Here is a 230686-nt window from a genome sequence, read left to right as displayed (position 1 = left end):
GCACCAAACGGAAGAGAAGCAACCACGAGCGCACGAATGATATCTGTCACTATCATCAAGCGTTTGCGATCAATTCGATCCGCCCAGGCCCCGATAATCAGACCGAAGAGAAGATACGGGAGAGTAGTGGCAGTGAGTGTCAAGGCGAGGAAAAGAGAAGAACCAGTGAGCTTGAAAATCAGCAAAGGTAAAGCGAAGCTGGTAAACGAACTTCCCAAGGTCGAGATCGTTTGTCCCGTCCAGAATTTCCAGAAGTCACCGTTGTTAGTGCGTGATTCGACGACAGAAGAACGAGCAGGCATGAAATTCCCCTAATTTCAGATATAACAAAAGCGTGTTGTTTCCTCTTTAGAATAAACTGCTCTCTGCATAGCTTACAAGGCGGATTCTATGCTCAAAGCATAGGCAAACTTGCGAGTTGCCTCCGCTCCTTTGTCTCTCTTGACATCAACTCCACAAAGATGGGCCATGATCACACCATCGTCTCACTTCAGCTTGTGGTGTGGCGTAAACGTAAGATGAAAGCTGGAATAGACATCTGTTGAGTGTGTGCTGAGGAGTTGAAAATGCGAAAATATCTAAATCTCATTGCAGCTATAACCGCTGGAGCAGTTTTCGCGGGCAAATATTGGAGGAGACATGGTAAAAATCAACGTATCCATGTAAGTGAGACGGAGGATGCTTATCGCCAGGCACGTCTGCGCATTCTCATACTGGGAAGTGGTTTTGGTGGACTCTCGACCGCTCTTCGGCTTGATAGGGAACTTAGACAACAAGATATGTGTAGTGTTCTGGTCGTGGATCGTGACAATGATATGCTTTTTACGCCGCTTCTGTGGTTAGTGGCCAATGGTCGCATCAGTCCTAACAATGTGGTTGTCCCCATTCGAGATTTTCAGCGGGGCAGACGATTTCATGTTCTGCATGCAGAAATTGAGCGCATCGATCTTCAACACAAAGAGGTGCACACCTCCGCTGGTATTCGCCCTTATGATCGGCTTGTGATTGCTCTGGGCAGTTCTACCTCTGTGCCTGATTTGCCCGGCTTACGCGCCCATGCAATTCCATTCTACACCCCCTCAGATGCCTTACTATTGCGCAATCGCCTGGTGGATGCGGTAGAGGCTGCTCATCGCACCATTGACCCCTTTGAGCGTCAGTCCTGGCTCACCTTTGTCGTTGGAGGTGCGGGAGATACCGGGGTAGAGCTGGCGGCGATTATTCATGACTACCTGCATGCTGGATTGTTTAGAGAATATCCCTGGCTTATTGATGCCTCAGTACGTATTGTTGTCGTTGGGCGTTCAGAACGTGTTCTTCCCACCAGTAAGCCCCAGACCTCCAACCTTGTTCACTTTGTACTTGAACAGGAAGGCATCACTGTACTGACCGGACGTTCGATTACGGCGGCAAGCGAAAAGGCGGTAGAGACAACTCACGAGACCATTCCTGCGCGCACCCTCTTCTGGGCGGCAGGCATCACTGCTCCAGAGGTGGTACGTCAACTGGCCGTGCCGCAAGCGAGGAATGGCGCGATTAAGGTCGATAATTTCCTACGTATTCCTGGCTATCCAGAGGTCTATGTGATCGGCGATTCCTCATGGCCCTATGACTCAACCACGGGCGCTCCAATTCCAGCCACGGCTCAGGCAGCCTCTCACCAGGGAGATTATGTAGGTAAGGCTATCACCCTGGAAGAATCCGGGAAGCCTGTGCCTGCCTTCCGCTATACCACGCTTGGGCACCTGGCTTTGCTCGGTCACTACAAAGGCGTTGCTGAACTTGGTCCCTGGACTGTTGATGGCGTCGTGGCGTTTCTCTTGTGGCACCTCGCGTATCTGGTGCGTAATCCATCATGGGTGAAGCGCATACGTCTCGTGATAGACTGGGCGCTTTCTGCCATCCTTGGTCGTGATATCGGTCAATTGCGGACCGAGGCCGAGGTCTATGAACGCACAAAAGTCGCTACCCGCGAAGCTCGGGTTGGCAAGAGTCCACTTGATAGAGGGGGATGAAAGCCGTGCTGCTATGAGATATTGTCACATGAATATGCCGAGTTATCGCTTGGCTTCATCTACGTATGAGCTATGTTACTACTGTAGTACGAAGGAAGCGGTACATGTAGCAGCCATTGCCATGGGTATCGCGGTGGCGTGCGTTGCGAGCATAGCCACAACTCTCCCAGAAAGCCTGGGCCAGAGTATTCTGTACCAGTACTCCCAACCCAATCTCTGTCACCTCCGGGGAGGAAAACAGGTAGTCTTTCAGCAAGGTAGCGGCCTCGCGTCCATATCCGCGTCCCTGAAATTCACGCCGAATAATCAGTAACGCAATCCAACCTACATTCGCTGAAGGATGAAAAGCTGTCTCAGCGACGCCGATAAGCCTTCCCTCTCGATCAGCAGGGATAAGCGTGAGATTATTTCCTAGAAGATTCATACTTAAGACTTGCTCCCTTCCTCCGGTATGCGCCAATAGACGCCTTTCTCACGCGCCAGGAGCCGAGCGCCTACTAACTCACGGCGCCAGAAGGCCCAGTCTGGGTGATGACGCTTAATGATCTCATTGACTTCAGCTTCCTGGTAGCGCACCCCGTACTCAAACTGGCTGGCGAACCACTTCAGAACGACGGCCCGCTTCTTCGTGTTCGTAGGAACAGTCTTCAAGCGCGCTCCATCAAACAGGTCTCGAATGACTCTCTTCTCCCACTCATTGCCCTCGATATCATCAACCAGGGAGGCCATTCTCTCCTGGGTAAGAAGCAGTTTATTAACCGCACTTAATGTGGAGATGTTGAGGTGGTAGAAATGTGTATTTCCCTCGGCCTGCATCTCGACAAGTTCCAATGCCTTCAGTTTCGTCAGGTGGTGTGAAACGGTTGGGGGCTTTAAATTCAGGAGCGTTGCCAGCTCGTCCACACTGTATTCCTGATTGGCGAGCAGCCCTAACATTTTGAGCCGATTCTCGTCTGCCAGCCCTTTGAAGAAATCGAGCATTCTCTTGAGTTCTTCCTGTCCCATCCTTCTCTCTCTTGCTGTTTTGATATATATCGAATTAGCTAAGTAGAAGTATACTGAGATGCGAAAACTATATCAAGAGAAGTGAAGACGAAAGAAAACGTCTATTTAGTGGAGACTGGCCTCGCCGTGCCAGAGGTGTTGGAACTCAGGACAGGTTGCGAGCAGGTCGATGTACGTTCCCTGTGCGATGAGTGTTCCATCTTTGAGCACGAGAATAGTATCCGCGTGCTGGAGGAGGATGTGGCGTTGAGAGACAGCCAGGCAGGTGACATCACGCCGCTCAGCGAGACGCTGCCAGAGTGCCTGCTCCGTCTCGACATCGAGCGCGCTGGAGAGATCATCAAAGAGCAGGAGTTCTGCCTTGTGGGCAAACATGCGTGCCGCTGCGACGCGTTGGACCTGGCCCCCGGAGAGACGTACCCCTCTGGGGCCGATGACTGTTTCGATTCCCTCATGCATGGACAGCAGATCGGGGGTGAGCACGGCATGATAGATAGCTCGTTCCACCTCCTCTTCGCTATAAGGCGGTACAAGGAGCAGGTTGTCACGAATGCTTCCGCTGAACAGGTGTGGTTGCTGGGGAGTATAGGCGCTGTGGGGTGGCACAAGGAAGGCGGCCGGATCCTCAATAAGCGTTCCATTCCAGCGAACGATCCCCTCTTGCCTGGGCAGAAGGCCAAGGAGGACGCGTAAGAGCGTTGTTTTCCCCGAACCTATACCTCCAGTGATGACCGTGAGGGTACCGCGTCGCAGGCGAAAGTTCACATCCATAATCCCACGTTGTGTGTGGGGATACTGATAGGATAAGCCTTCAACATCCAACTGACGAAGGGGTTGCTCTGCTATCCTGGCGACAGGCTTGACCTCGGGGAGCGCTCCATGCAGGTACGTTTGCACAGGCGCGATCAGGGACGAGAGCGGCGCGCCCTGAAGAAAGGCGCCCAGACGCTCGAAGGAAACGCCAAGCTGGCGATGGCGCGCGATAAGCATCCCAAAGGTTGAGAAGCAGGCCATCAGAAGCTGGGCGTACACGACAAACAGGAGAAAGGTGCCGACACTGAGTGTGCCACTGGCGATGACCTGAGCCGAAACGAGGATGATCAGGCCAGTCACCAGGTTGAGCATATTGCTCATAAAGGATTGCATGATCTCCCATAAGACGCACTCGCGGAGTGCGACGTGACGCCGCTGTGCATTGAGGCGACGAAAGTGCGCGATGATTGCAGCCTCCGCTGTGGCGATCTTAATGGCCTGGACTGACTGAAAGATGTTGCCAATGCAGGTGGTTACCTCACTGGTGGCGGCCCGGCTGGCATGACGGTAGCGCTGGATATGCGTCATCAGAACGCTATTGAGCAGAATGATGCCAATAATAGGAAGCAACGAGACAAGCGTTATCAGAACATTGATGCGTAGCATGATCACGAGCGCGCCACAGATGAAGATGATACGCCCAAAGAAGACCGCCGACCAGATCATAAAGACGCCGATCTCTCGTGTATCGTCGCGCAAACGACTCACGGCATCACCGCTGGAAAGGCTGAGCGCCTGGGCCGCGGGAAGCGCGAAGAGATGTAACAGGATGTTCTTTGTCAGCAGGGCAATCACCTCCTGCTCCATAAGCGGTTCAAGAAAGAAGATCAGCGGGCGCAATGCTGGCGAGACAAGTGAGACAAGCAGCCACAACAGGAGCGCGCTCTCCCAGCGAAGCGGTGCTGTGCCGGCCACGTTATCCAAAAAGCTTCGCAGTAATTCGCCCGCCAGCAAAGGCATCGTGAACGTGATTAACCAGCAGGCGCTAAGCGAAAGATAGACCCAGGGGCGGAAGCGAAAGAGTGACCAGGTAAGATGCGATGTTTTCATCAAGCGAAAACCTCCTCCATGCCAGTTTGAAGCAGATGCGTAAAGTAGGAGTCAGGACATTGTTGCAGGTGCTGACGCGCACCTTGCTCGCGGATATGACCGTTTTCCAGAATCACCAGGTAGTCGGCCCGGCGTAGCGTCGCCAGGCGATGCGCGATAAGAATTACCGTCCGGCCAACCAGGACTCTATCCAGGGCCTCTTCCAGTCGACGCTCGCTCGCGAGGTCCAGGCATGAAGATGCCTCGTCGAGAATGACAAGCGGCGGGTCGCGCAGGAAGACACGTGCCAGGACCAGCAGTTGTGCCTCCCCGGCGGAGAGGCCCGTGTTACCCTGAAGCAAGGTATCCAGGTCAGCAGGGAGGCCCTGATACCATGCGCTGAGACCCGTCTCACGCAGGGCATAGAGCAGGCGCTCATCAGGAATATGGGGATCAAAGAAGGTTAGATTATCGCGCAAGGAGGCATGGAAGAGTTGGATATCCTGTGTGACCAGGGCGATAGAGCCACGTAGCGCGTGCAGGCGGAGTGAGCGCAGGTCGAGCGGGAGCGTATCGGCCCCACTGAGGTGGATGTTCCCGCTCTGAGGATCATAGAGACGCAACAGGAGACGGGCGATGCTGGTCTTCCCACTGCCAGTGCGTCCAAGCAGACCAAGCACGTTCCCACCTGGAAGCGAAAAAGCGATATCTTGCAGGACCGGTTCGCCTATCTCATACGCAAAGGACACATCGGAGAAGGCGATAGAGAGAGGACCTGTGGGGAACTGCTCTACATTGCCATCATGTACCTGTGGGGTGACGGTAAAGAGCGCATTGACGCGAGTGATGCTGGCGCTAGCATCCTGGAGGTCGCGTAATTGATCGAGGAGTTCAAGCAAAGGCGTCTGCAAGAGTTGGGTATAGTAGAAGAGCATGACCAGCGTGCCTGTGCTCGACCATCTCAGGCCAAAGAGGTATGCACCCAGCCCCAGAGCCAGAAACGTGCCGCCAACCAGGGCGAACGAAGTCGCGCCAACCTTGAGGCCGTCGAAGAGCCCCAGGATCTGTAGAGTGCGTACCAGCCACGCATCCGTTCGTAAAATCCTTGTAAGATCGATGTGGTCGCACCTGAAGAACTAATATTATCAAGGCAGGACAAGCGTTCCTCAAGGTATCCATAGAGTTGAGTTTGCTGCTCTTTATGCGCCAGGCTGTACGTCATGGCGAGGTTGCGCGTACGCTTCAAAATGAAGAGCACGAGCAGCGTATAGAGTGTGAGGCCCAGGCCCAGCCGCCAATCCACAAAGAAGAGCACAAGCAGGATGCCAAGGAGCAGCAGCAGGTTCCCAAGGACGCGTATGACGAACTGCGAGAAGAAATTTGCCAGGCTGGTCACGTCACCATCGAGGCGCGAGATCATCTCGCCGGGACTATGCGCGTTATGAAACGGCATATCCAACCGCAGGCAATGCTCGGCCAGGTCCTCACGCAGGCTATTTGTAGCCTGCCAGGCCACGCTCTCACTCAGATAGGTTGCCAGCCCCGAAAGCCCCTGTGAGACCAACCCGACGAGTAGGAAGAGCAGACCGAGCAGGCTCAGGATGGAGAGAGGCGCTTTGTGTACCGCCCCATCGAGAAAGAGTTGCAGGACACGCGGGTTCAGGAGTTGCAGGCCAATCGTGAGGAAGAGCAAGAACGAGAGTAGGAGTACACATGTGCGCTGGTGAGCGAGATAGGTACGCAATAGACGAGAGTAGGCATGAAGTGGTATATGCATGCGCATTTCCTTTGACCAGAAAGAGTAGGTAGAAACAGAAGACGTGTAAAGCATACCCTAGCAGAAACGGAAAAACATCAGCACAATGGACGATGCGCATTTCTTGACACATGCAATATGATGGTATGGAAGCTAGATCCCCACAGCACCGCCTTGACTCGCTTACTTCGGGCGAGAAGGGCCAGGTACCCTCTTTTATCATTCACCTAGATGCACCAACCACAGTGCTTCGGGAGGGCAACCGGGAAGTGTTTGCCTCTATGTTATTTCTGAAGCTCCAACGGTTTCCTGAGTACGAAAGGGAAATGCCATGCGTATTGCCATTATTTCCGATATCCACGGGAACTGTCTTGCGTTTGATGCTGTCCTGGAGGATATTAGTCGGCGTTCTATTGATCAGATTGTTTGCCTGGGAGATGCTATCCAGGGAGGATCTCAGCCAGCCGAGACGCTCCAACGTTTGCGCGAGTTGGCTTGTCCGATGGTTATGGGCAACGCAGATGCCTGGCTGCTCACAGGTGAAGAAACCAGCCCGCATGAACAGGTTTCTTCTCAACAGATGGCTGTCAGGGAGTGGTCCCTGGCGCAATTATCAGAGGATGACCGGGTATTTATCGGCCAGTTCGCCCCCACCGTGGAGATCGCGCTGGAGGCTGATAAAAAGCTGCTCTGTTTCCATGGCTCTCCTCGTTCGTTTGATGATCTTATTTTGCCGAATACCTCTGAAGAGGTCTTGCAAACACTCCTGGGAGGTTTTGAGGTGGCCCTTTTCAGCGGAGGACACACCCATACCCAGCAATTGAGGCGACTGGGAGATGCCTGGTATGTCAATCCTGGTAGCGTCGGCCTGGCGTATAACTGGACGCTTCCGGCTGACACCTTTCATGCCGATCCCTGGGCTGATTATGCTATTGTCACCTCTGAAGGCGGGCGGAACAATATAGAATTTCTTCATGTTCCATTTGACGTCAGGAGCCTTATCGAGCTTATCAAGGCCAGCGGCAGACCTTATCCCGAAACATCTCTGACATTGTACCAGGCGAAAGCATAGCAGATCGAAGGATGCTATTTCCCTACGCACGGAAAGTGTGGAAGATCCAGAATAGCCGCATCTTCCAACTACCGTCAAACTCGAATGGGGATGTTTTACATCGGGTTGCCTTGCATAAAAGCGCCTGGGAAGACGAAGGAGCGCGTACGATGGAGCGGCCAAAAAGGGGTGGAACTCAGGAAATGGCCGTATCCATCGACCGCCTTTCTTTGCCTCCTATTTCAAGGGTAGAAATGGCTTCTTAGGTGGGGTGAGAGTGAATGCATTGATTACCAGCATTCGCAGGCTAGCATGACTTTCAATCAAAAGGGTCAGCTCCCATCATTGGAGCTGTGTCTGAGATGGCTCTGGCTTGGGTAGGAACACCGCACACAAGGCATGCTCTGCTTGCTATTTCCAGTGGCACAAGCTCTGGCGAGAGATCGCATGCTCTCGGCTCATCAACCCGTGATGGTCTGGGGATGCCAACAAGCGTGTGACCCACTCGAGCCTTTGTTGAGGTGCGCTACCATATCACCCCTGGATGTAGCCCTTGCGTTCGACAGGCTCCCCAGGCGGCCCAACCTCTTCCTTTTCTCGCCGCTTTCTCCCAGCTTCATACAGGAATATGGGCAGCTTCTTTAGGCCTGAAGAGTAAAGCTTTCTACCCAAATGTATTATTTATACTATAGCCATGCTTTTATAAAGCTACCTTCCGCCCTGAAAAAAAATACTCCTCAAGCTGATTGCTAAAACATCTACCAGTATTTTACAATGTGCATGTGCTTAATGGACATAATAGAGAATAATAATTTTAGTATGTTATTATTGGATTATTATATTCCAGCAAGCAAACTGCGTATATATGTAGATAATGTTCATAGCCAATATATATTATCTGCATACTGCCATGTGAATGTGCATTACCGCTTATACTTCTGCTGAAGTATTCAAGAGCAAAGAAAAAGCTTTGTGTGTTGTAGCCCAAGCTCCATCAAGGCGTTAAAAGCGTTATCAAGTATCAACACGTTTACGTGTTGAGGTAGCGGAGCTTTTCCAAACATTTTATAAAGCTGCTTACCCCCCTCCTACAACCTTTTCCAACATCATTGACCGCAGCCCCTCCTGACATTACAAGAGCAAAACTAGCTATACGATGAGAGGATGTACTTTGTCATGTCTGAGTTTTGTGAAGCCCCTCAGAGTAGTACAGCCTGGTACTTAGTCCATTGTAAATCACGAAAGGAGCATTATGCTGCCTACATTATCAATACATGCCTGGGGCTAGATTTTTTCGTACCTACATGTGAAATACGATCCCGTGGAGTTGTACGCAATGTCCCCTTCTTTCCCAGCTATTTCTTTGTCATGATGGATTTGCAAAAGACGCCAGTGAGCAAGATTAACTCTAGTCCAGGGGTTTTACGTTTAGTTGAATTTGGTGGAGAGCCACAGGCCGTGCCAGAGTCTATTATCTCTGGGATTAGAGAACGCTTACAGCATATCGATATGGCCGATTTGCAGAAATTCCATCCGGGCGATGTTGTCAGAATGAAAAAGAACGAATCCTGGCGCGATCTGGAAATGATCTTCCTGGGTTCTTCTTCGCCAAATCATCGTGTCTATGTGTTGCTTGAGCTTTTAGGAAGATTGAATAAGGTAGAAGTCAATATCGAGGCATTAGAAAAATGTCACGAAGTACAAAAGCGGCAGCATATTCGTTTTACGCGCGGTAAAGGTAGAAAGATTAAGAACGCTGTTTCGTGATGAAGAGTTGGGATATATGTTGGGTGTGCTCGTTTCAACATCTACCAAGGTGTTTTATTGATTGTTGTTCACTGACAAATCACAATTGTGATTTGTCAGTGACTTGTGAAACAGGAGATTACTTTATGTCTTTAACAAATCCAGCAATCTCACAGAAACCGGCCCATTCGGATTATCCACTGCAAGGCGTTGATTATGTTGAGCTATATGTAGGAAACGCACGGCAAGCAGCCCATTATTACAGCACCGCCTTTGGATTTACTCCTATTGCGTATGCAGGTCTAGAGACAGGGGTACGAGATCGCGCATCCTATGTTCTACAACAGGGCGAGAGCTTTCTTGTGGTGACTGAGCCGCTTACTCCCGATGGTCCTATCGCGGAGTACATTAAAACGCATGGCGACGGGGTAAAAGATATTGCTTTTCGTGTAAGTAACGTTGAGCGTATTTACGAGCATGTCGTACAGCAGGGGGACAGGCGATCCAACCTCCTATGGTGATAGAGGATGATGCGGGCAAGGTTACCAAAGCGACTATCTCGGTCTATGGTGATGTTGTACACTCATTTATACAACGCGATGAGGAATGCGAGACATTCTTACCTACCTATCAGAAGCTAAACGACACATTGGACACGGGTACTGGCATCGATTCGTTTGACCACTTCGCGATCAGCTTGCCAGCGGGAGAGGTAGAGCGCTGGTTTGATTTCTACACTCGTGTATTAGGCTTCTCTCAGTTGCACGAGGAGGATATCGCGACCGAGTATAGCGCCATGAACTCGATAGCGGTACAGGATAGCTCTGAAAAGATCAAGTTCGTCTTGATCGAGCCAAAGGCTGGGCGCAAGAAATCACAAATAGAGGAGTTCCTCAAGTACCATCATGGACCAGGGGTTCAGCATGTTGCCGTGCATACAGAGGATATTATCGGCACCATTCGCTTGTTAGAAGCTAATGGCGTCAACTTTGTAAGCGCGCCCGAAAGTTATTATGACATGCTACCAGACCGTATTGGCACCATCGACGAGAGTCCAGAAGCATTAAAATCGGTGAATGTGCTTGTGGATAAGGATGAGTGGGGATATCTTCTCCAGATCTTTTCGCTCCCGATCCAAAGCCGTCCCACGCTCTTTATAGAAGTCATTCAACGTAAGAATGCCCGTGGATTTGGAAGCGGGAATATCCAGGCTTTATTTAAAGCGCTCGAACAAGAGCAAGCCAAGCGTGGAAATTTATAAGGAGCATAGGCATGCAAGGCCCAACTACAACAGAAAAGATCGCTCTCGCTGATTGGGCACAATCTATACAACAATCCACTATTCAACAGTTGCTCGCAGTCGCAACACATCCAGGCCACATCTCTTTCGCGTTAGGTTTACCTGCCGCTGAGTTATTTCCGATAGAAGGGTATACTCAGGCGACGTTACAGCTTTTGCAAGCCAGGCCAAACGCTTTGCAATATGGCATGCCAGAGGGTGGCTTAAAGCGTCATATTGTGAAGCTGATGGAGCTAAGAAACGTTTCCTGTCGCGAAGAACAGGTGTTTCTGACGGCGGGTGCCCAACAGGGGATAAGCCTGATTGCTCGCCTCCTCCTCAACGCTAAAGGGACCGTTCTGATGGAGGAGACAATCTATAGTGGAATCGTACAGGCCATTGAACCCTTGCAGCCAAGGATTTTGACCGTACCCAGTGACCCTCGCACAGGGATGGATGTGGATGCAGTTGTGTCTTTTGTTGAAGGAGGAGAGCGCCCCGCATTCATCTATGCCATCAGTGATGGTCATAATCCTCTCGGTGTGAGCTTAAGCCTGGAGAAGCGCCAGCGCCTGGTCGCTTTAGCCAGGCGCTTCCAGATCCCTATCGTGGAAGATGACCCTTACGGGCTGCTCTGGTACAACGATGAACAGGTACAACCATCCATGAAAGCGCTCGATGCTGATTGGGTTTTCTATCTGGGATCATTCTCGAAGATTCTCGCCCCCGCCTTGCGCGTGGGGTGGCTGGTTGTTCCAGAGCAGCTAGGTTTTATGTTGTCAGCCCTGAAAGAGGGAAGCGATATTAATACTGCCTCCTTTGCACAACGGTCAATTGCATCATATATGGATACTGGCCTGCTGCCCGATCACCTGATTGCATTGCGAAAAGAGTATAGCCTGCGTCGCGATACGATGGTAAGAGCTATACAAAAGCACTTTCCTGAGAGTGCCAGGTTTCACCCAGTGAATAATGGTATGTTTCTCTGGGTAGAACTGCCAGCAAAGATCGATACGGAACGTCTTCTCAATACTGCTATAGAAGAGGAGTGTGTTGCTTTCGTACCCGGAAGCGCATTTTCGATGGGAAGCAATTCATATGCTTCCCATTGTATGCGTTTGAATTTCTCCAATTGTAATGCGCAACGCATTGAAGAGGGAATTGCCAGGTTAGGGCGAGTTATCGCGAGATTTCTGGCTGATTGATTTCTCTAGGAAGGGACAAGGAAGTGCTTTCCGTGCGCTTCCTTGTGATATTCTTGATGTGCGTTTTGAGAGTAGCTTCGCTAATGTGCAAATCCTGTGCTATCGTCCGCCTATCCGTGCCTTCGCGTAAGAGGCTTACTATCTCGCGTTCTCTAGGTGTGAGTAATTCCTCTTTTACCGCGAAGCGAAGATCACCCGAAAACAAATCGAGAATGGGTACCGTCATCTTCGGCTCGATGAGAAATGATCCTTCAGCCAGTCCGAGCGTGGCGCGTAGCAGTTCAGCTGGAGCATTCTCCGAGAGGAAACCCCTGGCACCGTGCTTATACGCCTTCAGAAAAAGCTCGATATCCACTTCGGGAGCGAGAAGAACAAATTTGCCTCGTGGAAGATCTTTTATATTCGACATCATTGATGTATTGATGATTATCAGGTTGATAGGCTTTGAAGATAAGCACGCTTTTAATGTTTCCTGTGTTGCGGCTTCGTAGATCTGTGAAATGCGCTCGTCTTCCGCGAAGATGGTACGTAGACCCGTTCTAAGGATGTCTCTAGGCTCGGCTATGAGTATATGCACAAGATATCCTTTCCTGTGAAAACCAGACTTGTTTGTCCCTAAACTGTCATCGCATCAGGGCAAAAATAAGTATTTTTGCAAAAGGATTTAAAGACAAGAGTGCCTATATTATTATAATGTTCCCGTAGAACATTATCGTTTATCATTGTACTTCACGTAACTATAAAAATCAATACAAAAAAGGTATTTTTAGAGCAATTTGGGGGTAAAGGGGGACAACCCAAATCACCTTTGTGAGAAGCGGAATAGCGAGAAATGGAGGAGTAGGAGAAAAGAGGTCATAGATAGGCGAGTACTTCATTAGTACCAGTGGGAAGCACAGGAGTGCCAATAGGAGGCACAGGCTTAACCTTCTTGCATTACACCATCGTGGTAATGCTGTGTGTACTTCGATCAGCATTCTTGCTGGCTTGCTACCGGATTTCTGGGGAAGTTTGGGTAAAGATTATTGGATTTGAGTATTTATGTTTTTAAGCATCTAGGAGGCGAAGCATGACGCTGAGCGTATTAGTTGCTGAGGCACAAGATGTGCTGCGCGCCGGGTTACGGGCCATATTTACTGGTGACTGCCGGGTTACAAGAGTAGACGAGGTTACAACTGAAAAGGAGGCAAAACAGCATTTATTAGCGAATCAATTCGATTTGGTTGTCATGAACCAGTCGCTATTAACCGATCCCTCTTGCTTAGCGAAGAACGTTGTGCTACTTGCGGCGGAGCCTGATATTGCAGTCCTGAAAGAAGCGTATAAGTGTGGTGCTCTTGGGTATCTTTCGGTGAATGTTTCTTCTGAATTGCTAAAGACGATGCTACACCCTGCCGGACATGCATTTTTAATCGAGCCAACGCTTATTCCCTGGGTTATGGAGTATATACTGCATCAGTCGGTGACTATGGTACGACATGATTTGCTCACGCCGCGAGAAAGAGAGATTGTTGGTTTGTTAAGGGAGGGAGTAGATCGCCCTAGCATCGCCAAACAGTTGAGTATCGCGGAGACAACGCTTAAAACACACATTAAGAATATCTCTAAAAAAGGGAATGGCGCTAAAACACTCTAGCGGTGTGCAAAGAGGTTGAAACATCGATAGGGTAGTTGGAGGTACTCCTTTTGTGTTCCTCCATCTACCTGTTACCTCACCCTTTTTGGGGGGAAATATACTTATATCGAGTATTGAAATTCTCTGAAGACTAAAGATATACTTTTTATGTGTAATGATCTATCAAGTATCTTTATGTTTCTCCATTATCACGTAAACGTCTTGCTTTCTACAAAGTAAGAATGATATCACAATATCTGCTGTTTGTAGCCCTGGCTCCAGCTAGATAGTAATCGCTCTCTTTACTCTCAATCAATCCATGATTGGGATAGCGGAGCTTTTATCTTTCCCCACTCACAAGGCTCAACAGCCTTATCTCACCCTTTGGTAATTTACATCCATATTCGAGAGAGCGCATCTTCCCATTAGAATGCATCGTATGCAACCGCAAAGGAGGCATATGTTTTTGTTGTGTTTTAGTTTTGGGACGACGAAAAGGAGATCTCATGGAGAAGAAAGCTAGTCTAAAAGCAAGCATTCGCAAAAGCATTCAAGAGAAGCGAGAGGAAATTAACCTGGCAGATTTCTCGCTCACGAAGGCAGATTACCTGGCCCCTGGTAGCGAGTTCCCGCTGGTCGTTCAGCCATCTATGCCGGGTGTGAACCTTGCTGGTTGGACCAAAAGCAATCGAGAGTACATCAATACTGAACTGGCTAAGCATGGCGCTATTCTCTTTCGCAATTTTACCGTGGACTCTGCCGCGAAGTTTGAGGAGTTTGCGCGCTCGGTGAGCGCGGATGGCGACCTTTTTGATGAGTATGGTGATTTGCCACGCGATAATCCTGGCGCAAAGGTGTATCACTCTACGCCATATCCCGCCGATAAGCCAATCCTTTTCCATAACGAGAGTTCTCATACCCATCGCTGGCCGATGAAGATCATGTTTTACTGCGTGAAGTCCGCTGAGGGCAAGGGCGCGACCCCCATTATCGATTGCCGCAAGACCTATCGTACCCTCGATCCCACGATTGTTCGCCGCATGAGCCAGAAGAAGCTGCTGTATGTGCGCAACTTTATCGATGGCCTGGATGTTAGCTGGCAGCAGTTCTTCCAGACATCGAAGAAAGAGCAGGTCGAGGAGTATTGCCGTCGGGCGGGTATTGAATTGGAGTGGAAGGGCGAGAAGCATCTTACCACCCGGCAGTTGTGTCCGGCAGTGGTGAAGCACCCCAAAACCGGAGAAATGCTCTTTTTTAACCAGATTCAACTACATCACATCTCTTGCCTAGATCACGATGTACGCACCTCAATGCTATCCATGTTCCGTCAGGAGGATCTACCACGCAATGTATATTATGGTGATGGTTCTCCCATCGAAGATTCTATTGTGGCGGAAATAAGCAAACTATATGATCAGCAGGCAGTACGCTTCACGTGGCAATCTGGCGATGTTATCGTGCTGGATAATATGATGATCGCGCATGCTCGTGATCCCTTTGAAGGGACGCGGAAGATATTAGTTGCGATGGCCGAGCTTGTCTATCAAAAGGATATTGTCGCCCTGATGAACGAAGTCTGACTGCCACGTGGCACATCCCATTACTGGTAGAGGCAGTTGCTACACGTAATAAGGTTGACCGTGCAAGTATGGGTGAGTATCGAGCAGGATTACTCATCCATCACGTGGCGCGCCCCGGACACGATGCATCGGCGCGGCGCTGTAGGACGTGGGGACAAGCAATTTTCACGGCGTGGCAATGGAAGGAATGGAGTAGTCATGAGCAGTAGTAGTACTGTATCGCCCTGGTTGCCTTATTGGCAACGTAAAGCGCGCCCTCGCGTTCGCCTGTTTTGTTTTCCCTATGCTGGAGGGGGGGCCTCTATTTTTCGTTTATGGTCAGAACGGCTACCCGCTGAAATAGAGGTTTGCCCGGTGCAACTTCCCGGCCGTGAGAATCGTCTTCGGGAGAAGCCTTTTGAGGGTATCCTTCCACTCGTTGAGACGCTGGGATCTGCGTTGAACCCATACTTTGATATGCCTTTCGCGTTCTTCGGGCATAGCATGGGGGCGCTGATCAGCTTTGAACTGGCGCGTTATCTGAGTACTTCTGGCATAGAGGCGGCACTGATCCATCTGTTCATGTCGGGTCACCGGGCACCCCAGTTGCCCGATCCTGATCCTCCAACATATCACCTGCCTGAGCAGGAATTTGTGCAGGAGCTTAAACGCTTACAGGGGACTCCTGAAGAAGTAATGCAGGATCCAGAGCTATTGCAGATACTTATGCCTCTCTTGCGCGCTGATTTCGCGATATGCGAGAAATATATCTATACGTATTCCAGGCCTCTTGGTTGCCCAATTACGGCATTTGGTGGCTTGCGTGACGAAGAGGTGTCGCGTAGTGAGCTTGCCGCCTGGCAAACCCAAACGAGCGGCATGTTTAAGCAGCGTTTCTTCCCCGGTGACCATTTCTTCTTACATAAAGAGCAGGGGTCACTGCTACGAGCTATTGCGCTAGATTTGTTTGATTCCTTGCGTTAAAAGGATTGGAGGATGGCTTTGTTTGACTTTGATATTGGTATTATTGGTGGCGGTCCCGCGGGAGCGGCTACGGCGGCCTATCTTGCCAGAGGCGGCTTATCCTGTGTGATCTTTGAACGGGAGCACTTTCCCAGGCCACATGTGGGCGAGTCGCTGGTTCCGTCTTCCACCCGCGTCTTTAAAGAGTTGAACTTTCTTGAACAAATGGATAACGCGGGCTTTCAACGCAAGTATGGAGCGGCCTGGACGGCTGCTCATAATGGGCCTATCTATGAGCATAAATGGGAAGGTTTAGGGGCGGACTGCTTCGCAGGCGTAAGCTTCGAGGAGCGTAAGCAGGAAGGTGTTGATAGAAACTATACTTTTCACGTAGATCGGGCAAAGTTTGACCAGCTTCTTCTGCAACACGCGCAACGTCAAGGGGCGACTGTGTATGAAGGGGTGCGTGTGCAGCGTGTTGATTTCTCGACGCCGGATGAGCCACGCATCTGCTATACGACGACTGACAATAAAGATGCTGCTGCACGGGTTCGGCTGGTCGTTGATGCCAGCGGTCGGCGGACGCTGCTGGGAAATCAACTGAAGCTGCGTGTGCAGGATAACATCTTCGATCAGTATGCCCTGCACACCTGGTTTGAAAACTATGATCGCACAACCCTGGTGCCTGATCCATCGCAGGCGGAATATATTTACGTCCACTTCTTACCGATTACGAACTCCTGGATCTGGCAGATCCCCATTACGGACACAGTGACCAGTATTGGCGTTGTCACGCAGAAGAAGCATTTCGCCAAGTCACGTCAGGAGCGCGAGACGTTCTTCTGGGAATGCATCGAGAGCAGGCCAGAACTGGCGAAGCAGTTGCGAGCCGCGCAACAGATGCGCCCTCTTACGGAAGAGGGGAACTACAGCTACGCGATGTCGCAGATTTGTGGCGATAACTATGTGCTGGTTGGAGATGCGGCCCGCTTTGTTGATCCTATCTTCTCTACCGGCGTGAGTATCGCGCTTAATAGCGCTCGCTTTGCGTCCGCTGATATTCTGCGAGCAGCAGAGACGGGGAAATTCCGCAAAGAGAGCTTCGCGACCTTTGAGAGTACCATGCGTCGAGGCACGAAAAACTGGTACGACTTCATCTCGGTCTATTATCGTCTCAACGTGCTCTTTACCGCATTTGTACAGGATCAACGCTACCGGTTGGACGTTTTGAAGCTCTTGCAGGGAGACGTGTATGACGAGGAGACGCCCGAAGTGCTGGGGAAGATGCGGGATATTGTGAGTCAAGTGGAGCAGAATGAGAAGCATATCTGGCATCGCTACCTCGGCGAACTCACTGCCAATGCCTTTCAACCTGCCTTTTAGCCCCCTTTTCTCTGTCTGTTTCCTTTGAAGAAGAGTCGGTTGGATACACGACGCCGCCCCTCATAGGAAAGGAGATCTCATGTATACGGGACAAATTCTGCTTCAGCTTATAGTGATTCTGCTGGCGGTTCAGTTGTTTGGCTACCTGAGTAAATGGGTTGGTGTGCAATGGGTCATTGGGGAAATCCTGGCGGGGCTTGTTCTGGGGCCTTCTTTGCTGGGGGGGATCTTTCCGGGGGTCGAGGCTCTGCTCTTTCCAACGGCTACATTGCCCATGTTGCAAACGCTGGGTGATATCGGGCTGATCCTCTATATGTTTTCGTTAGGGACCAGGCTGGATGTGCAGTTGATGCTGCGGCATAGTAAGCAGGCAGCCATCGTCTCGGCCTGCGGTATTCTGCTGCCATTCGCTTCTGGTTCCATTCTCGCGTACTTCCTCTATCCCTATTTCGCCGGGCCGCGAGCAGCCTTTGTCCCTTTTGTGTTGCTTATGGGAACGGCGATGTCGATTACGGCCTTTCCTGTCCTGGCGCGCTTGCTCGCCGAGAAGCGCATGCTAGGTACCAAAGTGGGGATGCTGGCATTAACCTGCGCGTCTGTTGACGATGTTGTTGCCTGGTGTTTGCTGGCCTTTGTTGTGGCGACGATTCATGCGCATGATTTTACATCGATCTTTCTCATCGTCGGCCTGACCGTGGCGTTTATAGGCGTGATGTTGCTGGTCGTGCGGCCACTGCTCAAGTATGCCGTACAGCGTGTGTCGTCTCCTCATCTGCTGCTCGCCATCAACATGGGCGTGCTGCTGCTCGCTTCATTCTCAACCAATGCGATTGGGATTCATCCCATCTTTGGCGCTTTTCTTACCGGGGTCATTGTGCCGAGGAAAGTCAGATTTGTCGGGCAAGTGCGCAGCCTCGATCAGGTGAACAATTTGCTTTTCCTGCCCCTGTTCTTTGTGTTTAGCGGGTTGCGCACACAGATAGGCTTGATTCAAGGGCCGGCGTTGCTTGGCATTTGCGCGCTTATTCTCGGCGTTGCCTGCCTGGGAAAGATTCTGGGGGGAGCTTTACCGGTTGCCTTTTCGGGCGAATCCTGGCACACGGCCATTAGCCTGGGCGTGTTAATGAACACCAGGGGGCTGGTTGAATTGATTGTTTTAAATATTGGGTACGAACTGGGCATTCTCTCGCCCACTCTCTTTGCAATGCTTGTCATTATGGCGCTCGTAACGACAATGATGGCATCTCCGTTGTTGCCGTTGCTTGGCTATCGTACCTCTCTTATGCCAACGGAAACAATAAGTGAACAACTGGATGGGGCGATGGCGCTCGGTGTTAGCGGTGAAGGTGCGGATGAATAGCATCGTCGGTGTGTACAGGAGTCAATGGTATGGATTTTGCATGGACACAGGAACAGCAGGAGCTATCCCACTCTCTGCGGACAATAGCTCAAGCTATTTCTCATGATGACCAGCGACAAGCTCAGGGTGATTTCTGGACGCGCGCGCAATGGCGTCGATGCGCGGAGGCTGGCCTGCTGGGATTGTGTGTCTCCCAGGCGTATGGTGGTGGGGGATACGACGCGTTGACGACGGCGCTGGCGCTAGAAGCTTTTGGGTTTGGCTGTGAGGATACGGGTCTTGTCTTCTCCGCTGCGGCCCACTTGCTGGCCTGTACCATGCCCATTGTGGAGGCTGGTTCCGACTCACTGAAGGAGTCCTTCCTTCCTGGATTATGCGCGGGGCGTTTTGTTGGCGGGAACGCGATTACGGAAGATGATGCCGGCTCCGATGTGTTCGCGTTACACACGCGGGCGGTCCGCGAGGGAGATGAGTATGTCCTGGATGGCTGCAAGAGTTATGTGAGCAATGGTCCCGTGGCGGATGTCTTTGTGGTGTATGCCAGGACCAATCCTGCGCACGGCTATCTCGGCATCTCCGCGTTTGTAGTGGAGCGTACAACGCCGGGCCTGATTCTGGGAGAGCCATTTACGAAAATGGGCCTGACCAGTACGCCCGCGTGCCGCGTCTCTTTTGAGGGTTGCCGCGTACCCGCGTCTCATCGCCTGGGAAAAGAAGGACAGGGGGCCAGCCTCTTTAAGCGATCAATGCTTTGGGAGCGTGCCTGTCTGTTCGCTTTGTATCTAGGCGTTATGGAGCGGCAATTAGAGCGCACAATTCACTATGCACGCGAGCGCCGCCAATTTGGCAAGCCTATCGGTAGGAATCAGGCGGTAGCCCATCGCGTGGCGGATATGAAGCTACGGCTGGAAATGTCCAGGTTGTTGCTCTACCGTAGCTGCTGGCTCTTTGGGCGTGGAGAGCCAGCGACCTTAGAGATCGCGCTCTCCAAGTTAGCGGTGAGTTCGGCGGCGGTCCAGGGTGGGTTGGACGCCCTTCACATCCATGGAGCGCGGGGGATTGACTGTGACTATGGCATTGAGCGGATGTTGCGGGATGCTATTCCCGGTACGCTATTTTCGGGAACCGCTGAAATGCAGCGTGATATTATCGCCAATGAGTTGGGATTATGATCTTACGTGACCTTGTGCTTCGCAGCGTGGAACTGACACCTGATGCAGTGGCTGTCCAGGCTCCCGATACCAGCCTTACCTATGGCGCCCTCGATCACCTGGCGAACCGTCTGGCTCACAAACTCCGGGAGCTAGGCGTGGGGCGTGGTGATCGCGTCGGGATCTGGCTGGAGAAGTCAGCTATTTCTGTGGCGGTCATGCAGGCCGCATTACGCTTGAATGCGATATATGTGCCTTTAGACCCGCTGAGTCCCGCCGCTCGTATACGTTCTATCGCCAGCGACTGCGCTATGCGCGTCCTGGTGACGACGCATAAGCGGTCGGAGCATATCCTGAGTGAGGGTGCATTGGCTGTGATCTGCCTCTGGCTGGACGGAGAGGATGGTGAGTGGGCCAGTATCCGCCAGTTACCCACTGCTTCGCTCGATGTGCCAGAGCAAGCAGATGATGTAATTAACTATATATTGTATACTTCAGGATCTACAGGACAACCAAAGGGCGTATGCATTAGTAGTCGCAATGCGCTCGCTTTTATCACCTGGGCCGCGACGACGTTGGGGGTTACACCCGTGGATCGCCTCGCCAATCACGCGCCATTCCATTTTGATCTCTCTGTGTTAGATCTCTATGTGGCCTTTCACGCGGGCGCGACGGTCTGTTTAATTCCTGATGGAATCGCGTATTTGCCACAAAGGCTGGTGCGGTTTCTGGTGCAGGAGGGGCTAACCATCTGGTATTCGGTGCCGTCGGCCTTGACCTTAATGGTGGGGGCGGGTGGGCTGTTAGACCTGCCAGACCTGCCGCTACGGGCGATCCTTTTCGCGGGTGAGCCATTCCCGATCAAGCATTTGCGCACACTCTACCAGCGCTGGCCTCGTCCGCGCTATCTGAATCTCTATGGTCCGACGGAGACGAATGTCTGTACCTATTATGAGGTGTCCACTCGCGATGGCGCGCAGGAAACGCCCATCCCTATCGGACTGGCCTGTTCTGGCGATACGGTCTGGGTTCGCAAGGATGATGGGGGCGGGCCTTGCCCGGTGAAGAGGGTGAGTTAATTGTTGAGGGGCCAACGGTGATGGTCGGGTATTGGGGGCAACCCGCGCTCCAGGAAGCGCGCTATGCAACCGGTGATATAGTATGCCTCCAGGAGGATGGGAATTACAGTTATCTCGGTCGTCGTGATCATATGGTCAAGATTCGGGGACATCGTATTGAGCTGGGAGCGATTGAGGTGGCCCTTGAGGCGCATCCAGCTATACAAGAAGTTGTGGTACTTGTGCAGGGGCAAGATGTTGCCGCTCGTCTGGTTGCTTTTCTGGTTGTGGGCGAGCAGGGGGGCCTATCATTGTTGGAAGTTAAACGCCACTGTGCCGAGCGCTTGCCTCGCTACATGATCGTTGATGACATCTCGCTGATGGAGGCCTTGCCACGGACCCGCAATGGGAAAGTGGATAGGCTTTCCCTGGCGCAACAACTCGCAAGTTCTACATCACAGGGGGAGAAACGTTGATGTCTCGCATAGAAATAGTTGAACGTTTAAAACAGTATTTTATAACTGAAGTATTGGATGGGAAGGATATCGGGCTGGACGAGTCCACGCCTTTATTGGAGTGGGGCGTGATCAACTCGTTAGAGATTGTACGCCTGCTTGGTTTCATTCAGCAGCAGTTCGGGGTTGAGGTGCCGGCTGATGATATTACGGCTGAGTATTTCAGCTCGTTACTCTCTATTACCGACCTGATCCTTATGCATGAGAAAGCCGCCCGACCATAATACGCCTTCAACCGGTCGGGGAGCGCGCTCTATTACAGGTAGTGGCTGCCGTTACCTGTAATGGTGTTGACCATATAAGCATGGCGTGTCGGTCGGGAGCGAGACGGGAGCAAGACGCCAGTAAGTTAAGGAAGATGCATAATGCAACAAGATCGCTTGCAGCCCATCGCCATAGTTGGTATTGGCTGTCGTTTTCCTCAGGCTAAGAATCTGCGTGAGTTCTGGAAGTTACTGCAACAGGGGCGAAGTGCCATTCGTGAAGTCCCTCATGATCGTTGGGATAGCGCGTCGTTATATGATGCGGACCCGACTGTTGCGGGGAGGACAACAAGCCGTTGGGGCGGGTTTCTTGAGCAGGTAGATCAGTTTGATTGGCGCGCATTTCGCATATCTCCACGCGAAGTGAAGATGATGGACCCTCAGCAGCGTTTATTGCTTGAGGTGGCCTGGGAGGCGTTTGAAGATGCTGGTCTTTCCATGTCGCAAATAGCGGGAAGCCGAACAAGCGTCTCTATCGGTATTGGGTGGAGTGATTACCTCCGCCTACAGAGCCGCAACTGGTCCCAGATTGATGGCTATACTGCGACTGGCAATGAGAGTGGGTTCGCGTCCAGTCGCCTTTCCTACATGTTTGACCTGAAGGGGCCGAGTGTATCACTGGATGCTGGCTGCACTTCCTCGCTCGCCGCCATTCAAATGGCGTGTCAGAGCCTCTGGTTGGGAGAGGCGACCATGGCCCTGGCTGGTGGCGTGAGTTTGATGCTCTCTCCTGATGGCATGATCATCGTCTCAAAGGCGGGCTTGCTCTCCCCTGATGGGCAATGTCGGGCGCTGAACGCAGAGGCGAACGGAACGGTACGGGGCGAGGGCGCGGGCATCGTTGTGCTCAAGCCTCTCTCACTGGTAAAGCCTGCTGATCGCGTGTACGCACTCATCGAAGGAATCGCTATTAATCATAATGGGCATAATCAATGGATTATCGCGTCGGATCAGCGCGCGCAGGAACGTTTGCTACGGGACGCGTATGAGGGGGCTGGTATACGCCCTCGGACGTTGACTACGCGGAGTTGCACGGTTCAGGCTTTGTCCAGGGAGACCTGATTGAGTTGAACGCGCTGGGCGCTGTTGTCGGGGCCAGCGAGGAGCGTACTCATCCCTGTATGGTTGGTTCGGTCAAGACCAATATTGGTAATTTAGAGGCGGCTTCTGGCATTGCCAGCGTCATTAAAGTCGCGCTCGCGCTTTATCATGAGCAGATTCCCCCCACGCTCAATATTGAAACCCCTGGTCCCGCGCTTACCGCGCAACAGGGGCTTCTAGAGGCCCCACGAGCCGCGTGTCCCTGGCCTGAGAGAAGCGGTGGGAAGCGTGTCGCGAGCGTGACAACGCTCTCTTTGACAGGGGCTAATGCTCACCTGATTCTCACAGCCCCGGAGAAGGAGCCTCGCCAGGTGGAGACAGAGCAGGCGTGCATCCTGCCCCTCTCGGCTCGCAGTAAAGAAGCCCTGGTAGAGCAGGCCAGGGCGATGCGCGATTTCTTGTGTTCCCCTGAGGAAGGGATGCGGCATAGCTGGTACGATATTTGCTATACAGCTGGCGCTCGCCGCTCGCATCACCCATATCGCCTGGCGGTCAACGGTAAAACCGCTTTGGAGGCCGTCGCTGCCCTGGATGCGTTGCTCGTGGATAGCTCATCCGGTTCTGAAGGAGGGGCAAGTCGCGCTAAACGCCATAAGCTGGTTTTCCTGTGCGAATACCAGGGGCCGCCGCGCAAGATGATGGAGAGCGAGCGGCTGTGGCAAGGGGCCGCGTTCCGCAGAACCCTTGAGGAGTGCCACCGCATCTTCCTGTCATTGACCGGAAGTCCTCTGCTGGAACTAGCGACGACAGATCGTTTTCGTTTTAGTGCTACGGTCCCCGATGCGCTTGTGTTCTTCTCGTTCCAGGTCGCGTTAGCGGTGTTATGGTCTTCATTTGGCGTCTCGCCCGATGCCGTCATTGGCGAAGGACAGGGAGAGGTTGCCGCTGCATGTATTGCGGGTGCGCTCTCTTTAGATGTGGCAATGGCGTTTCTGCTTCACTACGCCGAACAGCAAGAACACGCCCAGCATGGCGGGGCGCAGCCAACGGCGAGCCACAGCCTGGAGAAGGCGACCATTCCGCTCTACTCCACGACGCTGGGACAGTACCAGGCGTCCGCGTCAATTGTGCTGCGTCCGGGCATTCCCGACCTCTCGGCCTCTGTCATTGATCAGATGCTCAAGGAGGGCTATGATACGTTTGTGGAGCTTGGCCTTCCCTCGACCGCGCTTGGGGCCGTTCTTGCGCGTTTACTGCACCATAATCTGGAATGCTACACGCTGCCGTCGTTGGGCTGGCAGGAGAGTGATAGCCCCGCCCTGCTGAAAACGCTGGGAACGCTCTATGCCGCTGGCTTCACGGTAGACTGGCAGGCGCTCTATGCGCGTGAAGGGCAGTGTGTGAGTTTGCCATCGTATAGCTGGCAGCGTGAGCGGGTGTGGCCTGAGTGGCTTGATATCGAAACGATCAGTACTCCGCCTGAAACCACTTGTGTGCGTTACACGGGGGAGCTTGGGAGCGTACAGGCATCTCAACACGATGCCTCTGTCGAAGAACGGTTGCTGCGCATCTGGCAACAGATACTGGGTGTGCGGGAGATCGAGCCTGAACAGAGCTTTTTTGAGCTTGGCGGCCATTCGCTGTTCGCCGCTCAACTCCTGACCAGTATTCGCCACAATTTCGATGTCGCTTTGACGCTCAGCGAGTTCGTTACCCATGCCACGCCGCTCGCCTGCGCCCAGCTTATCAAGCAAAAGCAGGCCGATGCGACCGTGATACAGCAGGAAGCGGAACTGCCACCTGTACAGCATGATCGCAAGCGGCGCCACCTGCCATTTCCCATCACGGATGTGCAGCAGGCCTACTGGATCGGGCGTAGCGACACCTTTGAGCTAGGCAACGTCGGCAATCATGGCTATATTGAAGTGGAGGCCCTGGACCTTGATATGCAGCGCCTCAACAGCGCGATCCAGAAGTTGATTGCGCGCCATGAGATGCTGCGCACGATTATCCTGCCGGATGGTCAACAGCAGATTCTAGAGCATGTTCCCGCGTATCATGTTGAGTTCGAGGACCTGCGCGACCGTTTCTCCCAGGAGCGAGAGGCCCGCCTGGCGGAGATCCGGCAACAGATGGATCATCAACTCTTCAATGTTGAGTCCTGGCCTACCTTCGCGTTGCGCGTCTCGCGTCTTGATGAGCATCTCTACCGCTTGCATGTAAGTGTCGAAGTGCTATTCGCTGATGCCTGGAGCATGAATATCCTCATCCAGGAGTTTGCCTACTGCTATAGCTATCCTGATGAGGTGCTTCCTCCACTGGAGCTTTCTTTTAGAGATTACGCCCTGGCCTCAAGCGCGCTGGAAAGCACTGAGCGCTATCGACGAGATGAGCAGTACTGGTTAGAGCGCCTGCCTCATTTGCCGGCGGCCCCAGATTTGCCGATCAGTAGGAATCCAGCCCTGCTGACGCAGGCGCGAACCGTGCATCGGGAGGGGCATCTGTCCCGCGAGTCCTGGCAACAATTGAAAGTCCTTGCCATGAGGGCCGGGATAACCCCCTCGTGCGTCTTGCTGGCGGCCTTCGCTGAAATCCTTACCGCCTGGAGTAAGTCGCCGCGTTTTAGCATTAATCTGACCTTGTTTAACCGCCTGCCGCTGCATCCAGAGGTCAACGAGATTGTGGGTGATTTTACCTCGCTTACCCTCTTAGAGGTGGATACCATGGGAGGCGCGAACTTTGAGCAGCGGGCAAAGCGGTTGCAGGCGCAGTTATGGGCGGATTTAGATCATAGCCTCTATAGCGGTCTTCAGGTCTTGCGGCATATGGCGCGCGCGCAAGGAGAAGTCGGCAAGGCGTTGATGCCCGTGGTGTTTACTAGCTTGCTCGTGCAGGATACCGCGATTAAGCATCCCACCCCCTGGCATGAGACGGTCTATTGTGTCAGCCAAACACCCCAGGTCTGGCTAGATCACCAGGTATTGGAGTCCCATGGCGAATTGATCTTCCACTGGCAATCAGTCGATGAGATCTTCCCCGCTGGCTTGATGGCGGAAATGTTCGCCGCTTACTGTCATTTGCTCCAGCGATTGGCCGAGGACGAGGCGTACTGGCAGGCGGCAACGAGAGCGATTGTCCCCCAGGAATACCTATGCGCGCGCCAGAGAGCGAACGAGACAGCCGCGCCCGTCTCCGATGAATTGCTCCATTCGTTCTTCGTACGGCAGGTTGAGCAGCGGCCCGATCACATCGCGGTAATCGCGCCTCAGCGCAGTTTAACGTATAAAGAGATCTATAGCAGCATGTTACAACTGGCGCACCAGCTGCGGCAGTGGCATGTGCGACCGAATCAGCTTGTGGGCGTCGTGATGGAGAAAGGCTGGGAGCAGGTTGTTGCCACACTCGGCATTTTGCAATCTGGCGCGGCGTACTTGCCCATTGACGCTCATTTGCCGCCTGAGCGCCTGCTCTACTTACTCGCACATGGGCAGGTTGAGTGTGTCATTACCCAATCCTGGATTGACGACCGTGTGGCCTGGCCGGACCATATGAAACGCCTCTGCGCAGACACCCTCGACGTAAGCCGCGTCGACCTGGAGCCACTGTCATCGGTGCAGCGAGCAGAGGACCTGGCCTATGTAATCTATACCTCCGGCTCTACAGGTCTGCCCAAGGGGGTCATGATCGACCATAGAGGCGCGGTCAATACCATTCTGGATATCAATCAGCGCTTTCAGGTGAGCAGCCAAGATCGTGTCCTGGCGCTGTCCGCCTTAAACTTTGACTTATCGGTCTATGACATTTTCGGTGTCCTGGCTGCCGGCGGCACCATTGTCTTACCCGCGGCGGGCGACATTCGTGACCCTGAGTCGTGGTTGGAAATCGTGACGAGGGAGCGTGTCACGATATGGAATTCCGTGCCAGCCTTGCTGCAAATGTGCGTTGAGTACGCGGAGGGAGCGCCGGGCGGGCGTCTGCGGAACTCGTGCTTACGGCTCGCCATGTTGAGCGGCGATTGGATCCCCTTGACGCTCCCTGAGCGCCTGCACTCATTGAAGCCAGAGGTTGAGCTTATCAGCCTGGGGGGCGCGACCGAGGCATCCATCTGGTCGATCCTCTTCCCGATTGCGGCAGTGGACCCTGCGTGGAAGAGCATCCCCTATGGGAAGCCGATGCTGAATCAGCGCTTTGCGGTCCTAAACGACGCGTTGGAGCCATGTCCCACGTGGGTTCCTGGTCAACTGTATATCAGTGGGATCGGGCTTGCCAGGGGGTACTGGCGTGACGAGCAGAAGACGCGAGACAGCTTCTTCATCCATCCCCATACGGGCGAGCGGCTGTATCGTACAGGAGATCTGGGGTGTTACCTGCCAGATGGGAACATTGAGTTCTTAGGGCGCGAAGATTTCCAGGTCAAGGTGCTTGGGCATCGTATAGAACTTGGCGAGATAGAAGAAACCTTACTCAAGCATCCGGCGGTCCAATCGGTCGTCGCCGCCGCGATGAATGATCCGGTGAGCAAAGATAAGCGGCTGGTGGCATATGTGGTGCCACGTCAGGCTGCCTCTCCCGCCATTCCAGAGCGGAAGGAATACAGCCTCGAACAACTGACGGGTAGACGTGCCTATATGGGTGAGGCAAACGGACATAGTAATGGTTTGCAACATCTTGGCGCGCAATTCGGGCAGGGTAGCATCCGCCAGGACACGACGGGTACCATTATCGAGCTACCATCGCTAGAGCGCGATGCGCGGACCATAGATAGATACCGGCAACGCCTGAGCTACCGTCAGTTCCTCTCCGAAACCATCCCGTTTGAGCAATTCAGTCAATTCCTCGGCATCCTGGGACAAATCGAGCTTGAGCAGTTGCCGAAGTATCCCTATCCCTCCGCGAGCAGCATCTATCCTGTGCAAACCTATCTCTATATCAAGGCCGACCGGGTTGAGGGTCTGCCAGAAGGCATTTACTATTATAATCCACAAATGCATCAATTGATGATTATTGCGGAAGATGTGCGTTTACCTGAACATATTCATGGTGCTGAGAACCGGCCCATTTTCGCGCAATCCGCGTTCACGCTCTTTCTCATAGGCGATTTGCGGGCGGTGCGCGCACGCTATGGTGAGGTGGCGCGTGACTTCTGTTTGTTGGAGGCGGGCTATATTGGACAACTCTTGATGAGCATGGCGGCCCAATACGCAGTGGGCCTCTGCCCCATTGGTGGATTAGACTTCGCGACTATCCAGGATCACTTTGCCCTGGAGGGAGAGCAGATCCTCCTGCATAGCCTGCTTGGTGGGGGCGTCGATCCTACCGCCTCCACGGGCTGGTCATTCCTGGAAGGTGGGACAGGCAAAAGTGAGAAAACGGGGGAAGCGAACGCGGCCCTGGCGCGAGCGGGTGAGGCGGGTCTTTCGGTTGGTGAATTGCGTGAGTATCTGCGCAATAAGCTGCCTGAGTACATGGTGCCTTCGGCTATCCTCCTCCTCGGCGCCCTGCCGTTGACCGCAAACGGCAAAGTAGACCGTCAGCATCTACCCCAGCCTGAGATGTCCGGCGCGGCAGTTGAAAAGGCGTTTACTGCGCCAAACTCGGACTTAGAGCGTACCATCGCGGCCGTCTGGCAAGAGCTATTGCCTGGTCGGAAGGTAGGCATTCACGATAACTTCTTTGATCTGGGAGGCAACTCGCTCTTAATGGTGCGAGCCTACACCAGGTTACGTAAATTACTGCAAAAGAATGTTTCTATGGTGACGATGTTCTTCCAATATCCCACAATTGCCATGCTATCGGAGTTCCTCGCGCAAGAGGGGCAGATAAGCGCGCCCGCTCCGGAGACCAGTGCGGTCCAGCAGCAACGCATAGAGCGGCGGAGAGGATCGCATCAGCAGGAAAGGCTTACCAGGCTCAAGCATCGCATCAAAGAAAGGGATGAAGATGATGCATAATCAACACATTTCCGATTCGGATATCGCTATTATTGGTCTTCATTGTCGTGTACCTGGGGCTAATACTGCCGACGAGTTCTGGCGCAATCTCCGCGAGGGCGTGGAGAGTATCTCCTACTGCTCTGACGAACAACTGCGTAGCACGCTGGCAAAGTCGCTGGGATACGTACCAGAAGAGGTGGTGGCGCGTTGGACGAAAGACGCGAAATATGTCAGAGCCGCCGCCGCGCTTGAAGATATAGACCTGTTTGACGCGGCCTTCTTTGGCTATAGCGCGACGGAGGCGGAGATCTTAGATCCGCAACAACGTCTCTTTCTTGAATGCTCCTGGGCCGCTTTAGAGGACGCGGGCTATACGCCAGAATCCTCTACCGGACTGGTTGGCGTGTATGGCGGATCAGAGGTGAATGCGTACCATGGGAACGCGGGCGGCTACACTATCATGCCAGCGGAGCGCGATCTGCTCTCGGTGCTGGGAGCGGAAAGCGGCTACCTGACCACGCGTGTCTCGTATAAGCTGAACCTCAAGGGACCGAGCTTTAATGTGCAGAGCGCCTGCTCTACGTCGTTAGTGGCTATTCACGCCGCCTGCCAGGGGCTAAAGAACGGCGAATGCGACATGGCATTGGCGGGCGGCGTGACCGCCTACACGACGCAGCAGGTGGGATATCTCTATCAGGAGGGCAGTATGTTCTCTCCCGATGGACATTGCCGCCCATTTGATGCCCAGGCTCGCGGCACCGTTTTCGCGATGGGAGGAATGGGCGTTATCGTCCTCAAGCGCCTGAGTGAAGCGCTTGAAGATAGGGATCATATCTACGCGATCATCAAAGGCTCGGCCATTAACAATGATGGATCGATCAAAACGGGCTATACCGCGCCCAGCGTCGATGGGCAGGTCAGAGTGATTATGGAAGCGCTGGCGGCTGCGGATGTATCGGCTGACACGATCAGCTATATTGAAGCGCACGGTACCGCGACCCAGATTGGCGATCCGATTGAGATTGCCGCGCTGACCCAGGCCTTTCAACGAGGTACGCAACGGAAACAGTTTTGCGCCGTTGGCTCCGTGAAATCAAACATTGGTCATCTTGGGGCGGCGGCTGGCGTCGCGAGCATCATCAAGACCACCCAGGCGTTAAGGCACAGGCAAATCCCGCCCAGTCTGCATTACAAGGAGTCCAATCCACAGATCAACTTCCCAGAGAGTCCCTTCTATGTGAACACCGTTCTCTCCGACTGGCAGACGACGGACGATATACCGCGTAGGGCAGGAGTAAGTTCTTTCGGTATTGGTGGAACAAACGCGCATATAGTTATGCAAGAGGCCCCTGAAGTTGAGGAGGCACCAGATGCCTCGCGCCCCTGGCAAGTGCTGCTCCTCTCGGCACGCACCGAAGAGGCGCTAGAGCGCATGAAGACAAACCTGAAGGAGTATCTCCAGACGCGGCCCGCTGCCTCCCTGGCTGATCTCGCCTTTACCCTGCAAACTGGGCGCAAGCGTTTCGCGCATCGCTACGCCCTCGTCTGTGATAGCGCAAGCGAAGCCGTGAGGCTATTAGAGGAGGGTCAGGGATATAGCGCCGAGGAGGAGGAGCAGAAGGCGGAAGTCGCCTTTCTGTTCTCTGGCCAGGGCGCGCAATACAGCAAGATGGCGCTCGAACTCTACCAGTGCGAGCCGGTCTTCCGCACCCAGGTGGATCAGTGCGCGCAACTGCTCAAGCCGCATCTGGGCTTTGATCTGCGCGCGCTCCTCTATCCCGCTTCCTCGCAGCAAGAAGTGGAAGCGAGCCAGCGCCTCAACCAGACCTATGTGACGCAGCCGGCTCTGTTTGTGATCGAATACGCCATGGCTCAGCTATGGATGAAGTGGGGCTTGAAGCCGGGCGCGATGATTGGTCATAGTATCGGCGAGTATGTCGCCGCGTGCCTGGCGGGCGTGTTTACGCTGGAAGAAGCGTTGGCCCTGGTGGCACTGCGTGGTCGCCTGATGCAGGAGCTTCCCGCGGGCGCAATGACATCCGTGCCGCTGCCAGAGCGTGAGGTGCGGGCGCTGCTCGGCCCACAACTCTCCATCGCGGCCTGTAATAGCCTGAGCGACTGTGTGGTCTCCGGTCCCTTCGACGCCGTTGAGCAGCTAGAGCGGAAGTTGCAGGAGCGCGATATCTTGTGCCGGCGCTTGCACACCTCGCACGCCTTCCATTCGCAGATGATGGATCCAATGTTGGAGCGTTTCACGGCGGAGGTGCGCAAGATACACCTGCGAGCACCGAAGATCCCGTATATCTCCAACGTGACCGGCACCTGGATTACCAATCAAGAGGCGACGAGGCCCGAATACTGGGCGCAGCACTTGCGGCAGACCGTCCGCTTCGCCGATGGATTGCAGACCTTGCTGCAATCCTCTGCCAGAGTGTTGTTAGAGCTTGGTCCAGGCCGTAGCCTGGTGAGCTTTGTGAAACGCCATCCTGCGAAGAGGAGCGAGCATACGGCCTTGCCTTCGCTGCGCCATCCCCAGGATAGCGAGTCTGATCTCTCCTTCCTGCTGCATACCTGCGGGCGCTTGTGGAGCGCTGGCGTCAAATTAAACTGGACACGATTTCATAATGGGGAGCAACGACAGCGGCTCTCTCTCCCCACCTACCCCTTTGAGCGCAAACGCTACTGGAAATATCCTCAGCGGCAATACCTGCAATCCGGGGTGCAGGGCTGGCCCACGAAAGAGCAGGATGTTACGCGCTGGTTCTCGGTCCCTTCCTGGAAGCGTTCGCTTTTGTCACCCACGCTCGTGCCTCAGCAAGCGGGCGAGGATCACCCCTGGGTGATCTTCACTGATGAGTACGGAACGGGCGCGCAGCTTGCGAGGTGTCTTGAGGAGGATGGCGAAACCGTCATCACGGTGAAAGCGGGCGATGCGTTCTCCCAACTCGCTAACCGGCTCTACACCGTTCAACCGGGGCGATTGGGTGACTATGAGGCCCTGTTTACCGCGCTGGACACGCTTCATCTCCAACCGGCCAGAATCGTGCATCTCTGGTCTATCATACCGGAAGCCGTCACTGGAACGGATTGGGAGCAATGCGATAGCGCTCAGGAGCGCGGCTTTTATAGCCTGCTCTTCATCGCGCAGGCCCTGGGGAAGCACAACATCACGCATCCCGTCCAGATTTCCGTCATCACCAATCACTTGCAAGAGGTCATGGGCGGAGAAGTGTACTCGCCGGTACGGGCAACCGTGTTTGGGCCGGGGAAGGTCATCTCCCACGAGTATTCACAAATGACTTGCCACTCTATTGACGTGGATTGTGTTGGGGAGGCGTTGCGCAGCGAGTGGCTTGCCGCGCAACTGGCGACGGAACTGCGGCTTGAGAAGCCAGAGGTAGCCGTGGCCTATCGTAATCGGCATCGCTGGGTGCAGACAACCGAGCCAGTGGCCCTGGAACCAGCGCCGGAAGAATCCATAATGCCGCTGCGTCAGCGAGGGGTATACCTTATCACGGGTGGCTTAGGCGGCGTGGGGCTGGTGCTGGCCGAGCATCTTGCGCGAACGGTGCAGGCGAGGCTGGTATTGCTTGGGCGTGGCGAACTCCCTCGCCGCGAGGACTGGGAGGCATGGCTGGCGACTCACAGCACTGATGAGCGGAGCGCTCAACGCATTCGCTCTATCCAGGCTTTAGAGGAAGCCGGAGCGGAGGTCCTGCCTGTCTCCGCCGATGTCACAGATGAGGTCGCCATGCGCCAGGTGCTCGCCCAGGCCGAACGGCGCTTCGGGCAGCTTCATGGCGTTATTCACGCCGCCGGTGTCGTTGATGTGGGCATTATACAACTCAAAGCTCCTGAAGCAGCCGCGCGCGTGCTCGCGCCAAAGGTGCGCGGCACCCTCGTTCTGGATCGCGTTGTACAGGATATACCGCTGGACTTCATTGTGCTCTGCTCTTCCCTCTACTCGGTGATTGGCGGCACGGGTCAGGTCGACTATTGCGCGGCGAATGCCTTCTTAGATTGCTATGCCTTCTACAATACGGCGCGGCGAAATGTGGCGACGCTCTCGATTAACTGGGATGCCTGGCAGGAAGTCGGGATGGCTGTGGATACGGGCAACGGTAATGGATCTACCGGCAGCGACCAGGCGGAAGCGAGCGGCACCACGCGGCGCGGGTTCCTGCCAAAGGATGGGATTCTGTCGCGTGAGGGGGTCGAGGCCTTTCAGCGAATTCTCCAGCGGGCGGCCTTCCCGCAGGTGATGGTCTCAACGCGTAATTTGCAGGAAGTACAGCAGCGAATGCAACACCCCTCAGTCGCGCACATCGAAGAGGATGAGGTAGGGACCGCGAGCGCCGTCCATAGCCGACCGAACATCAAGACCTCCTACGTCGAGCCGCGCAACTCGTTAGAGCAGCATATCGCCGATATCTGGCAGAGAGTCATCGGCATCGATAAGGTTGGCACGAGCGATAACTTCTTTGACCTGGGTGGCGACTCGGTCATGATTATGCAGGTGCTGAAACGCTTATATGACATCTGCCAGGTCGAGCTTTCTGTGCACGTCTTCTTTGAGTACCCAACGGTTGAGAGCCTGGCGAATACCATCACGCAGCGACAGATGGAGGCGCTTGATGGGGCCCAGGTGGAAACGCTACTCCAGAGCGTGGATCAATTATCTGAAGAGGAAGTAGCGCTGCTCCTCGGACAACAGGCGGCGGAGTAAGGAGCATAACAACAGTGAACGATCCAGCGAAGCAACTTGCACAGCTTTCGCCTGCGAAGCGAGCGTTATTGCAAAAGCTTTTGCAGCAGCAGATCGCGCAAAAAACGGGAGAACAGACTACCACTCTCCGTCGTCGCACGCAGCAGCAAGACCTGCCCCTCTCATCGAATCAGCAGCGGCTATGGTTTCTCGACCAGTTTGAGGAAGGCAGCGCCGCGTACAATATAGCCGCCGCGAACAAGGTGAGCGGCCTGCTCGTCATGCCCGCATTAGCGCGGAGCCTGCGCGCCATTATGCAGCGCCACGAGATATTGCGCACCGCCTTTCGTCTTCAGAATGAGCAGCCGGTCCAGCGAATCCAGGTAGCGGTAGCGTTCCACATGCCTGTCGTGGATCTGTCCGCGCTCACGTCTGAATGGCAACAGAGCGAGATCGCGCGTCTGGCTCAGCACGAGGCGCAATGCCCATTTGACCTGATGCACGCGCCACTGTTTCGCGTGACCGTGCTGCGTCTCCGCCCGACCGAGCACGTACTGTTTACAACCTTTCATCACAGCGTCTTTGATGGCTGGTCGACAGGTATTTTTATTCGCGAGCTAAGCACACTGTATACGGCGTATGTCCAGGGGCAGACAGCCTCGCTTCCGGAATTGCCGCTCCAATATGCTGATTACGCGCTCTGGCAACAAGAGTGGCTACAGGGAGCGGAACAGGAACACGTCTACGCGTATTGGGCCAAGCAATTAGAGGGGGAAACCGCGCTTCAACTGCCGACGGATCACCTGCGCCCGGCTGTGCCCACGTATCGCGGCGCGCAAAAGACGTTTGGAATTTCGAGCGCCCTCACCAGTGGAATACGAGCGCTAAGTCATGATGAGGGCGTGACGCTCTTTATGGCACTGCTCGCGCTCTTCCAGGTCTTGCTGTCGCGCTACACCGGACAGACCGATATCGCGGTTGGCACGACCATTGCCAACCGCACGCGCTCGGAGTTTGAAGAGGTGATCGGCTTCTTCGCCAATACCCTAGTTTTGCGCGCCGACCTTGGTGCGAACCCTACCTTTCGCCAGGTGTTGGGGCGGATACGCAGCGTTGCCATGGATGCTTTCGCGCACGAAGCTCTGCCCTTTGAGGTCCTGGTGGCTCGTCTGCGTCCAGAACGTCATTTGAGTCGTTCGCCGCTCGTGCAGGTGATGTTCAACCTGTTTAACGCGCCGACCAGCAAGCCCCGGCTGGCCGATATCACGCTAACCCCTGTGCCTTTCGCCAGTCGAACGGCCAAGTTTGATTTGACCCTGGACATTACTGAGGTTGGTCAGGAGTTGCGGGCTAGCCTGGAATACAGCCTGGACCTGTTTGAGAGCAGCACAATTGAGTGGATGGCATCGGCGTTTATCAGCTTGTTAGAGCAGGCCATCGCGCATCCAGAGAAAGCAATCAGTGAACTGGAGCTGTTGCGTGAGCAGCAGCGCCACATCCTCATTCACCATTGGAACGCGACCCAAAACGTCATCGCCCCGGCGCGCGACAGCCTGCCTCAACTCTTTGAGGCCCAGGTTGAACGCACGCCTGACGCCGTGGCCGTCGTATTTGAAGATCACGTCCTGACCTATAGTGTGCTCAACCGTCTGGCGAATCAACTGGCCCATCGCTTGCTAATGTTAGGCGTGCAGCCAGGCACGAAGATTGGTTTCTGCCTGGAGCGCTCGCTGGAACTTGTCTTTGGTGTGCTGGGCATTTTGAAGGCCGGAGGAACCTATGTGCCACTTGATCCAGCTTACCCGGCGGAACGACTGATATTTATGCTGGAAGGCGCGCATATCGCGTATCTGCTCACCCAGCGGCATCTATATCACAGCGAGTGGCGGCATATACCACATGCCATCGCGCTCGATAGTGAACGCGTCGCGCTCTCTCGCGAGCCGAGCACCAATCCTCCACTCAGGGGCGGCCTGGAGCAAGCAGTATATGTTATATTTACCTCTGGTTCTACCGGACAACCAAAGGGAGCGGCAGTCTATCAGCGGGGCTTTGCGAATCTCTTGAACTGGTATACCTCAGAATTTCACATGACCGGACAGGATCGCGTGCTGTTAGTAACCTCGCTGAGCTTTGACCTGACCCAGAAAAACATTTTTGCCCCCTTGCTTACTGGTGGCGCTTTGCACTTATTAGCAACCCGCTATCACGATGTCCTGTTGCTGCGGCAAAGCATCCAGGAGCGAGCCATTACCCTGCTGAATTGTACACCCTCGATGTTCTATCCTTTTATCGATGGTGGCGAATTTGCAGGGCTAACCACCTTACGGCATGTTTTTCTCGGAGGGGAGCCGATTGCGGTTGCCAGGTTGCAGGCGTGGCTCGCGCATGAAAGCTGTCACGCGCAGGTTGTGAATACCTATGGACCAACGGAGTGCTCTGATGTCGTCGCGTACTATCGCATCAGTCAGCTGGAGCGTTTTCAAGATACCCCTGTGCCTATCGGGCGGCCCATCGCGCATACGCAGCTATTTGTGTTGGACGAGCGCCGGCAACTGGTTCCGCTCTCGGTGCCGGGCGAACTGTATATCGCGGGTGAGTGCCTTGGGGCGGGATACATCAATGACACGAGCTTAACGGCAGAGCGTTTTCTACCCCATCCTTTCGCGGACGGCCCTGGTGGCAGGCTGTATAAGACTGGCGATCTGGCGCGCTATCGGGCTGATGGTTGCATCGAGTATATCGGGCGTACAGACTATCAAGTGAAGATCCGTGGATTTCGCATTGAGTTGAGCGAGATTGAAGCGGTGCTCACGCAACATCCCGATGTCAGCGAATGCGTGGTGCTGACGTGGGAGCGCAGGCCAGACGATAAACGCCTGGTGGCTTACATCGTCGGCGGTCGAAATGGCGTGCTACGCAAAAATGAGCTACGTCAATATGTGCGCTCGCGCCTGCCGGAGTATATGGTGCCCACATCGTTTGTGATCCTGGAAACCTTGCCCCTGACGCCTGGAGGAAAGGTCAATCGCAGAGCGCTACCAGTCCCCCAGGAAGATGAACAGGTGCAAGCGTCGCAGAGCCTGCCCCGAACCCCCATAGAAGAGGTGATCGCAGGGATTTTCCGCGAAGTCTTAAACCGGGAACAGGTGAGCACCCAACAAAACTTCTTTGACTTGGGCGGGCATTCTTTGCTGGCGACGCGTGTAATCGCTCGTGTGCGGGCACAGGTACGCGTAGATATGCCGCTTCGCGTGCTGTTTGAAGCGCCAACGGTTGCCGAGTTCGCGCAGAGCGTCGAACAACGCCTGCGCAAACAACAGCATAGCGCCGCTGTGCCCACGATTGTCGCGGTACGGCGCGACCAGCAGCTTCCCCTCTCGTTCGCGCAACAGCGCATGTGGTTTCTGTCCCAATTGAGCGCGAATGCCAGCGTGTATGCCCTCCCAGTGAACGTGACTTTGCGGGGAGAGCTACGGATGGAGCTTCTAGAGCGGTGTATCCAGCGAATTGTCCAACGCCACGAATGTTTGCGCACGACCTTCCCGCTCGAACATCCTGTACAAATCATCCATGCGAGAATGGATGTGGGCCTGACCATGATCGATGTGTCAAGGTTGGAGGAGGCGGAAAGGCTCCGGAGAACGCAGAGTATGATTATGGCCTCCATGGCCCAGCCATTTGACGTGCAGCATGGCCCACTGCTCAGGGTCGGTGTAACGCGCCTCGCGCAGGATGAGCACATCTTCTCGGTCGTGTTTCATCATATTGTCTTTGATGGCTGGTCGGTTGGCGTCTTCTTGCAAGAACTCGTTTCCCTGTATAACGCCTTCATCCAGGAGAAGCCAGACCCCTTCCCATCCCTTCCTATCCAGTATGTCGACTTTGCCGTCTGGCAACGCAATGAATTGCAGGGTTCGATCCTGGCTGACCTTATAGCGTACTGGACGCAACAATTAAGAGGAGCAAGTGCCATTCTATTGCCCGCTGTACGATCAGAGTCGGAACCAGCGAGCAATCGAGGCGCGGCCTACCTCTTCTCGATCCCCTCACAGGTGACCGAAGCATTGAAAGTGTTTAGCCGTCGCCAGCAAGTCACCCTCTTTATGACGCTTTTAACCGCGTTTCAGGTATTTCTCTATCGTGTCACGGGGCAACAGGATGTTGTCATCGGCACGGATATCGCCAACCGCATGCATGAAGAAACAGAAAAGCTGATCGGCTTCTTTGTCAATTTGCTAGTCTTGCGTATGCAGTTTGATGCGGGCGAGCTATTCCAGGACGCGTTACAGCGAGCCAGCGGCATGGTATTGGAGGCATACGCCCACCAGGATTTGCCGTTTGAGAAGATCATTGAAGTGCTGCAATTAGAACGAAAAGGCCACCAGACCCCGCTCGTGAATGTGTTGTTTGTCTGGCAGAACACGCCTGAACCGTCGCTAGAATTTCACGGAATCGAAGCAAAACCGCTAGAGAATGAGGTCCAGGCCGCGAAATTTGACCTGGCCGTGTTTATGGCTGAGCGTGAGGAGGAGTTGGTGGGATTCGTGAACTACCGTACAGATCTCTTCAACGCCAGCAAGATAGAGCACCTGATGAACCAGTTTTTGCTGATTGTGCAACAGATTATCACAGTGCCTGATAGCCCACTTGGGATGCTTGACATCGAGACCCAGGCGGAGAAGGAGCAGCGTGCGCAAGCGGAGGCTCAACAACAGGAAAGCCAACGCCGCAAACTAAAAGGGGCGAGACGTAGCGTTATTACGTTTCCAACCACGAACATTTCCGAGAGCATTTGACATCTCCGATTATAGTGGAGTGCCGATGTATTGAGGTGTGGGCCGGTCCTGCCGTGTGGTGCGACCCTTTACCAGTAGCGCTTGTAATGATTGTAACTGATCGCAAATGACCGTAATTAATCGCAAATATTCCTGTAACTCCCTGGAGGGTTCCCTTCACAGAGTGTGCTCGTTGACCATGACGTACCATTACCCAAATGAGCAACGCAATGGAGAAGGGATCCCAGGGAGTTGCATTATATTATTCTCTTTCCCGTAAGGCACTGCATCGACATTTTTTCGTAATGGATAAAGGAGGCGTAAAGCCATGACAGAGGGTTTGAAGGATGAGTATGACATTGTAATTTGCGGCGCAGGACTCGCAGGGTTGACATTAGCGCGGCAAATCACGAGGGAGATTCCAGAGGCTTCGTTACTATTAATCGAGGGAACAGGCGATAAGAGTCGTACCGGAGCGATTCAAGTTGGTGAATCAACTATCGAAATTTCCGCAAACTACTTGACGAATGTTTTAGGACTTAGCGAGTACTTTGAAGCGACCCATTATCACAAATGGGGGCTACGTTTCTTCTTTGGGAGCGGCACCACTCCCATTGAGGAGCGACCAGAATTAGGGACGTCTCATGCCTCGCCAAAGAATTCGTTTCAGTTAGATCGAGCGATGCTAGAGACCGACTTGAAGCGTTTCAACGCAGACCTGGGCGTGCAGATGTTAGCGGAGAGCAAAGTCGAAGAGATACATCTCGCGCAGAAGGATGGATTACATGAAATTGTCGTCGTCGAAAAGCCAACGAAGCAGCGTCATGTGTTCAAGTGCCGCTGGGTTATCGATGCTATGGGGCGCAGGCGCTATTTGCAGAAGAAGCTCGGTGTAGCCGAGCCTGCAAACCCTCATCATAGCTCCTCGTGGTTCCGTCTCCCTGGGCGCATCGATATCTGCGACCTTGTGCCACGAACAAGGACCGACTGGCATAAGAGTGTCCCCGATAATAACCGTTACTATTCGACCAATCACCTGATGGATAACGGTCGTTGGGTGTGGTTAATTCCCCTGGCATCGAGAACGACCAGTGTTGGTATCGTCACCCATGAAGAGCATTATCCCTTTGAGGAATATAATACCTATGAGAAAGCCATGCAGTGGCTTCAAAAGTATGAACCTCTACTGTGGAATTACATTCATACGCTCCAGCCCATAGATTTTCAGTGCTTGCGTCACTATAGCTATAGCTCGAAACAAGTGTACTCGACTGATCGCTGGGCCTGTACCGGAGACGCGGGCGTGTTCTCAGACCCTTTCCTCTCACCAGGAATTGACCAGGCGGGTTTTGGGAATACGATCATTACCAACATGATTAAGCTGGATCGCGCAGGCGCGTTAACTGAACAATTAGTGGAACACTTCAACGAGTCCTTTTTAAGTTTCCACAATGTAACTTCATGGATTACCCAGCCTGCCTACAACTTCTTCGGCAATGGTGTCGTCATGGGCGTCAAGCTCATGTGGGACTTTGCGCGTGGCTTTTCGTTGAATGCGTCCAATCGCTTTAATCAGACCTACCTGGATTTGGAGAGGAGTCAGGCATTACAGCCGATGCTATCGCGTCTATTCAATTTGACCGTGCGTATGGAGAAGCTGTTTAAAGCCTGGGCTGACCATTCAAGTAAACGCTACACATATACCTTTGTCGATTATTTTGCTATTCCTGGTATCCTGGACCTCTATATGCAGAACTTTCAAACGGGGAAGTCGCTAGAAGAACTGGTCGCGGATCACCAGGTGACACTGGCATACATGGAGGAATTGGTACAGATTATCTTCTTGATCGCCCTCGCTGACACCATGCCAGAGACGCTCAAGGATATGCCCTCGCCCCTCTGGCTGAATGCCTGGGGAGTAGGGCTGGATCCCAAACGCTGGCAGCGCGACAAACTGTTTGCCCCTGCCTCCAGTCCGCGCCATCTACATATAGTGGATATCGCTCAGCGTTTCGGCGTTACCGACATCGAGGAGCTCCTGACCTCTTCCAGGGTAGCGATATCGTGACCGAAACACTCAAAGGAAAATACCTTCCAGGTGTACGGGAGGTAGAGGAAAAGATGCCCCTTTAGTTGGTAAAAATACCACAGAAGAGGATTGCGCAGGCTTTCGCTTTGACGGTACAATCTCTGATGAGTGTACGGCAAAACGAAAGCCTGCTGTTTTGTGTGCTGTTATTGCTCATCCTCGCCGTTCTAAGGGATGCAAAAGAGTTCGATGTGATCTGTAGCGTATGCTCCGGCGAGAACAAAGCCAAATAGGCCGTACTCCAACGCCATCGTAGAGAGTTGGAGTAACGGAGTTTGCCATTTACGACCGTATTATCCTCTCTTCACATCTTTCCTGCTCTTCCTCATTATCCACTTTTGCGTTCATTACTATAAATCCCCAGGATCCCTTGCCGCCGCGTGGGTTGTTGGGGGCAGGGGTGTGTATCGAGGGGCCGACTTCATGGGTGAAACAGCCCACGGTCTCCAATTTGACCAGACATGTTGATCAGGCATAGTCCATCCGGCTTCTGCTGTAGATGATGCAGGGAGTCTGATGTTTTACTGGCGTTTCCGCACGCCCATCAGGTAAAAAGGGGGTAGAACAACAGATGCAAGCAGTGGAATTAAAGGGTTCTCGTCTCTCCTCACAGCAGCTTCGTCTGTGGTCACTACAGAAGGAAAGTACTGTTTCCCGCGCGTTTTGTACTGTCCGTGTAGATGGGCGTTTCGATAGAAATATATTATTTGATGAATTGCAACGCGTTATTATGCGACACGAGATTTTGCATACACTTTTCTATCAACTTCCTACCATGGACGTTCCAATTCAGGTTGTCGCGAGTCCATCCACCTGGTCTTATCATGTGCTCAGTCTCGAAGATGTTGAAGCTAGCGCACAGTGGAACGAGATTGATAGACTTGTGGCTAGCTGGCGCGAGGAGCCTTTGGACCTGAAAGAGGGGCCTCTGCTCCATGTCAGGTTGGTGGCCCTCTCCGCGAGTACGCATGTACTGTATGTCTGCCTGCCGACGCTTTGCGCTGATGCATCGACACTGCGCATCTTTATTGGTGAGGTATGTGGCTCGCTGCGCTTTGATGAAGCCGATGCCGACGAACCATTGCAGTACGCGGACGTGTCAGCCTGGCAGGATGAGATGCTGCTTGAAGAGGAGGCTGCCGGGCTTCGCGCGTACTGGCAGGCCATCGACGTTCGCGCCGTAGCCACAATCCCCGTGCCGCTGACGCCACAGCGTGATGGGCACACCTGGCAACTTAGCCCACAATTCACCCCCGCTAGTGAACAGGTGGCGCTCACGGATGAGCAGATAGCCTCGCTACGTGCTTGCGCCGAGCAATATGGCGTCTCATTGGAAAGTATGCTGCTCGCTTGCTGGAATACATTGCTATGGCGTGTCCAGGACGATGCCTCTTTCCTCATCGGTGTGGCCTGTGATGGGCGTATTTATGATGATTTGCACTTATCACCTGGATTATATACCCGTACAGTGCCCTTCCCGTCGCAGATTGAGAACGATCTTCCTTTTGATCACCTGTTGCGTATGGTCGAGAAAGCCCTGCAAGAGGCCGTAAAACAGCAGGCCTATTTTACCTGGGAGGATGTGGAAGGCGCGAATAAGGAGGAAGTCTTCTTCCCGCTTAGCTTTGAGTATGCGTCCTGGCCCGCGTCCCGTATGCAGAACGACGGCCTCGTCTCATTGCATCAACTGCATTGTTGGACTGAACCTTTTGTGTTGAAACTGCATATAATCGATTGTGGACAACGCCTACAGCTAGAATTACAGTATGACGCGCAACAGATACAGGATGCGACTGCCGGGCAACTGGCGAGCATGTTGCGCGAGGTGATCATGCAGGTGAGCAGTCAGCCCTCCCGCTCGCTGGCTCAGGTGTCGCTCCTGACTCCTGAACAGCAGCGAGCGCAGATCGAGCAGTGGCGTGGTCAGCGGCAGGCCCTCCCCGCCCTGAGCGTGCATCAGCTTTTCGAGCGCCACGCCGCCGCGCAGCCAACCAAGCCCGCTCTCCGCACCGCGACCCACCTGCTGAGCTATGAGGAGCTGAACCGGCAGGCGAACCAGTGGGCGTGCTACCTGCGCGAGCAGGGCGTGGGCCCAGCGTCCTGGTGGGCGTGTGCCTGGAACGCGGCGCGGAGATGATCGTGGCCGTGCTGGCGATTCTCAAAGCGGGGGGGCGTATGTGCCCCTGGATGCGCGCAGTCCCCAGGCTCGCCTGGCTTCTCAGCTTGAGGCGTGCGGCGCGCCTGTGCTCCTGACCCAGGAGGCCATCTGTGACCAGCTTCCTCAGCTTCCCACCACCTCGGTGCTGGTCCTGGAACGGGTGCAGCCCGCCTTGCAGGACTATGGACACGAGAACCTGCAGAGCGTCACCCGGCCAGAGGACCTGGCCTATGTGCTCTACACCTCTGGCTCGACGGGGCAGCCCAAGGGGGTGTGCCTTACCCAACGCAATCTGCTGAACTATGTGCTGGCCATGGGCGACTGGTTGGGAGGACAGGTGGGATGGAGCTATGCCACCGTCTCGACGCTGGCCGCTGATCTAGGCAATACGGCGATTTACGGTGCGCTGTGCTGGGGTGGCTGCCTGCACGTGCTGGGGTACGAAACGATCACCTCCGCGGAGGAGATGGCCCGTTGGTGTGCCCAGACGCCCATTGATGTGCTCAAGATCGTGCCCTCCCATCTCTCAGCCCTCTTGAGAGCCAGCGACGAGCCAGCTTCCGTGCTGCCGCGTGAGGCCCTGATCCTGGGAGGAGAAGCGGTTAGCGCCTCGCTATTGGAGCGACTGCGCGCGAGTGGCGCGGGTTGCCGGATCTACAACCATTATGGGCCGACCGAGAGCACCATCGGGGTACTGGTCGAGCCGCTGGGGCGAGGGCAGGCGTGGGACGAAGCGATGAGGCGTACCGCCAGCGTGCCGCTGGGACGACCCCTGAGCAATGTCGAGTTTCTGGTGCTGGACCGCCACCAGCAGGTGGTGGGTCCGGGCATGCAGGGAGAGTTGTACCTGGCGGGTGCGGGCCTGGCGCGGGGCTATCTGGGGCGAGGAGAGCAGACGGCAGAGCGCTTTGTGCCTCATCCCTTCAGCCAGGAGCCAGGGGAACGGCTCTACCGGACGGGGGACGTGGTGCGGGTGGGAGAGGGAGGCGCGATCCACTTTGTGGGCAGAGGCGATGGGCAGGTGAAGGTGAGGGGGTACCGGGTGGAACTGGGCGAGATCGAGGCGGTGCTGCGCGCGCATCCAGGGGTATGGGAAGCCGTCGTCCAGGTGTGGCGGGAGGATGGGAAAGAGGAGGAGGTAGTGGGGTATGTGGTGAGGAGGAAGCCGCAGATGGTGAGCCGAGCGCAGTTGCGGGAGCAGGTGAGCCAGCACCTGCCGGAGTACATGGTGCCGCAGCGCTGGGTGTACCTGGAGCAGGTGCCATTAACGGACAACGGGAAACTGGATCGCAGGCGGTTGCCGGGACCAGAGGAGGAGGGAGAGGAGCGCGAGGGAGGTGTCGTGGTGCGCCCGCGCAACGCGCTGGAAGAGGTGATCGCGGACTGCTGGCGCGAGGTGCTGGGGGGAGAAGAACTGAGCGTGCATGAGAACTTCTTTCACCTGGGAGGGCATTCGCTGCTGGCGACGCAGGTGATGTCGAGGTTGCGGGCGGTGGTGCAGGTGGAGTTGCCGATAACGAGCCTGTTTGAAGCGCCGACGGTAGCGGGGTTAGCGCGGGAGGTAGAGAAGCGGCTGAGGGGAGAGCAGGGGGGAGAGATGCCAGTATTGGAAGCGAAGAAGCGCCCGGAGCGGCTACCGCTCTCGTTCGCCCAGCGGCGGCTCTGGTTCCTCGACCAGCTAGAGCCCGGCGGCACCGCCTATCTGTTGCCACGCGCACTGGCGCTGCGAGGTCCCCTGAATGGTGGCGCGCTTGATCGAAGTATCCAGGCGCTGATCCAGCGCCATGAAGTACTACGCACCACCTTCCGGGAATACGAGGAACAGCCCATTCAGATTATCCACTCCTCAGACGTATTTCGCATACCCTTTGTGGACTTGAGCGGTCTGAAGAACGAGGAGCAAGAGCGCTGGTTGCAACGTCTCATCGTTCAGGAGGCTCAGCAGCCTCTCGATCTCGTTCAGGGGCCTCTGTTGCGTGTGCACCTGGTGAAGCAAGCACCTGATACACATGTTCTGTTGCTGACCATGCATCATATCATGACGGATGGCTGGTCGAATGCTATTTTTGTGCGCGAGTTGAGCACGTTGTATCGAGCATTTGCCGCTGGTAAACCCACTCCACTGGCTCCACTACCCATTCAATATGCGGACTTCGCGCTCTGGCAGCAACAGTGGCTTCAAGGCGAAGTGTTTGACGCGCAGGTCGATTACTGGATCCAGCAATTGAGGGATGTGCCCCCGCTGGAGCTACCTACCGATCACGCCCGCCCGCCTGTACAGACGTTTCATGGCGCACTTGCATTCGCAATGCTCCCGGCATCATTGCATGAGGAACTGAAAGCGCTCAGCCAGCGCGAGGGCGTGACCCTCTTTATGCTACTGCTGGCGTCCTTTCAGGTGCTGCTGGCGCGCTATAGCAGGCAGACAGATATCGCGGTGGGAACACCAATCGCGAATAGAACGAATCAGCAGCTTGAAGACCTCATTGGTTTCTTTGTCAACACGCTGGTAATGCGCGCTGATCTCTCTGGTAATCCGACTTTTCATGATCTGCTGGGGCGAGTACGCGGGATGGCCCTAAATGCCTATGCGCATCAGAATGTACCATTTGAGAAGATTGTAGAAATGGTGCAACCTGAGCGCGACTTGAGCCGCCCGCCTCTTTTTCAGATCATGTTTATTCTACAGAACGGGCCGACTCCCAGTGGAGAGCTTGGTAATGTTCGCTTCGACCTTCTGCCAGCCGCGATTGAGACGGCGAAATTTGACCTTACGCTAGAAATCCAGTCCGCGGCGGAAGGGCTGCATTGTCGAGTTGAATACAACACCGATCTCTTTGAGCAAGCAACCATACAGCGCTTGTTAGCCCATTGGCAGACACTGTTGACAGGCATCGTGGCCCAACCCACGCAGCCCATTGCAGACTTACCCCTGTTAACCGTGCAGGAGCAGCAACAAGCGCTTTACACATGGAATGAGAAGACGCGGCCATTCGCGCACGAGGTCGCGGTCCACCAGCTTATTGAGCAACAGGTGGCGCGAACGCCTGACGCGGTCGCGCTCTGCTGCGATGATGAAGCGTTGACCTACGAGCGGCTGAATCACTGGGCGAACGCGCTGGCTTCTACGCTTATGGCACGTGGAGTGGGGCCTGATGTCCCTGTCGCCGTGCTTATGGAGCGCTCTATTCCCTTTGTCGTCGCGATGCTTGCCGTTTTTAAGGCGAATGGCGTCTATCTGCCATTAGATCCTCTACAACCTGCCGCACGCTTACGGCAGATCATGCAGCAGTGCCAGGGCGCTGTCGTGTTGACCAGCACGACGTTTCAATCCCTGTTAGACGAGTTGTTTGACGACGCGTACAAACAGATTATGCCCGAAATACTGACTATTGAAAACATTGCGGCATCCTCGCCTGAGCCAATCGCGAATATCATCTCGCGCCACCAGCCCAACCACCTGGCCTACATCATTTATACATCAGGTTCAACGGGGCTACCAAAGGGTGTGATGGTCGAGCACCAGGGCATGCTCAATCACCTTCTGGCGAAGATGGCGGATGTTAGCCTCACGGCAACGGATACTATCGCGCAAAATGGGCCACAAGGATTTGACATCTCGCTGTGGCAGAGTCTGGCGGCGTTGACTCTAGGTGGAAAAGTAGAGGTATTCCGCAATGAGGTCGCGTTTGATGCGGCCCGACTTCTACAACAGATCGAAGAGCGAGCAGTTTCGATTTTACAGGTTGTGCCATCGATGATTCGCGGAATGCTGAGTGAGCGCGACGGGGGAGCGTCAGAGCACTTAACTTTTAGCGCATTGCGCTGGCTTATCCCGACGGGTGACGCGCTCCCCAATGAATTGTGCAACCGCTGGTTCGAGCTATATCCAGCGATTCCTTTGCTCAACACCTATGGCTCCACGGAATGTTCCGACGATCAGTGTCATTTCACCATTACTGGGCCAATGCGCGCGGAACAGGAGCGCCCAATTGTTCCCATCGGCTTCCCCATTCCGAATATGCAGGTCTATGTCCTCGATCAAGCGATGCACGTCGCTCCTGTGGGAGTAATCGGAGAGCTTTACGTGGGCGGTATCGGTGTAGGGCGAGGGTATCTTGCCGATCCGGTACGCACAGCGCAGGCGTTTGTGCCCAATCCATTTGGCTCCCATGCTGGCGAGCGTCTCTATAAGACAGGTGATCTCGTTCGTTATTTGACGGATGGCAATATCGAGTTTCTGGGTAGGCGCGACAACCTGGTGAAACTGCGCGGGTATCGCATCGAGCTTGGCGATATTGAGGCGGTACTCGCGCAAAACGCTAAAGTACATGATAGCGTAGTTATCGTGCGACAGAATAGCAAGGTGTCACAGGATAGCAAAACGCTTATCGCGTATGTGGTCGCAAAAGAGAATGCCGAGCTTTCCCGAAGCGAATTGGAGCAGCATGTACGCGGCAAGCTACCGGAGTATATGCTTCCCTCCTCTATGGTCTTTCTGGATGAGTTGCCGCTCAATGCCAACGGCAAGATTGACCGTCAGGCCCTGCCAGAGCCTGAGATGCGGGACGAGCAGACTGGTCGGGAACATATCGCGGCCAGGACGCCCATTGAAGAGGTGGTCGCCGTGATCTGGTCCGAGGTGCTGGCTGTACGCCCGGTGAGCATTGAGGCGAACTTCTTCTCCCTTGGCGGGCACTCATTGCTGGCGACAAGAGTCGTCGCCCGTTTACGGAGCGCGTTCGCGATTGACCTTCCATTGCGGAGCTTATTCGAAGCACCCACCATCGCTGGCCTGGCGCGGAGAATCGAGTGTGAGTTGCACGGTGGGCAGCGTGTGGAAATCCCCCCATACAGCCAATGTCACGCGAGCAAGAAATACCGCTCTCGTTCGCGCAGCGGCGGCTCTGGTTCTTGCAACAGCTTCAGCCAGAGAGCACAGCGTATATGATGCCCAATGTGCGGCGTTTGCATGGGCCACTTCAGATACAGGCCTTCGAGCAAAGCTGGCGGGCGCTAATACAGCGGCACGAGAGTCTGCGCACGACCTTCCAGGTATGGAAAGATCAACCCATTCAGATTATTCATCCTCCCAGACCGTTCCCCCTTTCGCTCGTTGACCTGTCGATATTGCTGGAAGATGAGCAGGAAGCGCAGATACAGAAGCTGGCCCAGGAGGAGGCGGAGCGGCCATGCGATTTAAGTCAGGGGCCGCTCCTGCGTGTCGCGCTGGTGCGCCTGGAACCGCAGGAACACATATTGTTTATTACCATGCATCATATCATTTCCGACGCTCTGTCAACCCAAGTATTAGTGCAAGAGTTCTCCACCTTTTATAGCTCTCTGACAAGCAACCTTGCGCCCACGCTCTCACCGTTACCCGTTCAATACGCAGATTACGCGCTCTGGCAGCACAAGTGGCTGCGTGATGCCGTGCTAGAGGAACAGCTTACCTATTGGCGGCGGCAACTGGCGAACGTGCCGACGCTGGATCTGCCAGTTGACTATCCCTATCCACCACGGCAGACGTTTAATGGGGCATATCAGGCGATAGCGCTCAGGCCAGCGCTTCGCGAAGAGCTAGTGAGTTTGAGCCAGCGCGAAGGGGTAACGCTCTTTATGACCCTGCTGGCCGCCTTTCAGGTTTTATTGATGCGTTACACAGGCCAAACTGATTTTGGCGTTGGCACGCCGATTGCGAATCGTAGCCGTGTTGAACTGGAAGGCTTGATTGGCTTCTTTGTGAATACCTTAGTAATGCGTGCAGACCTAGCCGACAATCCTCCATTTACGCAACTCGTATCGCGTGTACGTGAAGCCGCGCTGGGAGCATACGCGCACCAGGATATTCCATTTGAGTTCTTAGTAGAGGAATTGCAGCCGCAGCGTGATTTGAGCCATCCGCCCCTCTTCCAGGTCATGTTCGGCGTGCAACAGGCCGTGGATGATACCAGAAAACTTGATAAGCTCACTGTGAGCGACCTGGATATCACGCGCCGAACTGCCAAGTTCGCGCTCTCCCTTATTATTAACGAAACGCCCGACGCGATGTACGCGGGCGTGGAATACAATACGGACCTGTTCGCGGGAGAGACGATGCAGCGCCTGCTCCAGCAGTGGCAGACGCTACTGGAAGCCATCGTCGAAGCTCCACAGACGCGGGTGGGCGCGTTCCCCTTGCTCTCAGCGGAAGAGCGCAAGCAGGTGCTCTGCACCTGGAACGCAACCCAGCAGCCATGGACGCGAGATGCCAGCCTGGGCGTGCTCGTGCAGGAGCAGGCGCTGCGGACCCCTGATGCCCTGGCCCTGGTCAGCGAGGAGGGATCGCTGAGCTACGGCGCGCTTGAACGGCTGGCGCAACGGATGGCACATGCTCTGCGTGCCCACGGCATCGGGGCGCAAACGCCAGTTTTGCTGCACAGCGAGCGCTCGCTGCTGGGAGCGATAGGTCTGCTGGCGATCTGGAACGTGGGTGGCGTGCTCGTCCCTGTCGATATCTCGGTGCCTCAGGAGCGCCTGGCCTGGATGGCTCAGGAGACGCAGGCTCCCCTGCTCCTGTGCAGTCGGGCCTACCAGGAGCCAGCGCAAGCCCTGGGCATCCCTAGTCTCTGCCTCTCCGACGACTGGTGGCAGGGGGCCGCAGGGGAGAACGACGTAGTGGAGGGAGCATCCGACCTACACGAGGGGGCCTACATCCTCTACACCTCTGGCTCGACGGGGCGTCCCAAGGGCGTGCTGGTCTCGCATGCGGCCATCGTCAACCGGCTGCTGTGGGGCGCGCAGGCGCTCGCGCTCGGGGAACGCGATCGGCTGGGGCAGGTGGCCTCCTGGGGCTTCGATATCGCGCTGTGGGAACTGCTGGCCCCCTGGCTGGTGGGAGGAACCACCGTGCTGCTCTCCTCGGCGCAGGTCAAAGATCCGGCGCGCTTGCGTCAGGGGGTCCGTCAGGAAGCGCTCACGGTGCTGCACCTGGTGCCCTCGCTGCTGCACCTCTTCATCGAGCACGCGGAGGGCTGGCAAGGGGGCGATCTGCGAGCGGTGCAGACGGGAGGAGAAGCGGTGCCAGCGGACCTGGTACGAGCGGTCCTGGCGCGAGGTGGGGTGCTGCTGCATCAATACTACGGCCCGACGGAGAGTGCGATCAGCGTGACGTGCTGGGAGGGCAGCGAGCCCAAGGATGGCGAGCGGGTGAGCCTGGGGCGCGGCATTGCCAATACGCGGCTCTACGTGCTGGACGCATGGGGCGAGCCAGTGGGAATAGGTGTCCCCGGAGAGATCTACATCGGCGGGCGAGGGCTGGCCTGGGGATATGTGGGACGAGCGCAGCAGACGGCAGAGCGCTTTGTGCCCGATCCCTTTAGCCAGGAGCCAGGGGCGAGGCTCTATCGCACGGGAGATCTGGGACGCTACCAGGCCAACGGCGAGCTGGTGTTTGTCGGGCGCGCAGATAGCCAGGTGAAGATCCGGGGCTATCGTATCGAGCCGGGAGAGATTGAACAGGTGTTGCGCGAGGAGCCGGGAGTGCGTGAAGCGGTCGTCCTGGCGCGACGAGAGGGAGAGGAGGACGAACTGCGGTTGGTAGCCTATGTGGTGGGCGACGAAGGGGAAGGCGAGAGGCTACAAGAGCAGGGACTACGTGAGGCGTTGGGGCGTAAGGTGCCAGCGTACATGGTGCCTGGGCGCATGTACGTACTGGATGGGCTCCCATTGACGACCAATGGCAAGCTAGACCGAAAGGCGCTGTTAGCGTACAAAGAGCGGAGCGGGGAAGAAGCGGTTGACGAGCAGGAGGAAGAGAGGCGCACGCCCGTGGAGGAACTGCTGTGCGGGATCTGGCAAGAGGTGCTGGGAGGCGAGCGCGTGGGCGTGGAGGACGACTTCTTCGCGAGTGGGGGGCACTCGTTGCTGGCGACGAGGCTGGTAGCGAGGATGCGGGTGCTCTTCGGGATAGAATTGCAGGTCACGGATATCTTTGACGCTCCCACGGTAGCTGAGCAAGCGCAGTTGATCGAGGAGGCGTTGCGTGGAAGTGACGCGCCCCCGATGCCAGCGCTGACGGCGCAACTGCGAGAGGGCGACATTCCCCTCTCCTTCGCCCAGCAGCGCCTCTGGTTCCTTGAGCAACTGGACCCGGAGAATACTGCCTATCTTATTACAGGGGCATACCAGTTAGCTGGCAGCTTAAATAGTACGATTTTCGATGCGAGCGTCAGTACGCTATTACAGCGTCACGAGGCGTTGCGAACCGTAATCCTTTCGCACGATGGTAAACCGCGCCAGCATATTCAGTGGTCCGACGAGAGCTTCCATGTACCAATAATCGATTTGAGTGGACTGGCGGTGAGCGAACGCGAAGTTGTGGCCCGGCAGCTCGCCACAGCGGAGGCCCACCAGCCCTGTAATCTAGAGCGAGGGCCTTTGCTGCGCATTACCCTGCTCAAACTGGCCGAACAACGACATATCCTGTTGCTTACCGCGCACCATATTATCTCTGATGCCTGGTCGATGCAGATTCTCTTGAGGGAAATAAGTGTATTGTATAGATCTGGCGTAACAAAGGAGCAGGAGAATCCGCTGCCCGTGCTCCCCGTACAGTACGCCGACTACGCGCGTTGGCAGCGGGCGTGGCTTCAGGAGGACGTGCTTGAAGGGCAACTGAGTTACTGGCGACAACAGCTAGAGCAAGTCCCCACGCTGGACCTGCCAACCGACCGGGTACGCCCTATGGCGCAAAGCTATCGTGGAGCACGCGAGCGAGTCCAGATGCCGTTAGAGGTCTATGAAGGGCTGAAGGTCTTGAGCCAGCGGGAAGGAGTAACGCTCTTCATGACGCTGCTGGCAGGGTTCCAGGTCGTGTTGCAGCGCTACACGGGACAGAGCGACGTGAGCGTGGGCACACCCATCGCCAATCGTTCACGAGCGGAACTGGAAGGGCTGATTGGCCTCTTCCTCAATACGCTGGTGCTGCGCACGGATCTCTCAGGGAACCCCAGCTTCGTGGAGTTGTTGCGGCGCGTGCGAGAAGTGGCACTGGGAGCCTACGCGCACCAGGACGTGCCCTTCGAGCAACTGGTCGAAGAATTGCAGCCGCAGCGTGACCTGAGCCGCTCCCCGCTCTTCCAGGTTATGTTCGGAGTGGTACAACTGGCTGAAGACGCGGAGCAATTGCCCAACCTGGCGATCCGTAAGTTTGACACAGAGCGAGCCACTACACAGTTTGATCTGACGCTCACCGTCGTTGTGCAGAGACAACATGTGTGGTGCGATGTCGAGTACAGCACGGACCTGTTCGAGGCAGCGACCATCCAGCGCCTGCTCGCGCACTGGCAGATGGTGTTGCAGAGTATCGTCCAGCAGCCCCAGAGCCGTCTGAGCGCCCTGCCGATGCTGCCGGAGGCCGAGGCTGAACTGCTGCTGCGCACCTGGAATCAGACGCGGCGCGATCTGCCCGCCTCCGCCTTCATTCATACCCTTATCCAGCGGCAAGCCCACCTCGTTCCCCAAGCCATCGCTGTGCGTACGCAGCAGGAGGCATGGAGCTATGAACGGCTCAACGCGCAGGCCAATCGGCTGGCCTGGCATCTGCGCGCCCGTGGCGTAGGGTCAGAAGCGCGGGTCGGCCTGCTCGTCCCGCGGAGCGCCTCGCTCCTGGTAGCGATGCTGGGCGTCCTTAAAGCGGGCGGCGCGTACGTGCCCCTGGATCCCAGCTATCCCAGCGAGCGTATCCGCCTGGTCGCGCAGGACGCGGGTCTTAGCTTGATCCTGAGCACATCGGACCTGCAAGCGATCTGGAGCGGTCAGGGAGAGGCGCTCGCCGCGCCCTTGCAGAGCATCTCGGCGCTGCTGGCAGAAGCCGCGCCACCTGAGGCCGAGCAGGACCAGGACGTGTTCGCCTCCCCGGAGCAGGCGGCGTATATGATCTACACCTCTGGCTCGACGGGACGGCCCAAGGGCGTCGTCATCAGCCATGCCAACGTCGTCAACTTCTTCCACGCGATGGACGAGGTGGTGGAGGTATCTTCGGAGAGTGTCTGGCTGGCGGTGACCAGTAGCTCTTTTGACATCTCGGTGCTCGAACTGCTCTGGACGCTGAGCCGGGGGATCGAGGTGCGTTTGGCTTCCTCCTCGACCGACGCCCAGGAGATGGTCGCGCAGGTGGGCACGGGAGAGATCACGCACCTGCAAGGCACGCCCTCGCTGGCACGCCTGCTGCTCGAGCAGCCGCGAGGAGCGCAAGGACTGGCCCAGGTCCAGCATCTTCTGCTGGGAGGCGAGGCCTTGCCGGAGACGCTGGTGGAGCAGGTGCAGGCGGTGAGCGCGGCGCGGATCTACAACATGTATGGGCCGACGGAGACGACAATCTGGTCGAGTTGCGAGGCGCTCAGCCCAGGAGGCGCGATCACGCTGGGGCGTCCCCTCGCCAACACACGCTTGTATGTGCTGGATGCCGCCGGGGGCGTGGTCCCGCTGGGAGGCGTGGGCGAACTCTGCATTGGTGGGCTGGGCGTGGGGCGAGGGTACTGGCAGCGAGGAGCGCAGACGGCGGAGTGCTTTGTGCCCGATGCCTATAGCGGGGAGCCTGGAGCGCGGCTCTATCGCACGGGAGACCTGGCGCGCTACCGCAGCGATGGGCACCTGGAGTATCTGGGGAGGAGAGATCAGCAGGTGAAGCTGCGGGGGCATCGCATCGAGTTGGAGGAGATCAGCCGGGAGAGCGAGCGGTACGCGGGGGTCGGGCAGGCGGTGGCGGTGGTGAGGCAGGTGGCGGGAGCCGAGGCACGCCTGGCGCTCTACGTGGTGGCGCGAGGAGAAGGGGACGTGCGACGGGAGGCGTTACGGGAATGGTTGAGGCAGCGCTTGCCGGAACCGATGGTGCCAGGGCAGATCGAGATCCTGCAAGCCCTGCCGCTCACGCCCAATGGCAAGATCGACCGCAAGCGGCTGCCGGAGCCGCAGTGGGAGGGGGAGCATGGCGAGGTGGAAGAGGCGAGGACGCCGCTGGAAGAGATGCTAGCAGGAATCTGGATGGAGTTGCTGGGCAGGAAGCGTGTGGGGAAGAGGGAGAACTTCTTCGAGCTAGGGGGGCACTCGCTCTTAGCGACGCGGCTGCTGGCGAGAGTGCAAGCAGTGTTAGGCGTAGAAGTGGCGTTGCGAACGGTGTTTGAGGGACCCACCATCGAGCAGGTGGCGTCCACGCTAGAGCGGCTCCAGCGCAGTGGGCAGGGGGCAGGAAGTCTTCCGGCTCTTGAGCCGATGGAGCGCCCAGAGCGGCTACCGCTCTCCTTCGCCCAGCAGCGTCTCTGGTTCCTCCATCAACTGGACGCGGAAAACACGGCGTATCTGCTGCCGAGTGCACGCCGATTGCGCGGTAATATCGATATTCGTGTGCTTGAACAAAGCATACAAGCGCTTGTGGAGCGGCACGAAAGCCTGCGCACGACCTTCCATTTTCACGAGAGTCAACCCGTGCAGGTGATCCATTCCTTCCAGCCCGTTCACTTGCCAGTCATCGATTTAAGCTCATTAGATGAGGCCACACGTGAGCAGGAAGCCAGAACACTGGCTGAACAGGAAGCCCTCTGTCCCTGCGATCTTGGAAAGGGTCCATTGCTGCGCGTTAGTGTGCTACGCCTGCAAAGAGAAGATCACATTCTGCTCGTGACGATGCATCATATCATCTCTGATGCCTGGTCCATGGAGGTCCTGGTTCAAGAGTTGACGGGCTTATATCGGGCCTTGAGAGATAGACAGTCAGTCGCATTGCCTGCATTGGCAATTCAATACGCTGATTATGCACTCTGGCAGCGACAATGGTTGCAGGGAACAGCATTAGAAGAGCAGCTAGCCTACTGGCGTACACAATTAGCGGATGTACCCCATCTTGAGTTCTTGACAGATTACCCTCGCCCTCCACGGATGAGTTTTAATGGGGCCGTGCAGTCCGCGCGTTTGCCGCTGCCATTGCAGGAAGCATTGGTGGCGCTAGGTCAGCGGGAAGGCGTGACGCTCTTTATGCTCTTGCTAGCCTCATGGCAAATCTTATTGATGCGTTATACGGGGCAGACTGATTTCGGGATTGGCACAGCCATCGCTAACCGTACACGCACCGAGCTGGAAAGGCTGATTGGTTTTTTTGTCAATACGCTGGTATTACGTACGGACCTGTCGGATGACCCCACCTTCACTGAGCTTCTGGGGCGCGTCCGCAATGTCACGCTTGGCGCATACGCTCACCGTGATATCCCCTTTGAGCAGCTAGTGGAAGAGTTGCAACCACAAAGGGACTTGAGCCGCTCGCCTCTCTTCCAGGTCGCCTTTACATTCCAGCAAATCGGGGAAATGGTGGAGCAACTGGATGGCGTTGCGGTCAGTGGCTTTGCTGTCGAGCATACAACGACGAAATTCGATCTTACGTTGAATGTGGTAGTAGAGTCGACGAGTTTTGCGCTGGGCGTGGAATACAATACGGACCTGTTCGCAGAGGAGACGATGCAGCGCCTGCTCCACAGTGGCAGACGCTACTGGAAGCCATCGTCGAAGCTCCACAGACGCGGGTGGGCGCGTTCCCCTTGCTCTCAGCGGAAGAGCGCAAGCAGGTGCTCTGCACCTGGAACGCAACCCAGCAGCCATGGACGCGAGATGCCAGCCTGGGCTGCTCGTGCAGGAGCAGGCGCAGCGCACTCCTGATGCCCTGGCCCTGGTCAGCGAGGAGGGATCGCTGAGCTACGGCGCGCTTGAACGGCTGGCGCAACGGATGGCACATGCTCTGCGTGCCCACGGCATCGGGGCGCAAACGCCAGTTTTGCTGCACAGCGAGCGCTCGCTGCTGGGAGCGATAGGTCTGCTGGCGATCTGGAACGTGGGTGGCGTGCTCGTCCCTGTCGATATCTCGGTGCCTCAGGAGCGCCTGGCCTGGATGGCTCAGGAGACGCAGGCTCCCCTGCTCCTGTGCAGTCGGGCCTACCAGGAGCCAGCGCAAGCCCTGGGCATCCCTAGTCTCTGCCTCTCTGACAACTGGTGGCAGGGGGCCGCAGGGGAGAACGACGTAGTGGAGGGAGCATCCGACCTACACGAGGGGGCCTACATCCTCTACACCTCTGGCTCGACGGGGCGTCCCAAGGGCGTGCTGGTCTCGCATGCGGCCATCGTCAACCGGCTGCTGTGGGGCGCGCAGGCGCTCGCGCTCGGGGAACGCGATCGGCTGGGGCAGGTGGCCTCCTGGGGCTTCGATATCGCGCTGTGGGAACTGCTGGCCCCCTGGCTGGTGGGAGGAACCACCGTGCTGCTCTCCTCGGCGCAGGTCAAAGATCCGGCGCGCTTGCGTCAAGGGGTCCGTCAGGAAGCGCTCACGGTGCTGCACCTGGTGCCCTCGCTGCTGCACCTCTTCATCGAGCACGCGGAGGGCTGGCAAGGGGGCGATCTGCGAGCGGTGCAGACGGGAGGAGAAGCGGTGCCAGCGGACCTGGTACGAGCGGTCCTGGCGCGAGGTGGGGTGCTGCTGCATCAATACTACGGCCCGACGGAGAGTGCGATCAGCGTGACGTGCTGGGAGGGCAGCGAGCCCAAGGATGGCGAGCGGGTGAGCCTGGGGCGCGGCATTGCCAATACGCGGCTCTACGTGCTGGACGCATGGGGCGAGCCAGTGGGAATAGGTGTCCCCGGAGAGATCTACATCGGCGGGCGAGGGCTGGCCTGGGGATATGTGGGACGAGCGCAGCAGACGGCAGAGCGCTTTGTGCCCGATCCCTTTAGCCAGGAGCCAGGGGCGAGGCTCTATCGCACGGGAGATCTGGGACGCTACCAGGCCAACGGCGAGCTGGTGTTTGTCGGGCGCGCAGATAGCCAGGTGAAGATCCGGGGCTATCGTATCGAGCCGGGAGAGATTGAACAGGTGTTGCGCGAGGAGCCGGGAGTGCGTGAAGCGGTCGTCCTGGCGCGACGAGAGGGAGAGGAGGACGAACTGCGGTTGGTAGCCTATGTGGTGGGCGACGAAGGGGAAGGCGAGAGGCTACAAGAGCAGGGACTACGTGAGGCGTTGGGGCGTAAGGTGCCAGCGTACATGGTGCCTGGGCGCATGTACGTACTGGATGGGCTCCCATTGACGACCAATGGCAAGCTAGACCGAAAGGCGCTGTTAGCGTACAAAGAGCGGAGCGGGGAAGAAGCGGTTGACGAGCAGGAGGAAGAGAGGCGCACGCCCGTGGAGGAACTGCTGTGCGGGATCTGGCAAGAGGTGCTGGGAGGCGAGCGCGTGGGCGTGGAGGACGACTTCTTCGCGAGTGGGGGGCACTCGTTGCTGGCGACGAGGCTGGTAGCGAGGATGCGGGTGCTCTTCGGGATAGAATTGCAGGTCACGGATACCTTTGACGCTCCCACGGTAGCGAGCAAGCGCAGTTGATCGAGGAGGCGTTGCGTGGAAGTGATGCGCCCCCGATGCCAGCGCTGACGGCGCAAGCGCGAGAGGGCGACATTCCCCTTTCCTTCGCCCAGCAGCGCCTCTGGTTCCTTGAGCAACTGGACCCGGAGAATACTGCCTATCTCATTCCAGGGGTATACCAGTTTAAGGGCATGCTGAATTGCGCCGCGTTTGAGTACAGCCTGCGCGAATTGATATGGAGACACGAGATCCTCCGCACCACATTCCATGTACAGTCTGGTCAGCCTCAACAAGTCATTCATCAGACGCGCTCATTCTGCTTGCCTGTCATTGATTTAAGCGGCCTCTCTGAGCAAAAGCGAGAGCGTGAAGCGCGGAGCTTAGCTGTGCAGGAGGCACGGCAACCATGTAGCCTTGAGCAGGGACCACTCTTGCGCGTGGCCCTTGCGCGCTTAGATACGCGGTGGCATATTGTCCTCTTAACCATGCACCATATCATATCGGATGCGTGGTCGATGCAGGTGCTGGTGCGCGAACTCAACATTGTGTACCAATCGCTGATACGGGGGGCCGCATCGCCATTGGAAACGCTGCCCGTGCAGTACGCCGACTATGCGCTCTGGCAACGTCGCTGGCTGAGTGGGCCGGTTCTCCAGCAGCACCTGGACTACTGGCGAGAGCAGTTGAGGGGAGCCAGGGCGCTGGCCCTTCCCACTGACCATGCCCGTCCAGCCACGAGAAGTACGCAGGGAGCCAGCGTCCACTTTGTGCTGCCCGCCGACCTGAGCCAGCAGATCCGCCAGTTGAGCCAGCAAGAGGGCGTAACGCTCTTCATGACGTTGCTGGCAGCCTTCCAGACGCTGCTGTATCGCTGGAGCGGAGAAGAGGATGTGGTGGTAGGAACCGATATTGCGAACCGCACGCAGGTAGAGAGCGAAAAACTGATTGGCTTCTTCGTGAACCTGCTGGCGTTGCGCGGGAACCTGGGAGGAGCGCCGCAGTTCCGCAACGTCTTGCGACGGGTGCGTGAGTCTGTGCTGAAGGCCTATGCCTATCAGGCCCTGCCCTTTGAAATGCTTGTCGAGCATCTGCGCCTTGAGCGCACCGGGCAGGGAACCCCACTCGTTAATGTCCTTTTCGTATTGCAGAATATCGCTGTAGCAAGGGAGAAATTAGAGGATATACAAGTAGAGCCGTTACGAAACGAGGTTACGTCATCGAAATTTGACCTGGCACTGTTCCTGACGAACAGTACGGAGGGCATTGGTTGTACAGCCGTCTATAGTGCGGACCTGTTTGAAGTGCATACCATTCAAACCTGGATGAGCCGCTTCGAAGTGCTACTCCACCATATCGTCGCACGCCCAGATATCGTTATTGACGCCCTGGAAATCCACTCAGAAGCCGAGAAGGAAGCTATGGCCCAGAAGAAGCAGCGTAATCGCTCATCCGTAATGTCTGGCTTGCGCTCCGTCAAAGGTAAGGAGATTCGTATCCCGTAGAGCGGTGTGTGGATGGTATCGCACCCCCCATCATCCAGCGTGAGGGGCGGCGTGTCGTGGCCGACCTGTGGCGCCGCCATGCCACCTCTCACGCAGTCGCGCTTTAATTTGTCCTGTCAACCTGATGACAGGTAGCAACAGTCACTATAGGTAATGGATGCGTCTACCTATCGGAAGTGCCGTCAGAGAACGTGAGGCCAAAAGTTTGACAAATGGCGCGTAGATATGTTACCTTTAGTAAAATAGCTGGCCAGATCGAATACTGTAAATAAAACTGGTCGCTATACGTCGTAGCGAATGCTCCGTCACCTAACTCAGCAATAGAAGATTATGCTGAGGTGGCGGAGCGTTTTTATTTGCACGATTACAGTGATCGGGAGTGCGAGTTCAACCTTTTTGCACACCGCTGTAAAACGAACAGGCATAATCCTCTTCTGCTTTTATCCTTATTACACCTCTTCTTCATATGCATTCCCAATTCATGTTCATCAGGCCATAACAACGTGTTGTCGTCGCGCTGTGAACCAATCATATCAGTGAGCGAGGAGTGGAACGTAGATGCAAGCAACAAGTTTCAAAGGCTTCAACCTTTCTATCCAACAAGCACGGCTATGGACTCTCCAGGGCGAGAGCCAAGCGTACCTTTCTCTGTGTGCTGCTCGCCTGGAAGGTACGCTAGATATGATGCTCTTCTTGCGTGCGTTCCAAAGCCTGATCGAGCAACACACGATATTACGTACAACCTTCTACTGCTTGCCCGATATGGATATTCCGCTTCAGGTGGTGATTGATGACGCCAGGATCAACTGCCCGGTCCTTGACCTGAGTAACCTCGCGCTAGATGCTCAACAAATCCAGATTGACGCCTGTTTCTCTCATCTACAAACCTGTCCGACCGATCTTACACAACTCTCACTCCTACTGCGAACGGGATTACTGCGCTTATCCACGGACAACCACGTCCTTTTATTCTGCCTGCCTGCTCTCTGCGCGGACGACATGACCTTATCCCAATGTATCGTCGAACTTAGCCGAATGTATGCCGTCCTTTCTGCTGGTGAACCGCTTGACGAGGACCCATTGCAGTACGCTGATGTTTCGGCATGGCAAGATGACCTATTAGCGCGTGAAGACGCTGAGCAGCAGCGCGAGTATTGGCGAGCCCAGGACTTCTCGCGCCTGGTGACCACGCAAGATCTATGCATTTCTTATAGTACTCATGGCGAAACGTCGTCCCTGGCCCAGATCTCGACGGCCTTTTCGCCACAGGCCATATCCATCCCCCTTGAGCCGAGCCTCTACCCGCGCTTGCAGACCCTGGCAAATCAGTATGGCATCTCGCTTGAAGCCTGCCTGCTGGCTTGCTGGCAGATGACACTCTGGCACCTGACCAATGAGGCGCATTTCATGCTGGGAGTCGCCCAGCATGGAAGGGTTGATGAGGAACTGCTGAATATCCTTGGCCTCTATACGCGGTTTGCGCCTGTCGAATCTATGCTGGCGGCCAACTTGCCATTTGAGCAGATCGCGACGCTCTCGCATCGCGCTTTAGAGCAGACGTTTGAAGAGCAACTCTATTTTACCTGGCAAATCGTCGAAGAGCACTTTAAGGGTGGCAATAACGTTCCCCCACTCGCGCTCTTTCCTATTTGCTTCGAATACACGGAATGGGCCGAGCGGGTTGAGGCGGGCGACCTGGCGATTTCCTTATACAAGCGCTATAGCTGCACTGAACCTTTCATTATGAAGCTGTACGCTCTGCGCCAGGCCGCGAGCCTGGGCCTGGAATTGCAGTATGACTTGACCTATCTCTCTCGCGAACAGGCCCGGCGCATCGGGTTGATGTTTCAGACCATCCTGTCAGGGGTGGTGGTCGAACCGCGCCAGGTGCTTGCTCGCCTGTCATTGTTGCCCGCCCCGGCGCAAGAAGCCCTGTTGCAAGCATCACGCGGGCAGGAACTCAACGTTGAGCAAACATCCTTCATCCAGAGCTTTGAAGAGCAAGTGGTCCTCTTCCCAGCGCAGCCCGCCGTTATCAGTGTTGCCCAGCAATTAACCTACGATGAATTGAACCGTCGGGCCAACCAACTCGCGCACACGCTACGGAAGTGGGGAGTGGGACCCAATACTCTGGTGGCTCTGTCCATGACGCGCTCTGTCGAGATGATTACGGCGCTCCTCGCGATCTGGAAAGCGGGAGGGGCGTATGTCCCGCTCGATATTGAAAGCCCGGCGGGACGCCTGATCTATCAATTACAGGATACGCGTGTCTCGCTACTACTAACGCAGGAGACTTTGCAATCTCAGTTGCCTGCGTGGCAGGGCGAAACCCTCTGTCTGGAAGCGTTAGAAGAAGAGATCAGGCGTGCTCCTCAAGGTAATCCAGCGCCAGTGGCGGATGCTGGGGATCTAGCCTACATTATTTATACATCCGGCTCGACTGGTCAGCCCAAGGGCGTCATGGTGACACAGCGTAACGTGGTGAATTATACCCGAGCGCTCAGTCGGGTGATACAGGGGCGGGCCGGGTGGCACTACGCGACGGTGTCAACGCTGGCGGCGGATTTGGGGAATACGGCTATCTTCTGCTCGTTAGCAAGTGGTGGGTGTTTACATATACTCGACTACGAGACGGTAACGTCGAGCGAAGCCTTCGCCCGCTGGATGGTTCAGCATCCCATCGATGTGCTCAAGATTGTCCCTTCGCATCTTTCCGCCCTGCTCGTGGGCGAAAACGCTTCCTCTGTGCTTCCACGCGAAGTGTTGATCCTCGGTGGCGAGGCGTTTCCGACCAGCCTGCTTGAGCGCCTGAAAGCGTTGGGGGCCAGATGTTGTATTGTGAATCATTATGGTCCGACAGAGTCAACTATCGGCGTTTTGACGAATCGACTCGCTGATGACGCTTCATCGCAGCGTCATGCCGCCATTATTCCTTTATTGCAGGATCCTCAGACGGATCGAGGGAGAGATCCGCAAGCCCAACAGTCGCTCAGCGCCTCCAGCCGATATCCGCAGGAAGAGTATAACCGAGGAAAACCGAATACGTCAAGTGTTATTGCATTAGGACGACCCATTGCCAATATCGAAACCTATGTCCTGGGGCCAGGATTGCAACTCGTGCCCCCCGGTGTGGTCGGTGAACTCTATATTGGAGGCGCGGGCCTGGCAACGGGCTATCTGCGCCAGGCCTGGCAAACGGCGGAGCGTTTTATTCCCCATCCCTTTAGCGAGAGGCCGGGAGCGCGCCTGTATCGTACCGGGGACCTTGCTCGCTATACCTCCCAGGGGAGATTGAGTTCGTTGGGAGACGCGATCACCAGGTTAAGGTACGCGGCTATCGTATTGAGCTAGGCGAGATCGAAGAGACGCTGCGCAAGCATCGCAACATCTGGGATTGTGCTGTTGCCCTGCGAGAAGACACTCCCGGCGATAAGCGCATCGTAGGCTACATTGTCGCTCGTAATCAGCCTGTTCCATCGCTCCAGGAGTTGCGCGAGTTCCTGAGCGAAACCATACCCGAATATATGATCCCTTCGCAGTTTGTCCCCCTGGATGCTCTCCCGCTGACGACAAATGGCAAGATTGATCGCCAGCAACTGCCCAAACCTGAAATATACCAGGGAGCGGAACGCGCTCTCGTGGCCGAACCACGTAATCCTCTCGAAGAGATCCTCCTCGAAATCTGGCGCGAGCTATTGGGTATCTCGACCATCAGTATCTATGATAACTTCTTCTCGATTGGCGGGCACTCGCTGCTGGTGACGCAACTCATCGCCCGCGTTCGAGCGGTATTACAGGTAGAGATCTCGTTACGGAGCTTCTTTGAGACGCCCACCCTGGCCGAATTCGCTCAAGGTATCGAACAGGCATTACGCGGACAACACCAGCTTCAGGCTCCTCCACTGCTTCCTACGCCACGGACTCAGACGTTGCCCCTCTCGTTCGCGCAACAACGCCTCTGGTTCCTGTATCAACTGGAGCCGGAGAGCACCGCTTATTTGCTTGCGCGTATTCGTCGCTTCCAGGGCGTGCTCGATGTGCGGGCGTTTGAACGTAGCCTGTGGGCAATGGTGCAGCGACACGAGATACTCCGCACTACCTTCGAGGTGAGCACCGAGCAACCGGAGCAGGTCATTCACGAGGACGCCACCGTCTCCCTCCCAATCATTGATTTACGCGGCTTGACGAGCGAAGTGTGCCAGGAGGTTGCGCGCGGCCTGGCGACGCAAGAGGCGCACATCCCCTGTGATCTTGAACGCGGCCCCTTGATGCGTACAGCCCTCTTGCGCCTGGATGAGCAGGATCACGTCTTGTTCTTGACCATGCATCATATTATCTCGGATGGCTGGTCCAATGACATCTTTGAACGCGAATTGACCGCTTTGTATCGCGCCTTTAGCGCTGGACAAGCTTCTCCGCTTCCGGCCCTGGCAATCCAGTATGCCGACTACGCCTACTGGCAGCGACAGTGGTTAGATGACGAGTCGCTAGGGACACACCTGGCGTATTGGAAGCGACAGCTAGCGGATGTGCCGCCCCTCGATTTGCCGCTCGATAGGCCGCGCCCGCCCGTCCAGACCTTCAATGGCGCGTTCATGACGCGACATCTCTCGAAAGACCTGCTGCACGAGCTAACCGCCCTGAGCCAGCGCGAGAATGTCACCTTCTACATGCTCCTCCTGGCGGCCTTCCAGGTCCTCCTAGCGCGCTATGCCAATCAAATAGACATCAGCGTGGGAACGCCTATCGCCAACCGTACCCATGCGGAAGTAGAGGGCTTGATCGGATTCTTTGTCAATATGCTGGTGATGCGTACAGACCTAGCGGGAGATCCCACCTTCTCAGAAGTGCTGGGCAGGGTACGCGAGGTCGCGCTCGGCGCGTATACACATCAAGATATGCCCTTTGAACGCCTGGTTGAGGAGTTACAGCCAGAGCGCCACCTGAGCCGTCCCCCGCTGTTCCAGGTGATGTTTATGGCGCAGCAACTGGGTGAACGTCTTGAGCTAGCTGACAACCTGGCTGCGCATAACCTGAGTGTGGGACATACGATTACCAAGTTCGATTTAACGCTGAGCGTAACAAGTAGTGTTCATGGCCTCGCCTGTAGTGTAGAGTACAATACAGATCTCTTCAATGCCCAGACGATTGAGCGCTTTCTGCTCCACTGGCAGACATTACTAGAAGGCGTGGTCGCCACTCCCCATGACAAGATCTCCGCGCTTCCGTTTATCTCGGCTCCTGAGCGGCAGCTTGTGCTGCGGGAGTGGAACGCCACACAACGCGCTTATCCATCTGAAAAGTGCGTCCAGCGGCTCTTTGAGGAATGTGTCGACGCTCAACCTGACACTATCGCGCTGGTCTACGAAGAGGAGCAGCTTACCTATCGCGAACTCAATGCGCGGGCGAATCAGCTAGCCCACTATCTGCGTCGCGTCACCGTGGGGCCAGAGATCAAGGTTGGCCTTTGCCTGGAGCGCTCGCTGGACCTGCTTATTAGCACGCTTGCCATTCTCAAAGCCGGGGAGTGTATGTGCCACTTGATCCCACGTTGCCACGAGAGCGGCTGCTGTTGCTGTTAGAGGCGAGCGATATCGAGGTTGTCTTAACCAGGCAATCGCTTCTCTCTTCGCTTCCACCGACGCAGGCGCGCATCCTCTGCCTCGATCAGCCGGAGACGGATGTGCGGAGTATGCCACAAGAGAATCCCGTAACGGCTATCACCTCCCAGAATCTGGCCTATATCATGTACACGTCCGGCTCTACGGGCGTCCCCAAAGGGGTCGCGGTGGCGCATCAGAACATTGTCAGGTTGGTGAAGGAAACGTCCTATATTCAATTCGCCGATGAGATCTTCTTGCAGTTCGCGCCTGTCTCTTTTGATGCCTCAACGCTTGAGATCTGGGGCTCTCTGCTCAATGGCGCTCGACTGGTTATCTTCCCCGCGCATCTGCCATCCTTGTTAGAGCTGAGTACGGTGTTGCAGCGCTATCAGGTCAGCACGCTCTGGCTGACAGCAGGCCTCTTTCATCAGATGGTCGATGAGCAGATAACCGGCCTGCGTTCGGTACGCCAACTCCTTGCCGGAGGTGATGTCCTCTCAGTACCGCATGTACAGCGTGTGCTAGCGGAACTGCCTGAGTGCGCCCTGATTAATGGCTATGGACCCACCGAAGGCACGACCTTTACCTGCTGCCACCCCATTCAATACCAGGATATCGCCAGTGAGAGTATTCCTATTGGTCGACCCATTAGCAATACGCAGGTGTATTTGCTCGATCAATGGCATCAACCCGTTCCCGCCGGAATCGCCGGAGAACTGTATATCGGGGGGGACGGTCTTGCTCGCGGCTACTTGCATCAAGCCGCGCTGACGGCGGAGCGCTTTGTGCCTCATCCCTGGAGCGAGCAACCGGGAGCTAGGTTGTATAAGACAGGAGACCTCGCGCGCTTTAAAGAGGATGGAACGATAGAGTTCCTGGGCCGCAAGGATACGCAGATAAAGATACGCGGTTTCCGCGTGGAACTCGGCGAGATTGAGTCAGTACTGGCTGAGTTCCCGCTGATTCAGCAATGTGCCGTCATGATACGTACAGATCTTCAGGGAGACAAGCGCCTGGTTGCTTATATCGTGTGGAAATCAGGCGCCAGCGCCCTATCGAGGATGTACGTCACTCTCTACAGACCCGTTTACCCAATTATATGGTTCCCTCGTTCTTTGTGACGTTGGATGCTTTTGAACTGAATGCGAATGGCAAAGTTGATCGCCGCGCTCTACCTGTGCCAGAGTTTACCTATGACGATGAAAGTCTGCTGATCCTGCCGCGCACGCCCTTTGAGGAGATGCTGACATCGGTCTGGAGTGAGGTGTTAGGGCGTCAACAGGTAAGCACCCACGACAACTTCTTCTCGTCTGGCGGGCATTCTCTGCTCGCGACGCGGCTGATCGCGCGTCTGCAAACACTGTTGAAGGTGCATGTCCCTCTCCGCTTCCTCTTTGAAACGCCAACGCTGGCCGCGTTCGCGCAGCGAGTCGAGCAGCTACTACAGGGAGAACAGACGCGAGCTTTGCCTCCGCTTTATGCTGGCGAGCGCCCGGACGAAATCCCGCTCTCCTTCGCGCAGCAGCGCCTCTGGCTCCTCTATCAGCTAGAGCCGACAAGCAGCGCCTATATCATTCCTATCGCGCAACGCTTGCAGGGCGCGCTTGACACGCGAGCATTAGAGCAGAGCTTTCAGGCGTTGTTGCGGCGTCATGAAAGCCTGCGGACAACGTTCGCGTGGTGCGGCAAGCAACCGGTACAGGTGATTCAGCCAATGGGACCGCGTCATCTCCCCGTCATCGATATGCGGACCCTCTCTCAGGAGAGAAGAGAGCGCGAGGCAAGACGCCTGGCTGCGCAAGAGGCGCATCTCGTCTTCGATCTTGAACGGGGACCGCTCTTCCGTATGGCGCTGCTCAGCCTGGATGAGCGGGAGCACCTCTTGCTCGTGACGATGCATCATATCATCTCAGATGGTGCCTCCATGCAGGTGCTGGTGCGTGATATCACCGCCCTCTATCGCTCCTTCGTCAATAAGGAGCCGGTGCCGCTAGCCGCTTTGCCCATTCAATACGCTGATTACGCGCTCTGGCAACGGCAGTGGCTGCGGGAAGAGGTTTTGGATGAACAACTGGCTTACTGGCGGTATCAGCTTGCCGATTCTGTGCCATTGGAGTTGCCCACGGACTTCCCTTATCCGGCCAGGCAAACGTTTCGTGGGGCCTCGCAAACAATTCTTGTCCCCGCCGCCTTGAGCGATGACCTGCTGGCGCTGAGTCGGCAGCAGCACGTCACGCTGTTCATGCTACTGCTGGCGGCCTTCGAGGTGCTGCTGTTGCGTTACTCAGGGCAAAAGGATCTCAACGTGGGCACGCCTATCGCCAACCGCACCCGCGCCGAACAAGAAGATCTGATCGGCTTCTTCGTCAATACGCTGGTGCTGCGCGCCGATCTCTCAGGCGACCCCACGTTCGTCCAGCTGGTGGAGCGCGTGCGTGAAGTGGCGCTGGGAGCCTACGCCCATCAGGACGTGCCCTTCGAGCAATTAGTGGAAATCCTGCATCCTGTGCGTGATCTGCGTCGCCCGCCTCTCTTCCAGGTCATGTTCGGCGTCCAGCAAGAGGCGCAGGAGACGCCCACTCTGGAAGGGGTGCGCGTCGGTGGGGTGAGCACTGAGCACACCACGACTAAGTTCGACCTGACCATGAACGTGGTCCAGCGGGTGCAGGGCCTCTATTGCAGCGTGGAGTACAGTACTGACCTCTTTGAGGCACGCACCATGGAGCACCTCCTGGCCTGCTGGCAGCACCTCTTGCAGACCCTGGTGACGTCGCCCCACGCCCGCCTGAGCGAACTCTCCCTGCTCTCGGCATCTCAGCAGGAAGCCCTGCGCCAGCGACTGGACGGACCGGTGCTGGAGCAGGCCGAGCAGGCGGCGATCCCGCTTCACGTGCTCTTTGAGCGAGAGGCGAGCACGCATGGGCAGAGCATCGCGGTGCTCACCCCAACGGGAAGTTGGAGCTATGAGCAGGTGAACCGGCGTGCCAACCACCTGGCGCGTCACCTGCGGCGGCGAGGCGTGGGAGCCGAAGCCCTGGTGGGCGTGTGGGCGAGCCGTTCGGTGGAAACCCTCATCGGGCTGCTCGCCATCCTCAAAGCCGGGGGAGCCTATGTCCCGCTCGATCCCCGCCTGCCCCTGGCGCGTCTGCAGCAGATGCGAGCGGATGCGGGCATGCGCCTGCTCATCAGGAGCGAGCCGGTGCCCGAGGAACTGAGCCGGGAGGTCGAGCTGGTCGCGCGAGCGGAGATTGAGGAACCCTTTGAGGGAGCGCTGGGGGAGAACCTGGATCTGCCGATTAGCGAGGCGCAAGCCGCCTACGTTATCTATACCTCTGGCTCAACGGGACGGCCCAAGGGGGTGGTGGTGACGCAGCGGGGCATAAGCAACCTGGCGCGGGCGCAGGCGCGAGCCTTCCAGATCGAGCGGGGGAGCCGGGTCTTGCAGTTTGCCTCCTGGAGCTTTGATGCCTCGCTGGCCGAACTGGTGGCGACGTGTGTGGCGGGAGGCACGCTGGTACTCCCTCCGGTGGGAGAGGTGCTGGCGGGCAACGGGCTGCTGCACGTGTTGGAGGAGCAGGCCATCGAGGTGGTGACGCTGCCCCCATCGGTATTGCGCGTTCTGCCGGAACAGGCGCTGCCCGCGCTGCGAACGCTGGTGGTCGCGGGAGAGGCGTGTGAGCCGGAGGTGGCGGCGCGCTGGGGGCAGGGGCGCCGGCTCTGTAATGCCTATGGCCCGACGGAAACGACGGTCTGTAGCATGATGGCGTGCCTGCAGGGGGACGAGGTGAGGGCGCAGCGTGGGCGCAGAGGGCTCCCGCTGGGAGAGCCGTTGCCACAAATGCAGGTGTATGTGCTCGACGAAGCGATGCGGCAGGTGCCGCCGGGAGCCAGCGGAGAGCTCTATGTGGCGGGCGTGGGACTGGCGCGGGGCTATCTGGGGCGAGGGGAGCAAACGGCGGAACGCTTCGTGCCGCATCCCTTCAGCCAGGAGCCGGGAGCCAGGCTCTATCGCACGGGCGACCGGGTGCGGCAGCGAGGAGATGGGCAGCTGGAGTACGAGGGGAGGGTGGACGAGCAGATCAAACTGCGGGGATACCGCATCGAAGTGGGGGAGATCGAAGTGGTGTTGGGAGAACATGAGCAGGTGAGGGAGGCGAGGGTGCAGGTGGAGGAGCAGGAAACGCTGGGGGGGCAGGTGATCGGCTATGTGCGGGGAGAGGAAGTAGACGCGCAAGCGGTGCGGCGCTGGATGCAGGAGCGGTTGCCGGAGTACATGGTGCCAGCGGATGTGGTGGTCGTGCAGGAGTGGCCGTTGACGGCGACGGGGAAACTGGATCGGCAAGGGCTGGCGAAGCTGCGAGCTGCTCTGGCGCGGCGTGAGGAGGGGCAGGAGGAGCTTGTGAGCACGGCGATGGAGGAGGTAGTGCGTGAGATCTGGTGTGAGGTGTTGGGGGACGAGGAGATAGGGGGAGACGAGAACTTCTTTGACCTGGGAGGGCACTCGCTGCTGGCGACGCAGATCATCGCGAGGTTGCAGGGAGTGCTCAAGCGGGAGGTGCCCTTGCAGATAATGTTTGAGCGACCGACGATAAGGCAACTGGCGGCGTATGTGGAGGAGATGGAGGATGAAGGGGGAGCAGAGGCGCCGCTAGAGGCGTATGAGCGGGGAGTGGAAGCGCCGCTCTCCTTCGCCCAGCAGCGCCTCTGGTTCCTCGATCAGCTCCAACCCGATAGCACCGCCTATCTCATTCCTGCGGCGCGGCGCCTGCAAGGCCCTCTGAGCACACGAGCTTTAGAGAATAGTGTACAGGAATTGGCGCGGCGGCATGAGAGCTTACGCACAACGTTTGCCACGCATGCCGATGTGCCTGTGCAGGTCATTACCCCTTCCCTGTACATCCAGATGCCTATCATCGATCTGCAAGCGCTACCCCTTGAGACTCGTGCAGAGGAGGCCCGGCGTCTGGCAAGGTTGGAAAAACAGCAGGCGTGCAATCTCGCCCATGGTCCCCTCTTCCGCACCAGGCTGCTACGGCTTGCTGAGCAAGATCATGTACTATTGTTGACCATGCACCATATCATCGCCGATGGCTGGTCTATGCAAGTGCTTGAGCGCGAGATGGCCTTGCTCTATGAAGCCTTTGCGACCGGGAAAGCCATTCCTCTGGCCCTCTCCCCATCCAGTATGCCGACTACGCGCTCTGGCAGCGGCAGTGGTTGCAAGGCGAGACGCTGGAAGCACAGATACGCTATTGGAAGCAGCAATTGCAGGATGTCGCGGTTCTAGACCTGACGACGGATCATCCGCGCAAAACAATGCAAACGACACGTGGCGCTCATGTCGCACGCCTGCTGCCACTCCCCTTGCAAGAAGCGATTGTGCATCTCAGTCAGCAAGAGGGCGCAACCCCTTTCATGGTCTTGCTAGGTGCCTTTCAAGTCTTGCTAAGCCGCTTTTCGGGTCAAACCGATATCAGCGTAGGTACGCCTATTGCCAATCGCACCCGATCAGAGCTAGAGAACCTGATCGGCTTCTTTGTGAACACGCTGGTCATGCGTGCCCAAATCCTGGATACTATGACCTTTACCGAGCTAGTGCAGCATATGCGCGAGACGGCCCTGGGAGCCTACGCGCATCAAGATGTGCCGTTTGAGCAACTGGTGGAGGCGCTGCAACCCGAACGCGATTTGGGACGCTCGCCCCTCTTCCAGGTGATGTTCAATATGCAGCAAGACGCGGCTTCGGATCTGCCGGTAGCGGGTAATCAAGGCTTACAGTTGCAAGGCTTTGAAGGCGAATTGCTCAGCACCAAGTTTGATCTGACCTTAACCACGACCATCACTGCTCAGGGATTACGTTGCGGCGTTGAGTACAATACTGATCTGTTTGATCAGTCTACCATCGAGCACCTGTTAGTGTGTTGGCAAACCTTATTAGAGAGCATTGTTACGATGCCTGGGAAACCCCTGGCCAACCTGTCGATGCTTCCTGAGTCTGAGCGAGACCTGATCTTGCGGGAGTGGTCGCGGCGGCCAGGCGAGCCGGCTCCCGCCCTGGGCCTGCACCAGTTGTTCGAGGCGCAGGTTTTGCGCACCCCTGACGCCATCGCGCTCACGGCGGAGAACCATCACCTGAGCTATGCCCACCTCGACGCTCGCGCCCGGCACCTGGCGGGAGCCTTGCAGGAACAGGGCGTGGGTCCCGAAGAGCGCGTACTTCTGCTCCAACCCCGCTCCGTGCTGATGCTCATCAGCATGCTGGGTGTGCTCAAGGCCGGGGGCACCTATGTCCCCCTGGATGCGCAGATGCCTGCTGAGCGCCTTGCCCACATCGCGGCAGAGTGCCACGCCAGGGGCGTGCTGCTCTCTCGTTCGCAGCCCCCGGCGCACACGCTTCCCACTGGTATGCCCGGCTGGGAGGTCGAAGCGCTGCTGGCGCGGCCTGCCATGCCGGTGCGGGAGCCACTCTCGGCGTTCCCGGCGCAGCGGCTGGCCTACATCATCTACACCTCGGGGTCCACGGGCCGACCCAAGGGGGTCGCGGTGAGCCATGGCAATGTCGTGGCCTCGACCTGGGCGCGTCCCGCCTATTACCACGAAGACGTCGAGCACTTCCTGCTCCTCTCGCCCCTCTTCTTTGATAGCTCGGTCGCGGGCCTCTACTGGACGCTGCTGCAAGGCGGGCGGGTCGTGCTGCCAGAGGGAGAGAGCGGGCGTGATCCGCGGGAGTGTGGCGCGCAGATGGAGCGCGAAGGCATCACCCATCTGCTCTGCATCCCCTCCTGGTACGCCCTACTGCTTGAACAGGGCAGGCCTCAGCAGTGGAGGGGGCTCCGCTCGGTGATCGTGGCGGGAGAACGCTGCGGGGAAGAACTGGTGCGGGCGCACGAGCAGCAGGGACCTCAGGCGCGGCTGCACAACGAATATGGCCCCACGGAGGCCACGGTCTGGTGTAGCGTCTGCACACCGGAGCCGGGGCAGCAATGGGAACAGGGGGTGCCCATCGGGCGAGCCAGTGCCCATGCCCATCTCTACGTGCTCGACGCACGGATGGAGTCGGTGCCGGTGGGCGTGCCGGGCGAACTGTATGTGGGCGGGCCGGCGGTGGTGCGCGGCTACGAGGGACAGCCCCAGCAGACGGCGGAGCGCTTCGTGCCCGATCCCTTCAACGAGCAGGCGGGCCAGCGGCTCTACCGCACCGGGGACCGCGTGTGCTGGACGCGAGCGGGCCAGTTGCGCTTCCTGGGCCGGGTGGACCAGCAGATCAAGCTGCGAGGGTATCGCATCGAAGTGGAGGAGATTGAAGCGGTCCTGCGGGGGCACGAACAGGTGCGCGAGGCCGTGGTCGGTGTCTGGGAAGGGGAAGGGCACTCCCCCCGGCTGGTAGGCTATATCGTGCCGCGCGAGCAGCCAGGAGCCCAGGGGCAGGAGCTACGGGCCTGGCTGGGCGAGCGCCTGCCCGACTATCTCGTCCCTGCGCAGTTCGTGAGCCTGGAACAGGTGCCACGCACGGGGAGCGGCAAGGTGGACCGCAAACGCCTGGCCCAGATGCCACTGGTGGTCGCGGCGGAACGGGTGGGAACGGCCCAGGAGGAATCGCCGGTCTACGCGTTGGTGCAGGGGATCTGGCAGGCATTGCTGGGGCAGCCCGTGGAGCCGAGGGAGAACTTCTTCGCGCTGGGCGGGCATTCACTGCTGGCGACGCAGGTGGTGGCGCGGGTGCGTCAGCAGATGGGGATCGAGCTGGCGCTGCGCGAGCTCTTTGAAGCGCCGACGCTGGCGGAGTTCGTGCTGCGAGTGGAAGCGGGGCTCCGGGGAGGGCGTCAGTCGAGTGCGCCGGCCCTGCTCGCGCAGCGGCGAGGCGCGCGGGTCCCCTTATCGTTCGCGCAGCAACGGCTCTGGTTTCTGGAACAACTCGCTCCCAACGGGGTGGCGTACCTGATCCCCAGCGCGCAACGGGTGCGGGGTCCCTTGCAGGTGGCGGCGTTTGAGCGCAGCGTGCAGGAGGTGGTGTGGCGGCACGAGAGCCTGCGCACGACGTTCCAGTGGGAAGGGAGCGAGCCAGTGCAGGAGGTCGCGGAACGAAGAGCGGTGAGACTGCCGGTGTTCGACCTGAGCGGGCTGGGCGAGGGGGAGCGAGCGCGCGAGGCGCAGCGGTTGGGGCAGGAGGAGAAGCGGCAGCCCTGCGACCTGAGCGGGGGACCCCTCTGGCGGGTGCAGATGGTGCGGCTGGGAGCCGAGGAGCACGTCTTGCTCTTGACGATGCACCACCTGATCTCGGATGGGTGGTCGATGCAGGTGCTAGAGCGGGAGATAGCGCAGGGATATCGAGCGAGAGTGGAGGGCAGAGAGGTCGCGCAGGCTCCTCTGCCGATTCAGTACGCCGACTACGCGCTCTGGCAGCGGAACTGGCTGCAAGGGGAGGTCCTCGAAGAGCAACTGACCTACTGGCGCACACAACTGGCGGGGCTGGCACCGTTACGGTTACCGTCTGACCGCCCGCGCCCTGCCGTATCGAGTCAGCGGGCGGCCACACATCACTTCGCGCTTAGCCCGGATCTCTCCGAAGCGCTTATTAAGACGAGTCAGCAAGAAGGGGTAACGCTCTTCATATTCTTGTTAACCACCTTCCAGATATTGCTGTACCGCCTGACCAACCAGGAAGACATCGCCGTTGGCACGGACGTGGCTAACCGGAACCGCGTTGAACTGGAACCACTCATCGGCTTCTTCATTAACCAGCTAGTTTTGCGCACCAGGGTTTCAGGGCATCTCACGTTTCAACAGCTATTGCAGCAAGTAAAGCAAAAGACACTGGAAGCATACGTCTACCAGGACTTACCCTTTGAGAAGATCGTCGAAGCCTTACAGCCAGAGCGCAGTTCACATATAGCACCCCTCTTCCAGGTAAAACTGCTATTGCAAGATTTGACACAAGAACTGGAAACTTCACGCGAGGAACGGACCCTGGCAGATGTCGCTGTCAGTCCTATCTCGCAGCCCAATGACGCGCTGAAACTTGATCTTATTCTCACCTTTACGCGGACGGCGCGAGAACTCTCTGGCGCATTTTCCTACAACGTCGATTTGTTTTCACCAGCGCATATCGAACGCATAACCAATCGGCTATTGGCCTTACTAGAGAGTATCTGTGCTGGGAATGATACCAAAGTGAGTCAGTTAGAACTGCTTACCCAACAAGAGAAGGAGCGAGGAGCCGTGGAACAGAAAGAGCAAGAGGCTGCGGCCTTTAGTAAATTTAAAAAGGTAAAGCCAAAACCCACGAGTGTACAGCAGGAAGCCTTGATTCGGAAGAGCTATCTCGCGCTCGAACAACGGCTACCCCTGGTCATAGAGCCAGCGAGCGCGACCCTGGACCTGGCCGACTGGACGAAGAATAATCTGCCCACACTGAAACAGGAGTTACTCAAGCATGGGGGCGTTCTGTTCAGAACCTTTCATATAGTTTCGGCGGCAGACTTTGAGCGCTTCGCCTCCATCATCTGTACGGACCTGTTCCATGAAAATGGCGAGCATGTTCAGGCGAAAGAGGTCGGGAAAGGGAATCTCTACACACCGGTCTTCTACGCGCCAGAGAAGAAACTGCTCTGGCACAACGAGAACTCATTTAACGCGATCTGGCCGATGAAGATCATGTTCTACTGCGCGAAACGAGCGGAACAGGGCGGAGACACGCCCATCGTGGATAGCCGAACAGTCTATCAACGTATGGATGCCCGTATTCGCGAACAGTTTGAGCGGAAGCAGATCATGTATGTGCGCAACTATGGCGAGGGGTTGGGCCTGACATGGCAGACCGTCTTCCGCACGAACGACAAGCGCGAGGTCGAAGCGTTCTGTCGCCAATCGGCCATTGAACTGGAATGGAAAGACGGTGATCGCCTGAAGACGCGCCAGCTACGTCCGGCGGTATTAAAGCATCCGGAGACAGGCGAAATGGTGTGGTGGAATCAGGCCACCCACTGGCATACCGCCTGCTTAGATCCAGATGTGCGCGCCTCCCTCTACGCCCTCTTCTCCGAAGACGATTTACCCCGAAGTTGCTACTATGGCGATGGAACGCCTATCGCGGACGAGGATATCAAGGTTATCGGGCAGGTCTACGAAGAGGCTGAGGTGAGCTTCCCCTGGCAAGAAGGCGACATCATGCTCCTTGATAACATGCTCGCGGCCCATGCGCGCAATCCCTATCAGGGACAACGCAAACTGTATGTCTCGATGGGAGACATGGTGAACATGCGCGACTTCCTGAAATAGTCACCGGAAGCAGGCCATTCTTACGAAATACACGAGAGTAACGCTAATTTGGGGTTAAGCAAAATGCAGCAGACAATAGAGGGCTTTCGCCTTTCTCCACAACAAGCTCGCCTGTGGACGCTTCAGCAGAAGAACAGTGCTGCCTATTATACCTACTGTTCGATTCTTATTGATGGTTCTCTGCGGATCGCGGCCCTGCAAGACGCGCTAAGAACCGTCATTGAGCGCCACGAGGTGTACCGCACAAGCTTTCGGCGCCTACCAGGCATGACGATGCCAATGCAGGTCATCAACGAGGAGCCGCTCTATGCCTGGCAGTCTTTCGACCTGAGCAATTGTTCAGCATTGGAACAACAAAGCATGCTTGAGCGGCTCGCCGCCATGGATACCAGCCAGCTTGTCGATGTGGAACATGGCCCCTTCATGTCCTGCTTTTTGCTTACTCTCAGTTCGCGTCGGCATATGCTGTATCTGTATGTAAACGCGCTCCACGCGGATAGCCAGTCAATGCGCTTGCTGGCCCATGACATCGCTACTTGCTATCAATCCAACCAGGACGTGGACGTGGACGATATCGCGCAGTATATCCAGTTCGCCGAGTGGCAGCATTCCCTGCTGGAAGAGCAGGTTGAGGCCGCGGGCGCGCCACAAGAGACTCGGCTCGATCCTCACGACTTCCCGATGCAGGAACTTCCCTTTGAGCGGACGAATGATCAGGACTATTTTGCCACCGATACCCTACGCTTTGCCCTCTCTCCTGAACGCTATGGGCAGATCCGCGCTCTTGTCGCGGCTCAGCAGTGCACTCCAGAGCATTTCTTGCTGGCATGCTGGTACATCTTGCTGAAGCGCTTAACGGGGCAGTCGCGGCTCCTGCTTGGCCTCAGCATTAACGGACGCCTCTATAAAGACCTGGCCGACATCGCAGGCTTGCTGGCCAAAGAGATGCCTTTTACGTGCCAGTTGGATGACCGGTTCACCTTCGAGGAGGCCCTGGCGAGCATTAAACATGAGCATGAGCAGTTAAAAAGGCAGTATACGTATTTTAACCCTGAAACGCTTCCCACATCAGGCGAAGCAGAGGGCATCCTGTACCCTTTCTACTTTGAGTTCAGGGAGCCAGCCCCCACATATACGTCGCCCACTGGCGAGGTCGCGTTGACGCTGGAGCATTGCTATAGCTGCTTGGAGCCGTTTAAGATCAGGCTTCTCGCGTTAGAGGGCGCGCACGAGCTAACGCTGGAGATCCACTATTGCCGGGGGCTTTTTGAATCGTCAGCTATCCACATGCTGAAGGAGCGGCTGCTGACGCTCATTGAAGCTGCCGCTACGCGACACGACCTTGCTCTTGAGCACCTGCAGATCCTCAGTGCTACGGAGCGCCAGCAGCTACTCGTTGACCTCAACCAGACCGCCGCCAGCTTTGAGCGCGAGATGTACCTGCACAGGTTGTTTGAGAAGCAGGTCGCGCAGACGCCCGATGCTATCGCGCTTGAGGATGAGCATGGTCTGCTCACCTATCGGGAACTGGATGCGCGGGCCAATCAACTGGCGCACCATCTGCGGACGCTTGGCGCGGGACCAGAGACATTGATAGGTATCTATGTAGAGCGCTCGCTGGCAATGGTCATAGGGGTGCTCGGCAGCTTAAAAGTGGGGGCTGCTTATATCCCGCTCGATCCCCAATATCCTGAAGAGCGTCTGAAATGGATCGCGGAAGATGCGCGCTTATCCATCCTGTTAACCACGCGCTCCCAGGCCTTCGTGACAGAGCAAGTCGTTCGCCTGGATCAGGATTGGGGCGTGATTGCTCGGCAGCCTGCCGCGTCTCCTCCCGCCTGCCAGCTTACGTCGGACTCGCTGGCCTACATCATCTATACCTCTGGTTCGACGGGGAGGCCAAAGGGTGTGATGATCTCGCACGAGGGGCTGACCCATTATGTGCAATGGTCGAGCCAGCACTATCGGGCAGGGGATGGCTTCGGGTCCGCCGTGCATTCCTCCCTGGCATTTGACCTGACTGTTACCAGTCTCTTTACGTCGTTAGTCGCGGGCCGGCGCATCGTCCTGTTAGCGGAGTCGCAAGGGGTAGAAGCACTAGGGCAAGTATTGCGGGAGAGAGCGGACTTTAGCCTGTTAAAGATCACACCGGCCCACCTTGACCTGCTCAACCAGTATCTCCAACCGGGCGAGCTAGCGACAGCCTCGCGCGCACTGGTAATTGGCGGAGAGGCCTTATATGGCGAGAGCCTTACCCCTTGGCGCGTGCATGCTCCCCGGACGCGCTTGATCAACGAGTATGGGCCAACGGAAACCGTGGTTGGCTGCTGCGTATTCGAGCTTCCTGACGACGGACCAGACAGTGGCAACATACCCATAGGGCGACCCATCCCCAATACACAACTCTATGTGCTGGATAGCCAACTACAACCGGTCCCGTTGGGGATGCCCGGCGAACTGTATATTGGAGGCGTCGGCCTGAGCCGTGGCTATCTAAATCGTCCCGATTTAACGGCGGAGCGCTTTATCGCGAACCCCTTTGCCACGCAGCCCGGCACGCGCCTCTATCGCACGGGTGATCTGGTACGCTATATCTCGGCGGATGGGAATCTCGAATACCTTGGGCGCGTTGATCGACAGGTGAAGCTGCGCGGCTATCGCATCGAGTTGGGCGAGATCGAGGAGGTATTATTACGCCATCCCAACGTCAGGGAAAACGTTGTCTTGCTTCGCGAGGATGAGCCGGGCAATCCGCAGCTTGTCGCCTATATCGTTGCGAAACAGCAGCAAGCACCGCGCCTGACAGACGTACAGGTGTTCTTGCGAGAGCAGATACCAGCCTACATGATCCCCTCCGTCATGGTCACGCTACACGCGCTACCGTTAACCGTGAATGGAAAACCTGATCGCGCAGCCCTGCCCGCACCCTCGCCTGAAGATATCGACGTGACCAGCTATACGCCGCCCAGAAATCCGGTGGAAGAATTGATGGTGAGCATCTGGGAAGAGGTGCTCAAGGTCCCCTCGATTGGCATCCACGACCACTTCTTCCGCCTGGGAGGCCATTCCCTGCTCGCGACCCAGTGCCTGGTCCGCATACGCAACTCCTTTCAGGTTGATTTACCCCTGCAACGCTTCTTCGATGCCCCGACCATTGCCGAGCTAGCCGACTATGTCCAGCAGCTATTGCAGCGCGACCAGGGCGCGGCCTTACCGCCCCTGGTGCCTGTTGATCGTCATGGGAACTTGCCGCTCTCGTTCGCGCAGCAGCGGCTCTGGTTCTTAGATCAATTAGAGCCAGGGAATACCGCGTATCTGTTGCCAGCTGTGCATCGGCTGCGTGGCGTCATCGATAGTCGCGTCCTGGAACAAGCATTGCACGCGCTATCTATGCGGCACGAGATATTGCGTACCACCTTCAGTCTCCGCGACATGCAACCATGCCAGATCGTGCATCCCATAAGCCGGCTTGCTCTTCCCGTCATTGACCTGCAAGGGCTGTCCGTTGAGGAGAGGCTGTCGGTTGCCAGTCGCCTGGCTCAACAGGAGAGCGATCAGCCCTGCGACCTGACGCGGGGGCCTCTCTTGCGCACCTCCCTTGTGCGCCTCGCGGCGCAGGACCAGGTCGTGCTGTTAACCATGCATCACATTATCACTGATGGCTGGTCCAATGACATCTTCTACCGTGAGTTGATGGCGCTCTACCATAGCTCTGTCACCGGTGAGGCCGCGCAATTAGCCCCTTTGCCCGTGCAGTACGCGGACTTCGCCTCCTGGCAGCGGCAATGGTTCCAGCAAGATGTCATTGAGGCACAGCTCGCCTATTGGAAGCGGCAGCTCGCGGACGTGGTGCCGCTGAATTTGCCCACGGACCATCCGCGCCCTTCCATCCAGACCTATCGTGGCGCGCAGCGAGCACTCCTGTTACCGCCCTCACTCGGCCAGCAGCTTTCGGCTTTGAGTCAGCGGGAAGATGTCACGCTGTTCATGCTCTTACTCACGGCCTTTCAGGTGCTGTTGGCACGCTACAGCGGGCAAACCGATATTTGCGTCGGAACGCCGATTGCCAATCGTACACGCGCGGAACTGGAAGGCTTAATCGGTTTCTTTGTGAACACCCTTGTCTTGCGCGCGGATCTCTCTGGCGATCCCACGTTTAGAGAGGCGCTTCACCAGGGACGCGAGGTGGCGCTGGGCGCGTACTCCCACCAGGACGTGCCGTTTGAGCAACTGGTCGATGTGCTCCAACCGGAGCGCGATTTGAGCATTTCGCCTCTCTTCCAGGCCATGTTTGTCATGCAACAAGACATGACCGCCACCCAGCACGCGCCTGGACACGAGGAGCCGCGGGAGGCTGGGGTATCCGGCGCACTGGATGTAGAGCATACCACGACCAAATTTGATCTCTCGCTCTTTGTCTCCGTGCGCGAGACTGGCCTGTATTGCGGGATCGAGTACTGTCGCGACCTGTTCGAGCCGGCAACGATTGGGCGCATGCTGGAGCACTGGCAGATCCTGCTCGAGGGGATCGTGGCTCAGCCTGAACAGCCTATTCTCTCACTTCCGCTGCTGACCGAGGCGGAGAAGCACCAGGTCCTGGTTGAGTGGAACGCGACCGAGGCCGCCTATCCGGAGCAAGCCAGCATTCCCCACCTCTTTGAGGGGCAGGTTCTGCGCACCCCTGATGCCGAAGCGCTGGTCTATGAAGGCAGCTCGCTGACCTATCGCGAGCTGAACCGGCGTGCGAATCTGCTGGCGTGTGAACTGCGCTCGCGTGGTGTCAAAGCCGACACCCTGGTTGGCGTCTGTATGGAGCGCTCCGTCGAGATGGTCGTGGCATTGCTGGGTGTGCTAAAGGCTGGAGGGGCTTATGTCCCGATGGATCCCGCCTATCCCCAGGAGCGCCTGGCCTACATGCTTGAGGATGCCGCTGTGTCTGTTCTGTTGACGCAATCGGCGCTGCGTGAGCAACTGCCGCAACAGAGCGCCCGCGTGTTCACGCTAGACGCCGGCTGGGGCGCGGACGGGAACGGCGAGCTTGATAATCTCACGCCCAACTATCGTCCGGAACATCTCATCTACATGATCTATACCTCCGGCTCGACAGGCCAGCCCAAGGGCGTGATGAATACCCATCGTGGTGTCTGCAACCGCCTGCACTGGATGCAGCAGGAGTACCAGCTGACCGCCGAGGATCGCGTGCTGCAAAAGACGCCTTTCAGCTTCGATGTCTCGGTCTGGGAGTTCTTCTGGCCCCTGATCAGCGGCGCCACGCTCGTCATGGCTCGCCCCGGCGGTCAGTCGGATGCGGCTTACCTGGCGAGGCTCATTGAGGAGCAGCGCATTAGCACGCTGCATTTTGTCCCCTCGATGCTGCACGCCTTCTTGTTGGAGCCAGAGCTGGAGGCGCGCTGTCAAAGCCTCAAGCGTGTTATCTGTAGCGGCGAGGTTTTGACCTATGAGCTACAGGAGCGCTTCTTTGCTCGCCTCAAGGCCCAATTACATAACCTCTACGGGCCAACCGAGGCTGCGATTGACGTCACCTACTGGGCCTGCCAGTCCGGTAGCAAGGAGTCGGTGATTCCGATTGGCCGTCCCATCGCCAATACACAGATCTATATCCTGGACGAGGCGCAACAGCCTGTCCCGGTGGGGGTCTCGGGCGAGCTGTACATTGGCGGCGTCGGGGTAGCGCGTGGGTATCATCAGCGCCCTGAGTTGAATCGTGAGAAGTTTATTCCTGACCCGTCCAACAAGAATGAGGGGGGGCGCCTCTTCCGCTCGGGCGACCTTGCGCGCTACCGCCCGGATGGTGTGATCGAGTTTCTGGGTCGCATCGATCACCAGGTCAAGATCCGGGGCTTCCGTATCGAGCTGGGTGAGATCGAGGCCGCGCTAAGCCAGCATCCAAATGTGAAAGAGGCCATTGTCATCGCACGCGAGGACATGCCTGGAAATAAGCGCCTCGTGGCCTATCTCATCCCCGAGCAGGTGGGTGAGCATATCCCTGCCGTGAGCGATTCGCCCCTGCTCTCGCCCCAGGAGGCGGGCCTCACGCTTGAGGGGTTGCGCACTTTCCTTGGTCAGCACCTGCCCTCTTATATGGTTCCCTCGTCCTTCCTCTTCCTGAGCGCCTTGCCGTTGACACCGAATGGTAAGGTGGACCGCAAGGCTTTGCCCGCGCCCAATAGCGAGCGGCCTGAGCTGGAAGAGCAGTTCGTCGCGCCCCGCAACGCGATGGAGCAGAAGCTGGCAGAGATCTGGACTGAGGTGTTGGGTCAGCCGCGTGTTGGCATTCACGATAACTTCTTTGCCCTCGGTGGCGACTCCATTCTCAGCATCCAGATTATTGCACGGGCCAAGCAGGTCGGCATCCATTTGCAACCCCGGCAGTTGTTCCTACATCAATCTATCGCGCAACTGGCGAATGTTGCCCAATTGCGCGAGATCTATGAGGCGCAGCAGACGCCGGTGACGGGTGACGTTCCGCTCACGCCCATCCAGCACTGGTTCTTCTCCCAACGCCTCCCAGAGCGGCAGCATTATAACCAGGCCAGAGTCTTGGAGATCGACGAGCGCGTCACCCTCGGTCAATTACAGGTTGCCCTCAGCCATCTCCTAACCCAGCATGACGCGTTGCGCCTGCACTTCCAGCCTGAGGGGAGCGCGTACCGGCAATACTACGCGATGCCAGAGGACGAGATCCCATTCGTATATATCGATCTCTCCGCGCTGTCTGCGGCAGCACAACCGCCGGTCATGGAGCAACTGGCCGCGCAGGCCCAGGCAAGTTTAGATCTGGCGCGTGGTCCGTTGCTGCGCTGTGTCTTCGTCGACTGTGGTCACGATGTGAGTGGTTACCTCTTGCTGGTCATTCATCACCTGGCGGTCGATGGCGTCTCCTGGCGCATCTTGCTGGCCGATCTTGAGCAGGCTTTATCCCAGGCGAAGAAGCGCGAAGAGATCCGCCTGCCGGAGAAAACCAGCTCGTTCCAGGACTGGGCGCGCAAACTGCACCAGTATGCGCAATCGCCCACGCTGGCGAACGAGCTACCCTACTGGCTTGATCAGAGGAGGGCGAGCGTTGTCGCGCTCCCCACGGACATGCCGATCAGGGAAAATAAGGTGACGAGCCGCCGCAGCGTTCACGTGGCTTTACAGGCAGCGGAAACGCAGGCGCTTCTCCAGGTCCTCCCCTCGTATCGCTTGCAAATCAACGATATCCTGCTCACGGCCCTGGCCCAGGCGTACGCGGCCTGGACGGGACAGCGCGTAATGCTGCTCGACCTGGAAGGGCATGGGCGAGAGGATCTCTGGGAGGATATCGATCTCTCGCGTACTGTGGGCTGGTTTACGACCATCTTCCCCGTTTTGCTGGACATTGAGCACGCAAGAACGCCTGCTATAGCGCTGAAAACGGTGAAGGAGGAGCTACGCCAGATCCCCCAACGTGGCCTCGGCTATGGAGTATTGCGTTACCTCCATGATAATCCAAGCATACGCGACGCCCTGGCCTCATTGCCCCAGGCGCAGATCAGCTTCAACTACCTGGGGCAGTTTGACTCGCTCTACGCTGAACTGACGCAACTGAAGCGGACCCAGGCTTCTAGCGGCCCGGCACAGGGGCCGCGCAATGAGCGCAGCCACGTGCTTGAAATCAACGCGAGCATTGTCGATGGTCGCTTGCATGCTATCTGGCAATATAGCGAGCAAATTCATCACGTCCAGACCATTCAGACGGTCGCGGATCTGTTTGTCGCCGCCCTGCGCGCCCTGATCGCCCATTGTCACTCGCTTGCTGTTGGCGGCTATACACCCTCGGATTTCCCCCTGGCGGGTCTACGCCAGGAGCAGCTTGATAAACTTGTGCCTGTATTGTTACCGCCAGTGTCAGAGGGTGATGCGCCCGCGTCACCCATTGAGGATATCTACCCATTAAGCCCCATGCAGGCTGGCATGCTCTTCCACAGCGTCTATGCGCCCCAACAGAGCGGGACCTATTGCGGTCAATTTGGCTGGACAATACGGGGCGCTTTCCAGCCAGATGCCTGGCAACGAGCCTGGCAACGAGTCATTGAGCGGCACGCAATTTTGCGAACCGCCTTCCTGTGGCAGGAGGTTGCCGAGCCTTTACAGGTGGCCTATCAGCGGATTGCGCTGCCCTGGCACTACTCCGATTTACGGTCCCTTGCCCCACAGGAGCACGCGGCCCGTATCGATGCCATCTATCGAGAGGACCGCGAGCGCGGCTTTGATCTGCGCTCCGCGCCCTTGCTGCGTCTCATCCTGCTCAGATTGGATGACGACGCTTACCACTTCATATTTAGCCATCACCACTTGCTGCTCGATGGCTGGTCGCAGCCGCTGTTGTGGCGAGAGGTCATGCAACTCTACCAATCTTTCTGCCAGGGGAACGCGGAACCGGCTCTACCCATGCCGCGCCCGTACCGCGATTACATCGCCTGGTTGCGGCAGCAAGATGTACGACAGGCAGAACAGTTCTGGCGCACGTACCTGGCCGATTTCGGCACGCCGACCAGGTTGGCCGTCGATAGCGTCTCCTATGCGGATCGAGGGATGGCGAGCCAGCATATGGCCGTCGAGCGGAGACAACTCTCCCCCGAAACGACGCTGGTCCTGCAACAGTTCGCTCAGCAGCATCAGTTGACCATGAATACCCTGATACAGGGGGCCTGGTCCTGGCTGATCGCCTGCTATAGCGGCGAAAGGGATGTCGTGTTTGGCACGACGGTCGCCGGGCGCCCCGCCGACCTAGCTGATGCCGAGGGGATGATAGGCTTGTTTATTAACACGCTCCCCGTGCGTGCGCGTATCGAACATGAGCAGGGCTTGCTTGCCTGGCTCACCCGGCTACAGACTCAGCAGGCGGAGGCGCGCCAATATGAGTACACGCCACTCTTTGAGATACAACGCTGGAGCGAGGTGCCAGTCGAGCAGGCGCTCTTTGAGAGTCTTGTGCTCTTCCAGAATTATCCAGTGGAGCCTGTGACAACCGCCTCAAGCGGCCAGCGGTCGGCAAACAAAACATCCATACGAGCGGAGCCAGTCATTGAGCGTACAAACTATCCCTTGTGTCTGAGTGCCGCCCTGGCGGGTCACGTCTTGAACCTAGAGCTTACGTATGACTGTGAGCGCTTTACGCTGGTCATCATTGAGCATTTACTTGAGCATTTGCGCCTCATCCTTCAGAAGATGGCGACGCGTGAGGCCACGTCGCTCACCCAGCTACCGGCCATCCTTCCGGCGGAGCGAGACCTGATCCTGCGGGAGTGGTCGCGGCGGCCAGGCGAGCCGGCTCCCGCCCTGGGCCTGCACCAGTTGTTCGAGGCGCAGGTTTTGCGCACCCCTGACGCCATCGCGCTCACGGCGGAGAACCATCACCTGAGCTATGCCCACCTCGACGCTCGCGCCCGGCACCTGGCGGGAGCCTTGCAGGAACAGGGCGTGGGTCCCGAAGAGCGCGTACTTCTGCTCCAACCCCGCTCCGTGCTGATGCTCATCAGCATGCTGGGTGTGCTCAAGGCCGGGGGCACCTATGTCCCCCTGGATGCGCAGATGCCTGCTGAGCGCCTTGCCCACATCGCGGCAGAGTGCCACGCCAGGGGCGTGCTGCTCTCTCGTTCGCAGCCCCCGGCGCACACGCTTCCCACTGGTATGCCCGGCTGGGAGGTCGAAGCGCTGCTGGCGCGGCCTGCCATGCCGGTGCGGGAGCCACTCTCGGCGTTCCCGGCGCAGCGGCTGGCCTACATCATCTACACCTCGGGGTCCACGGGCCGACCCAAGGGGGTCGCGGTGAGCCATGGCAATGTCGTGGCCTCGACCTGGGCGCGTCCCGCCTATTACCACGAAGACGTCGAGCACTTCCTGCTCCTCTCGCCCCTCTTCTTTGATAGCTCGGTCGCGGGCCTCTACTGGACGCTGCTGCAAGGCGGGCGGGTCGTGCTGCCAGAGGGAGAGAGCGGGCGTGATCCGCGGGAGTGTGGCGCGCAGATGGAGCGCGAAGGCATCACCCATCTGCTCTGCATCCCCTCCTGGTACGCCCTACTGCTTGAACAGGGCAGGCCTCAGCAGTGGAGGGGGCTCCGCTCGGTGATCGTGGCGGGAGAACGCTGCGGGGAAGAACTGGTGCGGGCGCACGAGCAGCAGGGACCTCAGGCGCGGCTGCACAACGAATATGGCCCCACGGAGGCCACGGTCTGGTGTAGCGTCTGCACACCGGAGCCGGGGCAGCAATGGGAACAGGGGGTGCCCATCGGGCGAGCCAGTGCCCATGCCCATCTCTACGTGCTCGACGCACGGATGGAGTCGGTGCCGGTGGGCGTGCCGGGCGAACTGTATGTGGGCGGGCCGGCGGTGGTGCGCGGCTACGAGGGACAGCCCCAGCAGACGGCGGAGCGCTTCGTGCCCGATCCCTTCAACGAGCAGGCGGGCCAGCGGCTCTACCGCACCGGGGACCGCGTGTGCTGGACGCGAGCGGGCCAGTTGCGCTTCCTGGGCCGGGTGGACCAGCAGATCAAGCTGCGAGGGTATCGCATCGAAGTGGAGGAGATTGAAGCGGTCCTGCGGGGGCACGAACAGGTGCGCGAGGCCGTGGTCGGTGTCTGGGAAGGGGAAGGGCACTCCCCCCGGCTGGTAGGCTATATCGTGCCGCGCGAGCAGCCAGGAGCCCAGGGGCAGGAGCTACGGGCCTGGCTGGGCGAGCGCCTGCCCGACTATCTCGTCCCTGCGCAGTTCGTGAGCCTGGAACAGGTGCCACGCACGGGGAGCGGCAAGGTGGACCGCAAACGCCTGGCCCAGATGCCACTGGTGGTCGCGGCGGAACGGGTGGGAACGGCCCAGGAGGAATCGCCGGTCTACGCGTTGGTGCAGGGGATCTGGCAGGCATTGCTGGGGCAGCCCGTGGAGCCGAGGGAGAACTTCTTCGCGCTGGGCGGGCATTCACTGCTGGCGACGCAGGTGGTGGCGCGGGTGCGTCAGCAGATGGGGATCGAGCTGGCGCTGCGCGAGCTCTTTGAAGCGCCGACGCTGGCGGAGTTCGTGCTGCGAGTGGAAGCGGGGCTCCGGGGAGGGCGTCAGTCGAGTGCGCCGGCCCTGCTCGCGCAGCGGCGAGGCGCGCGGGTCCCCTTATCGTTCGCGCAGCAACGGCTCTGGTTTCTGGAACAACTCGCTCCCAACGGGGTGGCGTACCTGATCCCCAGCGCGCAACGGGTGCGGGGTCCCTTGCAGGTGGCGGCGTTTGAGCGCAGCGTGCAGGAGGTGGTGTGGCGGCACGAGAGCCTGCGCACGACGTTCCAGTGGGAAGGGAGCGAGCCAGTGCAGGAGGTCGCGGAACGAAGAGCGGTGAGACTGCCGGTGTTCGACCTGAGCGGGCTGGGCGAGGGGGAGCGAGCGCGCGAGGCGCAGCGGTTGGGGCAGGAGGAGAAGCGGCAGCCCTGCGACCTGAGCGGGGGACCCCTCTGGCGGGTGCAGATGGTGCGGCTGGGAGCCGAGGAGCACGTCTTGCTCTTGACGATGCACCACCTGATCTCGGATGGGTGGTCGATGCAGGTGCTAGAGCGGGAGATAGCGCAGGGATATCGAGCGAGAGTGGAGGGCAGAGAGGTCGCGCAGGCTCCTCTGCCGATTCAGTACGCCGACTACGCGCTCTGGCAGCGGAACTGGCTGCAAGGGGAGGTCCTCGAAGAGCAACTGACCTACTGGCGCACACAACTGGCGGACGCGCCATCCCTGGAATTCCCCACCGATTACCCGCGACCGCCAGTGAAAACGACCAATGGTGCGCTAGAGTCCATTCACCTCTCGGATGCCCTACGCGATAGCCTGTTGGCGGTGAGCAAGCAAGAAGGGGTAACGCTCTTTATGCTGCTTTTAGCCGCCTTCCAGGTCTTGTTGATGCGCTATACGGGGCAGAAAGATATCAGCGTCGGCACACCCATCGCCAATCGCACACGAGAAGAAGTGGAACACCTCATTGGCTTCTTTATTAACACCCTGGTCATCCGTAGCGACCTCTCTGGCGATCCCACGTTTAGCGAGCTAGTCGCGCAGGTACGTGAGGCCGCACTAGGAGCCTATACACATCAAGATGTACCATTTGAGCAACTGGTGGAAGTGTTGCGCCCTGAGCGCGATTTGAGTCGTTCCCCCCTCTTCCAGACCATGTTTACCTTGCAAGAGATCCCAGAAGCGCCAGCGGAGAACGCCGCCACAGGGATACACCTGAGCAGGTTCGGAAGCGGGCAGAGCAGCACCAAGTTTGACCTATCCTTCTCTATCACGCGTCATGCTGGTGGGCTGGCATGCACGATGGCCTACAACACTGATCTCTTCGCTCGCTCAACCATGCAACGGCTCCTAAACCATTGGCAGACGCTCTTAGAAGGCATCGTGGCGAGGCCAGGACAGGCGATCTCCGCATTGCCATTGCTGACCGCGCAAGAGCGACAGCGCATACTCTACGACTGGAACGCCACGAAGAGCGCATTCGCTAGCCTGGAACACTGCGTCCATCAACTTTTTGAGCGGCAGGCCGAACGTACTCCCGATGCCCCTGCCGTCGTATTTGAGGACGCGACGCTGACGTATCAGAGCCTGAATCAGCGTGCTAATCAGCTTGCCCACTATCTGCGCGAGCGAGGCATCACGTCGGAGAGCCGCATCGGGCTATGCCTGGAGCGCTCCCTGGATCAGGTGATCGCGGTCCTGGCGATTTTGAAGGCGGGCGGCACCTATGTTCCTGTTGATCCTGTCCAGCCGGTGGAGCGCATCGCCTATATGTTGCAGGATGCCCGCGCCGCACTGACCCTGACCCAGACGAGCCTGGAGGAGAAGCTCGCCGGATCTGAGGCTATCTGCTGCCTTGATCGCGACTATTCAGTGATCGCGCAACAGCGTCACGAGAACATTGCGCGTGCGGTTCAACCTGCCAGCGCTGCCTATGTGCTCTATACGTCAGGCTCGACCGGCATGCCGAAAGGTGTCGTTGTAGAGCATCGCCAGATCGTCAACTACATCGCGGCGATTGAGGAGTGCGCACAGCTAGAACCCGCGACCGCGTATGCGATGGTGCAGCCGCTCGGCGTGGATTCCTGCCTGACCATGCTGCTTCCCTCCCTGGTATCGGGGAGCGTCTTGCATATCATCGCCCGCGAACGCGCTCTCGATGCCCAGGCCCTGGCCCACTATTTCGCCGAGCGCCCTATCGATTATCTGAAGATCGCGCCTTCCCATCTCTCGGCCTTGTTGACCGATGGCCCGCCGGCCCGCTTGCTACCAACGAGAAGGCTCATCATTGGCGGCGAAGCCTCACAACTGGAATGGGTCCATCAGGTGCGCTCCTTGCTGGGCGCGGGCGAGATGTTCAACCACTATGGGCCAACCGAGACGACCGTTGGGAGCCTGACCCATTACATTGATATCCAGGCATCATCCGATAAAACAGGCGTCACGCCAGTTGGTAAGCCGCTGGCGAATACGCAGGTGTACATCCTGGATACGCAACTCCTGCCCGTGCCCATCGGGGTTGTGGGGGAGCTTTATATTGGCGGCTCTGGCGTGACACGCGGCTATCTCAATCAGCCTGCGTTGACTGCCGAACGCTTTGTGCCCGATCCCTTTAGCGCGCAGCCGGGGGCCAGGCTCTACAAGACAGGCGATATGGTACGCTACGCTCCCGATGGCAATGTTGAGTTTATCGGGCGTGGTGATGAGCAGGTCAAGATTCGCGGTTATCGGGTCGAACTGGGTGAGATTGAAACAGCGCTGTTGCAGCATCCAGCTATCCGCGAAGCGGTCGTGCTGGCTATCGAGCACGTTCCTGGTAATAAGCAGGTGGTCGCCTATGCTGTGGCGTATGAAGAGCAGAGGCCAGCCACGCAGGATGTGTTGCGTTTCTTGCGCGACAGGCTCCCAGAATACATGCTTGTCTCGGCTATCCACTGGCTAGAGGCGTTGCCCTTGACCCCGCACGGCAAAGTGAACCGCAAGGCCCTGGCCTCCCTGGAAGTAGAGGCTGAGGCTGAGCCAGCCGTCAGGCCGCTTACACTACAGATCAGCATAGAGGAGATGCTTGGCGAGATATGGAGGCAGGTGCTGGGGCGTGAAGAGATCGGCCCACATGATAACTTCTTTGAGTCAGGCGGGCATTCGTTGCTTGCCACACGCCTCATCTCGCGGGTACGCGCCATCGTGCGGGTCGAGATACCATTGCGAGCGCTCTTTGAGGCCCCCACTATCTCAGGTCTGGCCCGGCGCGTGGAGCAAGAGCTACGAGGCGGAGAGGCGCTTGCCCTGCCACCGCTCGCCCCAGCGGCACGTAATCAGCCGCTCCCCCTCTCCTTTGCTCAGCAACGACTTTGGTTCCTTGATCGCCTGGAGCCTGGAAACATCGCGTACTTAATGCCGGTAGCGCATCGCTTACCCGGTGAGCTAAACGTAAGCGTTCTCGACCACTGTTTGCGTGTGCTTGTGCTGCGCCACGAGAGCCTGCGCACCACGTTCCACGAGAGCCTGCACGCGAGCGCCCTGGTACGTAGTGGGCAACCCATCCAGGTCGTTCACGCGGTTGCTCATGTCTCTCTCCCGGTCATCGATTTACGTGGATTGACGTCGCAGACGCGTGACCAGGAGGTCCAACGCCTGGCGCAGCAGGAGGCGGTCACGCCCTGTTCGTTAGAGCGGGGACCGCTACTACGCACCGCTTTGCTCAGGCTTATGGACCGAGAGCATATCTTGTTGGTCACGATGCACCACATCATTTCGGATGGCTGGTCCATGCAGGTTTTTATACAAGAGTTTACCGCGCTGTATCAGAGCACGCTCGCCAAGGCCCCCTCGCCACTCTCGCCGCTTCCTGTGCAGTATGCCGATTACGCGTTCTGGCAGCGCCAGTGGCTACAGGGTGAGGTGTTGGAGCAGCAACTGGCCTACTGGCGTCATCAACTCAGTGGCGTCACACCGGTCAAGTTGCCAACGGATCACCCCTATCCCGCGAAGCCTACCCATCGCGGGGCCTCGCATATCTTCAGGTTGTCCGGCGAGTTGACACGTGCTTTGACGCAGGTGAGTCGGCAGGAGCATACCACCTTATTCATGACGCTGCTGGCGGCCTTTCAAGTCCTCCTGTATCGCTATAGCGGACAGACGAATATCGTGGTGGGCACCGATAGCGCCAATCGTACCCTCCTGGAAACCGAATCGCTGATTGGGTTCTTTATCAATGTGCTGCCCCTGCGTACCTCCTTGCACGGGCAACCGACGTTCCGCGAGGTACTGCAACGCGTGCGCGAAGTCGTGCTGGGAGCCACCTCCCATCAGGAGACGCCCTTTGATTTGCTGGTCGAAAAGCTTGTTCCAGCGGATCGTCAGCAGCGCTTGCCGCTCGTGCAGGTGCTCTTTGTCATGCAGAATCTGACCCAGCAGGCTTCCCAGGAGAGCAGTGCCGAGACGAAAGCGGAAGAACAGAGTTATCAAGCGCTTGGCGACGTTGCACGAGCGGCCAAATTTGACCTGGCCCTGTTTATGCAGGAGCAGGACGGGCAATTGTATGGCACGCTCAACTATAGCCAGGATCTCTTTGAAGCCAGCACCATAGCCACCATGATGCAGCGCTGGACCGTCCTGCTAGAGCAGATGGTGCGCGAGGGGGATCTCCCGATTGAGCGGCTCACCTTCTTTGCGACCAGCGAACGCCAGAAGCAGCACGAGCAGGTGCGCCAGTTGCGCAAACAACTACGTAGCCATGCCGGTGAACGGTTTGAATTACCGGGCTTAGACGAGGCGTAGCGGGGAAAATGGCACAACAGGGGCGAAGAACGAACAAAGGAGCACATACATGCAAACAACGGGAATCAAAGGGGCGCGGCTCTCGCGGCAGCAAGCGCGTATCTGGTCCTACCAGCAAGCCGCCGAGGGATATCGAACTCAGTGTCACCTGCGCATTCGCGGCGCGCTGAATCAGGAGGCTCTGGCCGGAACGTTAGCGGATCTGGTGGAACAGCACGAGATTCTGCATACTGTGTTTAAGCAACTACCCGCTATGGATGTGCCAGTGCAGGTCATTGATCCACGGGTGCGCGTCTGTTATCGCGCCATGGATATACGGGGAGTCGGGCTAGAGCAGCGGCAGGCGCAATTAGCGCAGGCCTTCGCGCAGCTAGCGGCGGAACCGCTGGACCTGGCGCGCGGACCCTTATTCTCGCTTTACTTGTTTCGCCTGGATGACGAGTGGCACGACATCCTGCTGAGCCTGCCTGCCCTGTGCGCGGATGCCGCGACCTTACCGTTGCTGGTACGTGACTGGCAGCATCGCTACGAGGCTCGTCTCCAGGGATCTGTTGATGGCGCCACGGAGGAGGAGCCACTCCAATACGTTGATATTACAGCCTGGTTGCAAGAGGTGACGCAAGTGGAGGGCGCGAGCGCTCCCCAGGAGTATTGGGCGCAGATTGACGCAACCTCTGTGCAGCAGCAGCCATTGCCACTCCAACAGCAACGAGCCGACACGAGCACCTTTTTCCCCGCTGCATTGCCCATTGTGCTTTCCCCAGCCTTGCAGGAGCACATCATATCGTCCGCCCGCCGCCACCATGTTTCGGTCGAGACGCTGTTGATGACATGTTGGGGTCTGGCCCTGTGGCGTCTGGGCAAGGAGGAAGAGGTGCTGCTGGGAGTACAAGGCGACGGGCGCACCTTCGAGGAATTGGGCGACGCGCTGGGTCCCTATAGCTGCTCTGTCCCACTGCGCATCGTCCCCCAGCCCGACTGGTCATGGGCGCACTTGCTAGAGCGTGTCGATACAAGCTGGCAAGAAGCGCTGAACTGGCAATCTTATTTTGCCTGGCCTGACTCCCTCCCTGTTCAGCAGGCCTTTTTCCCCTTGAGCTTTGCCAGCACGACCTGGACACAGGGAACGAACGGGGTTAGCCAGACGCGCTGGCAAGTCATCCGCCAGCTTAGTTACCAGGAGCCTTTTGCCTTGCAGGTGCAGGCCCTCATGCGCGACGAGCAGGAAGTACAACTGGAACTACACTACAATCAGCAGCAGGTGAGCGCTCAGCAAGCAGCGCGCCTGGCTCAGGTGCTCCACACTCTCTTGCTCGCTGTCGTCAATGACCCCCAGCGCACCTTGCGCTCGCTGGATTTGCTGCCGCCCCGGGAGCAGGAACGGCTCCAACAGTTGGGACGGGGAAGGCGGCAGGCCTGGACCGCAAAGACGATCCAGCACCTCTTTGAGCAGCAGGCCGCCAGCAGGCCGGGTGCGCTGGCTTTGCTGGATGAGCATCATGAGTGGAGCTATGAGCAGGTGAACAGCCAGGCCAATCAACTGGCTCGCCTGTTGCGCCGTTCCGGCGTTGGCGCTAATCGACTGGTGGGATTATGCATGGAACGCGGGGGGCCAGCGCTCATCGCCTTGTTAGCGGTACTCAAGGCGGGCGGTGTCTATGTGCCGCTTGATCCCCAGCTACCACCAGCCCGGCTCCAGGTGCAATTGACCGAACTCCAGTACACACTCGTGCTGACGCAGCAATCCGTCGCTGAGCGCTTACCCGTGTGCTCTTCTCCGCTCGTAACCCTGGAAGAGCTAGAGCGGGATATGTCACAGGAAGCCGAGACAAACCTGCCCTGGGCAGGCCACGAAGAGGACCTGGCCTATATCATGTACACCTCTGGCTCAACGGGCAAGCCGAAGGCGGTCATGATCACGCAGCGTAACCTGCTCAACTATAGCCAGGGTATCTGCCAGCAGTTGGAGAGCGGGCCGGGCAAGCACTACGCAACCGTCTCGACATTGGCCGCCGACCTGGGGAATACCGCGATTTTCGCCGGCTGGGTGAGTGGTGGCTGTGTGCAGGTTCTGAGCTATGAGACCGTGACCTCTGCGCAGGCCATGGCCCACTGGACGGCCAAGCATCCCATTGATGTGCTGAAAATCGTCCCGTCGCACCTTGCCGCGCTCTCTGGCGCAGCGTCAGAACAGGTGCGTGCCATTCTGCCCCGCGAAGCCTTAATTCTGGGAGGAGAAGCCTTCCCCATCACCTTGCTGCAACGTTTGCGCCAGGTTGGAGCGTCTTGCTCTCTCTACAATCACTACGGCCCGACGGAGAGTACGGTCGGCGTCCTGGTGCAGCCATTGGCACGAGATCCGCAGCCGTGGGAACGGGAGACGAAGAACGGCAGGAATGTGGCTCTAGGTCATGCCCTGCCCAACACCGAAGTCTATGTGCTGGATAATTGGCTGCACCTGCTCCCACAAGGGGCGGTCGGCGAACTCTATATCGGAGGGGCCGGCCTCGCGCTGGGGTACGGACAGCAGGCGCGCCAGACCGCCGAGCGCTTCGTTGCGCACCCCTGGAGCGAGCAAGCGTGCGAGCGTCTGTACCGGACGGGCGACCTCGTTCGCTACAATGAGCAGGGCGAGATCGAGTTTGTAGGCCGAGTGGACGGGCAGGTGAAGGTGCGTGGCTATCGCATCGAACTGGGCGAGATCGAAACCACCCTCAAGCAGCACCCCAATGTCTGGAACTGCGCCGTCACTCTGCATGACGGTGGCGCGGGCGATCCACGCCTCGTCGCGTATGTGGTGCCCTTGAAGCAGCCCGCCCCGACAGCGCGGGAGCTTCGCGACTTTCTTGGCGATACTCTCCCCGCGTATATGGTTCCCGCCATGGTGGTTTTCCTGAAAGACCTCCCGCTGACCCCCAACGGGAAGCTAGATCGGCGACAATTACCCGAACCTGAACGTTTACAAGAGCAGGATGATGCCGCGCTGGCTGCGCCCCGCAGCCCATTAGAAGAGATCCTCCTAGAAATCTGGAAAGAGCTGCTGAGCCGCGCCGCAATAGGCATTCACGAGAACTTCTTTCAATTGGGCGGCCACTCCCTGCTTGCCACGCAGATTATCTCGCGCATCCGCGCAGTCGTCCAGGTCGAACTCTCCATCATGAGCCTGTTTGAGGAGCCAACCATCGCCGGTATGGCCCGGCGTGTGGAGGCGTCCCTCCGCGGCGAAGAGGATGCATCAGCGCCGCCTATCGCGCCCGTTCCCCGCACCCAACAGGCCATTCCGCTTTCCTTCGCGCAGCAGCGCCTCTGGTTTCTTGCCCAGCTAGAGCCGGAGAGCACCGCTTACCTCGTGCGTAGCGCGCGCGTGTTGCGGGGAGAACTACAGACGAGAGCGCTTGAGCAGGGCTTTACCGCTTTGATTGCCAGGCACGAGAGTCTGCGCACGACGTTTCGCGCCAATGGTGGCGCGGCGACCCAGATCATCCATCCCGCGAGCGCGCATAGATTGCCAGTTATTGACCTGCGCTCCCTGCCTGCCGAGGAGGGCGCTGCTGAGGCGCAAAAGCTGACCCGCCAGGAGGCGCAACAGCCTTGCCATCTTGAACGCGGCCCTTTATTGCGCACATCTCTGCTCAGGCTAGATGGGCCGCAACACGTCCTGCTGATTACCATGCATCACATCATCTCTGATGGTTGGTCGCATGATATCTTTGTGCGTGAACTGTTGACCCTGTACCATGCCTATGCGGGCGGTCGAAGCGTATCGCTACCGGCTCTGCCCATTCAATACGCTGATTTCGCGCTCTGGCAGCGCCAGTGGCTACAGGGCGAGGTCCTTGACCAGCAGCTTGCCTACTGGAAACGCCAGTTAGCTGGTATTCAACCGTTGGATCTGCCGACCAATCATCCCCGCCCGCTCGTGCAAGCGCATCGCGGAGCCTTTCAATCTCTTCGCATCGCCAGCGAGACGCACGAGAAGCTTCTCGCGTTAGGGCAACGCGAAGGCGTGACGCAGTTCATGCTGTTCCTCGCGGCCTTTCAGGTCTTGCTTGCTCGCTATACGAGGCAGGGCGATATTAGTGTTGGCACTCCCATCGCGAACCGCACCCGCGCCGAGCTAGAGGGGCTGATTGGCTTCTTTGTCAATACGCTGGTCCTACGGACTGACCTTTCCGATAACCCATCCTTTACCGAGCTTCTCAAGCGGGTGCGCGAGATCGCACTTGGGGCCTACACCTACCAGGACGTGCCGTTTGAGCAACTGGTCGATGTGCTCCAACCGGAGCGCGATTTGAGCATTTCGCCTCTCTTCCAGGCCATGTTTGTCATGCAACAAGACATGACCGCCACCCAGCACGCGCCTGGACACGAGGAGCCGCGGGAGGCTGGGGTATCCGGCGCACTGGATGTAGAGCATACCACGACCAAATTTGATCTCTCGCTCTTTGTCTCCGTGCGCGAGACTGGCCTGTATTGCGGGATCGAGTACTGTCGCGACCTGTTCGAGCCGGCAACGATTGGGCGCATGCTGGAGCACTGGCAGATCCTGCTCGAGGGGATCGTGGCTCAGCCTGAACAGCCTATTCTCTCACTTCCGCTGCTGACCGAGGCGGAGAAGCACCAGGTCCTGGTTGAGTGGAACGCGACCGAGGCCGCCTATCCGGAGCAAGCCAGCATTCCCCACCTCTTTGAGGGGCAGGTTCTGCGCACCCCTGATGCCGAAGCGCTGGTCTATGAAGGCAGCTCGCTGACCTATCGCGAGCTGAACCGGCGTGCGAATCTGCTGGCGTGTGAACTGCGCTCGCGTGGTGTCAAAGCCGACACCCTGGTTGGCGTCTGTATGGAGCGCTCCGTCGAGATGGTCGTGGCATTGCTGGGTGTGCTAAAGGCTGGAGGGGCTTATGTCCCGATGGATCCCGCCTATCCCCAGGAGCGCCTGGCCTACATGCTTGAGGATGCCGCTGTGTCTGTTCTGTTGACGCAATCGGCGCTGCGTGAGCAACTGCCGCAACAGAGCGCCCGCGTGTTCACGCTAGACGCCGGCTGGGGCGCGGACGGGAACGGCGAGCTTGATAATCTCACGCCCAACTATCGTCCGGAACATCTCATCTACATGATCTATACCTCCGGCTCGACAGGCCAGCCCAAGGGCGTGATGAATACCCATCGTGGTGTCTGCAACCGCCTGCACTGGATGCAGCAGGAGTACCAGCTGACCGCCGAGGATCGCGTGCTGCAAAAGACGCCTTTCAGCTTCGATGTCTCGGTCTGGGAGTTCTTCTGGCCCCTGATCAGCGGCGCCACGCTCGTCATGGCTCGCCCCGGCGGTCAGTCGGATGCGGCTTACCTGGCGAGGCTCATTGAGGAGCAGCGCATTAGCACGCTGCATTTTGTCCCCTCGATGCTGCACGCCTTCTTGTTGGAGCCAGAGCTGGAGGCGCGCTGTCAAAGCCTCAAGCGTGTTATCTGTAGCGGCGAGGTTTTGACCTATGAGCTACAGGAGCGCTTCTTTGCTCGCCTCAAGACCCAATTACATAACCTCTACGGGCCAACCGAGGCTGCGATTGACGTCACCTACTGGGCCTGCCAGTCCGGTAGCAAGGAGTCGGTGATTCCGATTGGCCGTCCCATCGCCAATACACAGATCTATATCCTGGACGAGGCGCAACAGCCTGTCCCGGTGGGGGTTTCGGGCGAGCTGTACATTGGCGGCGTCGGGGTAGCGCGTGGGTATCATCAGCGCCCTGAGTTGAATCGTGAGAAGTTTATTCCTGACCCGTCCAACAAGGATGAGGGGGCGCGTCTCTTCCGCTCGGGCGACCTTGCGCGCTACCGCCCGGATGGTGTGATCGAGTTTCTGGGTCGCATCGATCACCAGGTCAAGATCCGGGGCTTCCGTATCGAGCTGGGTGAGATCGAGGCCGCGCTCGCCCGTCACGCCGCTATCCATGAATGCGTGGTGATAGCCCGCGAAGATACGCCAGGGGATAAACGGCTGGTTGCCTATATCGTGCCGGCGGCAAACGCCTCCCCTTCTCGCGAAGCGTTGCGCGCGTTCTTGTTGGCCGTGTTGCCTGATTACATGGTGCCAGCCTTCTTTGTCTTGCTGGACACTCTGCCGCTTACCGTGAATGGGAAACTCGACCGCCAGGCGCTCCCCATCCCCGATCATGCGCGCCCTGAGCTAGCTGAGGAGTTTGTTCAGCCCCGCACGCCATCCGAAGAGATCCTGGCCGGTATCTGGTCTTCTGTGCTTGGCATTGGGGAGGTGGGCGTGCACGATAACTTCTTTGTGCTTGGCGGCGATTCCATTCGTAGTATCCAGGTGCTGTCCCAGGCACGCGAGCGAGGACTGCATTTCACCTTGCAGCAACTCTTTCAGCATCAAACGATTTACGCGCTCGCTCAGGTGCTCAAGCAAGAAGAGGCGCGGCTCCTACTGGCGGAGCAGCTACCACCCTTCGCGCTTCTCACGCCTGATGATCGCGCGAACGTTCCCTTAGGCGTGGAAGATGCCTATCCGCTCGCCCGCCTGCAAGCCGGTATGCTCTTTCATAGCCAGTATAGCCCCGGCACCGCGATCTACCACGATATTAACAGCTATCATGTCCAGGCCCGCTTTGACGAGCAGTGCCTGCGCGCCGCGCTCCAGCAACTGGCAGCTTATCATGCCGTGTTGCGTACCTCCTTTGAGTTGGAAGCGTATAGTGAGCCAGTGCAACTGGTGCATGCATCTGTTGAGATTCCACTGCGCGTGGCTGATATGCGCCAGATCGCGCTCACAGAGCAGGAACAGAGCATAGCCCAATGGATTGAGCAGGATAAGGCGGACCCGTTTGATTGGAGGCAGGCCCCCCTCCTGCGCTTCCATGTACACCTGCGGACCGAGGAATCGTTTCAGTTATCGCTGAGTTTCCACCACTCTATCCTCGACGGATGGAGCGTGGCATCGCTCCTTACGGAGCTATTCAGGTCGTACCTCGCGCTGTTGAAGCAGGGGGAGCAGACGCCGTCGCTTCCCCCTCCCAGCGTGCAGTTCCGCGACTTTGTGGCGTTGGAGCGTCGCGCTATTAAGCCTGATGTTACCCAGCGCTACTGGCAAGAGAAACTGGCCGGCAGCACACGCCTGCAATTGCCGCAAGGCAAACCCGGTGAGCGTATCTCCCAGGTGGCAAGCGGCGTGCATGTGGAGGCGGTGCCGATCTCGCTCGAACTCTCCCAGCAATTGAAGCAGCTGGCCCGCGAAGCGGCTGTACCCATTAAAAGCGTCTTGCTGGCTGCGCATCTGCGCGTCTTGCAATTGCTCAGTGGGCAGCGGGACATCCTGACCGGGCTAGTGAGCAATGGGCGACCAGAGATCGCCGATGGTGAGCGCATCCTTGGCCTCTTCCTCAATACCTTACCGCTGCGCCAGCAACTCGCGGGTGGGACATGGTTCGACCTTGTGAAGCAGACCTTTGAGAGCGAGTGTGAACTGTTGCCGCATCGCTGGTATCCGCTGGCCGAGATGCAGCGGGTGCAGGGAGGGCACAGGCTCTTTGAGACGATCTTCAACTTCCTGCACTTCCACGTCTATCAAGACGTCCTGAGTCCAGAGGCCCCCACAGCGCAGGACCTGCGCGTGGTCGGTCGCCAGGGATTTGAGAAAACGAACTTCGTCCTGGCCGCGAACTTCTCTCTAGATCCGCTCTCCTCACATGTGCGTCTGGCGCTGCGTGGTGACGCGACCGTGTTGAATCGCGGGCAAATCGAGGCCGTCGCGCACTATTACGCGAACACGCTCAACGCGATGGCGAATGACCCCCATGGGCGCTATGAGACACCATCCCTGCTGACAGAGCAGGAGACGCGACAGCTTATCACGCTCTGGAACGCGACGAGCGCGGACTACCCACGAGACAAGGGGCTGCACGAGCTCTTCGTTGAGCAAGCCGAGCGTATCCCTGAGCGTATCGCGCTCGTCTCTGGCGAGCAGCACCTGACCTATGCTGCCCTAGAACAGCGCGTGGAGCGCGTGGCGGCCCATATCTCTGCGCTGGATATGAACGCTGATCGCCTGGTGGGTGTGTATATGGAGCGCTCGCTTGAGATGATGATTGCCATTCTGGGTGTGCTCAGGGCTGGCGGGGCCTATATTCCACTTGATCCTACCTATCCACGGGAGCGCTTGGCCTTCATGATCGAAGATAGCCGCCTTGCCGTCGTCCTGGCGCAGCCAGCGTTACAGCATGATCTGCCAATCCCTGTACGCCACGTGGCCTGCATCCAGCAAAACGGTGAGGTTGAGCAGTTCCAGTGGGAAAACGACGCGACCGAGTCGCAGATGTCCACCCTGCAAGGGCAACTGGCGTATGTGATCTACACCTCCGGCTCCACGGGCCGCCCCAAGGGAACGACGATCACCCATTCCTCGGTCGTGAACTTTATCCAGAGCATGTGTCAGCGACCAGGGATTACCGAAGACGATTCCATTCTGGCCGTGACATCTCTCTCCTTTGATATCGCGGTACTGGAATTGCTCTTGCCACTCACCATTGGTGCTCGCGTGCATCTTGTCGGCTGGGATATCGCGGCGGATGGCGCGAAGCTGGCGGCCTACCTTGCTGACATGGCTGTGACCTTGATGCAGGCGACTCCTACAACCTGGCGCTTACTGCTTGGCGCGGGTTGGCGTGGGGAGGAACGGCTCAAGATGCTCTGTGGTGGCGAAGTGCTGCCGCTGGAACTGGCCGCTCAACTAGTCCCGAAAGGTGCCAGCCTGTGGAACATGTATGGCCCCACTGAGACGACGATCTGGTCAACAACGGGGCGAATTGCGCCGGAGCCCGCATCGATCTCTATTGGGCAGCCCATTGCCAATACTCAGGTGTACGTGCTGAATGCGTACTATCAACCGGTGCCTGTCGGGGTCACGGGTGAACTCTACATCGCCGGCAATGGCCTGGCTCGCGGCTATCTGCATCATCCAGGGCTAACGGCGGAACGCTTCCTGCCTGATCCTTTTTGCCCCGATGGCGCACGGATGTATCGCACTGGGGATCTGGCGCGCTGGCTAGCGGACGGCACGCTTGAGTGTTTGGGGCGCGTCGATAGCCAGGTCAAGCTGCGAGGGTTCCGTATTGAATTGAGCGAGATTGAGGAGGTGCTGAACCAGTCTCCCGCTGTGCGAGCGAATGCCGTCATCGTGCGCGACGACGACCAGGGAGGCAAACGCCTGGTCGCGTATGTCGTGCTGGAACCGGGCGCAGCCTCGTCGCGTATCGAACTCAGGCGCTATCTGCAAGGTCGGTTGCCTGAGTATATGTTGCCAACGCATTTTGTGCTGTTGGAGCAATTGCCGCTCACTCCCAATGGCAAGATTGACCGCAAGGCCCTCCCCATGCCGGCGTCCCAGGAGGACGAGGAGAACAGCTGGGCGGAGGCTCGCACCCCCATCGAAGAGGCGTTGGTGGAGATCTGGCGCGCCGTGTTGGAGGTGCCCCGCGTCGGCATTCACGACAACTTCTTCGAACTGGGCGGGCACTCGCTGCTCGCGACGCAGCTTATGGCGCGCGTCCGAACCGTCTTGCAGGTCACCCTGCCCTTGCGAACCCTCTTTGACGCGCCGACGGTTGTGTTGCTGGCACCGCTGGTCGAGCAGGCGATGCGCGGAATAGCACAAGAGCCGTCTATAGCGCCATTGCGGGTAACTACTCGCCCGGTGGTTCTTCCACTCTCCTTCGCACAGCAGCGACTCTGGTTCCTTGATCGACTTGAGCCGCAGAGCACAGCCTACCTGATCTCAAATGCGCGCCTTCTGCGTGGCGAACTCGATCTGGTCGCGCTCGGGCGTAGCATTCAGGCCCTGGTTCAGCGCCACGAGAGTTTGCGGACCATCATTCAGGTCCAGAACGATGAGCCTGCCCAGTTTATCTCTCCTGCGCGTGGGTATCGCCTGCCCATCATTGATCTTCGAGGTCTGCAGGAGGATGCTCGCCAGCGTAGTGCCAGGATGCTTGTCACCCAGGAGGCGCAACAGCCCTGTGACCTCATGCGTGGCCCCCTCTTCCGCTGCTCATTTGTCCGGCTGGCAGATGAGGAAGGGGTGCTGCTTGTGACCATGCATCACATCATCTCTGATGCCTGGTCCATGCAACTCTTCTATAGCGAGTTGCGCCATCTGTACCAGGCGTTGACGAGCGATGATGCGCCCACGCTGCCTGCCTTGCCCGTGCAATACCCCGACTACGCGCTCTGGCAGCGAGGCTGGCTGCAAGGTGAAGTGCTCGCCACGCAGATGGCGTATTGGCAGGCGCAACTGGCGGATGTACCGGCGCTCGATCTGCCAACCGACTATCTGCGGCCTCCCCTTCAGTCATACAGAGGAGCCACGCTATCCCTTGAGGTCGCCAAGACGCTACAGGATGAGCTACACGCCCTCGCTCAGCGCGAAGGGGTAACCATGTTTATGTTACTCCTGGCCGCGTTCCAGGTCCTACTCATGCGCTATACCAACCAGTGCGATATCAGCGTTGGTACGCCAATCACGAACCGCACGCGCGCCGAACTGGAGCATATCATTGGCCTCTTTGTGAATACGCTGGTGTTGCGTACCGACCTTTCGGGCAATCCCTCGTTTGTTGACCTGCTGGCACGGGTACGAGAGGTCGCGCTGGGCGCGTATACCTATCAGGATATACCGTTTGAGCAACTGGTCGAGGCCTTACAGCCCACACGTGACATGAGCCGCTCGCCTCTCTTTCAGGTGATGTTTACAACGCAACAGGTCAGACCCACGACCAGCGGCACCGTCGAGACAGTTGCGGTACAGAGCCTGAAGGTCGAGCAGCAGACGGCCCGCTTTGATCTGACCCTCAGCGTCACAATGAGTCCCCAGGGGCTGTATTGTAGCGTTGAATATAGCACCGATCTCTTCAAAGCGCAGACGATCAGCACGTTACTCCAACATTGGCAGACCCTGCTGGAAGCCATTGTACGTACACCACGCGCTCGCCTGGCGGACCTTTCCATCGTCACCGAGGCCGAATACCAGCTTATTGCTGACAGCCAAAAGAGCCGCTCGCAGACCTGGCCCATTGCACAGTATCCGCACACGCTGTTTGCTCGCCAGGCTGAGCAGACGCCAGACGCGGTGGCGACCCTCTATGGCGATGAGCACATCACGTATGGGTTGCTGGAACAACGCGCCAACAGCCTCGCCCAGGAATTGCGGCGGCGCTATGCTGTCGGCCCTGATGTCGCGGTGGGCATCTGTCTCCCGCGCTCTCTTGATATGATTATCGCGCTCCTGGCCGTGCTGAAGGCGAGTGGCGCTTACGTCCCATTGGACCTCGCCTATCCCCAGGAGCGCCTGCGCATGATCGTAGAGGAGACGCAATGCGCTGTCGTACTGACGCAAACGTCGCTCATCGATGCCCTCGCCATCATGGGGGCGTCGACCCTCTGCCTGGATGCATGGCGAGGAAAGCCGTATGAGCAGCAAGAAGTTATAGTACCAGCACATATCACTCCTGATAATATTGCCTATATTATCTATACCTCCGGCTCCACGGGCAGACCCAAAGGCGTTCTCGTGCCGCATGGGGCTATGCTCAATCACTGCCTCTCTGTCGCGGATGCCTATCACATGAGCGTGCAAGATCGCGTGCTGCAATTCGCCTCTTTGAGCTTTGATGTTGCAGCGGAGGAAATCTGGCCTACGCTCGCCTCTGGCGCAACGCTAGTGCTGTGCGCGCAGGAGACGCTGGCCTCCCTCACTGACCTGTTAGCCTTGAGCGCGAGGCAACAGGTCACCATCTTAAATCTCCCTGCCGCGTACTGGCACACCTGGGTCGCGGAACTCCCTCAGGAGCGCACGGATGTTGAGGCGCTGCGCCTGCTGGTGATTGGTAGCGATAAGGTCTTGACCGAGCGGCTGGCCGAGTGGAAGCGGTGTATGCCTGAGCGCATTCGCTGGTGTAATGCCTATGGGCCAACCGAGACAACCATCACCGCGACCGTCTACGAGCCGGGGGATACGCTCCCCGAAACGGCTATCGTGCCGATTGGCTTTCCGCTTGCCAATGTGGCGACCTACGTGCTAGATCAATTTATGCAGCCCGTGCCCGAATGCGTGTATGGAGAACTTTATATCGGCGGCCCTGGCGTCGCGAGAGGCTACCTGAATAATCCTCAGTTGACCGCCGCGCATTTCTTGCCTGACCCCTTTAGCGGGGTGCCTGGGGCGAGGGTCTATCGCACGGGCGATATTGTTCGGTATAGACCAGGCGGCGCGCTCGAAATCCGAGGCCGGCAGGATGCGCAGGTGAAGGTGCGTGGCTATCGTATCGAATTGGGCGAGATTGAGGCTGCGCTCGCGGAACACCCTGCGATTCAGGCGTGCATTGTGCTGGCCCTGCCCGACAAGACGGGCGAGCACCAGCGCTTGGTGGCTTATTGTATCGGGCAAACACACGACTTGCCCTCGACCGGGGAGCTACGGACCTACCTGCAAAAGAAATTGCCGGCTTACATGCTCCCCGCGACCTTCGTGACGCTTGCGGCCTTCCCCTTACGGCCAAACGGCAAAGTCGATTACGCGGCCCTCGCGCATCAGACAATCGACGAGCCTGCCACGACGGCGGAGCGCACAGGCGAGCGAACCACCGTGGAAGAGTTGCTAGCGGCGATCTGGTGCAACGCCCTGGACAGCGCCCAGGCCCGCTTACAGGATGACTTCTTCCTCGTGGGTGGCAATTCCTTGCTGGCAATGCGCTTGCTTGCCAGGATACGAGCGGAGCTACAGGTCGAGATCCCTGTCCGTACACTATTCGAGCACTCCACCTTTGGAGCGCTGCTTCAGCATATAGAGCATGCGCTCCGCAGCGAATGGCTCAGCGATCAGCCGCCACTTGTTCCCGTCTCTCGGCAGCAGGCATTACCGCTTTCCTTCGCGCAACAGCGCCTCTGGTTCCTGTATAAGCTCGACCCTACCAGCCCGGCGTATCTGATCCCGCATGTGCGTCGCCTGTATGGCCCGCTTGACATGGCCATCTTTGGGCGGAGCATCGCCGAATTGCTACGAAGGCATGAGAGTCTACGCACGACCTTTGAGATGCGCGGCGACGAAGCCGTCCAGGTCATAGGGCTGGCCCCCCGCGCTTACTGTGTGCCCGTGATCGACCTGGAAGAGCTACCCGCCACTCGGCGCGAACAGGAAATACTGCGGTTAAGGGAGGATGAAACACGGGTCCCGTTCCGGCTAGAACGGGGACCACTGTTGCGCGCCTGGCTGCTCAAGTCAGACCACCAGGCGCATACCTTCCTGGCAACCATGCATCATATCAGTTCGGACGGCTGGTCGATGCAGATCTTTGAGCGCGAATTACTGGCCCTCTACGAGGCGTTTACCGCCGGGCTTCCCTCGCCGCTCCCTCCGCTGGCAATCCAATATGCTGATTATGCGCTCTGGCAGCGCCAATGGCTCCAGGGAGCGGTCTTAGAGCGGCACCTGGATTACTGGATACCGCAACTGAGCGGCGCGGCACCCGTCACATTACCGGTTGACCACCCCTATCCAGAGATGCCCTCTCACCAGGGCGTTGCTCATCTCTTCAAGCTTTCTGGCGCACTGACGCAAGCCTTGATACAGCTTAGCCATCAGGAACATGTAACGCTATTCATGACCCTGATAACCGCGTTCCAGGTCCTGCTTTATAGGTATAGCGGACAGCGCGATATCGTTGTGGGGACCGACAGCGCCAATCGCACATTATTGGAAACTGAATCGCTCATCGGCTTCTTCATTAACGTCTTGCCGCTACGCACCTCCCTCCATGGTCAGCCCTCCTTTAGGGAGCTGCTCAAGAGGGTACGCGAGGTGGTCCTGGGGGCCATGACGCATCAGGAAACCCCCTTTGACTTGCTGGTAGAAAAGCTCGTGCCCACGGATCGCCAGCAGCGCCTCCCGTTGGTGCAGGTGCTCTTTGTAATGCAGGACATGGCCCAGGACACGCCGCGAGAGCCTGCGGGGGGGCAATCAGACGAGCAGAGCTACCAGGCATTGGCCGACGTGGCGCGCGCGGCGAAGTTTGATCTGGCCCTGTTTCTCTACGAAATGGATGGACAGTTATATGGCACGCTCAACTATCGGCGGGAGCTGTTCGAGGCTCAGACGATAGCGACGATGATGCAGCGCTGGACCGCGCTCTTAGACCAGGTGACGCATCAGATTGATCTGCCGATTGAGCACCTGACTTTCCTTGCGCCGGGTGAACACCAGCAGCGGCAAGAGCAGGAGCACCACCTGCGCCAGCAAATGCGCTCACAAGCGGATGAATGGTTTGAACTGCCAGGGTTTGATCTGGCTGACGATGCCCAGTAGTGATCCACGAGGAAAAGAGAAGGAGCAAACAGATAGATGCAAACAACGGGAATCAGGGGTGCCCACCTCTCTCAGCAGCAAGCCCGGCTGTGGTCCTACTGGCCTGAAGCCAGGCAACAGCGCGTGCAAGGGTGGCTCGCGATACAGGGTGCGCTGGATCAGAAGCTCTTCCAGGAAGCCCTGGAAGAGCTAATTGAGCAGCACGAAATCTTACGCACAGTGTTTCAACAATTGCCTGCGATGGATGTGCCAGTTCAGGTTATTGGGCGGCAGCAGTTGGTGGCGCTTCCAGTGATTGATATGCGTAGTGTCGATCCCGCGATCCAGCAAGCACACCTGGCTCACGCCTTCTCTCAGCAGTGGGAGGAGCCGCTAGCCCTGGCGCGTGGACCCCTCCTGCACATCTCTCTCTTCCGCCTGGAGGAGGCGCGGCATGAGGTGCTGATAAGCCTGCCCGTACTCTGCGCGGATACCGCCACGTTATCCTTGCTTGTTCAAGGCTGGCAACTCCGATATGAGGCGCGTCTTCAGGGCCTACCCCTGGAAAAAACCGAAGACGTATTGCAGTATGCCTCTACCGCTGCATGGCTGCAAAAGCTAACGCTCTCCGAGAGCGCGCAGGCCCCCCAGGAATATTGGCGGCAGATCGATGTCTCTACCGTTCACCAGCAGGGGCTACCGCTCCATCCAGGTCGGGTATCCACTATGTCGCCCGGTGATGGCACCCTGGTCGCCGCCCCTGAAATGCTCCCTGTGGCCCTCTCGGCAGCATTGCAGGCGCAACTACTGGCGCTGGCGGATCGCCTGGGAGCCTCTATCGAGAGCGTGCTATTGACCTGCTGGTCATTGGTCCTGTGGCGCTTGATGGAGCAGGAAACGGTTCTGTTGGGAGCGCAAGGCGATGGTCGTGTCTATGAGGAATTAGGTGAAGTGCTGGGTCCCTATAGCCGCCTGATTCCCCTGGCGGTAACGCCTCAAAATGGCTGGACATGGACGCAACTCCTCCAGCGGATACAGGCGAGTTGGCAGGAAGCGTTGAACTGGCAACTCTATTTCAACTGGCCGCAGACGGTGGAGGCTGGTCAGGCCTTCTTTCCGCTCAGCTTTGTCTGGGCTGAGCGGAAAGAAGGCCCAGGCTGGCAGCTACAACAGTGCCGTAGCTGCCAGGAACCCTCATTCCTGCAATTACAGGGATTGAGCACAGAGAGTAGTATAAGCATAGAATTACAGTATGACCGGCAGCAGTTCAGCCTTCAGCAAGTCGAGACCCTGGCCAGCGTTGTACGCAGCATCCTCTCTCAGGTTGTCGCGCAGCCTGAGCGCGTCTTGCGCACTATCGCCCTGTTACCGGAAGCCGAGCAAGAACGGCTGCGCGTACATGGTCAGGGAAGGCGGCAGGAGTGGGAAGAAGCGCGGACGATCCAGCACGCGTTCGAACAACACGTCATGAGTCAGCCTCAGGCGCTGGCCCTACTCGATCAACATGGGCAGTGGAGCTATGAACAGGTAAACCAGCGGGCCAATCAACTGGCAAGGGTGTTACGTCGGCGTGGCGTTGGCGCGAACTGCCTGGTCACGCTATGCCTTGAGCGAAGCGCGCAGATGCTCATTGCCGTGCTGGCCGTGCTGAAAGCGGGTGGGGCCTATGTGCCACTGGACCCACAGCTACCCGCCGCCCGCCTGGCCGCTCAATTAGCCGAACTGGATTGTACGGCGGTGCTGACGCAAGATGCGGTGCGCGCATGCCTCCCTGCCAGTCTGGCCCAGGTGCTCGTCTTAGAAGATATACAGGAGGAATGGGGGCAGGAGGCAACCGATAATCTTCTCTGGCAGGGACATAGCGACGACCTGGCCTATATGATGTCTACCTCTGGCTCAACCGGCAAACCCAAGGTCGTCATGATTACGCAGCGCAACCTGCTTAACTATAGCCTGGCTATCCGTCAGTTGCTCAATCTCGCGCCCGGCAAGCAGTACGCCACGGTTTCGACGCTGGCTGCCGACCTTGGCAATACCGCCATATTCGCGGGTTGGGCGAGTGGTGGCTGCGTGCAGGTGCTGAGTTATGAGACGTTCACCTCGGCCCAGGCGATGAGCCAGTGGGTGGCCTGGCACCCCATTGATGTCTTGAAGATTGTCCCCTCACACCTGACCGCGCTCCTGGAGGGTTCGGATGAGCATGTGCGCTCGCTTCTGCCACGCGAGGCACTGATCCTGGGAGGTGAAGCCTTTCCGCACAGCTTATTGCACCGCTTGCGACAACTGGAGCCGTCCTGCGCCATATATAACCACTATGGCCCGACCGAGAGTACGGTTGGCGTGCTGGCGAATGCCCTGACGCGAGATCTGCCGAGTTATCAGCTAGAAACAAATAGCGTCCCCCTGGGTCGGGCGCTGGCGAATTGTGAATGCTATGTGCTGGATCGCTGGCAGCACGTGTTGCCGCAAGGTGTGATCGGCGAACTCTATGTGGGAGGCGCGGGCCTGGCATTGGGGTATAAAGGGCAGGCGGAACAGACCGCTATCCGTTTCGTCCCTCATCCTTATAGCAAGCGGCAGGGGGCACGGCTCTATCGTACCGGCGACCTGGCGTACTACAACGAGCGAGGCGAATTAGTCTTCGTTGGGCGCGGAGATGGACAGGTCAAGGTGCGTGGCTATCGCATCGAACTGGGTGAGATCGAGGCTGTACTCAGGCGGCATGCCAATATACGCAATTGTATCGCGCTTCTCCGAACGGATGACGCAGGCGAGCGGCGTATTGTGCTCTACTATGTCACGCGCCAGCAACCGGCCCCCACCATACGAGAGTTACGCGAACTCCTTCAGGAACATCTACCCGAATATATGTTGCCGTCAGCCTTTATCGCTCTGAAAGTCATCCCGCTGACACCGAATGGCAAGGTCGACATTCAGCAATTGCTCACCGCGACCGCGCAGAACGTCTTGAGCGACGTGAACGATGAAGCCAGAACGATTGTCGTCCCACGTGACTTTGTTGAATTGCAACTCGCGCGCATCTGGGAGGAATTGCTACAGGTCCATCCAGTCAGCATTACCGATAACTTCTTTGAACTAGGTGGTCATTCAATTCTCGCGCTCCGCCTGGCGTCCCATATATTGACGATATTCAATCAGGATGTGCCCTTTTCCGCCTTATTCCTCTATCCGACCCTGGCCGAACTCGCCGTTGTGCTACGCCAGCAAGAACCGCATGCCAGCCAACCCGCGCTTGTGCCCCTTCAACCGAAGGGGACAAAAACGCCCTTCTTCTGTGTTCACCCCTCTGGGGGAACGGTCGCGAGCTATCTGGGCCTGGCGCAACAGCTTGGCATAGATCAACCCTTTTACGGCTTGCAAACCACGGGTTTGAATGAGCAGGGGAGTGACCTATCCACTATTGAAGAGGTGGCGTCACAGTATGTGGAGGCCATACAAGCCATGCAACCCCATGGGCCTTACTTGCTTGGTGGCTGGTCTATGGGTGGCGTCGTGGCCTTTGAAATAGCCCAACAGCTACACCGGCAAGGCCACGAGATCGCCCTTCTCGCCTTGATTGATAGCCGATTAGCTACGGCTGAAATGCGTGAGCGTGCGCAAGGGGCGGAGGTCGATCTCACAGAGGAAGAACTCGCGCAGAGAATGATCTCGTCATTCAAAGTATCCCCGCCAGATGACGCCTCAGAGATGGCGCAATCAGAACTGATAGAGTACCTGTTTGTCCAGGCGAAAGTAACCAACGTCATACCGGTGGATATCAGCCTGGAACAGGTCCGCCGTGTCTTCGCGCTGGTAAAGAAGCATCACCTCATGGCCCGCCTGTATCTGCCGCAAAGCTATGGCCCGCGCATTGATTACTTCATCGCGGAAGCCTCCCTGAAGCCCCTTCAGCCACTAGAGCAGGGGGAGGATGAGGAGGTCGCGGAGGTCAGAGCGCCACTGGACATTATCAGTCCCTGGCGTGAACTCGCGGAGAGCGGTCTGGAAGTCCATGTAATCCCCGGCGACCACCTGACCATGATCGAAGAGCCAAACGTCGAAGCCTTGGCGCGAGCAATCAAACAACGCATTGAGGGCCAGCGCTACTGATGGAGTTTAAGGAAAGAATCCAGGAATGCGAAAGGCTTCCCCATTCGTTATCTCGCTCTATTTCTGGATTCTTTAATTAAAGTACTTAAGTAGCACCGATCTGGTGCACATTTAGTGCACCAGAAACGATAAATAGTATGCCTATGCTAAAAGGAGGGCGTGGTGGCTTCAATATATCAAAGTGGATTGACAAATTTGCCAATGGGAGAGCTACAGAAGCTGGTGCACCAGGTCGGACAGACACCGATGCAAGCGCTTCACCTCTCGGTGGCAGGCAAGACGCATACCGTTCACCTGAAATTAGAAGGATATAATCCAACGGGATCGATGAAAGACCGAACCGGGTACTCCCTGATCCAGCACCTTGAAGATCGTGGACTCCTTTCCGAGGGATCCACGATTATTGAGTCCACATCGGGAAACCTGGGTGTAGCCCTGGCCTTTCAATGTAAAGCCAGAGGCTATCGCTTTATCGCGGTCATTGATCCGAAGACGACAGAGGAGAACATTGCCAAAATGGAGGCATTGGACGCGTCCATTGAGATGGTGTACGAGCCAGATACCAGTGGTGGTTTTCTTCTTTCGCGCCTTGCCAGGGTACAGGAACTATGCAGTCAGCATCAAAACTATACCTGGACCGATCAGTACTCAAGCTCCGCTAATCCTCATATTCACTACTCATGCACAGGACCAGAAGTTTATCAACAGATGGATGAGCAGGTGGACGCTGTTTTTGTGCCCGTCTCGACTGGAGGAACCCTTTCCGGTATTGGTCGCTTCTTCCGCGAGGTCAGCCCCGCGACGCGGATTATCGGCGTTGATGCCCATGGGTCAGTCATTTTTGGCACACCGCCCGCGCCACGGAAACTCACAGGTATCGGTTCATCCCGGCGCTCCCATTTTATCAGCGCGGATTTGTACGACAGTCACATGCTGGTACATGATGAAGAAGCCTTCGCCTTCTGCCGCGAACTCTATCGAGCGACAGATATTCATGTAGGTGGCTCCAGTGGCGCATCCCTTGCCGCGTGCGTTCGGTATCTCGCCTCGCACCCCGAAGATACACGTGTTGCCTGTGTCTGCGCTGATAGTGGGCGAAACTACGCCTCTTCCATCTACAATGATGCCTGGCTACAGCAGCACAACATAACCCTCACAGCCGAACACCTGGGACCACTTGAGTCTATTGCGAAAGCAAACTAGCGCGAACCACGGTGCTGTCGCGTGGCACACCCATTACTAGTAGTGACACTCGCTACCGTTAAAGGGATTGGCCGTACAAGTTGGCCGGCCTCGTCGCGTAAGGGGTGGCGTGTCTGGACCAACTGGTGCTTCTAGCGCCGATTAACATCAGGAGTAAATATGAACAATAGTAATGATAATATTCTCTATCTCTCACAAAAAGAGGTGAAACTAGCATGTAAAGAGGTTGATAGCGTCGCCGTTATACGCGAGGTATTACATCTCCATGGGATAGGGGAAACTATTTTGCCCGATGAAGCCTACCTATCATGGAAAAACAGTCACGGTGAAGCCGTGCGTAGCCTTAATATGCCCGGCTATGTAGGGGGCTCCCTGAACATTGCGGGCACAAAGATCATTAACGGCAATATTAACAATCCGAAACGCGGCCTACCACGGGCGAGCGGCTTGACCATGCTCTACGATGACCTCTCGGTACGTATTGTGTGCTTAATGGAAGGCGCGCAGATCTCAAGTCTGCGAACCGCCAGCGTGACAGCGCTCGCCGTTGATGTATTGAAGGGGCGCAACATCCACACCCTGGCCGTTATTGGCGCGGGAATACTGGCGAAAGCGCATATTGAGCTTCTCGTGCAAAGGATTCCTGAACTGCGCTCAATTCGCATCTATGATCTGGATGTTGAACGCATCCATGCCCTTGAGAGCGAGCTTGCCCCATTCTTGGGAGAGTATGAGGTCGCGATGCGCCTCTCTTCCTCCGCGGAGGAGGCTATTCGCGATGCTCAACTCATCGTGCCCACCACCACCACCACCACTGGCTATATCCAGTATGAGTGGCTACAGCGCGGCTCGATCCTCGTCAATGTTTCCCTTGATGATGCCCTACCCGAAGTCGTCTTGAAAGCTGACCTGGCGGTTGTTGATGATTGGCACCTGGTCAAGAGCGACCCAAGAAGATTGCTGGGCCGCATGTATCGCCAGGGGCAAATCGTTGGCCCCGACGACGTTATTGAGCACCATACCGGGGAAGCGCCACGTCGTATAGATGCGCAGCTTGGCGAGATCGTCGCCGGGAAGAAAAGCGGTCGGCGCTCCCTCGATGATATTGTGTATGTGAACCCCTTCGGCCTCGCGATTGAAGATGTAGCCATGGCCGCGCACGTCTATCAGTCGGCCTTAAAGCTAGATCTAGGGATCTGGTTATCACGATAGCAAACAAGCGAGGAGTCAACTTATGATACAGGCTACCAGCAAAGGTCCATCTTCTGGCGCAGAGAAAAAGGTGGTGCGTAACCAGAAGGCGGATTGGCATACACTCAAGCGTATCGGCGCGGCATTTAAGCCATACAAGGTTTACCTGGGCATTGAGTTCCTCATTATATTGGCCACGACGGTACTGGGTGTGATAAACCCCTTCATTATTCGCGCAATCCTGGATGAAGCCGTCATTAGCCGTAGTACCAGCAATTTGTTTTTCTACGCCACAATTGGCCTCTCTGCGGCCCTTGTCGGAGGCTTAATTGGTGTTGCCCAATCCTATCTTAATAGCCTGATTGGACAGAACATCATGCGCGACTTTCGTGATAAGCTCTATTCCAAGCTGCAAATGATGCCGTTTCGTTTCTTCACCTCAACGCGAACCGGCGAGATACAGTCCCGTCTCTCAAATGACATTAATGGCGCTCAGCAGGCTGTTACAGATACCTTTACCTCGGCCTTAGCGACCATTCTCAACGTGGTGATTACGCTAATCGCCATGCTCTATATCAACGTTCTGCTGACGGTCATATCCATCGCGCTGTTGCCTCTGTTCTTATGGTTGACGCACCGCGCGGGCAGGGTACGCCGCCGGATTAGCTCTTTGACGCAGCAGACGATGGCTACCCTGCATGCGGTCATGCAGGAAACGCTCTCTGTGAGTGGTGTCCTGCTCATTAAAACCCTGGGGCGACAAGGCCTGGTGCGGGACCGCTTTAAACAGGAGAACAGGAAGCTCACCACACTGAGTATTCAGCAGCAGATGACGGGCCGCTGGAACATGTTCTTCTTTAATATATTTTACACCTTCACGCCCGCGATTATCTACATTGTCGCGAGCTGGCAAATCATTAGCGCGAAGGAGGGGAACGCGGCGATTACGATTGGTGGTATCGTTGCGTTTACTGCCCTGCAAACGAGGCTGTTTAGCTCCTTCAGTCAGATATTCCCCTTGCAGCTTAATATTCAAGGGTCGCTGGCGTTGTTTGATCGCATCTTTGAGTATATGGACATGCCCGTGGAGATTGAGGATGCTCCCGACGCTCTTAGCTTGACCGCGCAGCAGGTGCGCGGCGAGGTAGCTTTCAAAGAGGTCACCTTCTCCTACAAACGTGACGGCGTTGCGCCTCTCCCTGATCTGGCCGCGAAGGAGAATACGAGCAACCGGAAAAATGGAGTGAAGTCCGCCGCCACTGAGCAGGGCAACCCACCCGTGGAGCCCGCCACTCCTATTACCCTTCATTCGCTCTCGTTTCACATCCAACCTGGTCAGCTAGCGGCCCTGGTTGGGCCGAGCGGCGCTGGTAAGACCACCATGACGTATCTTATCCCACGGCTCTATGACGTGGATAGCGGTGCTGTGGAGATTGATGGGCACGACGTAAGGAATATCAAGCTAGAGTCGCTCAGTTCGCTCATTGGCGTGGTCACGCAGGAGACGTTTCTCTTTCACTCCTCCATCCGCGAGAACTTATTGTATGCTCGTCCAGAAGCCACCGAAGAGGAGATGATCGCGGCTACCATGGCGGCTGCCATTCACGAGCGCATTATGGAGTTCGATGAGGGGTACGATACTATCGTTGGTGAACGCGGCTATCGGCTCTCAGGAGGAGAGAAGCAGCGTCTCGCCATCGCCCGCGTTATCCTCAAGAATCCACGTATTCTTATATTGGATGAGGCGACGAGTTCGCTCGATACCCATTCCGAGCGGCTGATTCAGGCCGCGCTTGAACCATTGATGAAGGAACGTACTACCATTGCGATTGCGCATCGTCTCTCAACCATCCTCTCGGCTGATGTGATTCTGGTTGTAGATAAGGGCAATATTGTGGAGCAAGGTACTCATCAAGAGCTATTGGAGCGCAATGGCTTGTATGCCAGGCTGTACAATCAGCAGTTCATGCAACAAGTCATTGATGATCCTCTTGCTGTTCATTCGTCTTGATGCGACTGTTGAATTAGCTATTGCTCTAATTGCTCTGCGCGAACCCATGGCGAGAAAGGAAGGTAACGTGTAATGGGCAAAGTTCGCTCGGAAACTATTATGCATTGGGATGGCTCTATGTCTACGCGTGAGCCATCTCCCATGCTGCCTCGTATTCCAGATAACGATGATCTTATCCTGTACGACTATGAGTATAATGCGTCACTGATTCCGCCCGTATCTGCTGCTCACAAGGGGATGTGGCGTTATAGCGCTTTGCTCCCCCTGGATGACCAGGAGGTTCGGTATCCGCTCTTTGTTGGCAATACTCCGCTCATCGCTCCCGATCCGCTGCGCCAACTGACACAATTGCCACGGCTCTGGCTCAAAGATGAAACGAGAACGCCTACCGGCTCAAATAAGGATCGGGCGACCGCGCTGGTGCTCGAATATGCCTTACGGAATAAGATTGGCGTGGTATCCTGTGCTTCGACCGGAAACGTAGCGGTCTCGCTCGCTGTGGGAGCTGCCGCGAGTGGAATAAAGGCCGTCAATTTTGTTCCGGCTCATGTTTCGGAGAGCAAGCTACGTATTATGCAACTTGCGGGGGCGACGGTCTTCAAAGTTGAGGGAGGGTATGAGTGCGCGTTTGCCTTCTCTCGTAAGGCTGCGCGTCTCCTGGGTTGGGGAGATCGCAATACAGGCGTCAATCCGTTGACGCTGGAAGCCAAGAAAACGGTTGCCCTGGAGATCTGGGAGCAGCTTGGTTGGCGGGTTCCCGATGTGCTGGTTGTTCCTGTAGGGGACGGGATAACCATGAGCGCTATGGTAAAGGGATTCCGCGAGTTGAAGGCATGCGGTGTGACTGAGCGTCTTCCTCGGATTATTGGCGTCCAGGCCGAGTACTGTCAGCCCTTAAAGGAAGCATGGGAGCGCGGCGAGGTCGCTCTACAACGGCGGTACCAGTCGTCTGCCAGGACGATTGCAGATGGCATCGCTGTAGACGCGCCTATCGGGGCAGCCCTCGCTTTACATGATATCCAGGAGAGCAAAGGCGCGTTCGTTGCTGTTTCGGATGATGATACCCTGCACGCGATTTCCATCCTTGCCAGGTACGCGGGTGTGCTTGCGGAACCGGCGGCGGCATCTACATTTGCCTGCCTGAAACCCGCCCTTGCCAGCGGGCTTATTACGCCAGATGACGAGGTTGTCCTCTACATTACAGGGAGCGGATTGAAGCAGCCACAATATCTGGCGCCTGAACGACCTTCATCGCACCTTGTCCATGACTTCGCGGAGGTGGAGCGCATTCTTTCCTCCTTCTAAAATTCATCATTACTTTCTGACGATGCCTTCGCGCCAGGCAAAGATCGCGGCCTGTGTTCGGTCAGTGAGGTGGAGTTTGCTCAGGATGCTGTTGACGTGGCTCTTCACGGTTCCCTCGCTGATAACCAGGCGTTCGGCGATTGCCGCGTTATTGAATCCATTGGCAATCAAGTGCAGCACTTCCATCTCGCGCTCACTGAGTTCGCTAAATGGGTTGATCTCTGTCTGACGTTTTCCTTGCAATTCCTGTACTACGCGTGAAGCGATACGTGGATGGAGAATAGCTTCGCCACGAGCGGCTTTATGGATCGCGTTAACAATCTCTTCCCCAGCGGATTCTTTGAGTAGGTATGAAAGCGCGCCAGCGCGGATGGCAGGGAAGATATACTCATCCTGTACATACGAGGTGAGAACCACAACATGTGTTTGGGGGCTGACCAGCTTCACGCGGCGCGTCGTCTCCACACCATCTAATCCTGGCATGGCAAGATCGAGGAGAAGAACGTCTGGTGCCAGGTCTCTGACCAATTGAATAGCCTCCTCGCCCGAACCTGCCTCCCCCACCACCTCAATATCGGGCTGTGTTGCTAAGAAAGCCTGCACCCCCTGGCGAACTACGATATGATCATCCACAATACATACCCGAATTACCTCTTTCATGCTATTTTTCTCTTTCTTATTCTGCTGCTGTTGCTGTTGCTGTCGCTGGTATTGGAACATACGCTTTGATAGACGTTCCGTTAGCTGTACTCTCAAGGGAGAATATACCATGGATGTCTTCAATGCGTTCATACATGCTTCGTAGTCCTATGCTGTGTTTCTGCTGACGAGCAACGGAGAGGTCGAAGCCGTGTCCATCGTCTTTTATGGTAAGGGTGATCGCGTGTGCTTGGCCTAGCAGCTCAAGGTTCACGGTACGTGCTCCGCTATGCCGGGCGATATTGGAAAGAGCCTCCTGCGTGACGCGAAAGAGTGCCTGCTCAATTTCGACCGGGAGAGGATGTTCCTGCTCAATACGCACATAGATAGCGATGGCCGTGCGGCGTGACCAATCATGACTCATCTCCTCAATAGCAAGAGCAAGGTTCTTATTTGCCAGCCCCGCTGGACGTAGCTCTTCAATCAGCGTGGCTAACTCTTGTTGGGCTAGCAGGGCCAGCTTTTCAGCCTCAACGAGGTGACGATAAGGGGTATTCGCGTCTTTCGGAAAGAGTACCCGTACCGCTGATAGCTGCATCTGGACCGCGAACAGGTGCTGCTTGACCGCGTCATGTAAGTCCCGTTTTAAACGTGTGCGCTCCTCCATGATAGCCAGTTTTCGCCGGGTTAGAAGTAGCATCTGAAGTTGTTCCGCCATATTATTGAGGTCTTTGCTTAATTGCCCTACCTCATCGTGAGCGTGATCATGGATGGTCATCTGAAATTCTCCCCGGCTCCACTCTTTTGTTGCCTGAGCGATACGACGCAAGCGACGGGTAAGATTATGCGAGATAAGCATGCCGGCGCTTGTGCCCAGGGCGGTAGATAAGAAGATGAAGTAAAAGCCCGTGGGCTGCCAGTAATTCCATAATGTAGAAATGACCTGTTGTAGTTGTATGGTACGTGTGCTTTGCGTGACGACGGGGCCATTGATCACGACGAGGAGTGTGACTGCTGTTTGCTTGCCGTGGCTCTGTATGGAGACGGCAATAAGAGACTCGCCAGTTGGAAGGCTATGAATGACCTGAGTTGAAGAACGATTGAGGCTGGTTATTTCGCGTATTGTGCGCTGCGTTGTTTCGTAAGATTGCAGCGTGGTGAGCTTCTGCTGCGTTTGTTGCGCGCACTTTTGCGTGCCCAGAGAAAGCAATTGGGAGCTTGCGCAAGATGTTGAAGTGAGAGGCTGTCCAGCTTGATTGAGAATAGCAACGAAAGTAAGCCGAGGATCATCATGGCTTATCTCATCAAAAAGCGGGACGGCAAGCGCGTAGCGGAGGGCTTGCGCATCCGATGTGGTTGATATATTGTCCATATAGGGAGCTATTCGTGTAGCTCCCTGTTTCTCTACTGTTTGCAATGGCGACACGTTGGCTTGCTGAAGATCCCTCAATAATGGAATGAGGGTGATCGCGCACTCAATTGCCAGGGCAGCGATGAGGGTGACCATCAAGTACGACATGGTGAGTCGCCAAAAGAGGCCACCAAAGCGCCAACGTATTGCCTGCATGCGTGTCTAGCTCCTTATGGTGAATATACAGTGTTGTATTATTGTTCCATTATATGTTTGTTACGCGTATGTTGCCAGTGAGAACTGGCGCTATTTGTTATCGACGAACCACGTGCTAATGTCGCCATTTAAGGCTTTCTCGCTTCGCGCCTGCCAGTATTTAAAGTCATTATCCGCCTGTTGCTGTGTCCATTTCGCCATGGTTACCATTTGCTTGCCTGCTGTTTGCATGGCGTCAAGCTGGATTTTGGTGAATTGTTCCTGTGATATTCCCTGGTGGTTTGCGACTCCAAACAGGCCATCAGGATCTGTTTTAATCTTGTCCGCCGTCTGAGATACGCTGAGCCGCAGGGCTTTCGCGACCTGCTCTTTGACCGTTTTGTAGTACTCAGCCGGAAGCGCGGTTGGAGGATTGGGTATGGTATATTGGGCCGATGGCCTGGATGAGTTATCGAATGAACAGGCAGTAAAGGCTATGCTGGTGAGAACCATGACGAGGCTAAGAAGTGGCCAGAAGCCCTTTGACTGTCGTACAGACGTTTTCATGATATTAAATCCTTTCTTCTTCTAGAGGGATAGGTATATGGTTATTCGTAGCGCATCAAGTCAGCAATGCGTAAGCGGGCCGCGTTTTGCGCCGGCGTAATACTAGCGAGTGTCGCGATTCCTAGCAGCGCCAGGAGCATCACTACGAAGGCGAGAGGGTCTATGACGAAATCAATTGGCATCACAAACTGGCTGAAGAGGCGTAGGAAGGCATACGCCAGGGGGAGTCCCAGAATGGCACCAAGCAACCAGGCGATAAGACCTAGCGATTGCCCCTGGACCCAGAAGACCTGTGCCACACGCCAGGAGCTCGCCCCCATTGCGCGTAACATGCCAATTTCACGGCGACGTTCGAGGACTGAGGCCGTTAGTTCATTAGCCAGCCCGATAATAGCGGCGATACCGATAATGATCGCGACGCTATAGAGTAATATGTAGGAGACAAACCAGCTACGCTGGTGACGAAGCACCTCGTCCTGTACCATATAGGTATTGACAATGCCTCCACCACGCTCCACTGAACCACTCATGGTTGCATCGAGGGCAATTTTGCCTATTTGTTGTACGATTGTTTGCGTGGTCGCCGCCGAGTGGTCTTTCGCTTGCAGCAGGACACGTGTCGCGGCATCTTGTACGGCATTCTCAGGTATACCCTGAAACTGATAGAGGGTATTCACGGGGACGACGGCGGCTCCCATTTGACCCAGGCCATTGACATTCTCATCAATAATGCCGATGACGCGCCAGGTTGTGGGCTGGTTGTTGGTATTGTTGACTTCGAGGTTATTGCCTATTTGCAGCCCTGTCTTTTCCGCGAAATGGCTACTAATGAGCACGACATTGGTGTCACCTGGTTGGAACCAGTGCCCACTGACCATGTGGTAATGGTAGATTTTGGTTTGAGGCTCGATACCCCAGAGAGCCAGGCGTCCCCACTGCGTATTTGCCCCACCCTGTCCATACCGCTCAATGACGTTGATCCCCTTGATGGTACTCAGGTCCATCTTAATTTGACTCAACTTCATTTGCGGGCCGAGGTCAACCTCTACATCGGCCCCAAAGTTTGTAAAGACCGAGCTTACTGTAGAATTCACCGAGGCAGTGAGGGTTTGTACGATTAAGAAGCTTGTGCCTGCAATACTAAGCATGAAAATGGTTAAGACAGCTCGCCATTTCTTGCGGAAGAAACTGCGCAGCCCCAGCCATACAGTCTGCGAAACCCAGGTGAGTCGCTGGGCGAAGCGAGTGAGCGCCGTATTTCTTCTTCCCGTACTGATACCATAGGCGGAAAGGGCTTCGCGAATGGTGATGCGCGTGCCATTCCACAATGGGAGGAGAGCCGCGAGTAGGGGGACACCAAAGCCAACGAGCAAGCCGAGAAGAATCAGATTTAGTGGCAGGGTAAATGGTCCCAAGGCCAGCGGAATGGTTGGAGCCAGCGTTGAGGCCACTATATATCCGCCCGCAATACCCAGTATCAGGCCAGGGATAGTCGCAAGCGAGCTACAAATGAGCACAAAGATCAGGTAACTGCGCATGATCTGCCACTGCGTGCCTCCTAGCGTTTTCATGGTGCCAATGATAGCCGTTTGCTCTGTAATCAGGGTCGTGACCGTATTGAAAATGAGGATGGCGCTCATGAGTACCGCCATAAAGACCAGCACTATGAGTAGCACAAAGATACCACTGATTTGTTGCAGGGGGACAATACCTGGACCAGGAAAGGCCGTCACGAAGATCTGTATGTGTTTGTCTTTTAGCACTTTCTGTAGCGCTTTAGCGGTTGCGTCAACCTGGCCGATGTGATTCACTTTATAGTGGATCATGAATTGGCGCGCTGGATGATTCGGTTCGTTGGTGTTGGTAAGCACATCCAATTGACGGACGCCCTCGTCACTCATATAGGCCTGCGCTTTGCCCGAGGTCGCGGGATCGACACCAGCGGTCCGGGCCATACCCACGACGCGTAGTGGTACCTGCCCATGTGTTGTGTCAAGCTTGACCGTATCGCCAATTTTGACATCCGCCAGGGCAATATCGCCGTATTCCATTACGATTTCGCCTGCTTGAGGATAGCGACCGCTGACAATTTCGAATGGAGCGAGCGAGGGAGCCTGTAAATTTGGATAGCTAACGATTTTAATCGTCGTATATCCTGGTGCCTTATTAATGCGCCATAGGGTTGAAACGCGTGTCTCGGTTTGTACCGCTTTTACATTCGGTACATCCTTCAAGGCGGGCACGAGTGTGGAATCTAATTTGTCCACAATCATCGTGATATCGGGCTGTGTATCATGGCTTTCTATGGTGTAGGAAAATGCCGAGAAGAGCGTATCCTGCGTGAAATTGATGCCCGTCAGGCCGAACACGCCAATGAGAATGCCTATGATAACGAGCAGCGTGCGGCCTTTCCTCATTTTCATGTCAGCTATGATCTTCTTCATGCCTGCGCTCATGAATGCACCTCTTCCTGTTTGGCCGTAACGATGGCCTGGGTTCCGTGCGCGCTGACAATACGACCATCGAGCAGATTAATGCGAGCATCGGCGTATGAGGCGAGTTGGGAATCGTGGGTGACATAGATCACAGTCTTTCCCTGCTCGGTGAGTCCGGCCAGGATATTGAAGACGGAGTATGCCGTTTTAGAGTCCAGATTACCGGTTGGCTCATCAGCAATGAGCACGGGCGGATTGTTGGCTAACGCACGGGCGATGGCCACGCGTTGCTGCTGGCCGCCAGAGAGTTCACTGGGTAAGCGATGGGCAAATGAGCCGAGATCCACTATCTCCAGGCAGTCCTGTGCGCGCTTACGCCAGGCATTACGAGGTAGCCCGCCACCTCCACCCAATTCCAGAGCGAGTAGGACATTCTCAAAGGCAGTAAGTGTTGAGATGAGTTGGAAGAATTGGAAGATGATACCCACGTTGCGGCCACGCCAGCGGGCCAGGGCATTTTCACCCTGGGCTTTTAATTCCTGTCCGGCAAAGACCACGCGCCCTTCGGTTGGTTTATCAATACCAGTGAGCATATTCAGCAGGGTAGACTTGCCGCTTCCCGATGGGCCATTAATGGTTAAGAGTTTTTGGGCTGGCACTGCGAACGTAACATCATGAAGAAGGGTCGTCTTTTGTGTGCGATTGGTGATAATGCGCGTAAGGTGTTCAACCTGTATTAACGGTGAAGCAGGTAACTGATAATTGGTAGGGTCATTATCGACAATGGACATGAGCTTGATCCTTTCTAAGGATAATAAAGCCGTGTAAAGGATACGTTTCGCTATCGTGTGTTTTGCTTGATTTATTGTTTTTGTGTTGTCTTCGGAGAGTATAACCGAGGGCGTGATCAAACGGGCCTATCTCAGGTTGGATTATGCCTCTATCTCAGGTTAGATTATTTCGTGATGGCGTCGAGGATGACCGGTGGCTGCGCGTGGCGCGCCCTGTTGCCGGTAGCGACAATCGCTACTGGCAACAGGGATGACCGTACGAGTTGGCTGGCGCGCCCTGATGAAAGGCTAGGTAATCGTGTCGAAGCCGTCCAATGCAGAATAGGGTACGCCAAGCCACCTTCTGGGGATTATTCCCTCATCTCAGATTTACTTCAAGGGAGGAAGAGGAAATACCTCATTAACGTATTGTGCTGTTGTAAATCCTTTGTTTATACTATTATCGTGTTAGCATGAAAGAAGTAGCAAATGTATTGTTTTTAGCCGCTTCTGGAATCCTGTCACCTGCTATGGCACTATTCAACGTTGCTGTGTGCAATGATGGATATGTGTTATGCCCGTTCGTAGCGAAGGCTCCGGGATAACAGTTTAATTGGGACGTTGCCAACATTTCTCCAGGTTGGAATGGCGGAGCTTGCGCCTCATGGTTTCTATCTATATGTACTCCACTTTCTGTCTAAGACACTTTCCTCAAAACTTTCTAGACGAATGCATGCAGCTTTCGTCTGTTTTGCATTGGGTTGTGCGCAAAACAATGCGCCATTACGTTTAGTGATTTGTTATGCAAGGAGGATTTGCTATGCCGAGAGATGAAGAAGAGGATAAAACTATTTATAAAGTAGTTGTGAATCACGAGGAGCAGTATTCTATCTGGCCTGCCGACCGTGACAATCCTCTTGGTTGGAATGATGCCGGTAAATCGGGTCTTAAGGCTGAATGTCTGGAGTTTATCAAAGAAGTCTGGACGGATATGAGGCCTTTAAGCCTGCGTAAACGCATGGCGGAGTTAGAGGCATAGGTAGAAGCGTCAACAGAATACGTCAAGTGTTTTTACATTAGAGAGAGGACAAGCATATGATCAGGAAATATTGTAAAGCATATCACCTGAAGGACCTTCGGCAATATACAGACTGGGCTGAAAAGAAAGAAGAGAACGAGCCGGACCTCACGGATGAGGATGTCGTATACCTATGGGATGATTTTACGGTTGTCCGTAGCCCTGTTATCCCTAATAAGGGGCTTATCTTTGATAATGTAACGCCAGAGTGGCAGGATTTCTGTCACGGAACGCTCAAATTTGAGATCCCTGAGGACCTGCGTTATGCCTATGAGCAGAACTCGGAGGAGCAGGTTGTCGAGGCGAGTGAAGCCACTGTATAGCTCAGGTAAACTTGCTCTACAGTACGTTCAGTATGAAGGAGTGAAACAATGGACGATCTCGTACAACGTCTCGCGCAGGGGGATCATCCTGTCATAGTTGGTGGCCCGAAACCATCCCTGGAAGAATTCAAGAAGCGCGTGGAGGACATGGGTTATGTCTTCATTAAATTTACGGATACGCGTGGCGGTACCGACCTCGGTGTAAGAGTCGATAAAAGCGCTACGGATCTTAGTCGCGCCAACTTCGAGCAGCAGACAGGTGTCGCTCATGTTGAGGGTCACTGACGCTTAACTATGTTAAAGTTCGTTGTGTTGCCGACATCGACCTGAAGACATTAGATGGAACCGGACATCTCGTCGCATTGGAAGAGGTTCACCCCTAAGGTGATACGTAGGAAGGTTGAACCTGTTCCCTGATTAAGTGACATAAACGAGGCAGAAAAAGCAAGCCGACCGAATCCCCAGGCTGTGAGAGGGTGGTCGGCTTCTCTTCTGTCTGGTTGTTGTCCCTGGTTCTTATGATATAGGCGGACAGATCACTCGCGAAGCACGGTGAGTGTGAAAATGATGGTGAAACCTCTTAACGTCTTTGAATATGAGAAACAAGCGAGCGAGCATCTAGAGCAAGCGACCTGGGATTTTTATCAGGGCGGCAGCGATGATGAGGTGACTCTACGCCGTAATCGCCTGGCATTTGAAAGCATTCGTTTACGACCTCGTGTCCTGACTAATGTTTCAACGATTGATATGAGGACAACCGTTCTGGGATGTTCTGTGCAAATGCCGCTTCTGGTCGCCCCCACAGCTTTTCATTGTCTGGCGCATAGTGATGGCGAATGCGCGACGGCGCGGGCGGTTGACTCTGCTGGCTCACTCATGACGGTCGCGACCTTTGCGACACGCAGTCTGGAAACGGTCGCGGAGGTTTGTGATACAAACCGATTGTGGCTTCAGCTTTATGTGTACCGTGACCTGGCTATAACTGAAGAGCTGGTGCGGCGTGCTGAGGCGGCGGGATATCGAGCGATTGTGCTTACCGTAGACGCGCCGCGCCTGGGGAGGCGTGAGCGAGATATACGGAACGCCTTTACCTTGCCAGCCACCATGAGCATTGCCAATTTTGCCGCGCCTGCCTATTCGGGAAATTACATACCCGAACCCACGATTGTCACCTGGCAGACACTAGAATGGTTGCGTACAGTGACGACCCTTCCCATCGTATTGAAGGGGATCTTGACTGGAGAAGACGCGCAATTAGCGGTAGAACATGGCGTTGACGGCATTATTGTATCTAATCATGGTGGTCGTCAGCTCGATGGCACGATAGCGAGTATCGAAGCGCTACCAGAGGTTGTTGAAGCCGTTGATGGGCGCTGCGAAGTCTATTGCGACGGTGGTATTCGCCGAGGAACTGATGTCTTGAAAGCGCTCGCCTTAGGAGCCAGGGCTGTTTTTGTGGGCCGACCGGTACTCTGGGGCCTGACCGTCGATGGGGAAGAGGGAGCGCGGCATGTCCTGCACTTATTGCGGGAGGAACTTGAGCTAGCAATGAGCCTTGCAGGCTGCTCCACGCTTCAAGCTATCCATAGTTCCGTCGTGACTAGCGAATCCTGACAGAGGCCAGGATTTTCTCGCGAGCGGGTTTGTGAGGGAATGACAGCCTCACGGGATGGACTACCGGCAGATGAACCCTGCGCTCCCCATCCTCTACTCCCTCCGACCCGAAGGCATCAGGAGCTGCTTTTCTGATGATGTTATAGGACCCGTTGCAATCGGCGTGAATGAGTTGGCCATTGGATGCCCGATAGAGCCTCCGTGTGATCCGTTTGCCGCTGAAAACAGGCGCATGCTCCTGGCTTTGCTGGTAGATCGGCAAAGGATCGCGATCCAGGAAACTGGCCTTGCTGGTGTAGCTTTCTTCGGTGAGGATCACCTGGATGCCTTTTTGCTCAGCTTTGTAGGTGAGCATCTGGATGAACTGGGCATGAGGCACCTGAACAAAGTTCTGATTTGTCCGTTTCCCCAGGTTGATCTCCTGTTTCCAGCCCACGTTGCGACCAATCACGAGCGTTCCGATCCCCTCAGCCACCAGCACATCAATCACAAAACGCGAGATGGTGTGCAGATCATGCTCAATCCGCCGATTGCGCCAGAGAGTCAAGCGCTCCATGCGCCGCGTGTTTCCAGGACGACCAAGAGCTTGTTGGAGTTCTGCTCGCCGCTTGTTGTAGAACTGATTCGTACTTTTCAGACCGCGCCCGTTAACGACGACCGGGACAAAACCCGGTTTATTTGAAGTTAGTGCGATCAGATTTTCCAGACCAGGATCGATGCCAGCGATGAGCGCGGGATCGACGGCGGAGCGGCTCGGCTCCTGTTCATAAATGACCTCAACGACGACAAAACCGTGTTTGGGAACCACACGGACCTGAGTGATCGCCTTGGGATCTTGTTGGGTTTTGATCTGGATGCCCAGTCCCGAAGGCTGAATGAGGTGTCGTCCAAGGGTCCGTTTGCTGCGGCTTACGGCCTGCATCGTGTAGATGAGTACGTTGCGGCCTGTCGTTTTGTGCTTGTATTTGGGGAATTGGGGGCGTCGGCGAAATTTTGAGGGATCGCGCTTGTAGGCATCGAGCGCTTCAAAGAAGGATTTCCAGTTGCGTTCGAGCAGCAGCAATACCTGTTGGGCCACTTTCGCAGGCAGTGCTTTGTACGCTTCATGCGACTGCATCCGCCGATCCATTTCATTGTAGTTGAGGTGTTTTCCCTCAAAGATGAAGGCCTGACGGATCTCATACAGCGCCGTATTGTAGAGATTTTTGGAAGCAAAACAGGCCGCGTCAAGCGTGGCATAGCGTGGATCACTCCGAAGAATGATGTGCTTTTCAACCAGGTGCACGGTCGGCCTCCAATTCCTGCACAAGACGCTCTGTTTTGCGTTTGGCACGCCGTTGCCCATAGAGCCGGGCGCAGAACGAGTACACGATGCTGGTGAGGTCTGAGAGCAGGTCTTCTGTGCCATTGTCGGCCTGATTGACGACCTCGATCTCACGCCCATAAGTTTGAAGCAGGGTCTCGATGTAACGGAACCCGAAGCGGGTACCCCGGTCCTTGTGTTCAATGACGATACGGCCCACACTTGGATCGGCCAAGAGAGCCAGAAACTTCGGCCGATTGTCATTGACGCCAGAGCCAATTTCCTTGACAACTTTGCCCACTTGATAGCCACGGGCAGCGCAGTAGGCAACCAACCGCTCAGCTTGACTGTCCAGGTTGGTCTTGTTTTCTGCGGAAGACACCCGCGTGTAGACCACGGTTTGAGGCTTCGATGAGGGGACTGACACCCTGGTTGGCTCGTCGATGAGAATCGTGTGAGCCCCTACGCGCCGCCCCTGGATTTTCCCGTCCCGGAACCAACGCCAGGCTGTCTCATAGCGGACCCCTTGTTGTTTCGCGTAATCACTGAGTTTCATGCTCAAATCATACTATGCTACTCAATGATTGTCAAGAATTCGCTATACTTTCAAAGATCGGTTTCAATAGCTCTCTCGTGAGAAACGTGTAGTGCTGGCATTGGTAAGTCGCTGAGAAGAGGATAAGAGAATGCAGCAAAGAGCAGGCAAACTGAAATTGAACTTGTTGTCACTACGGCGACATTACACGAATCCACATGAACACTATAACGCCTTGCGCGCCCAGGATGGTCTCTATTTTGACGAGACGAGTCAGTCCTGGCTTGTGACCAGCCATAAGCTCGCCACCGCTATTTTAGATGATAAGCGCTTCCTCTCCGGCCTCAGTTCGCTCGCAAGTGGAGCCGCGCCCGCCCAAATGGCAGCGGTGAGCAAGCAAATGGTGTTTATGGATGGGGATGCACACCACGACGCGCAAAATGTTATGTTGCGTAGATTGGCGCATCAAGTAAAGCAAATGCCGGATGATATCAGGAGATTTGCCAGGGAAGCCCTTCTCTCGGCGCAAGCGGCCAGAGAAATGGATGCCGTGAGTGAATTTGCCTCGCCCGTCTCGCTCTTTACCATTGCCCATGTTCTGGGGATACCTGTGGATGATCGAGAATTGTTGCGGAAGCTGGAGGTATGGTCTGATACATTTGGAGACGTGACCAGCGGCTATTTTCGCGGCGATATGAATGACATTAAGTACCTGGAAAGCTATTTCCACAAGCTTATCCAGGATAAGCGAAAAAATATTACTAATGACTTGCTAAGCGATTTTATTGCCGCAAAGGATATTTTTCCTGAAGAAGAAGATATAGTAGCGAATTGCATGATGGTCTTTGCCGCCGGGCGTATCACCACGAAGAAGCTATTAGGCAATGGGATTGACTGGCTAATGCAGCATTGGGGTGTATTTCAGGCAGAAGTGCGTAAAGAGCCACGGTTCGTGAAGACGCTGGGTGAAGAGCTGCTGCGTATTACCACGCCAACGCGCTATCTCATACGCGAGGCTGCTGAAGATATTGAGCTAGCGGAGGGTATGTCCGCGAAACAAGTGGTGCGGCGAGGCCAGAAGGTGATGGTCTTCTTGGAAGCCGCCAATTATGATCCCCACGTCTTTGCTCAGCCCATGGAGTTTGACGCACACCGTCGCCCGAATAAACATATCGCGTTTGGGTACGGTCCTCATCAATGCCCAGGAGCGACGTTAGCACGAATCGAGATACAGGTCGCGTTGGAAGAACTGTTCGCCGTCTCCGACCTGAGGGCAAAGCCTGGTAGCAGCCCTGTATGGAACTCGAACCCTAATCTCGGTGGCTATAGCGCGAACCCAGTCACATTCTCCACGCTCTCGTAGGAGCGACGCGCAAAGTAGAGAAAGGATAACGTATTTAGTATGATTGTGATCATGAATGCCTCATGCAGCGATAGTGACATCGAGAACGTCTTTGCCTTTCTACATAAGCATCATCTAGAGGGGCATCTTTCAAGAGGAATCGAACGGACTGTTATTGGAGTTTTAGGCTCCCCTGTTCCAGCAGGTTACGCGGGAATTGCAGGTAGTATTGACTCGACCATAGAAGATACGTTGATAGGCTTAGCTGGCGTTGAGGATGTGTTCCGTGTTTCCAAGCCATATAAACTTGCCAGCCGCGAGTTCCATCCTGAAAATACTGTGATCGAAATTTCCGCCGCCTGTGTAGACTCAGGCACAGTCAAAATCGGCGGGGAAGACGTTGTAATGATGGCTGGACCGTGTACGGTGGAAACCGAGGCCCAATTGATGACGGCAGCGCAAGCTGTGCGCGAGGCCGGGGCTGTTATTTTACGGGGTGGAGCCTTTAAGCCATCCACATCGCCCTACGGTTTTCGCGGCATGGGTGAGGAGGGGCTGAAGTTGTTGACGAAGGCGCGGGACGAGTTTGGTATGGCGATAGTGACGGAGGTGCTTACGCCCGCGGATGTCGCGCTTGTATCTGAATATGCTGATATTTTGCAGATTGGCACGCGGAACATGCAAAACTATATGCTCCTCGATGAAGTTGGTCGTGGTTCTAAGCCAATTATGTTAAAGCGTGGTATGTCCGCCACGTTAGAGGAGTGGTTACTGGCCGCGGAATATATATTAGCGCAAGGGAATCCTCATGTTATGCTGTGTGAGCGTGGAATCCGCACATTTGAGAAAGCCACACGAAACACCATGGATATTAGTGCGATCCCGCTCGTAAAGAAGCTTTCGCATTTACCAATTATCGCGGACCCCAGCCAGGGGACAGGCAGACGCGATATTGTTGGCGCGATGTCTTTAGCCGCGATTGCCAGTGGAGTCGATGGATTATTGATTGAAGTCCATCCTAATCCAGAAGAGGCCTTAAAGGATGGTGCGCAATCGTTGAGGATAGAGCAATTTCAAGACCTCATGCCTCAAGCGGTTATGGTAGCGCAGGCATGTAACCGCCAGTTTATTCGTCCCGCTCGCTACAGCAGCACCGCCGTATAAATTGATATGAGCAAGTAAGACTCTCACAAGTAGATAAAGCGTTTGCTGCGACCGCGCTCTCGCGTGGCCCGCCCCATTGCTGGTAGTGAAGTAGCTACCGGTAATGGGGTTTGACTGAATGAGTTAGTTGTCGTAACCACTCAGGTGATCGGGCCATGGCAATCTTGCATTACCAACCTTGATTGTTAGCGTTTATGAGAAACACCGTAAGATGCTTCCGGCATACAAATTGTTGCACGGACATACTCATGTCCGTGCAAATTGGAGAGGTATAGTTATGACGAGATCATACAAGCTTTTATGTCAATCATGTGATAAAACCTTTGAGGATGACGGATTTATGCTTGATTGTGACGGCGAACATCAGGCCTCTCTTCTAATCGCAGAATATGCCGCGGATACATTTACCGTAGATCGGCAACAGCCTGGCATGTATCGGTACCACTCCTGGCTTCCTATAGTCAAGAATATATCGGGATCGAGTGGGACCGTCACGTATCAAAGTAAGAGCCTGAGCCAGCTAACAGGCTTGCCCTTTCTCTGGATATCCTTTAACGGGTACTGGCCCGAGAAAGGAGTAAAACTAGAAACGACAACCTTTAAGGAATTGGAAGCATATACTGTTTTATCGCGCTTACCAGAAGGATTTGACGACGTACTGGTGGTATCCTCCGCGGGAAACACGGCGTCCGCGTTTGCCTATATATGTTCTCAGCAGAAGCAGCCCTGTTTAATTATATTGCCGGAGAGTGGACTAGCCAGGATGCAGTTTACAGAATCCCTGGACCCATGTGTAAAGATTGTGTGTTTAACTGGCAATGTGGACTATTATGACGCGATTGTACTTGCTAATCGGGTAGCTCAAAGGGAGGGCTTTGTGTTGGAGGGTGGAGTAAAGAACGTGGCTCGTCGGGCGGGTTTAGGTGTAACGATGCTGAATGCTGTTGAAACGATAGGAAGGTTACCAGATTACTATTTCCAGGCCGTGGGAAGTGGGGCTGGTGGAATCGCGGTCCACGAAATGGCGCGCTGCCTTATGAAAGACACACGCTTTGGCAATCGATATCCTCGCTTAATGTTGGGTCAGAACAAGCCCTTCGCGCCTATCTATCATTCCTGGAAGGCGAAGCGGAGCAGTTTAATAGAGCTTAGTAGTGATGAAGGCAAACGCCAGATTCAAAGCATTGTTTCGAAAGTACTTTCGAATCAGAAGCCACCATACGCTGTACGTGGTGGAGTGTTTGATGTGCTGGTAGAAAGCCAGGGCGATATGCTGGCGGCCAGTAATCAAGAAATACAGCAGGCCATGAACACTTTTTATACGGCTGAAGGAATTGATATCGATCCCGCCGCTGGAGTCGCGTTTGCCACGCTTTTGAGTGAACTACGGGCGAGTCATATAGATCGGGATGCCGTTGTCCTTTTAAACGTTACAGGTGGTGGGTGGGAACACAAACGCGCCCATTGCCGACTCATTCCCGCGTCGCCTGCCCTGAGAATCTGTGATAGCGAACTGGCCTCAGGCGACGTGATGGACAGGATAATGGGCCTCTTTTGAGATGTCTGTGTACCTGATATACGGCTCTCCCGCGGAAGTGGTGCTCAGCAAGAGCAGGATATGCAACCTCGTGTAAGACTAGTAGTCAGTCCAGTTTGTTATTGATGGCAGGATAGAGATCATGGAGCGTGTCACGAGCATCATTGCAGGTAAACCGCCAGGAAATGGTACAACGCTGAGCATTGCGCTCTACCTGCACGGCTGCGATGCGCTGACGTAACTCCTGCATAGTTTGCACACGATGCGAGAGACAGACACGAGCAAAAATACCAATCTCAATTTCCGCCATATGAAGCCAACTTGCATGTTTGGGTGTGGAGTGAAACTATGGAAGTATTGCGGCTGATGCCGAAGGTCTCGCAAATCTGCTGGTCCGTCCAGCCATCGGCCGCTTTGAGCAAGGCGTGCGCTCGAGTAAATGTTCTTGCATTGGCTTTGCCTGCATGGATGAACGTTTGCAGTGAAGCGCGATCTGAGTCCGTCAACACGACAGGGATGGGATGTTTCATCGCAAACTCCTGATTTTTCCATCAGTATCTCATCCCTGTCAATTCCAATTTGGACTAACTACTAGGCAATTTGTAACATTTTCCAACTATATCGTCAGAACTACCGTCAAAACCGAAAAACGCGAAGTTTTTACGTCGGTTTACCTCACATAAAAGCGCCTAGGAAGACAAAGGAACATGTACGATGGAGAGGCCAAAAAGGGTTGGGACCCAGGAAATGTCCGACCCGCCTCGGCTTATTTCTTGCTGACTCTATATCTAGCTTTGTAAGCCTATAAAGCGGCTTCAAGAAATTGTTTGCTGGAGTTTGTCTGATGGTTTCTTCTGTTGTTGATCGTTTTTGGTGTCTCAATTGGTGTCAGTTTTGGGTTCTTCAGTAGTGACTCTATTGAGAAGTGGCATGTAATGAGAAGTGGCATGTAAGCCGCATTTTGCGCGCATTTCGCTTCTACAATGCATTTTCACTTATCAGTTTGCGTTATTCCACACGAGAGGAAGGAGATGATCGACAAGCTCCCTTTGGGCATATTGGGCAACCAGAAGGTGCGGCGCGTCTCATTGCCTTTTTAGTGAGTGATGCTGCCGAGTGGATTACTGGACAAATCATCCATTCGCGTGGTGGTTTTTAAGAAAGCCTTGTTCTCGGATAAAGGACGACGGGATGAGTAGATCTCAGAAAGGCTCCTCTTTGGGAATGGGGTGCTCCGGGGTGGAGCTATTCTTCGAAAAGGGGAGATCTGGAGGCCGTCTTTGGGCCCAAAGACGGCTCTGGCGAATAAGCAGTGTGTTCTTTAGGTGTTGGCTTGCCGCTCGAGGAGAAACACCGGGATTTCGCGGGTGATTTTCTTCTGATACTCGCTATAGGGAGCAAACACCGCAACAGCCTTGGCAAAGGCTTCTTCCCGCTGCTTCCCTGTGAGCAATCGCGCAGTCGCTTGAAATGTTTCTTTCCCAACCTCAACAGTGACATCAGGATAAGCGAGCAAATTGTGGTACCATTGAGGATTTTTGGGGGCGCCTCCTGCGGAGGCAACGGCAATGTAATGGTCCCCATCGGCAACAGCCATTAAGGGATAAATACGGGTTTGACCTGATCTGGCGCCCTTGGTGGTCAGCAGGATCAAGGGCGCCCACCCTTGCACCTTGCCCCCATGGGCGCGGAACTCTTCGATCAATTGACGATTATAGGCCATCCACTCATGTTCGTTCATACTTTGATCTTCTCCTCTTGAACGCTTCAGCTGAGGAAAAAGAATCTTCTTCTCTTTCTCCGTTTTCTCTCGACACAATGTAAATCTTGAGATTGTGTTGTTGATTTTTGCATGATTATGCTGGTGATGGGTTATCTAAAAACCGTCCATTGTATGGACCTCGCTTGCGGAGTTTCCTGTATCATATGTTTGCCTTTGCGGGGCGGCGTGTTTTTAGGAGGTACTGTCCATACGGACGAGACCCGCAGGCAGAGTCGCGTAGATCTCTCCGGCCTTGGGATGAGCGTTATCGGCCATCATCGCTAAGACGAGAGGTCTCGTGTCTACCAGGGCCACACCTGCCTGGCTCAGACGGCTAATTGCCGCGACGGAGGGCGAGGGCGAAAAGAGGCCACAGGCATCGAGAACCACATATGTGTCGTAGCCTTCCGCCACGCTGGACAATGCAGGAATTTGGGCGCAGACCTCAAAACCAGTGCCTGCGATGATCACCTTCTTGCGCCCGGTCTTCATGATGGCCTCCTTGACGCGTGGTTCTTTCCAGGCATCGATGAGTGACCGGTCAATGATCGGCTGATTCGCAAAAATTTCACCCAGGAAAGCCACCTGTGGCCCATTAGAACCTGCAGCTAGAACGGTCGTCATGACTGCTGGCACTCCTAACATACGGCTGATGCGGGCTAGAGCAAGCAGGTTGGCTCGCGTCCGCTCCGGCTGGGAAACTCTGCTAAGCAAGCCCTCTTGCTGATCTATAATCAACAGCACCGCATTCTCCGGAGTAATCGGATCGAGAATAGCTCGTTTCGTTTCCGTAGACATCATCTATCTCTTCCTTTCTAATGTGCCTGACGTGAGCATCAGGCGAGGTGGTATCCACAAACTGGTGCAAATCTATTTCTCCCAGAGATCGATTTGCCAATTTAATTGTACGTCCAAGTATTAGAAGAAAAAAAGCAGTAAACGCTACCGCTCTAAATTCGTGGCAACGGTCGCCAGCAGGCGATGCAGGAGAACACGTTCAGCCTCAGTCAAGCCCTCGGTGAGCTGCTGCTCTAAATCGAGCCACATCTGCCAGGCGGGTTCACAGAGCGCGCGCCCTTGCTCAGTGAGATAGACCCGTGAAATGCGCGCATCATCGGGGTCAGCACGACGTTCCACCAGCCTGGCACGCTCCATACGTTGCACGACCTTCGTGATTGTGGAGAGGTCCAGGCAATTGCGGCTGGCCAGTTGTGATTGTGTCATGCCATCTTCTGATCGAAGAGAGAGCAGCAGCATTTCCTGACCAGGGTAGAGACCAACCCGCTTTAGCCATTCACTGCCGAGGCGGTGATGCGCCTTCTCAGCTCGCACCAATTGACCTCCAATCAGGTGCCCCACGAGTGTGAGATCCATCCTTCTTCCCCCTTCATTACTTGGATGTCCATATAATACACCAGGAGAAAGGAGGTGTCAAGGGTTTTCCGCCGACGCCCTTCCAGATCATTGTGCTGAATGTGTCGCAAACTCATTTAATCAATTTCATCAATGAAAACGTATTTATTTCTTCGCCATTGTGTAACCCAAGGCACGTCTTAGGACGTGTCCTTTTGGTGAGCAACTTGTCCCTTTGCCTTCCTTGTGGAAATATTTTCCCCTTCTTTCGCAAAGAAGGTTGTTGCTCTGATTTTATATCGCGCTGCGATGATTTTCTGGGGAGAGGTGCAAGAGGCTTCTCGGTGGAGAAAACGGAGGGGCGGAAAAGGATATCATCGCCAATGCGTCTGAGTGGCATGCGAAGAAAATTGCTGAGGTGAGAGATAAATTTCTCTCATGGGATCAGTGTTCTTTCTTCTGACGGTTACACTAAAGAAGGATGTTCATGGTAGGAACGTCATATCTTATGCAGTTTGCTTCTAAGAGTTAAGGGCGTATGATTCTTCATCTCGTGCTTGCGTCGCTTGGGTTTCCCTGGTGGCTACGTGTCAGCCACTATATCAATCTTCTCTTTCTTGGACTCCTGGTCCGGAGTGGTCTCCAGATTCTTGTATTAGCAAGCTCTGCGGCGCTCTTCCACAGGCGAAGTACCTGCTGATTGATATTTACTTTGTATCAGCGCGGAGCCCAATCCTATCCCCACGCGATGGAACTGGCTCAGCACCCGCAGACCATACTGGCATATGAAATGAATGGTGCTACCTTACCACTTAAGCATGAAGCGCCCCTGCGCTTCCGTGTGGAAACGCTCCTTGGCTACAAAATGGTGAAGTATATCCGCTCGATTGAATTTGTCAAGGAGTACAGCTATATCGGCGAAGGCCAGGGAGGGTTTCGCGAAGATGTCCAATTCTACGGAAGGGGAGCGGAAATATAAGGCGTTTTCCTCAAAGAGGGGAGAACGCTTAAGAGAGAAAGGATGAGTACTTTGTATGGCAGCAACTGTCAGTGATTTTTTATTGGAACGTCTCGCCGCCTGGGGGGTTAAGCGTATTTACGGCTATCCCGGTGATGGCATCAATGGAATCCTGGGTGGCCTGGAACGCCATCAAGAGCTTCTCGAGTTTATCCAGGTGCGTCATGAAGAGATGGCGGCCTTTATGGCAACGGCTCATAGTAAATTTACTGATGAGATCGGTGTGTGCCTGGCAACATCGGGACCTGGAGCTATTCACCTGCTCAATGGTCTCTATGACGCAAAGATGGATCATCGCCCGGTAGTGGCGATTGTCGGACAGGCAGCGCGTAGCGCCATTGGCGGCAACTATCAGCAAGAGGTCGACTTGCTCTCGCTCTTCAAAGATGTTGCTGGCGAATATGTGTATATGGCTTCCAGTCCTGTCCAGATACGCCACCTTGTTGATCGTGCGATGCGCACCGCGATCTCCGAACGCTGTGTCACCTGTATCATTATCCCAAAGGATGTCCAGGAATTGGATGCTGTTGAACAGCCGCCGCACACGCATAATACCATCCACACCGGTCTTGGCTATAGCGCGCCCAGAGTGCTCCCCACTGACGAGGATCTGCGACGCGCGGCTGAGATTCTGAATGCGGGGAAGAAAGTGGCGATGCTGGTTGGGGCTGGTGCCAAGCATGCGACGAATGAGGTCATCCAGATCGCGGACCTGCTGGGCTGTGGTGTGGCAAAAGCGCTGCTTGGGAAACAGGTGGTTCCCGATGATCTCCCCTTTGTGACTGGCTGTATCGGCCTTCTTGGCACGAAACCCAGCTGGGACATGATGATGGACTGCGATACCCTGTTCATGGTGGGGTCGAGCTTCCCCTATGCTGAGTTCTTGCCGAAGGAGGGACAGGCGCGGGGCGTGCAAATCGATATTGACCCCGCATGGTGAGTATTCGCTATCCCATGGAGGTCAATCTGATTGGCGATAGCACCGAGACCTTGCGGGCGCTCATCCCCCTCATCCAACGCAAGGCCGACCGTTCGTGGCGTCAGAAGATTGAAGCGAACTATCACGAGTGGTGGAAGGTGGTGGAGGCGCGCGCGAAAGAGAAGGCCGAGCCGCTCAATCCAGAGTATGTCTTCTGGGAACTGTCTCAGCGCTTGCCCGACGATTGTATTCTGACTGGTGATGCCGGGACCGCCACAAACTGGTATGGGCGTACCATCAAGATGCGCCGGGGCATGATGGGGTCTCTCTCAGGTAGCCTGGCAACGATGGGGGCGGCTGTCCCCTACGCGATTGCCGCCAAATTCGCCTACCCTGGTCGGACGGTGATCGCGCTAACAGGTGATGGAGCCATGCAGATGAATGGCCTCAATGAGATGATTACCGTGGCGAAGTACTGGAAGAAATGGCCCAATCCTCGCCTTATCTTCCTGGTCCTCAACAATCGCGATCTCAATCAGGTGACCTGGGAGATGCGCATTGAAGCGGGGAATCCCAAATTGGAGAGCACGCAGGACCTGCCCGATTTTCCCTATGCTCGCTTTGCCAATTCCCTTGGCTTGAAAGGCGTGCGTGTGGATAATCCCGACGACGTTGGGAAAGCCTGGGATGCGGCCCTGGCTTCTGACCGCCCGGTCATCTTTGAAGCCTATACCTCGGGGAATGTCCCGACTCTGCCACCGCACATCACGCTGGAGCAGGCCCAGCGGTATACAACCGCGCTCCTCAAGGGCGATCCAGAAGAAGAAGGCATCCTGATGGAATCAATCAAAGGGGTTGTTGCGGGTATCGTGCCGCATAAACACTAATAGGAGGCAGCATGGCAAGCACGAAATTTGGTGACAACGGGGTTGCCATTGAAGGGCTTGATGTCTCTGTCTATACGGTGCCTACCGACTCGCCTGAGTCGGATGGCACCTATAGGTGGGACAAGACAACAATCGTCATTGTCGAGGCACATGCTGGCGGGAAACGCGGTCTGGGCTATACCTACGCGGACCTGTCGACAGCCCGTCTGGTCAAAACGATGCTGGGTGAGGCCGTACAGGGTCAGAATGCTATGAATATTCCAGCGTGCTGGCGGGCGATGGTCGCAGCGATTCGTAATCTGGGACGACCTGGCATCGCATCAATGGCCATCTCGGCCGTGGATGCCGCGCTCTGGGACCTGAAGGCGCGTCTGCTGGGCCTTCCCCTGGTCTCATTGCTCGGTGCGGCACGCGCATCCGCACCCGTCTATGGGAGTGGCGGTTTTACCTCGTATTCGCGTGAGCAACTCCAGCGGCAACTCAGTGGCTGGGTTGCCCAAGGGATTCCCCGCATCAAGATGAAGATTGGGACACAGCCTGGGGCTGATCCCAAACGTGTGCGTGAGGCGCGTGAGGCGATAGGCCCAAACACTAAGCTCTTTGTCGATGCCAATGGAGCGTATAGCCGCAAGCAGGCCCTCGCGCTTGCCAAGATCTTTGCGGAGGAGTCGGGTGTGACATGGTTTGAGGAGCCGGTCTCGTCCGATGATCTGGAAGGCTTACGTCTCATTCGCGACCGTGCTCCGGCGGGCATGGAGATCGCGGCGGGGGAATATGGCTATGATCTGTGGTACTTTCATCGCATGTTGGAGGTGGGAGCCGTGGATGTGTTACAGGCCGACGCCACACGCTGCGCGGGCATTACCGGCTTCCTGCGTGCGGGGACACTGGTTGAAGCACGCTCCATGGACCTCTCGTCGCACTGTGGGCCCTCGCTGCATGTCCATGCTTGTTGTGCCGTCCCCAACTTCCGCCATATGGAGTACTTCCACGATCATGTGCGCATCGAGCATCTGTTCTTTGAGGGGGTGCTCACTCCCGTGCAAGGGGCCCTCCATCCCGACCTGACACGTCCAGGGATGGGCCTGGAGTTCAAGCGCGCCGATGTCGTGAAGTATGCCGTGTAGCATGGAAAAAGGAGCTTGCAACCTTGAGACGTATCGCGCTTCCCAATGTGAATAGGATCATGAGCAGGGACTGGCTGAACATCCGCAGCGAACCCATGAAGAGCATGGGCGTTGATGTTGTGGCTCTCGAGCAGAACCTGCGCGCGAAGGTGCGGGGCGAGGTCCGTTTTGATGCCGGCAGCTTGGCGCTCTATACTACCGATGCGTCCAACTACTCGTCAGTGGCGCAATCACGGGCTTGATGATGGCAGCCGTGTTGTGGAGGAAACCATGAAGAATACACATCCCTCGTTTGCGCCATCCAACGATTACCTGCCAATCGAAGATTACGCACTCATTGGTGACCTGCATACTGTCGCGCTTGTGGGGAAGAATGGCTCCTCAAGCCCAAAGGGCATTTGGGCAGGTGGATTACCGATTTCCTGCTTTCCTACTCGTGAAAAATGTTACTTTGCGTACCTGCTCAAGTGAGAGTTGCCAGAAGGTTCCTTGAATCTTTTTCTCTGCTCGTGTTTTGCCACTACCCCAGTTAGAATCACTGGCATAATCCAGATCAAAGATGCGCTCCCAACTTTTTAGCATCTGAGAATGATAGGGTTCCTGTAAGTACTGCCCTAGTTGTTCTATGAAGCCACTCCTTTGGTGTTTTGCATAAAAAGCCTCGTTTTCTCCTTCTGTATGGCAGAGATATCCGTAGTTGAGCGCTATTATCCAATCGTCTATGTCAGAGAGTAGGATCTGATCCTCAGCAATGTCAAATTCAATACGCACGCCTTTTGTGCCTGACTGCAAATGATAGGGGCCACGTAGATCTGGGCGGCGACGTTTCTCTCCATCGTATTGATACCAGGCCCATAAGGGGTATCGTTCTGGCTGTGGACGAGGGCCAATCTTCTTCTCCATTTGTTGAACCAGCCAGTTATAAGCAACTTTTATCTGCCATTCTGTTGGATCATCGAACTGAAGTAATTTAGTATCAGGCCCATAGAGAATACCATCTCGTTGCAGCATTTCCCAGACATGGAGGGATTGTATCGTCCAGACAATCATAAATAGTGTGCACCTCTTGAAGAGCAGAACGTGGCTGCTAGAAGAAGGAGTGATGCCCCATCAGCAGCCGCTGACGAGGAAAAACATAAAAGTTAAGGATCCTCACTGAGGGGGAAAAAGACCGAACCCACACCTGGGGCAGATGCTGTAGGTTCAGCTCAAGGTCACGCTCTGGCCTCCATTGCCGTGCAACGTCCGCTCTTGCTTGCTTTGTGCCTGCAGAGGAACTGAGTAGGTGGGGCGCAACGGAGCAGGAGTGTCCCTTGATTGGCCCCATGCTCGGCTCTTGCTGGCCGAAGCCGCATCTTGCAAGACATGTGCTTCCAGTTCCATCAGGCGCGTGTGTACTTCCTCTTCGATTTCCACAAAGGTGGCGGTGGGATGCGCTTGTCGCCACACTTTGATCCCCGCCAGGATCTCGACACTCTTTGCTTGCCAGGCGTGTTCGTCCATTGGTGCTCCTTCCCTTGCTTTCATCTTGCCGATGTCTTTATTGTAGCATGGAGCTTTTCCTGGACGCTGCCTCGCGCAAAAAAAACTTGCCGCGCCCCTAACTTTTGCTCCAAAAGATTCTCCGACAAGATTTAGCTGTCAACTTCGGCCTTTTCTCTGTTTTCTCCAATGAAGCAGAACGTGAGAATGGGAGGAACATGACCGAGAATGACTATTCTCGGTCGAGCATTCTCCAACAAGTTATGGACATGCCTGACAGTTTACCTCATTTCCCGAAACATTGCTTGAATATACTTAGCAAGTAGGTGACGAACTCACCGACGTTGGCATTGACAACATCTTCCTCCGCTCAGTATACTTCAATCAGTGATTGAATAAATTCTCGACGGAGCTGAAGATGAACACGGTGGCGCCCGTTGACCGCAAAGTGATGCGCGAGGTGAATCAGAATACCTTGCTGAACTTGGTTCGGATGCACGCTCCCATTTCGAGAACGCAACTGGTCACGCTCTCAGGTCTGAGTGTAGGGACAGTCGTGGGCATCACCACCGAGTTGATGGGGCAGCAACTGGTCATCGAGCGAGGAGTGGCAGCCTCCAGTCTGGGGAGAAAGGCGGGGCTCCTTCAAATTGATCCTCACGGTAGGTACGTCCTGGGCGTGGCTTTAATGGAGGCAGACGAAATTGTCGTCGTCCTGCTCAATCTTCTCGGAGAGATCATTTACAGTTGCAGCAAGCACGTCTCGGAGCTTGCCCTCAGTGCTATCATGCAGGCTGTAGAAGAAACTCTCAGCAAGAACGGCATTGAGCGGGAAAAGGTCCTTGGTCTGGGGTGCGGCTTGCCGGGCTTTGTTGATATGCAAACGGGCTATAGTATAAAAAATGGCATTCACAACTGGCATCATCTCGCGATTCATGAACCCCTGGAGCGTGCTCTACATCTTCCAGTCTTTATCGATAATGTTGTCAATTGTCTTGCCCATTACGAACACTTGTATGGAAAGCGCCAATCGTATCAACATCTTCTCGTGGTAACCCTCGGCCGTGGTGTCGGTCTGGCGATGGTTATTCGAGGCCAGGTGTACCGGGGAGCACGAGGCAGTGGGGCAGAGTTTGGGCATACGCTCTGCATTCCCGGGGGCAGACGCTGTGAGTGCGGCAATTATGGCTGTCTTGAAGCCTATCTCTCAGACCACGGGTTGCTCACCTCTTATCACGAATTGCGCCAGCAATACCCGGGTGATCCGAGCTTACCTGCTGGTTTATCATTGACCGAGATTCATGAACGCGCCGTGCAGGGTCATCCAGCGTTACGGCAACTTTTCCGCGAGGCTGGACAATTGCTCGGGCGCGGACTGGCAAATCTCATCAACTTGCTCAATCCCGAGTATATTTTGCTCACTGGGGCGTACGTCGCCCCCGACCATCTGCTTTTCGCCTCGCTCCAGGACACTATCAACGAACACACCTTCTCCGAACTGGCTCAACAGGTGCAAATCGTCATTGAACCGGAAACAGGAGACCGCTGGGCTCAGGGAGCCGGTTCCCTAGTACTCCACCATTTTTTCAAAGCCCCACTTCAGTCTGGTGTATAAAACGCCTGACCATTCAGTCTGCTCTCGAATTCCGTAAACAGCATCTCGTTTGGGCAATGATGCGGTCAAGATGTGTTGGAAAGGAGGAAAATACCCTGATTCTCGCCTGACACCATATGGTACCTGCAATGAAGCACATACTGTCTACAGGTGCACAGGATGTATTCCTGTAGAGCAACCAAAGGAGGGACTCTTTATGCCACGGTACATTGCTGTCATTCGTCGTGTGATTCCCATACTGGTTATACTCGCCTGTTGTGCCCTCTTCTTACCACTCACTTTCTTTTCCCATCCGGCTGTAGCGCATGCTTCTTCCAATGGATTGGGCCAGAAGCCATATATGGGTTGGAGTAGCTGGAGCCTGGAGTCAACGAATTATAGCGGCTACAATACCCCCTGGCTCACTGCCGATCACGTCAAATCCCAGGCCGATGTGTTGCATCAGCAACTCCAATCACATGGTTACCAGTACATAAACATCGACGCGGGCTGGTGGATGGATTTGAACTGGAAGGCTACGTTTGATGGCTATGGGCGGCCTTCCCCTTATCCTGGCCGCTTCCCTGCCGGCATCAGCGATGTAGCAAATTATGTCCACAATTATGGCTTAAAGTTGGGAATCTACTACGTTGCTGGCCTCGACCAGACCGTCTACAACCAGAATTATCCTATCTACGGCACCAGTTGCCACGCCCAGGATATCGCAATCAAGCCGTTACAGATGACGAACGGTTGGCGAGGAAACTATGCCATTGACTATAGCAATAGCTGCGCGCAGGCCTATATCAACTCCATCGCGAATCAGTTCGCCTCCTGGGGGGTGGATTTCCTCAAACTCGATGGGGTAACCCCTGGTTCTGGCATCTATGATCTGAGCACCGATAACCGGCCCGATGTGCAGGCGTGGTCACAGGCCCTGGTGCAGAGTGGACGTCCGATCTGGTTTGAGCTCTCCTGGGCCCTGGATCATCGCTATATCAGCTTCTGGCAGCAGCAGGCTAATGGTTGGCGCATTGACAATGATGTCGAATGCTATTGTGGGACGTTGGTGACGTGGGACAACTCGGTCAAAGCACGCTTCAACGATGTCGTTCCCTGGACGCAGAACGCTGGTCCGGGTGGGTGGAATGACCTTGACTCCCTTGACGTTGGCAGCGCAACACTGGATGGGATTTCCCAGGACGAGCGTCAAAGTTATATGACGCTGTGGGCAATCGAGGCGGCCCCGCTTTTCTCCGGCGATGATCTCACCAAGCTGGACAGCTATGGGCTCTCGTTATTGACGAATGATGAAGTCATTGCGGTTGATCAATCCGGTCATCCTGCCCGCCCGCTCTCACAGCTCAACAACCAGCAAGTATGGTACGCAGACAATGGCGATGGCACCTATACGGTGGCACTCTTCAATCTGGATAGCGGGAACGCCACCGTCACGGTGAACTGGAGTGACCTCGGGATAAGTGGCGCCCCTACGGTGCGTGACCTCTGGAGCCATACAAACCTGGGCGCGATAGCCGATCACTTTAGTGCTTCCTTAAACGGCCATGCTTCACGCCTGTTGAAGGTGACACCGGCAGGCGGAAACGCGGGCAAGATCTACGAAGCCGAAGCGCTTGCAAATACGCTCACTGGCAGCGCCTCTGTCGTCTCCTGCACGGCCTGTTCTGGCGGTCAAAAGATCGGCAACATTGGCAATGGCGCCTCCCTCACCTTCAACAGCATTTCCGTCAGTGCCAGTGGGACCTACCCCGTGACCATTTCGTATGTAGACGGAGATGCCGGGCGTTCAATGCAGCTCAGCGTCAATGGCGGCTCCGCAACCACGCAGAACTTCCATGGGACCAACGATAATAACTGGAATGCCGTACAAACTACCACAATTTTGGTGAACCTGAATACGGGGAACAACACGCTCCAGTTCTCCTCACCCTCCTCAGGCTGGAGTCCTGATCTTGATCGACTCATTGTCGGCAGCCTGATACCCGCTTCATATGAAGCCGAGGCAGCGGGCAATACACTGACCGGAAGCGCCTCCATCGTCTCCTGCTCGGCGTGCTCTGGCGGTCAGAAGGTCGGCAACATTGGCAACGGCGCCTCTCTCACCTTTAACAATGTCCAGGCCAGCACAACCGGCAGGACCACGTTGACGATCGCTTACATCGATGGCGATAGCGGACGTTCGGCGCAAATGAGCATTAATGGAGGTTCCGCCCTCACCATCAATTTCCACGGCACTAACAACAATAACTGGAACACAGTTCAGACACTGACGATGACCATAAGTTTGAATGCGGGAAGCAACACCATCAAGCTCTTCTCGGGTTCCAATTGGGCTCCGGACATCGACCGTGTCACGTTGGGCGGCAACACCATCACCGAGGCCGAGGCAGCGGGCAATACGCTGACTGGGAGCGCCTCCATCGTCTCCTGCCCGGCCTGCTCTGGCGGTCAGAAGGTCGGCAACATTGGTAACGGAGCCTCTCTCACGTTCAATCAAGTGCTGATCAGCAATACAGGGAATTACATTTTAACAATCCAGTATATCGATGGTGATAGCGGGCGTTCAGCCCAATTAAGTGTCAACAGTGGAACTGCAAGTACGCTCACCTTCCATGGCGCCAATGATAATAACTGGAATGCGGTGCAAACAACCAGTGTCGTAGTGAATCTCAATGCAGGCTACAATAGCATTCAATTCTCTAGCGGCTCTGGCTGGGCACCGGATATCGATTGTCTCACCATCAGCTAGCGCTTTTCTCTCTCTTTGGTGAGATAGCCTATGGCTAAAGGCCTGTCTTTTACCCACGTTTTACAAAGCGAGCTCGAGCACAGACTGTTTCCATTGAACTGGAGTTTCTTATAGTTGAAAATTCAAACCAATCGCTGACAATGTTATCATACATACACGCTTATCGACCATTCCCCTATGGAGGGGCGTACTTCAGCAGCCCGTGCAGCCTAAGGCGACGCGAGAATCGTGCCGTTGTCTCCTACAGCTACAAAGCGTGATCCCGACCAGACCACATTGATCAGGGCAGACACGGTACCAATGATTCGGGCTGTCCAGGTCTTCCCATCGGGCGAGGTGATAAGCGTGCCTTTGAACCCCACAGCGACAAACTGCGACCCCGACCAGGTTACGGCATCCAGTTGGCGCGGGGAGATAGAGGGTAAAGCAAGGGAGTGATCAGCCCAGGCGAGTCCATCGGATAAGGTGAGGATCACCCCTTTGCTTGCAGGTATACCGCACGAGCAGACACTTGCACTCTCATTGACGCCGTGTGTCACAGTCGGGTTTGAGACAGAGGATGTTCCAGCCCTCTTGCGTTTTGAGACGCGATTCTCCCTTGGCCTGTGTTCTGGTGCAACAGAAGGTTCAGGATGGGATGGGAGTCGCCGCCTTCTTGTCGGTGGTGCTTTGTGGCGTTCACCATCATCGTGGTGAAAACTTACGCTTTGCTTCTTGCTGAGGTCAACTCTGATGATCGGAGTCATACTTCGTGAGCATCTGCTGCAAGTCTTCGCGTACTTTCGCGCGCCACACTCGTGGCTCGATGAGCTCCGCCTCTGGCCCTAACCAGCGGAGGAGTTCCAGCACAATGGTAGCGTCAGACTCTCCAAAGGTCATCATGATCTGTCCATTTTCAAGCTGCTCAAAACGGGCATGGCGATAATACCAATCCTGTTGTAGCCGCTCGGCTTGCCTTGGGGAAAGCAGGATTTTCACAGGTGCTTGCTGGCTCCATTGCGTGATCGCGTCTTTCAGCCAACTTCTTCCCAACATCTCCCGTATATCAAACTCGTCGAGTGTCGTGCCTCCGTGCTTCAGCGGTCGGATATCGATGATCCGGTCGGAACGCCATGTCCAGGCTCCTGAGCGATTGGACGGCCTTCCAACGAGGTACCAGTGGTTGCGATCCCAGAAGAGGCCATATGGGGTTACCTGTATCTCATATCCCTGCTGCTTACGGCGAGAGGGATACTGGAACGCGACTTGTTTTCCCTCGAGGATGGCTTGAAAGAATATGCTGATGATATCGCTTTCATTCAAACCAGCGTTACCCTCTGGCTCCTTCTTGGTCGTAAAGCCAGTTTCGGGATGAAAGATATCCTCTGGTAACTGCTCAACGCCAATGACGTTTTCTGTCTTTGCCAGCACCGCGCGCAAGCGCTCAGGGAGTGCCGCAAGCAATTTCTTTTCTGCCATGAGCGCTTCAGTGGGGAAAGGAGTGACCCGCAGATTTTTTTGCAATGCCAGACCCAGCAAGACGGCAACGGCCTCGTTTTGAGTAAACATCAGCGGTGGCAGGAAGTACCCCTCTAGCAGTTGAAATCCACCCTCACGCCCTCGCTCGGCGTACAGTGGTACTCCAAGCAGACTCAGGGTTTCCAGGTCGCGGTAAACCGTGCGGGTTGAAATCGTAAAATGTCTTGCCAGTTCCGAAGCCGAGACGATCTGGCCGCTTCGCAAGAATAGCAACATCCCTAAGATGCGGTCGAAACGCTGCATATGTTCCGATGTCCTTTTCGCAAGCAATTATGACAGAGAATCTTCCCATTCTCACCTCTATGCTACAGGTAGAATTGGGATACGTCAACCTTCTTTCGTTGAGAAGAAATATGACAAGCAGATGGCAAATATTGCCTTGTATGATCTTACTAGACCAGCGAACTGGCCTGGTTCTGTCTTGATACAAAGGATGTTTGCTATGTGTGTGCCGCAAAATGACACATCAGCTCAGGAGACGATTCTCTCTGACGTTCAAGCAATCGCGCCCCGCAAAACATTGTGGCAGAATACCGGCTTCATAAAGTTTTGGACGGGCGAGAGCATCTCGCTCTTTGGTTCCCAGATCACGTTACTGGCTCTTCCGCTGGCGGCAGTCCTGGTGCTCAACGCAAATGCGGAACAGCTTGGATGGCTGCGGTTTTTAGAGACTGCTCCGTATCTTCTGTTTCCGCTTCTCTTTGGTGTGTGGGTGGACCGCCACCAGAAGCGTCCATTGATGATCGTTGCGAACGCGACGCGGGGAGTATTGATTGCGTTCGTCCCGCTACTCGCGTTTCTCCACCTCTTAAGCCTTGTGCCGCTGTATCTCATCTCGTTCATTGTCGGGATCTTTACCGTGTTGTATGATCTGTGCTGGCTCTCGTTTGTCCCTGCGCTGGTCTCGAAAGAGCATTTACTGGAGGCGAATAGTCGGGTTACAACCAGCGCCTCGGCGGCGGAGGTTGCGGGCCCTGGCTTGGCAGGGGGACTGGTCCAGCTTTTGACTGCGCCTCTCGCTCTCCTGCTCGACAGCCTGTCCTATATCGTTTCGGTCATTCTGCTTCTCAGTATTCGCCATCAGGAGCCTCTGCCTGAGGAGAAGCAGGAGACATCCCTTCTCATGGATATGAGAGAGGGCTTTCGATTTGTGTGGAGCAATACGTACATTCGTATTCTGGCATTTCAGGCGGGTGTCTGGAACTTTTGCTATGCTATCGTCGATATCGCGTTTTTGCTCTACGCGATCCATCAAATAGGTTTTACCCCTGGTGTCCTTGGGATCATCTACGCGGTAGGAGCGGTTGGCGGCATACTTGGATCCACTATTGCCAACACGCTGGCCAGGCGTTTCCCTCTAGGGCCGATGATATGCGCGACGTTCACATTGGGGAGCGTGCCCTTTCTCCTCCTTCCCGCTCTTACAGGTTCGCAAAAAGTACTTGCTACCATCTTTACCATGGTGTTCTTTCTGGTTCGCACCGCGTTGGGGATATACGCGGTACAGAGTACCAGCTTGCGGCAGGCTGTGACCCCGCCTGCTCTGATGGCTCGTATGAATGCGACACTGCGCCTAATTAGCTATGGTGGGGGAACACTTGGACCACTTGCTGCAGGCTTTCTTGGTACATGGATTGGTGCACGGGCAAGTCTATGGGTGGCGAGCATCGGCTTTCTCCTGGCTCTAGTGCCACTCTTTCTGTCTCCAGTACGCCGAATGCGTGTTTTCCCTCATGAATACGTGGTATGGTAGGAATTCATTCGGCCTGAAGGTACGTCAAGGAATCATTTCCTGTCCTACCACCGGTGCAGGATTGTGAGCGTGCTCTGTTCTGGAGCGGCAAAGAGCATATGTTGCCGCCAGCAGGAGGCGTGTGTGCCGTTATGACGATGTACTATGTGCAAGGAGAAAAGGCGTAATAGAATGAAAGGAACTGCTAGATGAGCGAGGACTTGGTGATCGGTATTGACGCCGGGACGGCTGGCATGCGCGCTGGCCTCTTTAATCTGCGAGGTCAGCCGCGCGGCTTTTGCGATCAGAGCTATCCCACGAGGTATCCACAGCCGGGCTGGGCGGAACAGCAGCCGTCCGACTGGTGGAGGGCGCTGGTTCAGGTGGTGCGTGGCTGCCTGGAAATTAGCCAGGCCAGGCCAGAGCAGGTCATCGGTCTGGCGGTCGATGCTCCATGCAATATTCTCTTCACCGATCAGAACGGCGAACCACTGAGCGCGAGCCTGATCTGGATGGATTTGCGTGCCACAGCCCAGGCTCAGATGCTGAGTATGACCGGCGATCCAGTGCTGCGCTATTGCGGCGGCGATGTGCCTGCCGAGTGGCCGGTTCCCAAGGCTCTCTGGCTCAAACAACAGCAGTTCAAATCCTGGGAGCAGGCTGCTTACCTGGTCGAACAAATGAGTTGGTTGACCCATCGCTTGACCGGCGTCCTGGCGATTCCGCTGAATAGCGCCGCCGCCAAGTGGCACTATCGCACCGCCGCCGACGCGGACTCTCCCACCGGCTGGCCAGAGCGCCTGCTAGTAGAGGTTGGTTTGGAGGATTTGCCTGAAAAAGTTCCCGGTCAACCACTTGCTATGGGCGCGAAGGCCGGCGAGCTGACGCGGCAGGCTGCCGGTGAACTGGGTTTGCCCGCAGGTATTGCTGTGGCTATGAGCGGAATTGATGCGCATGCCGGTATGCTTGGTTTGAATGTGCTAGCGCCGGGTAAGCTGGCGCTGATCACTGGTACTTCAACCTGCCAACTCGCGCAATCTGCTCGGCCAGTCTTCGACCACGGCCTGTGGGGACCATTTCAGGATGCGGTAATGACTGGAGAATGGACGCTGGAGGCGGGCCAGGCAAGCACCGGGGGTACCGTGCGCTGGCTGCTTGACACTCTGGGCGGCGCTCTACCAGTCGGCGAGGAGCGCTATGCTGCCGCCGATGCCGCCGCATCGGCGATCTCGCCCGGCGCGGAAGGGTTGGTTCTGCTGGACTTCTGGCAGGGCAGCCGCACGCCGATTAAAGATCCGCGTGCCAGGGGAACTATCTGGGGCCTGACGCCCGCTCATGGCCCCGGCCATCTTTTGCGCGCAGTCTACGAGGGCACCGCCTACGGCAATCGCCATATTCTCGATAAACTGAACGAATTGGGAGTAGCAACCCGGCAGATTGTGGCCTGCGGCGGAGGCACGCGTAGTTCGCTCTGGTTGCAAGTCCTGGCTGATGTCGCTGGCCTACCGATTACCCTGACTACGGTTCCTGATGCCGTCGCCCTCGGCAGTGCCATCTGCGCGGCGGTTGGCGCGGGCGCGTTCACCGATCTGCGTTCCGCCAGCCAGGCCATGGTTCATCCTGGACAGGTCGTTGAACCCAATCCCGGCGTGCGCGCCATCTATGACGAGGGCTATGCGCGCTACCGCGCAACCTACGCCGCGCTTGCACCTCTATTTCAGCAGGGATGATAGAATAGCGGTATCGCCCAAAATCAAGGGGAGAATTCGACAGTTATCAAAAATGTATGAAAACGAGGAAAATACTGCGCTAAAGCACTGACACTTACACATAAATCATGAAGGACGGAGAAGAGCGGCGAGATGAACGCCCTCCAAGACGTCCATGACCCGCATCCATCCAGAGGATTGTGTCACAAAGAGTACGCTCCCATACATCCTCAATGAACGCAAACACCTGCGCATGATGACCCGCTTGCGCATCTGGAGTCGATCAAGCGAAAGCTTCGCGCGGGAGTGGGATCGAGGCGGGCGTTGCGACTGGTTACCCGAGCTTTCGATACCTGGCTGGGGTCTTGCCGACTTCTCGCTTGAAGGCTTTGTGAAAGGCTACTGCCGATTCATAGCCGAGAAGCTCTGCGATCTTTTCTATCTCGACGTTGTCCTTGAGCAAGCGGGTTGCTCTGCTCATGCGCCAACGAGTGAGATACGTGATAGGGGGCTCACCCACAAGACGGGTAAAGCGAGCGGAGAAGACTGAGCGGGAGAGGGCCACTGCCTCTGCCAGTTCCTCGACCGTCCACCTCTGTTCGGGCGATTGATGAATCAGGCCAAGTGCTGTGTTGATAGACGGATCGCGGAGCGCCGCTACCCATCCGGGCGTCGATGCCGCTTGTTGCTCAACCCAGACCCGGATTATGTGAATAAAGAGCAGTTCGGTTAATCGCCTAAGCATCACCTGCGCGCCCAGTCGAGGCGTGGTCGCTTCACGTGCGATCAACTGCACAATCTCGGTGAAGCCCTGCACCGTGCGGCCCTGTTCTGCGGGAATATGAATCACTTGTGGCAAGCTGTGGAGCAAGGGAAAAGTGCCGGGATGCTCCACATGGAACGCGCCACAGAGGACACTCATCTTTGACTCATCGGACGCACCTACAAAGCCCTGATACTCGCGTTGCTCGTCATAGTTCACATGCAGGACTTGCGTCAGAGGTGAAGTCAGTTCGTCACAGATCGAGTGCGCGTGCCCGAAAGGGAAGAGCAGGACAGCTCCCTCTTCGACTCGCAGAGGCGTAGGGTCCCCTTTGAAAGAGAGATAGCCACTCCCAGAGCCGAGCAAGTGAAAGATCATATCTTGACTGGCCGCAAAGTCATAGCGCCAGGGAGGCGTAAGCTCCCTGCGCGCAGAGATCCACCCTTTCAATTCGAGTACACCCAGTACATCGGTGAGCACATCCATGCCATTCTCCTCTTTTGAGACGATCAGACAATTATTCAAGACAATTTAGCATAGATTGCCTCAGCGTTCAAGGGTATACTCTGCCTATCGAGAAGATCACTTGACCTCGCAATAGTCGCTACCTTTGGGATCTGATCATGAGACCGCGGCTCAGCGTAGAGGAAACAGTGACCTAGTTACTTCTTCAAGAGTAGAGCGAAGCAGGGGAGCATGGTTCACATGAGAGGGCGAATCACAGAGGCACTTCTCTCTTCCTAGACCATGCGAACCCTGCTGGCGAGGAGGATATCATGATTCTTGTTACAGGTGCAAATGGCCTGGCCGGTTCTGCTGTCATTCGTGAGTTCGCACGAGTGCACGCCCCTGTCAGGGCGCTCGTCAGAAGTCGTACGAAGGCACAGGCATTAGAGGCATTCCCCACGGTAGAACTTGTGGAAGGTGACATGCTGCGCCCTGAGACGCTCGCAAACGCGCTCTCTGGGGTAGACCGCGTTTTGCTGATCTCCTCTCCCAACCAGCAGATGGTGGAGACTCAATGTACGTTCATCGATGCCGCCAAAAAGGCGGGCGTTCGCCATATGGTCAAGCTTTCCGGCGTGACGACGTCATTGGATTCGCCCTTTCTCTTTTCGCGGATGCACGCAGAAATCGGGCGCTATCTCGAACGCTCCGAGCTTGCCTGGACCTACTTGCGTCCCAGCCAATTCATGACGGAGTATTTGCGGGAAGTGCCCACCATCGTCACCGAACGTGCGTTTTTCCTTCCTTTCGAGGATGCAAAGCTCACCCCCGTGGATCTGGAGGACATCGCGAAAGCCGCTTTTGCGCTGCTGACCACACCAGGGCATGAGAGCAAGACCTATATGATGTCGGGTCCAGAAGCACTGAGCATGACAGAGATTGCCGAACAGATCTCCCTTGCCATTGGCAAGACTATACGGTATGTCAACGTCTCTCCGGAAGAAAGGAAGCGAGCACAGCTCGCGGCAGGCATTCCCGCCTATGTCGTAGACGCGCTCGATGTGCAGTCAAGATTGCGTCGGGAGGGCAATGGTGAAGAAGTGGTGCATCCTGAGACGCACATCGCGTTGGGCATTCGTCCCACCACCTTCGCCGAGTTTGCGCGTCGCCATGCCACCGATTTTCGCAGGGAATCGGACCGCTTCGAAGGAGCGTAGGGAATGGCTCAAAAAGAGGGCTTTTCGGAATTTGACGTGGTTGAGCCGTGAAGTCGGGGCCATAGACGCTTGATCGAGCATCAGGCTGCTGGAACGACCTTGCTTTCTGGATCGAGGCTCGTTCAGACTGCGTTGCATGGGGTGCTCTGTCAGAGCACCCGGCTCGGTCTGACGCTCGTCTCAAGCGAGAGGAGCGAGGCTCCAGGAGAGAAAGAGATAATAAGCCCATACATGTTTTTTTACGAAAGGATACCAGGAGGTTCAAAAGGAGTTTGCTATGAATGAATCAAGTCAGACACGGCGTTTACGGGACAAGAATGTGGTCGTCATCGGAGGCAGCAGGGGGCTGGGGCGCAGCATTGTGGCTGCGGTGTATGCTGAGGGCGCGCAGGTGCTTGCCGTTGCGCGAAAAGCCGAGCCGCTCAAGCAACTTGCCGCGGCATTTCCGGGTGTACAGGTCCTCGCGCTGGACGCGACGGAGGAGGGTGCTCCTGCAAAGGTGTTTGAGACGCTTGCGCCAGATGTCCTCATCATTTGCGCGGGTGCTATCCCTCATATGGCACCCCTGGTGGAGCAAACATGGGAGCACTTTTCCCGCAACTGGAATAGCGATGTGAAGCTGTCCTTGCTCTTCTCTCAGGCCGCCTTGACCTCACCACTGCCTGCGGGGATGACCGTGATCCTCATTTCCAGCGGCGCGGCCATGGGGGATTCGCCGCTTTCAGGCGGCTATGCAGGAGCCAAGCGCATGCAGATGTTTCTGGCGAAGTATGCTCAGAAGGAAGCCGATCGCTTGCATCCTGGTTTGTGGTTCCTGGCGCTGGTGCCCGCAGGGATGATGCCTACGACCGAGCTGGGAAGAGTGGGGGTCGAAGCCTACGCTTTCTCTCTGGGCATTTCACCGGCCGACTTTATCGAAAACATGAGAGCGGCGCCGACAACAGAGGACGTCGCCCGTGCGGTTGTCGAGTGTGCAAGCGATCCGCAAGAGAGAGCAGGAAAGGCGTTTCTGGTTTCTGGTGCAGGGGTCAAACCGGTATCGTAAGTCCGCTCCAACCACTTCTCGAATCTTGCTCTTGTTTCTGATATCCCTGGAAAAACGCAACTTTGGAGTTGCCCATCGCGGGTTTTTCTGGTACACTCTCTAATAGGCAACCCTCGGGTTGCCTATGTAAAAAAGACTGCGCATTTTGCGTTACCTGAGAGGAGACCCAATGACTCTTTCTGATCGTATCGAACGAACCATGCTTTTGCCCGTCCCGCGTGAGCGTGTCTGGGATGCCGTCACGAAACCAGAACAGCTTGCCCGTTGGTTTGGGGTGGTGAGTGACATGGATTTTCGCGTAGGTGGTGCCATCCAATTTACCTGGGAAAATGAACCATGCCCCTATCCTGGCGTGATCGAGGTCATTGAGCCAGAGCAGCGTTTTGCCTTTCGTTGGCCTTCCTATGCTGTTAGCCATCCCAGGCTCACGTTTGCCACCGCACCCAGTACGTTGGTGGAAATTACCCTGGAAGAACGAACCGAAGGGACCCTCTTGACGCTGGTCGAGTCGGGGTTTGCTTCCCTGCCTCAGCCTGTTCCAGCAAAGGAAGCCTATCGCGACAACTCTGATGGCTGGCAAGAGTGCCTGAACGGGTTGCATGCCTACCTCCAGAGCCAGGAAGTCGTATAGTCCTGGCCCGAAGGTGCTTACTTGTTGAAGGTGATGCGGAAGAGCATCTCGCCCAGAGGAGAGGAGAAACAGGTGATGAGCGATTCACAGACGCAGCGAGTCTTTCTGGCTCTGGCTGATCCCACGCGTCGTCTCTTGCTTCAACAATTATGCGAAGAAGGCTCAGGGACAGCAGCGAGCTTTGCCACCCGTTTGCCCATCACGCGTCAAGCAATCATCAAGCACCTGGTGACCTTAGAGCAGGCTGGTCTCGTGACGGCCTGCGAGACGGGTCGGGAGCGGCGGTATGTGCCACGGCCAGAGGCATTGCAGGCCGTCACGACCTGGATTGGGGCCATTGAAGCCCAATGGGATCAGCGTCTTGCTGCTCTGCGGAGCTATCTGCTTGAGGAACCAGGCACATCCTCCGCGCAGGAGCAAGAAACCAATGCCAGAGCGAATACCCAAAAGGAGATGTCGTAATGGAACATTGCTCAATCAGCTTGTTGCAAGCTTTTCGGGCAGGGAAGAACCCTTATTTTACAATACACCATTATCACAGGATGACAACATAGAACGATCTCAATTGCATTTGGAAGAGAGCAAGGTCAGAGAAGTTTTTTTCTTTCTCTGCCAAGAGAATAGATCTCGTTGTAACTTGCAAGGAGAGAACCATGAGTCATCCCGCATTCAAGAGGAATAGGAAAGAAGGAGTACAAATCATTATGAACATCACAGGCAAAACAATTTTGATAACAGGCACCAATCGCGGCCTTGGGAAGGCACTGGTTGAGGAAGCCTTGAGGAGAGGCGCGAAGCGGGTGTATGCCGGTGCGCGTGTACCAATGGAACATTTAGATAAGTGCGTCACGCCTTTGACCCTGGATATAACGAATGCGGCCCAGATTCAGGAAGCGATCGAGAAGGTCAAATCCCTTGATATCCTCATCAACAATGCCAGTATTGCGCTTTCTGACGACTTGAGCGATCGGACCGCGATCGAACAGCATCTCGCCGTCGTCTTCTTCGGCACATATGACATGACCCAGGCCTTCCTTCCGCTCCTCACTCGTTCTCAGGGAGCCATCGTCAATGTCCTATCCGTGGCAGCCTTGGCCGCCTTGCCGGTCGTTCCGCCTTACTCAATCGCAAAGGCAGCCGCGTTCAACCTGACACAATCACTACGCGCTTTGTTGGCTGGACAGGGCGTAAGCGTTCAAGCCGTCCTACCTGGACCCATAGATACCGAAATGTCCCGATCTCTGGACATACCGAAGGCCTCTCCAGAGTCCGTCGCGCGAGCTATCTTCGACGGAGTGGAGAAGGGAGAGGAAGAAATCTTTCCCGACCCCATGTCTGGGTCCTTGGCAGAAAGCTGGCGTAGCGGTGCGGTCAAGGAGCTTGAGCGCCAGAATGCGACCCTCGTAGCTGTAGAGGAGCACAAGTCATGAGCAAATTGCCAGCCACCCGGCGAGACTACGAGAGCATTCATCGTACAGCCCTGACACTCTGTATCATTGGTGAGACCGATGAGCGGACCAGGGCTCTGATCCCAGGATGGGCGGGTGCCGTGTTCCCTGGAGATGTTGGGGCATATGCCCTCATTGGCACCTTGGAGACCATTCGCCAGCGTCTAGCAGCCTATGAGGCTGCTGGTGTCCAGGAACTCGTGATCTGTCTCCCTGATGCAACGCATCTGCATTCGGTTCGCCACTTCGCTCGAGCTTTCATCATGTAGAGTAGACGTATTGAGATACGGTTGTATGCTCGTTTTGCGATGAGCAGCGTTTTTCGGTATCAGAAATGAAACGTTGATCCGGGGGCATGGTTCAGAACAGGCCCCTGGAGAGCCCGGGGCATTGTTTCTGAACAGAAGACAGACACGAACAAGAGAAGGCAAGGACATGAAAAACAATTCAGACGACATAAAAAATCATCTCATTGTTTCACACGAGGAATGGCTTTCCGCACGAAAAGCTCTGCTTGCCAGAGAAAAGGAGCTCACCCGGTTGCGGGACGAATTGAGCCGGCAGCGGCGTGCCATTCCCTGGGAAAAGGTGGACAAACGGTATGTCTTTGAGGGACCGGACGGCCAGCAGACCCTGGCCGACCTCTTTGAACAAAGGAGCCAGTTGATTGTCTATCACTTTATGTTTGCTCCCGAATGGGATGAAGGGTGCAAGAGCTGCTCGTTCTGGGCCGACTCGTTCAATGGCAGTGTGGGGCACCTCAAGCAGCGGGACGTGAGCTTTGTGGCCATTTCCAGGGCACCTCTGACCAAAATCGAGCCGTTCAAACAGAGAATGGGATGGAGCTTCAAATGGGTTTCCTCATTCCACAACGATTTCAACTACGACTATCAGGCGTCATTTACCTCGGAGGAAGCCAGCAGTGGGACGGCGTTCTACAACTATGTGAAAACGAATCCCGGCTCCCTGGATCGTGAGGGGGCCAGCGTGTTCTACAAAGACGAGAGCGGCGCGATCTTTCACACCTACTCGTGCCACGCGCGGGGAATCGATATGCTGAACGCTGCTTACAACTATCTCGATCTGGTTCCGAAAGGGCGAGATGAGGAGAGCCTGGAATTCACACAGGCCTGGGTTCGATACCACGACAGATACAAGAGCTGAACACACAGACACTGGTTTGGGAGCTGCCGCGCCCTTATGTTCATACACAAATGATTCCTGATTCCATTTTTAAAGTGCATTAAGGTGCGACAGCGTTCCTTGAGGAAGGAGAATATGAGATTACAACGAGAACGTACTGTTATCCTCACGCTGCTGGCCCTGGTTGTTGCATCGTGGGCGATCCTGATCTGGCAGTCCTGGACAACACAGGGGATGGACGGTGGTTTGACCATGGGCATGGAGGCCGCGCCATTCCTGGCGATCTGGGTCGTGATGATGGCAGCCATGATGGTTCCTTCTGCTCTTCCCGTGATCCTGGCCGTTGCACGAGTCCAGCGTGACATGGGAAGCGAGAGAGCCGCCTTTGCGCCCCTGTGGGTCTTCGTTGGCGCGTACTTGCTGGTCTGGACTCTCTTCGGAGGGCTCGCGTATCTCGGCGCTCTCGTCGCATCAGATCTGGCCCAGCAGGTTCCCTGGATCATGATGAACGCAGCCCGCATCGGTGGTGGCATCCTCGTACTGGCTGGAATCTACCAGATGACATCCCTCAAGCGTGACTGCCTGGCGAAATGCCGCGTACCTCAGGATTTCATCCTCGGGAAAGGATACTCCGCCTCTTTTCGGATGGGGTTGAAGTATGGCATCTATTGCCTGGTAAGTTACTGGTTGCTCTTCGTCCTTCTTTTCCCCCTGGGGATCATGAACATCGCAGCCATGATGGGGCTTTCGATCCTGATCTTCGCGGAAAAATGCTTTCCGTTGGGAGCGCGCATCGCCCAATTCACGGCGCTGGCCTTGATTCTCTATGGCATGCTCGTGATCATTTTGCCCGCTATGCTTCTTATGAATGGAGCAGGGATGTAATGTTTGTACGCAATGTCGAGAGGATAATGGCGCGTGACTGGAGCACCTACCTCTCTGCTCCGATTTTCAGATACAAACGTATACTTGCATGCGTTTGTATCTGAAAATCGGAGCAGAAGCCCTTTTTCCACTCCAGGTAAATCCAGCCTCCAAAATCCAAAAAAAGAGGCTTCTATAGCCTCCGTTGAGAACAGGCGGCGTCCCCACCCCCGCTTTTTGAGCAAATGGGATATGCACCATCTCGTTGCGCAACCTATGGGACATAGAGGGTCTCCTTGAGGGATTGGAGTTTGTTCTTCCTTCTCAAAGAGGCACTTTTTTCTAGTTCGCTACAGGCGAGCAGTTCATTGTCCATCGCGCGTAATTTGAGGCAGCGGATCAAAACGGAAGACGGGACAGCGTGGCGCTGCCGCTGCGAAGGTTTCTGGATCACCGGGCAAGCTGAGCAGCTTTTCGAAGTATTTAACACCATGTGGAACCTGGCGGGGAAATTCGCCCAAAATAGGCCCTCGCTCTTCGACAGGTAGTTCGACCACAGCCACCTTCTCTTTCTTCCAGCCACGTCGCAGCGTCCCCCATCCAACTTTGCGGGCATTCTTCACCCACTGCGTCTCAAAGCCAGTGACCACGTAACGCTGGCCATTCACGTGCAACACCGAGACTGGTGTGCTGCGCATTTTCCCGGTCTTGCGGCCCGGTATGGAAAGGATATACCAGGTCCCAAAGCCAATCCCAAGATGGTTGAGGGCAATAATCAAGCGATTCATAACTTTGAGCCATTGAGGTAAGGTAGGTTGAGTGGACATTTGCGCTCCTTTCATGACAGTGTGGATGTTTCGCCAGAGATCTCACCCGCGGTGATGCGCTTCTTCAGTTGTTGTGCCCATGCTCGCTCGAGCTCCCACTGCTCTTCCACTGTCGCCATCAGATCGAGTGCCGTCGTACTTAACCACTTGCTTGACGTATCGCGCTTCATGGAATTTCCTTTCATGTCCTCCGCTTCCTCACGCATATAGTGTGCGGCTGTCTGGCAGTAATAGAGGTAGTGATCTACCAGGAAGAGCTGATCCTTGGGTTGCAGAAACTCCAGGTGCAGCGCTTTCAGACGGAAAATGCGCTGATAGTTCCCAGGATTTGATGTGGTATCCATCATGAGTTGGAAAAAGCGCTCCCTGCCCGCAACAGTAATGGCGAAGACTCGCGCCGATCGCGTGGGCGGGAATGGCACCAGCGCTGGATCTCCCGGCTCAATCATCCCTCGACTTTCTAACTTTGTCAGCAGTCCTGAGAGCGATCCCCGACTGATCTTCTCCCAGGGTCCCATGATACTGTTGGTGATATCTGCAATGAAGTAGGCGTGTAAAGGCCACCTCATTAACAAAGCCAGCACAAGCAATTCATACATGTCATCCTCTTGTTTCTATTAGAACGTTCTATTAGAACTAATAAGATGAGCATATCTCAAAGACGGTTCTCTGTCAAGGGAAAATTGCCGCCCAATACTCAGTCGAGATCTCTACTTCGTGGAAGCTTTCTGTTCTGAATGGACTGCTTCTCTGACTCAGTATCAGGGTCTCGCGCCATAATTTGTTGCCGCGCATCTACAAGTAGACATCTGGCAAAAAGCCCCAGTTTAATAAGCCCTTCTGGGTGGAAAGGGACGGAGAAATCGAAGGTAGTCGACCTAGCACGTGCGGCGTGCGGAAAGCTGCGCCTGTGCCAACCTCCATCTTCAGATGAATATCTAGTTGCTGGGGATTGTCGATAATCCCGTCAGTGTTAACGTAGAAGGCATGGGCCTCTCGGTATTTGTCGGTATTTTGAAATGCACTCGACCCTACTATGAGCTTCCCACTGTGTGTATCACCCAACACAGTGCCATCTTTTGTTGAGACCACGATGTGCAGAACTGACACCTGATTGTGATCCGGGACACTGTTTTCATTCGCGAGGACCGTATGACCATCAGCGGCGATCAGGGTATTGCCGATAATCATACCAACTCGCAATCTGTGGTAAAATCAGAGAGGAAAAATGTCAAACCAGCCCTTGAAGCTCGCTGATGAAATAGACAATGTGGGGGTCACCCTTTCATTGGAAAGGGTGAATGTTTGTGCAGTTGTCTCAATGCGGCAGCTAACTCCTCACATTTCCTCCTATCTTGGTCTGAACCACACTTGCTCACTTCCTCTGTATTTGCTGCGACCAATACCTTTAGAAATTCCTCTGTATTTGCTGCGACCAATACCTTTAGAAATTGACATGTCAAGTGCCGGTATGTATCCCTTCTGTCTTGATCACAGATGTTACCATCTCTCAATTTGTTGAGAAGGAGAAAAGAAGTCATGTGTTATGATGACAGCGCTCGCCCTCCGTTGCCAGCAAGGGCCACTGGAAAGGCGCATGGTGAAGATATCGTCTTGACCGCTGCTGATGGCAATCATTTTGCTGCCTATTTTGCTCGTCCTGAAGCACCGGCAAAAGGTCAGGTGCTCATTTATCCTGATGTTCGTGGTTTGCATCAGTTTTACAAAGAATTGGCTCTGCGTTTCGCCGAGATTGGTCTCCCGGCTCTTGCCCTTGATTATTTTGGACGTACAGCAGGGGTAACCTCACGTCATGAAGGGTTTGAATGGATGCCACACATCCAATACATGCAACTGGAAACCTTCTTCTTGGATGTGAGGGCTGCGCTTGACTATTTACGCGAACAAGGGAACAAGGGAGAAGCGACCTTCCCGGTTGGCTTTTGCATAGGTGGGGCCTTCTCATTCTTGTCTGGTACGCAGCAAGCATTTGAGCTTGCTGGGGTGATTTCCTTCTATGGGGGTCTGCCGAAGGTCTTTCCTGAAGCAGGAGCCATGTTGGATCAGGTCGAGAACATAACGTGTCCCGTACTTGGCCTGTTTGGAAGCGCGGATCAGAACATTCCAGTAGAAACTGTGCGAACGCTCGAAGCGAGGCTCGGCGCAAGGGACCTGGAGAATCACATCATCGTGTATGAGGGTGCTCCTCATGGCTTCTTTGATCAACTTGCCAGCGAGTATGCAGCCATTTCTGCGGATGCCTGGAAGCAGATTCAGAACTTTATCGCAGCCCATCACTAAGGCTTTGATCACGAGAGACGGGATGTTGCTGATGAAGACTGCTCCCATGAGATTGAGAGCAGTCTTCGTCAGAGAGAAGAGCGCCAATGACGTGTTGCGCCACGCACATCTTCTCGTTGCGCATAAGGTGTCCGATAACGTTCCTGAGTATACTGTATCACGTAGAAGTATTGGAGGTGAACATGCCAACGCGCGCAGAAATTCGCGATGCCCTTCGTCGTTCACACGAGCAACTCTTCACTCACTTCCGGGCATTGACACCCGAAGAGTTGGAGTGCCCGTGTACAGAGAATGAGTTCCCTGGTAGCCCGCCCTGGCGGCCTAAAGATCATCTTGCGCATCTCGCGTTTATCGAGCGACAGTTTCAAGGGATGATCCGTCGAACTATCGAGGGGGACCCAGACCCACTTGGCTTTAACACCAGAATAGGCACAACGAAGCGGGACGAAGTGCTTGCCTGGGTTCATCGACAGAACCAGGCTTACGCCAAAGAACACGCTGATGACAGCCTGGAAGAGATCTTCGCCGACCTGTCTGCCACACGCCAGCAAAGCCTGGAACTGCTTGAGCAACTCACCGACGAGCAGCTTGCACAGCCCGTCCCTGGGGCCCCCTGGGCCGATGGAACCATTGGCGGAGTGTTGATTACCAATGCCACTCATGCAACCATACATACCTCCTGGACTGAGGAAGGACTCCACCGGCAGGCAGAACAAGGGACACGTGGGCTGAACAGGAGTTCCATTTCAGAATAGCTTGACCAGTTTGCTTGCCCAGGTTCTTTCCCTTTGAGCATCCAGTCACTAGACCCCATAGCTCCAGACATAACAGGAGTACATGGCTGGCGGAAACAATATCCTACCCCCGTGATCGTCTTCGAGTTTGAGGCGCAGGGTATGCAGGTAGACACGGATATAGTCGACTTCCTTATGATACCCTGCGCCCCAGACGGCATGGAGCAATGACTGATGGGTGAGTACCTTCCTCCCTTCACTCATGAGGGTAAGCAGCAAGGTACACTCGATGTGCGTCAAACGCAGCATTTGTTCTTCCATTGAACTGGATTCCTTTCTAAGGACCATAGAGAGATAAGCAGGCTACGTCTCATATATGCGGGGTAGCTACATCTGTCTCAGATAAGCAGAAGTGTTCCGGGGCATCCCTGGAACACTTCTGCTGTTTTATGCAGTTTATAGTAAATAAGGCGAAAGACGTATGCTATTGATGATCCTTGTGTTGCTTCTGCCTTTCTTTCAATCGTTCATGGTCATGTAAACAACCTTGATAATTCTTGGAAAGACTAGAAGTTGAGGACAACTGTTCCCTGCGTGAGAAAGGTCAGCAGTGTTTTTTCATCGACAACCGTTGCGCCCGCGACGAGAGGCCGTTTGCCAAGATCCATCTGCTGGACGTGGAACGAAGAAATCCAAAGCTGACCGCCAGCGTTTTGAAAATGGCGAAACAGTTCCACCGCCGAGAGCTTGTAAAGCATTTTCATTTCGCGCTCACGTTGTTCAAATTCGCCTGCCCTGGCAAGTTCTGCCCAGCGTCCATCCACGTAGAGGACGGTTCGTTTGTTCAGATCGACTGCCGCTACGGCCATTTTTAAAACCCTGACTAGCGCATTGGTCGTAGTCGCCTCAGTAAGCATCAGACAAATATTCTCTGCCATTTGAAAAAATCTCCTTTGTTTTAGTGTTCTTTACCAGAAGGTTCTTGCCTACCCAGGGGTGTTCCTTCGTCTCATGATTCTTCATTGATGAAAAGGCAACTGTTCCTTTTCATGGCACGATTGTAGCTTATGATCTTTTTCATACACAGTGTATTTTGCACAGTAAACGGGTAAGATAGCTCATATTGGCGCATTTTGTTGGTCTCCTGAAGCGCTCTTATACATCTGTATACTTTGGATGCCTCTTGCAGACTCTATGTGGGGAGCCATGTGTCTACGAGTTCTTCTACATAGGCTTGAAAGGGGCCAAAATGGGAGAAATGGTAACAAGCGCGAAGAGTCAGTTCCTCGAGATCAGATGGTCGCGTCCTCTGCCAGATGGGGCAATCCCTTCGAGTGTGACCATCTCCAAAGATTGTGCCAATCGCTACTTCATCAGCATCCTGGTTGAGGATGAGATTGAGCACTTGCCCTGCATCGAGACCTCGATACTTTCGGGCGGTTTTTGAGAATTACCCTCTCAGACGCCTGATTTTTGAACGTTTGGGCTACGATCAATCCGCACTTTGACCAAAGAAGCTGGGTCTTAACCTCAAGCAGTATTGTCGAGTGGGGAATGAGCACTATTTTAAGGGCATTTTTGGCCGCAAGTGGGGAATACCATTTTTATGCCCAAAAATTTAAGTGAACGGTCAGAATCTAAGATTTGGTCTCATATTTTGGCTTGCATGTTGTGCAGGTTCGCATAGACGCCATTCAGGGCGATGAGTTCTGCATGCGTCCCCTGCTCAGCGATCCCGGTCTCAGATAACACCACGATTCTCTGAGCATTGCGAATGGTTGACAGACGATGGGCGATGACAAGCGTTGTGCGATTGTCGGCTAACTTCTCCAATGAATCCTGCACAGCCTTTTCACTTTCATTGTCTAGCGCACTCGTTGCTTCATCAAAAATGATAACCGGGGGATTTTTGAGGAAGACGCGCGCGATGCTCAGCCGCTGCTTTTGCCCGCCTGAGAGTCTGACGCCACGTTGACCAATGTCTGTGTTATACCCATCTGGTAACGCCATAATAAAATCATGCGCGTGCGCCTGTTTGGCCGCGTGAATGATTTCTTGCTCACTGGCGTCAAGCTTCCCGTAGCGAATATTGTCTGCGACCGTCCCAGCAAACAGATAGACATCTTGCTGGACAATGCCGATATTCCTGCGCAATGAGCGCAAGGTAACATCGCGGATATCATGCCCATCCAGCAGGATCTTTCCCGCGCTGACTTCGTAGAAACGCGGAATTAACGAGCAGAGCGTCGTTTTGCCTACGCCGGAAGACCCGACCAGGGCAACGTATTCCCCGGCTCGTATTCTCAGCGAGAGGTTCTTCACAACATCCTTATAGTCTTCTTTGTACCTAAAGCTGACATCTTGAAACTCCACCTTCCCTCGCACTCGTGTCAGTTCACGCGCATTCGCTGCATCTTGCAGATCCGGTTCTATTTCCAGAATCTCCATAAACCGCTGAAATCCGGTAATGCCATCCTGATAGAGCCTGCTGAAATTGATTAATTTTCGAATGGGGTCGATGAGGATGCCGACACATAAGAGATAGGTCAGCAAATCCGCCAGATTCAAGGAGACGTGAACAATAGCGATGCCGCCCAAAACGATCACAGTGATGGTAATGAGTTGGGCAAACGCACCCAGGCCGCCGAAAAAATACGCCTCACTTCTATAGCCATCTCTGCGGCTGGTGAGAAAACGATGATTGGCGTGGGCAAACTTGTGTTTTTCAAACTCTTCGTTGGTAAACGATTTGACCACTCTGACGCCTGCCAGTGTATCTTCAACTTGCGCATTGATATCGCCAATCCTATCCTTGCTGCTACGTAACGCGTGTTTCAGCTTTTTATTGAAGTATAGCGCGTAGACAGTCATGATCGGCAAAAAGAGAAAAATAACGAGGGTAAGCGCAACGTTGATCTTCACGAGGATAATAAAAGCGCCAGTGACGGTCAAAAGGGTCACGACGATATCCTCAGGGCCATGATGATATAACTCGGCCAGCCAGAAGGTATCGTCGGTAATTCTGGTCATGAGTTGGCCTGTCTTTTGTTCATCATAAAAGCTAAACGAGAGCTTCTGATAATGTTCGAACAATTCGCTACGCATGTCACTTTCCATCCTGGCACCCATCATATGCCCCTGAAAGTCGATGAACATGGTACACAGTGTATGGACAGCAATCAGCGCCAGCATGAACGCGCCCATTAGATAGATGTCATGGAGCTCGTGGGGCGAATTGCCTCCTAAGATGTTTTGCGTGATATATTGCGCGCATAACGGGAGCAGCAGTGTAATCGCTGAGACGACCAATGCACAGGCCATATCCGCGAAAAACAGACCCATGTACGGTTTGTAGTACGACAAAAACTTTTTGCCGCGTGTACGAGCTGGCTTGGTGGCGCCGGATTTGGAACCAGTTCTGGCCAAGGGAAGACGCTTCGTCGAGGGCTGAGCCGACGGTTTTTTCGTCATCGAATCGGTTGAATGCAAAGTGATGCTCCTCAAAATGGTATTCGGTAAGCGCAAAATGGCACAAGTAATCCTGCTCCAACCCAAAACAAACGAGCGGAGTCAGGGGTGAGGATGCGCGACAGAGAACACCAGCATGAGAGGGAAGAGGGTGAAAGGCCAGATCACTGAAACGGAAATATGGCTCAGGGAGATCGAAAAGAGGACATGTTTGCTTATGAGCGAGAACAGTAGAACACGAAAGACTATCTCAGCGTCTACGTTCTCAGAACATCCTCGATGGAACTCCAATCCTTCATGTCAGGCATCGATGTTGCGCGATATGCGCTTGTAAGCATCACTGCACCTCCTTTCTGAACTGGCGGCGCGAAGAAAGACACGCCAAAGACAATAACGTACAGGGCGATGATATCATATGGGAAGTACCCGGTCAACTACGCTCTCACCGTTCAACTTCAATGGTAGGCCGAAATGACGAATCATCGGCGGGCCGAACATAGATCGCAGGAGAGAAACCCAGAAGGGTTAAAATCTGCTGCTGAAGAGAAGAAAGAGGCGTGACGTGCCGCTGGAGCAACCCAGGAGCAGACATGGCTGTCAAGGTGATACTGCTGAATGCCTCCAGCAGCCGTTCGGCAGTGGGCTGAGCGATGCGGCGTTTGGGATTGCCTGCAAATAGACCTGCCAGTTCCTCGTGCTGTTCGGCCAAACGCCGACGGGCCACCCCTTCCAACAAGGTCAGTACCCGCAACGCAAGGGTGAGCAAGCGCACCAGCCCAATGCGGTGATCATCGCGTTGCACATGCAAGGGAGCCAGGCTCAAAGGATGGCCTTTGAGGCGGCTGAAGTTGCGTTCCACCAAATATTCATCGCGATAGACTTCGACGGCCTGTTCCAGACTCAAGTGCTTCGCCTCTTGATTGGTGGCATACACGCGCCAGCTCAGGTGTGAGAGCGCCTCGGTGATCGCCTCCTCGTCGCGGGTAACAATCAGCGTGAAGGTGATCTCGCGGCGTTCCTCTCTCAGGCGTCCTCGATAGGCTCGCACAGGCTGCACATGTTCGTGTTCGCTGATCAAAACGTGTAGCACATGCTTTCGCGTTTGGCTTCTCCTTTTTCCTCGCTCTCACAATCGTACAGGCTCTAAAAGGCTATTTAGGAGCTTTCAACTAAGAGCGTGGCAGAAAATCCAGCACAAGATGGTTGAATTCATCAGGTCGCTCCATGTTTGGAAAGTGAGCAGTGCCAGCGAGAATGATACACGTGGCATCCACAATCTCGGCAGCCAACAGTTCGCCACTTTTGACGACGTTAGGATCATCTAAATCCCCGATGAGAACAAGAGTAGGAACACCGATTTCCTTGAGCCGAGAGATGGCTGGGGGCTCCAGGGGCTGTTCATCCTCTGAATGTTCAAAATTGCGCTCCCAAATCATCATATTCATGGCTCTCACTCGTTCTCGTACGAGACGATTGACTTGATCAGGGGAGCGATAAGGGCCATCAACCCAGAGTCGGAGCTGCCCTTCACAGCCTCGCATGGCATCAGAACGAAGTCTCGCTTCTTCAATCTCATTCCAGAGGGGGAAAAGTTCACCATCATAGGTAAATTCATACCCACCAGGTGTGGCAGTCACCAGGATAAGACCATCAATCATACCCGGGTATTGGAGCACAAAGTCGATCACTGTGACACTTCCTAGCGAGCACCCCACCAAAAAAGCGTGGGATATGCCAAGGAAGGTGAGCAAACCATAGAGGTCTTGTGCGTGAGAAAAAGGTGAAGTTCCTTGAGATGATTTGCCATAGCCACACATGTCGTAGTGAATAACTTGGTAATGTTGCGCGAAAACCTGCACTTGCTCATCCCACATACGCCGATCTGTCATTCCTGAATGAACGAGGACAAGGGGATGTCCAGCTCCAGTCATCTCGTAGAAGATGCGGGTTCCATTGATACAAGCTTCGCCCGTTGTGTGGTGAACATCAGCCAAAGGAGCTTTCTCGCTTTCCATATGAGTGACAATCGAATGCTGCCTGCTTAACATTTTTTTCTTCAGGTTAGCAGATCGAAATGTCTCTGTCTAGATGTGTCTTCGTGGAAGGATCACGCCTGGAATGGCTCAGTAGTGAGGCAGAAGTGCTTGTACCGCGAGCCCGTACCCAGGATGGGCCAGCTACGCTGACGCCCTGTGGCTACCCCTTGATCTTCCAGGGTCGATCAAGCTCCTCCAGCTCATCCGATCCAACGGCAACCCGGACTGGGCTGATCACTGCTTCGCTGATCTGCTCGCCCGACCCACGAAGTGGACAACGAGCTTGACGAAGCGCTGAGTACAATGCTTCAAGCAGGCACGTCGATGTTGCCGTCGACTCCAGTCTCTCCAGGCCATTCCACTGACACTGCTCGCGTAGCGGACCGGGACGGCAACTATGGATGCTGGCTGCATAGACCACGCGCAAGCTACTATCAGCTTCCCTGTGCTGCTCGTGTGCCACCAATGATTGGCTTGCTGGACAACGCAGAGTCCCATCTGGTTGGAGGGCAAAGTCTTGCCCAGAGAAGCGGCCCGCTTTCCAGGGCAGAGCGACTTCTGCCGGTCCGTACCCCTGAACAAGAGCCTGTGTGGGAGCTTCCTTGTGCGCAGATGGGAGAGCAGGAGCAAACTCGGTGGTGCGCACCGGATCAGGATGCAGCTGATGGCCCGACTCCAAGCGGAGATTCCAGAGCCACTGGGAGATGATTTGCCAGCACTCCTGGCCCGGTGCTGTATGGCTGACCCAACGGGCGGGGTCCTGTTCCTGGTCTTCATCGGAGAGCGCCGTTTCAAAGGCACCGCGATGCAGATACAGCGTCACCACATCACTCGCCGCGAACGCGCTCTGAGGGAGCTGGGTCACAAACATTCATAGACGAGGTAATGGCTCCCCTGCCAGTCGAACAGCCCGCCTGACTGCTCTTCTTTTCCTAGAGGGCGAGCCAGCAGATCGTTGAGAAACAGCGTACGCAGAGAATCGACTGTGCTCTGATCCAGCGCGGCGAGAAAACGGCTGAGCGTCGCACGGGCTGGCAAGCGATCGCGTCCAAAAAGGGCCATGAATGGGATTGCCCAGGATTGAAGATGCTCAGCGCAACTCGTGAGCATAGGCAGAAAGTGTGGAAAAGATGACAGAAAGGATCTCTTGAAAGAAGATGAAGGGTGGTGGAAGTAGAGGACAATCATAACATTGTGTAACTCTTGCTAGCTATGTTTTACATGCTAAATTCACGTTCCGCATCAGTATTGGCCCGAAATAGGGAAAAATAATCAACCTAGGCTAAATCAGTGTCATATTGCAGAAGCAATAGTTAAGGATGCGGTAGAGTTACATTCCGTTAATGGCAAACGTTAAACGTTTGGAGGGAGGAAAGTGGTGAATGCTAGATTGTTTTCACAAACTCGCTGCCTTTGAACCTGATGGAGTGCAGGTGTTAAGTGTCTACCTGGATATGAGTCCGCATATGTCGGGGAAACAGCCATGAGGGCGCACATCTACCCCTGTACTCAGGAACATGTTACGTGAGATTGAGAGAACATCGTTGCCTCGTCATCCCGCGCTAGATGGCTTTCGCAAGGATGCGGAAAAAGTTCAACGTTACCTTGAAAACACCACGCCGAGCCCTGGTTACAAGGGGTTGTCATCTTCGCCTGTGACGCGCATGGGCTGGCGGTAAGTAGGATGCAGGAAACGCTTGGCGCGCGAACATGGGCAGGCCGATATCCTGATACTGGCGAACGATATCCCGCTGGACGAGAAGCAACGCAGCGAGCTTGTGCGCCGGGTCGCGAATACGGGTGCCCAGGTTTAGTCCGTAGAAGGCCATCCCGTCCTTCAGGCAATGGGAGGCGTGGGCGCACTGCTACGCCATCGTCCCCACTGGGTCTAGCCTACCCGACACCGGGAGTCTTGCACAGAGCACCAATGCCCCGCTCTCGCTTCAAGTGAGCGGATCAGTTCATTTGAAGCGAGTTGATCCGCTCGCCGTCCACATACGACTGTGTATCATCGAACATCTGCTCTATTGCGATGATGTACACAATACAGAAGATTAATAGCGTTTTCTAGCTAAGGGGGATTGCAATGAAGGTTTTGATGGTCCTTACCTCCCATGATCAGCTCGGCGACACTGGCAAGAAAACCGGTTTCTGGCTGGAAGAGTTTGCCGCACCCTATTATGTCCTGAAAGATGCTGGCGTCACAATAACACTCGCTTCACCAAAAGGCGGGCAGCCACCACTCGATCCGAAAAGCGACCTGCCCGAAAACCAGACGGAAACGACGAAACGCTTCCGCGCCGATTCTGCGGCGGCAACAGAACTTGCCCATACCAGTAAGCTCGCTGATATATCGGCGGACGATTTAGATGCCGTTTTCTATCCCGGCGGTCATGGTCCGATGTGGGATATGCCAGACAACCCGCACTCCATCGCGCTAATTGAGGCCCTAGTGAAAGCCAATAAGCCGGTTTCAGCCGTCTGTCACGCACCTGTCGCATTCATAAATGTACATGATGCTAATGGTCAGCCCCTAGTCAGAGGCAAGCACGTGACAGGATTTACCAATGAGGAAGAAGAAGCTGTGGGCCTGACTACAGTAGTACCATTTCTGCTAGAGGATAAGCTCAAGGAGAGAGGCGGCATCTATAGCAAAGCCAGACCTTTTGCGCCTTATGTGCAGATTGATGGCAAACTGGTAACGGGTCAGAATCCATCATCTTCGGGTCCAGCTGCGGAAGCGTTATTGCAGTTACTTCGCTCTGGTCAATCCGAAGCGACGGCATAAAGCTGGGGCATCTCCTCATCCATCCCATGCGCATTAAGTGAAGAGCCAATTAAATCGTTTCTGTAAATGCGAACTCTAGTGCTCGGCAATTGTACATTTGGACAGTCATAGCCTTCAATGACCGTCCAAATGTACAATTGCCGAGTTCCTGGTCAATCCGTTTAGCTTTTTAGGAAGGGAGTATGCTGGTGCGGGTTCCAACAAACTCTCGTGTAGGAAGTGAGGCATCTGTTCCGTTTTATCCTTCTCCGGTATCTGACACAACGTTCGTGTCCTTTTTTAACTTCGCCAGACATGTTTGATTGCGTCCGAGATGCTTGGCCTCGTACATGGCCTGATCGGCTGCGTTAATCAGGTCATCACGCGAAGCCGCCGTCTGAGGATAGGTCGCAATCCCCAGCGAACAGGCCACACGCAGATTTTTCTCAGAGGCAACCACCTGCTGTGAAACCTGCATCCGAATCATCTCAGCCACCTCGTGCGCCGAACGTAGATCTTGCCCTGGCAAAATCACTATGAATTCCTCGCCGCCCCACCGTCCCAAACAATCTTCCGAGCGCAAGATCGAGGCGACTCGTCTGGCCACCTGGCACAGGACCAGATCTCCCACTGCGTGCCCATACTGGTCGTTGATAGCTTTAAAGTGGTCGATATCCATGAACAGGACGGAGCACGGCGTCTGCTGGGCCTTGGCATGCGCCACTTCCTCATCAAGTCTGGTCACTAACGTCCGATGATTGAGCACGCCGGTCAGGGGATCAGAAGCCGCCAACGTGTCTAACTGCGCATTCTTCTCTCGCAGCTCTCGCTTCAATTTGTTCAATTCGTGTGTTGCTAGCACCTGACGCAGGACCAGCACAATCAGAATACTGGTGCCCCCAAACTCAATGACCTGTAACCTCGCGGGGGTGTACGCATTGGCGGGCTGGATCGCGAGAGACACCAGCAGTAGCGCAAAGATCAGTACCAGGATAGGCACCAGCCAGGTTTTCCACCGGGCAAAGACCTCCGTTTCCTCTAACAACACCGCAGGACCACGTTCCAAAGGCGCATCCTGGCTCAACACGCGCCGCATCCTTTGGGCTGCCGCAGCGATCAGGGTGAGACTTCCAAGCAGGCCAGGGGTTGGTCCGGTCGTGAGGCTCGCCTCTGTCGAATGCAAGAGATAGTGATAGACCACCACCTTACCAACCAGGAAAATGACCATGGCCAGCGTGAGCAGAGCGATGACCTGTCGGATACCCACATGGACCGTTTGGAAGGCGACGAACAGCAAGCAAAAGAGCGACACCAGGTTGGCGGTGACGAAGAGAATCCCCAAGGTCTTTTCCAGGAATGTTAGCCTGGGCTCGAAAAGCATGGGAATCATGATCACATAGCAATAGAGGGTCACGACCGTTGCTAGGATGATCAAGCTATCAAGCAGGATCCGCAGGCGCGAGAGCCGGGAGAGGTTTGGCGAGGGCAGAAGCAGAACCGCCGCAATGAAGAACGGATACACTCCCAATTCGAGCACATGAAAGAGGGTAGGATAGGTCGATGCCCGCTGGGTCCACATGGTCTCGGACACCCAGCCAAGGAGTGCAAGCGCAGCCCACAACGTGGTCATACCCAACAGAACCGGGATGAGATTCCCTCCGGTCCGCGTGCCAGTCCCAGGGGGACCGGACATGCGAAGCTGCCCCCATGAGCCGCGAAAACACATGAGCGCCAGGAACAGCGCGTACAAGACGCTTAAGGCGTCAAGGAGTTGGCCACCAAACGTCAGTCTGAACGGCCTGAGAAAAGAGAAAGCTCCCAAGACAAGGCTTCCCAGGAGGAGCCCCACAAATAGACGCCAGGAGATGTATGGAGTAGGAACAGGTATCTCGATATCATGCATGTCTTTTTCTCACCTAATGCATTAGGCCGTGAGCCTGAAATGACTCAGATCGATCGAGACCATCAGCAGATCGCGAATTGGTTTCAGACCTGGCCCACACACACACGCATGGCGCTTGGCCGGAAAGCGGAGCCCCCCGGCCTCCACAATGGCGTAGATATATTGCGCCGCCGGAAAACCACCTGCCACATCAACGTGGTAGTCGTGCCGACGCAGGAGAAAATCGTCCGATCAAGGCCGCCATGTGCGGCCTTGGCAAGTGCGAGAAGGTCGTGCATGTGTTTCTCCTGGAATCGGATGAAAAATCCTCTCTTCTCAGGATATCAATAGGTTGTTGGATAAGCAACGTGAAGCATTGCGTTATGTACAACGCCCAATGCTGGTACCTTAGATGGGGGCCTAACCATCCAGAGGTGCGTTGCTCAACATTCAGGGCAAATGCTCATGTTTGGTGGCAATATCGGGCCACATTTCGGATCTGCCCATGGGTTGCGCACTGAGGTTGCCGAGGAACTCAACATGATCTTGATGGGGGAAAGAGTGTTCGGATTTGGCTCCCAGCGTGTTGGCCCAGAATCGAGGGTCCTGCCTGAAGGCAGCAAAGCAGTTAGGAGCCACAGTGAGTTATCCCATTGGCAAGCGCGGACCTGGACACTGGAGCGAACAGACGGTATAGTTGGAAATGTCGAGAGAGCTGACTGCCACAGCAGTCGAGCCAGCAGCAGCCGGGGTGGCCGCTTATGGCCAGCTGGGTGGACCTCCGCCTGCTCGCCCGAAAGAAGTCTCAGGAGCACGAGCCAGCCGAGGAAGCCGCGCGGGAGGAGGCGGCCACGCCCAGGCGCAACTCTTTCCAACTCACCAACAAGGGCATGGCCGCGCGTGTCATGCCATGCTCGCCTTTGGCATGCTCGATGAAGAGACCATGCACGAGCCGTTCCCAACGTGCACGCGTCTGAGAGGCCCCAACCTGTTTATCCCGTTTTCCCCGCAACAGATCTGGAAGGCGCTCTTCCGCCGAACTGGTTCTGGGGTGACAGAAGGCATGAGGGAGGATGGGAAGAGCGACCCGTATCCCTCTCCGCTGAGCACGGCGGAAGCCAGGATCACCGATGTGCAGGCCGAGATACCGACAGGCATCCCGGCGTACAAATTCGGTTCGAACGATGGATGGTTGGTGACCCCGGACGAACTGTCTGCAGCCCTGGCTGCCTACGATGCCTGCATCGCCGATGGCGTCGAGCCTCCCGCTTTCACGTGGTGGGGCGACTGGATCAACTACCTGCGTCGTGCGGCCAGCCATGGCGGGTTCCGCGTGTGGTAACGAACTCGTTGAAGGCAAGGTTAATAAACTGAAGTTAATCAAGCGGATGGGCTATGGCCGGGCGGAATTCTCCCTCCTGCGCCAGCGAGTGCTTCATGCTCTGTAAACAAAGATGGAACAAGAGCCAGAACTGCTCTAGAGCGAGCGATGCAGCAATGTGGTAGATATATCATTACTTCTCAGAACGGGCCAAAGCTTCGCCTCCTGAGAAGCAGATCACCGCGTATTCGCTGGAGAAGGAACGCCCAGTAAAGAGATCCACAGTTTGAAAGGAAGCACTCATTTTGTTATTGACCTGGTTTTGTAGAAGAAAGAAGGAGGGGATGCTGCTGGCAGTTCTCCTTTTAAAAAAAGACTGAGGTGCCCAGCAGCAGTACAATGAGCAATGAGGAACTAGATATCCGCTCTGAATGTTTTCCCCAGTTCTGTTCCCAGACCAAAGTAATGGCGGAAATTATAGATGAGGGGGTGCCATGCCTCAGGATTGATATGTCGCTCACCCTCAATGATGCTCTCGTGAGCATGAATGCGAAGCACTTCCGCCTCAACAAGAAACGCGGTCTCTTGCTGCTGGAAAGGACGAATATCGCGAACGCTTGCCTCAAACTGCAGCGGACATTCTGCAACTCTGGGAGGTGCGACGCATTCGGACTGGTGAGGAGTTAAGCCTGCCGCGGCAAATTTTTCCTGCTCATAGCGGAATTGCGCTGCTTTTGCTGCCGGGACCGGATTTTTTCCCGTTAAGGGAGCCAGGCGCTCTACTGTTTGCCATAATTGGTCGGTAGGAAAATTCAGGACACATTCTTTCGTACGTTTCAAATTATCGATGGTCTTCCCTGTGGCCCCCAGACCCAGGACTACCGTATAGCCGAGCGCCCAGGCTGAGGACATCGGCGCGAGATTCACACTCCCATTCTCATTGAGCGTACTGATGAGAACAACAGGCGTCCCAAAGTATAGAATAGATGGTGTAATAGCATGAAAATGATCAGGGCTCAGTGCAAGGTCTTGTTCTAAAGAGATGTACTGATTTGTCATAATATCCTCCAGAGAGAAAAAGCGTTTGAACCGCGATGAGGGAGCATCATCGTTTCCTGTCTTAAAAAAGGGCGCGTTGGTGAGGGCCTTGATCCCTCGCATGTTCGCCAGGGCCACTGCCTTCCTTCGCGCCTTGTTGGCACGTGCCTATTGTAAAACAGGAATATATCGTGTACTATCGAAATATGAATACACAACCCGATATTGCTTCCATTGCTTTTCTCATTGGCGAGCCAACACGTGCCACGATCCTCACTGCACTGCTTGGGGGCGTGGCTCTGCCAGCAAGCGAACTGGGCTCCCGATGTCAACTGACACAGCAAACCGTGAGCGCACATTTGGCGAAGCTGGTTGCCGGAGGGCTTCTTGTGGTCGAACCTCGTGGGCGGCATCGCTACTATCGGCTTGCCAGTGCTGAAGTTGGACAGGCGCTCGAAGCCTTTCAGGTGATTGCTCCTCGTCCCCCAGTCCGTTCTTTGCGACAATCTGAAGAAACCAGAGCGCTCTGCCTTGCACGCACCTGTTATGACCATCTGGCTGGAACACTTGGCGTAAGCATCACACACGCCATGCTCCAACGCGGCTATCTCAGAGAAGCCGACAATAACTATGTGCTCACCACGGAAGGAGAGCAGTGGTTCACTCACCTGGGCATTGATCTGCCTGCGACGAGACAGAAGCGAAGAGCATTTGCAGTCCCTTGTCTGGATTGGAGCGAAAGACGCCATCATCTTGCGGGCGCGCTTGGTGCGAGTCTTGCTTCCCAGTTGCTCAAGCAAGGATGGATCTTACGAGTACCAAGGAGCCGGGCAATCCGTCTCTCTGAGGCCGGGCAAAGAGGTCTATCGCAAGAGCTCGATCTTCAATTTTAGGGCAGAAAGAAGGTGAGTTCTTTGTTTTCCCTGTCTTTGCCAAACGCTCGCGTAAAAAGCCAATGTCTCCACAAAGGAGAGAAGTGACAATGCGTCGTATCCAGGGGGTTGGCAGGAAGTGGTTCTTGTTTTATCAGGACCATACTGCTGTGTTTAGGGGATGCCATAAATATTACTGTCATGGCATCCCCCTTTATGAACACTGGGACTCCTAGAGAAATGAGAAGATCTCGCTACTGATCAAGAGCGCCAACAGTACACACAGCAGGAACAGTTGGGGTGACATTGCCAGAATGGCTCGTGTTTCCTTTGCAAACTCTGGATCAACCCATCGTATTCCTGGAAGCATGCTTGCCCCAAGCATAGAAAGCCAGTAGAGTGCCGCGACGACGACCCCAAGCTGGAAATGAACGTGTTGATCCCCACCAGGATACCACAAGAACCACAACGCGAGCAGTCCCAGCAAGACACCCAGGGTGATCGTTTGCCCGTTATGAAATTTTGGATGTGGTGGCCAATGAGGATTGCGCATATGCTGCTTCGCTGTGGCAGGAATCACCAGATCTGCTAATGCACCTCCCAGTGCCGTTGCGATCGCCACCAGGCTCACCAATGCTTTTGCTATCAACAACCAGCTATCCATAGTGTTTTTCCTTCTTTCCGTCTACACGACGTGTGTTTCTTTAGGGTTTTCCCGTGGCAGAGCTCACTTTCTTTTTATTGGACCCTGACCGTCAAGTTCATGTTAAGGTGGATCGTACAATAGAACCTGAATGTCCCAGCGGTGGGAAAAGGGCCAACCGTGGCTTGTGCGTTTCCGTTGATCTGCATATTATTCACCTCTGGCGCGCTCGGCTCGCTGACTGATTTTGCAGTGTCATTCTCCCACGTTCCATTTGCAATGATGTGGAGCGTAAGCGAATCATCGTTGATCAGCGTCACGCTTTGCCCTTTCTGAATGGTGATCTCCGCCTGGACAAAATTGGCGCTCTCCATGTGCACTTCCGTCCCCGGCGCAGCGTGAGCAGAATCTCCGTCTGTCCCACAAGCCGCCAGGATGGAGACGAGCAAACAGCTCAATGCCAGAAAAGGAAGCAGTCTCTTCATCAGCATGGGATCTAATTTCCTATAGTACAAGCTGCGGCTGTCTGCTTACCTCACTGGCTGTTTGCTTGAGACGCAGGTAACGCATACCGGTGGTACCGAACAACACGAGCGCGCCCAAGCCAACCAGCAGATGGGCGGTTCTGATCAGCCAGTGGAGATCGCCAACAAGCAGCGTCATCTGGATCATCCCAAAGACAGGCACGAGGGGCGCATAAACGAGGCTCACAGTGCCCAGGAGCCTTGTTCCTCTATTGAGAACCGCTATAATCCCAAGCGTCAATAGCGCGAGAACGAAGATCAAACCAAACAACGCGTGAACGATTTGAAGCATGGTCGGACTCATTCCGGTAATCCAGATGAAGAGCCCGAGCACCAGCACTCCCAAGCCTGCTATGCCTCCTACCCAATGCAAGATATGTACCGTTGTTTTCATAGAACTATGCCTTTCTGTCAAAGCCGAGGAAAACTGTTCCCCGCTCTCCCATGTCAGGGCCTTTCACTTTTCTCCTCCCGCTTTCCTCCAAAATTCCTCTAAAATTGGAATGCCCTGCTTTTATGTGACCATGTTTTGTCGTTGGCATTCTCATTTGCTACAATGAGAATGTATAGGAAGAGGAAGAGGGGAGCAAGTACGCAATTTTATGTGACAGAGATGAGCCCATCACATGCTCACCCACTAAAATGGAGTCACTTCTTTATGACACGTGTAAAAAAGACTGCTGCATGCCCGATTGGAGGAGTGGGAGTGGGAGGCAAATGGATGTTCTGGATCTGGTATCATCTGCTCAGCGGAACCAAACGCTTCGGCGAATTACAGCGGCTCATCCCGGGAGCCAGCCGACAGATGCTGACCCAGGAGTTACGGGAATTAGAGCAGGTAGGAGTGCTGCGCCGAAAGGTGTATGTACAGGTCCCTCCAAAGGTGGAGTACTCGCTTACGGAATTGGGATGGCAAGCAGAGCCGGTGGTGCGCCAACTCGAAGCCTGGGGGAGGTGGTACGGCGAGCAGGTTCATCTGGAGTTTGATTGGATGGTCAGCCTGGGAGGCAAATGGACGTTTTGGCTCTGGTATCATTTGCTCAGTGGTCCCAAACGCTTTAGCGAGTTGCAGAAGCTGCTTCCCGAGATCAGCCGGCAGGTACTCACCCTGGAACTGCGGAAATTGGAACAGATGGGAGTGCTCTACCGACAAGCCTCTTCTGGGGAAGAGACAAAGGGAGCATACGCGCTTACAGAATTGGGACGAAACTCAGAGCCGATCCTGCGTCAGTTCTATGCCTGGGGCAGATGGATTTGTGAGCAGCTTGACCTGGACTACGATTGGCCAGTGCTAGATGAACCAGTGGTGCGCGCGAGCTAGCAAGGAAACCACGATTCTGGGCCTCTTCTCAGTCCAGGGTCGCAGTTTCCTTGCGCATTCATCAGGTTATTTTGTCTCTTCAAACGTATAATCGAATGGTATAGAATAGATCTCCTGATGGAGTTCGCTTTCAAGCGTTGCCTGTCCGCATAGACCACTGAGTTGATCGGTGCCTGATCCAGGGACCACCGTCAAGGTCATCTTGAGCTTCCCATGATCAAACGTGCCGATTTGTTGGAAGACAAAGCTGCCCGATCTTCCATCAACACTGCCCGTCACCTTTTCCAGTGCAATTGTGCTGCCTGTAAGATTCTTGTTCTCGGCAATGAGATACTGGATACTGCCTTCGCCTTCAATGATGCCCTCATAGCGATGAAGGATCTCCACGCGGAGGAGGTTCGTGCCTGGAGCCTCTGTTTTGTCATGCCATGTTTTCCGGTGCCAGTCCTTGACTGAACGAGTAGTATTTGCTTGTGTCACAATATCCTCTTTTCAAGATGTATTTGAACTTCATTTCCAAAAGTTCATACAGGAAATGTACAAGAGAAAGAGAACGCACACAAGTACGTAATTTTATGTGACAAAGATGACAGAAAAAGAACCATTTAGAATGGAACACCTCGCGAGGAAATACTAAAAAGAAAGGGAATTGATCTGTATGCAACAACTCTGGGAGCGTCTTGAAGCATGGTTTCAGAAGGAGGCGCCAGATGAACCGCTCTCCCTGCAACCAGGAGCCACAGACCAGGAACTGCAAGAAGCCGAAGTTATGGCACCTCATGCTCTGTGCTTACTGGCGGCAGCCTGTGGAGCAGGTAGCTGACGGCGAAGAACTGTTCGTAGGTATCCCGTTCCGGATCTTCCAGCGCCTGATAGACCTCGCGACCCACGGCTTCGAGCAATTCCTGGATACGTGCTAATCGATCCGCGGGAGCAGTACCAACTCGTGCGCGAACCGCATCTCCGGTATATGTCCTTCAAAGAATGTGCTCGCCCTGATATACTCCTGGCGCAGCGCCTCCAGTGTGCCCTCCACCAGTTCCTGATCTCTGGCTGTTTCTTTTGTCTCTGGCGCGAGGGGTACCACGCGCGCCACGGCGCGGTAATATTTCTCGATCACACCGCCTTTTGGCTGCTGGGAGACAATCTCTATCAGCCCCGCCGCCTGCAGCTCGCGCACATGGAAGTGCAGGCGCGGCGGCGAGACCTGCAGCAGCTCGCCGAGCTGTTTGTTGGTGCAAGGCGCGTTGGTCAACAGGCCGAGCACACGCTGCCGCAGCGGATGGGCGAGGGCGCGAATATGCTCGGGCATCTCCAGGATAAGCTCGTCTCGCATTGGTAGCTCCCTTATGAAGCGGCAATGAGAGAATGAGGCGTTAATCGAGCACTGGCTGCTCACTGCCTGAGATCTTACCATCGTCTTACTCACCTCCAGCCCGCTCTTGTGGTCATTCCACCCGCAAGCTCTAAACGCGCCTCCGGCGTTCCTTCAAAAGAAAGGTGGTCATGCATTTTTTTGCAGTGTGGAGCACTGCAAAAAAATGCATGACCACCTTTATAGTGGGCTAGGCAACGGCGCGCGAGGTAGCGCAGCGTCACACCGACAGCGTCACATGATAATCTTTCAACCACTCGTTGGTCTGGATAACGCGCTCGCACAGGAAGGCCGTAGCTTCGTCTGGCAACCCTGGAACCTTGCCCTCCGCTACCGCGCGGACAACTTGCGTATTCATCAATGACTGAGCCGGAGCGTTAGCATCGTTTACAATCTCCAGCGTCCAATCGCGTACCGCATTCACATAGGTTGGATTTTGCGAGGTAGGATAGGCGCTCTTCTTGCGCTTGCGTGCATCGTCTGGCAAGATACCCGTCAAAGCCTCGCGCAAAATGCCCTTCTCGATGTTACCAGTCGTTTTCATCTCCCAGGGGATGTTCCAGACGTACTCTACCAGGCGATAATCGCAGAAAGGCACACGCACCTCGAAACCGGTCGCCATACTCATCAGATCCTTACGATCCAGGAGCATAGGCAAGAAATAGGTCAAATTGAGGTAGAAGATCTCGCGCATCCTCGCTTCTCGCGCGCCCTCCCCGTCCAGTCGTGGCACCTCGGCAATGGCTGAGCGGTATTGTTGATTCATATACTCAAGCGGATTCACCTTTTGCGCCACGTCAGGAGCAAGCCAGGCCATCAATGATCTGCTGTGCCTAGAGCCTCGCGTGGTAGCCATTTCCGCCATCCAGGGGAACGTCTGCGCATTGAAAGCGGCTTCGCTATGAAACCAGGGATAGCCGCCGAAGACCTCATCAGCCGACTCCCCGGAAAGAGCCACCTTAGCGTCCTGTTTCATCCGCTTGAACAACAGGTAAAGTGAAGCCCACCCCTGACCAACGCCTGGAAGATCATAAGCATGTAATGGAACTAGCATATTCTCTATCAATTCAGGTGTATCCACGGTGACGGTATGATGCATCGTCCCGGCATAGTCAGAAACTCTCTGTACCCACGGCGCATCTAAAGAAGGACGGATGCTGCTGCCCTGGAAATGTTGAGCGCTATCGACATAGTCTATGGAATAGGTGTGCAGTTGTTTGCCTTCCTGTTTAAATTCAGCCGCCGCCAGTGCTGTCAGCCCGCTCGAATCCAGTCCACCGGAGAGCATAGCGACGACGGGAACATCGGCAATCAACTGTCTCTTCACGATATCACGCAGTAACGTTCTGATATGCTCAGCAGTTGTTGGCAGGTCGTCAGTATGCGGCTCACTGTGCAAAGACCAGTAACGGCTGATGCGCATACCGTTATGATTACACACTGCTTTATGTGCGGGCCGCAATTCGTGGATATCACGATATATAGCAGAACCGGGGGTATGTCTGAAGGCAAAGAGCTCGACCAGCCCCCGCACATCAACCTCCGCTTTTATCAACGGATGGGCCAGCAGTGCTTTCAATTCCGAGCCAAACAGAATCGTGTTGCCACGTTGAGCATAATAGAGCGGCTTCACACCCAGATGGTCACGCGCAAGGAGCAATTGCTGCCGCTGCTCATCCCAGAGGCCAAAGGCGAAGATGCCATTGAAATGCTGAACGCAGTCTTCACCCCATTCGGCATAGGCAGCGAGCAGAACCTCCGTGTCGGATTGCGTGCGAAAGCGATAGCCACGCGTTTCTAACTCGCGCTTAAGTTCGCGAAAGTTATAAAGTTCTCCATTATAGGTCAATGCATAGGTGCGCTGCCCCACCTGATAGAGCATTGGCTGCCCACCATTCGCTGGATCGATCACTTCCAGACGGCGATGTGCCAGAGCCGCATGCCTGGAGAGCCATTCTCCTTGTGCATCGGGTCCTCGGTGACACAGCGTATCCGCTATCTGTTTCAACGTTGAAGTCTGGCTGGTAAGGTCGTTCTCCCAGTCAATCCAGCCTACGATACCGCACATGACGTTGTTCCTTTCTGGAGATATTGAAAGTCATTGCCATTCCAAGCGATATGCCATGCAAAACATCTTTACCAGAGTAGTGTTGGGGCCACCCAGGACCTTCCGATTCTCGAAAAGGCGTTTTTCTTGTGACCGCGCTCCATCCTCTCTCAAATCCTTCCGCGCAGATCTCAAGAAAAAGCGCCCAACGGAGCAGATAGCAGGCCGATCTGCTCCGTTGGGTGCTGTGACACTTAATGTACAGGTTGCTGTCCTTCTCCCTCGAACGTGATCGGGAGGCGTTTGAAGCCGAACAGAACCCGTCCCTCGAAGAGCTGGGGCGACTCTTCATAGGCGACCCGCAGATGGGGCAATTGTGTGAGAATTATAGGCAACGCAACCGCCGCCTCCATGCGAGAGAGAGGCGCACCGATACAAAAATGGACGCCGTGTCCAAATGCGACATGCCGATTCGGGGTTCGCGTGGGAATGAAGCGCTCTGGTTCGGGAAATTGCGCGGGATCCCGGTTCGCCGAGGCCAGCCAGGCAAAGACCATCTCATCCTTAGGAATGGTGACACCCGCGATCGTGACTGCCTCTTTCGTTGTTCGTGAGAGACGCCAGACCGGCGATGCGTAGCGCAGAACCTCTTCAATGGCTGACGGCATTAATTCGGGTTGCCTGCGTAGCTGTTCTAGCGCCTTAGGGTGTTCATCAAAACAGCGGATTGCCTGGCCGAGGAGATTGGTCGTGGTGACATGCCCAGCCAGCAGCAAGATGGTGCAAAAGCTGATGGTATCCTCCATGCTCAGGTGCTCCCCATCGATCTCAGCTTTGAGCAAGTCACTCATCATATCCTCGCCTGGTGTACGCTTGCGCTCCTCAAGCATCTGCCAAAAGTAGTCTGACATTTCCTCGAAGGTTTGTGAGAGACGCCGCATTTCTGGATGGTCGCGTTGCTCGTCTTCAGGTCGGGAAAACTCAGCATCATTCAACTGAGCGCTCAATAGCGCGTCGGCCCAACGCTTAAAGAGTGGTCGATCACTGCTTGGTACGCCCAGGAGTTCCGCAATCACAATGGTGGGCAGGGGATAGGCGATCTCTGTGGCGAAATCCATCTTGCCTGGCTCGCGAGCCTCGCCCAGCAGTTGCTGGGTAATTTCGGTGACGCGGCCTCTTAAACGGTCAATCGCTCGGGGAGTAAAGGCGTAGGAGACCAGATTGCGATACTGCCGATGCTCAGGCGGATCCATGGTGAGAAGGCTTCTTCCCATGCGCACCTGGCCATTTTGGGTTCCCTCAGCCCTCCGTGCAAACCTGCCTGGTCTTCTGCGCTCTGAAGAGAAAGTAGAATAATCAGTGGCAACAGTACGTACATCATCATACCGAAATACATGCCAGCATCCACTACTCTCATCCCGCCATACTGGCTGCGTTTGGCGCATCTGCTCAAACCAGTCATACAATCTCTGTACATCGTCCAGGGTCGAAGGTGTTTGAAGCATCGTAGAATCCTTTCCAGTACCTTGCCATCTTCTTATGGCTTTCTTCGCATCGTACCTTCAAAAAAGAGGCGACTTATCTGAGCAACACCTTCCTCGACTGACAATTGTTCCAGACTCCCTAATGGTTCACGCCTACTCAAGGAAAGCATATGCCAGAAGAGCCGTGTCATCAACTCGGTTGAAATGGTCGGGTCGAACAAACCTTCAGTCTTGCCTTCCTCGAACATCACCTGAATTCGCGCTTTTGTTCGCCGCAAGCGCTCATAAAGCATTTCCTTTTTCTCTTGCAAGCCTCTGTAGATCTCTCCATTCGTAGAGGCCAACTGAATCAGTTGCATATGAGAACTACCCCGTTGCTGATAGATAAAGGAAAGAATCGCTTCTAATCTGGCGCGAGTTCCGAGAGGAGAAACTGAAATTCGTTCGACAGCCTGCTCAAAGAGGGTAATACTGCGTTCAAAGAGGGCGCAGGCCAAATCAACTTTGCGCGCAAAGTGCTGATAGAGCGTGCCTTTTGCTATACCAGCGTGGATAGCGATCTCGTCCATAGATGTGTCGTGATAGCCCTTTTTGGCAAACAACTCTTCAGCTACATCCAGAATCAACTCTGCTCGCTGCTGGCGCAACCGTTCTTTGATCTGGTAATAAGGAGCCACGATCTGACCACTCCCTGATGCAAGATACCCGTTCTCTACGCTACAACATACAAGCACAATATTTAAGCATAATGCTAGACTAGCACGTTCAAATTATAGACTCGAAAGTCATATTCCGTCAAGGAGATCCCAAGAAAGTTCCCAAGGCTTTCCCATTTTCAAAAACAGCACACTGACCAGTGAGGATGAGATCAAGTGCCTGCGTCCCCCATCATCTCGGGCTGGCCCAAGTTTGAACCGTATGGTGTGGCTTTGACCACGTATCACGAGCTAAGACTGGCCTTGCCCCAGGTCCGAGACAGGAATGAATTTCTCTCTTGATCAGACGAAAGGAGTTGTTATGACTGATGAGTCCTATCTCCAACAACACACCCTGACGCCTGGACTCCGCTCGTTTCTCCACACGCTGCGTAAACGCGAGACGGTGGAACTGGTTGACTGACAACTGAGATAATAACAGCATGATACAATGATCCTGTTACGACCCCCGATAGGGTACTGTGCTCTGGTCAGAGCAAAACAGGCAAGAAAAGTAACTCTGTTTCCCTAAAAGGAGGTGCGCCCATGAAAAGATGGTTCAGTCTTATGATCCTATCGTGTTGTCTCTCACTGCTCATCGTATGGAGCGGGACAACAATCATACCAGCAGCATACACGTTGTGATGAGAGAATCAGACCATGACAATGCATAACCCTGTCACACCTGACGCCATTTTCCAGATTGCGAGCGGTTTTATGGCGTCGAAACATCTGTTTGCCGCCAGCGAGCTCGGACTTTTTGAGTACCTGGCCGAGGGCCCCATGACGTTAGAGCTTCTGGCGCAAAGGATAGGGATTGCCTGCCCAAGACTACGTATCATCGCTGATGCAATGGTGGCTCTGGGTTTGGTCGAATGCCACAATCAGTGGTATCAGAATAGTCCAGTGGCTACTGCCTTTCTCAGTGGAGATTCCTCTCCTGATCTCCGCCCATTCCTGCGCTTCTGGAACCAGATTAGTTACCCGGCATGGCAGCAGTTTGAAGCACGTCTTCGTACCGGTCAGGGCACATTTGAACCTGCAGACGAAGAGCGGATCAGAATGTTCTCGGAAGGGGTGGAGGCCATCACCAGTGGGGCTGCCCAGGCACTCGCCTGCACCTATGACTTTGGTCGCCATTGCCAGGTACTCGATCTTGGCGGAGGAAACGGATCGTTTCTGCTGGCGCTCTTAGGCCAGTACTCTGCCCTCAAGACCACCCTCTTTGAGCTTCCACGTGTGGCAAGACTGGCACGCAAGCGCTTGGAGACGTCCCCTGTGGTTGAGCAGATTACCATAGTTGAGGGAGATTTCTTTCAAGATCCCCTTCCACCTGATCATGATTGTGTTCTTCTTGCTCACGCTGTGCATATGTTCTCACCAGAACGAAACCTGACCTTGCTCCAGCGCATCCATGCCGCTGTTTCTTCTGGTACGCGCCTGTTGCTGGTCGATTTCTGGACCGATACCACCCATACCCATCCCCTGTTTGCCACGCTCATCGCTGGCGAGTTTCTGGTTGCCACTGGCGAAGGCGATGTGTATAGCGAGGAAGAGGTACGTACATGGCTGCGGCAAAGTGGCTGGCGCTACCTGACGCATCTGCCTCTCTCAGGAGCCTCTAGCCTCATCATTGCCGAAGCATGACAATGAGTGGACCTGAGAAGAGCAACAGGTAAGCAGGAACTTGCCCTCATCATTGAGGGATCAGCCACGACAACTGTATTTGAGGAGTATGTCGAAAGGATATTGGCCCCCGGTTTAGCCGCAGGGCAACTGGTGATCATGGATAATCTGGCAGCGCACAAATCGACAAAGGTACAGGAACTGATCGCGGCCAGAGGGAGCCAAGTGTTGTTTTCGCCTAGTTATTCCCGGAATATATCTGACTCAGGCCTGGAGCACCTGGATGCCTAGAGCACGTAGTTCCTCAATCATATCTGACGGCGTTTGCTCATCGGTGATAATCTTTTGAACGGCGGTCAATGGCGCGACAATACTTGTTGCCACCTTACCAAACTTTGTATGGTCGGCCACCAGGATCACTTCACGGGCACATTGTACGATGACACGGTCGGTTATGGTCTCCAGGGGATTTATATTGGTCAGGCCATCTTGCAGACTAATCGCACGCATAGAGATAATGGCTTTATCAGCACGCAGGTCTTTGAGTGTTTGCTCAACAATATGACCGATCATTGAAAGCTCAGAATGGCGTACGACGCCTCCTGTGATGATCAATGTGATATTTTCATTGCCCGCCAACTGGTAAGCAACGTTCAGAGCGTTGGTGATCACAGTCAGGTTTTTCTTGCTCTCCAGGGCACGTGCGACCTCGAATGTGGTTGTACCAGAACCCAGGAAGATGGTCTCGCCATCGTTGATCAACGAGGCAGCAACGCGCCCAATACGCTGCTTCTCCTCTCGATTTTCAATACCTCGTTGGACCACTGGTGGCTCGGCCGTAGCAACCTCCGCGATACTCACGCCACCATGCTCACGTCGGACACGCCCCATTGACTCTAACTTTTTTAGATCCCGCCGGATGGTCGGCTCACTCACCCCCAGATGCTCGCTTAACTCGGTCACCCGCACATGCTGTCGCTCTTGAACAATATACAAAATTTGTTCAAGTCTCTCTGTTGTTAGTTGCACGTCTTTATTCTCCAATGGACACTTTCTTTGCCCTGGTCTTACTCTTTGAGGATTAGCAAAAATAACCGAAAATGATCATCTTTGATTGAAATTATAGAGAGCCATCCGTATTCCTGTCAAGAATACGTTCTATTCTGAGTTTATCTCGTTCTCAACCTTGACAAAGGAGCATATCAATGTTATATTCGAAAAATAATGATCGGAATATTGATCATATATGACGAATTTTGATCAAAGCATGTTCTTGTAACATAGGAGCAATGAAGCTGACCATCTCTATGGGCGAGAAACTACACGCGCAAAACACCTATTTCCGTCTGCTCCCTAATGTAGGTCAAGGTTAGCCGGTTTTACAAAAATACTCTCTTGATGACGGCGGGACGTACGCTTGGACAGTTGCTCTTCTGTTCACTGGCTGCCTATGCCTTTGCCCGTATTGAGTTTCCTGGGCGTGATATTATCTTCGTCGTGGTGCTTTCGGTATTGATGGTTCCCAGCTATGTCTTCCTGGTCCCTCAATATCTCATCATGAAGGACCTTCACTGGCTAAACTCAATGCAAGCGTTAATTGTACCGGGCCTCTTTAGCTCGTTTGGGACCTTCTTGCTGCGCCAGTTTTTCCTCAGTTTACCTAAGGAGCTTGATGAGGCCGCTTTTCTGGATGGAGCCAATCATTTCCAGATCTACTGGCATGTCGTTCTGCCATTAGCAAGGTCGGCATTGATTGCGCTCGCTATTTTGACTATTCTCTGGTCCTGGAATGATCTGATCTGGCCTCTGGTGGTCAATGATTCCCCCGATAAGATGATCCTGGCCGTAGGCCTGGCATCCTTGCGGGGAGAGCATGGCACCGATTTCCCGGCCTTGATGGCCGGTGCTGTGCTGGCATCCTGGCCAATGCTTGTTATGTTTATTATCTTTCAGAAGCAATTTATTGAAGGTATTGTTATTACTGGCTCCAAGGGCTAGTGGTTTCAATCTGGCTAATTCTGCTTCTGTCTATGCTGGAAAGGATTTATGAGATGTCTCCTGTTACACTGCTGGTTATTGGTGCTGGTAATCGAGGAAAGGTTTATGCCCGCTATGCTCTGATGCATCCCGGCCAGGTGCGAGTTATCGGTGTGGCTGAACCACGAGAGTTTTTTCGTACGCGTATGGCGCAAGAGCATGATATAGCGCCTGAGAATGTCGTTGCGGACTGGCAAGAATTGGCAGCACGACCCAGATTTGCCGACGCGGTGCTGATCACGACTCCTGATGCGCAACATCGAGATCCAGCCGTCGCCTTTGCGAACCAGGGGTATGATATCTTACTGGAAAAGCCCATGGCTCCTGATCTAGAAAGCTGCCAGCAGATTGTGGATGCGGTGTTAGCGAATAAGAGTATTTTTGCCGTCTGCCATGTTCTGCGCTACACAACCTATACCCAGCGCCTCAAGGCTCTGGTCACTTCGGGCTTGATCGGCGATATTGTCAGTATTCAGCATCTGGAGCCGGTGGGATACTGGCACTATGCACACTCGTTTGTTCGCGGCAACTGGCGCAACGAAGCTGAGTCGTCGTTCATGCTGCTAGCCAAATCCTGCCATGATATCGACTGGTTGCGCTATATTGTAGGGAGCCGCTGCGTCCAGGTCGCCTCCTATGGCTCCCTGTTGCTCTTCCGCAAAGAGAATAAGCCCGTGGCGGCAGGCGATGCCATGCGTTGTCTCGATTGCGCCTACGAGCCTGATTGCCCTTATTCCGCGAAGCGCTTCTACAACAAGCGGCTGAGTGAGGGGCAGATCGGTTGGCCGCTTGATGTGATCACAACCGATTTCTCCATGGCAGGTGTTGAAGCTGCCCTACGCGATGGTCCATATGGTCGCTGTGTCTATGAATGTGACAATGATGTAGTCGATCACCAGGTCGTCAACCTGCAGTATGAGAATGGTGCGACCGCGTCGTTTACCATGATTGCCACAAGCGAAACCAGAGATCGCGAGACGATCATCTTTGGCACACAGGGTGAACTGCGTGGCAACGGCAAGCAGTTCGTCCACTATGATTTTCTGACCGAGCAGACCAACACGTATGAGATCGAGCACCTGGCGGGCGAGAGTGGACATGGTGGTGGTGACTATGGAGTGATGAAGAACTTTGTGGAGGCCGTTACCCGGCGTGACCCCAGCCTTATTCTCTCTGGCCCCGAAGAGTCATTGGAGACCCATCTTACCGTCTTCGCAGCCGAGCAGTCACGACGCGAGAACCGTGGTGTACAGCTGGCATTCTAGCCCTGGCTATGTTTAAAGAGGAATGCGTATGCAGCGAGCAGAGCAAACAACAGGAGCGCATATCGAAGAGGATAACCTCGTTGTCGGCGTGGACGTAGGTGGTACGAAAATCGCGGCTGGTGTCGTAAACGCACAGGGCCAGGTTTCTGGCCGCATCAAGCTTCCGACGGATACCAGCAGCGTGGAACATACTCTACAGGCTATTGCGTTGAGTATTAGAAGCGCCATCCAGGCTGCGCATGTGCCCTCACAGCGTATCAAGGCCGTTGGCCTGGGCATTCCAGGCATAGTTGACCCGGCGCAGGGCGTCTGCCAGCTCTCGGTCAACCTTGGCTGGCAGCATGTGGCGGTGAAAGCCTGGCTTGAACGCGAATTGCAGCTCCCCTGCTTCATCGAGAACGATGTAAGTGTCGCGGCCCTGGGAGAAGGCCTCTATGGTGTTGGCAAGGGACAGGAGAATGCCGTCTATCTTAGCCTGGGGACTGGAATCGCCGCCCGAGCGATCATTCATGGACGACTCTACCGGGGTGCGCATGGGATGGCTGGGGAGATAGGGCATACCGTTTTTGCCCCCTCTGGTCCTCTTTGCCGCTGTGGCGCCAGGGGCTGCCTGGAGGCGTTGGCTGCGGGTCCTGCCCTGGCCCGCAACGCCGAGGACAAACTTCAGCGAGGGGAGTCATCCCTGCTAGAAGGAATTATGCAGGAACAGGCAGTAGCAGATCTGCGCGCTGAACATGTCTTTGAAGCCGCGGCCAGGGATGATGCACTGGCTGGGCAGATCTTGCGCGAGGCCGGACAACATCTGGCATATAGCATCTACCTGTTGGCAATGATTTTTGATCCGCAGATGGTCGTTATCGGTGGAGGGCTGGCTGTGGAGGGAAGTCCACTGATTGGGGCGACGCGTACGGGGCTCACACATTGGATGAAGCAGGCTCCTGTTTTCCGTGAAATGCTCAGCCAGGACGCGGTCCGCCTGGCAAGCTTACAGGGAGATGCCGGTATCGTTGGCGCGGCCGCCCTGGCTATTGCTGAAGCTAGAACAAGGAGTTTTCTATAGTGAGTAATACAGAACAATTGATTCCAGGTATCTACGAGACACACACGCTGCATGAAATTTTGACCCAGCCGCTTGCCTGGCAGGCCGCGCTGGATGTGGTGGTGGCGAACCAGGAGGTTATCCAGACCCTCTGGAAAGCAGAGGAGTATTCTGACATTATTGTCACAGGGTGCGGCTCAACACACTATCTCTCGCAGGCTGTTGCGCCCCTGCTCCAGCGCCAGCTGGGCAGACGAGCGCGCCCCATACCAGCCTCTGAGCTACTGCTCTTCCCCGAGACCATCATCGGGCCTGGCAGCCGTCCCCTCCTATTTACGATCTCACGCTCAGGCCAGACTACCGAGACCATTCGCGCTACCGTGCTGTTTAAGCAGCGCTATGGCGGGCCAGTCATTACCATTGGCTGTTATCCGGAGGCGGAACTGGTGGCATTGAGTGACCTGGCACTGGTGATGCCCGAGGGGCAAGAGCAAAGCGTTGTACAAACGCGCTCCTTTAGCGCGATGCTGCTGGCAGCCCAGGCCGCGATTGCCCTGGCTCATGAGCCTCAATTTCAGACGATGCGCAGCTTGCCAGGACTGGGTGAGCGCTTGATTGCGACCCATCACGACCTGGCAAAACAGCTCGGTGGAGATACTCAGTTCGAGCGCTTTTACTTCCTCGGTTCGGGTCTGCAATATGGCCTGGCCTCTGAAATCAATCTTAAGATGAAAGAAATGTCGCTCTCTGTCTCTGAGGCGTTCCACTTCATGGAGTTCCGTCATGGCCCCATGTCGATGGTCAATGAGCATACACTGGTGGTTGGCCTGCTCTCGGATACAGCCAGTGCCCATGAAATAGCTGTCCTGCGCGAGATGCGCGCCCTGGGCGGCAAAACGCTGGTGCTTTCCGAAGACCCCATTCCTACAGAGGCCGCTGACTTCCAGGTCAACTTCCACTCGGGCCTGGCGGAGAATAACCGCGCGGTCCTGTATCTGCCACTACTTCAGCTTCTCAGTTACTACCGGGCGCGTACCAATGGTCAGAACCCTGATCATCCCCATAACCTGACGGCGGTGATTGTGCTTGACGCGGAGAGGTAAGGGATGATTGTGACTGTCGTGCCTAATCCCGCGCTCGATAAGACGATTGTCTTGCCTCATTTCTCGCTGGGCAGAATTCACCGTGCTGGAGAAGTAATCATCCAGGCGGGTGGAAAAGGCTTCAATGTTGCCAGGGCACTACATACGCTGGGGGCTCAGGGACTGGTCATAGGTCCCGTCGGAGGTTATGCCGGGAAGCACCTGCTGGCCCTGGCTCGCGAGGAGGGGCTCCAGGTCGATATGGAGGAAGTCGCCGCTGAACTGCGTACCTGCCTGACTGTGGTTGATCCCGCAGCCGACTACTGCCTGACTGAGATCTATGAGCAGGGAGCACCACTGACCAGGGCTGAATGGGATGCTGTGGTACGTCGAGTTACCAGCGCGCTCACACAAGCAGCCTTCCTGGTGATCAGTGGCAGTTTCCCACCGGGAGTACCAGAGGATGCTCTCCTCATGCTCCTGCGGCAGGCGAGGGCAGCCTCGGTGCCTGTCTTTCTAGACACTCACGGCGCACAGCTCCCCGCCGCGCTGGCGTATCACCCCGCTTTACTCAAAGTCAATCAGTTCGAAGCTGGGGAACTGCTCGGATATCCGCTTGCAGATTCCCTTCAGGCGCTAGAAGGTGCCGCCGAGTTGCAGAGACGAGGTGTGCGGGAGGTGGTAATTTCACTTGGGAAAGCGGGCGTCGTGGGGTGTACAGCCGAGGGCCAGCGCTTTGGCTGGACGGCACCAGCAGTGCCTGCGCTCTCCTCGACTGGGAGCGGTGATTGCCTCCTGGGAGGTATCGCCGCCGGGCTTATGCGCGGTCAGGGATTGATCCAGTCCGCACGCCTGGGTGTTGCGGCGGGGGCCGCAAATACACTGCAAATAGGAGCTGGCCGCCTGTACCTCTCTGATATTGAGCGATTGCTGCCGGTTGTCAAGGCCATATCACTGGGCGGCTAGCAAACACCTCTGCTCGCATGTTGTGTATAGAAAGAAGGTATGCATTGGGAAAGGTACAGATCAGTCGCGGGAAATTTGAGCATATACAAGCCTGCGCCAACGCGGAGGGCATCATCGCAGCCGTCGCTATGGACCAGCGTGGCTCGCTCAAGAAGAGCATGGAAAAATTGGCCGAGGGGAGTGGCACACCAGAGGCGATTACGACCTTCAAACGCAAGGTCTCGCAGGTTCTGACGCGCCATGCAAGCGCAATTCTGCTTGATCCCGAATATGGTTTACCTGCTTTAAAGAAGCGCGCGCCTGGTCGGGGAGCACTTCTCTCTTACGAAGTCACTGGCTACGATCCCCAGACTATGGGACGCTTGCCGCGTCTTCTTCCAAGCTGGAGTGCGCGTCGGCTCGTTGAAGTGGGGACCGACGCGGTCAAAATTCTCCTGTACTATAATCCTATCGATGAAGGGTGGATAAACGAAATCAAGCGGGCCTTTGTTGAGCGCGTAGGTGATGAGTGCAAGGCGCTCGATATTCCCTTCTTCCTCGAGCCACTGGCCTATGATAACGTGCATCCTGAGCAGAGCTTTGAGTTTGCCTGCTTAAAACCCGGCTATGTACGCGCGATCGTTGAAGAGTTTTCGCAGCCGCGTTATGGTGTCGACATGTTGAAGGTGGAGGTCCCTATCAACAGCGCCTATTTAGCTGGCAGTCTGGGTTTCAAGGGGAGCGAGGTCGCTTATGATTGGCAGGCGGCCAAAGAGCATTTCCAGGCTGCCGCCGGGGTCAGCAAACTCCCCTTCCTCTTTTTAAGCGGCGGCGTGGATGATGCCATTTTTCGTGAGCAGTTAGAATTAGCAGCCGAGGCCAATGTCCCCTTCAGTGGCGTCCTCTGCGGTCGTGCTACCTGGAAAGGCGGTGTCCCAGTCTTCGTCAACGACGGCGAAGCGGCTCTGGAAGATTGGTTGCAGGACCAGGGCGTGCAGAATGTGCAGGCCCTCAACTCAGTACTAAGCCATTGCGCCAGGCCATGGCACACCATCTACGGTGGCCTGGAAGCTATCGAGGTAACAAATTAGCGCTCAGTTCCTCAAAGCTAAAAAGATCTCCTCATGAGAGTATGTTTTGTTTCTCTCTCATTAAAGGTCTCTTTTCTTGTTCCGCTGCTAGCTTGCTGTCATCTCGTTGCGCATCCCGTGGGAAACATCGACAGTTTTGGCACATTGAGCACCAGCAGTACTACACCCAGGGCAAGCACGAACACAGCGAAGGATTGCTGTAAGCGAACAACCGGCAGGATGCGCGCCAGCCTGGAACCAGCCAGCAGCCCGGCGAACCCTATGCCACTTCCCTGGGGCGACCACAAGGGGCGCCCCAGGTTTATGCTAGGCCCCTTTGACCACCGGATAGCCAGCCTTTCGCCAGAGGTTGAACCCTCCCACCAGATCCATGACCTGTGGGTAATGATGGGCATCCAGCAGACTCGCGCCAATCGGCGAACGGTTTCCCCCCTGGCATTGAACCACGACGGGCTTATCAGGCGAGACCTCCCGCAGGCGCTGTTGCAGGGTGCCCAGGTGAATGTGCTGGCTCCCCGGGACATGGCCCGCCGCGTACTCATCGCTACTGCGAATATCGAGCCAGGTCACCTGCTTCTGAACGAGCATCTGCCGGGCCTCCTCTACCGTGATTTGCGGCGTCTTGCCCAGCGGATGCCGGGCCTGTTTCCAGGCGGCGAGTACGTCAGGGGTCCAGATATGGACCACACGATCCAGACCGATCAGACGGAGCTGGGTAAGTGCCTCCTGGGCGGCTTCAGCATCAACAATTAGCGAGAATGGCTGGTCGTAGGGAAGCAACCACCCGGCCCAGTTCAGGAAGATTGGCCCAAACGGCACGTGGATGGTTCCCGGGATATGTTCCTCCATGTACTGCCGAGAAGGACGGGCATCGATGACCAGGGTGCCAGATTGCAGATCCGCCACCAGTTGCTCGATACTTACTTCAGTCGGTGGGAGTATCGCCGAGCCCACCAGAGCCGGTCCGACCCTATTGATGCGCTTCATTTCCGCGAAGTAGGTAGGTGGCTCTGGTTGCCCGGCCAGCACCGCCTCGACAAAGCGTTGCTCGTCGGTGACATCGAAGGCCCAGTTGATGCGTTTCTCATATCCCAATGTGGTTTGCGGGACCGCGCCCAGGGCTCGCCCGCACGCACTGCCTGCTCCATGACCTGGCCAGATCTGCAAGTAGTCCGGCAATTCGCGGAAGCGCTGCAACGAGCGGTAGAGCTGGCGCGCCCCCGAATCAGCTGTACCACTGACGCCGGCAGCTTTTTCCAGTAGATCCGGGCGACCAACATCGCCGACAAACAGGAAGTCGCCAGTAAAGATGCCCATCGGTTCATCGGTGGTCGCAGTATCGGTCAGCAAAAACGAGAGATGCTCCGGGGTATGGCCTGGAGTGTGCAGTGCCTCGATCTGGATGTTGCCGACACGGAATGTCACCCCATCACGTAGGAGTATGGCACCTGTTTCCCCAGCGTACCCATATTCCCAATCTGCGGAACCCATATCTGAAAGGTAGAGCTGAGCTCCAGTTGCCTGCGCCAGTTCACGCGCTCCGGAGACAAAATCAGCGTGAATATGCGTCTCAGTGATGGTCGTGATGCGCAAGCCTTTGTCCGTGGCCAGTTCGATATATTGATGAATGTTACGGTTGGGATCGATAAGCAGCGCCTCGCCTGTCGCAGCGCAACCCACCAGGTAACTGGCCTGGGCCAGGATTTCATCGTAGATTAAACGGAGGATCATTGCAGTTCACTCTTTCTCTGTGGTTGGTGTTGAGTCTCTTTTTCCGCAGCTTCCTACGCGGCATCTGCTATATTTTTCAGTGTCTGGCGAACATCACAGACCGCGCCCTGGTTGTAGGGCAATTTACTGAGCAGCAGGGCCATCCCGCAGGTATTGGAAATCGCCGAATAGGTCAGTCCTCCGCCAACCAGGGCCGCGATCCAGACGAGCGGCTTCCAGGCAAAAAGACCTCCCAGTGCTCCTAGGAGAACCAGTGTGCCAGCAACGCCGCGCGCCTGCCGTTCCATACTCCATTTTTGTACTCCCCGCTGACATGGCTTGCCCGCCTTCTCCCAGGCAACAATTCCACCGTCGAGGAGAGAGAGGGAAGACACCGGCACGGTCTGGAGTACTTCTGCCGCCTTGCGCGCACGTGTCCCACTCTGGCAAATCAGGAGCAAAGGAGCATTGCTTGCGAGTTCTACGATCTCTTTTTTATAAGCAGGGAGCTGTTCCAGGGGAATGTTATGACTTCTTGAAATATGTTTGCTTCGAATTCGGTGGGTGTGTGTACGTCAATAACGATGGCATCTTGTGTCACAGTGATCATTTCATAAGCTTCTTCGGCAGGAACGATGGTTGTATTGGTGTTTTCCGAGTTCATCTCTTTTCTCTTTCCGAATGGTTGCTGTTACTCATCAGGGAGTGTTGTTTTCCTCACATACTTGGATGCAGCAAATTGCAGAAGGTTACATGGCTCCAGTGATCATTGGCAGTCCAATACTCAGCTTGACTTTGTACAATTTGGGGAAAGAATGAGGCATGAAAACCTCTTGAGATAAGATAGAAGCTGACCAAAGCATCATCTTGTCAGGAGAATGTTCATGGCTCTTCCCGATCCCATTATAGAAGTTTTAGCCGTCTTTCGGCCACTGTTTACGGCTCCCACTTGGAGGAAACTGATGACGTTGCTCACCGGGACCTTGCTGGCTCATGGACGCCGAAAGTCACGGCGGCTCTGCGTGCCAGCGGCAACGACATGGCTGCCAACTGGAGCACCTTCCACCACGTGCTCAATCGAGCACGTTGGTCTCCTCTGGCGGTGAGCCGTCAACTTCTCCTCCTTATCGTCGAAACCTTTGTGCCAGCCGGAGCCGACGTGGATCTGGTCCTTGATGAAACGCTCGAACGACGCTGGGGCAGCAAGATCAGGAAACGAGGCCATTACCGCGATAGCGCGCTTTCCAGTCGAGAACGCTCGGTGAGTAGCCCTGGCTTGCGCTGGATCGTGTAGAGTAGACGGCCAGCGAGGTTCTGTTTCCAGACCTTTTCTGTCCGTCCCTCTCCGAACCTGGGCTTGCACCCTTTCGATGCACCCGGCTCTCCAGTTTCTTGTCGCTTCGTGGAGGTAGGCGTTGCGCATCTCGCGCACCGCTCCGTTCACGACAATACTCCCTGCTTCCCTTCCCCTTGTATCAAGCATTACCTTGATCATTTGAGTACTATGAAAGCTCCGTCGTCATAGGCTCGCACCCGTAGACGATCCCGCATTTGCGCATATCAAACGTTGAGTACGTGTAGGTGCCCCGTTCGTTTCCTTGAACCAGCTCATTGCTGGTCGTTCATCGGAGAGAGTCTTCCGCACTCGCCATCAATAAGTGCGTATTCCGATGACATCGCCACAGGTATGTTGCGATGAGCCAACGCTTAGACCACTGGAGACTAGGGTTCAGCCAATTCAGGTTTCACCATGCGTACAGGACTTGCGGTGCATCACAGTACATACCTTCCTGTTTAACCGCGTTCCCGACATGCTAATTTTCCCTTTGTGTTTCCACGCCAGGTAAGTTGGGCGCCCTTGAGGTTCTTACTCTCAACCTCATCTCCCTCTGGGAGAAATTTGATATGTACCGAAGCGGCGCACGATGGCAGTGGTCGTGACCCTTCCTTGGACCAAGCAGAGATGGGCGTTGCCTTTCTTGTGTGTCCTCGCGACCACTCCCGAAGTCAGTCAACAGCTGGGCAAGCGACACAAGACCATCGGGATGTGGGCGCATCAGATGATCAGCCTGGTCCGCCACTGGCTTCCCGGCCGCTCCATCAAGCTCATGGGTGATACCGCCTACACGGTGTTGGAGTTGGGATTGCATGCACGTGCCCAAAGGGTGACCCTGGTCACGACTGGCCGCTTGGATGCCGTGCCCCATGAACCGCCTCCCGAACGTACCCGGCACACCATTGGTCGTCCGAGAGTGGTAGGCCCACGTCTTCCTTCCCTGGAGCAGGTATTACAAAGCCCGGAGGCCGTCTGGCAGGAACTCACCCTGGATTGGTACGGCGAGGGGAAGCGCACGCTGGAGTCTGTACCGGCACCGCTCTGTGGTATCGCTTTGGATACGATCCGCTGCCGATCCGTTGGGTCCTGACGCGTGATCCCTCGGGCAAGCGCCCTGCGAAAGCGCTCTTTTCCACCGACCCCATCCAGACGGCAAGCCAGATCGTCAGCGACTTCATGAAGCGCTGGAGTCTGGAAGTGACCTTTGAGGAGGGTCGTGCCCATTTGGGCATCGAGACCCAACGCCAATGGTCGGATCGAGCTATTGAGCGCTCGACTCCTTTGCTCTTTGGCCTCTACAGTCTCGTGACGCTCTTTGGGCGGGCGTTGCACCCGGATGGGCACATTCCTGTCGCTCAATCCGCCTGGTATTACAAGCAGACCGCCACCTTCCGTGATGTCCTTGCTCTCGTCAGGCGACATCTGTGGGGCCACAGGACTTTTCCCACATCACCCACTCACCCCGATGTGGTTTTAGTGCCCCGCTCGACTCTTGAGCGGCTGTCGTTGGCCGTCTGTTCGTGAGTTGGAAATGTACAAAGTCAAGCTTAGACAATTGGTTGAGTTATGAGGGGCTAAGCGTGCATGGCGCGCGATGTGTGGTTTTTGCGCAATTGCTTGCTGTGACTGGTGCTTATGCACACCATGGCTCTCCTCTTCACCATTGAGTTGAACCACGCTCCTTTCAATTGGGGATTTTGTTGCCTCGTTTCATAACTTGCACATCAGGATAGTACTACTCTGTTCGTTTTGAGAGCTACGATGAGAAGATGGAGACAGTCGTGTTGCCCAAAGGTGAATGAAGGCTGGCTACTGACTGAACGCCCCTGTCCCGGTGAGAAGGGAATCCAAATGGTTTTTCAATAGCTTGCCTATTCTGACTCCTCTGGCGGCATTGGCTTATCGAGGAGGCCTAGACCAGGAACAAATAAGGATGTGGTTCGCTGGCTCATTGAATCTGGGCACATCAACACTTCTCGCCCTCGGCAAAACGCACAGAGTAGTAGTATGATCTATTACCGTAGGATTAGGCATATCCATGTGCTAGCAGCTGCATACCTGTCTGTCTAAATCCTTCTTCGTTCGGTATTTCGACTGCAAAGGCGTCCGCTAGTCGAGCGATGATGTTAAAGCAGGTACAAATTCGTAATGCATCCTCTATGGCTTGCCTACTCACACCAAGCGCTAACACCAGCTGTATATCTTCAGGGGAAACATGATCTGGGTCGAGGGTAACCTTCTCTAGGAGTCCTAACACCGCATGAAGCTGTGCGGTAAGTGGTGCACTACGCCAATCAACGAGGACTGCCTGTACAAAAATAGCACCGATAGCCTGGGACGCAACTGCGCCATGAGCCCCCGTTCAATAGGCACATTGTAAGATGGAAGCGGTAAAAGCTGCAAAAAGTTCTCGTTCACCCACACTCCAATAGGAGGGACCACGAAGCAACTGTTGTAGACAGCGGGAGAATGGCTCCCCAAACATATCTGCCCGATACGTCAAAATACGCCGAATATCTGAGATCGGTTCATCCTTGTGAATTGCTTGAATGATTTGTAATCGCATCGCTTGCTCCTTCAATCGCTGCTATTCCTTGCATGAGGCACTTGGTGCCCGCGCCCAACGCAATACTCAACGTGATTTCGAAGATAGCCTCTTCATTATAGCCAGCCTGACGAAGCTGCTCTATATCTTCGTCTGTCACTTTGTATGCATACTTGCGTACCTTCGTAATATACGCCTGAAGGTCAGACGGAAAATCGCTCTCTGACCCAATGCAATCCTCGTTTGCAATGCTCGCCTGTTTTACGTATTCAGTCAATGCCTTGCGCAGAGTAGGTGTGGTTGATCCGGGAGCGGTCTGAACCGACTGAGTGAGTCGCTGATAGAGTATGTTTTGTTGTTCTGCTGCATCTGCCATATCTCACATATCTTTCTACACATGTCTATTTTCTAACAAAAACTATTAAAAAGGTGTATCTATCCTCAGTATACACTAAAGTGATCAATGCATGATGAAAAACTTTGCCTAAAGTGATACATTGTGTGCAGCGCGCAGAATAGTGCATCACACATGCGGCAGAGTCTTTCTTAAAAGATGCTATGGTAGAGCCATATTGATTGGCAGACCCGGTTTCCGTTGGGGCTTGGAGATGGGCCACTTTCATCAGTATCATATGCGTTGCGGCTTCTGCTTTATTGCCGCTGGGCCAGGGCTTGGAACAAGAAAGGCTTCGCCTCCGCCTGGAAGTCTAAGAACGGGTACAACTGCTTTGCAATCCCTTCAAACACGAGGAGCGAAAGAATTGCCATGGTGAAGTTGATAGAACCACGCAATCCGAAGCGCCTTTCAATATCGAAGATCTGGGCGGCAAAGGGTGCGACCTGAAATGTATCTGCCTTTGACCCTGTACTTCGTTCGATGAGTGCCATCACTTCTCGCTCAAAACCTTCTCGGTCGAAGGTGGCTGGTTTGTAGAGCGCTGTCTCATAGATGATGCGCGCGCACTTTTTGCCAGCATTTGTGGCAATGCCCAGGAAAAATTCGGCGAACTGATAGCGGTCTGTTGGTTCCATTTTTGCAATGAATCCTGTATCCAAAATGACAACTTGCCCCCCTTTACGCAGATAGAGATTCCCAGGGTGCAGATCACAATGGATGAAACCATCGAGGAAAATCATGTGGTACAGCACTCTGACACCGGTGATGAGTGACTCCTGATACTCAGTCTCCTCCCAGTGAAGCTGATCAATTCTCACAAGCCCATCGATGAACTCCATCACCAGAATGGCCTGGCTGCAATACTTCTCGATAAGGGCGGGGAACAGGACCTGGGAATTATGCGCGAACTGTTCCTGAAAGTGCCGTGTGTTATGAGCCTCGATCCGTAAGTCCAATTGTTGCTCGATATACTTTCCAAGCTCATTGACCATTTCGACGACAGGAACCAGCCGCAATGCGGGAATCCGTGATAGCCCTCTTGCTATGAAGCGCATAAGCCACAGATCCTTCTCCACCTGTTGCACGATACCCGGTCGGCGCACCTTGACTGCAACCCATTGGCCATTATGGAGGCGAGCGCGATAGACGCTTGCAATACTGGCGCTGGCAATGGGTTGTTCTTCGAACTCAGCAAACATCTCTTGGATGGATCGCCCGAACTCAGCCAGGATGGCTGCTTGAACGTGGCGAAACGCAAAGGGCTTGACGCGATCCTGCAGTTTGGCCAGGGGCGCGATTATTTCTTGTGGAAACAGGTCGCGCCTCGTGCTCAGGATTTGCCCAATTTTGATAAAGGTTGCTCCCAGGGAAGCGCAAAGTCCTGCTATCGAGCGCCCAAGCAATGCCCGCGACGAGTAACGCTGTTTCCCAAGTGTATTCCATAGCACTATTGCGCCAAGACGGATTGCGTGAAAGCCGATGTGCGATAGCAGTTCGCCAAGACGCAAACCTATCTTCAAGGGGAAAAAGGGCCTTTGTACAGCCTCTAAGGAGAAAGATCTGTTTGCAGTTTCCAATCCCTGGGTTTTTGCCATTGTGAGACTCCTTCCCGATTTCTTTTACTGATACCTGGAGTATATCTGAAGAGGTGCTCTGAAGTCTTCTTCTCGTTTGCTGGAAGCAACAGGAGGGATGTGCCGAAAAAAGAGCAATGGAAAAGAAGCAAAAAAAACAAATCTGTTTTATGTTTACCTAAAGATAGAATGTATCATCGCTCGCCACGTTGTGTTCTTGTGTTGAAGGTTCTCTCTGTTTATATATGGCACCACGTGGTGTACCCACTATACATGAGAGTGTTCATCTGAGTAGAAAGTGAGATGACGATGTCGCTTGATTATGATCGTGAGTTCATACTCGATCACTACCGCAATCCTCGTAACTATGAAGTGCTCGAGCAGCCTGATGGGCATTCCGAAGGCGTGAATCCTGTATGTGGTGATCGCGTGGCCCTGGATATACGGGTAGAGAATGGTCGTATTACGCGTATTGGTTTCCAGGGGCGGGGATGCACCATTAGCCAGGCCTCTGCCTCTATCCTTACAGAAGTGGTCGAAAACCAAACAGTTGAAGAAGTGGCGATGCTCACGCAAGAAGCATTTCTAGACACACTTGGTATACCCATCAGTCCCGCGCGCTCGAACTGTGCCTTCCTCGCGTTAAATGTATTGCACGCCTGTCTTAAGACGATAGCGCAAGATCCATCTCCAAAGACAGCAAAGGAGGCGAATTGAGGAGCTTATGAGCGACGCTACATTTTCACGTCCCCTCTCTTCTGAGCATCTTATGATACATTTGCCATTACAAAGGCCGGTTTCAGACGACCGTGTGGCATGGCGTGCTTACTGGCAGGCACATCAACAGCCCTGGCGTACTGAGCCGGAGATTGACCAGGCGCGTCAAGACGTCCTGCAGTCCCATGCCCGCTTGTCAGCGAACATTGCCCAGGGCATATTTCCTTTTAAGGGAGTACAATTGACGCGCGCCGATATTGAGTGGCTGATCGCGGCGCAGGAAGAAGAATGCAGGCGTTCGGAGGGAGATAGCGCGCAACAACGCTTGCCCGGTTTGGATCTACGGGGCGCTGCCCTGCGCTCACCGGACGCCGTTGCACTGAACCTAGCAGGGCTGCCTCTTGCTTATGTGCGAATTGGATTAGCACGCAATGAGTGGAAAGGGAGGGATGCGGCCTTGTTGCAAGCCGCATCATGCGATATGGATGGGGTAGACCTCTTTGAGGCGCATTTAGAGGGGGCGAACCTGGCAGGCGCCAGGCTGAACACAGCAGATCTTCGCCTGGTGCATGGGAAAGGCGCTGATTTGCGTTATGCGCACCTGGAGCGCGCGAACCTCTCGGGCGCTCAATTCGAAGGAGCCAACCTGACCGGAGCGCTGTTGGATCATGTCTATTTCACTGGTTGCCAACTTAGCTCTGCCAAACTGGCCCATGCCCGGTTCAATGGTGCAACCCTTTTTGGGGCACAATTGCAAGGAGCGTTTCTGGTAGAGGTTGAGGCGAAGGGTGCGAATTTTACGGGATCGCAACTGGTGGGCGCAGATCTGCGGAAGGCGAATTTGCAGGGAGCCAGCTTTCTTGGAGCGAATCTACAAGGAGCTGATTTGTCCCAAGCGAATCTTGAAGGTGCCATATTCGTGGGCGTGCAACTAGAAGGGGCCAATTTGACCGCCGTGAGATTAGCCGGGCATGAGCGCGTCGGACCGTCCCTGCTGGATGTGCAATGGGGGGCTACTCGGTTGAGCGTTGTTGATTGGTCGCAAATAGAAATGCTTGGTGATGAGGCGCATATCGCCCAACGCGAGAGGGCAATCGACTCTATGGAAGCGAAGGGCGAGTGGAAGAAGGCGATGTGGGCGAATCGGCAAGTATCCCATGTATTGCACCAGCAGGGGTTATATGAAGAGGCTGCGTACTTTGCTCAGCGAGCTGAAACAATACGTTCACACGTCTTCACAGCCCTTTAGCGCGACGAGCACATGCACCAGAACCGTGCCAGGATACCTCCGACTAGCATGCGGAGGCATCCTGGCATGATTTCTTTTAAACAATAGGATTTTTACATATATGAAAAGCAATATGTGCCTTTCGATCTCCTGAGTTGACTCTGCCTTTTTGCCTCGCGGCTTTTGAGAAGCTGTGTACGTCTTGTCTATCTGCGTTGACAGGAAGAATTTCCTTATGCTATGCTTAAGGTGCTATTTTAGAGTATTAAAGAGCGCGAATGTTATCTACGTCGTAGAGGTGTGCTACCTCCAGTAAGAAGGAAAGAAAGGACGCAGCAATGGCAGTTAAAGGGGCTATAGAGAATACGGGGGATATGGATGTCGTTGACTCGCTCAATGTGCATCTTGAGATAACAATTGCTGCCTCACCTCAGAAGGTTTTCGAGGCTCTGACGACAGATATTGCGGCTTGGTGGGGGTCCCCCTTCATCAAACGGAGAGATGCCAATACAATTGTGCTTGAACCAAAGGTTGGTGGCCGCCTCTACGAGGTGTATGGCGAAAACGAGGGGGCGCTCTGGGGGATGGTCAGCTCGATCAGGAACGATGAGGAACTTTGTTTGACTGGTTCAATGGGCATGCCAGAGCCAACGTATGGGGCAGTGACGTTTACCCTGGCACCTCAAGGTGATAGTACGCAGGTCAAACTGACCCATTCTGCCTTTGGGCGTATTTCTGCAGAACGTAAAGGTTGTTATACCGAAGGGTGGAAGGATCTCCTTGATGTGCGCTTACGCGCTTTTGTAGAACAAGATGTTCGTACCGGCATTGATGCCCGCTCTGCCTAGGAGCACGCTCCTAGGCAGAGCGCTACAGATAAAAAGAGTGCGGTGTGTCTTCCCCTTCTTCACAATGAGTACTGTCTGAAGAAGGATCTTTTTTCCTCCTCTCCTCATGATTCCTTCAGACAGACACGAAGCTGTTTTCAGCAGGTCAACAAAGGGGCAAACAAGAAGAAGTATTTCACATAGGAAAGCAGGTATAGTTAGGATACGGTACGTGCTGAGGTAGGTATCGTGAAAAGCTCGATGTGATTTATTCTGTCTTGTAAGTGGAGGATACAATGCAATTGCCAGAGAATGCGCTGGATATGGTGCAACACGAACAAGAGTATGCCCTGACGAAGCAGTTATCTGCCACAGTAAACGCACTTCTACCAGCTTTAGAGCGATTTACGGCTTTCGATTCCCCTGAACGCACAGCCCGGGAGCGCACTAGTTGGACAGCTCAACTAGAGGAGTCTTTACCGCAGGTTGGGCAAGGTTCGCAAGCTGTCATTGAGCAATTGCGCGATGTGGTCATCCCTCATGGCTTGCGTGCGGGGCATCCTGGATTTTCAGGCTGGATCGCGACGATGCCAACAACGTTACCTGCCGCGGCGCATCTGGTGTCCGCTATTTCAGGTCCGCTCTGTGTGGCCGTACAATCCTATAATCTTCTGGAAGAACTGGCATCAAACTGGCTACGTGAGCTTGTTGGCTTACCACCTCACTTTCGAGGGGTATTTACGAGTGGAGGGTCAGTTGCCAATCTCATTGGTATTGGAGCGGCGAGACAATATGCGTATGAGAAGCGAGGCATTGACCCGGCTCGGGAGGGCGTGGTCGCATTGCCTCAGCCGCGGATCTACACGTCGGATCAGGTTCACCATGTGACGTATCGGGCTGCCGCTGTTCTGGGGCTGGGTCGCACCTCTGTTGTGACACTGCCCGCTACTCATGATTTCCATATCGATGTGGCAATGCTCAGAGCGAGGATTGAGGAGGATGAAGCGCAGGGATGTACACCAGTAGCCGTGGTGGCGAACGCCGGAACAATCAATACCGGAACTATCGATCCCTTACCCGAGCTGATTCAACTGTGCCAGGAGAAAGACATCTGGTTACATGTTGATGGCGCTTATGGACTGCTTGGAGTGTTAGATCCTCGCGTTGCACCATTGTATGGCGACCTGTCCTCTTGTGGCTCATTAGTGGTTGATCCCCATAAATGGTTAGCGACTTCAATGGGTTGCGGGGCTGTCTATGTACGAGATAAGAAATTGTTGGAACGAGCCTTTACTTTGATGCCTGCTGTCTATATGGAAGATGCGCAGCCCATCTATATGAGTGATACAGAGCTCACCTCCCAATATGACGATTTAGGCTATGAGTTTCAGAATTACGGGGTAGAACACAGCTTGCCTTCACGTGGCGTCGAGGTCTGGGCGGTGCTCAAGGAGATCGGTGTTGAGGGAGTACGATCTCGTATATGCCGTCATAATTCCTACGCTCGCCATCTTGCTGAGCGGATCCTGGCTGCCCCTCATTTGGAACTCGCCGCGCCAGTCGTGCTCTCAACATGTTGCTACCGCTATGTTCCCAATGAACTGGCTGGGCGCACGGATGCAGAGGCGGTAACTACGCTGAATCAACTGAACCGCATTATCCTTGGACGAGTACGAGCGCGGGGTCGTGTCATGCCCTCTGCTACAAACCTTGGGCAGATGTTCGTGCTGCGAGGCTGTTTTATCAATCCCCGTATGACCCTGGCCGAGGTTGATGCCCATGCTGAGGAAGTCGAGCAGTGTGGTGCTGAGGTCTGGTCTGAGTTGAGCCCTCAGTAAGATGCTCCTTACAGAGAAGAGGAGAGAGGAGGGCAGGTGCTAGCACCTGCCCTCCTCTCTCCTCTTCTCTGTAAGATCAGGGCCAGGTAACGTGTAGTTTTTGGTAACCACGGAAGGCCAGAATGGGCACATGGGCCAGGTGCTGTCCTTCTACCAGGCGAATCCCAGGTAGACGTTGCGTGAGCGCTTCGAAGGCGATGCTGCCCTCTAGCCTGGCCAGTGGTGCCCCTACGCAAAAGTGAATGCCATGGCCAAATGCCATATGGCGATTCGGGGTCCGTTGAGAGTTGAATACGTGCGCATCAGGAAATTGTCCCTCATCTCGATTTGCTGAACCAAACACGAGTAAGAGTAGCGTCCCCGCCGGAAGCTGTACTCCTGCCAAATGGGTGCTCTGGGTGGTAGTGCGATAGAGCGCTTGTACCGGACTGTCATAGCGGAGGATTTCTTCGATTGCTGTGGGAATCCTTTCGGGTTGCTCACAGAGAGCCTGCCATTGTTCGCGTGATTGTTGTAGTAACGCCATACCGTTGCCGAGCAAATCAACAGTTGTCCGGTGTCCGGCCATCAGGAAACCACAGAAGGCGCTCACAAGCTCATGCGTTGAGAGCGGTGGTTGGTTTGAGACCTGGAAATGGAGAAGATCGCTAATCATGTCCAGGTGAGGGTTCTGGCGGCGATCCTCTATCAGGCGTACAATGTAGTGCTGAAAAGCGACCATTCCCTTTGCACATTCCACCTGACGCTCTTCTGTGAGATCTGCGTAGAGGAAATCAACCAGGTCTTCGCACCAGGCTTTGACCTTTGCCATGTGCTCCCCCGGAATACCAATCACATGTAAAATGACTTCCAGGGTCAGGGGATAGGCGAATTGGGTAATGAAGTCGGCGGAATTGCTGGTTTCAAGCTGGTCGAGAAGCCGATGTACAACAGTGCGAATGTAGGGCTCATGGCTGGCAATCCGGGAGACGCTCAGGGCTTTGACGTAGGGTTCGCGGAAACGTTGATGGTTCAATCCATCGCTACTGATCGCGGTTGGAGCCATTGGATACCCCTGGCGCAGAATCTGTAAGGCTGCAGGCGTCAATGCCGAAAGCGGACGTGTCAGGTCACGGGATGAAAAAACGTCTGGCTGTGCCAGGATGGCGCGTACATCTTGGTACCGCGTGACAAGCCAGGCACCTATCTCGGGGCTGAATGTGATCGGCTCTTCATTCCTCAGGCGGGCATAGAAGGGAAAGGGATTTTCTAACTGTTCGGATTGGAGGGGATGATAGGCAACGCCTAGATGCTCATCGTTTTTCTGCGTCATCGTCTCAGCCTTTCTTTTAGTATGTCATTTCTCACGTCGCGTACCGTGCTGGCGATGATAGGCCAGGGTCGCATCATAAGACCTACAGAACGGGGTTCTATACGGCGGGAACGTCCTTGACGCATTCAAGGATGCTGAGAGGACTCCGCGTAGGGATAATACGCGAGAGCTTGAAGTTAGCGGCTGCTAATAGAGAGGTAAACGCCTCTTCTGTCCGTTCCTGCCCGCCGAGTGTGACGAGCATATTGAGGTCCATGAATTTGCCATTATCGGGCGTGTTGATGGGGGCCAGGACACGCGCCATGAGCAAGAGTGTGGCATGATCTGGCATAGCAACTCGGCACGTTTGCAGGAGCTTAAGAACAGCTCCGTCATCCCAGTTGTGGACGACGGATTTCAATATATACCCATCGTGTCCTGCTGGAATGGCCTGGAACATGTCGCCGGCTACGATCTCACAGCGCTGGGCTATGCCTGCAGCTTCGATATGCTCACGAGCTTCCTCCGCTACAGCAGGGACCTCGAAGAGGACTCCGTGCATTTGTGGATATTGATGGAGAATTGTTGTCAAGAGTTGCCCATGCCCCCCTCCTATATCCACAAGTGTGCGAAAGCCTGAGAAGTCATAGGCGGGTAAGAGGGCCTGGAGCTCCTGTACCGAGAGATTTGACATCGCCTGATGAAAGAGGTGGTGGGCTTCTGGATGTTGTGCCATGTAGGCCCAGAGATCCATGCCAAAAACTGCGTCAAATGCGCATTCCCCTGTGCGGATACTGTGCATGAGGTTGCCCCAGGCCGACCATTGGAATGAAGAGCCAACGAGGCTGGTAATGGCATGGAGGGAATAACGGCTATCAGTACGCAGCAATTGGCCCAGGGGGGTAAGGGAAAAGCCCTGTTGCTCGTCCTCTCTGAAGATGTCAATGCTCGCGAGTGCGCGCAGTAAGCGCTGCAATGACGGGGCATGCGTTGCTGTTTGTTGAGCGAGATCGTCTGAGTCGCGTGGACCTGTACTGAGCAGATCCGCCAGCTTAAGTTCAGCGGCGACCGAAAGCGCTTGGAGCGCGAAGCCTCCCATGAGAAGGTTCCAGAAGGCGCGCTGGGGAGGCATGGTTGTTCCCTGCGACGATGTTGCCTGTTGATTGATAACTGGATCATGTTGTTGTTCCATGGTATATGTCTCTCTCTTAGATAGGGGAAGATGCTGGGTGAGCTCGCGCTATACTCCAGCATCTTCCATCTTGTTATCCCGGTTTATTGAGGGCCAGGCCTGGTGTCTATCTCTCCGCGAGGTGTAAGAGGCCGATGTTGTCTCCGTTGAACTCAGCTATCCAGAGCTTGCCCTTTCGATCAAACACCATACTGAGTGGTTGGCTGTTTGGCGTGAGTAACTGATACTCGGTGAATGTTCCCTTCACAGGATTGAACTGCGTGGCCTTGTTGCCACCAAACTCTGCCAGCCAGATGCTCCCATCCGGGCTACGTGTAATGCCCTGCGGCAGACTGTTTGTCGTAGGAATAGCATATTCTGTGATCTTTCCTTGAAGGTCAATTTGTGCGACTTTATTTCCGCTAAACTCGACGAACCAGAGCTTCCCGTGGGGTGCTGCGACAATATTTATCGGACGTGAATCGGCCGTAGGCACGGGATATTCAGTAATCTGACCGGAGGGGGTAATACGGCCGATCTTATTTCCGCTCTCTTCAGTGAACCAGAGATTCCCATCCGCCCCTACTGCAAGACCATGCGGCTGAGCATTGGGGGTTGGGATTGGGTACTCGGTAATCTTGCCATTTCTGGGATTGAGGCGACCAATCTGATGAACCTTGTCCTCTGTAAACCAGATGTTGCCATCTGGCCCTTCCGTCACAATCACCGGGCCACTATCATGTGTAGGAATCGTGAACTCGGTCATTTTTACGTGCTCGTGCCCGTGTTTGTCTCCGGGATCGATACGTGTGACTTTGTTGGTGTCATACTCGGTAAACCAGAGGTTCCCATAGTGGTCCGCGGCCATATAGACTGGTTTACTGCCCGCTGTAGGAATGGCAAACTCGGTTATTTTGCCCGTTTTTGGATCAAGGCGTCCTATTTTAAAGGCGAGACACTCAGTAAACCAAAGATTGCCATCACGCCCAAACGCGACCCCGGATGGACCGCTGCCAGCGGTTGGAATGTGATATTCGGAGTACGATTGCATGGATGCATGGGCTACCAGGGTGGTGACGCAGAGCAATAATGCGAGTGCAGGCAAGAGGATCCAGAGTAGACGTTTCCTGAACGAGCGCGAGTAGTGGGTAGTGAGATTGAGCATACAAAACCTCCAGGTTTCTTGTGAGACAGTAAATAGGGAAAATGTATCAAAGTGACCTGAATCGTTTGATTGCAGACCCAGGCCATCCGGGGATATCAATCACGTAGTAGATGTTCTCCTACCGATCAAGCTCTGCTGGGAGAGGGATCGTCAAGATGTAGGTAGTCAGCTGTCCTCCGTAAAAGAGAGAAGTAATCATCAACTGCTTTGCCTGGTCGCCAGACAGGATAGATGATGGGATAGACGCCAAGATCCATCATCCAGCGCAATTTCCTTCTTCGTTGGGAGGGGGAGCCCATGATGGCGAACTTCTCGACCATCTCATCGGTAATCAAACCGATCGCTTGCGCGAAGTTTCCTCTCTGCCAGGACTGCTGAATCTGGCGGGCCTGTTGCCCATAGCCCGCTACTTCCATAAGTGGATAGTAATGAATGGATGCGAAGAAGAAAGCAAGTGCATGACGTACAGCATTTCTGCCTGCATCATCTTCTTCGGCCATCATTGCAAGCGTGAAGAGTTTGATTTCTTGTGGGTTGCGCCCAACAGCCTCGGCTTCGCGTGTGATGAGAGTGGCATAGCGTGTGTACGCCTCTTCTGTAAGACCATTGGTAATGATGCCGTCCGCATGCTGGGCTGCCAGGGACACCATTTGGGGACCTATGGCCGAGAGATATATCGGGAGATTCCCATGAATTGACCCTTCGCGGAAACGGAAGTTGTGCAATTGAAATAGGTTGCCATTATATGAGAAGCGTTCATTTGTGTTGTCTCCTTGGGCCACTGAGATCGCTAGTCCGCTCGCAGTTATACTCTGATATGCAGTCGTCTGGCTCATGAGTAGCCCTCGTACAATATCGAGTGTTTCCCGCGCGCGGGCGATGGGTTTCTCGATCTTGACCCCATGGCCACGCTCGGTAAAAAACACTCCACCTGTGCCGATGCCCAAATGCTGGAAACGGCCTGCGCTCATACGGTAGAGCGTACCTACTGTCATCGCGAGGAGCGTAGGAGTGCGCGAGTAGAAGCTGACAATACTTGTGCCCAGGCTGAGGCGTTGAGTGGCATGAGCTACCACGGCCAGGGTCGAAAAGGCTTCTTTCCCATCGCCTTCACAGACCCAGAAGCCTTCGTATCCAAGCTCTTCTGCTTCTTGCGCATAACGAACAATATCTTGTATTGATAAATCTCCAGTGTTGAGGAGGGTGACTCCAATATTTCCTAACATGCCGCTCTCCTTGTTTCTGCTCAACTGCACTTCTTGTAGAGAGTATAGAGCGCAATCGTATTATATGCTTCTTCTACTTTGCTTGGTTTCCGCAGAGACCTTGAGCAGTTTGCGGCGGCATCATAAAGAGGACCGTCCGTTTCCATCGTCGCGTGGAAACGGACGGTCCTCGCTTTGGTGTCTGGCGACTGCATTGAGGAATGTGCCAATTAGGAGGCACTTGATGTTGTGGACACCGTTTTTTGTAGAGGGGCCTTGTTTGCATTGGTGACGGTTCGTTTAAGTGTCAGGCAGAGCAATGCGCCTGCAAGCAGAACAGCCGCAATGATGAGGAAGGATGGGAGCACTGCCGTCGTGATACCGCTCACAATGGTCGTATGGGTTGAGGCGAGACGGTACTGGAGGAATCCACCTACAACAGCTCCACCTATCGCACCTCCGACTTGGCGGGTTGTACTGATGAGCCCTGATGCTGCCCCCATTAAAGGGGGAGTGATGCCGCGCATGGCCTCGCCCATAAGGGTACTTGCCGCACATCCAATACCTACGCCAGCAAGCACTAATGGGAGTAAGAAGGCATAGATTGGTGGATGTAATGTGCTTAACCAGGCGGTCAGACTAATACCAGCTGCGAAAAAGACGAGCCCTGCGATGAGGATATATTTGCCTCCAATTTTATCCGAGAGCCGGCCCGCGAGTGGTGAGGCTATCATGATTGCCAGCATTAATGGCGCAGTCGCAAGACCCGCTATCAGGGCCGACATACCGAGAGATGACTCGAAGAATAAGTTGACCAGGAAAATGAAGCCAAGTTGGCCGAAGGCAAGTGAAAGATTCACCGCTGCCATGGATGAAAAGGTGTGGTTTTTGAAAAGCGCGAGCGGCAACAATGGCTCCTGGGGGACACGCTCCCAGACGATAAAGGCAAGCAAAATGACTACGCCTGCGATGAGGAGCGATGGAATGGAGAGAATACCAGTGATCGTCCCCCAATGGTAGGTTTGCCCTTCATCCAATGCAAAAATGATGGAAAACAGGCCAGCTGTCGCCAGAATAATGCCAATAAAGTCGATTTGATGTGTCTTCCCTGTACGTAGTTCTGGAATCAAGAGAAATGTTGCGACGAGCGCAATGATTCCTATTGGTACGTTGATAAAGAAGATCCAGCGCCAGCTTAAGAGCGACACGATGATTCCCCCGGCCAATGGCCCAACGACCGAAGCAAGACCCGCGACACCGGCGTAGGTGCCCAAGGCTGCACCTCGGCGCTCTGGCGGATAGAGGGAGGTGAGAAGTGCCAGTGACGTCGATGTGATGAGTGCGCTTCCAACGCCTTGCAGGACGCGCGCAGCGATCAGCTCCAGGCTGTTTTGCGAGAGTCCACAGAGGGTTGAGGCAACCACGAAAATACCTAAACCGCACGCAAAAATAGTGCGTGAGCCGAAGATATCGCCCAGGCGACCGCCCGTGATTAGGAGCGCACCATAAACAAGCATGTATGCATTCACTACCCATAAGATCTGATCCAGGGTCGAATGCATTGTGGTGAGCATATTAGGAATAGCAACGGTGACGATAGTCATATCCAGCGTCGTCATAAAAAAGCCCGTACAAAGTATGATCAACGCTAGGCGGAAAGACCGTGGTGTTTGTGTTGCTTGCATACCTTCTCCCTTCACAACTGCTAATTACCTATCTTTGCTGTCATTCAAATGAGCGTCTGTACAAAGCAGGTGCGACCACTTGTTGTGTGATAAAATAGTAACATAATAGTATATGTGATGTCAACGTCACATATTTATATTCAAAGCATTGAGTGTGAAAGCCTTCTCGTACGTTCGCGCCTACTGCGCGCCAACAAGGAGCCATTGTAACAGCCCTGACTGGATGCAGCAGGCGTTTTGCTGTTCCCTCAGCATGGAAGTGCCTATGAATTGGCCTTGTTTTCAAGACTGAAAATGGGGCATTACACCTTGTGCGAAGAGTTCGAGCGTGCGCATAGATTCCATATCTGGCATGTTCCCAAACAGGATTTCTAGCGATAGTTCCACATCTCCATACCACCGCTGCAATGTGTACACTTGCTCTAGCACTTCTTCTGGGGTGCCAACCAATGCTGTGCCTTCTTCTATTGATGTCTGCCATGTCTGCTTCGAAAACGCACCTAGCAGCCTTTCATACCCGAGATACGCGCTTGAGGTTTGCCCCTGCCAGCTACGAAGAGCCTGGGCGAATACGTCCATACATACCGAGCGGGCTTGCTTGAAGCCTTCGAGCGCCTGTTCATGTGACTCTGCAAGGTAGCACTGCACAACGACTTGTATTTGTTCCGTGCCAGGGAGATGCTCAGCCTCTTTCCAGGCTGTGCGGTAGGTGTGTGCAAGTTGGCTGGTGCGTTCTAAACCACCAACTGAAGAAACGATCATCAGATAGTATCCCTGCTGTGCCGCCCAGCGCACCCCTTCGAGTGAACTGATAGAGGCAATCCACATTGGCGGATGGGGTTGTTGTACTGGCTTGGGGCTTGAGTGGATATGGTCTAAATGGTGGTAGTTGCCTGTGAAAGAAACCTCTTCTTGTGTCCATAGTTGACGGATGAGGGCAATACCTTCTTCAAAGCGTGCTCGACTCTCGTCCATTGGGACATTGAACGCCTGGAATTCTTCGGGGATGAAGGCCCGTCCAAAACCCACGTCTAATCGGCCATGACTAATATTGTCCAGCATAGCCAGTTCACCCGCAAGTTTAATGGGATTGTTGAAGGCCGGGATGACGGCCCCCGTCGCTAAGCGTAGTTTGGTCGTACGTGCTGCGATGGCCGCCAAAAGAACGCTTGGATTGGGCGAGTGACCGCCGTAATCGTGAAAGTAATGCTCGACCGTCTTGGCTGAGCTATAGCCCAATGTGTCTGCTCGCTCACAGAGACGAAGCGCCTGGGCAAAATAGTCCTCAGCAGAGACCTTACTGGATTGAAAGGTTGGGATAAAATTGAGGCCGAATTTCATATAGATCACCTTTTACAGCAAAACATGTTGGACAAAAGCGAAGTATGCTCATGTACTTCTACTACTTGCTTTGAAATGTAAAATATTTCTTTTTTTATGGCTTCTTCTCATTTGCTTATTTACGGTGCTTTGAGCAGATGAGAGTGGAAATGGGTGGGGGCATAGTTCTCTGAGCAGCGGTATCAACGAAGTAGCACATGGCAAACGATATGCCTTTTCACAATGCACTCTCTCCTTGAAGATGTATATGTTTTTTCTCCTGAGCTGAGATGAGAGGAGAAGAAGCAAAGTAGAAGAAGCAAAAAGGGGTATAGCGCATTAGAATTAATGGGAGATGATGATGCCTAGAAAGGAAGAAAGAGGGGTGATTTGCATTTAAGAAGCTTTTTTGTCTTTCTGTGTATGGATTTGTGTATTTAGTGGAGAAGCAAGTACGCCTTGCAAGAAAGAAGGTGCTATGTCTCGTCACATCTCTCGAGAGAACGATATGGTATGGCCTGAGGACGCTCTGCCGTTGGAAACTGCTTCTGAGACTCGCTCTTTGCCTGTATGGATCATTGTGGGTTTTGCGGTTATCGTGGGACTTGTATTGGCGATGATATGGGTACCTGCGGTGGCGGATGATGTGATTGGCGAGAACATTGCCAATACTATTGTGGGATCAACTGCGAAGACAGTGACGCTTAATGATACGTTGTTTGGTATTGTCTTTGCCATTGCGGCTGGCCTGGGTACCACCTTTACAGCCTGTAATTGTGCCGTTTTTAGTTGTCTTGCACCGTTAGCAAAAGAGGAGGGGCAGAAGCGTATCGGTATTGGGTCCTTACTCCTGTATATGTGCGCAGGCGTTGTAGCTGTGACCGCCATTTATGGTGGTTTGGGGGCCATCATGGGGGGACAGATGCCCAGCTTGTCGACAGCTGTCGTACATTTGCCGATGGGAGATTATCCTCTTCGCTTGCTTCAGTCCACGATTGCTTTTGTGGGTCTGGGCGTCGTGTTGGTGATCTGGGGTGCCAATTCATTGCGTCTGAGACCGAACGCGTTGAGCCGTCTGGCGCAGCGGCATGCCTGGCTCACACCGTTGGGACTCGGTATTATTATCGGGTTCTTCACGGTTGGTCGCCCTTTCCCGCTGTTCCATAAGCTTTTCAGCTATTCGGCTGGAACGGGGAATCTCGCCTTATCTGCTGCTCTCGTCGCGCTTCAGGGGCTGGGCAACATTGCTGTTATGGCTGTGATATTTGTGTTGCTTACTCGTGGTACGGGTGGGCGTGTAACACAATGGTTACAGGCAAACCCCTGGCGTGCCAGAATGCTGACAGCCATTTCTATGTTTGGTGCTGGCACCTTTCTCATTTTCTACTGGGGAGTACGTGTGCCCTCTGCGTTCGGTATTGGCTGGTTTCCTCATCTATAGCGGGAAGGCAATCTGTATCAATACCAGGTGAAGCGAACTCGCCTCTCTTGGAGCTGATCTATCATACAGCGACAGATGTTTTGGGGAGCCAGGGCCAATTGGCCCTGGCTCCCCAAAACGCTAATCTGATCGCACAACCCCGAGCTGTCATTGAGTAGGCGCATGCATCAATTGGGTGCTCAGAGATGCCAGCGAGCGTACCCCTTATAGTTCACGATACTTGGAACTCCCATGTGCAAGCGCGACTGATCCAGCAGAGGCCGCTTGTACATGGGAGTGTGTTAGGCGATGATTTCGTGTTTGATCGGTTGCAACTGTAAGGTCGCGTACATGCGCATAAGATGTGCGTAGGCTATCAATTGCTCTATCATACGAAGACAACGGTTGCCAATATCCTCATTTACCAGTCGATAGGTGTCATGCAATCGCTGGAAATCAGAAGAGATAGTAACAAGGTCAGTGGGAATGGAAACCGCGTGAAGCCCTCGCACCACTGCCCGTAATTGATCACATGGCTGACTGCTCGTGCGATCGTTATTGCCGCTACTCACCAGGGCAACTGGCTTGTCCTGAAAGTGGCAAATAGACAGGCTGTCCAGCGCGTTTTTTAGTATTCCCGAAAACGAGTTATGGTAAACTGGCGTACCCAATATAAAGGCATCTGCTTGTTGTGCTTGTTGCTCGAGGCGATGAAAAACCTGTACCTCTTCTTGAGAAAAACCAGTACCAGGTCGGATCGTGAAGAGTGGCAGGGGATCTTCATAGAGATCCCATAGATACGTCAGGACGTTCATGTGTTGGCACATGTCAGCCAGGACATCCAGGCATGCCCGTATTCGCGATGGGTTTTGTGCGCTCCCTGCCAGTAGTAGGATGCGCAGTGGGGTTTCTGCCATGAGATCTGCCTTTCTGAAAGAGAGGGTGCAGTCATTTTTTTAAGGAAAAGGTGTGTTTGCCTTTCTTATTCTCTTATTTCTTCTCCGAACACCCTGAGCGCGAAGCGCTAATCACGTCAGTGAGTTGGGTTTCGGAATAAGACCTTCGCAATGCCTTGCTAATTTGCTTCCTGTTTTTGCGTAAGAGCTGTGTTCAATCCTCTCTCTTGTGTTGGCACTACCTCTACCTCTGGTACTGCTACCCTGCTGGTCCAACTCTGCTTGATGAAATACTCAAGCGTTTGGCACAGTGGTACACAAGCTGCAACAATCAAGAGCGCGATAAAAACAGAGTTTTGATTGTCCATTAAGCGCAGGATTCGATCAAGGACTGCCAATGTAAGCCCAAAGACAATGCGCATACGTCGTGTGGCCGGTGTCGTCTTAGGGTCGGTAATCATGCTCAAAACGAAAAGTTGAAATGCTGATCCCAGGAGGGGCCCGTAGACAATAGCGAAACTGCTTTGCCTGATGAGTAGATCGAGGAGGCCCATGACGCAGAAGCCGAGAAGAAACGTAAGGGAGAGATCCCAGCGCGCAGCCCGAAATGAGGTAAAACTGCCCAGGGCCAGTACCACAATGAAGACGACCAGTGAGCCACTCCACTGGGAGGCAAGGGTGCTCACTGTGGTGGGAGCTAAGATGAGTAAGGCTGTCAGGCCAAAATTTGAAGGGTTGAAGATGTGATGCCCTTTGACCTGAATCAAGCCTTTGGAGGCAATAGCGAGTATTGGGGCGACGATGAAAGGCCATAACATGGTAGAAGAGATAAGAATCCCCAGTCCCATACCTGTAATGACGCCGCTGACGGGGAGAATAATAGAGCGTGTTTTGAGGTAGTTTTGCCCTACATCTAAGACACACGCTACCAGTACCGAAGCGAGTATTTGGCCTATATTTCGGTCAAAGGCGAGGATAACATGGCCGATAATCGTGTAGGTGATGAGCACCAAGATCATAAACAGGCGAGGATCACTGATCTTTGGCGCGATTATTTTCGTACCATACACTGACCATTCCATTGTCTTTAGCGTCCTTTCTGCCAGAAAATGGCGACATCAGTATCGACATACACTCCTAAACCACGCAGATGATTTTCTTCCTCTGAAACAAGGCTTTCTTTTGCAATGGCGAGTCGCTGTTGTAACATTGTGCTGCTGGGAGCAACTTTGAGACCGTTCTCCCATACGTTTTGAGCAACATCGACTTTTCCGCCTTTCGCGAAAACATCTCCTAGTGCGGTGTACGCCTGGGGAAGAAAGGAAGGACCAATTGCACCTTGTATCTGTGTCAGGACGACGGAAAATTGTAAATCTTCTTGAGACTGTGAAAGGTGTCCCATGAGGGTAGGCCAGTAGAGATGATTGAGCCCACGTGCATAACGGGCAACGATGTTGTAGGGATGATTGGTGAGGATCTCGCTGAGTTCACTGATTGAGCGAGAGGAAAATTGAGCCTGGCACACGAGTCCATCTGGCGGGTTTGGGCATGAGCGCATCTCATCGACGTAGGAGAGCGCAAGCGCAATCTGTGTGTTTATTGTTGGGTACTTCTGATTAAGTGCTGAAAAAAACGCCTCTTCCTCCTTGTATTGCTGATGGTCCCGCCATGCCAATCGTAAATCGTTGGCATAGCGCAGGTTATCGGGGACTGCTAGCACCGCCGCCTTCATATATTCGACGCCGAGATTATTCTGCCCCTGTTGTATCAGGGCTTGTCCTGCGGCATCTTGGAGAAGAGCCAGGTTCTTGTTTACCTGCGGTTTGGCTGGCAAGGCTGTGTTATCTAGGGGATGCTCTGGTAGCGGTTGCTGGTAATCCTGCCAGTGTTCGAGTCCTATGTCTGCCCATGTGAGATGGGCAGGAACGTGGGGGAGCGCGAGTGGTTTGATGCGTGGGGTCAGTAACCAGTACATTCCTCCACCCAGTAGGACGAGTACGAGGAGAATGGCTGCCACTAGCAAACGAAACTTTTTGGTGTGCCAGAAGGTTGCTCTCTGTGGTTTCTGTACCGCGTTTTTCTCCGTGGTGGATGATGCATAGGCGCTCATGCGTTGAGGTCTCCTTCTTTTACAATGTGGTAACGGTTGATAGGAGGGTTGTGCATATGTTCAATGTGGCCATCAGGCCAGCGAATCTCTACGCTTTCCACGGTTGCTCGTTGACCGAGACCGAAAATGATGCGTCGGTCTGATTGAGACGCAAATCCACTCCCCGGATCGACCCATTTCACATGGCGCTGCTGATTGGCGGTAATGGTCACGCGTGCCCCGATGGCATCACGATTCGAACGTCCCGTCCCGCGGAGCTGGAAGCCTATCCAATGATTGCGCATCTGAGGAGAATTCTTATAGAGCTGGAAGGGGGCGCCCTGGCTGGCGATAAAGAGCTCTGGCAAGCCATCATTGTCAAAATCGGCGATGCAGAGGCCTCGGCCGTCATACAGATCGGTTAAACCAGCCTCTTCCGCGATATCCTGGTACCCATTGCCTTGTTTGGCATAGAGGCGCGAACGCTCATAGCCAGAAATGCTACGATCACCGATGGGCGGCCAGTTTCTGGCATCTTCAACCAGAATGCCGGGAGTCGTGGCCATTGTTCCCAGATAGTACCAGTAATCGCCCTTGCCCGCTGAGACGAAGCCATTTAAGACCACAATCTCCATTTCCCCATCGTTATCCAGGTCGACGAACTTGGCTCCCCAACTCCAGCCAGCATGGTCTACGCCAAGAGGCGGGGCGACGTCGGTAAAGGTGCCATCGCGATTGTTCTTCCAGAGGAAGTTTCCCTCGACGAGGTAGCCTTCCTTTGAAATATTAGCGACATAGATATCGGGGTAGCCATCCCCATCCAGATCTGCGAAATCAACACTCATACCTTTGCGTGTATCAACTGGAAGCGCTTTTTTGGTGACATTGGTGAAGGTTCCATTGCCGTTGTTTTTGAAAATGATATCCTGCCCAAAATCATTCGCAAGGTAGAGATCCATTTGTCCAGTATTGAAGAGGTCGCATGCTCCGACGTCTAATGTCCAGCCGGTATCATCAACGCCAAGCTCTCTGGCGACATTGGTAAAGGTGCCGTCACCATTGTTGTGATAGAGGACATTGGCTCCCCCGTTGCGGGCTTGCTCAAAGTCATTGTGCATAATGCGGGTCGTGTTCAGGTTCCAGAGATCAACATAGGGAAAGTAATTCCCCACATAGAGATCTAACAAGCCATCATTGTTGTAGTCAAACCAGATGGCGGCATTGCCATTCCCAGGATCACCGGTTCCTGATTGGGTTGTCACATTGGTAAAGGTGCCGTCACCATTGTTGTGGAAGAGGAGGTTGGGGGCACTCCAGCGCACGATGTAGAGATCAGCCCAACCGTCATTATCAAAGTCTCCCCATACCGCATCCATGACGCCGCCCTGGTCATTAAGATGCGCGACACCCGCCTGCTTTGCAACGTCAGTAAAGGTGCCGTCGCCATTGTTGCGGAAGAGGTGGCAAGGGGTGTTGCGTCCAGATGAGGAAACGAAGATATCGATCAGGCCATCGTTGTTATAATCTGCGGCCGCTACCGCCGCGCCTACTGAGGCCATCCAGGGCATAATATTGTCTAGCTTGTGATCCAATACTACCTTCTGGTGTGTGACCCCCATACCAGCTTTTTGAGATATTTCTTGCAAGTGAAAAGAGGGGTTCGTCTTTTGGTGCTCTGCCTGGGCACTGAGAATTTGCCCTGGCCAACCCGTTTTATTGGCGATCCAGAGGGCACCCAGCGTGCCAACGCCGATGCCTGCCTGTGCAGTGCGCGTTAGTATTTGACGTCGTGTGAGTGGTTTCTGTTCCATCGTCCTACCTTTCCTGATAATGCTGATATTACCTATGTATGGGCATGGTAGTTTTGTTTTGTAAGATGGCTGGTATTGCCTATGGTGCATGCCGACCCGGCACCTTATGATGCCGGGCCTCTCTCGCACTAGGCTTCATACTGGCGCAGGGCTTCGCGCAATGATGGGGGAACGGGCACCGCTCTCATCTGTTCTCCTTCTCGCTGCATACAGGCTACCTGCTGTTCGCCGCGCGCTGCCAGCGTTTCTTGCTGCCCTTTCACGCGCCAGTATTCAAACTGGAGTGTGATACGGCTCTGCGTTAAAGCGCCGAGGCTCATGCGGACGATAATATGGTCGAAGGCAAACAATTCAGAGAGGTATTCGCAGGAACAACGTATCGTTACCAGTGCCAGGCCGTTCTCAAGGGCCTGAAGGACATCGGGTGCCAGATCGTGCAGAAACATTTCGCGGCAGCGCCCTTGCCAGCGCAAATGATTCACATAGTACACATTGCCGACGAGGTTGGTTTCCTCGAAACCGATCACGTGATGGTACTCATAGGTTCGCATGATGTTGTTCTATCCCTCTATTCCTTCATGGTGCTTTCAGCGTATTAAAGCGGGAGGTGCAGACGGCCTGTTCCAGTTTCATCACCTTTCGATGCCGAAAGCAAAGATTATGGGTTGTTGCTCGCCACCAGGCCTGGTGGCATAGGTGACAATGAGAAAGGGACCGCTTGCCAGCTGTTGCCATCCGTCTTCATGGCAGGTGGTGAGCACCAGAGGGGCATCGGGCAATGCCCCTATCTTCTTCAGACATTCGCCTGCAGCCCAGACATGTGTCGCCGCCGTGTTCAGATCGTCGTGCCCCTCTTTCGCGAGTAGCAGTGCTAGATGATAGCGTTCCATCCCTAACAGGTCCTGCCAGCATTCTGCCGTCTTTTCCTCTTTTCGCACGAGATCACAGCTAAGTGGGACGGATCCCGACACCGCGAGCGTAAAGTTGCCAGCGTGTGCGGTAGAGACAACTTGATCGGCTAGTAATAGCTTGCCGTCAGGGCGTTTGTGCAGAGCGCGAGCAGACGCTCCGATGATGCTGAAGAGTGCCTGCCGACTACGTTCGCTCTCTTGAAGCGATGTATCATCTTGGAGCGTGACTCGGATGCTTACTCCTGGTATCAGTTCGCCGACGCGCCGCTCGAGATAGGGCCCAAAGAGTGTGACTGCCCACTGCTCCGGTGAGACAGTCGCTTGTACCTGCTGTAGGTGTAGCCCGATCCATTGTTCATAGATCTCCCCTGTTTCATCCTGTACTTCGATGTCATAGATGAAGTGGGTTTCCTGACGAGAGCGCTCCCTGGCAATGGTTTGGTAGGTGTGAGTCCTGGATGCGTCCAGTGAGCGAAGACGCAGCGCCTCTATGGCGGTTGGGAGTAGCGTTGCTTGTGGGATACAGGCTTGTATGGCGTGAATAACGGTGTCATGTAGGGCGGCATCGCCTAACACCAGTTGTGTTGGGAGATAGCGAGCAAACCACTCTCCTATTGGCTCGGCATGAATATCCGCAATACACTCAGTGGCACACAGGTGGCGATAGCCTTTTAAGCGCGTGAAGCGTCCACGATGGAAGAGGATACTTCCATAAAGGTCTTTATGTGGATCAAGCGGTATCGCGACCTGATCGGTCTGACGTACCTGTTCCAGTTGGGAGAGTGGCGAGAGCGCCACCTCCGGGTTTTCCGAAAACGTGCACCAGGCTTTAAAGTGGTCGAGCTGGAATGCCGTCTCCTTGCTTCGTATGGCAAGCTCTACTTTGCCAGAAGCATGTACCAGGGCAATGATGCGTAAGGTGGAGGAGCTTTTTGCTGGAATGACCAGGGGTTTGATGAATTGTATGTGCTCAAAGATGGGTAAGCATGTTTCTCCTGTGACTGCCTGCGCGGCCTGTGCCATGGCTTCCAAACCGACTACGGCTGGCAGAAGGCGTTCACCCTGGACTTGATGGTCATCGAGATACAAATCGGTGCTTGTGGAAAGCTCGGCCTGCGCGATAAGCTCTATACCTGGATAGTACATTTTTATCTCTTCAAGGAAGCGTAGGAAGGGGAGGGATGGCTTTTCCATAGAGAGTGTTGGCGCGTTTCCGAAGCGTCCACTGACAACGATACGGGAACTTTGGCCTCGATAGTCGAGGAGCTGGCGGAACAGTTGGATACCTTTGTCAGGTGTGATGGGAGTAATGCCTTCGCGTTTCAATGCGTCGACTCGCCCCAGTCTTTCACCCATACCTACCCCAGACCATACGGACCATTCAATGCAGAGACAGTGGCAGGCAGGATGGGCTTGTTGGAATGCTTCGGTCAGCTGACCCAACCATTCATTTGCCAGTGCGTAGTCGGCTTCTCCGCGCATCCCGGTTCGAGCAATCACTGAACCAAAGGTAACAACAAGGCGTAGTTGTGTTGTTGTTACTGCTTTCAGGATATTTTGAAGTCCGGCTATCTTGGGGGCCAGAGTCTGTTTGAAGGCTGCCTCATCAAGTACGCTCAAGAGTGCTGGCGTATTTGCTCCAGCTCCGTGCAATATCCCTGTGATTCGACCCAGTTGTATCTCAAATTGCTGAACTGCTTTCTGAACAGAGCTCGCGTCACAGACGTCTACTGCTTGATAGCGATACCGAATGCCCGCATCTCTCATGCGCCGAAGATTGTCCGCCAATGCGCTATCCTGTTCGGGATGCGAGCGTCCCATGAGTGCCAACTGGATGCCTGTCTCTTGAGCTAGCGCAAAGGCGCATTCGGCGGCAATACCCTTGCCGCCTCCAGAGACCAGGAGGACATCGTGCGGGGAGAGAGAAAGAGGGTCTTGTCGCTGTCCCTGGGGAACCATCAGTTTGCGAAGCACTGGTATGCTGCGGTTCCCTGTCCTGTTGTACTTCACTTCCACATATCCTCGCGCATGAGCTGTTTCTTGTGCTGCCCATTGAGCAGTCTGGGGATGGTTCGCGGGAATATTTAAGACGCACACCGTTATCCCTGGGCGCTCTAGATGGAGAGTACGTGCGACGCTGCCTGCGCCCTTGCCGTGCTGGATCAGTACAAAATGCGTGCTGTTGCTACCGTGGAGAGTAGCGTGTATTGCTTGTAGTAAGAGAGAGAGGCATTCTTCTTCTTTTTCTTCTGGCAAACAGACGACAGTTCCTTGACCTGCTACCCTGGTAAAGGCTTCCTGTAGTTCCAGTGTATAGGGATAGCCAGGCGGCGTAAAGAGTTGCCAGTCGCCTTTCCCTTCCTGCCGGTGGCCCGTTGGTAGAGGGGCCTCAATATCGCTGATTTCAAATGGATATACCCAGGGATAAAGGCCAGCTACCTCTTGTTCGCCTTCTTTAGGCGCAAGGCTTCCCGTCCTTTGTAGTTCTTCTAACGCCTGGGCTACCTCCTGAACGGTTGCATCGGCATAGTCTGTGGGCGCAATGGATGGGGCTAATCCCATCTGGCGGCAGGCATCAGCGATAATCTGTCCAACGGTAATCGAGTTTAAGTGCAGATCGCTGAGCAGGCGGTTTTCGCGCTGTATAGACGCGTTAGGAAGCTCAGCTCGCGCAGCGATCAACTGCTGGACGATGCTTAGTGCGGATGTGGTGTCAAGTTGCGTATCAGCCGGGCGCTCATTTCCCTCCCTGCTCATCTCTGGCTGCGGTCCCAAGCTGATACCTGTGAGTGGCTCCTGTTCGCAGGGATTGACGAGAAATTGTGGTCGCTTGGAGGAATCAAATGGTCTGTTAAAGCGTTCCTTGAAGAGCACGTCTGGCCGCACAGGTGCCCCAAGGGCGTATGCTGCGGCGATAACGGAGAGTACGCTCCTTAACGATGAACTTCCTATATCCATGGATAGTGTCGGAACGCTGGAGATATCGCCCGTGAGGCCGCTCAAAATGTTGCCTGGGCCCACCTCGACGAAAAGATCAACCTGTTCTTGTGCTTGTAAGACTGCCTTCAGAAAGTGGACAGGCTGAGTGATTTGTTGATACAAGAGGTCTTTGAGGTCGTTAGTTTCGGTCAGCAGATTCCCGGTTACCGTCGAGAATATGTTGCGTTGCGGTGGCGCAAACTGTTCTGATGCAAGGTAGGCGCGCAATGCCTGGGCGGCTTCCTGTACCAGTGGAGAGTGAAAGGCGTGAGAGACCGGTAAGCGTGTACACTTGAAGCCTTGTGCCCGCGCTCGCGCGGCGACCCTGTTTACTGCAAACACTTCTCCTGAAATGACCGTCTGGTGTGGAGCGTTGATGCCCGCGAGGGCTACTGGTTCGTCACCGATCAGGGTTTGTACCTGCTCTTGTGTTCCTGCTATGCTGACCATTGAACCCGTCTGACGGGTCAACTCGGCCATGGCCTGACCTCGCATCGTCGCAATGCGGACTACCGTGGGCGCGTCGTATACTCTAGCCCAATAAAGAGCTGCTAGTTCTCCCAGGCTGTGACCGATGCCGATGTCCGCAGAAATGTTGAGTTCCTCAAGGAGGTGCAAGCCAGCCAGGATATGCGTGATAATAGCTGGTTGAGCAACTCTTGTGTTTTTTTCGTTCTGCTCAGGGGAGAGACGCGCTTGTTGGTAGAAATACTCAGCAGAGGAAAAGCGCCGCCGGAAAGCGCCGCCGGACAGATAGGTTGGCGACCCCTGTCCTGGGAAGAGAAAGCCAATCCTCGGGGCACGCTCGCCTGTGCCAATGAAAAGTCCCGCCTGACTATCTAGGTATTGAGTCTGACCTTGTGCTATCAGTTCTTTCAACCGGTGCAACTGCGAGCCAAGTTCCTCTGCATTTTTGCACACTAGTCCAGCGCGTAGGCTGTTCTTGTGTACACGCGAGGCAAGAGAAGAGGCGAGGTCACCCAATTCAGCCAGCGAGATATGCTCGACTATGGTTTGCAATTGCTCTATCTGTGACAGGAGGTCTGGTGCATCTTGTCCCGAGAGTAGCAGCAATTCCACATCCTGCGCCGAGGAAAGTAATTGTTGCTCGCGGGCTGTGAGCGCCGTACGACGAGTGGGGCTGGCACTTTCAAGGACCAGGTGGGCATTAATACCACCAAACCCCATCGCGCTGACGCCTGCGCGAAGATGCGCTTCGTGGGGCCAGAGCATACCTCGTTGTGCGATTGCAAGTTCAGCATCCTTGCGTGTGATTTCACGATGCGGATTGATGGTCCCGCTTGTGGGGGGGATGACTTGCATCGCGAGGGCTGTGGCCGTCTTGATAAGTCCCGCTACGCCCGCTGCCGCCTTGGTGTGCCCGATATTGGCCTTGACAGAACCAATTACGGCTCGCTGGGATGAACTGCCAGCCTGCTTGCGCGCGGCGGTGAGCGTTTGCAATTCTGTTGCATCTCCTACGCTTGTTCCTGTCCCGTGACATTCGAAGTATGTGACGGTATCAATGCCGAAGCCTGCGCGCTGGTATGCTCTGGTAAGGGCAATCTGTTGGCCTTCTGTTTCAGGCCTGGTAATTCCTCCGCTCCCATCGGATGAGATACCCCATCCTCGGATGAGGGCATAGATGCGCCGTTGTTGGGCTATGGCGTCCTCATAACGCATCAGGACCACGAAGCCACACCCTTCACCAGGCAGAAAACCTGAAGAATGTTCGTCAAAGACTCGCATATCCTTCTCTGTAAGGGCCGTCGCTTTGGCGAAACCAATAATTTCGAAGGGATCAATACTGATGTCAACTCCTCCTACCAGACCGACATCAATATCGCGGGCGACCAACGCTGTACAGGCGTTTGAAACCGCCAGCAATGAGGAGGCGCAGGCCCCATCAACCGTATATCCACCACCTTGCAGATTAAAGTAATTGCAGATACGGCCCGCAATAGTATTGGAGAGACTACCAGCTAGCGTTTCCTCACCAACTGGCGCGAATGGAGCTTTATAGGCCTGTTCAAGTCGCTGAAGGAATGCCCGGCACTCCTCAACGCTCCAGCCAGCGTTCTGTAGTTCCGCCGATACCACGCGTGATACATATGGCCAGCGTAACCGTAAAGAATTGGCGCGGGAGAACTCACCTGTAAGTGTATTACCAACCAGTACTCCCGTTGATATTGTTGGGAGGTCGTGTCCCTGGGCAAAGCCCGCGTCTTCTAAGGCTTGTGTTGCGATATCCAGTGCCAGCCAGTGCGCCATGTCGCTTGACCGATACGCCGTGCCTGAGATACGGAAGCGGACGCGGTCAAATTCATACCCCGTGAGGAAGGCTCCCTGGGTTGAGTAGGTGCTGTCTGGCGTTGAATGCTGCGGGTGATAATAGTCTTCTAGACGAAACTTATCAGGAGGGATGCGACGAAACGCTTTACGTTGCGAGAGTGCATTTTCCCATAACTCCTGTGGTGATTTTGCATCGGGATAATGACAAGCCATGCCAACAATGGCTATTGCTGATTCCATAGTAGATCCTCACTTCTATCTCGAGACTATATTCACACGGGAATAGTAGCAATTGGTGCTTCTAAAGAGAACATCTACTGCGTGTATTGCTCAAATAGCCTGAGCACGTTACCTGGAGAGAGAAAACGCGAAACTGGTCTGAATACGCTCTCGCCAGGTTTCGTATGCTGGCATATCTGGGTCTTGTTGTGAAAGAGGTAGTCCTTCCAACGCCTGGTCTGTTATACTGGCTGCCTGCTGCGCAGATGTGTGACAGAAAATCTGACAGGCCTGTTCAGTTTCCTCCTGCAGGTTGTTTGCCCGCTGTCTGGCCTTCGCGGCAAAAGCCGCCCCTTGGGCCAGTTGTGGTCTATATTGGTTTGCGGCTTGATATAACAAGTGGAGGTCGGTTGCAATTGCACCTCCGGCATAGGTACTTGCTAGTCCGATACCGCTCCAGAGATCAGGCTGTCGTGAGACGGGAAAGGCTTGAATGGTAGCGATGATACGTGAAACATCCGTGCCTTGCACAAACCAGAGGCTTCTGCCAAGACCTTGATCGAAGCTTCGTTTTTCATAGCCCACGAGATGTTTGTGTTGTACCTGTTGCTGGAACATGCGTCGCCAGGAGAAATATCCTTCATGAAAACCATAGCCATCAAGTGCCAGCCAGCGATAAAGGGAATCCATGCGCGACAAAACGCGTTGCCTAGAACGTGGCACGCGCGCAAACGTCCATCCTAAACCGACGTGAAGCATATAGGCATGTTCGTCTCCCTCCTTTGCAAGAAAGGTCAAGAGGCGTTGCTTCCAGGGAGAAAAGTAGTCGAGCATTGCCAGCGCCATCGCTGCGCCTTCATACGCAAACCCTTTGAGTGCCATATCGACCTGTTCGAGTTGAGGGACAAATTGTGTGTGCTGGTCGTTTTGTAAAACGGTATTGTATCCATGAACAAAGGCTTTACCACATTGCTCAAGCCTTTCTTTCCCTTGCTTTTGGCCCATGAAAAACCCTCGCCTCTGAAATGTTGTTTCGATTGGATCTATTCCAAGAAGCGAGGTTCGCAGATGAGTGAAGATGCGTGGCATTCAGATCTCCTTTCCTCGACGACCAATGACACAGTAAGCATAAAATATTATCGGCTCGCATGTCTTCTTATAATTTGCTTTATCTGTCTATATGGCGTTTCTTTGTATTTCTATATGTTTCTTTGTGTAGAGTTGCAGCGTTCCGCCTCTCTTCTCCAAGGGGAGGAAAGCTTCTTACTTGTCTGTATAGTTCGCCGAGGTGACGTGTTGCTCCTGCTCGGATGATGTGAGCGCCTGCTGTTTCAACTGTTGGGAGAATAGGAGAAAACAGCAAAGTGTGAGAAGCTTTGAGGTCGATGAAGTGTGTAAACTTGTGATCATTAGCCTCTTACGGAGGTTAGTGAAAGCATATGCGTGTGCTAATGGGAATTGGGTTGCAATATGCAAGGAGAAAATATGGAGACAAGGAAGCACAAAGACCAATTTGCACCGTACAGCGGGATAAGTGTGGATGACGGCCCCCCACCTGTATTGGAGGAGCGCATAAGTAGACGCACTGTGCTCAAGGTAGGTGTTGGGGGAGCAGTTGCCGCCGTAGGATCTGGAGCCTGGCTGGGGTACGATCGGAGTATTGCGCTGGCGAAACAGGGCGGTGGTGGGAACACGGGAACAGATAATATCGTAATTCAATGGAACAAGGCCTTACTGCAAGCGATACGTGATACCAATCCCGGTCCCACTGTTGCTTCGCGTGCGCTTGCTATCGTCCATACCTGTATGTATGACGCATGGACGGCGTATGACCGTGTGGCGCTTCCGACACAGAGAAACGGTCTTCGCAAACAGCGGCAAGGAGGGAAGAACTGGAAATCAATAGAGCTATCAGTAAGTTATGCTGCTTATCATGCGCTCGTCGACCTCTTTCCTTCACAAACCCCTGTCTTCGATATCATGATGAGGGGGTTAGGATATGACCCTGGGAATACCTGTACCGATCCGACAAATCCTAGTGGAATTGGGAATGTTGCGGCTCGGGCGGTTCTCTCGTACCGTTCTCGGGATGGATCGAATCAGCTGAATGGCTATGTCGATACTAGCCACTATATCCCGGTCAATTCGCCTGATGCGCTTGTCAGTCCTCTGCACTGGCAGCCGTTGCGTGTGAATGGAATCGTTCAGAAGTTCACAACTCCCCATTGGGGAACTATTGCCCCTTTCGCACTATCATCGGGTAAGCAGTTCCGGCCACCTGGTCCGGTGATGGACTCCGCCAGTAGTGCGTACAGGCATCAGGCCGAAACGATAGTTCGCTATAGTGCAACGTTGAATAATACCATGAAAACGATAGCTGACTACTGGGCTAACGGTCCGAACTCCGAGACACCTCCTGGCCACTGGGCGCTTTTTTGTCAGTTCCTCTCGGCGCATTCGATCTCAAGAAAGAACAAGCACGATATCGGTGATGACATCAAGATGTTCTTCGCGCTCTCCAATGCCCTGTTCGATGCGAGCATTGCCTGCTGGGACGCAAAACGCGCCTACGATTATGTGCGACCGATTAGTGCCGTCCGCTACCTATACGCTGGCAAGCCTTTGGTATGTTGGGGTGGGGTAGGCAAGGGAACGGTAACCATGCCAGATGGAGCACACTTTCTTCCCTATCAGGAGTCGTCTGTCGTGACGCCGCCGTTTCCCGAGTATGTCTCGGGCCATAGCACGTTTAGTGCAGCTGGTGCCTACATCCTGCGGCAGATACACGCAAGCGATCGTTTTGGTGACTCGTTTACGGCTGCTCCTGGAAGTTCTCTCATTGAACCTGGTTTGGCCCCCAAAGTTAGCGTAACCCTTTTCTGGCCTACTTTCTCTGCGGCAGCAGATGAGGCTGGGCTTTCTCGCCAATATGGTGGTATTCACTTCAATCAGGCAGATCATGACGGTCGGACACTCGGCAGGCAAGTAGCAATACAGGTCTGGCAGAAGGCGGAGGCCTTCATAAACGGCACGCTCTGAGAACGCAGCACTCCAGCTTCTTTTGTCGCATCATAACAATGGCGGTGAAAGGCTACTGAGAAGATGGGGGAAAAAGCATATTTAACGCAAAGTATAAGAAGAGGAAGTGCAAAAAATAGGTTACAGTAACATTAGGCGTTACGAAAGAGTTATGTACGACTACGAGCCAGGCGGCAACTGAGAAATATAGCTGGGAACCGAGCAGTATTTCTGCCTTGCCTACGATTCTAGGATGTATGCGCTCGTTACCGAGTCCTTTGGAGGAGGATGTCTCTGTAACTCCTTACGTAAGCCACGGCTTCATAAGTACATCTGTATGACCCCACTACAGGATGTTATGTGATAGGTCATGCATAAGTACAGTGTGTTTCAGTTGTATGTGTTTTATACACAGGAGGAAAACAATGGCAATTGACAAGGCACAGGTTACCAACAAAACCCTCGTACCAAGTCCAAAGAGTCTGGATGAACTGCAGTTGTTCACGATGCCTGAGGGTGGTACCGATCGACTCAGCTTTATCACCTGGGACACGATTGAAGTTATCGGCCGCGGCGAAGAAGTCATCGAGTTCCATGGGCATTACGCTATCGAGCGTGCCAACCCTACATCGGCGGATTGGTCTGAAGCGTCGATCGACATCACGATGCGCGAGCTGAGTGTCGATGGAGTAAGCCCGACCTTTGGTCGTGTCCATGCCAGTGTTAACTATGACCTCGGCAAGTTTTCCGGTGGCCAGGTGCGCAAGGGAACCGTCTACACCGCTCCTGAATCGCCGAAGCTCTGCCAGATGTACGGTTACATGCAGTTCGACCTTGTCGACCTGGGAATGACGGTATTCAACAAAGAGGCTATCGTGCTGGAACACAACATTACTCATGTCCCACCTGTGGGCCAGGGTGGTGGTACCAAAGAGCGCGTGGATGTTCCTCTGTACCGCAAAGATGATCCTGATGGCGAGCCTGTGGCTATTCTGCATCGAGTGAAGACGCACATCGGTGCCTGGCTGTCATAATAGCGCTCGCTGCATTGCTACCTCTGATTTCTCTATCCGCTCAGGAGTATCCTGTAGCGGGTAGAGGCGTTTCTGCGCGTGTAGCGATACTGGCACCTGTTGCTCTTGAGTGGGCGAAGCGTAGAGGAGACGTATACATGGAGATACATGTCAACGGAGTGGCGCATGAAATCAATGATGGTGATATCAGACCAGAAGAGACGGCTCTAGATATTATACGCAATAAGTTATTGCTTACAGGCGCAAAACGGGCTTGCGACGCTGGCGCCTGTGGCGCTTGTACCATATGGCTCAACCAGAAGCCGGTCATAGGGTGTCTGCTTCCCGCTCATGCTATGGCTGGGCAGGAAGTACACACGATCGAGGGCATCGGGCCGAAACTGCATCCTGTGCAGAAAGCCTTTCTTGCCAATGATGCTTTACAATGCGGGTTCTGTACTCCTGGCGTTATCCTTGAAGCCATATATTTCTATCAGCAGTGGCGTGCTAAAGCAACTGATGTGCAACCAACGCGAGAAGAGATCCAGGCCGCCCTCTGTGGTCACCTCTGTCGCTGTGGTGCGTACGAAGGCATGATTCGCGCTCTACAAGAGGCGTGCGCCGGACGCTTTGAGGGAGCGAGTCCACCCTATGGACCACGTCAAGATGCCTACGCGAAAGTCACAGGGCAGACGCGTTATACGGTCGACGTACAGTATGATGGTCAACTCGAAGGGGTCATTTTGCGTTCTCCCTATGCCCATGCGAAGGTCAAGCGCATCGATATCTCTCAAGCCGCCACATTTCCAGGTGTCAGAGCCGTTGTCATACTGCTCAATCGGCAGAAGAAAATACGCTACATTGGTCAAGAAGTGCTGGCTGTGGCAGCCGAAAATATGTTGCAAGCTCGCAAAGCTCTTGATCTGATTCAGATTGAATATCAAGTGCTCTCCTCCACAGTTGAGGTTTCGGAGGCCCAGAAGCCCTCTGCTCCGCGTGTGTATCCCCAGGGCAGTCTGGGCGCACCGAATGTTGGAGAGAACCCTCTCTTCCCTGCGCGATGGCAAGGCAATATACGTGGCCCTTTGACGCTGATGTCCCAGCAAAAGCAGACAGCCAGGCGTATAGTGCAGCAAGCGTGTGCAGATGGGGAGACGAGAGTACAAGGAACATGGCGTACACAAGCTGTTTGCCATGCCCCCCTCGAGCCTCATGCCTGCGTCGCGTTGTGGCCGGATGAACGGAGGGTGAAAGTCCATATTTCGACACAGTCCTGTGCACGTATCGCGCAAGAGATTGGGAAACGCTGGCACCTGCCGCTGTCTCAGGTAGAGGTGATCTGCAATGCCGTGGGAGGAGCTTTCGGGGCCAAATTAGGTTTGACCTCAGAGGCTGTCGCTGCGATTGAATTGAGTCGCCGGGCGCAACGGCCTGTGCGTGTCGTTTTTGAGCGGCAGGAAGAATTTATCTCTGGCGGGTACCGCCCAGCGGTGACGCTGCACCTCAAAGCATCTGCAGATGGGCAAGGTGATATGAAGGCGCTATCTGTCGAGACGTATGGAGACACGGGTATTGGTATTGGCAGTTATGTGGCGAATTTGGGTCGAGCAATCTACCCAGGTATTCCCAAATATCTGGCTGATTATGATATTGTGACCCATAACCCGCCAGGTAAACCATTTCGTGCCCCTGGTGGTCCGCCGCTCTTCTGGGCTCTGGAGCAGGCTGTGGATGAGCTAGCTCAGCGGGTGGGATGCGATCCCGTGCAGTTACGCAGGCGGTGGCAACCGGTGCCGCAACTCTCAGCCCTCTATGATTGGGTCGAGAGCTTGCCTGCTTGGCAACAACGCCACACGTTAGATCGACAGTCAGGATCGATCCGGCGTGGTATTGGATTGGCAGTTGGAAACTGGTTGTACTTCGTACAGCCCAATACCCAGGTATCTTTACAGGTGACTGCTGAGGGGGTGGTCGCATCGACGGCCAGCCAGGACATTGGAAATGGTACTGCCACTACTATTGCTCAGGAGGTTGCCCGTGTTCTGGACTGTGATCCCCAAGATATTCATGTAGAACTGGGAAACTCACACTATGTTATGGGGCCTGCTGCGAGCGGAAGCCGTACGACAGCATCTGTGGTGCCAGCATCCCAACACGCGGCAGAACAGTTGCGTGCCACATTGGAGGAAATCATGGTACAGCGCGAGGCGACCCGCACGTTTGCCATTGGGCCCCTGGGAATACGCAGTGAGCGCGGATTGCTCACCTGGCAAGAACTGGCGGCTAGCTACCCTAAACTCTCTGTCACTGGAAAACGCCAACGCGACGCGAAGCGCTATACGATGCCATTTGCAATCAAGGGAACGCAGATCGGTCACGGTTCAACGTGGAGCGCCTGCGTCTGTGAAGTCGAAGTCAATATGCTGTATGGAACCATACGTGTCCAAAGGGTGTGGAGTGCCATTGCAGCCGGGCGGATTATTGTGCCCGCACTCGCGCGTAGCCAGGTGCACGGCGGTATTATCCAGGGTATCGGTTATGCTCTGTTTGAGGAGCGACAGCAAGATCGGCAGACTGGGAGAGTCATGACCACCAGCTTTGATGCGTATCACCTGCCTGGCATTGCGGAAACGCCTGTCATGGACATCTTCTTTTATGAGGGGGGCTTTGAGTATGTACGTGGGGGAGCCGTAGGGCTGGCCGAAATCAGTACGGTTGCTGTCGCTGCTTCGATTGGCAATGCGGTAGCGCATGCGACTGGCTGGCGCCCGCGAGAACTTCCACTGCGACCAGATCGCGTGCTTAATGCATTGTATGCAGAGGAGACATTATGATCTATTTTCCTGAGACAGTCGACGAACTTGCTCGGTTGAGCGGTGAAATTCGTGCTGGTGGGACCGCGTTACATGATCGTCGTCGGCTAGGGCTTTCTCATGGACCCCTTATCGATCTACGTAATATTGTTGCCTTGGAGAACCTCAATCTCTCTAAGCCGAGTATTGGTGCGATGGTGACCCTGGAGCATCTGGGGGAGCATCCCTGGATTCAAAAGAACTACGCTGCTCTGGCAGAGGCGATTGCACATATTGCTACGCCCCAGATCCGCAGGGTCGCTACGGTCGGCGGGAACCTTCTTCAACGGAATCGCTGTTGGTATTATCGGGAAAAAGACCTTGAATGTTACAAAAAAGGCGGCGATCATTGCTCAGCTCGTCGGGAGGGGCAAGTTTATGATGTCTGCTGGGATCTCGGCCCTTGTATTACGCCGCATCCCTCGACCCTGGGTGTGGTGTTTCTCGCCTATGATGCGGTAGTGCAGACGCTCAAATCACCTGGGCTTTCTATTGAACAACTCTTTGGCGATGGGAGAAGTGCCTCTTGCGATCATTACCTGCCTGCTTCTGATATACTCTGCGCTGTAGAGCTTCCGCCTCCCGTGCCTGAAGTTTCTGGATATAGGCGCGTCTCTGACCGTACCTTTGCCGCGTGGCCGCTTATTGAGATGGTGGTACGCCTTCAGGGGGAACAATACATCTCTCACGCCCATATCGCTGTGGGAGGAATCGCCAGCGTCCCTGTACGTCTCGCCTGGGTGGAAGATTTTCTTACCGGCCAACCGCTAGAACAAATGGTGTTTTCACGGGCGGCAGATCTTGCTGCTGATCCTATCGTTGCTACTGAACTGGTTGCTTCCAGTAAGTACAAGCTCGTGCTGTTGAAAAATTGTCTGCAGGCGCTTCTACAAACATGTGCTCATTCCTTACAGCGGAGTTGTTGAGAGATATCTGTGCTTGGAGAAATGGAAAGTCTCGTGTAGTGAAGATACTATCTGCTCGTGCATAGGTCTCTCTCAACTCTCCTGAGCGATTTTGTTCTGGCTTCACCTAAATACTACATCAAGAGCAGCTATCATCAAGTCAGTACAACTTACGAAGGTGATGATGTACTCCGCGTGGCAATTTCACACGCTGAGAATAATGCTCCAAAAGGCGAAAGAACGCCGGGTCTTTAATCTTCCTTTGTAAGGCAAGATGCTGGCGTTGGCGTAGGGACTCGCGAGATGTATTGGTTGTAAGACTAATTTCAGCCAGCGTATAGCATTTGCCGTCGTGAAGTCCTAGGCGGAGTGATAAAAGCAGGGCGTCTTGTTCATTAAGGATATGGTTGTGTACCTGATGATTGATGAGTTCTGACAGGTGCTTCCTGATTTCCGCAGTACTCTCGTCTTCGGTCAGCCTATAGTTAAAAGTATGCTTGTCTTTTTCCTGGTCTGAGTGAGTTTCTCTTGGCATACTCCACACAACTTTCATGACATGTTCCCTCTTGTATCTATAATGATATACATTTATTCTAACATAATATATACTTTTCACGCAACTAAATAGTAGTTTTTGTAGGCATGCTTTATCACTTTTAAAATATAATTAGCAATCTAGAAGAAGAAAAAGAGATATTTTTCTTTTACACTATGTATGAGTAAGCGTGCATTGCATAGTTATGCTAGAGGGAGCGCATTATAATCTAAACAACGCAATAGCGCGGAGAGAGACGCGAAAGGTATAGAGGCCATGGAGCATTCATCTCTCTAGCAACAAATGCTACCATGACCTGGCTATAGATAGAGACGCTACATACTGAAGAGGTTGTAATCATGCAAGAAGCAGTTTCGCGATTACATAGCAAGGATGTTACTATAGCGCCATCGTATCTATATGAGAGCGGATGTCGCAAGTCAAGCACGGAAGTGCTACGCTATCAAGCGATAGAGCAGGCCATATTGATGATGCGTCAGCGCTTTTCTGATCCTTTGACTTTACCAGAGATTGCTCATTCGGCTCAACTGAGTCAATTCCATTTCAACCGCATCTTCCGTAGTATGACAGGTGTCCCCCCAAGTGTGTATCTTGCCGCGATACGGCTCCAGCAGGCAAAGAGGTTGTTACTCACAACGGACTTAAGCGTGACTGATATTTGTTTTGATGTAGGCTATACAAGTTTAGGAACATTTACCACACGCTTTACACAATTCGTTGGGTTGACACCAACTAATCTGCGTCGATTCGCACAAGATGCTATGATGAGCCTCCCTCCTCAGATGTTTTACGATATGGTTGCCCACAGACAATCTCAAT

At 54.9% G+C, this 230686-nt stretch carries 146 protein-coding genes and 11 pseudogenes (1 of these 157 cut by a window edge); 90 read left to right on the top strand and 67 right to left on the bottom strand.

The window, feature by feature from the left end; all coding sequences use genetic code 11:
• Positions 1–302: the beginning of an MFS transporter gene (locus JMJ04_RS41765; RefSeq protein ID WP_201376322.1), read on the bottom strand. The gene continues 955 nt to the left of window position 1, outside the view; the window shows 302 of its 1257 coding nt (coding positions 1–302); its start codon is at positions 300–302; its stop codon lies beyond the left edge, outside the window.
• A gap of 264 nt (positions 303–566) precedes the next feature.
• Between JMJ04_RS41765 and JMJ04_RS41760 the strand changes: the two genes are divergently transcribed.
• The gene (locus tag JMJ04_RS41760; protein ID WP_201376321.1) at positions 567–2015 is read left to right on the top strand and encodes an NAD(P)/FAD-dependent oxidoreductase; all 1449 of its coding nucleotides are present in this window, start codon (positions 567–569) and stop codon (positions 2013–2015) included.
• A 70-nt stretch (positions 2016–2085) separates the two neighbouring features.
• Here the strand turns inward: JMJ04_RS41760 and JMJ04_RS41755 are convergent, their stop codons facing one another.
• The 5 genes from JMJ04_RS41755 to JMJ04_RS41735 form a co-directional block, all read right to left on the bottom strand.
• A complete protein-coding gene (locus JMJ04_RS41755; protein WP_201376320.1) occupies positions 2086–2439 on the bottom strand; it encodes a GNAT family N-acetyltransferase in 354 nt (117 codons plus the stop codon).
• A gap of 2 nt (positions 2440–2441) precedes the next feature.
• Complete coding sequence (locus JMJ04_RS41750) at positions 2442–3020, bottom strand: DUF2087 domain-containing protein (RefSeq protein ID WP_201376319.1); 579 nt, start codon at positions 3018–3020, stop codon at positions 2442–2444.
• A 105-nt stretch (positions 3021–3125) separates the two neighbouring features.
• Positions 3126–4883 carry an ATP-binding cassette domain-containing protein gene (locus JMJ04_RS41745; protein WP_201376318.1) on the bottom strand — a complete coding sequence of 586 codons (1758 nt, stop codon included), beginning with the start codon at positions 4881–4883 and terminating at the stop codon, positions 3126–3128.
• Positions 4883–5797: an ATP-binding cassette domain-containing protein gene (locus JMJ04_RS41740; RefSeq protein WP_201376317.1), complete on the bottom strand. Its 915-nt coding sequence runs from the start codon at positions 5795–5797 to the stop codon at positions 4883–4885. The genes JMJ04_RS41745 and JMJ04_RS41740 overlap by 1 nt, the downstream gene beginning before the upstream one ends.
• Before the next feature lie 26 nt (positions 5798–5823).
• Positions 5824–6639, bottom strand: a complete 816-nt coding sequence (locus tag JMJ04_RS41735) for an ABC transporter ATP-binding protein (protein WP_201376316.1) — start codon at positions 6637–6639, stop codon at positions 5824–5826.
• A 310-nt stretch (positions 6640–6949) separates the two neighbouring features.
• Here JMJ04_RS41735 and JMJ04_RS41730 point away from each other — a divergent pair, with 310 nt between their 5' ends.
• The 5 genes from JMJ04_RS41730 (at position 6950) to JMJ04_RS41715 (ending at position 11899) form a co-directional block, all read left to right on the top strand.
• A complete protein-coding gene (locus tag JMJ04_RS41730; RefSeq protein WP_201376315.1) occupies positions 6950–7690 on the top strand; it encodes a metallophosphoesterase family protein in 741 nt (246 codons plus the stop codon).
• Positions 7691–8833: 1143 nt separating this feature from the next.
• Complete coding sequence (gene nusG / locus JMJ04_RS41725; RefSeq protein WP_307811814.1) at positions 8834–9436, top strand: transcription termination/antitermination protein NusG; 603 nt, start codon at positions 8834–8836, stop codon at positions 9434–9436.
• A 125-nt stretch (positions 9437–9561) separates the two neighbouring features.
• Positions 9562–9936, top strand: a complete 375-nt coding sequence (locus tag JMJ04_RS47565; RefSeq protein ID WP_236039076.1) for a VOC family protein — start codon at positions 9562–9564, stop codon at positions 9934–9936.
• On the top strand, positions 9930–10676 hold the full coding sequence (hppD, locus tag JMJ04_RS41720; RefSeq protein ID WP_236039074.1) for a 4-hydroxyphenylpyruvate dioxygenase: 747 nt from the start codon (positions 9930–9932) through the stop codon (positions 10674–10676). Before JMJ04_RS47565 ends, hppD begins: the two co-directional genes overlap by 7 nt.
• A gap of 11 nt (positions 10677–10687) precedes the next feature.
• Positions 10688–11899, top strand: a complete 1212-nt coding sequence (locus JMJ04_RS41715; protein WP_201376313.1) for an aminotransferase-like domain-containing protein — start codon at positions 10688–10690, stop codon at positions 11897–11899.
• Here the strand turns inward: JMJ04_RS41715 and JMJ04_RS41710 are convergent.
• The gene (locus JMJ04_RS41710) at positions 11874–12476 is read right to left on the bottom strand and encodes a response regulator transcription factor (RefSeq protein WP_201376312.1); all 603 of its coding nucleotides are present in this window, start codon (positions 12474–12476) and stop codon (positions 11874–11876) included. The genes JMJ04_RS41715 and JMJ04_RS41710 overlap by 26 nt on opposite strands.
• Positions 12477–12968: 492 nt before the next feature.
• Between JMJ04_RS41710 and JMJ04_RS41705 the strand changes: the two genes are divergently transcribed.
• The 31 genes and pseudogenes from JMJ04_RS41705 to JMJ04_RS41555 all read left to right on the top strand — a co-directional run bounded on the left by JMJ04_RS41705 (position 12969) and on the right by JMJ04_RS41555 (position 114195).
• Positions 12969–13535, top strand: coding sequence for a response regulator transcription factor (locus JMJ04_RS41705; protein ID WP_201376311.1), 567 nt, complete (start codon positions 12969–12971; stop codon positions 13533–13535).
• 485 nt (positions 13536–14020) lie between these two features.
• A complete protein-coding gene (locus tag JMJ04_RS41700) occupies positions 14021–15094 on the top strand; it encodes a TauD/TfdA family dioxygenase (protein ID WP_201376310.1) in 1074 nt (357 codons plus the stop codon).
• 198 nt (positions 15095–15292) lie between these two features.
• Positions 15293–16057, top strand: a complete 765-nt coding sequence (locus tag JMJ04_RS41695) for a thioesterase II family protein (RefSeq protein WP_201376309.1) — start codon at positions 15293–15295, stop codon at positions 16055–16057.
• Between the two features lie 12 nt (positions 16058–16069).
• Positions 16070–17419, top strand: a complete 1350-nt coding sequence (locus JMJ04_RS41690) for an NAD(P)/FAD-dependent oxidoreductase (RefSeq protein ID WP_201376308.1) — start codon at positions 16070–16072, stop codon at positions 17417–17419.
• A gap of 79 nt (positions 17420–17498) precedes the next feature.
• Positions 17499–18779, top strand: coding sequence for a cation:proton antiporter domain-containing protein (locus JMJ04_RS41685; protein ID WP_201376307.1), 1281 nt, complete (start codon positions 17499–17501; stop codon positions 18777–18779).
• Positions 18780–18808: 29 nt separating this feature from the next.
• Positions 18809–19951 carry an acyl-CoA dehydrogenase family protein gene (locus tag JMJ04_RS41680; protein ID WP_201376306.1) on the top strand — a complete coding sequence of 381 codons (1143 nt, stop codon included), beginning with the start codon at positions 18809–18811 and terminating at the stop codon, positions 19949–19951.
• Positions 19948–21464: pseudogene (locus JMJ04_RS41675) on the top strand (amino acid adenylation domain-containing protein). Before JMJ04_RS41680 ends, JMJ04_RS41675 begins: the two are co-directional and overlap by 4 nt.
• Positions 21464–21727 carry an acyl carrier protein gene (locus JMJ04_RS41665; protein ID WP_201376303.1) on the top strand — a complete coding sequence of 88 codons (264 nt, stop codon included), beginning with the start codon at positions 21464–21466 and terminating at the stop codon, positions 21725–21727. The pseudogene JMJ04_RS41675 and the gene JMJ04_RS41665 overlap by 1 nt, the downstream one beginning before the upstream one ends.
• Before the next feature lie 141 nt (positions 21728–21868).
• A pseudogene (locus tag JMJ04_RS49270) lies at positions 21869–24583 on the top strand (beta-ketoacyl [acyl carrier protein] synthase domain-containing protein).
• Positions 24584–24753: 170 nt separating this feature from the next.
• Positions 24754–28758, top strand: coding sequence for an amino acid adenylation domain-containing protein (locus JMJ04_RS41655; protein WP_420799589.1), 4005 nt, complete (start codon positions 24754–24756; stop codon positions 28756–28758).
• Positions 28748–33466, top strand: a complete 4719-nt coding sequence (locus JMJ04_RS41650; protein WP_201376300.1) for a type I polyketide synthase — start codon at positions 28748–28750, stop codon at positions 33464–33466. Before JMJ04_RS41655 ends, JMJ04_RS41650 begins: the two co-directional genes overlap by 11 nt.
• 14 nt (positions 33467–33480) lie before the next feature.
• The gene (locus tag JMJ04_RS41645) at positions 33481–38244 is read left to right on the top strand and encodes a non-ribosomal peptide synthetase (protein ID WP_201376299.1); all 4764 of its coding nucleotides are present in this window, start codon (positions 33481–33483) and stop codon (positions 38242–38244) included.
• Positions 38245–38551: 307 nt separating this feature from the next.
• Complete coding sequence (locus JMJ04_RS41640; RefSeq protein WP_201376298.1) at positions 38552–40291, top strand: NAD(P)/FAD-dependent oxidoreductase; 1740 nt, start codon at positions 38552–38554, stop codon at positions 40289–40291.
• A 592-nt stretch (positions 40292–40883) separates the two neighbouring features.
• Positions 40884–42449, top strand: a complete 1566-nt coding sequence (locus JMJ04_RS41635) for a condensation domain-containing protein (RefSeq protein WP_201376297.1) — start codon at positions 40884–40886, stop codon at positions 42447–42449.
• Positions 42424–45417, top strand: a pseudogene (locus JMJ04_RS49540) (amino acid adenylation domain-containing protein); the annotation flags it as partial. The gene JMJ04_RS41635 and the pseudogene JMJ04_RS49540, both read left to right, overlap by 26 nt.
• Positions 45412–46989 (top strand): annotated as a pseudogene (locus JMJ04_RS49535) (non-ribosomal peptide synthetase); the annotation flags it as partial. The pseudogenes JMJ04_RS49540 and JMJ04_RS49535, both read left to right, overlap by 6 nt.
• A 42-nt stretch (positions 46990–47031) precedes the next feature.
• The gene (locus tag JMJ04_RS49530) at positions 47032–47421 is read left to right on the top strand and encodes a phosphopantetheine-binding protein (RefSeq protein ID WP_476630032.1); all 390 of its coding nucleotides are present in this window, start codon (positions 47032–47034) and stop codon (positions 47419–47421) included.
• Positions 47331–55157 (top strand): non-ribosomal peptide synthetase, encoded by a 7827-nt coding sequence (locus JMJ04_RS41625; RefSeq protein ID WP_201376295.1) that lies wholly within the window; start codon positions 47331–47333, stop codon positions 55155–55157. Before JMJ04_RS49530 ends, JMJ04_RS41625 begins: the two co-directional genes overlap by 91 nt.
• Positions 55099–56868, top strand: a complete 1770-nt coding sequence (locus tag JMJ04_RS41620; RefSeq protein WP_201376294.1) for a non-ribosomal peptide synthetase — start codon at positions 55099–55101, stop codon at positions 56866–56868. Before JMJ04_RS41625 ends, JMJ04_RS41620 begins: the two co-directional genes overlap by 59 nt.
• Positions 56869–56879: 11 nt before the next feature.
• A complete protein-coding gene (locus tag JMJ04_RS41615; RefSeq protein ID WP_201376293.1) occupies positions 56880–58349 on the top strand; it encodes a condensation domain-containing protein in 1470 nt (489 codons plus the stop codon).
• 558 nt (positions 58350–58907) lie between these two features.
• Positions 58908–61700: a non-ribosomal peptide synthetase gene (locus JMJ04_RS41610; RefSeq protein ID WP_201376292.1), complete on the top strand. Its 2793-nt coding sequence runs from the start codon at positions 58908–58910 to the stop codon at positions 61698–61700.
• Positions 61640–64912, top strand: a pseudogene (locus tag JMJ04_RS41605) (amino acid adenylation domain-containing protein); the annotation flags it as partial. The gene JMJ04_RS41610 and the pseudogene JMJ04_RS41605, both read left to right, overlap by 61 nt.
• A 157-nt stretch (positions 64913–65069) precedes the next feature.
• Entirely contained in the window at positions 65070–69239 is a 4170-nt protein-coding gene (locus JMJ04_RS41595; RefSeq protein WP_201376289.1) for a non-ribosomal peptide synthetase, read from the top strand.
• Complete coding sequence (locus JMJ04_RS41590) at positions 69170–74230, top strand: non-ribosomal peptide synthetase (protein ID WP_201376288.1); 5061 nt, start codon at positions 69170–69172, stop codon at positions 74228–74230. The genes JMJ04_RS41595 and JMJ04_RS41590 overlap by 70 nt, the downstream gene beginning before the upstream one ends.
• Before the next feature lie 63 nt (positions 74231–74293).
• Positions 74294–90034, top strand: coding sequence for a non-ribosomal peptide synthetase (locus tag JMJ04_RS41585; RefSeq protein ID WP_201376287.1), 15741 nt, complete (start codon positions 74294–74296; stop codon positions 90032–90034).
• 49 nt (positions 90035–90083) lie between these two features.
• Positions 90084–104396, top strand: a complete 14313-nt coding sequence (locus JMJ04_RS41580; protein WP_201376286.1) for a non-ribosomal peptide synthetase — start codon at positions 90084–90086, stop codon at positions 104394–104396.
• Positions 104397–104432: 36 nt separating this feature from the next.
• Positions 104433–108485, top strand: coding sequence for a non-ribosomal peptide synthetase (locus JMJ04_RS41575; RefSeq protein WP_201376285.1), 4053 nt, complete (start codon positions 104433–104435; stop codon positions 108483–108485).
• A 162-nt stretch (positions 108486–108647) separates the two neighbouring features.
• Complete coding sequence (locus JMJ04_RS41570; RefSeq protein WP_201376284.1) at positions 108648–109688, top strand: pyridoxal-phosphate dependent enzyme; 1041 nt, start codon at positions 108648–108650, stop codon at positions 109686–109688.
• A 159-nt stretch (positions 109689–109847) separates the two neighbouring features.
• Complete coding sequence (locus JMJ04_RS41565) at positions 109848–110900, top strand: ornithine cyclodeaminase family protein (RefSeq protein WP_201376283.1); 1053 nt, start codon at positions 109848–109850, stop codon at positions 110898–110900.
• 22 nt (positions 110901–110922) lie between these two features.
• Entirely contained in the window at positions 110923–112890 is a 1968-nt protein-coding gene (locus JMJ04_RS41560; protein ID WP_201376282.1) for an ABC transporter ATP-binding protein, read from the top strand.
• 72 nt (positions 112891–112962) lie between these two features.
• Positions 112963–114195 (top strand): threonine synthase, encoded by a 1233-nt coding sequence (locus JMJ04_RS41555; protein ID WP_201376281.1) that lies wholly within the window; start codon positions 112963–112965, stop codon positions 114193–114195.
• A 9-nt stretch (positions 114196–114204) separates the two neighbouring features.
• Here the strand turns inward: JMJ04_RS41555 and JMJ04_RS41550 are convergent, their stop codons facing one another.
• The 5 genes from JMJ04_RS41550 to JMJ04_RS41530 form a co-directional block, all read right to left on the bottom strand.
• On the bottom strand, positions 114205–114855 hold the full coding sequence (locus JMJ04_RS41550) for a response regulator (RefSeq protein WP_201376280.1): 651 nt from the start codon (positions 114853–114855) through the stop codon (positions 114205–114207).
• A gap of 16 nt (positions 114856–114871) precedes the next feature.
• Entirely contained in the window at positions 114872–116401 is a 1530-nt protein-coding gene (locus JMJ04_RS41545) for a HAMP domain-containing sensor histidine kinase (protein ID WP_201376279.1), read from the bottom strand.
• A 90-nt stretch (positions 116402–116491) separates the two neighbouring features.
• Positions 116492–116947 (bottom strand): hypothetical protein, encoded by a 456-nt coding sequence (locus JMJ04_RS41540; protein ID WP_201376278.1) that lies wholly within the window; start codon positions 116945–116947, stop codon positions 116492–116494.
• Between the two features lie 41 nt (positions 116948–116988).
• Complete coding sequence (locus tag JMJ04_RS41535) at positions 116989–119370, bottom strand: ABC transporter permease (RefSeq protein WP_201376277.1); 2382 nt, start codon at positions 119368–119370, stop codon at positions 116989–116991.
• Positions 119371–119399: 29 nt separating this feature from the next.
• The gene (locus JMJ04_RS41530) at positions 119400–120173 is read right to left on the bottom strand and encodes an ABC transporter ATP-binding protein (protein WP_201376276.1); all 774 of its coding nucleotides are present in this window, start codon (positions 120171–120173) and stop codon (positions 119400–119402) included.
• 799 nt (positions 120174–120972) lie between these two features.
• On the opposite strand from JMJ04_RS41530, the gene JMJ04_RS41525 reads away from it, so the two are divergent.
• The 4 genes from JMJ04_RS41525 to JMJ04_RS41510 all read left to right on the top strand — a co-directional run bounded on the left by JMJ04_RS41525 (position 120973) and on the right by JMJ04_RS41510 (position 123167).
• Positions 120973–121191: an MbtH family protein gene (locus JMJ04_RS41525; protein ID WP_201376275.1), complete on the top strand. Its 219-nt coding sequence runs from the start codon at positions 120973–120975 to the stop codon at positions 121189–121191.
• Between the two features lie 56 nt (positions 121192–121247).
• Positions 121248–121553 (top strand): hypothetical protein, encoded by a 306-nt coding sequence (locus JMJ04_RS41520; RefSeq protein ID WP_201376274.1) that lies wholly within the window; start codon positions 121248–121250, stop codon positions 121551–121553.
• A gap of 48 nt (positions 121554–121601) precedes the next feature.
• On the top strand, positions 121602–121838 hold the full coding sequence (locus JMJ04_RS41515) for a hypothetical protein (RefSeq protein ID WP_201376273.1): 237 nt from the start codon (positions 121602–121604) through the stop codon (positions 121836–121838).
• 279 nt (positions 121839–122117) lie between these two features.
• A complete protein-coding gene (locus JMJ04_RS41510) occupies positions 122118–123167 on the top strand; it encodes an alpha-hydroxy acid oxidase (protein WP_236039072.1) in 1050 nt (349 codons plus the stop codon).
• On the opposite strand, the gene JMJ04_RS41505 is transcribed toward JMJ04_RS41510, so the two are convergent.
• Positions 123154–124452, bottom strand: coding sequence for an RNA-guided endonuclease InsQ/TnpB family protein (locus JMJ04_RS41505; protein WP_201376272.1), 1299 nt, complete (start codon positions 124450–124452; stop codon positions 123154–123156). The two genes, JMJ04_RS41510 and JMJ04_RS41505, sit on opposite strands and share 14 nt — an antisense overlap.
• Complete coding sequence (locus tag JMJ04_RS41500) at positions 124439–125026, bottom strand: IS607 family transposase (RefSeq protein WP_201370004.1); 588 nt, start codon at positions 125024–125026, stop codon at positions 124439–124441. Before JMJ04_RS41500 ends, JMJ04_RS41505 begins: the two co-directional genes overlap by 14 nt.
• A 130-nt stretch (positions 125027–125156) precedes the next feature.
• Here JMJ04_RS41500 and JMJ04_RS41495 point away from each other — a divergent pair, with 130 nt between their 5' ends.
• The 3 genes from JMJ04_RS41495 (at position 125157) to JMJ04_RS41485 (ending at position 129069) form a co-directional block, all read left to right on the top strand.
• Positions 125157–126368: a cytochrome P450 gene (locus tag JMJ04_RS41495; RefSeq protein WP_201376271.1), complete on the top strand. Its 1212-nt coding sequence runs from the start codon at positions 125157–125159 to the stop codon at positions 126366–126368.
• A 39-nt stretch (positions 126369–126407) separates the two neighbouring features.
• The gene (gene aroF / locus JMJ04_RS41490; RefSeq protein WP_201376270.1) at positions 126408–127511 is read left to right on the top strand and encodes a 3-deoxy-7-phosphoheptulonate synthase; all 1104 of its coding nucleotides are present in this window, start codon (positions 126408–126410) and stop codon (positions 127509–127511) included.
• 277 nt (positions 127512–127788) lie between these two features.
• Entirely contained in the window at positions 127789–129069 is a 1281-nt protein-coding gene (locus JMJ04_RS41485) for a cysteate synthase (protein WP_201376269.1), read from the top strand.
• 85 nt (positions 129070–129154) lie between these two features.
• Here the strand turns inward: JMJ04_RS41485 and JMJ04_RS41480 are convergent, their stop codons facing one another.
• Both JMJ04_RS41480 and JMJ04_RS41475 read right to left on the bottom strand, forming a co-directional pair.
• A complete protein-coding gene (locus tag JMJ04_RS41480) occupies positions 129155–129358 on the bottom strand; it encodes a hypothetical protein (RefSeq protein WP_201374080.1) in 204 nt (67 codons plus the stop codon).
• On the bottom strand, positions 129345–129578 hold the full coding sequence (locus JMJ04_RS41475; protein ID WP_201374081.1) for a helix-turn-helix domain-containing protein: 234 nt from the start codon (positions 129576–129578) through the stop codon (positions 129345–129347). Before JMJ04_RS41475 ends, JMJ04_RS41480 begins: the two co-directional genes overlap by 14 nt.
• A gap of 506 nt (positions 129579–130084) precedes the next feature.
• On the opposite strand from JMJ04_RS41475, the pseudogene JMJ04_RS49265 reads away from it, so the two are divergent.
• Positions 130085–130207: pseudogene (locus JMJ04_RS49265) on the top strand (SDR family oxidoreductase); the annotation flags it as partial.
• Positions 130208–130369: 162 nt separating this feature from the next.
• On the opposite strand, the gene JMJ04_RS41465 reads toward JMJ04_RS49265, so the two are convergent.
• The 3 genes from JMJ04_RS41465 to JMJ04_RS41455 all read right to left on the bottom strand — a co-directional run bounded on the left by JMJ04_RS41465 (position 130370) and on the right by JMJ04_RS41455 (position 132184).
• Positions 130370–130789, bottom strand: coding sequence for a nitroreductase family deazaflavin-dependent oxidoreductase (locus JMJ04_RS41465; RefSeq protein ID WP_201376267.1), 420 nt, complete (start codon positions 130787–130789; stop codon positions 130370–130372).
• Between the two features lie 213 nt (positions 130790–131002).
• Positions 131003–131611: an isochorismatase family protein gene (locus JMJ04_RS41460; protein WP_201376266.1), complete on the bottom strand. Its 609-nt coding sequence runs from the start codon at positions 131609–131611 to the stop codon at positions 131003–131005.
• Between the two features lie 141 nt (positions 131612–131752).
• Positions 131753–132184 (bottom strand): MarR family winged helix-turn-helix transcriptional regulator, encoded by a 432-nt coding sequence (locus tag JMJ04_RS41455; protein ID WP_201376265.1) that lies wholly within the window; start codon positions 132182–132184, stop codon positions 131753–131755.
• A gap of 679 nt (positions 132185–132863) precedes the next feature.
• On the opposite strand from JMJ04_RS41455, the gene JMJ04_RS41450 reads away from it, so the two are divergent.
• From JMJ04_RS41450 to JMJ04_RS41435, 4 genes and pseudogenes are all read left to right on the top strand, one after another.
• A complete protein-coding gene (locus tag JMJ04_RS41450; RefSeq protein ID WP_201376264.1) occupies positions 132864–133142 on the top strand; it encodes a molybdopterin-dependent oxidoreductase in 279 nt (92 codons plus the stop codon).
• Positions 133143–133197: 55 nt separating this feature from the next.
• A pseudogene (locus tag JMJ04_RS49260) lies at positions 133198–134987 on the top strand (thiamine pyrophosphate-requiring protein).
• An 11-nt stretch (positions 134988–134998) separates the two neighbouring features.
• Positions 134999–136114 carry an enolase C-terminal domain-like protein gene (locus JMJ04_RS41440; protein WP_201376263.1) on the top strand — a complete coding sequence of 372 codons (1116 nt, stop codon included), beginning with the start codon at positions 134999–135001 and terminating at the stop codon, positions 136112–136114.
• A gap of 23 nt (positions 136115–136137) precedes the next feature.
• Entirely contained in the window at positions 136138–136356 is a 219-nt protein-coding gene (locus JMJ04_RS41435) for a hypothetical protein (protein ID WP_201376262.1), read from the top strand.
• A 169-nt stretch (positions 136357–136525) separates the two neighbouring features.
• On the opposite strand, the gene JMJ04_RS41430 is transcribed toward JMJ04_RS41435, so the two are convergent.
• Together JMJ04_RS41430 and JMJ04_RS41425 are read right to left on the bottom strand one after the other, a co-directional pair.
• Positions 136526–137164, bottom strand: coding sequence for a DUF3841 domain-containing protein (locus JMJ04_RS41430; RefSeq protein ID WP_201376261.1), 639 nt, complete (start codon positions 137162–137164; stop codon positions 136526–136528).
• A 153-nt stretch (positions 137165–137317) separates the two neighbouring features.
• On the bottom strand, positions 137318–137617 hold the full coding sequence (locus JMJ04_RS41425) for a hypothetical protein (RefSeq protein WP_201376260.1): 300 nt from the start codon (positions 137615–137617) through the stop codon (positions 137318–137320).
• Positions 137618–138014: 397 nt separating this feature from the next.
• On the opposite strand from JMJ04_RS41425, the gene JMJ04_RS41420 reads away from it, so the two are divergent.
• Both JMJ04_RS41420 and JMJ04_RS41415 read left to right on the top strand, forming a co-directional pair.
• Complete coding sequence (locus JMJ04_RS41420; protein WP_201376259.1) at positions 138015–139211, top strand: ROK family protein; 1197 nt, start codon at positions 138015–138017, stop codon at positions 139209–139211.
• A 196-nt stretch (positions 139212–139407) separates the two neighbouring features.
• Positions 139408–141960, top strand: a complete 2553-nt coding sequence (locus JMJ04_RS41415; protein WP_201376258.1) for an alpha-galactosidase D — start codon at positions 139408–139410, stop codon at positions 141958–141960.
• A 209-nt stretch (positions 141961–142169) separates the two neighbouring features.
• On the opposite strand, the gene JMJ04_RS41410 is transcribed toward JMJ04_RS41415, so the two are convergent.
• A complete protein-coding gene (locus JMJ04_RS41410) occupies positions 142170–142436 on the bottom strand; it encodes a hypothetical protein (protein ID WP_201376257.1) in 267 nt (88 codons plus the stop codon).
• Positions 142437–142683: 247 nt separating this feature from the next.
• Positions 142684–143721 (bottom strand): helix-turn-helix transcriptional regulator, encoded by a 1038-nt coding sequence (locus JMJ04_RS41405; RefSeq protein ID WP_201376256.1) that lies wholly within the window; start codon positions 143719–143721, stop codon positions 142684–142686.
• 199 nt (positions 143722–143920) lie between these two features.
• On the opposite strand from JMJ04_RS41405, the gene JMJ04_RS41400 reads away from it, so the two are divergent.
• The gene (locus tag JMJ04_RS41400) at positions 143921–145231 is read left to right on the top strand and encodes an MFS transporter (protein ID WP_201376255.1); all 1311 of its coding nucleotides are present in this window, start codon (positions 143921–143923) and stop codon (positions 145229–145231) included.
• 188 nt (positions 145232–145419) lie between these two features.
• Positions 145420–146940 carry an FGGY-family carbohydrate kinase gene (locus tag JMJ04_RS41395; RefSeq protein WP_201376254.1) on the top strand — a complete coding sequence of 507 codons (1521 nt, stop codon included), beginning with the start codon at positions 145420–145422 and terminating at the stop codon, positions 146938–146940.
• A gap of 313 nt (positions 146941–147253) precedes the next feature.
• Here JMJ04_RS41395 and JMJ04_RS41390 read toward each other — a convergent pair whose 3' ends face one another.
• Positions 147254–148168 (bottom strand): AraC family transcriptional regulator, encoded by a 915-nt coding sequence (locus tag JMJ04_RS41390; RefSeq protein WP_201376253.1) that lies wholly within the window; start codon positions 148166–148168, stop codon positions 147254–147256.
• Positions 148169–148458: 290 nt separating this feature from the next.
• On the opposite strand from JMJ04_RS41390, the gene JMJ04_RS41385 reads away from it, so the two are divergent.
• From JMJ04_RS41385 to JMJ04_RS41350, 8 genes are all read left to right on the top strand, one after another.
• The gene (locus tag JMJ04_RS41385; protein WP_201376252.1) at positions 148459–149346 is read left to right on the top strand and encodes an SDR family oxidoreductase; all 888 of its coding nucleotides are present in this window, start codon (positions 148459–148461) and stop codon (positions 149344–149346) included.
• Between the two features lie 277 nt (positions 149347–149623).
• Positions 149624–150391 carry an SDR family NAD(P)-dependent oxidoreductase gene (locus tag JMJ04_RS41380; protein WP_201376251.1) on the top strand — a complete coding sequence of 256 codons (768 nt, stop codon included), beginning with the start codon at positions 149624–149626 and terminating at the stop codon, positions 150389–150391.
• 169 nt (positions 150392–150560) lie between these two features.
• Positions 150561–151022, top strand: a complete 462-nt coding sequence (locus tag JMJ04_RS41375; RefSeq protein WP_201376250.1) for an SRPBCC family protein — start codon at positions 150561–150563, stop codon at positions 151020–151022.
• Between the two features lie 75 nt (positions 151023–151097).
• Entirely contained in the window at positions 151098–151484 is a 387-nt protein-coding gene (locus JMJ04_RS41370; protein ID WP_201376249.1) for an ArsR/SmtB family transcription factor, read from the top strand.
• Positions 151485–151726: 242 nt separating this feature from the next.
• Positions 151727–152452 (top strand): SDR family NAD(P)-dependent oxidoreductase, encoded by a 726-nt coding sequence (locus JMJ04_RS41365; protein ID WP_201376248.1) that lies wholly within the window; start codon positions 151727–151729, stop codon positions 152450–152452.
• Positions 152449–152739 carry a hypothetical protein gene (locus JMJ04_RS41360; protein ID WP_201376247.1) on the top strand — a complete coding sequence of 97 codons (291 nt, stop codon included), beginning with the start codon at positions 152449–152451 and terminating at the stop codon, positions 152737–152739. Before JMJ04_RS41365 ends, JMJ04_RS41360 begins: the two co-directional genes overlap by 4 nt.
• A gap of 166 nt (positions 152740–152905) precedes the next feature.
• Positions 152906–153634 carry a DUF899 domain-containing protein gene (locus JMJ04_RS41355; protein ID WP_201376246.1) on the top strand — a complete coding sequence of 243 codons (729 nt, stop codon included), beginning with the start codon at positions 152906–152908 and terminating at the stop codon, positions 153632–153634.
• Between the two features lie 114 nt (positions 153635–153748).
• On the top strand, positions 153749–154498 hold the full coding sequence (locus JMJ04_RS41350; RefSeq protein WP_201376245.1) for a DUF2182 domain-containing protein: 750 nt from the start codon (positions 153749–153751) through the stop codon (positions 154496–154498).
• 344 nt (positions 154499–154842) lie between these two features.
• On the opposite strand, the gene JMJ04_RS41345 is transcribed toward JMJ04_RS41350, so the two are convergent.
• The 3 genes from JMJ04_RS41345 to JMJ04_RS41335 all read right to left on the bottom strand — a co-directional run bounded on the left by JMJ04_RS41345 (position 154843) and on the right by JMJ04_RS41335 (position 156495).
• A complete protein-coding gene (locus JMJ04_RS41345) occupies positions 154843–155304 on the bottom strand; it encodes a PNPOx family protein (protein WP_201376244.1) in 462 nt (153 codons plus the stop codon).
• A gap of 11 nt (positions 155305–155315) precedes the next feature.
• Positions 155316–155903, bottom strand: a complete 588-nt coding sequence (locus tag JMJ04_RS41340; RefSeq protein WP_201376243.1) for a PadR family transcriptional regulator — start codon at positions 155901–155903, stop codon at positions 155316–155318.
• A gap of 196 nt (positions 155904–156099) precedes the next feature.
• Complete coding sequence (locus JMJ04_RS41335; RefSeq protein ID WP_201376242.1) at positions 156100–156495, bottom strand: hypothetical protein; 396 nt, start codon at positions 156493–156495, stop codon at positions 156100–156102.
• Between the two features lie 348 nt (positions 156496–156843).
• On the opposite strand from JMJ04_RS41335, the gene JMJ04_RS41330 reads away from it, so the two are divergent.
• On the top strand, positions 156844–157605 hold the full coding sequence (locus JMJ04_RS41330) for a dienelactone hydrolase family protein (RefSeq protein WP_201376241.1): 762 nt from the start codon (positions 156844–156846) through the stop codon (positions 157603–157605).
• A gap of 182 nt (positions 157606–157787) precedes the next feature.
• Entirely contained in the window at positions 157788–158360 is a 573-nt protein-coding gene (locus tag JMJ04_RS41325; RefSeq protein ID WP_201376240.1) for a DinB family protein, read from the top strand.
• A gap of 48 nt (positions 158361–158408) precedes the next feature.
• Here JMJ04_RS41325 and JMJ04_RS41320 read toward each other — a convergent pair whose 3' ends face one another.
• Together JMJ04_RS41320 and JMJ04_RS41315 are read right to left on the bottom strand one after the other, a co-directional pair.
• Entirely contained in the window at positions 158409–158660 is a 252-nt protein-coding gene (locus JMJ04_RS41320; protein WP_236039064.1) for a winged helix-turn-helix domain-containing protein, read from the bottom strand.
• Positions 158661–158905: 245 nt separating this feature from the next.
• On the bottom strand, positions 158906–159277 hold the full coding sequence (locus JMJ04_RS41315) for a hypothetical protein (RefSeq protein WP_201376239.1): 372 nt from the start codon (positions 159275–159277) through the stop codon (positions 158906–158908).
• 344 nt (positions 159278–159621) lie between these two features.
• Between JMJ04_RS41315 and JMJ04_RS41310 the strand changes: the two are divergent.
• Positions 159622–159768, top strand: a pseudogene (locus JMJ04_RS41310) (RNA-guided endonuclease TnpB family protein); the annotation flags it as partial.
• Positions 159769–159989: 221 nt separating this feature from the next.
• Here JMJ04_RS41310 and JMJ04_RS41305 read toward each other — a convergent pair.
• From JMJ04_RS41305 to JMJ04_RS41285, 5 genes and pseudogenes are all read right to left on the bottom strand, one after another.
• Positions 159990–161681, bottom strand: coding sequence for an ABC transporter ATP-binding protein (locus JMJ04_RS41305; protein WP_420799588.1), 1692 nt, complete (start codon positions 161679–161681; stop codon positions 159990–159992).
• A gap of 568 nt (positions 161682–162249) precedes the next feature.
• Positions 162250–162897, bottom strand: a pseudogene (locus tag JMJ04_RS41300) (IS1634 family transposase); the annotation flags it as partial.
• A 79-nt stretch (positions 162898–162976) separates the two neighbouring features.
• The gene (locus JMJ04_RS41295) at positions 162977–163801 is read right to left on the bottom strand and encodes an alpha/beta fold hydrolase (RefSeq protein WP_201376237.1); all 825 of its coding nucleotides are present in this window, start codon (positions 163799–163801) and stop codon (positions 162977–162979) included.
• 202 nt (positions 163802–164003) lie between these two features.
• Positions 164004–164708, bottom strand: coding sequence for a hypothetical protein (locus tag JMJ04_RS41290; RefSeq protein WP_236039056.1), 705 nt, complete (start codon positions 164706–164708; stop codon positions 164004–164006).
• Entirely contained in the window at positions 164705–164905 is a 201-nt protein-coding gene (locus JMJ04_RS41285; protein ID WP_201376236.1) for a hypothetical protein, read from the bottom strand. The genes JMJ04_RS41290 and JMJ04_RS41285 overlap by 4 nt, the downstream gene beginning before the upstream one ends.
• Positions 164906–165929: 1024 nt before the next feature.
• Here JMJ04_RS41285 and JMJ04_RS41280 point away from each other — a divergent pair.
• Positions 165930–166631 (top strand): type 1 glutamine amidotransferase domain-containing protein, encoded by a 702-nt coding sequence (locus JMJ04_RS41280; protein WP_201376235.1) that lies wholly within the window; start codon positions 165930–165932, stop codon positions 166629–166631.
• 238 nt (positions 166632–166869) lie between these two features.
• On the opposite strand, the gene JMJ04_RS41275 is transcribed toward JMJ04_RS41280, so the two are convergent.
• Entirely contained in the window at positions 166870–168513 is a 1644-nt protein-coding gene (locus JMJ04_RS41275; protein ID WP_201376234.1) for a GGDEF domain-containing protein, read from the bottom strand.
• A gap of 83 nt (positions 168514–168596) precedes the next feature.
• Complete coding sequence (locus JMJ04_RS41270; protein ID WP_201376233.1) at positions 168597–168791, bottom strand: hypothetical protein; 195 nt, start codon at positions 168789–168791, stop codon at positions 168597–168599.
• Positions 168792–169195: 404 nt separating this feature from the next.
• Here JMJ04_RS41270 and JMJ04_RS41265 point away from each other — a divergent pair, with 404 nt between their 5' ends.
• The gene (locus tag JMJ04_RS41265; RefSeq protein ID WP_201376232.1) at positions 169196–169834 is read left to right on the top strand and encodes a hypothetical protein; all 639 of its coding nucleotides are present in this window, start codon (positions 169196–169198) and stop codon (positions 169832–169834) included.
• Between the two features lie 393 nt (positions 169835–170227).
• Here JMJ04_RS41265 and JMJ04_RS41260 read toward each other — a convergent pair whose 3' ends face one another.
• A complete protein-coding gene (locus JMJ04_RS41260; protein WP_201376231.1) occupies positions 170228–170872 on the bottom strand; it encodes a flavin reductase family protein in 645 nt (214 codons plus the stop codon).
• Positions 170873–171042: 170 nt separating this feature from the next.
• On the opposite strand from JMJ04_RS41260, the gene JMJ04_RS41255 reads away from it, so the two are divergent.
• The gene (locus tag JMJ04_RS41255) at positions 171043–171744 is read left to right on the top strand and encodes an ArsR/SmtB family transcription factor (protein WP_201376230.1); all 702 of its coding nucleotides are present in this window, start codon (positions 171043–171045) and stop codon (positions 171742–171744) included.
• Positions 171745–171955: 211 nt separating this feature from the next.
• On the opposite strand, the gene JMJ04_RS41250 is transcribed toward JMJ04_RS41255, so the two are convergent.
• The 3 genes from JMJ04_RS41250 to JMJ04_RS41240 form a co-directional block, all read right to left on the bottom strand.
• Positions 171956–172387 (bottom strand): DUF6640 family protein, encoded by a 432-nt coding sequence (locus JMJ04_RS41250; RefSeq protein ID WP_201376229.1) that lies wholly within the window; start codon positions 172385–172387, stop codon positions 171956–171958.
• A 74-nt stretch (positions 172388–172461) separates the two neighbouring features.
• The gene (locus tag JMJ04_RS41245; RefSeq protein ID WP_236039052.1) at positions 172462–172857 is read right to left on the bottom strand and encodes a cupredoxin domain-containing protein; all 396 of its coding nucleotides are present in this window, start codon (positions 172855–172857) and stop codon (positions 172462–172464) included.
• A gap of 13 nt (positions 172858–172870) precedes the next feature.
• Positions 172871–173284 (bottom strand): hypothetical protein, encoded by a 414-nt coding sequence (locus JMJ04_RS41240; RefSeq protein ID WP_201376228.1) that lies wholly within the window; start codon positions 173282–173284, stop codon positions 172871–172873.
• Positions 173285–173548: 264 nt separating this feature from the next.
• Here JMJ04_RS41240 and JMJ04_RS41235 point away from each other — a divergent pair, with 264 nt between their 5' ends.
• The gene (locus JMJ04_RS41235) at positions 173549–174211 is read left to right on the top strand and encodes a winged helix-turn-helix transcriptional regulator (protein ID WP_201376227.1); all 663 of its coding nucleotides are present in this window, start codon (positions 173549–173551) and stop codon (positions 174209–174211) included.
• Positions 174212–174358: 147 nt separating this feature from the next.
• On the opposite strand, the pseudogene JMJ04_RS41230 reads toward JMJ04_RS41235, so the two are convergent.
• A pseudogene (locus tag JMJ04_RS41230) lies at positions 174359–174691 on the bottom strand (DUF3224 domain-containing protein); the annotation flags it as partial.
• 230 nt (positions 174692–174921) lie between these two features.
• On the opposite strand from JMJ04_RS41230, the gene JMJ04_RS41225 reads away from it, so the two are divergent.
• Complete coding sequence (locus JMJ04_RS41225; RefSeq protein ID WP_201376225.1) at positions 174922–175131, top strand: hypothetical protein; 210 nt, start codon at positions 174922–174924, stop codon at positions 175129–175131.
• Here the strand turns inward: JMJ04_RS41225 and JMJ04_RS41220 are convergent.
• The 4 genes from JMJ04_RS41220 to JMJ04_RS41205 all read right to left on the bottom strand — a co-directional run bounded on the left by JMJ04_RS41220 (position 175128) and on the right by JMJ04_RS41205 (position 179764).
• Entirely contained in the window at positions 175128–175547 is a 420-nt protein-coding gene (locus JMJ04_RS41220; protein ID WP_201376224.1) for an ArsR/SmtB family transcription factor, read from the bottom strand. The two genes, JMJ04_RS41225 and JMJ04_RS41220, sit on opposite strands and share 4 nt — an antisense overlap.
• Positions 175548–175806: 259 nt before the next feature.
• Positions 175807–177654, bottom strand: coding sequence for an asparagine synthase (glutamine-hydrolyzing) (gene asnB, locus JMJ04_RS41215; RefSeq protein ID WP_201376223.1), 1848 nt, complete (start codon positions 177652–177654; stop codon positions 175807–175809).
• A 233-nt stretch (positions 177655–177887) separates the two neighbouring features.
• Positions 177888–179138: a cytochrome P450 gene (locus JMJ04_RS41210; RefSeq protein ID WP_201376222.1), complete on the bottom strand. Its 1251-nt coding sequence runs from the start codon at positions 179136–179138 to the stop codon at positions 177888–177890.
• A gap of 32 nt (positions 179139–179170) precedes the next feature.
• Complete coding sequence (locus JMJ04_RS41205) at positions 179171–179764, bottom strand: TetR/AcrR family transcriptional regulator (protein WP_201376221.1); 594 nt, start codon at positions 179762–179764, stop codon at positions 179171–179173.
• A gap of 708 nt (positions 179765–180472) precedes the next feature.
• Here JMJ04_RS41205 and JMJ04_RS41200 point away from each other — a divergent pair.
• Positions 180473–181459: a methyltransferase gene (locus tag JMJ04_RS41200; RefSeq protein ID WP_201376220.1), complete on the top strand. Its 987-nt coding sequence runs from the start codon at positions 180473–180475 to the stop codon at positions 181457–181459.
• Between the two features lie 6 nt (positions 181460–181465).
• Complete coding sequence (locus JMJ04_RS41195) at positions 181466–181729, top strand: transposase (protein ID WP_201376219.1); 264 nt, start codon at positions 181466–181468, stop codon at positions 181727–181729.
• Here JMJ04_RS41195 and JMJ04_RS41190 read toward each other — a convergent pair.
• On the bottom strand, positions 181703–182467 hold the full coding sequence (locus JMJ04_RS41190; RefSeq protein ID WP_268887432.1) for a DeoR/GlpR family DNA-binding transcription regulator: 765 nt from the start codon (positions 182465–182467) through the stop codon (positions 181703–181705). The two genes, JMJ04_RS41195 and JMJ04_RS41190, sit on opposite strands and share 27 nt — an antisense overlap.
• A gap of 345 nt (positions 182468–182812) precedes the next feature.
• On the opposite strand from JMJ04_RS41190, the pseudogene JMJ04_RS41185 reads away from it, so the two are divergent.
• From JMJ04_RS41185 to JMJ04_RS41160, 6 genes and pseudogenes are all read left to right on the top strand, one after another.
• A pseudogene (locus tag JMJ04_RS41185) lies at positions 182813–183436 on the top strand (carbohydrate ABC transporter permease); the annotation flags it as partial.
• Between the two features lie 53 nt (positions 183437–183489).
• The gene (locus tag JMJ04_RS41180; RefSeq protein WP_201376216.1) at positions 183490–184740 is read left to right on the top strand and encodes a Gfo/Idh/MocA family protein; all 1251 of its coding nucleotides are present in this window, start codon (positions 183490–183492) and stop codon (positions 184738–184740) included.
• Between the two features lie 28 nt (positions 184741–184768).
• Positions 184769–185800, top strand: a complete 1032-nt coding sequence (locus JMJ04_RS41175; protein WP_201376215.1) for an ROK family protein — start codon at positions 184769–184771, stop codon at positions 185798–185800.
• Positions 185800–186882, top strand: coding sequence for an SIS domain-containing protein (locus JMJ04_RS41170; RefSeq protein ID WP_201376214.1), 1083 nt, complete (start codon positions 185800–185802; stop codon positions 186880–186882). The genes JMJ04_RS41175 and JMJ04_RS41170 overlap by 1 nt, the downstream gene beginning before the upstream one ends.
• Positions 186883–186885: 3 nt before the next feature.
• Positions 186886–187827 (top strand): 1-phosphofructokinase family hexose kinase, encoded by a 942-nt coding sequence (locus JMJ04_RS41165; protein ID WP_201376213.1) that lies wholly within the window; start codon positions 186886–186888, stop codon positions 187825–187827.
• Positions 187828–187871: 44 nt separating this feature from the next.
• The gene (locus JMJ04_RS41160; protein ID WP_236039050.1) at positions 187872–188897 is read left to right on the top strand and encodes a tagatose 1,6-diphosphate aldolase; all 1026 of its coding nucleotides are present in this window, start codon (positions 187872–187874) and stop codon (positions 188895–188897) included.
• A gap of 98 nt (positions 188898–188995) precedes the next feature.
• Here JMJ04_RS41160 and JMJ04_RS41155 read toward each other — a convergent pair whose 3' ends face one another.
• From JMJ04_RS41155 to JMJ04_RS41140, 4 genes are read right to left on the bottom strand one after another with little or no spacing between them, the layout of a single operon-like run.
• Positions 188996–189184: a hypothetical protein gene (locus tag JMJ04_RS41155; protein ID WP_201376211.1), complete on the bottom strand. Its 189-nt coding sequence runs from the start codon at positions 189182–189184 to the stop codon at positions 188996–188998.
• Between the two features lie 19 nt (positions 189185–189203).
• A complete protein-coding gene (locus tag JMJ04_RS41150; protein WP_201376210.1) occupies positions 189204–190628 on the bottom strand; it encodes an MBL fold metallo-hydrolase in 1425 nt (474 codons plus the stop codon).
• A gap of 53 nt (positions 190629–190681) precedes the next feature.
• Entirely contained in the window at positions 190682–191095 is a 414-nt protein-coding gene (locus JMJ04_RS41145; protein WP_236039099.1) for a rhodanese-like domain-containing protein, read from the bottom strand.
• On the bottom strand, positions 191089–191271 hold the full coding sequence (locus JMJ04_RS41140; protein ID WP_201376208.1) for a hypothetical protein: 183 nt from the start codon (positions 191269–191271) through the stop codon (positions 191089–191091). Before JMJ04_RS41140 ends, JMJ04_RS41145 begins: the two co-directional genes overlap by 7 nt.
• 285 nt (positions 191272–191556) lie before the next feature.
• On the opposite strand from JMJ04_RS41140, the gene JMJ04_RS41135 reads away from it, so the two are divergent.
• The 3 genes from JMJ04_RS41135 to JMJ04_RS41125 all read left to right on the top strand — a co-directional run bounded on the left by JMJ04_RS41135 (position 191557) and on the right by JMJ04_RS41125 (position 193467).
• Positions 191557–191901, top strand: coding sequence for a transposase (locus tag JMJ04_RS41135; protein ID WP_201376207.1), 345 nt, complete (start codon positions 191557–191559; stop codon positions 191899–191901).
• A gap of 631 nt (positions 191902–192532) precedes the next feature.
• Entirely contained in the window at positions 192533–193033 is a 501-nt protein-coding gene (locus JMJ04_RS41130) for a hypothetical protein (RefSeq protein WP_201376206.1), read from the top strand.
• Entirely contained in the window at positions 192937–193467 is a 531-nt protein-coding gene (locus JMJ04_RS41125) for a hypothetical protein (protein WP_201376205.1), read from the top strand. The genes JMJ04_RS41130 and JMJ04_RS41125 overlap by 97 nt, the downstream gene beginning before the upstream one ends.
• A gap of 502 nt (positions 193468–193969) precedes the next feature.
• Here the strand turns inward: JMJ04_RS41125 and JMJ04_RS47550 are convergent.
• From JMJ04_RS47550 to JMJ04_RS41115, 3 genes are all read right to left on the bottom strand, one after another.
• Entirely contained in the window at positions 193970–194509 is a 540-nt protein-coding gene (locus JMJ04_RS47550) for a carboxymuconolactone decarboxylase family protein (protein WP_236039048.1), read from the bottom strand.
• Complete coding sequence (locus JMJ04_RS41120) at positions 194472–194864, bottom strand: hypothetical protein (protein WP_201376204.1); 393 nt, start codon at positions 194862–194864, stop codon at positions 194472–194474. The genes JMJ04_RS47550 and JMJ04_RS41120 overlap by 38 nt, the downstream gene beginning before the upstream one ends.
• Positions 194865–195139: 275 nt before the next feature.
• Positions 195140–196480 carry an ABC1 kinase family protein gene (locus JMJ04_RS41115; protein ID WP_201376203.1) on the bottom strand — a complete coding sequence of 447 codons (1341 nt, stop codon included), beginning with the start codon at positions 196478–196480 and terminating at the stop codon, positions 195140–195142.
• A 288-nt stretch (positions 196481–196768) separates the two neighbouring features.
• Between JMJ04_RS41115 and JMJ04_RS41110 the strand changes: the two genes are divergently transcribed.
• From JMJ04_RS41110 to JMJ04_RS41095, 4 genes are all read left to right on the top strand, one after another.
• The gene (locus JMJ04_RS41110) at positions 196769–197176 is read left to right on the top strand and encodes an iron-sulfur cluster assembly scaffold protein (RefSeq protein ID WP_201376202.1); all 408 of its coding nucleotides are present in this window, start codon (positions 196769–196771) and stop codon (positions 197174–197176) included.
• Between the two features lie 7 nt (positions 197177–197183).
• A complete protein-coding gene (locus JMJ04_RS41105) occupies positions 197184–198425 on the top strand; it encodes a pentapeptide repeat-containing protein (RefSeq protein WP_201376201.1) in 1242 nt (413 codons plus the stop codon).
• Between the two features lie 317 nt (positions 198426–198742).
• Positions 198743–199252 carry an SRPBCC family protein gene (locus JMJ04_RS41100; protein WP_201376200.1) on the top strand — a complete coding sequence of 170 codons (510 nt, stop codon included), beginning with the start codon at positions 198743–198745 and terminating at the stop codon, positions 199250–199252.
• Positions 199253–199527: 275 nt separating this feature from the next.
• Positions 199528–201069 (top strand): pyridoxal phosphate-dependent decarboxylase family protein, encoded by a 1542-nt coding sequence (locus tag JMJ04_RS41095; protein ID WP_201376199.1) that lies wholly within the window; start codon positions 199528–199530, stop codon positions 201067–201069.
• 76 nt (positions 201070–201145) lie between these two features.
• Here the strand turns inward: JMJ04_RS41095 and JMJ04_RS41090 are convergent, their stop codons facing one another.
• From JMJ04_RS41090 to JMJ04_RS41065, 6 genes are all read right to left on the bottom strand, one after another.
• Positions 201146–202381 carry a cytochrome P450 gene (locus tag JMJ04_RS41090; protein ID WP_201376198.1) on the bottom strand — a complete coding sequence of 412 codons (1236 nt, stop codon included), beginning with the start codon at positions 202379–202381 and terminating at the stop codon, positions 201146–201148.
• A 97-nt stretch (positions 202382–202478) separates the two neighbouring features.
• Positions 202479–203552, bottom strand: coding sequence for a methyltransferase (locus JMJ04_RS41085; protein WP_201376197.1), 1074 nt, complete (start codon positions 203550–203552; stop codon positions 202479–202481).
• A gap of 106 nt (positions 203553–203658) precedes the next feature.
• Entirely contained in the window at positions 203659–204696 is a 1038-nt protein-coding gene (locus tag JMJ04_RS41080; RefSeq protein ID WP_201376196.1) for a Vgb family protein, read from the bottom strand.
• Positions 204697–204821: 125 nt separating this feature from the next.
• Positions 204822–205922, bottom strand: coding sequence for an LLM class flavin-dependent oxidoreductase (locus JMJ04_RS41075; protein WP_201376195.1), 1101 nt, complete (start codon positions 205920–205922; stop codon positions 204822–204824).
• A 209-nt stretch (positions 205923–206131) separates the two neighbouring features.
• Complete coding sequence (locus JMJ04_RS41070) at positions 206132–207586, bottom strand: DHA2 family efflux MFS transporter permease subunit (RefSeq protein WP_201376194.1); 1455 nt, start codon at positions 207584–207586, stop codon at positions 206132–206134.
• A 282-nt stretch (positions 207587–207868) separates the two neighbouring features.
• On the bottom strand, positions 207869–208927 hold the full coding sequence (locus tag JMJ04_RS41065; RefSeq protein WP_201376193.1) for an LLM class flavin-dependent oxidoreductase: 1059 nt from the start codon (positions 208925–208927) through the stop codon (positions 207869–207871).
• Positions 208928–209384: 457 nt separating this feature from the next.
• Here JMJ04_RS41065 and JMJ04_RS41060 point away from each other — a divergent pair, with 457 nt between their 5' ends.
• Positions 209385–210347: a hypothetical protein gene (locus tag JMJ04_RS41060; RefSeq protein WP_201376192.1), complete on the top strand. Its 963-nt coding sequence runs from the start codon at positions 209385–209387 to the stop codon at positions 210345–210347.
• A gap of 281 nt (positions 210348–210628) precedes the next feature.
• Here the strand turns inward: JMJ04_RS41060 and JMJ04_RS41055 are convergent, their stop codons facing one another.
• The 7 genes from JMJ04_RS41055 to JMJ04_RS41025 all read right to left on the bottom strand — a co-directional run bounded on the left by JMJ04_RS41055 (position 210629) and on the right by JMJ04_RS41025 (position 222612).
• Positions 210629–211243, bottom strand: a complete 615-nt coding sequence (locus JMJ04_RS41055; RefSeq protein ID WP_201376191.1) for an NADPH-dependent FMN reductase — start codon at positions 211241–211243, stop codon at positions 210629–210631.
• A gap of 158 nt (positions 211244–211401) precedes the next feature.
• Entirely contained in the window at positions 211402–212304 is a 903-nt protein-coding gene (locus JMJ04_RS41050; protein WP_201376190.1) for an RnfABCDGE type electron transport complex subunit D, read from the bottom strand.
• Positions 212305–212309: 5 nt separating this feature from the next.
• On the bottom strand, positions 212310–213332 hold the full coding sequence (locus JMJ04_RS41045) for a tetratricopeptide repeat protein (protein WP_201376189.1): 1023 nt from the start codon (positions 213330–213332) through the stop codon (positions 212310–212312).
• On the bottom strand, positions 213329–215122 hold the full coding sequence (locus JMJ04_RS41040) for a CRTAC1 family protein (protein ID WP_201376188.1): 1794 nt from the start codon (positions 215120–215122) through the stop codon (positions 213329–213331). The genes JMJ04_RS41045 and JMJ04_RS41040 overlap by 4 nt, the downstream gene beginning before the upstream one ends.
• A gap of 128 nt (positions 215123–215250) precedes the next feature.
• A complete protein-coding gene (locus JMJ04_RS41035) occupies positions 215251–215673 on the bottom strand; it encodes an acyl-CoA thioesterase (protein ID WP_201376187.1) in 423 nt (140 codons plus the stop codon).
• An 81-nt stretch (positions 215674–215754) separates the two neighbouring features.
• Positions 215755–221544 (bottom strand): type I polyketide synthase, encoded by a 5790-nt coding sequence (locus JMJ04_RS41030; protein WP_201376186.1) that lies wholly within the window; start codon positions 221542–221544, stop codon positions 215755–215757.
• Positions 221545–221652: 108 nt separating this feature from the next.
• On the bottom strand, positions 221653–222612 hold the full coding sequence (locus JMJ04_RS41025; RefSeq protein ID WP_201376185.1) for a DUF1702 family protein: 960 nt from the start codon (positions 222610–222612) through the stop codon (positions 221653–221655).
• Between the two features lie 396 nt (positions 222613–223008).
• Here JMJ04_RS41025 and JMJ04_RS41020 point away from each other — a divergent pair, with 396 nt between their 5' ends.
• From JMJ04_RS41020 to JMJ04_RS41005, 4 genes are all read left to right on the top strand, one after another.
• A complete protein-coding gene (locus tag JMJ04_RS41020; protein ID WP_236039046.1) occupies positions 223009–224562 on the top strand; it encodes a vanadium-dependent haloperoxidase in 1554 nt (517 codons plus the stop codon).
• A gap of 404 nt (positions 224563–224966) precedes the next feature.
• Positions 224967–225575 carry a DUF6073 family protein gene (locus JMJ04_RS41015; RefSeq protein ID WP_201376184.1) on the top strand — a complete coding sequence of 203 codons (609 nt, stop codon included), beginning with the start codon at positions 224967–224969 and terminating at the stop codon, positions 225573–225575.
• 137 nt (positions 225576–225712) lie between these two features.
• On the top strand, positions 225713–228388 hold the full coding sequence (locus JMJ04_RS41010) for a molybdopterin-dependent oxidoreductase (RefSeq protein ID WP_201376183.1): 2676 nt from the start codon (positions 225713–225715) through the stop codon (positions 228386–228388).
• Positions 228385–229332 carry an FAD binding domain-containing protein gene (locus JMJ04_RS41005; RefSeq protein WP_201376182.1) on the top strand — a complete coding sequence of 316 codons (948 nt, stop codon included), beginning with the start codon at positions 228385–228387 and terminating at the stop codon, positions 229330–229332. Before JMJ04_RS41010 ends, JMJ04_RS41005 begins: the two co-directional genes overlap by 4 nt.
• 139 nt (positions 229333–229471) lie before the next feature.
• Here the strand turns inward: JMJ04_RS41005 and JMJ04_RS41000 are convergent, their stop codons facing one another.
• Positions 229472–229864, bottom strand: coding sequence for a hypothetical protein (locus JMJ04_RS41000; RefSeq protein ID WP_201376181.1), 393 nt, complete (start codon positions 229862–229864; stop codon positions 229472–229474).
• 341 nt (positions 229865–230205) lie between these two features.
• Here JMJ04_RS41000 and JMJ04_RS40995 point away from each other — a divergent pair.
• Positions 230206–230686 (top strand): helix-turn-helix domain-containing protein (locus JMJ04_RS40995; RefSeq protein WP_201376180.1); only part of this gene is annotated, 481 nt, incomplete at its 3' end.

The sequence above is a fragment of the Ktedonobacter robiniae genome, assembly GCF_016587375.1.
GTDB lineage: Bacteria > Chloroflexota > Ktedonobacteria > Ktedonobacterales > Ktedonobacteraceae > Ktedonobacter > Ktedonobacter robiniae.
This window is presented reverse-complemented; position numbering and strand designations above follow the sequence as displayed.

Coding starts and splice junctions, on each gene's coding strand:
- JMJ04_RS41760 (WP_201376321.1), top strand. CDS start 567: ATGCGAAAATATCTAAATCTCATTGCAGCTATAACCGCTGGAGCAGTT.
- JMJ04_RS41755 (WP_201376320.1), bottom strand. CDS start 2,439: ATGAATCTTCTAGGAAATAATCTCACGCTTATCCCTGCTGATCGAGAG.
- JMJ04_RS41750 (WP_201376319.1), bottom strand. CDS start 3,020: ATGGGACAGGAAGAACTCAAGAGAATGCTCGATTTCTTCAAAGGGCTG.
- JMJ04_RS41745 (WP_201376318.1), bottom strand. CDS start 4,883: ATGAAAACATCGCATCTTACCTGGTCACTCTTTCGCTTCCGCCCCTGG.
- JMJ04_RS41740 (WP_201376317.1), bottom strand. CDS start 5,797: ATGCTCTTCTACTATACCCAACTCTTGCAGACGCCTTTGCTTGAACTC.
- JMJ04_RS41735 (WP_201376316.1), bottom strand. CDS start 6,639: ATGCATATACCACTTCATGCCTACTCTCGTCTATTGCGTACCTATCTC.
- JMJ04_RS41730 (WP_201376315.1), top strand. CDS start 6,950: ATGCGTATTGCCATTATTTCCGATATCCACGGGAACTGTCTTGCGTTT.
- nusG (WP_307811814.1), top strand. CDS start 8,834: ATGTACTTTGTCATGTCTGAGTTTTGTGAAGCCCCTCAGAGTAGTACA.
- JMJ04_RS47565 (WP_236039076.1), top strand. CDS start 9,562: ATGTCTTTAACAAATCCAGCAATCTCACAGAAACCGGCCCATTCGGAT.
- hppD (WP_236039074.1), top strand. CDS start 9,930: ATGGTGATAGAGGATGATGCGGGCAAGGTTACCAAAGCGACTATCTCG.
- JMJ04_RS41715 (WP_201376313.1), top strand. CDS start 10,688: ATGCAAGGCCCAACTACAACAGAAAAGATCGCTCTCGCTGATTGGGCA.
- JMJ04_RS41705 (WP_201376311.1), top strand. CDS start 12,969: ATGACGCTGAGCGTATTAGTTGCTGAGGCACAAGATGTGCTGCGCGCC.
- JMJ04_RS41700 (WP_201376310.1), top strand. CDS start 14,021: ATGGAGAAGAAAGCTAGTCTAAAAGCAAGCATTCGCAAAAGCATTCAA.
- JMJ04_RS41695 (WP_201376309.1), top strand. CDS start 15,293: ATGAGCAGTAGTAGTACTGTATCGCCCTGGTTGCCTTATTGGCAACGT.
- JMJ04_RS41690 (WP_201376308.1), top strand. CDS start 16,070: ATGGCTTTGTTTGACTTTGATATTGGTATTATTGGTGGCGGTCCCGCG.
- JMJ04_RS41685 (WP_201376307.1), top strand. CDS start 17,499: ATGTATACGGGACAAATTCTGCTTCAGCTTATAGTGATTCTGCTGGCG.
- JMJ04_RS41680 (WP_201376306.1), top strand. CDS start 18,809: ATGGATTTTGCATGGACACAGGAACAGCAGGAGCTATCCCACTCTCTG.
- JMJ04_RS41665 (WP_201376303.1), top strand. CDS start 21,464: ATGTCTCGCATAGAAATAGTTGAACGTTTAAAACAGTATTTTATAACT.
- JMJ04_RS41655 (WP_420799589.1), top strand. CDS start 24,754: ATGCAGCGCCTCAACAGCGCGATCCAGAAGTTGATTGCGCGCCATGAG.
- JMJ04_RS41650 (WP_201376300.1), top strand. CDS start 28,748: ATGATGCATAATCAACACATTTCCGATTCGGATATCGCTATTATTGGT.
- JMJ04_RS41640 (WP_201376298.1), top strand. CDS start 38,552: ATGACAGAGGGTTTGAAGGATGAGTATGACATTGTAATTTGCGGCGCA.
- JMJ04_RS41635 (WP_201376297.1), top strand. CDS start 40,884: ATGCAAGCAGTGGAATTAAAGGGTTCTCGTCTCTCCTCACAGCAGCTT.
- JMJ04_RS49530 (WP_476630032.1), top strand. CDS start 47,032: ATGCGGGACGAGCAGACTGGTCGGGAACATATCGCGGCCAGGACGCCC.
- JMJ04_RS41625 (WP_201376295.1), top strand. CDS start 47,331: ATGTCACGCGAGCAAGAAATACCGCTCTCGTTCGCGCAGCGGCGGCTC.
- JMJ04_RS41620 (WP_201376294.1), top strand. CDS start 55,099: ATGGACGCGAGATGCCAGCCTGGGCTGCTCGTGCAGGAGCAGGCGCAG.
- JMJ04_RS41610 (WP_201376292.1), top strand. CDS start 58,908: ATGCAAGCAACAAGTTTCAAAGGCTTCAACCTTTCTATCCAACAAGCA.
- JMJ04_RS41585 (WP_201376287.1), top strand. CDS start 74,294: ATGCAGCAGACAATAGAGGGCTTTCGCCTTTCTCCACAACAAGCTCGC.
- JMJ04_RS41580 (WP_201376286.1), top strand. CDS start 90,084: ATGCAAACAACGGGAATCAAAGGGGCGCGGCTCTCGCGGCAGCAAGCG.
- JMJ04_RS41575 (WP_201376285.1), top strand. CDS start 104,433: ATGCAAACAACGGGAATCAGGGGTGCCCACCTCTCTCAGCAGCAAGCC.
- JMJ04_RS41565 (WP_201376283.1), top strand. CDS start 109,848: ATGAACAATAGTAATGATAATATTCTCTATCTCTCACAAAAAGAGGTG.
- JMJ04_RS41560 (WP_201376282.1), top strand. CDS start 110,923: ATGATACAGGCTACCAGCAAAGGTCCATCTTCTGGCGCAGAGAAAAAG.
- JMJ04_RS41555 (WP_201376281.1), top strand. CDS start 112,963: ATGGGCAAAGTTCGCTCGGAAACTATTATGCATTGGGATGGCTCTATG.
- JMJ04_RS41550 (WP_201376280.1), bottom strand. CDS start 114,855: ATGAAAGAGGTAATTCGGGTATGTATTGTGGATGATCATATCGTAGTT.
- JMJ04_RS41545 (WP_201376279.1), bottom strand. CDS start 116,401: ATGCAGGCAATACGTTGGCGCTTTGGTGGCCTCTTTTGGCGACTCACC.
- JMJ04_RS41540 (WP_201376278.1), bottom strand. CDS start 116,947: ATGAAAACGTCTGTACGACAGTCAAAGGGCTTCTGGCCACTTCTTAGC.
- JMJ04_RS41535 (WP_201376277.1), bottom strand. CDS start 119,370: ATGAAAATGAGGAAAGGCCGCACGCTGCTCGTTATCATAGGCATTCTC.
- JMJ04_RS41530 (WP_201376276.1), bottom strand. CDS start 120,173: ATGTCCATTGTCGATAATGACCCTACCAATTATCAGTTACCTGCTTCA.
- JMJ04_RS41525 (WP_201376275.1), top strand. CDS start 120,973: ATGCCGAGAGATGAAGAAGAGGATAAAACTATTTATAAAGTAGTTGTG.
- JMJ04_RS41520 (WP_201376274.1), top strand. CDS start 121,248: ATGATCAGGAAATATTGTAAAGCATATCACCTGAAGGACCTTCGGCAA.
- JMJ04_RS41515 (WP_201376273.1), top strand. CDS start 121,602: ATGGACGATCTCGTACAACGTCTCGCGCAGGGGGATCATCCTGTCATA.
- JMJ04_RS41510 (WP_236039072.1), top strand. CDS start 122,118: ATGATGGTGAAACCTCTTAACGTCTTTGAATATGAGAAACAAGCGAGC.
- JMJ04_RS41500 (WP_201370004.1), bottom strand. CDS start 125,026: ATGAAACTCAGTGATTACGCGAAACAACAAGGGGTCCGCTATGAGACA.
- JMJ04_RS41495 (WP_201376271.1), top strand. CDS start 125,157: ATGCAGCAAAGAGCAGGCAAACTGAAATTGAACTTGTTGTCACTACGG.
- aroF (WP_201376270.1), top strand. CDS start 126,408: ATGATTGTGATCATGAATGCCTCATGCAGCGATAGTGACATCGAGAAC.
- JMJ04_RS41485 (WP_201376269.1), top strand. CDS start 127,789: ATGACGAGATCATACAAGCTTTTATGTCAATCATGTGATAAAACCTTT.
- JMJ04_RS41480 (WP_201374080.1), bottom strand. CDS start 129,358: ATGGCGGAAATTGAGATTGGTATTTTTGCTCGTGTCTGTCTCTCGCAT.
- JMJ04_RS41475 (WP_201374081.1), bottom strand. CDS start 129,578: ATGAAACATCCCATCCCTGTCGTGTTGACGGACTCAGATCGCGCTTCA.
- JMJ04_RS41465 (WP_201376267.1), bottom strand. CDS start 130,789: ATGAACGAACATGAGTGGATGGCCTATAATCGTCAATTGATCGAAGAG.
- JMJ04_RS41460 (WP_201376266.1), bottom strand. CDS start 131,611: ATGATGTCTACGGAAACGAAACGAGCTATTCTCGATCCGATTACTCCG.
- JMJ04_RS41455 (WP_201376265.1), bottom strand. CDS start 132,184: ATGGATCTCACACTCGTGGGGCACCTGATTGGAGGTCAATTGGTGCGA.
- JMJ04_RS41440 (WP_201376263.1), top strand. CDS start 134,999: ATGGCAAGCACGAAATTTGGTGACAACGGGGTTGCCATTGAAGGGCTT.
- JMJ04_RS41430 (WP_201376261.1), bottom strand. CDS start 137,164: ATGATTGTCTGGACGATACAATCCCTCCATGTCTGGGAAATGCTGCAA.
- JMJ04_RS41425 (WP_201376260.1), bottom strand. CDS start 137,617: ATGGACGAACACGCCTGGCAAGCAAAGAGTGTCGAGATCCTGGCGGGG.
- JMJ04_RS41420 (WP_201376259.1), top strand. CDS start 138,015: ATGAACACGGTGGCGCCCGTTGACCGCAAAGTGATGCGCGAGGTGAAT.
- JMJ04_RS41415 (WP_201376258.1), top strand. CDS start 139,408: ATGCCACGGTACATTGCTGTCATTCGTCGTGTGATTCCCATACTGGTT.
- JMJ04_RS41405 (WP_201376256.1), bottom strand. CDS start 143,721: ATGCAGCGTTTCGACCGCATCTTAGGGATGTTGCTATTCTTGCGAAGC.
- JMJ04_RS41400 (WP_201376255.1), top strand. CDS start 143,921: ATGTGTGTGCCGCAAAATGACACATCAGCTCAGGAGACGATTCTCTCT.
- JMJ04_RS41395 (WP_201376254.1), top strand. CDS start 145,420: ATGAGCGAGGACTTGGTGATCGGTATTGACGCCGGGACGGCTGGCATG.
- JMJ04_RS41390 (WP_201376253.1), bottom strand. CDS start 148,168: ATGGATGTGCTCACCGATGTACTGGGTGTACTCGAATTGAAAGGGTGG.
- JMJ04_RS41385 (WP_201376252.1), top strand. CDS start 148,459: ATGATTCTTGTTACAGGTGCAAATGGCCTGGCCGGTTCTGCTGTCATT.
- JMJ04_RS41380 (WP_201376251.1), top strand. CDS start 149,624: ATGAATGAATCAAGTCAGACACGGCGTTTACGGGACAAGAATGTGGTC.
- JMJ04_RS41375 (WP_201376250.1), top strand. CDS start 150,561: ATGACTCTTTCTGATCGTATCGAACGAACCATGCTTTTGCCCGTCCCG.
- JMJ04_RS41370 (WP_201376249.1), top strand. CDS start 151,098: ATGAGCGATTCACAGACGCAGCGAGTCTTTCTGGCTCTGGCTGATCCC.
- JMJ04_RS41365 (WP_201376248.1), top strand. CDS start 151,727: ATGAACATCACAGGCAAAACAATTTTGATAACAGGCACCAATCGCGGC.
- JMJ04_RS41360 (WP_201376247.1), top strand. CDS start 152,449: ATGAGCAAATTGCCAGCCACCCGGCGAGACTACGAGAGCATTCATCGT.
- JMJ04_RS41355 (WP_201376246.1), top strand. CDS start 152,906: ATGAAAAACAATTCAGACGACATAAAAAATCATCTCATTGTTTCACAC.
- JMJ04_RS41350 (WP_201376245.1), top strand. CDS start 153,749: ATGAGATTACAACGAGAACGTACTGTTATCCTCACGCTGCTGGCCCTG.
- JMJ04_RS41345 (WP_201376244.1), bottom strand. CDS start 155,304: ATGTCCACTCAACCTACCTTACCTCAATGGCTCAAAGTTATGAATCGC.
- JMJ04_RS41340 (WP_201376243.1), bottom strand. CDS start 155,903: ATGTATGAATTGCTTGTGCTGGCTTTGTTAATGAGGTGGCCTTTACAC.
- JMJ04_RS41335 (WP_201376242.1), bottom strand. CDS start 156,495: ATGATTATCGGCAATACCCTGATCGCCGCTGATGGTCATACGGTCCTC.
- JMJ04_RS41330 (WP_201376241.1), top strand. CDS start 156,844: ATGTGTTATGATGACAGCGCTCGCCCTCCGTTGCCAGCAAGGGCCACT.
- JMJ04_RS41325 (WP_201376240.1), top strand. CDS start 157,788: ATGCCAACGCGCGCAGAAATTCGCGATGCCCTTCGTCGTTCACACGAG.
- JMJ04_RS41320 (WP_236039064.1), bottom strand. CDS start 158,660: ATGGAAGAACAAATGCTGCGTTTGACGCACATCGAGTGTACCTTGCTG.
- JMJ04_RS41315 (WP_201376239.1), bottom strand. CDS start 159,277: ATGGCAGAGAATATTTGTCTGATGCTTACTGAGGCGACTACGACCAAT.
- JMJ04_RS41305 (WP_420799588.1), bottom strand. CDS start 161,681: ATGGGTCTGTTTTTCGCGGATATGGCCTGTGCATTGGTCGTCTCAGCG.
- JMJ04_RS41285 (WP_201376236.1), bottom strand. CDS start 164,905: ATGGCCCTTTTTGGACGCGATCGCTTGCCAGCCCGTGCGACGCTCAGC.
- JMJ04_RS41280 (WP_201376235.1), top strand. CDS start 165,930: ATGAAGGTTTTGATGGTCCTTACCTCCCATGATCAGCTCGGCGACACT.
- JMJ04_RS41275 (WP_201376234.1), bottom strand. CDS start 168,513: ATGCATGATATCGAGATACCTGTTCCTACTCCATACATCTCCTGGCGT.
- JMJ04_RS41270 (WP_201376233.1), bottom strand. CDS start 168,791: ATGCACGACCTTCTCGCACTTGCCAAGGCCGCACATGGCGGCCTTGAT.
- JMJ04_RS41265 (WP_201376232.1), top strand. CDS start 169,196: ATGTCGAGAGAGCTGACTGCCACAGCAGTCGAGCCAGCAGCAGCCGGG.
- JMJ04_RS41260 (WP_201376231.1), bottom strand. CDS start 170,872: ATGACAAATCAGTACATCTCTTTAGAACAAGACCTTGCACTGAGCCCT.
- JMJ04_RS41250 (WP_201376229.1), bottom strand. CDS start 172,387: ATGGATAGCTGGTTGTTGATAGCAAAAGCATTGGTGAGCCTGGTGGCG.
- JMJ04_RS41245 (WP_236039052.1), bottom strand. CDS start 172,857: ATGCTGATGAAGAGACTGCTTCCTTTTCTGGCATTGAGCTGTTTGCTC.
- JMJ04_RS41240 (WP_201376228.1), bottom strand. CDS start 173,284: ATGAAAACAACGGTACATATCTTGCATTGGGTAGGAGGCATAGCAGGC.
- JMJ04_RS41235 (WP_201376227.1), top strand. CDS start 173,549: ATGACACGTGTAAAAAAGACTGCTGCATGCCCGATTGGAGGAGTGGGA.
- JMJ04_RS41225 (WP_201376225.1), top strand. CDS start 174,922: ATGAACCGCTCTCCCTGCAACCAGGAGCCACAGACCAGGAACTGCAAG.
- JMJ04_RS41220 (WP_201376224.1), bottom strand. CDS start 175,547: ATGCGAGACGAGCTTATCCTGGAGATGCCCGAGCATATTCGCGCCCTC.
- asnB (WP_201376223.1), bottom strand. CDS start 177,654: ATGTGCGGTATCGTAGGCTGGATTGACTGGGAGAACGACCTTACCAGC.
- JMJ04_RS41210 (WP_201376222.1), bottom strand. CDS start 179,138: ATGCTTCAAACACCTTCGACCCTGGACGATGTACAGAGATTGTATGAC.
- JMJ04_RS41200 (WP_201376220.1), top strand. CDS start 180,473: ATGACAATGCATAACCCTGTCACACCTGACGCCATTTTCCAGATTGCG.
- JMJ04_RS41180 (WP_201376216.1), top strand. CDS start 183,490: ATGTCTCCTGTTACACTGCTGGTTATTGGTGCTGGTAATCGAGGAAAG.
- JMJ04_RS41175 (WP_201376215.1), top strand. CDS start 184,769: ATGCAGCGAGCAGAGCAAACAACAGGAGCGCATATCGAAGAGGATAAC.
- JMJ04_RS41165 (WP_201376213.1), top strand. CDS start 186,886: ATGATTGTGACTGTCGTGCCTAATCCCGCGCTCGATAAGACGATTGTC.
- JMJ04_RS41150 (WP_201376210.1), bottom strand. CDS start 190,628: ATGATCCTCCGTTTAATCTACGATGAAATCCTGGCCCAGGCCAGTTAC.
- JMJ04_RS41140 (WP_201376208.1), bottom strand. CDS start 191,271: ATGAACTCGGAAAACACCAATACAACCATCGTTCCTGCCGAAGAAGCT.
- JMJ04_RS41130 (WP_201376206.1), top strand. CDS start 192,533: ATGGCAGTGGTCGTGACCCTTCCTTGGACCAAGCAGAGATGGGCGTTG.
- JMJ04_RS41120 (WP_201376204.1), bottom strand. CDS start 194,864: ATGGCAGATGCAGCAGAACAACAAAACATACTCTATCAGCGACTCACT.
- JMJ04_RS41115 (WP_201376203.1), bottom strand. CDS start 196,480: ATGGCAAAAACCCAGGGATTGGAAACTGCAAACAGATCTTTCTCCTTA.
- JMJ04_RS41110 (WP_201376202.1), top strand. CDS start 196,769: ATGTCGCTTGATTATGATCGTGAGTTCATACTCGATCACTACCGCAAT.
- JMJ04_RS41105 (WP_201376201.1), top strand. CDS start 197,184: ATGAGCGACGCTACATTTTCACGTCCCCTCTCTTCTGAGCATCTTATG.
- JMJ04_RS41100 (WP_201376200.1), top strand. CDS start 198,743: ATGGCAGTTAAAGGGGCTATAGAGAATACGGGGGATATGGATGTCGTT.
- JMJ04_RS41095 (WP_201376199.1), top strand. CDS start 199,528: ATGCAATTGCCAGAGAATGCGCTGGATATGGTGCAACACGAACAAGAG.
- JMJ04_RS41090 (WP_201376198.1), bottom strand. CDS start 202,381: ATGACGCAGAAAAACGATGAGCATCTAGGCGTTGCCTATCATCCCCTC.
- JMJ04_RS41085 (WP_201376197.1), bottom strand. CDS start 203,552: ATGGAACAACAACATGATCCAGTTATCAATCAACAGGCAACATCGTCG.
- JMJ04_RS41080 (WP_201376196.1), bottom strand. CDS start 204,696: ATGCTCAATCTCACTACCCACTACTCGCGCTCGTTCAGGAAACGTCTA.
- JMJ04_RS41075 (WP_201376195.1), bottom strand. CDS start 205,922: ATGTTAGGAAATATTGGAGTCACCCTCCTCAACACTGGAGATTTATCA.
- JMJ04_RS41070 (WP_201376194.1), bottom strand. CDS start 207,586: ATGCAAGCAACACAAACACCACGGTCTTTCCGCCTAGCGTTGATCATA.
- JMJ04_RS41065 (WP_201376193.1), bottom strand. CDS start 208,927: ATGAAATTCGGCCTCAATTTTATCCCAACCTTTCAATCCAGTAAGGTC.
- JMJ04_RS41060 (WP_201376192.1), top strand. CDS start 209,385: ATGTCTCGTCACATCTCTCGAGAGAACGATATGGTATGGCCTGAGGAC.
- JMJ04_RS41055 (WP_201376191.1), bottom strand. CDS start 211,243: ATGGCAGAAACCCCACTGCGCATCCTACTACTGGCAGGGAGCGCACAA.
- JMJ04_RS41050 (WP_201376190.1), bottom strand. CDS start 212,304: ATGGAATGGTCAGTGTATGGTACGAAAATAATCGCGCCAAAGATCAGT.
- JMJ04_RS41045 (WP_201376189.1), bottom strand. CDS start 213,332: ATGAGCGCCTATGCATCATCCACCACGGAGAAAAACGCGGTACAGAAA.
- JMJ04_RS41040 (WP_201376188.1), bottom strand. CDS start 215,122: ATGGAACAGAAACCACTCACACGACGTCAAATACTAACGCGCACTGCA.
- JMJ04_RS41035 (WP_201376187.1), bottom strand. CDS start 215,673: ATGCGAACCTATGAGTACCATCACGTGATCGGTTTCGAGGAAACCAAC.
- JMJ04_RS41030 (WP_201376186.1), bottom strand. CDS start 221,544: ATGGAATCAGCAATAGCCATTGTTGGCATGGCTTGTCATTATCCCGAT.
- JMJ04_RS41025 (WP_201376185.1), bottom strand. CDS start 222,612: ATGCCACGCATCTTCACTCATCTGCGAACCTCGCTTCTTGGAATAGAT.
- JMJ04_RS41020 (WP_236039046.1), top strand. CDS start 223,009: ATGGAGACAAGGAAGCACAAAGACCAATTTGCACCGTACAGCGGGATA.
- JMJ04_RS41015 (WP_201376184.1), top strand. CDS start 224,967: ATGGCAATTGACAAGGCACAGGTTACCAACAAAACCCTCGTACCAAGT.
- JMJ04_RS41010 (WP_201376183.1), top strand. CDS start 225,713: ATGGAGATACATGTCAACGGAGTGGCGCATGAAATCAATGATGGTGAT.
- JMJ04_RS41005 (WP_201376182.1), top strand. CDS start 228,385: ATGATCTATTTTCCTGAGACAGTCGACGAACTTGCTCGGTTGAGCGGT.
- JMJ04_RS41000 (WP_201376181.1), bottom strand. CDS start 229,864: ATGAAAGTTGTGTGGAGTATGCCAAGAGAAACTCACTCAGACCAGGAA.